This window comes from Pseudoduganella dura (assembly GCF_009727155.1).
In the GTDB taxonomy this organism is placed as follows: domain Bacteria; phylum Pseudomonadota; class Gammaproteobacteria; order Burkholderiales; family Burkholderiaceae_D; genus Rugamonas; species Rugamonas dura.
Window position 1 is genome coordinate 2,240,600 of record NZ_WNWM01000002.1, and the last position, 230,686, is coordinate 2,471,285.

Here is a 230,686-nt window from a genome sequence, read left to right on the forward strand (position 1 = left end):
TATAGACGCCGTCTACATCGCCGATTCCCCCATGGATGGGGTACCGGGTGCCATTGCGCACTTCCACCTGGTGTTCGCCCAGTGGACCATCGAGCGGCACTGCGACTTCCTGCAACTGCAGCGCCGCCGCACGCAATGCGGCCAGCATGGGCGCGACCGCTGTTGCTGCCACGCCGCGCGGCGTGTGTACAGGATCGGCCGGATCGAACGGCACGGCCCATTTGTCGGGGATGTCTTTCGCTTGCAGCCAGAATTCACGGAACAGGATTGCGCCCCGGCTATCCAGGTTCACTTTCCTGTCCCAGTTTTCCAGCGCGGCACACGCCGCGGCGAGCGTTTGATCCGACGTGCCGCGGCATCCGGCAAGCAGGTCGGGCAATACCAGCTCCGCGGCGTGAACGCGATTTGAAAACAGCAGTGCCTGCAGGTCATCGATGCTCAGCCGGCCACGCTCGGCCAGCAAGCCATCCAGCTGGACGAACCCCAGCCGGGTGCGCAGGTGCTGCGGTACACCGACCGGCCCATACAGCGGTGAGTATCCGCTCCCGGGGCCGATCAGCAATTGACGGCTGTTCGTGAGCCAGTAACCGTCATTCGAATTCGACACATAATCGCGGCGCGCCAGCGACGGTGCGTTGACGCTGCCGAAAATCCCCGGTGGCGCATCGGCATCCCGCCCCCAGTGACAGGCCTGGCGCGACCCGTCGAATGTCAGCAGCGGTGGAATCAGCAGGCAGCCGGATGCGAACTGTTCCGCCGTGACATGCGGCACCACGCTGTAGTCGGCGAAGATCGCGTTGCCATGCCGGTCGGCCGCAACGGTATTGACCCAGGCCAGCCCCATCGTGCGGGCAAGCGCCGCCTGCAGTGCCGGGGCGCTATCCGCCTTGCCCATCGCGATCCATTGATCGATCAGGCGCGTGTTGTAGCGATTGGGGTCGCCGAGCACCAGCATGCCGCCGGGTCCGAGCGGCAGGTTCGCCACCGCCATCGGCATGCCCAGGGGCGTCTCGCGGAAGACCCGGCGCCGCGTGCCCAGCGTGCCATCGGGCTGCAACGACTGGACTTCGATTGTCCGCTCCGACATCCTTACCGGCACGCCATCCACCAGATAGGTCAAGCCAGTGGGATCGGCGGCATCCAGCTGCAGCCGGAACGTGGTGAAATGCGCGGCCTTCGTTACCGTGTGCGTCCACGCCACATCCTTGTTGAAGCCGATGACGACGATCGGTATGCCGCCCAGGCTCACGCCCATCGCGTCATACACGCCCGGAATGGTCAGGTGCACCTGGTAGAAACGGTCCGTGCTGAACCACGGATAATGAGGGTTGGCCATCAGCATTCCCTTGCCATTCTCCGTGGCCTCCGCACCCAATGCGATGGCGTTGCTGCCCAGGCCACCGCTTGTCCAGCTGATCGAAGGCAGGTCGATGGCAGCCTGACTTGCGGGCTCGTCGCGTGCGGCCGCCAGGATCTGGTCCGGGAACAACTGGCCGGAAGCATGCAGCGCTTTCTCCGCGATCAGCAGGTAGACATCCTCCACCGTGATCGGCTTGACCCAGGGGGCGTCGCGGCAAGCCGCGGGCCGGTCGGCCACATGCTCCCGCAGATAGCGGTTGTATCCCGCCACATACCCGGCCAGCAGCGCCGCTCCCTCGGCACTGCCATTCGCGTAGCCCGCGCGCAGCCGGACCGGATCGAGGTAAGCCTTGAAGAAGAAATCGCTGTCCTCGTTACGCAGGTTGAAATTGTGCTCGTCGAGATAATCGATGACGACGCTGTATTCGCCATCGGTGGCGGTGGGCAAGGCATTGCCGCCGAAGTAGCGGGATCGCTCGCCACGCACGGTGAGGAAGCTGTCGGCCAGCATGCACAGATTATCCTGCGCATAGGCATAGGCAAGGCCAAAGCCGAGGCTGGTAAAATCGTTCGCCCGGATGTGCACGACGCCGTAGGAAGTGCGCGTCAGTTCGGCGCTCAGTCCGGCGTGCGGGGTACCGCCTCCCCCGCCATGCGTGCCCCCGTGATCATCTCCACGGTTGCTCCCATCACAGCCCACGAGCAGCCAGAACAGTATTGCGAGCGTCGATATCCGCATGATAACCCCCACGAGATCCAATCCATCATGGGGAAGAAGGCGGCGGCGATTTTGAGCGCCCTCAAACTTGCGCAAGCGACTTGTCGCTTGACAGTCACCTGCGCGTGGACATGTACGGACCTTATCGTTCCGTCAGTACCTGCGAACCGATGCGCGCGGCCTTGATCTGCGCCTCGGTGAACGGCAGCGACGGCAGGCGCTTCTGCGTGAACAGCGGCAACTGGTCGGCATACCACGAGGACTGCGGGTTGACCGACTGGCCGTAGACCAGCAGCCCCTTCGCCACCGGACCCGAATTATCGAAGCCCACCAGCTGGATATAGCTGGTGCCCCATTCGACATCCCGGTATCCCGACGACGTCAGGTCGCCCCGCATGTGCAAGGTGCTGTACGTGCCGTCTTCATCGCCCTGTCCGCCATGGAGTGCATGACGTTTGTTGTTGCGCGTCTCCGTCTGGTAGTCGCCCAGCCGGCCATACAACGGTACGCCTGCCCCCTGCAGCTTGGCGCTCGCGGTGCGCAGCGCCGCCAGCAATGCGGGTTCTGCGGCGGCCGCGACCCCGCGCGGCGTGTTCAACGGATCGGCCGGATTGAACGGCACCGACCACAGGTCCGGCGTCGTCCGCGCCACGTTCCAGAATTCGCGGAACAGCACGGCACCGCGGCTGTCGACATCCGCCTTCCTGTCCCATGTGGCCAGCGCCGCACACGGTGCGAGCAGCCGTACATCGAGCGCCTTCATGCAGGCCCTGACCAGCGCCGGCATCACCAGTTCCGCCGCATACACGCGGTTCGTGAACATCAGTTCCTGCAGGTCATCCATGCGCAGGAACTGCCGCTGCTCCAGCAGGCTTTCGATCTGCGTGAAGCCGATGCGGGTGCGCAGCGACTGCACGGCGCCGGCCTGGCCATACAGCGGCGAATATCCGAACGGGCCGGGCCCGGTCAGCGGCTCCCTGGCATTGGTCAGCCAGTACGAATCGTTGGAGTTGCCCACGTAGTCCTGGCGAATCGTCGCCGGCGCGTTGGCTGCGCCGAACACACCCGCCGGCGCGTCATCGTCCTTGCCCCAGCCGCATTCGCTGCGCGTACCGTCGAATGCAAGCAGTTCGGGCACTAGCAGGCAACCGGAGATGAATTTGTCGGTGGTCACGTGCGGTACCACGCTGCCGTCGCTGTACAGCGTATCGCCGCGGCGGTCGGCCGCGATCGTGTTCACCCACGGCAGGCCCTTCACCGCGTGGATCGCACTTTGCAGTTCGTTCACATTGCCGGCCTGGCCCATCTTCAGCCACTGTTCGGTGAGGCGGGTATTGAACCGGTTTGCATCGCCGAGCACGAATGCGCTTTCGGCCGTCCATCCGATACCGGCCTGCGGCAATACGATCACCGCACCCTGGTGGCTGAAGTAGAACGTGCGTTTGCTCACCGACAACGAACCATCCGGTTGCAGCACGTCGACGCTGACGGTTTTTTCCGTCATCTTGCGCACCGCACCGTCATGGATATAAGTCGTTCCCGTGGGATCGGACGGATCGAGCGCCAGGCGGAATGTCGTGAAGTGCCGCGCGCTGGTGACGGTGTGCGACCACGCCACGTTCTTGTTGAAGCCGATCGCGACGACCGGCAGGCCACCAAGGCTGACACCCATCACGTCGTAACGCCCCGGAATGGTCAGGTGCAGCTGGTAGAAGCGGTCGGCGCTGCTCCACGGATAGTGCGGGTTACCCAGCAGGATGCCCTTCCCGTTCGCGCTGGCCTCGCTGCCGATCGCAAGCGCGTTGCTGCCCACGCCGGTCGGAATGCCGGTCGGCATCGCGGAGACTGCCTTCGGCATTGTCCGCGCCAGGCTTACCGGCTCGGCCGGATCGCGCGACGCGCCGACTATGGCAGCGGCGAGCGCTTCGCCACTCGCATGGATCGCCTTTTCGGCAATCAGCAGGTAAACGTCATCGGCGGTGATCGGCTTTACCCAGGCGGCGGCATTGCAGGCCGCCGGCAGCCGTCCCTTCCTATCCTTCAGGTAACGGTTATATCCGTCAGCAAAACCGGCAAGCAGTTCGCGTACATCGGCCGAACCGGCAGCATAGCCGGCACGTAACTGGTCGAGGTCGAGATAAGCCTTGAAGAAAAAGTCGCTTTGCTCGTTCGGCAGCTTGAAGAAGGTGTCCATCGCGGCGCCATACTCGCCATTCTTCGGCTGGGTTGCGAAAACGGCACCGCCGAAATAGCGCGAGCGTTCACCCCGCACCGTAAGCACTGTGTCGGCGAACATGCAGACGTTGTCTTCCGCGTAGGCATACGCGGCACCGTATCCCAGGCTGCGGTAGTCGGTGGCCTTGACATGCACGACACCATTCGTCGTGCGCGTTACCTCACTGCGGACCGGGGCGGCAGCCGTGGAATAGCCGGAAACGAGAAGCGCGGCCAGTATTGAAACATTCGAGAGTTTCATTAATCCTCCAGATACATCGTTATTAAAATTTGTATCTGGAGGATATCAGGCGGCTATTGTCCTCTAAGGAAGCACTTGCAAATAAATATTTTTCACACAACACGGACCGATCCGGCAGTAGTGTGACGGGATAATTTCATTGCATGGCGCATTGTATTTGGCGAAATGCTGCGGTTAGAGAAACATTATATGGATTTCTGTTTGGAATTAATTGGATTTTTAAGGAAATATTCTTTTATTTAAAGAATTTAATATTGCCTGGAGAGCGCCCAGGGAGAATCGTGGCAAGTGCATCACGACTATGGTGTGGTGAAAAGCACGAAAACAAAGCTGAACACTGGCCGCCGAGCATAGGTGCCAGACACTTTTTCCCAAGGAGGTTCCCCCTGCGTTCGGCCATGCAAAGCAAAAAACCCCGCCAGCGATCGCTAACGGGGGTTTTCTATATAACCGCCTGATTGAACCCACTTTCACACTGGTTGCAGTAGCGAAGCCCGGCAATGCTGGGCTGAGCAATCGGCGCGATTAATCAGCAATACCCGGCGGAGCACAAAAACCATGGCAGCGAACCAGTCCGCAGCGCCCTGCTGAAGAAGCGCTCCAAAGCAAAAAACCCCCACCAGATTCATCTGGTGGGGGTTTCTCTATATAACAGCCTGACGATAACCTACTTTCACACTGGTTGCAGCACTATCATCGGCGCAAAGTCGTTTCACGGTCCTGTGAGTGGAGCGACGTCGGGCAATGCCCGGCGGAGCACAAAAACCATGGACAGCGAGCCCAGTCCGCAGCGTCCTGCTGAAGCAGCGCCCCCAAAGCAAAAAACCCCCATCTGCACTGAACGCGATCTTGAGCGCGTTCAGGCTGATGGGGGTTTTTCTATATAACAGCCTGACGATAACCTACTTTCACACTGGTTGCAGCACTATCATCGGCGCAAAGTCGTTTCACGGTCCTGTTCGGGATGGGAAGGGGTGGGACCGACTTGCTATGGTCATCAGGCATGACTTGTACGTAGCGTCGCTCCCTGTCGGGCAGCGCAGCTACTAATCTGGAAGAAGTAAAGTTAGGGTAGTTCAAGCTGCATCATCAAACACAGGCAAATGCTCCATAACCGTCAAGGTTATAGGGACAAGCCTTACGGGCAATTAGTATCAGTTAGCTTAATGCATTACTGCACTTCCACACCTGACCTATCAACGTCCTGGTCTCGAACGACCCTTCAAAGAGCTCAAGGCTCTGGGAAATCTCATCTCAAGGCAAGTTTCCCGCTTAGATGCTTTCAGCGGTTATCTCTTCCGAACTTAGCTACCCGGCAATGCCACTGGCGTGACAACCGGTACACCAGAGGTTCGTCCACTCCGGTCCTCTCGTACTAGGAGCAGCCCCCTTCAAATTTCCAACGCCCACGGCAGATAGGGACCAAACTGTCTCACGACGTTTTAAACCCAGCTCACGTACCACTTTAAATGGCGAACAGCCATACCCTTGGGACCGGCTACAGCCCCAGGATGTGATGAGCCGACATCGAGGTGCCAAACTCCCCCGTCGATATGAACTCTTGGGAGGAATCAGCCTGTTATCCCCAGAGTACCTTTTATCCGTTGAGCGATGGCCCTTCCATACAGAACCACCGGATCACTATGTCCTACTTTCGTACCTGCTCGACTTGTCGGTCTCGCAGTTAAGCACGCTTATGCCATTGCACTATTAGCACGATGTCCGACCGTACCTAGCGTACCTTCGAACTCCTCCGTTACACTTTAGGAGGAGACCGCCCCAGTCAAACTGCCTACCATGCACTGTCCCCGATCCGGATAACGGACCAAGGTTAGAACCTCAAATGAACCAGGGTGGTATTTCAAGGTTGGCTCCACGAGAACTGGCGTCCCCGCTTCAAAGCCTCCCACCTATCCTACACAGATTGATTCAAAGTCCAATGCAAAGCTACAGTAAAGGTTCATGGGGTCTTTCCGTCTAGCCGCGGGTAGATTGCATCATCACAAACATTTCAACTTCGCTGAGTCTCGGGAGGAGACAGTGTGGCCATCGTTACGCCATTCGTGCAGGTCGGAACTTACCCGACAAGGAATTTCGCTACCTTAGGACCGTTATAGTTACGGCCGCCGTTTACTGGGACTTCAATCAAGAGCTTGCACCCCATCATTTAATCTTCCAGCACCGGGCAGGCGTCACACCCTATACGTCCACTTTCGTGTTTGCAGAGTGCTGTGTTTTTATTAAACAGTCGCAGCCACCATTTTATTGCAACCCTTTCACCCTCATGGAGTAAACCATTCAAGCTACCGGGGCGTACCTTTTCCCGAAGTTACGGTACCAATTTGCCGAGTTCCTTCTCCCGAGTTCTCTCAAGCGCCTTAGAATACTCATCTCGCCCACCTGTGTCGGTTTGCGGTACGGTCTCGTATGACTGAAGCTTAGAGGCTTTTCTTGGAACCACTTCCGATTGCTTCGCAGCACTTGGCCGCTCGTCCCATTCCCTTGAATTATGTGCCCGGATTTGCCTAAGCACCTTCTATGAAACAGAAACTGACTATTCCAACAGTCAGACAACCTTCCGCGATCCGTCCCCCCATCGCATCATACGACGGTGCAGGAATATTAACCTGCTTCCCATCAGCTACGCATCTCTGCCTCGCCTTAGGGGCCGACTCACCCTGCTCCGATGAACGTTGAACAGGAAACCTTGGGCTTACGGCGTGCGGGCTTTTCACCCGCATTATCGCTACTCATGTCAGCATTCGCACTTCTGATACCTCCAGCATCCTTTACAAGACACCTTCGCAGGCTTACAGAACGCTCTCCTACCATATCTATTGCTAGATATCCGCAGCTTCGGTGACTGGCTTAGCCCCGTTACATCTTCCGCGCAGGACGACTCGATCAGTGAGCTATTACGCTTTCTTTAAATGATGGCTGCTTCTAAGCCAACATCCTGACTGTTTTAGCCTTCCCACTTCGTTTTCCACTTAGCCAATCTTTGGGACCTTAGCTGGCGGTCTGGGTTGTTTCCCTCTTGACACCGGACGTTAGCACCCGATGTCTGTCTCCCAAGCTCGCACTCATCGGTATTCGGAGTTTGCAATGGTTTGGTAAGTCGCGATGACCCCCTAGCCATAACAGTGCTCTACCCCCGATGGTGATACTTGAGGCACTACCTAAATAGTTTTCGGAGAGAACCAGCTATTTCCAAGTTTGTTTAGCCTTTCACCCCTATCCACAGCTCATCCCCTAATTTTTCAACATTAGTGGGTTCGGTCCTCCAGTGCGTGTTACCGCACCTTCAACCTGGCCATGGATAGATCACTTGGTTTCGGGTCTACACCCAGCAACTAACGCCCTGTTCGGACTCGATTTCTCTGCGGCTCCCCTATTCGGTTAACCTCGCTACTGAATGTAAGTCGCTGACCCATTATACAAAAGGTACGCCGTCACGGAACAAGTCCGCTCCGACTGTTTGTATGCACACGGTTTCAGGATCTATTTCACTCCCCTCCCGGGGTTCTTTTCGCCTTTCCCTCACGGTACTGGTTCACTATCGGTCGATTACGAGTATTTAGCCTTGGAGGATGGTCCCCCCATGTTCAGACAGGATTTCTCGTGTCCCGCCCTACTTGTCGCATACTTAGTACCACCGGTCTGGTTTCGCGTACGGGGCTATCACCCACTATGGCGCCTATTTCCAGAGGCTTCCACTACCAGTCCGACTATCATATGCAGGCTCATCCCATTTCGCTCGCCACTACTTTGGGAATCTCGGTTGATTTCTTTTCCTGCAGCTACTTAGATGTTTCAGTTCGCCGCGTTCGCCTCACACACCTATGTATTCAGTGAGTGATACCCTAAAAGGGTGGGTTTCCCCATTCGGAAATCTTCGGATCAATGCTCGTTTGTCAGCTCCCCGAAGCTTATCGCAGACTTCTACGTCCTTCATCGCCTGTAATCGCCAAGGCATCCACCATGTGCACTTATTCACTTGTCCCTATAACCTTGACGGCTATCGGTATCAAGCATTTACTACTGTGTTTTGATGAGCTTTATTACTACCCTGAACATGCGATGTCTCGCACATTCAATAAAACTTTACTTCTTCCAGATTGTTAAAGAACGAAACAGCAGTAGTCTCTAAAAGACTAAACATAAAAGTGAACTCGTCACGCTTACGTTTAATATCTTGAGTAGATGCGTTGGTGGAGGATGACGGGATCGAACCGACGACCCCCTGCTTGCAAAGCAGGTGCTCTCCCAGCTGAGCTAATCCCCCAGGGATTTTCTTGTGCCTGATACGTGGTGGGTCTGGTTGGGCTCGAACCAACGACCCCCGCGTTATCAACACGGTGCTCTAACCAGCTGAGCTACAGACCCGCGCTACAACACGATTGCGGTACTACTGTTTCTTCTTCATTCGACAGTCGATAAGTGTGGACGTTTAATGAGCAAGGGTTCCGAAGAACCGTGCCTACTCTAGAAAGGAGGTGATCCAGCCGCACCTTCCGATACGGCTACCTTGTTACGACTTCACCCCAGTCACGAATCCTACCGTGGTAAGCGCCCTCCTTGCGGTTAAGCTACCTACTTCTGGTAAAACCCGCTCCCATGGTGTGACGGGCGGTGTGTACAAGACCCGGGAACGTATTCACCGCGACATGCTGATCCGCGATTACTAGCGATTCCAACTTCATGCAGTCGAGTTGCAGACTACAATCCGGACTACGATACACTTTCTGGGATTAGCTCCCCCTCGCGGGTTGGCGGCCCTCTGTATGTACCATTGTATGACGTGTGAAGCCCTACCCATAAGGGCCATGAGGACTTGACGTCATCCCCACCTTCCTCCGGTTTGTCACCGGCAGTCTCATTAGAGTGCTCTTTCGTAGCAACTAATGACAAGGGTTGCGCTCGTTGCGGGACTTAACCCAACATCTCACGACACGAGCTGACGACAGCCATGCAGCACCTGTGTTACGGTTCTCTTTCGAGCACTCCCAAATCTCTCCGGGATTCCGTACATGTCAAGGGTAGGTAAGGTTTTTCGCGTTGCATCGAATTAATCCACATCATCCACCGCTTGTGCGGGTCCCCGTCAATTCCTTTGAGTTTTAATCTTGCGACCGTACTCCCCAGGCGGTCTACTTCACGCGTTAGCTGCGTTACTAAGTCAATTAAGACCCAACAACTAGTAGACATCGTTTAGGGCGTGGACTACCAGGGTATCTAATCCTGTTTGCTCCCCACGCTTTCGTGCATGAGCGTCAGTCTTGACCCAGGGGGCTGCCTTCGCCATCGGTGTTCCTCCACATCTCTACGCATTTCACTGCTACACGTGGAATTCTACCCCCCTCTGCCAAACTCTAGCCTTGCAGTCTCCATTGCCATTCCCAGGTTAAGCCCGGGGATTTCACAACAGACTTACAAAACCGCCTGCGCACGCTTTACGCCCAGTAATTCCGATTAACGCTTGCACCCTACGTATTACCGCGGCTGCTGGCACGTAGTTAGCCGGTGCTTATTCTTCAGGTACCGTCATGAGGCACGGATATTAGCCGTACCCTTTTCTTCCCTGACAAAAGAGCTTTACAACCCGAAGGCCTTCTTCACTCACGCGGCATTGCTGGATCAGGGTTGCCCCCATTGTCCAAAATTCCCCACTGCTGCCTCCCGTAGGAGTCTGGACCGTGTCTCAGTTCCAGTGTGGCTGGTCGTCCTCTCAGACCAGCTACTGATCGTCGCCTTGGTGAGCCTTTACCTCACCAACTAGCTAATCAGATATCGGCCGCTCCAGGAGCATGAGGTCTTGCGATCCCCCACTTTCATCCTTAGATCGTATGCGGTATTAGCGTAACTTTCGCTACGTTATCCCCCACTCTTGGGCACGTTCCGATATATTACTCACCCGTTCGCCACTCGTCAGCGGAGCAAGCTCCCTGTTACCGTTCGACTTGCATGTGTAAAGCATGCCGCCAGCGTTCAATCTGAGCCAGGATCAAACTCTTCAGTTTAATCTCTGTTTAAAGTCATTGCTGACTTGTCTTGAATTCCCACCATTGGCGGAAATTCACTCTCAAGATACTGACGAACCTCCTTGCGAAGGTTACGTTTATTTCTTGTGAGCGTTTGATGCTATATTTTGAGCTGTCGGGGCCGAAGCCCCGGGCACATCATCAAACGCCCACACTTATCGACTGTTGATTGTTAAAGAATTCTGCGCTTTTCAGCGATTCTGCCTGGTTGACAAAGCGTTGTGTTTGTCAGCAGAGGAGCGAGATTATCTGGTGTTTCGCGATAACCGTCAAGCTTCTTTTTGCCCCGCTTCAACTTACCGCTGCCACTTTCGTGCCAACGCGTTGCTGCGAGGGACAGAACTATATCAAAGCCCCTCGAAGTTTGGCAAGCGCTTTTCGAGGAACGCATGCATGCCTTCGCGCTGGGCCGGCGTGCCGAACGCGGCATGGAACAAACGGCGTTCGTAACGCACGCCCTCCGTCAGCGGCACTTCATAGGCGACATTCACTGCTTCCTTGATCTGCATGGCCACTGACAGGGGCATCGAAGCGATCGTTGCGGCGGCGGCCAACGCTTCTTCAAGCAGCTTGTCGGCAGGAACCACGCGCGACACCAGGCCTGAACGTTCCGCTTCCGCCGCATCAATGGTGCGTGCCGTCAGCAGCATGTCCATCGCTTTCGCCTTGCCGATCGCGCGCGGAAGGCGCTGCGTGGCGCCGGCACCCGGGGTGACGCCGATCTTGATTTCCGGCTGGCCGAACTTGGCCGTATCGGCAGCGATGACGAAATCGCACATCATCGCCAGTTCGCAGCCGCCACCCAGCGCATAGCCGGCCACGGCGCCGATCACCGGCGTGCGCACCTTCAGTATGTGTTCCCAGTTGCGCGTGATGTAATTGTCGCGGTAGGTATCCTGGTAGGTGTAATCGATCATCGCCGGAATATCGGCCCCTGCCGCGAAAGCCTTCTCGCTGCCGGTCAGCACGATGCAGCCGATCTGGGGATCCCTGTCGAATCCGGCAAGTGCCTCGCCAAGTTCGTTCATCATGCGGTCGTTCAGCGCATTGAGTGCTTTCGGCCGGTTCAGGCGGATCAGCGCCACTTTGCCGTGGACTTCGACGATCAGGTCTTCATATTGCATGCGTGCCTCCGGGACGGTTCGATCGGGCGATTGTAGCCTCATCGGCGCGCCGTTGCCATTGGCTGCTATGATCGGCGGCCGATGCCGCTCCCTCTCTTCTCCACGATCGCCGAACGCTGGCGCACCGATGCGCTGCTGGCGAATACCGATTTCCGCCGCTACTGGGCCAGCATGGTGCTGACGAGCTTCGGCTCGCAAATCGGGACGCTTGCGCTGCCGCTGTGCGCCGTATTGCTGCTCCATGCGACGCCGGCGCAGATGGGCATCCTGACCGCATGCCAGGCGATCCCGTTTGCTTTCCTCGCCCTGCCCGCCGGCGTGCTGCTCGACCGCAGCCGCAAGCTGCCGATCCTGCTGGCCAGTAAATCGGCCCAGGGCATTTCGCTTGCCTCCATTCCCGTTGCGTGGTGGTTCGACCTGCTGGGCATGCCGTGGCTGTATGCGGTGGCGGCCGTCCAGGGATCCTGCAATGTGATCGGCGGCGGCGCCGAACAGATTTATCTCACCCTGCTCGTGGGCCGCGACCGCATGGTGGATGCGCAGTCCCGCTTCGCCACCACGGATTCCATCTCCCGGCTGCTGGCGCCCGGTCTCGCGGGCATCCTGATCCAATGGCTGACCGCCCCCGTCGCGATCGTCGTCAACGCGGCCACGTTCTTCATCTCGGTGTGGAATGTCGCGCGCGTGAAAATGCGTGAAACGGTACCGCCGCGCAGCAACCGCCATCCGCTGCACGACGTCCGCGCCGGATTCGCCTTCATCTGGCGCCAGCCGCTGCTGCGCGCGCTGGCATGGGTGGCCGGCGCCTGGCATATCCTGTTCTATGGTTACTCGGCGCTGCTCGTGCTGTTCGCCACGCGCGAACTGGGCATGAGCGCGGGCACGCTGGGCATGGCGCAGATGCTGGGCGGGATTGGCGTATTCGTCAGTTCGCTGTTGCTGCGGCCGCTGAACCGGCACTACGGCGCCGGCATCACGATGATCATCGGCACGGCGTCGATGGCACTGGGCTTCGTGCTGATGCCGCTGATTCCGCGCGACCTGTTCGGCGATGCACGCTGCAGCGCGGCGGCCTACGCCGCTCTTGTATTCTGCTTCGACCTGGGGGCAATGCTGTTCTTCGTGCCCTACCAGGCACTGCGCCAGAAAGTGACGCCGGACGAAATGCTGGGCAGGATGATCTCCACCATGCGCTTCCTGACCGTGGCCGTGGCACCGCTGGGGGCCCTGGTCGCCGGTTACGCGGGCGACCATCTCGGCGTACGCCCGGCGTTGTATTGCATCGCCGTGGGCGGCGTGCTGCTGGCCGCCGGGGCCGTTTCGTCACGCCCGATCCGAAGCGTGCGCCCATGATGCCGGCGCGGATCTAGACTACCTATTGCCAACTTTGCAAGGGCGACCGTCATGTTCAAGAACATCCTGTTACCCACCGATGGCTCCGGCCTGTCGGTCAAGGCGACCGACACAGCGATCCGCTTCGCCCAGGTGCACGGCGCGCGCATCGTTTCCATCTGCGTCGCCCAGCCGTTCCCGTTCGTGCCGATGGCCGAGGGCGCCGTGGTGCCCGATACCGCGGTGTTCGAAACCCAGATCAACGCGGCCGCCAAGATCAATATCGACAAGGTGGCGGCCTCGTGCGCTGCGGCCGGCGTACCGTTCGAGGGGATCGTTACCGCATCCCACAGCCCTTATGAAGAGATTGTCGCCGCCGCGGAAAAGCACGGTTGCGACATCATCCTGATGGCCTCGCACGGCCGCAAGGGCTTGAACAAGCTGTTCCTCGGCAGCGAAACGCAAAAGGTGCTGGCGCACACGACACTGCCGGTACTCGTCCTGCGTTGATGAAGCAAGGACCGGCTTCTAGCGGGTCGGGCGTGGCAGCAGCACCCACACCTGCCCGCGCTGCTTCATCCAGCCCGCGTTCTCGGCTGCCTCGGTACCGAATCCAAAGAAGAAATCGACCCGGATGGCGCCCCGGATCGCGCCGCCCGTATCCTGCGCCATGACCAGCCGCTGCAGTGGAATCTCGCTGGCGGCCTGGGTGGTGGCCAGATACAGCGGCACGCCGGACGGAATCTGCGTCGTGTCCACCGCCACCGAGCGCTGCGGTGTCAACGGCACGCCCAGCGAGCCCTTCGGCCCCACATTCGGGTCCGGCAGCCGCTCTTCCCTGAAGAACACATAGCTCGGATTCACATTCAACAATTCCTGCTTGCGGGTGGGATGTCCGGCGATCCATGCCTTGATGCCCTGTGCCGACGCCTGCTCGGAGGTCAGCTCGCCCTGCTCGATCAGCCACTTGCCGATCGATTTATAGGGATGGCCGTTCTGGTCCGCGTAAGCCACGCGCACGGTCTCGCCCGTATCGAGCTGCACGCGGCCCGAGCCCTGCACTTCGAGGAAGAATGCTTCCACGGAGTCGTCGACCCACAGCAGTTCCTTGCCGCCGAAGGCCGAACGGGCGATTTCCTCGCGGCTGGCATACGGCACCACCTTCTTGCCCTGCAGGCGGCCGCGCAGCCGCTTGCCCTTCAGTTCCGGGTAGATGCCGGCGAGCTCGATCGTCAGCATGTCGTCCGGCACCTTGTATAGCGGCGTCTGGTACGGGCCTCCCTGCTTGCGGGCGCCGCGCAGCAGAGGCTCGTAGTATCCGGTCACCAGGCCGCTGTCGGCGCCGTCCGGCGCGACCACGCGGTGCGGCACCAGGAACGTTTCGAAGAACAGCCGCACCGCGCGCTCGTCGCTCCCGTTGACGGTGCGCGCGATCGTGCATGGCTCCTTCCAGTCCGCCCGCTTGCCGATCACGGAACACGACGACTGGAAGGCCGGCCAGGCCGCGCGCACGTCATCGCGCGACCAGCCCGGCAGGTCGGCAAACGAGCCGGGTACGAAGGCGGTCTTCGATGGCGGCACCGCCGGCTCGGCCGGAGACACGGACGGCTGGGGTGTCGGCTGACTGGATGGCTGGGAAGCGGGCTGGGAAGCTGCCTGGGAAGCGGGCTGGGGCGCGGGCGTTGTAACGCAACCGGCCAGCAGCGCCGCGAGCAAGGCGGTCCCGCCCGACAGGCGGATATTACGAGGTAGACTATGGCGTACAAAAATCATGGAGGCGGTATGTGGATTCTGATGGTCGAGGCATTCGTGGCGCTGTTCCTGCTCGTCTTCATCGTCTGGTGGACGATGCCGGGCAAGAAAAAGACGCCGCCGGCCAAGCGGCCGGACCAGCCCGACAAATGAGCGGATAAAAACGGATGATAATCGCTGGGGGCCGGCGCCGCGGGCCGGCGCTCAAGGTCGGCGCCGCAGGCCGGCGCCGGGGTAGGTACTGAAGGTCAATGCAGCGAGTGCGGCAGCGTCAGCACGAATTCCGGGATCTTCGCTTCGAACTGGTGGCCATCCTCGGCCACGCAGAAATATTCACCCACCATCGAGCCCTGCGGCGTCTGCAGCGCCGTGCCACTCGTGTATTCGAACTGTTCGCCCGGCTGCAGCAGCGGCTGGTGCCCTACCAAGCCGAGGCCGCGCACTTCCTGCACGTGGTTGTTCGCGTCGGTGATGATCCAGTGGCGCGAGATCAGCTGTGCCGCCACGGTGCCGGTGTTCTTGATCGTGATCGAGTAGGTGAACACGAAATTGGTGCGTTCGGGGTCGGACTGCTCGGGCAGGAACTGGGTCCTGACCGACACCGTGAATTCATATTGGGCCATCGGTATTCCTTTATTGCTGGGCAAATGTGCCGAAACTTCAAATGTAGCGTTTTATTAATACAGTTTCACATTGCACCGCAAATCCCGCACACATGCAAGCTGCACTCCGCAGAATACGGGGCGGCAGCGTAAAATAGCGGCTGACTTTTTGCTTATTCCTCTTTGCCACGCCTGTCATGACAACTTTCCGCATCGCCCCCAGCATCCTGTCCGCCGACTTCGCCCACCTGGGCGAGGAAGTCAAAAACGTCGTCGCCGCCGGTGCCGACATCATCCATTTCGACGTGATGGACAACCACTACGTGCCGAACCTCACGATCGGCCCGCTGGTCTGCCAGGCGATCCGCCCGCATGTGCAGGTGCCGATCGACGTGCACCTGATGGTCAAGCCCGTCGACCGCATCATTCCCGACTTCGCCAAGGCCGGCGCGAACATCATCACGTTCCACCCCGAGGCGTCCGAGCACATCGACCGCACGCTGCAGTTGATCCGCGACAACGGCTGCAAGGCCGGCCTCGTGTTCAATCCGGGCACGCCGCTGTCGTACCTGGAACACGTGATGGACAAGATCGACATGATCCTGATCATGTCGGTCAACCCGGGCTTCGGCGGCCAGTCGTTCATTCCGCAGGCGCTGAAGAAGATCGAGCAGGCGCGCCGCCTGATCGACGAATCGGGCCGCGACATCCTGCTGGAAGTCGACGGCGGCATCAAGATCGACAACATCGCCGCGGCTGCGAAAGCCGGTGCGGACACCTTCGTGGCCGGCTCGGCGATCTTCGGCCAGCCCGACTACAAGGCGGTCATCGACGCGATGCGCACCCAGCTGGCGGCGGTATAAGCATGACGGCGGCTGCCCACCCCCTGGCCGGCGTGCGCGCCGCCATCATCGACCTGGACGGCACGATGCTCGACACCGTGCCCGATTTTCACGTGGCCATCAACCGCATGCGTGAAGAGCTGGGCCTGGAAGCGATCACGGCCGAACAGATCAAGAACATGGTCGGCAAGGGTTCCGAGAACCTGATCCGCAGCGTGCTCTCCCTCGACCACGACGACGCGGCCGTGGAACAGCACTTCGCCGCCGCGATGGACGCCTACCAGCGTCACTACCTGGCGATCAACGGCCACCACAGCACGCTGTATCCGGACGTGGCCGCCGGCCTGACGGAGCTGAAGGATGCCGGCATCCGCCTCGCCTGCGTGACCAACAAGCCGCTGGCGTTCGCGCTGCCGCTGCTGAAGCTGAAGGAGCTCGATGGCTACTTCGAAGTGATCTACGGCGGCGATTCGTTCGAAAAGAAGAAGCCCCATCCACTGCCGCTGATGAAGGCCTGCGAATACTTCGGCCTGCCGCCGCACCAGGTGGTGGCGATCGGCGACTCGTCGAACGATGCACAGGCGGCCCGCGCCGCGGGTTGTCCGGTGCTCACCGTGCCTTATGGTTATAACCACGGAGAGCCTATACACGATACGGATTCGGATGGTATAGTGGAAACGCTGCTGCATGCTGCGCAGCTCATCAATGCCCATAATTCGCCAAGTAATCCGGCGAACGACGCGCAGACCCCTTAAGCGAAACCTTAAGCAAAACTCTTAACCGAACGCTCGTCATCAACGATGTTTCTCAATAAAAGACACAACGTTACTCACCAGGGATCGATCGAGGCCTGGCTGTGGCGACGCTGGCAATCCTTGGCAAACTGAGCCACATTGATTGCTGCCGTCGGAGATTGCGCGCGACCACCCTTCATCGCTGACTTCTTCGCTCTCCCGGCAGGTTTTTAAAAACCTCACCGCCACCATCACGCCCGAAATGGGTTCGCGTGGCGGATTGGAGAGAACCATGACCGAACTCGAATTCCGCTCGCTGGCCACGCAAGGCTACAACCGTATCCCCCTGATCGCGGAAGCGTTCGCCGACCTGGAAACGCCGCTGTCGCTGTACCTGAAGCTGGCGCAGAGCCAGCAAACGGGCAAGAACACGTTCCTGCTGGAGTCCGTCGTCGGCGGCGAGCGCTTCGGCCGCTACTCGTTCATCGGCCTGCCGGCCAGGACGCTGCTGCGCACGCACGGCACCCGCACCGAGATCGTCACGAACGGCGAAGTCGTCGAAACGCACGACGGCAATCCCCTCGAATTCATCGAGCAGTACCAGGCCCGCTTCAAGGTCGCGCTGCGCCCCGGCATGCCCCGCTTCGTGGGCGGCCTGGCAGGCTATTTCGGCTACGACACCGTGCGCCACATCGAGAAGAAGCTGGCAAACAGCGCGCAGAAGGACGACCTGGGCCTGCCGGACATCCAGCTGATGGTGACCGAGGAACTGGCCGTCATCGACAACCTGTCCGGCAAGCTGTACCTGATCGTCTACGCCGATACCACGCAGCCGGAATCGTTCTCGAAAGCGCGCCTGCGGCTGAAGGACCTGAAGGCGCTGCTGCGCCGCGGCGTCGATGCGCCGGTCACGTCGTCGTCGGTGCGCACCGAGGCGATCCGCGACTTCGACAAGGATGCGTACCTGGCCGCCGTGGCCAAGGCGAAGGAGCTGGTCATGGCCGGCGACCTGATGCAGGTGCAGATCGGCCAGCGCATCCGCAAGCCCTACGTGGATTCGCCGCTCACGCTGTACCGCGCGCTGCGGTCGCTGAACCCGTCGCCGTACATGTACTTCTATAACTTCGGCGACATGCAGATCGTCGGCGCCTCGCCGGAGATCCTGGTGCGCAACGAAACCCTGCCGGATGGGGAAAAGAAAGTCACGCTGCGCCCGATCGCCGGCACCCGCCCGCGCGGCGCCACGCTTGACAAGGATGCGCAGCTGGCCGAGGAACTGCTGGCCGACCCGAAGGAAATCGCCGAGCACGTGATGCTGATCGACCTGGCCCGCAACGACCTGGGCCGCATTTCCGAGATCGGCAGCGTGAAGGTCACCGACAAGATGGTGATCGAAAAATACTCGCACGTGCAGCACATCGTGTCGAACGTCGAGGGCAAGCTGAAGTCCGGCATGTCCAACCTCGACGTGCTGCGCGCCACCTTCCCGGCCGGTACGCTGACCGGCGCGCCGAAGGTGCGCGCGATGGAAGTGATCGACGAGCTGGAAATCTCCAAGCGCGGCATCTACGGCGGCGCCTGCGGCTACCTGTCGTTCGGCGGCGAGATGGACGTGGCGATCGCGATCCGCACCGGCGTGATCAAGGACGGCATGCTGTACGTGCAGGCCGCGGCCGGCATCGTGGCCGACTCGGTTCCCGAGATGGAATGGCTGGAAACGGAAAACAAGGCGCGCGCCGTGCTGCGCGCCGCCGAACAAGTGCAAGACGGCCTGGATGGGGAGTTCTGACATGCTGCTGATGATCGACAATTACGATTCCTTCACCTACAACATCGTGCAGTATTTCGGCGAGCTGGGTGAAGACGTGCGGGTGCACCGCAACGATGAAATCACGATCGCCGAGATCGAGGCGCTGGACCCGGACCGCATCTGCATCTCGCCGGGCCCGAAGGATCCGGCGCAGGCCGGCATCTCGGTCGAAGTGCTCAAGCATTTCGCCGGCAAGAAGCCGATCCTGGGCGTCTGCCTCGGCCACCAGGCCATCGGCGAAGCGTTCGGCGGCAAGATCGTCCGCGCCAAGGAAGTCATGCACGGCAAGACATCCCCGATCGCCCACACCGGCGAAGGCGTGTTCAAGGAGCTGCCGAGCCCCTTCACGGTGATCCGATACCACTCGCTGGCGATCGAGCGCGCTTCCCTGCCCGCCTGCCTGGAAGTGACGGCCTGGACGAACGACGGTGAAATCATGGGCGTGCGGCACAAGGACTTCGACATCGAAGGCGTGCAGTTCCACCCCGAATCGATCCTCTCGGAACATGGCCACGCCATGCTGAAGAATTTCCTCGAACGTACAGCCCCGGGCGCGAAGGAATGACCATGCCGATCACCCACCAGGAAGCGCTGATCCGCTGCATCGAACACCGCGAGATCTTCCACGACGAAATGCTGCACCTGTTCCGCCAGATCATGAGCGGCGAAATGTCGCCCGTGATGGTGGCCGCGCTGACGATGGGCCTGCGCGTGAAGAAGGAAACCATCGGCGAGATCACCGCCGCGGCGCAGGTCATGCGCGAGTTCTCGACCAAGGTGCCGATGGCGGACACCACCAACCTGCTCGACATCGTCGGCACCGGCGGCGATGGCGCGCATACCTTCAACATCAGCAGCGCCGCGATGTTCGTGGCCGCCGCGGCCGGCGCGCGCATCGCCAAGCACGGCGGGCGCAGCGTCTCGTCGTCCTCCGGCAGCGCGGACCTGATCGAATCGCTGGGCGCCGACATCAACCTGAAGCCGGAGCAGATCGCGCAATCGATCGCGCAGACCGGCATCGGTTTCATGTTCGCGCCGAACCACCACGCCGCCATGAAGCACGTGGCGCCGGTGCGCCGCGAACTGGGCGTGCGCTCGATCTTCAACATCCTCGGCCCGCTCACCAATCCGGCCGGCGCGCCGAACATCCTGATGGGCGTGTTCCATCCCGACCTGGTCGGCATCCAGGTGCGCGTGCTGCAGCGCCTCGGCGCCGAACATGCGATCGTGGTGTATGGCCGCGACAACATGGATGAGGTGTCGCTGGGCGCCGGCACGCTGGTCGGCGAACTGGTCGACGGCGAAATCCGCGAATACGAGATCCATCCCGAAGACTTCGGCCTGCAGATGGTGGCCAGCCGCAACCTGAAGGTGGCCAACGCCGCCGAATCGAAGGCGAAGGTGCTGGGCGTGCTGTCCGGCGACACCGGCGCCGCCACCGATATCGTCGCGCTCAATGCCGGTACCGCGCTGTATGCGGCCGGTGTCGCGCCGTCGATCGAGACGGGCTTCGTCAAGGCGAGGCAGGCGATCGAGTCCGGCGCCGCGCTGGCGAAGCTGCGCCAGTTCGTCGAAGTCACCCAGGCGCTCGGCGCCGCCAACGCCTGATAAGGACCGGCCCATGTTCGGCATCCACGACCTGACGCTGTTCATCGTTTCCGGGCTGCTGCTGAACATCATGCCGGGACCGGATTCGCTGCTGATCATGGCGCGCAGCGCCACGCAGGGCTGGCGCGCCGGCGTGGCCGCCTCGCTCGGCATCGGCGCCGGCACGATGGTGCATGTGCTGGCCGCCGCTGTTGGGCTGTCGGCACTGCTGGCCACTTCCGCTGCCGCATTCAATGTCGTCAAATGGGTTGGCGCGGCGTATATCGTCTGGTGCGGCATCGGCATGCTGCGGGCGAAGCTGAAGGGCTCGCCCGGCGATACGGCCACGCCCGCTCCCGCGCCATTGCCTTACCGCCGCATCTTCGCCCAGGGCTTCCTCACCAACGTGCTGAACCCGAAAGTCGCGCTGTTCTTCCTCGCCTTCGTGCCCCAGTTCATCGATGCCGATGCGCCGAACAAGCCGCTGGCCTTCATCGTCCTCGGCTGCATCTTCAACTTCAACGGCATGTTGTGGTGTAACGGCCTGGCGCTGTTCACCGCATTCGCCAGCGCCCGCCTGAAAGTCAAACCGATCGTCGCGCTGTGGCTGAACCGCGTTACCGGCAGCCTGTTCCTGGTGCTGGGCGCCCGCCTCGCCCTCGCCGACCGTCATTAAAAGCAAACCCATGTCCGACATCCTGAACAAGATCCTGGCCGTCAAGGCCGACGAAGTGGCCGCGGCGAAGAAGCACCGCAGCCTGTCCAGCCTGCGCGCCGAAGTGGAGGCCGACCGCGAGTCGCGCGCCGCGATCCGCGGCTTCGAAGCGGGCCTGCGGGGCAGGATCGCCGCCGGCCAGGCCGGCGTGATCGCCGAAGTCAAGAAGGCCTCGCCGTCGAAAGGCGTGCTGCGCCCGGACTTCCGCCCCGCCGCCATCGCGCAGAGCTATGCCGAAGGCGGCGCCGCCTGCCTGTCGGTGCTGACGGACGAGCAGTTCTTCCAGGGCTCGACCGAGTTCCTGCAACAGGCCCGCGCCGCGTGCGCGCTGCCGGTCATCCGCAAGGACTTCCTGGTCGACATGTACCAGGTCTATGAAGCGCGGGCGATGGGGGCCGACTGCATCCTGCTGATCGTGGCCGGCCTCGATCACGGCCTGATGGCGGAAATGGAAGCGTGCGCCCACGAGCTGGGCATGGACGTGCTGGTGGAATCGCACGACGGCGACGAGCTGGCCGCCGCGCTGAAACTGAAGACCAACCTCATCGGCATCAACAACCGCAACCTGCGCACGTTCGACGTGTCGCTGGACACCACGCTGGACCTGCTGCCGCGCATCCCGGCGGAGCGGCTGGTGGTGACCGAATCCGGCATCCTGGGCCGCAGCGATGTGCAGCGGATGCGGGAAGCGAACGTGAATGCCTTCCTGGTGGGCGAGGCGTTCATGCGCGCAGAAGATCCGGGAACGGAGCTGAACCGGCTGTTCGCCTGAAAAACCGGGGTCAGCCCCCTTGAGACACTGGCTGCAAGCACTGACGCCGACTCTTACCGGGGACAGACCCCATCCGCCATCCCGTGGCGTGAATTACGCGGCCGCGCGCCAGGTTTCGATCCGGTCGCGGCCGTTTTCCTTGGCGCGGTACAGCGCCTCGTCGGCGCGGCACAGCAGCGCATCGAGCTCTTCGTCCGCATCGGTCTGCACGGCCACGCCGATGCTGGCCGTGCACGACGGCAGGTCGCCGGCGGAGGCGTCGCGCAGCAGCCGCTGCACGCGCAGCGCGACGGCCAGCGCGCGCTTCAGGTCGGTATCCGGCAACAGCACGATGAATTCCTCGCCGCCGAAGCGGGCCAGCACGTCGGATTCGCGCAATGCGGAGCCGATCATCTGCGCCACGCTCACCAGCACCCGGTCGCCTTCGGCGTGGCCGAAGCGGTCGTTGATCTTCTTGAAGAAATCGAGGTCCACGGACAGCAGCGCCAGCGACCGGGAACGCTGCCGCATGCGTGCCATGCGCGCCACTTCGCGCGCGTAGGCATCGCCGAAGCCGCGCCGGTTCAACACGCCGGTCAGCGGATCGCTGGCCGAGCGGCGCTCGAGGATGCGGCGCAGCCGCTCGTTGGCCACCATCAGGAAGCCTACCGACAGCAATGCCGGCTGCAGCGCGGTCGCCGCGAGATAGAAGCTCTGGAACAGGCCGGGCCGCGCAACGTCCACCATTGCCTCGCCATGCGTTATCGCCATCACGCCGCGCACCGCCATCAATACGGTGTTCACGGCGATCAGCGTGCCGAAGAACCATGTGGCCAGCTTGCGCCGGCCATGGCGCAGCACGAGGTACAGCAGCGTGCCGTTCAGCAGCGTCATCGGCAGCGCCATCCAGAAGACGCGGGCCGCATAGTCCGGCGCGACCTGCAGGTAGTACACCATGCCGGCCAGGGAAAAGGCGGCCGCGCCGCCCAGCATCTTCCAGCCGGGATCGACGCCGTAGAAGCGCTGCAGGCCGATCACCGAGAGGCCGTTGCCGATCACGAACAGCACGTTGGCCAACGGCAGCACGGCAATGTCAGGCAAGGTGCCGCGCAGTGCGAAGCAGATGACGGAAAACACCTGCACCGCCAGCGCGGCGCTCCAGTAGCCGATGCCGCGCATTTCGGCGGGAAAACTGCGGCGGGCACCGAACAGTACCAGGCTCATCACGGCGCACATCAGCGCCGCCATCAGTACGACGCTGAACGGATCCAGCAGCCTCACGTCAGCGCAGCGTGGTCGGGCGGGTTGCCGCCGGCTTGTGCGCCGTATCGATCGTGAGCCCGATGCCGGGCACCCGGTCGCCTTGCAGCTGCACCGTGAACGTCATCAGCTCGTCGCGCCGGAAGGCATGCACCTGCACCGTGTCGCCCACGCGATAGCGCGACAGCAGCGCCTCCAGGTTGGCCGGGTTGCCGGTCACGCGCAAGCCGTCGATCGCCACCAGCAGGTCGCCGGCAGACAGGCCGGCACGGTGCGCGGCGCCGCCTTCGTGGACGGCGGACAGCTTCGCATCGGCGCCGTCGCGCCCGATGTTGGCATCGAGGCTGGGCCTGGCCAGCTTGCGCTCGTCCACATACTTCACGCCGAACGGCGCCAGCAGCCTGGCCAGCGGCACGTCGTCGGTGCCGCGGATGTATTTTTCAAAGTAGCTCTTCAGCCGCATGCCGCTGACCTCGTCGAACAGCGCTTCCACTTCGCCCGGCGTCACGCCGCGGCGGCCATCCGGGTAGAAATCGCGGCCGTAGCGCTGCCACAGCGCCAGCATGATGTCGTCCAGCGAGCGCTGCCCGCCCGATTTCTGGCGGATGGTCAGGTCCAGGCCGAGGCCCACCAGCGAACCCTTGGCGTAGTAGCTGACGATGGCGTTGGGCGCGTTCTCGTCCTGCCGGTAGTACTTGCTCCAGGCGTCGAAGCTGGACTCGGCCACGCTCTGCTTCGTGCGGCCGGCGCTGCGCAGCACGCTGCCGACCGTCTTGCCCAGCATCTTGAAATACGTGGCTTCGCTGATCATGCCGGCGCGCACGAGGAACAGGTCGTCGTAATAGCTGGTGAAGCCTTCGAACAGCCACAGCAGCGGCGTGTAGTTTTCGACCTGCAGGTCGTAAGGCGCGAACGCCGCCGGCTTGATGCGTTTCACGTTCCAGGTGTGGAAATACTCGTGGCTGCACAGGCCCAGGAACCTGATGTAGCCTTCGCTTCTCTCGCTGCCCGGGTCTGTGCCGGCCCTTGCGGTCGTCGGCAAATCGGCACGGGCGCAGATCAGTGCCGTCGACGCGCGGTGTTCGAGGCCGCCATAGCCGTCGCCCACGGCCAGCGTCATGAACACGTAGCGGTCCACCGGCGCCTTTTTCGTCTTCGGCTCGAAGAACGCGATCTGGGTTTCGCAGATCGCCTTCAGGTCGGCGCACAGCCGCGGCATGTCAAGGTTCGGCACGCGGCCGGTGATCACCACGTCGTGCGGCACTCCATGCGCGGTGAACGTGGCCAGCGCGAAGTCGCCCATCTCGACCGGGCTGTCGATCAATTCGTCGTAGTCGGCGGCCACGTAGGTGCCGAAGCCGTAGCGCCTTGCCTTCAGTTCCGGCAGCGCGGTGGCCACGCGCCAGTTGCGGGCCGCTTCGTCCGCCGGGCGCACGATATCGACCACGTGCGGCACATCCTCCTGGCCGGCCACGCGCAGGAACACGCTGGTGCCGTTGAAGAAGCCATGGGTCTGGTCCAGGTGCGCGGCGCGCACGGAAAGATCCCACGCGTAAACGTCGTACTGTACGACGAGCGGGCCCTCGACGGCCGGCGCCTGCCAGGAATGCTTGTCCAGCTTCACCAGCGGCACCGGTTCGCCGTTCGCCTCGGCGCGGATCTGCACGATGTTGCGGGCGAACTCGCGGATCATGTAGCTGCCGGGAATCCAGGCCGGCAACGCCAGCACCTGGCCCCCGTCCGGTCCACCGCCGGCCGGCTGCTGCACGGTCAGCGTCACCTGGAACAGGTGGGCGGCGAGATCCTTCGGCACGATGGCATAGGCCACGGCGGGTGCCGCGGCGCGCGGCGTCCTGGTCTTTTTCAGTGGTGTCTTGTTTTTCATTGCAGGTCCGGCGGCGTATCGATGTCGAGCAGGATGCCCGGATCGTCCACCGCCACTTCGTTGACGATATTATCCCTCACGATGCCGCGCGCGCCCCGGTCTCCGGTCAGCGCGAGCAGCTGCGGCAAATGGCGGCGGCCGAAGGCGACCGGATTGCCGCGCTCCGGTCCGCTTTCCCCGTTGCGCTCCGTTGCAAGCACGGGCACCGCGATATCGGCGCCCCCTTCCACCGCCCGTGCCAGCGCGGCGATCGTGGCCGGCCGCACGCGGGGCATGTCGCCCAGCGCCACCACCCACCCCTGCGCCGCTTGCGCGTGCCGCAGGCCGTGAACCAGCGAAGCGGCCATGCCGCTGTCCGCATCGGCGCAGACTACCACCTCGCAGCCGAGCGACGCCAGTTGCGCGGCGACGGCATCTTCGCCGTCGCGCACCACGGCCACCACGCGTGGCAGCGCGGCGAGCAGGTGGCGCGCGCTGTGCACGACGACCGCTTCGCCTTCGAACGGTTGCAGCAGCTTGTTGCGCCGCCCCAGCGGATCGAAGCGCCGGCCGCGGCCCGCGGCCAGCAGGATACCGATGATGCCGCCCATGCCGACATTCCTGTCCATGCTCTTATGCCACCTGCGGCGCGGCGGCCGAGGCCAGGTCGAACGGCAGCTTGCGCAGCCGCTTGCCGGTTACCCGGAACACCGCATTGGCAAACGCCGGCGCCAGCGGCGGCAGGCCCGGTTCGCCCATGCCGGTCGGCGCCTCGACCGACGGCACGATGTGCACCTCGACCAGCGGCATGTCCGGCATGCGCGCCACCGCGTAGTCGCTGAACTGGCCCTGTTCCACGATACCATCCTTCAACGTGATGGCGGCGCCCGGCAACGTGGTACCCAGGGCCATCAGCACCGCGCCCTGCACCTGCGCCTCGATCGTGAGGGGATTGACCGGCTGGTTGCAATGCACGGCCGCCGTGACCTTGTGCAGCTTCGGCGCGCCGTTCTCCACCGATGCCGTGACCACGTAGGCGACGACGGTGCCGAATGCCTCATGCACCGCCACCCCGTAGGCCTGCCCTTCGGGCAGCTTGACGGTACGGTAGCCCGATTTGCCGACGGCCAGGTCTAGCGCCAGGTGATGGCGCTTGTGTTCGGCCGGGATCAGCCGCTTGCGGTAGGCCACCGGGTCCGCGCCGGCCGCCACCGCGGCTTCGTCGATCAGCGTCTCCATCACGAACGCCGTGTGGGTCGCACCCACCGAACGCCACCACAGCACCGGCACGTTGGCCTGCGCGTTGTGCACCGAGAGGTTCAACGGCACCCGGTACGGCCCGCCCATGCCTTCGACCATCGTGGAATCGACCCCGTTCTTGACCATGAACGGCTCGAACGAGGTGCCCGCGATGATGGACTGGCCGACGATCACGTGATCCCAGCCGACGATATTGCCACTGGCGTCGAGCCCCAGGTCGGCGCGGTGCACGTGCGACGGGCGGTAGTAGCCGCCCTTGATGTCGTCCTCGCGGCTCCAGATCACCTTCACGGGGCCGGCCTTGCCAGCCTTGGCCAGCGCCTTTGCTACATTCACGGCTTCCACGATGTAGTCGGAACCCGGCGTGGCGCGGCGGCCGAAGCCGCCGCCGGCCGTCATCGTGTGCAGCGTGACCTGTTCCGGTTTCAGGCCGGCCGTTTTCGCGGCCGCGGCCTGGTCCAGCGTCTGGAACTGGCTGCCGGCCCAGATCGTGCAACCATCGCGCCGCAGGTCGACCACGCAGTTCAGCGGTTCCATCGGCGCATGCGCCAGGTAGGGGAATTCGTAGACGGCGGAGATCTTCTTCGGCGCGGCGGCCAGTTTCGCGGTATCGGCCGCTTTCGCCACGATGCCGGGTCTGGCGGCCAGCGCACGGAACGCCGTGAACTGTTCCGCGGAGCCGACCTTCTCCAGGCCGTCCGTGTCCCAGTCGATCGCCAGCGCATCGCGGCCCTGCTTCGCCTGCCAGTAGCCATCGGCGATGACGGCCACGCCGGTGCCGCCGCGGTCCACGTCCACCGGCAGCACGGCGATCACGCCCTTGATCCTGCCCGCCGCGGCGGCGTCGAATTTTTTCACCTTCGCGCCGAACACGGGCGGGCGGGCCACCACGGCCACTTTCGTGCCGGCCGGCTTGAAGTCCATGCCGAACTGCTGGCTGCCGTCCGATTTCGCCCGGGCGTCCAGCCGGGGCATCGGCTTGCCGATGAAGCGGAATTTATCGGCGTTCTTCAGCACCACGTGTCGCGGCACGGGCTGCTTCATCGCTGCTTCGGCCATCTGGCCGTAGGTCGCCTTCCTGCCGCCAGGAGCGGTCAGCAAACCTTTCGACGCCTTGACCTGGCCAACCGGCACCTTCCACTGTTCGGCCGCCGCGGCGACAAGCATCGCCCGCGCCCTGGCGCCGATCTCGCGGTACTGTACCCACGAGTGGGCCACCGTGCCGGAGCCGCCGGTGATCTGGATGCCCAGCGCCGGGTCCTTGTACGCTTCGCCGGCCGGCGCCAGCGCGCCGCGCATCTGCGACCAGTCGGCATCGAGCTCCTCGGCGATCAGCATCGGCAGCGCCGTCTGCACGCCCTGGCCGAATTCGAGCCGGTTCACCTGCACGGTGACGGTGTTGTCCGGCGCGATGCGCAGGAACGCGTTGGGCTGTTGCGAAGGCTTTGGCCCGGCAGCGGACGCATCGGCCGCGCGCGCCATCCGGCTGCCGCCGGCGAACGTGAAGCCCAGCACCAGCCCGGTGCCGGCGGCCTTCAGGAAGCCGCGGCGCGACGGGCCGGCCGTGTCGCCGGCCGCCAATGCCGCCATTTCCTCCGGAGTGATCCATTCAGTGCGCATGTGTTCTCCTTCAGGCGAGCGTCTTCGCCGCGTCCTTGATCGCCAGGCGGATGCGCTGGTAGGTGCCGCAGCGGCAGATGTTGCCGGCCATGGCGCTGTCGATGTCGGCGTCGGTCGGCTTCCTGTTCGTCTTGAGCAGCGCGGCGGCACTCATCACCTGCCCGCTCTGGCAGTAGCCGCATTGCGGCACATCGTGCTTCACCCAGGCGTCCTGCACGGCCTTGCCCACCTTGTCGTGTTCCATCGCCTCGATCGTGGTGACCTTCCGGCCCACGGCCGCGGAGATCGGCGTCACGCACGAACGGATCGGCTGGCCGGCCAGGTGCACGGTGCAGGCGCCGCACAGCGCCGCGCCGCAGCCGAACTTCGTGCCGGTCATGTTGAGGTTGTCGCGCAACGCCCACAGGATGGGTGTCGACGGATCGGCGTCCACCTGGGTGTCGCGCCCGTTGATGTTCAGGATGACCATGTTTGCTCCTGGTTTTGGCGGAGAAATCGAAAAAGCGGATGTAAAAACGGCGCGCTTCGTTGGCGCGCCGCGTCGATGCAGTCGTTGCGGTTAATGCCGCCTCACTTGATGGAAGCGAATTTCTCTTCCATTGCCGCGGCGTCGATCGCGCCCGGAATGCGGCTGCCGTCGGCAAAGAAGATCGCCGGCGTGCCTTGCAGGCCCAGCTTGTTCCCCAGCGCCAGCACCTTGTCGTTCGGCGCCGTGCAGCCGGCCGGCGCGGCCGGCGCCTGCTTGCCGGACAACATCCAGTCGTCCCATGCACGGTTGCGGTCCGCCGCACACCAGATATTGCGCGATTTCACGGTGGAATCGGGCGACAGGATGTTGTACATGAACGTGTAGACGGTGACGTTGTCGACCTTCGACAGCGTCTGCTGGCGGAATTTCTTGCAGTAGCCGCAGTTCGGGTCTTCGAAGATGGCAACCACGCGTTTGCCGTTGCCCTTGACCGTTTTCAGCGCCAGTTCCAGCGGCAGGTCCGAGAACTTGATGCGGCTGATGTCGTCGATACGGGCTTGCGTGACATCTTCCTTGGTCTTCAGGTTGAAGATGTGCCCCGCGAACAGGTATGTGCCCGTCTTGTCCGTGTAGCGGATCTCGCTGCCGATACGGATTTCGTACAGGCCGGCATATGGCGTTTCGCGTACGGAGTCGATCTTGACGTTGTCGCCCAGTTTCGGCTCGACGTTCTTGCGGATGGTGGCTTCGACGCCGTTGTCGGCGCCCGCGCACGACATCAGCAACGCCGATGCCAGCACGAGGCCGGTCTTGATGAACTTCATAGACTCTCCGAGGGGACAGCACGGGATCGCCGCGCCGCCAGGGTGTGATCAGTGCCGGCCCAGCGCGTGGGACATCAGCGTGCGCTTGACGAACGGCAATTTATCCAGCAAGTTTAGCCCGAAATTGCGCGCCGCGCGAAGCGGTTCGAGATTGGCGCCGAACAAACGTTGCAAGCCATCAGTGGTGGCTTGCATCAGCAGCACTTCTTCCCTGCGCGAGCGGCCGTAGCGGGCAAGCACGCGCTCGTCGCCGATGGAACGGTGTTCCTCGCGTTCGGTCACGGCGCGCACCAGGTCGCGCACGTCGCCAAAGCCCAGGTTCATGCCATGGCCGGCCAGCGGATGCACCACGTGGGCCGCGTCGCCGATCAGCGCCACGCGCTGGGCCACCAGGGAATGGGGGCGCACCAGCGCCAGCGGGAAGGCGCGCACGCCCTCCGGCAATACCGGGGTCAGCCTGCCGAGCTTGTCGGCGGCGAATTCCGCCAGGCGGTCGGCCAGCGCCTGCGCGCCTTCGCTGCACAGCTGGTCGGCCAGCATGTCCGGCGCGGACCAGACCAGCGATACGCGGTTGCCGGGCAACGGCAGCAGCGCCACGATACCGCGGGTGCAAGTGAACCACTGGAGGGCGGCGCCGTGGTGCGGCAGCTCGGTCTCGAAGTTGGCAACCACGCCCTTCTGGCCATACGGCTTGTAGTCGAGGCCGATATCGCACTGGCCGCGCACCCATGACTGGGCGCCGTCCGCGCCGACGATCAGCGATGCCTTGACGGCAGTGCCATCCTCCAGCTGCACGGCGGCGCCATGCTCGTCGCATTTCAGCGCCACCGCGCGGCCGGTCACGACATGCACGTTCTGCGCGAAGCGCAGCGCGGCATCGAGGGCGCCGTTCAGGTTGCGGTCCTCCACGATCCAGGCCAGAGTATCGGCATGGGCGCCGTAGGCGTCGAAGTTGAGGTGGCCGGGCTGCTCGCCGTCGCCCTTGACGATCATGCCGTCGACCGGGGCGATGCGCTGCTGGTCCATCGCGCCCCATACCTTGAGGTTCGACAGCAGCTCGTGCGCGGTATGGTTCAGCGCATACACGCGCACGTCCCAGCTGGGTTCCAGACCGTCGGGTTTCGGCGCCGCGGGCGGGCCGAGCAACGTGACGCTCTGGCCGGCCTGGGCGAATGCCAGCGCGGCCGTCTTGGCGATCGCGCCGTTGCCGACGATGCAGACCGCCGTCTGCACGTGGTGCTTGGAGGAGGATGGCATGTTCATGCCGCCATTATAACTTTCGCGCGCCTGGGGGCGCGCTGGGCAGGATGCAGCAGGGAATTCGAGGAGCATTGAATTCGAGGAGCACTGCTTCTCGCCTGAGGAACGACGCATCCGTGCAGGCCTGCTCGGACGCCTGCTACCTCAATCCCATGCCGGCGCGATGCCTTCCGGGTTCGCGATCCGGTCATTGGCATCCAGCGCGGCGATGGCGGCCATTTCCTCTTCCGACAGCGTGATCCGTGCCGCCAGCAGGTTCGCCGCCAGGTTCTCCCGCTTCGTCGACGAAGGAATCACGGCGAAGCCCTGCTGCAGCGACCAGGCCAGCGCCACCTGGGCCGGCGTCGCCTCGTGCTTCGCGGCGATGCGGGCAATGACCGGGTCCTTCATGACCTTGCCATAGGCCAGCGGCATGTAGGCCGTCAGGTGGAGTCCGTGCTCGCGGGCGAACCGCGCCACTGCGCGATTCTGCAGGTAGGGGTGGATTTCAACCTGGTTGGTCGCGATCTCCGCCGCGCCCACGGCATCGATCGCCTCCCCCATATGGCGCAGCGTGAAGTTCGAGATGCCGATCCGGCGGGCCAGGCCCGCCCGCTTTGCCGCCAGCAGCGCCGCCATGTATTCGGCGACCGGCACCTCGTCCCGTGGCGACGGCCAGTGGATCAGCGCCAGGTCGACCTGCTGCAGCCGCAGCTTGTCGAGGCTTTCCTGCAGGCTGGGAATCAACCTGTCGCCGGCCAGGTTCGCCGTCCAGACCTTGGTCGTGACGAACAGTTCATCCCGGGCGATACCGCTTTCGGCGATCGCCGTGCCCACGTCGGCCTCGTTGCCGTAGATCTGCGCGGTATCGATGTGGCGGTAACCGAGCTCCAGCCCGGCACGGACGGAATCGATGACCACCCGGCCCTGCAGGCGGAACGTGCCGAGGCCGATGGCGGGGATCTTGTCTTGCATGGTGTTCTCCTTGGTGTCGATGGAGAACATGATGCCGGGATTCGTTGTTGAGAAAAAGCAGCATCCCTACAATTGATAGTTGATCCAGGCGCAACGATTCAGAAAAGGCTGCAGTGTCTATTGCAACTCTGCATTGACCTGCTATAATGCGGCCTCTTGGCCTGGTAGCTCAGTTGGTAGAGCAGAGGATTGAAAATCCTTGTGTCGGTGGTTCGATTCCGCCCCGGGCCACCAAGAACAAGCAAACGCCACCTTCGGGTGGCGTTTTTGTTTGCAGTATCGAAAGTGTGCCGTCCAGTCCTTTTCGAACTCCGGCCGACCAGAATTGCCGAAACAGAGCGCCAACCTGCGAAGGTTGGCGCTCTTTTTTTTACGGGATGCCCGGCAGTGCCGGCGGTATCCGGCAAGCAATCCACGTTGCAGTTTCTGGCAATCATTCCAACGATTGACTGTGGTCAGCCCACTTTTATTTTGCCATCGAGGCTATTGCCGAAACATCTTTATTTGTTACTATCCCGAGGCTACGCACGTTTTTGGTGCACCGCACCCGTCGTCTCTCTCGCAGCGGCGCCTTTCGTTCTTTGGAATCCACCATGAAATACGCATCCGTACATCAGTTTTTGCAGCATGTTGCCGACCGCAACGCAGGCCAGCCGGAATTTTTGCAGGCTGTTACCGAAGTCATGGAAAGCCTGTGGCCGTTCATTGAAAAGCACCCCAGGTATGCCGAACAGGGCCTGCTGGACCGCCTGGTCGAGCCGGAGCGGGTGGTCATGTTCCGCGTCTCCTGGGTGGACGATCATGGCCAGGTCCAGGTCAACCGCGGCTACCGCATCCAGCACAGCATGGCGATCGGCCCCTACAAGGGCGGCCTGCGCTTCCACCCGTCGGTCACGTTGTCGGTCCTGAAATTCCTGGCCTTCGAGCAGACTTTCAAGAATGCGTTGACGACGCTGCCGATGGGCGGCGGCAAGGGCGGTTCCGACTTCGATCCCAAGGGCAAGAGCCAGGGCGAGGTGATGCGCTTCTGCCAGGCGTTCGTGAGCGAGCTGTTCCGCCACGTCGGCTCCGATACCGACGTTCCCGCCGGCGATATCGGCGTGGGCGGGCGTGAAGTGGGCTACATGGCCGGCATGATGAAAAAGCTCAGCAATCGCGCCGATTGCGTGTTCACCGGCAAGGGCCTGAGCTTCGGCGGTTCGCTGATGCGCCCCGAAGCGACCGGCTACGGCACCGTCTACTTTGCCGAGGAAATGCTCAGGACGCGCGGCCGCTCGTTCGACGGCCTGCGCGTCAGCGTGTCCGGTTCGGGCAACGTGGCGCAATACGCCGTCGAAAAAGCGATGTCGCTCGGCGCCAGGGTCGTCACGGTATCGGATTCGAGCGGCACCGTGATCGACATGGATGGCTTCACCCCCGAGAAGCTGGCCATCCTGATGGACGTGAAAAACCACCTGTATGGCCGCGTCGGCGATTACGCCGCACGCACCGGCAGCCGCTTCGAAGCGGGTGTGCGTCCATGGCACGTGCCGGTCGACGTGGCACTGCCCTGCGCCACGCAGAACGAGCTCGATGCGACCGATGCCGCCACCCTGATCGGCAACGGCGTGCTGTGCGTGGCCGAAGGCGCCAACATGCCCTCCACCATCGAGGCGGCAAAGGCGTTCGAGGCGGCCGGCGTGCTGTACGCGCCGGGCAAGGCTAGCAACGCCGGCGGCGTCGCCACGTCGGGCCTGGAGATGAGCCAGAACGCGGAACGCATCGGCTGGCCGCGCGAGGAAGTGGATACCCGCCTGCTGCAGATCATGAAAGGCATCCACGAAGCCTGCGTGAAGTACGGCACGCGCGCGGACGGCAGCATCAGCTACGTGGACGGCGCGAACATCGCCGGGTTCGTGAAGGTGGCCGATGCGATGCTGGCCCAAGGGGTCATTTGATCTTCCCGCGTCTATAAGGGCAGCCCGAAAAACCTCTCGCGCGGCTTTCTCCCGACGATATCGGTACCCGTACAACGCCAACCCATGCAGGTTGGCGTTGTCGTTTCCGGCCGCCGCGTTCCCGTCATGTGCGACTGGATGCGCATGTTCGAAATTCCGCAAATTCGCCATTGGGTAATGCATTTCAGATAATATATTTAGTTGTCTTTTTATATTTCATAACTATCAACTAGATATCGACATGACGACCAACGCATCTTTCGGCAACGTTCTACAGGGAAGCCTGACCAACAGGGCCACGGATACATACCAGCTGACCACTGCGGCCGGCGGCATCGTAACGCTCGATTTCCTCCATCCCGCCGGCGCGGGCAACACAGGTGCGCCCATCGTCATATCGGTGGTCGATGCCCTTGGCAATGTCGTCTTCAGCGGAACAACGCGCGGCAATGCCAGCTTTGTCACCACCGTGGCTTCCGCGGGCATATATTCACTGAAGATCGGTGACGGCGATTCCAGCGACCGTACCGACGGCGGCACATACAGCGTGACGCCAACCCTGAAGACTGCCGCCGGTACCAGCTATGACGGCGGCAGCAACAACACCACGGCGAGCGCCGTATCCGCCGCAATGGAAACGGCCATCGTCGGCAGCCTGAACAACAGGGATGTCGACATGTTCAAGGTGCATGCCGACAGCGGCGGCGTGTTGACGCTGTCGCTGCTGCATCCCGATGGCGCCGGCAACGGCGGGGAACAGATCAAGGTCGATGTGCTGGATTCGGCCGGCAATATCGTTACCACCAGGACGCTGACCGGCGACGGCAGCATTGTGACCACCGTGGCCACCGCCGGCGACTATTACCTGAGAATCGCCGACGGCAGTATCTACACGTATGCCGACGGGGGCCTCTATACACTGACACCAACATTGTCCGCCGCAGCGGGCATCACGTACGATGGCGCGGCGAACAACACCACGGTAACCGCCCTGTCCAGCGAGATGGCGACAGCCATCGCCGGCAGCCTGGATAACAGGGATGTCGACATGTTCAAGGTGCATGCGGACAGCGGCGGCATACTCACGCTGGCGCTGTCGCATCCCGACGGTGTCGATGGCGGCGGCGCACCGATCAGGGTCGATGTGCTCGACGCAGCCGGCAAGGTGGTCGCCACGCAGACCCTGAAAGGCACCGGCGCCTTTGTCACCACGGTGGCCTCGGCTGGCGACTATTACCTGAAAGTTGCCGACGACAGCATTTATACCTACAACGACGGTGGCGTCTACACGCTCACGCCCACCTTGCTCGGCCAGCCCGGCGTGGTCTACGACGGCGCAGCCAACATCACCGCCGCCACCGCCCTGGCCGCGCCGCTGTCGACAACGATCATGGGCAGCATCGATAACCGCGATATCGATTACTTCAAGTTCACAGCGGCCACCAGCGGCACTCTGACCGTCAACTTCAGCCATCCCGACGGGGCGGGCACCGCGGGCAGTCGGATCGACCTCGCCATTATCGACAGCGGTGGCAAGACCGTGTTCACGAAGACCGAGCGCGGCAGCGACCTGGTCAACGTGACACTGGCCAACGCCGGCGAGTATTACCTGAAGGTCAGCGACGGCAGCACCTCCATCTATGACGATGGCGGCATCTACAAGATCATTGCCGGCATGAGCAGCGCGGGCGGCATCAACCTGGCCGGCACGGATGCCGCGGAAAGCCTTGCCGGCACGGCCGGCAACGACGTCATCAACGGCGGCACCGGCCGGGACGTGGTCGCCTATAGCGGCAATAGCGGCGATTATCAGATCACGGCTTCCCCGGTTGGCGCGCGCGTTGCCGGCAACACTGGCGTCGATGGTTCGGATACGCTGATCAACGTGGAACGGCTGCAGTTCGCGGACAAGGTGGTGGCGCTGGATGTGGATGGCGTGGCTGGCCAGGCTTATCGCCTGTATCAGGCCGCGTTCGACCGCACTCCGGACAGCACGGGGCTGGGCTTCTGGATCGGTGCGATGGACAATGGCGTCTCGCTGGACAGCGTGGCCGCGTCCTTTATCGGCTCGGATGAATTCCAGCTGCGCTACGGCAGCGACGCTTCCAACCTTGAAATCGTCAGCGGTTTCTATGCCAATGTCCTGCACCGCGCCCCTGACCAGGGCGGCCTGGACTTCTGGGTCGGTGCGCTCGACAGCCATGCCGCCGACGCTGCGCACGTCCTCGCCAGCTTCAGCGAAAGTCCTGAAAACATCGCCCAGCTCACCGGTGTGCTGGCACATGGCATCGGCTACACGCCATACGGCTGAGCAAAACCGTCGTCTGAAAGCGCCCCCACCCGAAACGGGTAGGGTCGTCATGGTTTGGTTGATTGCGCAAGACGCGGAACAGGGCGCGCGTAGGCAATGGCGGCCGCATGGCGCAGCGGTAGTCTGCGGCCGTTCGCGTCGGTGCGCCGCGAATTCCGCGCCATGGCTATACTGGGTTCGCCATGACCGGCATGCGAATGGCATGCGGTATTTCTGCCCGCCCGGCGGGAGATGGAACGCGCGGCTGCAAGGCACGCGGCAATTGCGCCCGCAGCCCGCGGCTCATGGTATTACGCCCGTTTCCGGCAGTAGCAGCGTCGCGGAAACACACTATTCACGATCACAGAACTGACAGGAATAGCATGAAACCAACCTGGATTATCACGGCCAATGCTGGCCGCGCGCGATTCTACGAAGAATCGTCCCTGACCGAGCCACTGAAGGAAATCGAAGACCTCGTCAGTCCCGGTGCCAAGCAGAACATCTCCGATGTCGTCACGGACAAGGCGGGCCCCACGGCCGCCGCCAAGAGCGGCCACAATATCAGCAGCGGCAACCAGGCCCCGGGCATTGCCCACAATGCCAACTCGGGCGCGCCGAACAAGCAGTACCAGCCCGCCGTCACGCCGGCCGAGCAGGAAGCCGAACATTTTGCCAAGGATATTTCAAGTTATCTGGTGAAAGCACACCAGGAAGGCCGCTTCGGCCAGCTGGTCATTTCCGCCTCGCCGCAGTTCCTCGGCGTGCTGCGCTCGAACATCGATCCGCATGTGAAAGAGCTGATCAAGACCGAATTCAACAAGGACTACACGCACGTCAACGTGTCCCAGTTGCGCGAGCAGCTGCAGGCGCACAAGGCCAAGCAGGAGTAACGATCGGCCGCACCAATGCCGCCATGCGAGGCGGCATTGGCGTGCCAAGGCATCGGCGCCTCGCCGGTGCCGTGCCACGCGAACCGTCAGCCGGCGTCGCGATCGGTTTTGTGGCCCAGGCCCAGGCTCAGGCCAAAGCCGCTCCCGCTTCCGATACTGCCGCCTCCGCCGCCGTCGGCATTTCCGCCACCGCCCCCTCCCCCGCTGCCTTTGCCGGCCTCGCCCTTGCCACGGGCACCACTACTCTGCGCGCGCGTCGGCCCCTGCAATGGAATCGTCACGTCCGCCGGAATCGGCCCCAGGTCGAGCGCCTCGCGGATGAAGTCGCGCAGCGAGATCACCAGATCCGCCGTGTGGATCGGCCTGCCCGCCGCCATGTCGGCCGCGGCTTGCCCCGCCAGGCGGCAATGCTCTTCGGTGCCCAGCAGGAGGATGTCGGAGAGCGCGGCTTCGACCGCGTCGCGGATGCGACGCGAGCGCTCCGAAACGTTCGATGGGTCCTCCGTCTTCAGGTCGCGCAAATGGCGCGGATCGACGGTCAGCTCGCCGGTGAACGAACCGCCCAGCGTCCGGTACGCCGCGATCAGCGTTTTCAGCCGCTCGTTGATCTGGCGGTTCATCCGCTCGCGGCGCTGCTGCACCGTCTGCATCAGCAGCATGCGGATGCCCACGCCGACCAGCGTGAACACGGCAAGGCCGAGAAACGTCGTCAGCACCGTCTGCCAGGAACTGAAATCCATGTAGCGCACTTCCACCCCGTCATGCGTTGTCGATGGGGCGAGTGTACCGATCCCCGCCTTATCTGGTCGGCACGGTTGCCGGCGGCAGCCGGTAGGAACCTTCCTTGTACAGCAGCGACGGCAGCATCACGTGCGCCAAGGCCCGGTTCACCTGCGCGGCGGTGGGCGTGCCGCCGTTATCCGTATCGACCGCCCCCGTCGCGGCATCGTAGCGCCCCAGCAGCGGGCTACCCTGGGGCCGAAGGATCGTGGCGGTCTTGCCTTCCAGGTAGGCGAAGTAATCGTTGAACTGCAGCAGCGCGCGGCCCGGCGCCTTGTCGTATCGCACCAGGTCGCGGCCGATCATCGGATGCTCGCTTGCCACGCCCATCAGCGACAGCAGCGTGGGCCCCAGGTCGATCTGGCTGGCCAGCGTGGCGATGCGCTTCGGTGCGATATCGGCGCCCAGGATCAGGCCTGGAATATGGAACTTCTTGATCGGCACCAGGCTGTTGCCGTATACGCGGTTGTCGTGGTCGGCCACGATCAGGAAGACCGTGTCCTTCCAGTAGTCCTGCCGCTTGGCCGTCGCGATGAATTTGCCGAGCGCGAAATCGGCATACTTGACGGCGTTGTTGACGGTCTGCTTGTCCCGGTCGTGCAGCGCGATTTTACCGTCCGGGAACTCGAACGGTTCGTGGTTCGACGATGTGAAGATCAGGCTGAAGAAGGGCTTGTTCTGCGCGTGAAGGACATTCAGCCGCTCGAGCGACTTGTCGAACAGGTCTTCGTCGGAGGCGCCCCAGCTGCCGGTGAACTTCGGCTTCATCTGCTTGCGGTCGACGATCTTCTGGAAGCCGTTCCCCGTGAAGAAGCTGCGCATGTTGTCGAAATGCGCTTCGCCGCCGTACACGAATTCCGTGTGATAGCCCTGCTCGCCCAGCCCTGCCGCCAGCGTGTAGAAATTGGTCTGCGACAGCGACAGCTTGACCACGCTGCGCGCCGGCGTGGGCGCATACCCGGCCACCACCGCTTCGATGCCGCGCACGGAGCGGGTGCCGGTCGCATACAGCTGCTCGAACCACCACCCTTCGCCCTTGAGCTTTTCCAGTTCCGGCGTCAGCGGCAGGCCGCCGAGCGATTCGACGAACGTGGCGCCCAGGCTTTCCTGCAGCACGATCACCAGGTTCAGCGGCCTGTCGCGCAAGATCGCCGGCTCCTGGCGGTGCAGTGTCGGCAGTTCCGGATGCGCGAACCGGTAATCGCGCAGCCAGGGCGCGGCCGTCACTTCGGCGAGCACGCGCCCGCGGTCCATGTCGCCGTAGATTTCGGACGAGGTCTTTTCTTCCATCAGCGATGCCACGCCTTCGAGCACCGACCATGGGGAATTGATGACCAGCGAATTGACCATCGCATCGCCCGTCAGCGCGAACAGGGCGGCGTTCGCGGGCCGGTGCGCCGTCGTCGACCGGATCTGCAGGAAGACGACGAAGCAGACCAGCGGCCATGTCAGCAGCAGCTTCCTGGCGGACCACGGCGCCACGGTCCGCGCCGCGCCGCGCAGAAGTCGATGCATTGCCACGCCCAGCGCGATGGTGGCGGCCATGCCGGCGATGACCGCGGTGCGGAAGCCGTTCCACAAGGTGGCGAAGACTTCGGCGGGAGCGGCCAGGTATTCGACGAACAGGCGGTTCGGCCGCACGTCGTACTGCATCAGGAACTGCGGCGTGGAGCATTCCATGAACACCACGAAGACCAGCGCGGCCGTGGCCCATCCCAGCGTCAGCCGGCGCCACAAACCGATCGTCGACCGGTGCGCGAGCAACGGCGCCAGCAACAGGGGAACGGCCAGCAGGTAGCCGAGCAGGATCAGGTCCGCCCGCACGCCCTGCAACAGCATCTGGCCGGGGATTCCTTCGGCCATGACACGGTCCCATTGCCAGCCCATCAGCGCGATGCGCGACAGCGACAGCACGGCCAGGCCGATGAACAACATCCGCAGCAGGATCGCATACGGCCCGGCCGGCGAAACCCGCTGCGACGGCCAGGCCGCCAGTTCGCGCAGAATGGGATTCTTTTTATACATGGTTGCTTCCTGCAGGAACTTTTCGTCGATCGACGATTGTACGTCAGTAACTTGCTGCGTGATATCGAGGAATTATCCTAACGAACAATGGCTGAGCGGGCAGAGTTCTTGCATACAGGACAGGCAATGGCGCCAACCCGGCTCGCCTGCCCTCCTGCTGCCCCAAATTGGGGCGTCGATGTAGTACATGAGCTGCACATGACGACTGCCGCACCAAAAAGTAGCATCCCTGCCGACACCGAACCGCCGCAGCGCATCATCAAGATCCGGCGCGACTACAACACGTGGGTCGCCAATGAAACGATCGAGGACTATGCGCTGCGCTATACGCCGCGTTCCTTTCGCAAATGGTCGGTGTTCCGCGTGTCGAACACGGCATTCGGCGCGATCTCGTTCCTCGTACTGGAAGCGATCGGCGGCACCATCGCGGTCAACTATGGCTTCGTCAACGCCTTCTGGGCCATTCTTGCCGTCGGCCTGATCATTTTTTTGACCGGCCTGCCGATCAGTTACTACGCCGCCCGCCATGGCGTGGACATGGACCTGCTCACGCGCGGCGCCGGCTTCGGCTACATCGGTTCCACGATCTCGTCGTTCGTGTATGCGTCGTTCACGTTCATCCTGTTCGCGCTGGAAGCGGCGATCATGGCCTATGCGCTGGAGCTGTATTTCCACCTGCCGCTGTATCTCGGCTACCTCGTCAGCGCGCTGGCCGTGATCCCGCTGGTGACGCACGGCGTCACGCTGATCAGCCGCATCCAGATGATCAGCCAGCCGGTCTGGCTGGTCCTGCTGGCGCTGCCCTTCATCGCGATCTTCCACAAGCAGCCGGAACTGCTGGGCGAACTGGCGCGCTTCGCCGGCCAGTCGCCGGCCAACGGCGGCTTCAACATGCTGATGTTCGGCGCGGCCACGGCGGTGGGGGTGGCACTGATCACGCAGATCGGCGAACAGGTCGACTTCCTGCGTTTCATGCCCGAGCAGACGGCGCAGAACCGCGTGCGCTGGCATCTCGGCGTGCTGGTCGCCGGGCCGGGCTGGATCGTGCTCGGCATCCTCAAGATGCTGGGCGGCGCGCTGCTCGCGCTGCTGGCGATCAAGGGCGGCGCGTCGCTGGCCGAGGCGGTGAACCCGAACCAGATGTACCTGGCCGGCTTCCGGGAGGTGTTCGGCAATGGCACGCTGGCCGTGCTGGCGACCGCGCTGTTCGTCATCATCTCGCAGGTGAAGATCAACATGACCAATGCCTACGCGGGTTCGCTGGCGTGGTCGAATTTCTTCGCGCGCCTCACGCACAGCCACCCCGGCCGCGTGGTGTGGGCCGTGTTCAACGCGCTGATCGCCGTGCTGCTGATGGAGCTGGACGTGTTCCAGGCGCTGGACCAGGTGCTGGGCCTGTACTCGAACATCGCGATCGCCTGGATTACCGCGGTGGTCGCGGACCTGGTGGTCAACAAGCCGCTGGGCCTGAGCCCGCCGGGCATCGAGTTCCGCCGCGCGTACCTGTACGACATCAACCCGGTCGGCGTGGGTGCGATGCTGCTGGCCTCCGTGCTGTCCATCGCGGCGTTCGCCGGCCTGTTCGGGGAGCAGGCGCAAGCCTTCTCCGCCTTCATCGCGCTGGTCACCGCATTCGTCGCCGCGCCGCTGATCGCCTGGGCCACCGGCGGACGCTATTACCTTTCCCGGCCGGCACACGGCTGGGGGCAGGCAAAAGCAAAGGTTTGCTGCATCTGCGAAAAGGAATACGAAACCGAGGACATGGCGCACTGCCCGGCCTATCAGGGGCCGATCTGCTCGCTGTGCTGCTGCCTGGACGCCCGCTGCGACGACGCCTGCAAGCCGCACGCACGCTTCGCGCACCAGTGGGAAGGCGCGATGAAGAAACTGCTGCCCGCGTCGATGTGGCCGTACATGACGAGCGGGCTGGGTCACTACCTGATGCTGATGCTGGCTACGATGCTGTTCGTCGGCGCCCTGCTCGGCCTGCTGTACGCGCACGAGCAGAACGCGCTTGGCGCGGCCGGGGCGGCGCTGCTGCCCGCGCTGCGGCTGGCGTACATCAAGATCTTCGCGGCGCTGCTGCTGGTCAGCGGCATCGTGGCGTGGTGGCTCGTGCTTACCGGCGCCAGCCGGCGCGTGGCGCAGGAGGAATCGAACCGGCAAACCAGCCTGCTGCAGCGCGAGATCGAGCTGCACGGCCGCACGGACGCCGCACTGCAGCAGGCCAGGAAGGTGGCGGAGGCCGCGAACCAGGCCAAGAGCCGCTACATCGCCGGCATCAGCCACGAGATCCGCACACCGCTCAACAGCATCCTCGGCTATGCGCAGCTGCTCGACAACGATCCGGCGATTCCCGCCCACCGGCAACAGGCGATCCGCGTGATCCGCGGCAGCGGCGAACACCTGCTGTCGCTGATCGAGGGCACGCTCGACATCGCCCGCATCGAAGGCGGCAAGTTCAGCTTCGACATCCGCGAGCTGGACTTCCATGACTTCATCGGCCAGCTGGTACGGATGTTCGAACAGCAGGCCGCCGCCAAGGGGCTGGCATTCCATTACGAACCGGCCGGCGAACTGCCGCCCGTGGTGCGGGCCGACCGCAGGCGCCTGGGCCAGATCCTGATCAACATCCTCGGCAACGCGGTGAAATTCACGCAGCGCGGCGCGGTCACGTTCCGGGTGCGCCATGCGCGCGACCTCGTCACGTTCGAGATCGGCGACACCGGCGCCGGCATCCTGCCCGACGAAATGGAGCGCATCTTCGAGCCGTTCTCGCGCGGCAGCGCCGGGCACGGGCCGGGTGCCGCACCGGGCACCGGGCTCGGCCTGCCGATCAGCAAGATGCTCACGCAGATGATGGGCGGCGAGCTCACGCTCGACAGCACGCCCGGCGTGGGCAGCACGTTCAGGATCCTCGTGCGCGTGCCGCGCGTGCATGGCGCCACGCCGGCCGCCACGCGCGGCCCCGCCCGCACCGGCTATGCCGGCCCGCGCCGCCGGATCCTCGTGGTGGACAACGAGCAGGTCGACCGCGAACTGCTCGTCAACATCCTGGCGCCGCTGGGCTTCGACACGGCGCAGGCGCAGTCCGGCCAGGAATGCCTCGGCCTGTATCCGGCCTGGCAGCCGGACCTGATCCTGATGGACCTGGCGATGCCGGGCATCGACGGCTGGCAGGCGAGCCGTATCATCCGCCACGAACACCATTCCACCGTACCGATCCTGATCGTGTCGGCCAATGCCTTCGACAAGTCGCTGGACAACCCGGCCGGCATTCCGGCCGAGGATTTCATCGTCAAGCCCGTCAACGTGGCCGAGCTGCTGGAGCGGATCGGCCGGCGACTGCAACTGGAGTGGTTGACGCAAGCCCCGCCCCCGCCTCCAGCCAGCACCGCGCCTGCGCCGATGCGGCTGCCGCCGGCCGGGCAGCTCGACGCCCTGCGCGAACAGGTCGCCTCCGGCTACGTGCGCGGCATCCGCGCCCGGCTCGACGACATCGCAGCGCTCGGCCCCGATTACGATGCCTTCGTCACGGCGATGCGCGGCCATGCCGCCCGCTTCGACCTGGAGGCGATGTCACGATTCCTGGAACAGGGAGAACACCATGTCCGACAAACCACTTGACCGCCATCCCGGCCGTCTCAGCCATACTGTCCTGATCGTCGACGACGTGCCGGAAAACCTGGCCGTGCTGCACGACGCGCTCGATGAAGCGGGCTTCACCGTCCTCGTCGCCAACAACGGCCCGGCCGCGCTGGAACGCGCGCAGCAGCTGGTACCGGACATTATCCTGCTCGATGCGATGATGCCCCGCATGGATGGCTTCGAGGTCTGCCGCCGCCTGCGTGCCAACATCGTCACGCGCGCGATCCCGATCGTGTTCATGACGGGGCTCACGGAGCCCGAGCACGTGGTGGCCGCCTTCGATGCCGGCGGCACCGATTACGTGACGAAGCCGGTGCGCCAGAGCGAGGTGCTGGCGCGCATCGGCGCCCACCTGCAGACGGCGCGGCTGATGAACCAGGCGCGCAGCGCGCTCGATGCGTTCGGCAACGCGATGCTGGCGGTGACGCCGCACAACGGCCGCATCGTGTGGCAGACGCCGCTCGCGCGGCAATGGATGCAACAATATTTTGATGTGGAAGACGGCACGCCGGGGTCGCTCGTTTCATGGCTGGCCGGCGACAAGGCCGCGCCGCTGACCGTCATCCGCGGCGCCTCGCGGCTCGTGTTCACCGTGGCGGACATGCACAGCAGCGAGCAGTGGATGATCGTGCTGCGCGAGGAATCCGATACCGCGCGCGTGCAGGCGCTGATGGCGCTGCTCAAGCTCACCCAGCGCGAGTCCGAAGTGCTGCACTGGGTGATCATGGGCAAGACCAACCGCGATATCGGCGACATCCTCGGCACCAGCCCGCGCACCGTCAACAAGCACCTGGAGCATGTGTTCCACAAGCTGGGCGTCGAAACGCGCACGGCCGCCGCCGCGCTGGCGCTGAACCGGATGCGCGCCAGCACGCCTGCGCCTGCGGAGCTTGTGTAGCCGGGGAGCCTCGCAGGATTCGATGAAGGGCCTGGTGTCCGACACCGGTTTTCTTCAAACCGCCAGGTGGCGCCGCACATGTTCCCCACCCATCTCCTCCGCCCCGCCGCTGGCCACCACCTCGCCGCGCGACATCACCACGAACGTGTCCGCCAGCTCGTGCGCGAAATCGAAGTACTGCTCGCACAGCAGGATGCCGATGTCGCCCCGCTCGCGCAGCAGCCGGATCACCCTGCCGATATCCTTGATGATCGACGGCTGGATGCCCTCGGTCGGTTCGTCGAGGATGATCAGCCCGGGCTTTTGCAGCATCGCGCGGGCGATCGCCAGCTGCTGCTGCTGCCCGCCGGACAGGTCGCCGCCGCGCCGGTGCCGCATTTCCTTCAGCACCGGGAACAGCTCGTAGACTTCGCCGCTGATGGTGGCGGCTTCGCGCGACGACAGGGTGGCCATGCCCATCGTCAGGTTTTCCTCGACGGTGAGGCGTGCGAAGATCTCGCGGCCCTGCGGCACGTAGGCGATGCCCGCTTTGGCACGCTGGTGGGGTTTCAGTTTCGTGATGTCGCGCCCGTTCCACGTGACCTTGCCGCGGGCCACCGGCAGCACGCCCATCAGGCATTTCAGCAGCGTGGTCTTGCCCACCCCGTTGCGGCCCAGCAGCGCCATGCACTGGCCCTTCTCCACCGCCAGCGACACGCCGCGCAGCGTGTGCGACGAGCCGTAGTACTGGTTCACACTTTCGACCTGCAGCATATGATTCCCTATCGTCCCAAGTAGACGTCGATGACGCGCTCATCCGCCTGGACCTGGTCCATGCGGCCCTCGGCCAGCACCGAGCCTTCGTGCAGTACCGTCACCTTGCCCTGCTGCGCGATCTCGGTCACGAACCCCATGTCGTGCTCGACCACCATGATCGAGTGCTTGCCGCGCAGTTCATTCAGCAGTTCCGCCGTGCGCGCCGTTTCCGCGTCCGACATGCCGGCCACCGGCTCGTCGAGCAGGATCAGCTGCGGCTCCTGCATCAGCAGCATGCCGATCTCCAGCCACTGCTTCTGGCCGTGCGACAGCAGGCCGGCCAGCCGGTCTTCCTGGCCGTTCAGGCGGATCTGCCGCAGGATCGCGTCGATCTTGTCTTCCTGTTCCGACGTGAGGCGGGCAAACAGCGTGGGGCGCACGCGCTTGTCCATCTTCATCGCCATTTCCAGGTTCTCAAACACCGTATGCTGCTCGAACACGGTGGGACGCTGGAACTTGCGGCCGATGCCGGCGTGGGCGATCTCGTATTCCGTCATCTTCGCCAGGTCGTAGTTCTGGCCGAAGAACGCGGTGCCGGAAGTAGGCCGGGTCTTGCCGGTGATGACATCCATCATCGTGGTCTTGCCGGCGCCGTTCGGGCCGATGATGCAGCGCAGTTCGCCCACCGAGATGTCGAGATTGAGCTTGTTGATGGCGCGGAAGCCGTCGAACGACACGGTGATGTCGCTCAGGTACAGGATCGCGCCGTGCGTGGTGTCGAGCCCCTCGCGCTTGAGAGCATTCATGCGGCCTCCTTCGATGTTTCTTCCGCCGCCGGTGCCCCGCTCTTCGCGGTGCGCCGGAGGTGCTTCAGGTTGTCCAGCAGGCCCAGGATGCCCTTGCGCATGAACAGCGTGACGAGGATGAACAGCAGGCCCAGGGCGAACAGCCACAGGTCCGGGAACGTGGCGGTGAACCAGCTCTTCAACCCGTTGACGGTGAACGCGCCGATGATCGGCCCGATCAGCGTGCCGCGCCCGCCGATCGCCACCCACACCACCATCTCGATCGAGTTCGCGGCCGACATCTCGGACGGGTTGATGATGCCCACCTGCGGCACGTACAGCGCGCCGGCGATCCCGCACAGCACGGCGGACAGCGTCCACACGAACAGCTTGAACCACAGCGGGTCGTAGCCGATGAACATCAGCCGTGACTCGGAATCGCGCACGCCCTGCAGCACGCGGCCCAGCCGCGACGTGACGATCCACCGGCACAGCAGCAGGGAGCCCGCCAGCAGCGCCAGCGTGACGAGGTACAGCACCGCCCGGGTGCCGGGCGCCGTGATGTCGAAGCCGAGGATGCGCTTGAAGTCGGTGAAGCCGTTGTTGCCGCCGAAACCGGTGTCGTTGCGGAAGAACAGCAGCATCGCCGCGTAGGTCAGCGCCTGGGTGATGATGGAAAAATACACGCCCTTGATCCGTGAGCGGAACGCGAAATAGCCGAACACGAACGCCAGCACCCCCGGCACCAGCACCACCAGCAGCATGCAGTACCAGAAATTGTCCGTCATCGCCCAGTACCACGGATACTCTTTCCAGTCGAGGAACACCATGAAGTCCGGCAGGTGGCTCTGGTAGACGCCATCGCGGCCGATCGCCCGCATCAGGTACATGCCGTGCGCATAGGCGCCCAGCGCGAAGAACAGGCCGTGGCCCAGCGACAGGATGCCGGTGTAGCCCCACACCAGGTCGAGCGCCAGCGCCGCCAGCGCGAAGCACATGAACTTGGCCACCAGGCCCAGCGCGTAGCCGGAAACATGCAGCGCATGCCCGGCCGGGAATGCCAGGTTCAGCAGCGGCAGCATGGCGGCCACCACGGTGACCGCGGCCAGCGCGGTCCAGACGGATTTCGGGAACAGCGCGGTGCGCGACCGGCCTGGAACCCGGGCCGACGTTCGGGTGGACGTTCGGGTCATTCGATGCTCCTTCCCTTCAGCGCGAACATGCCTTGCGGCCGGCGCTGGATGAAGATGATGATGAAGACGAGGATGGCGATCTTGGCCAGCACGGCGCCGGCCACGGGTTCGAGGAACTTGTTGACTTCGCCCAGGCCCAGCGCGCCGATCACGGTGCCGGCCAGCTGGCCCACGCCGCCCAGCACCACCACCATGAACGAATCGACGATGTAGGCCTGCCCCAGGTCCGGCCCCACGTTGCCGATCTGCGACAGCGCCACGCCGCCGAGACCGGCGATGCCGGAGCCGAGGCCGAACGTCATCATGTCGATGCGGCTGGTGGGCACGCCCACGCAGTCGGCCATGCGGCGGTTCTGCATCACGGCGCGCACGAACAGGCCGAGGCGCGTTTTGTTCAGGATCAGCCAGACGGCGGCGACGACCAGCGCTGCGAAGACGATGATGGCGATCCGGCTGTACGGCAGTACCAGCGAACCGAGCACCGTCACGCCGCCCGCCATCCACGACGGGTTGGCCACTTCCACGTTCTGCGCGCCGAACACGGTGCGTACCGCCTGCATCAGGATCAGGCTGATGCCCCAGGTGGCCAGCAGCGTTTCCAGCGGGCGGCCGTACAGCCAGCGAATCACCGTGCGCTCCAGCAGCACGCCGACCGCGAACGCCACGAAGAAGGCGGACGGCAGCGCGGCGACCAGGTACCAGTCGAGCGCATCCGGAAAATACGCCCGGAACAGCGACTGCACCAGGTAGGTGGTGTAGGCGCCGATCATCAGCAGCTCGCCGTGCGCCATGTTGATGATGCCCATCAGGCCGAACGTGATCGCCAGGCCGAGCGCCGCCAGCAGCAGCACGCTGCCAAGCGACAGGCCGTAGAACAGGTTGCCGACGAACTCGGCACGCGACACGCGGCCATCGATCGTGTTCAGCGTGTTGGCGGCGGCCAGGCGCAGGTCACCATCGGGCTCGGTGTAGGTGCCGTCGGCGTTCTTCGCCAGCATCGCCTGCAGTTGCGGGCGCAGCGATGCGGTGCCGGTATCGGCCATCGCGATCACCGCGGCCTTGCGCGTGGCCGCGTCGGCCGAGTGCAGGTCGGCCACGGCCTTGGCCGATCGCAGCGTGGCCTTGATATTGGCGTCCGACTCGACAACCAGCGCCTTTTCGATCAGCGGCAACTGCTCCGGCGCCACGCCGCGCTCCAGCAGGCCTCGCGCGGCGGCGCGGCGTTGTTCCACATCCGGCGACAGCAGCGCCATGCCGGACAGCGCGCCGTCCACCGCGCCGCGCAGGCGGTTATTGACGACCACGCCGTCCACCCCGTCCGGGATCGGGCCGGTGGCCCCGGTGGCCGGGTTCCATGCGCTGTCGTCGGTGACCACGAGGATGCCGCCGTCGGGCGTGGCGTACAGGCTGTCGTCCTTCAGCGCCTGCAGCACCTTGCGGGCATCGCCGCTGGCCAGCGCGGCGATGCGGGCGACGGCCTCGATGCGCGCATCGGGGTCGTCGCCCGCCAGGGGTTTCAGGAGAGCAGGGTCGATCGCTGCGTGGGCCGAGAGGGCCGCGAGGCCCAGCACCAGCAGTGCCGCGAGAGTTCGGAGGAAGGGCGCCATGTCGGGATCCGTCAAGTAGGATACGGGCAGTGCCCGCATCCATGGGTAGTACAGCTTTTACGGCTTTTCGTTACAGCTTCTGCTTGCCCTCGTTACCCTGGATGAACGGGCTCCACGGCTGGGCGCGCACCGGCTCCTTGGTTTTCCACACCACCGAGAACTGCCCGTCGCCCTTGATCTCGCCGATCATCACGGGCTTGTGCAGGTGGTGGTTCGTCGCATCCATGGTCAGCGTGTAGCCCGATGGCGCCTTGAAGGTCTGGCCGGCCATCGCCGCGATCACCTTGTCGGTGTCGGTGGACTTGGCCTTCTCCACCGCCTGCGCCCACATGTGGATGCCGACATAGGTCGCTTCCATCGGGTCGTTGGTGACCGCGGTGCCGGCGTTCGGCAGCTTCTTCGCCACCGCGTAGGCCTTCCACTTCTTCACGAAGGCGGCGTTGGCAGGGTTCTTCACCGATTCGAAGTAGTTCCATGCGGCCAGGTGGCCCAGCAGCGGCTTGGTGTCCACGCCGCGCAGTTCTTCCTCGCCGACCGAGAAGGCCACGACCGGAACGTCGGTCGCCTTCAGGCCGGCATTGCCCAGCTCCTTGTAGAACGGCACGTTGGAATCGCCGTTGATGGTGGAGATCACGGCCGTCTTTCCGCCGGCGGAGAATTTCTTGATGTTGGCGACGATGGTCTGGTAATCGGCATGGCCGAACGGCGTATAGACTTCCTGGATCTCGCTGTCCTTCACGCCCTTGCTTTTCAGGAAGGCGCGCAGGATCTTGTTGGTGGTGCGCGGGTACACGTAATCGGTACCGAGCAGCACGAAGCGCTTGGCGCCGCCGCCATCCTTGCTCATCAGGTACTCCACGGCGGGAATCGCCTGCTGGTTCGGCGCCGCGCCCGTGTAGAACACGTTCTTCTCCAGTTCCTCGCCTTCGTACTGCACCGGGTAGAACAGCAGGCTGTTGGTTTCCTTGAATACCGGCAGCACCGACTTGCGCGAGACCGATGTCCAGCAGCCGAACACCGCCGCGACCTTGTCCTTGGAGACCAGCTGGCGCGCCTTCTCGGCGAACAGCGGCCAGTTCGATGCCGGGTCCACGACCACGGCTTCGAGCTTCTTGCCCATCACGCCGCCCTTGGCGTTGATTTCGTCGATGGTCATCAGGGCCACGTCCTTCAGCGACGTTTCCGAGATCGCCATCGTGCCGGACAGCGAGTGCAGGATGCCGATCTTGATCGTGTCGGCGGCGTGGGCGGGCATGCCGGCGGCCAGCATGGCGGCAGCGGCGGCGATCGTGGTAACGAAATGGCGGCGGGTTTGCATGGTATTCCTCATGAACGTTGGGTTGTGCGGAAGATCAGTACTGCAGCTGGAGGGCGACGACGAAGCGCGACTGGTCGGATGTGCCGGTCATTTTTGTGCGCGAATATGCCGCGCCCACCTGGGCGTTGTAGCCGTCGAGGATCCAGTTCAGGCCCACGTCCTGCTGGCGGGTGTCGATGGCGGTATCGGCTTCGAATTTCTGGTAGCGCACGTACGGTTGCAGGCTGCCGCGGCCGATCGGGAAAATGTAGCCGGCGCCGGCCGACCACGCCTTGCCCTGCTCGGACAGGACCACGTTGCCGGTGTCGTAGTCGTAGTAAGCCGCTTCGACGGAGACGGCGCCGCCGCTGCCGAGACGCTTCTCCATCAGGAAGTCGACGTTCCAGGATTCGTAGTCGCCGATGCCGGCCACGGTGAGCACGCCGTCCTTCTGCTGGCGGCCGGCCAGGCCGATGGCCAGGATGTCCTTGCTGCCCAGGTAGGTGCCGGTGCCGTAGTAGCCTGGTTCGGCGTCCCAGAAATCGTATTGCACGCGGCCCGCATACATCGGCTTGTCGGCGGCCTTCAGGCCCACGGCCTTCGCCCCGTCGTCGGTCAGCGAACCGATGCCGAAGGTGTGGCCTTCGAAGACGCCGAACGAGTAGCCCAGCTTGTCGCCGGCCACGTTGCCCCAGACGACGATGCCGTCATCGCGGCCGCGGAAGATGCCGCCGTTGTAGCCGTAGCGCGAAGCCACGCCGGCCCAGTAGCCGCCGCCCAGCGAATAGTACGGGCCGGCCATGTTGGCGCGGTCGCTCGGCGACAGCAGCCGGCCGGCCCACACGTTCAGTTCCGGGGAAATGGCGAACTGCGCCGCCGCGTCCAGTACGCGGATGCGGTCGCCGTCCCACTCGGTGTTGAACATGCCCTTGATGTTCTTGTTCAGCGAGGCGCCGAGGAAGATGCGCGCGCTGTCCAGGTTGAAGTCGTTGGCATGCGAGCCGTCCGGCGCGCCGTTCTCGATGCTGGAATAGCTGCCCCGCATGCCGAACCCGACGCTGACCGACTTGTCCTCGCCGAATGGAATCGTGGCGCCGGCGTGGGCGTCGGATGTGGCCAGTGAGGCCGCCAGCGAGGCGGTGGCCAGCAGCACTCCCGTGCAGATCGACTTCATGCGCATCCCTTTCGTTGTGTGATGTTGTGCAGACATCATCACCAACCGGGGCGCGAAAGGACATACGTAAGGTGACGTAGTAGCGCCGCTGACACAAGCGGCATGGCTGCGTTGCATTCGTCTCGCCGTACTAAAGTACTGTCTTCGACGATGCGCCTTGCCCTGCGACTTGTATCGGCGCTTTCCTTACTGGATGAAACTAGCTGGAAGAGGATTGCAACGGGAATGGCGGCAGCGGCAGGCCTTCGGCCAGCACCAGCCGCTCCATCGCCGTCTCGAGCATGCTGCGCGCCAGGCCGGCGGCATGGCCGAGTTCCTGGTGCAGCTGCGCATCGGCCTCGTTGCGCGATGCGCATTGGGCGCTGTAGCGCTCGAAGCTGCCGACCATTAGCAGCAGGTCGGACAGGTGGCGCGGGCATTCGCAGGCCAGCCGGTTGCCGGCCGCGGTGATCGTGGCCAGCGCCGCCTCGTCGAAACGCAGCGCCGGCACCGTGGTGGCGGAACGCTCCGCCGGCGGCAACTGCCGCCCGGATACCGCGCCGCGGCACAGCTGCGCCAGTTCGCCCATCTCCGACGGCACCCGTGCCACCATGCAATCCTGGGCGCGCAGCGCACGAATCGTGGCGCTGGCGCAGAAGCGGTACAGCACCACCACGGCCGTGGCGCCCGCCGCGCTGCGCGCGGCTGCCAGCAGCGGCAGCGCCGCTTCATCCGGCTCGGGCAGTTCGACGAGCAGCACATCCACCGGCGTGCCCTGCAACGCAGCGGCGGCGCCATCGAGGCGCCTCGCCACGCGCTGCACGTCGAGGCCGGTACCGGCGGCCGCAGCGATCCTGCGCGCCAGCGTCTCGCCCACCAGCGCCACCCGCACCGGCCCCTTCGGCACCGCGGCAGCGGCCGCGGGCTGGACATCGCGCACGCCCGCCATTTCCTCGAGCCGCTCCAGCGGCAGCGCCGCCAGCGTGCCGATCGGGTGGCCATTGTCCACCAGTTGCTTCAGCAGGCCGAGCCGGCGCACCTGCTCGGCCGAATACAGCCGCTGGCCATGCTCGGAGCGCTGCGTGTCCGACACGCCATAACGCCGTTCCCACACGCGCAGCGTTTCCACGCTGAGGCCCGCAAGCCGGGCGGCCACGCCGCTGCGGTAGACCGGTTGAGGTGATGTGCTTGTCATATTGACCCGTAATTGAACCACTAATGTGTCGATGATACCGCGACATTGCATGGACATTCAATGGTGCGACCCGTAAATTATGTCCACACAGCGGTTCAATCACTGTTCGATCAATCGAAATGAGGAGAATGGAAATGAAAAAGATCCTGTTTGCGGCAACCTGCGCACTGGCCTTCAACGCGGCGCATGCGGCCGACATCGTCGACACCGCCAAGGGTGCAGGCACGTTCAACACGCTGGTGACGGCCGTGCAGGCCGCCGGCCTGACGGACACGCTGAAAGGCCCGGGCCCGTTCACGGTGTTCGCGCCGACCGACGCGGCTTTCGCCAAAATTCCGAAGGCGAAACTGGACGCGCTGCTGAAGGACAAGGCCGCGCTGGCCAAGGTGCTGACCTACCACGTGGTACCGGGCAAGGTGATGGCGGCGGACGTGAAGCCCGGCGCCGTGAAGACGGTCGAGGGCGCCGACCTGACCGTGACCGCGAAGGGCGGCAAGGTCATGGTCGACAAGGCCAACGTGGTGAAGACCGATATCGCGGCGGACAACGGCGTGATCCATGTGATCGATACGGTGGTGATGCCGAAGTAACGCCGGACAGGCTCCGGGCAAGCGGCAACGCAACCGGCTGAACCCCCGCGGCACGAGCCCATGGCGTGCCGCGGGCTTGCGCCCACGGTTCACCGTGGGCGCCTTTTTTGCCGTTCCGCGATTGCTATGCCGCGCCCTGGTCCCACCCCGAAGGCGCCACCCGGAAGCAATCGCGCCCGGCACGCTTGGCGTCATACATTGCCTGATCGGCCGCGCGGATCAGCGTGCGCGACGTCATGCCCGCCTCGAACAAGGCGATGCCGATGCTGGTCGTCACCTGCAGCGTGGCCGTGCCGAGCTGGAATGGCGACGCCATCGTGGCGATGATTTTCTGCCCGATCACGGTCGCCGCCTGCGGCCCCTGCAGGCCTTCGGCGACCAGCACGAACTCGTCGCCGCCCAGGCGCGCCACGAAGTCGGCTTCCCGCACCACGCCGCGTACACGGTCGGCGAACATGCGGATCACATCGTCGCCCACGTCATGTCCATGGGTATCGTTGATCAGCTTGAAGCGGTCGATATCGAAATACATCAGTGCCAGTGCGCCCTGCCGCTGGGCCCGCGCGACCGCCTGGTCCAGCTGGCTGTTGAAATAGCCGCGGTTGGGCAGGCCGGTCAACGGGTCGTGGTGCGCACGGCGGAACAGTTCCTGTTCCATGTACTTGCGGGCCGTGATGTCCTCGGTTACCGCGAGCACGCCGGCCATGTTGCCGGCATCGTCCTTCAGCGGGATCTTGCTGGTCTCGACCCAGCGTTCGGTGCCGTCGATGCCGCGGTCCAGCGCCTGCATCCGCATGCGCGGCACACCGGATTGCATCACTTCCAGGTCCATCTGCCGGTAGTGCGCGGCCCGGTCCTTCCAGTGCAGGTCGAAATCCGTCTTGCCGATCAGTTCCGCATCGGTGGCCAGCCCGGCATCGGCGAGCAGCGCCCGGTTGCCGCCTTCATACACGCTGTCGGCGTTTTTCCAGAACACGCTCTGCGGGATGTTGTCGAGAATGAGCTGCAGCATCTGACGCGACGCATACAGGGCCCGCTCGGCTTCCTTGCGCTCAGTGATGTTCTCGGCGAACCCCAGTACCTGCGTGACCTGGTCGCCTGTACTCATCGGGATCAGCACGATCGACATGTCCGCCATGCGCCCCGCCGCATCGGCGATGCGGGCCGTGTAGGCCACGGCCTGCCCGGCCAGCGCATCGCTCAGGTGCCGCCCCACTTCGGCGCGGTCTTCGATGCCCACATACTCGTCGGCCAGGGTGCCGAGCAGCTGGTGCCGCTCGACGCCGAGTTCCTTCAGCATCTGGTGATTCGCATGCACGAAGCGCCGCCGCGCATCGATCGCATACACCGCGAACGGGTGGTGTTCGAAGAAACCGGCGAAGCGCTCCCGCAGATCGTGCATCGCGCGCCGGCGCGCACGGTACCGGGGCCATGCCGCCGCCGTCCAGGCGGCGATCAGCGACAGCAGCGTGCCCGCCATGGCGAACAGCGCTGCCGCATGCGCTGGCCCGTTGTCGGCCAGGCCGGGTTTGGCGTAGAAATGAACCAGCCACGTACGGTGGGAAAAAACCAGCGTGGCCCGGTGCGCGGCACGGCCGTGCCGTGCCTCATCCAGCGCACGCGCGGCATTGGCGGCGTCGAACACCACATTCCCGCGCGCGACCGAACCGTCGTAGATTTCGAGATCGAACTGCCGCGCCATGCGGCCGTTGTCGAAGCCGGAAAACATGCGGTCCAGGTACATCGTGGAAAACACGAAGCCCTTCAGCGGGCCGTTTCCCTGGCCCGGCGTGTGCACCGGCGAGTAGATCTGGACGATGGCGCGCCGCTGCTGATCCAGGATGGCCGGCATGCGCCGCGTGGCCACCGGTTCGTCGCGCCCGGCGGCTTCCCGCATCGCCGCCGAGCGCTCGGGGAACGCGGCAAAATCGACGCCCAGCAACTGTTTCATCCGGTCTGGATCGAAGGCGTGTTCGCCATACGCCATCGGATAGTAGTCATGCGCGCCGGGGCGGCGGCCGACGAGATGGAAACCGGGGACCCGGCGCCGCATGTCCGCTTCGAAGCGTGCCGCTTCCGCCGCCGGCACGCGCGGCAGGTAGCCGAATGCGCGAATGCCGTCGAACCGCTCGAACACCCGGCTGGCCGCGACGAACTCGGAGAACTCCGCGGCCGCGATCGCATCAGATGCGCTGAACAGCGCGGCCAGGTCGCGGCTCGCACCCGTGTACAGGTCGAGCCGGTGACGCAGCAGGAACAGGTAATCCTCGGCGGCGTCCGTCCGCTCCGCGATCCGCTGCGCCTCGGCATGGTCGAAGCGCGCCATGCCCGCATAGCCGGATACGATGACACCGGCGACCAATACGGCCACCGGCAGCGCGCGCGCAGCCAGTGACGTCCTGATACGGTGAAAAAGCGAACCCATGGTGTCCTTGCGGCCGAAAAGCCTGACCCGACATGGTAGCAGTCGCTAGTTTCCGTATTTCAATATTTCTCGTTCGCGCGCACCGAGGCGACACGAACGCAACACTATATTTGCCTTATGACAAAATTCCCGTCCAGGCATCACCACGTGAAATCGTCGGGGATCTGGTAATCCGCATAAGGATCGTCTTCCGGCACGGCAGTGGCCGCCGGCTTGTTCACACGCACCACCAGCGCGGCATCGCGTTCGGCGACCTTGTCCGCCACCACGCGCGGTACCAGTTCGAACGTTTCGCCTTGAGCAACGATCACCAGCCGGCCCGCCACCAGGTGGTCGCGCACGGCGGCGGACACGTGGATCCGCTCGACTTTCGTGCCATACGTAAAGTTGTAGGCGATATCGCCATTGCCCTTGGCCTGGCGGTTTTGCCTGACCAGCTGGGTGATCTGCGCGGCGATCGCCTTCTGCTGCGCGGCCGCGTCGCGCTGCGCATTCAGTTCGCGCGCCCGTTCGGCATTGCGGCGCTGCGCTTCCTGGACCGCCGCGCGTGTTTCATCGACGGCCACCACGCCGGTGCGTAGCGCTTCCTTTTTTTGCTTGCTCTTGTCCTGGTGGACCTTGGCGGCCTTTTTCTTGTCGACCAGGCCAGCTTTCATTAATTGTTCCTGCAACGAGACCATCATCAACTCCGGCATTCAATCGTGAACTTCGCAGCATAGCAAAAGTGCCGGTGCTGGTGGGCCGCTCCGTGGTAAAACGCTTACCATTGCAACATTGCCATTCCCGATCGCCCGCCATGCACGACCTGCTGCTCACGCCCATCGTCTTCCTCGTTACCGCCGTGCTGCTGGTGCCGCTGGCCCAGCGCCTCGGCCTCGGTTCCGTTCTCGGCTACCTGATCGGCGGCGCGATCATCGGGCCGTGGGGCCTGGGCCTGATCCACGAGGTGGAACTGATCGGCCACGTGGCGGAAATCGGCGTGGTGCTGATGCTGTTCCTGATCGGCCTGGAACTGCAGCCGGCCAAGCTGATGGAAATGCGGCAGCTGGTGCTGGGCGGCGGCGCGCTGCAGATGGCCACGGGCGGCATCGCGCTGGGTGCCGCCGCCTGGCTGCTCGGCATGCCGTGGGTGGGCGCGCTGGTGGCCGGCATCGCGCTGGCGCTGTCGTCGACGGCGATCGCGGTGCAGAACATGAACGAGCGCCACCTGGACAACACGCCGGCCGGCAAGGCGGCGTTCGCGATCCTGCTGTTCCAGGACATGGCGGCGATCCCGCTGCTGGTGGCGGTGCCGCTGCTGGGCGGCAGCGGCGCGGCCGACTTCAACTGGCTGTTCGCGATCGGCGCCGTGATCTGCGTGCTGGTGGTGGGCCGCTATGCGATGCGTCCCGCGCTGCGCCTGATCGCCCGCACCGGCCTGCGCGAGATCTTCACCGCGTTCGCGCTGCTGCTGGTGCTCGGCATCGCCCACCTGATGGAACTGGCCGACCTGTCGATGGGCCTGGGCGCCTTCCTGGCCGGCGTGCTGCTGGCCGGTTCCGAGTACCGCAAGGCGCTCGAAACCGACCTGGAACCGTTCAAGGGCCTGCTGCTCGGATTGTTCTTCACATCGGTCGGCATGTCGGTCAATTTCGGCCTGCTGGCGGAGGCGCCGGCGCGCATCGCCGCGCTGGCGGGCGGCTACGTGGTGCTGAAGATGGTGCTGCTCGGGCTCGCGGCACGTGCGCTGCCGGTACCCGCCGTGCAGCGCTGGCCATTTGCCGCCCTGCTCGCGCAAGGCAGCGAGTTCGCGTTCGTCGTGCTCGCCGTGGCGCACGACGCGAACGTGGTCGCCGGGCCGTGGCACGAAACGCTGGTGCTGGTGGTGGCGGTCTCTATGGCGCTGACACCGCTGGCGATGGCCGCCGCCGACCGGTTGAGCCGGCGCATCGACAGGCGCGAGCCGAAGCCGGCCGATACGATCGAGCCCGACGGCGCGCGCGTGATCATCGCCGGCTTCGGCCGCGTGGGCCAGATCGCCGGCCGGATGCTGGCCGCCTCCGGCATCCGGATGACGGTGCTGGACAACGACCCCGACCTGATCGACATGCTGCGCCGCTTCGGCCTGCACGTGTTCTACGGCGATGCGACCCGGCTGGACCTGCTGCGCGCCGCCGAAGCGGACAAGGCGGTTTTGCTGATCAATGCGATCGACGACATGGACACCAGCCTGCGCCTGGCCGACCTGGTGCGCGAGCATTTCCCGCACATAAAAATGATCGGCCGGGCGCGCAACGTGACGCACCTGTTCGAGCTGCGCGAACGCGGCGTGGACATGGTGGAGCGCGAAACCTTCGAATCGGCGCTGCTGATCGGCGAGCGCGCGCTCAGGCAACTGGGCATCGACGACGCCAGCGCGCAACTGGCCCGCTCCAGCTTCCGGGCGCACAACCTGGCCACGCTCGATGCGATGTTCCCGCATTTCCGCGACGAATCGCAGATGATCTCGATCCAGGAAGAAGCGCGGCAGGAACTGGCGCAATCGTTCGAGCACGACCGGATCAACCTGCGCCCGCAAGGCAAGCCCGCAGCCAAAGGCGCGGCCGGCGCCGGATTGCCGTGAACTTTCCGGGCACGCCCACCGGACAGTGCCGCCCTTTACTGCGGCCGTCATTCGAACGATACTTATCCCTTCATTGTCTTGCCCGAGGAGAGTCCGAGTGAAAAAAACCCTGCTGGCCACCCTGCTGCTGGCCGCCTTCGCGGCGCATGCCGACACGCCCAAGTTCGATCCGCAACGCCTGTCGCTGCACGTGAAAGTGCTGGCCTCCGACGAATTCGAGGGCCGCGAGCCGCACACGGCGGGCGAAACGAAAACGGTGGATTACCTGGTCGACCAGTTCAAGGCGGCGGGTGCGCAGCCCGGCGGCGACATCGTTGGCGGCAAGCATGGCTGGACGCAGGAAGTGCCGCTGGGCCGCTTCCAGATCAAGGGACCGGTCGCCCTCACCGTCAACGCCGGCAAGGATGCCCTGAGCTGGACGCAGGGCGAGCAGATCGCCGTGCGCGCGTCGATGAACGGCAAGCCGCTGGTGGACTTCAGGAATGCGCCGCTGGTGTTCGTCGGCTATGGCGTGACGGCGCCGGAGCGCAACTGGGACGACTTCAAGGGCCAGGACCTGAAGGGCAAGCTGGCGGTGGTGCTGATCAACGACCCCGACTTCGAAACGGGCGCCGGCGACTTCGGCGGCAAGGCCATGACCTACTACGGCCGCTGGACCTACAAGTTCGAGGAACTGGCGCGCCGCGGCGCGCTGGGCACGCTCATCGTGCATGAAACGGCGCCGGCTTCGTATGGCTGGGCCACCGTGAAGAATTCGAACACCAACGTGATGTACGACATCGTGCGCAAGGACCCGGCGAAATCGCATGCGCCGATGGAAGCATGGATCCAGCGCGATGCGGCGGTGGAGCTGTTCAAGCGCGCCGGCCTCGATTTCGACGCGGCCAAGAAAGCCGCGCAGGGCCGCGACTTCAAGCCGGTGGCGCTCAACGGCGTGACCCTGTCGGCCCGCTACGCGGTCGATGCGCAGGTGATCAAGTCGCGCAACGTGATCGCGCGGATTCCCGGCAGCGAGCGCGCGGACGAAACCATCATCTACAGCGGCCACTGGGATCACCTGGGCGTGGGCGCTCCGGATGCGAAGGGCGACAAGATCTACAACGGCGCCGTCGACAACGGCACCGGCATGGCCGCGCTGATCGAGCTGGCGCGCGCCTACGCGAAAGCACCGGCGCCGAAGCGCAGCGTGGTGTTCCTGGCCGTGACGGCCGAGGAAAAAGGCCTGCTGGGCTCCGAATACTATGCGGCCAACCCGGTCTACCCGCTGGAGAAGACGGTGGGCGTGATCAACGTGGATGCGCTGAGCCCGCACGGCCCGTCGCGCAACTTCACGATCTCCGGCAGCGCGAAACTGGACCTGCTCGATCTGCTGATCGCCAAGGCGCGCCAGCGCAACCAGGCCTACGCGCCGGATCCGAAGCCGGAAGCGGGCTACTTCTTCCGCTCCGACCACTTCTCGTTCGCCAAGCGCGGCGTGCCGGCATTCTCGTTCGGCTCAGGCGAGGACTGGACCACCGGCGGCACCGCCGCCGGCAAGGCCGAGGAAGACAACTACACCAAGGACCGCTACCACCAGCCGGCCGACGAATGGAATCCGACGTGGACCTTCACCGGCCTGGCCAGCGACCTGGAACTGCTGTACGGCGTGGGCCGCGACCTGGCCGACTCGCGCACCTGGCCGAACTGGGGCAAGGATTCGGAGTTCCGCGTGCTGCGCGACGCCAGCGCGGCGAAGCGCTGAGCCGGCGCCGGCCGGTATCGGAGCCCGCCCTGGTGGCGGGCTTTTTTCATGGTGCAACTTTCAGGAGCATCGCCCCCCGCCCCGGCTTGCCCGGCGCGTGCGCGGCGGCGCAGCACACCACGCCGCCGGTCAGCAGCACCATCGCCGCGCTCTCGGACATCGTCGGCCAGCGGCCTTCCCACAGGAAGCCGTACAGCAGGCCGAACAGCGTCTCGAACACGATCATCTGCCCCGCCAGCGCCAGCGGCAATGCGCGGCTGGCATGGTTCCACAGCGCGTTGCCGAGCACCGAACAGAGCATGGCAACGGCGCCGACGATGCCAACGAACTTCCACCATGCAGCGCTGTCATGCATGCCGTCCGCCAGCAGAAAGGCGGGCACGGCCAGCACCAGCGCCTCGATCCCAGTCACCACGCCCGTCAACAGGCTCCACTCGCGCGCCGACACCGTCGTGATGCGCGCAAGCACGCGGCTGTTGCCGACGACGTAAAGCGTCCACGATACCAGCGCCCCCAGCGCGCACAGCAGGCCGGGCAGCGAACCCGTGCCCGGGGCGGACAGCGCATCCCAGCCGATGCAGGCCAGGCCGGCGGCACTGAGTGCGAGCGATGGCGCCAGCCGCCGCAGCGGCACGGCATGCCGGTCGCGGCTGCCGGCCAGCGTGACGGCGATGGGCGCCAGGCCGATCACCAGCGACGCCATCGCCACGCCGCCGGACTGCACGGCGGCGGCAAGCAGTACGTAGTAGACGATGTTGCCGGCCAGGCCGAGCCAGACCAGCGCGCGCCATTCCGCCCGGCCCAGGCGCTGGCGCAGCGCATTCCACGACGGCGCGACCAGCACGGCGGCGATGATGCCGTAGGCAAGGTAACGGCCTGCCGACAGCTGCATCGGCGCAAAGCCCGGCGCCAGTTCCGGCGCGAGAAAGATCAGCCCCCACAGGGCGCCGGCGGCAATGCCCGCGGCAATGCCGCGGCGGTGATCCTTGACCATCGTGAAACCTCCTGAAAACAGGGATTCTCGACGGTCGCGATGGGGATTTCTTGATGTTTCCTACAGCGTTTTTGTCCCGTTCTCCAGGCTGGCGCGGCGGTAGGCGGCCGGGGTCGTATCCAGCGCCGCGCGCAGCGCCCTCGTCAGCGCGCTCTGGTCCGCGAAACCGGCGGCCAGCGCCACCTCGGCAATGGACAGGTTGCCGGCGACGAGCAATTCGCAGGCGCGATCGAGCCGCCGCGCCATCAGCCAGGCATGCGGGCTGGCATCGAGTTCCGCGCGAAACAGCGCATGCAGGCGGCTCACGCCGATGCCGGCATGGCGCGCCATCGATTCCGTGGTCCACGCCTGCGCGGGTTCGGCCTCGATCTGCGCGCACAGCATCGCCAGCCGCGATGCCGGCCGTACCGGCGTGTCGGCCAGCGCGTCGAGCAGCAGCGGCACCCAGCCTTGTACCAGCCCGGGACGTACCTGCCAGGCTCCCGCCATCAGCGCCATGTACTCGAGCAGCTTGCGCGCGGCCGGCCCGAGCGGCGTGAACGGCCGCTCCAGCAGCCGCTGCCAGTCGCCCTGCGCGAAGAAGCCGGTACCGGCTTCGATGTCGACGACGATCGACCGGTTGCTGCCGGCGCCGCACTGCGCATGCCACGCGCCCGGCGCCACCAGCGCGCCGTGCAGCGGATCGAGCCGCCCTGCCCGGCCCTCGATGTCGAGCATCACCACGCCGGCGACAGGCAGCACCAGCTGCGCGAACGCATGGCGATCGGACTCGCGCTGCGCACCATAGCTGCGCAGGTGAATGTCGGCTGCAGGGATTTCAGGCATGACGGTGGCGAAGCTCCGGGGTGAATCACAAGTATAAGGCGCCAGACATTATTCCGCCGCCAGGCCGAGCGCGGCGAAGTGCAACACCCATTCGCGCCGGCCGTCGACGCCGATCAGCGCGGCGGCCGCGTCGTCGTAGAACGCGCCGACCGGGCAGGCGCCGAGGCCGCGGGCGGTGGCGCCCAGCAGCCAGCGTTCACCGACCAGCCCGGCCTCGAGGAACGCATGCCGGTAGCCGCGTGCGCCTTCGGCGAACAGTGCCCGGCGGTCGGCGGACAGCACGAGCACCACGGCGGCGTCGCCGATCACGGCCTGCGCCAGCGCGGCCGACTGCGCCGCGGCGGCGAAATCGCCGCTGCGCACGCGTTCGAGGGCATGGCCGCGCCCGTAACGGTACACGCCCGGCGCCAGGCCCTGCACGCGATTGACGACCAGGTGGATGCGCACCGCGGTGGACAGCTGGGGCGGCTGGCGCATGTCGGCCAGGATCGCGGCCAGCACCGGCAGCGGCACCGCTGCGGCCGTGAAGCGGCGCTTGCTGCGCCGCTCGCCGATCGCCCGCGCCACCGGCATCGCCGATGGCTGCGGTGCCGGCAATGCGATGCCGCCGGCACCGTGAGAGGACGGCAGCCGCAGCGATGTGGCCTGCTGGACGCGGCTGGTGGCGCCCAGCGCGGCAGCGCCCCCTTCCACCGGCGAAAACACGGCCGGCGGCGGCCTGCCGGCCGCGCTGCCCAGTTCCATCACCGCCAGCGGCGCCTCGCGTTCGCCATCGATGGCCAGCGTGGCGGCGAGGCGGCTTTCGTCGAAACGCGGCGACAGCACGGCGTGCAGCCCGGCCGCGTGCGCCGCCACGCGCAGGTTTTCCAGCACGTGCCCGGCATCGGCCACCGCGTAGCGCCAGGCGCGTTCGCGGTACTTGTAGCCGCTGCGGTGGAAGATGGAAGTCAGCACGACAGCGGCATCGGCATCGCTTGCGAACGGCGCACCGGTCGCCGCGGGCAGCGGCCCGAGCGATACCAGGCGCTCGCGTTCCGCATCGTAGTGGTAGATGCCCTGTGCCAGCCCGCCCACCCGGCGTGCCAGCAGGTACAGCTCACTGGGGAACAGTCCGCCGGACGACGGCGCGGCGCGCAGTGCCTGCCCGCCGCGCCGCTGCGTGATGCCGGCCGCGAGGTACAGCAACGTGGCCACTTCCGCCAGCTGCGGCGGCCCGGTACGCGGCCGCGGCGCCGGCGCCCGCAGCGCCGCCGACAGGCCAGCCGTGGCGGCGGCGCCACGGCCGAGCGCGATGTCGAGCGCAATGCCCGGCACATCCGGATAGCGCTTGAACGGCAGCGGCGCGTCGCCCCAGTCGATGCCGGGCGCGCTGCCGAACACGCCGGTGCGCGACAAGGAAGAGTGCTGGTGAAAGCGCACCACCGCGGCCACGGCCTCGTCGGGTGCGGCAGAGGGGGCCGGTGCCGGTGCCGGTGCACGCATCGTGCCGGCCAGGTATCCCGCCACGAGCGCCAGCGCGGCTAAGCCGACCAAGCCGGCCAGCGCCGCCGGCGAGCGCCGCGGTTGCGCGGTCCCGGCCGCTGCGCGAGCGCCGCCGCGCAGCGTGCGCCACACCACGGGCAGGTTGAACCACAGGTGCAGCGCCACCAGCAGCAGCGTGCCGTAGCCGAACAGGTAGTGCCAGTCGAACACCGGCAACTGCTGGTTGGCCACCCAAAAAATTCCCAGCCCGGCGGTGGACAGCAGGTATAGCATTAGCAGTACGCTGAGATGAACGTTCAGCGCGTGACGCGATGGCTTCCGCCCGCGCACCAGCGCGGCGCCCAGCCAGGCGCCATACAGCGCCAGCGGCAACAGAACCCAGGCGAGCTTCGGCATGGCGCCTCCCGCGAACGACGGTCACTTGATGGTTGCTCGATGGATGGTCGTTGATCCATTATTGATCCATTCCGCGCAGCCCGTACCAGCCAGATCGGAACCCGCGCCATCGCCGTCACTCTAACCCAGTCTACAGGAAGGGGGATGATGATGATGAAGAGTAAAACGATCCTGGCGGCCGCGGCCGCCCTCGCCGCCGGCACGGCGGTACTGGCGCCCTCGCTGGCCGAGCGGCGCGGCGGATTCGATCCCGTGCTGGCCGGCACGGCCACCTGCATGTCGACCCAGGCGGGCCGCCCGCCGCTACTGGACAAGCTGGTGCTGGCACAGGCCGAAACGGCACCGTTCCGGCCGTCTGCCAGGCCGTCGGCACAGCCGGCCCCTGAATCGCTTGGCCCTGCGCCGCCGCTCTACGACAACCTGGGCACGCTGCATGTGCCCGTCACAACGAAACAGCCGAAGGCGCAGGCCTATTTCGACCAGGGCCTGCGGCTGACATTCGGCTTCAACCATGCCGAAGCGGCGCGTGCGTTCCGCGCTGCACGTACGATCGATCCGGGCTGCGCGATGTGCTGGTGGGGCGAGGCGCTCGTCCTGGGCCCGAACATCAACGCACCGATGTTCCCTCAGGCGATCGCACCGGCCCATGCCGCGGCCCAGGCGGCCGTGCGGCTGGCGCCGAAGGCGAAGCCGGTCGAGCAGGCGCTGATCCGCGCCGTGGCACGGCGCTACGATGCGTCGCCGACCGCCGACCGGGCGGCACTGGACAAGGCCTATGCGACGGCCATGGCGGAAGCCGCGCGCGCCTTCCCGAACGACGACACGGTACAGGTGCTGTTCGCCGAATCGCTGATGGACCTGGCGCCGTGGGATTATTGGGAAGCCGCCGGCAGCCGTCCGAAAGGCCGCACGGCGGAGATGGTCGATGCGCTGGAGCGCGTGCTGGAACGCAATCCGAGCCATCCGGGCGCCGCCCACTACTACATCCATGCGATGGAAGCCTCGACCCACCCCGAGAAGGCGCTGCCGTCCGCCCGCCTGCTGGCGGCGCAGGCCCCCGGCGCCGGCCACCTGGTGCACATGCCGTCCCACATCTACTACCGCGTGGGCCTGTACAGGGAGGCGCTGCAGTCCAATCTCGATGCGATCGCGGCCGATGAAGCCTACTTCGGCAACGCCGCGAGCGATCCCGTCTACAAGGGCGCGTACTACCCGCACAACATCCACTTCGTGATGGTGTCGGCGCTGATGGGCGGCGATGGCCGCACGGCGCTGGATGCGGCAGCCAAGCTGGACCGGTCGCTGCCGGTCGAGCTCGTGAAGGAATTCGCGATGATGCAACCGGTCAAGGCGGCACCGTATTTCTCGCACGTACAGTTCTCCAGCGCCGATACGCTGCTGGCCCTGCCCGATCCCGGCAATGACCTGGTGCTGGTGAAGGCCATGTGGCATTACGCGCGCGCCGTGGGCCATGCGCGCAAGGGCGCGCAGGCCGCGGCCGGCCGGGAAATCGCCGCGCTGGCCGCGCTGGAACGCACGGCCGACTTCAAGCCGATCGAGGCGGCGAACGTGCCGGCGCGGGATATCGTGCGCACGGCCCGGGCGGTTGCCGCGGGCCGCGTGGCCGATGCGCGCAATGACCTGCCGGCGGCGATCAAGGCATACCAGGAAGCGGTGGACGTACAGGATACGCTGCCCTACACCGAACCGCCGTACTGGTACTACCCGGTGCGCCAGTCGCTGGGCGCGGCCCAGCTGCGCGCCGGCCGGCTCGACGCCGCCGAGCAGACGTTCCGTGCCTCGCTGGCGCGCACGCCGAGCAACGGGTGGGCGCTGCGCGGGCTCGTCGAAGTCTACCGGCAGCGTGGCGACCGGGCGGCACTGTCTGCGGCGCAGCAACGCTTCGAGTCCACCTGGCTCGGCCGCGACGGGCCGCCGGCACTGTCGCTGCTGTAATGCCACGGCTGCGGAGTGGCGGTCGAACGCCGCGTGCCACTCCGCCACATCGCCGCCCGGTATCAGCCGGGGCGGCGGCATCGTCCGCCCGGCGCCGTGTCCAGGACGGCAAGCCGGCACGGCATGCCTGGTGCTACTTCCTTCTTTGCCACGACTGTGAGTACCCAACAACAAGTTGGCAGTTAATGGATGACTTGTACTGCCGGGCACGCTATCCTGTGTTGCTTATAGGAAATTTAACCAACAGCAGCAGCATCGTGCCCTTCAACGACATCGCGCACTGGCGTAACCAGATCTTTACCCTGCTGCTTTCGATCGTCGCCGTGCTCGGCACGATCGCGGCACTGCCCAGCATCGCCATCACGCTCTACATCGGCCGCTGGAATATCGCCGTCGTGGATGCGATCGCGCTGGCCTGGATCCTGGTGCTGTGGCGCGCCCGTGGCCTGTCATACCGCGCGCGGGTGCTCAATTTCCTGGCGATCCTGTATTTCATCGGCGTCGCGATGATCCTCACGGCTGGCCCGATCAGCCAGGCTTTCCTGCTGGCGCCGCCGGTACTGGCTGCGGTACTGCTCGGCACATGGCCCGCACTCCTGACACTGACGCTGTCCGGCGCGACGATCGGCGTACTGGGGCTGACGGGGCTTTCGAGCCTCTATGTGAACGGCATTCCAGGGCATGACGTGCTGCCGAGCCTGGCCGTAGTGCTCAATTACCTTTGCATCGGCCTGCTGCTGACGCTGACCTGCAGCGCCATGCTGCAGCGCCTGTCGCGCTCGCTGGCGGACCTGCGCACGTTCGCCGGATCGCTGGAAGACGGCCGCAGCGCGCTGCAGGCGGCCAACGGCGAACTGCGGCTGACCGCCGCCGCCGTGGCCCGCCTCAACGACATGGTCATGATCGCCAAGGCCAATCCCCTGCCGAGCGTGGAGCAGCCGATCGTGTTCGTCAACGACGCGCTGCTGCGCCGCAGCGGCTACACCCGCGAGCAGATGCTGGGCCAAAGCATGCGCATGCTGCACGGCCCCGAAACCGATCACCGCGAAGTGGCACGGGTGATACACGCGATGCACACGCTGGAGCCCGTGACGGTGGAACTGGTGAACTACACCCGTGCCGGCGAACCGTTCTGGGTGGAGATGGAACTGGTGCCGTTCGCCGACGAGGAAGGAGTCAACACGCACTGGGTACTGGTGGGCCGCGACGTGACCGAACGCAGGAAGGCTGCCGACGCGATCCACCAGCTGGCGTTCTACGATGTGCTGACCGGCCTGCCGAACCGCCGCCTGCTGATGGACCGCATGCAGCAGCAGCTCGATACCGGCGCCGCGGCGCCGCACGCGGCCGTGATGTTCATCGACCTCGATCACTTCAAGAATGTCAACGATGCGCGCGGCCATGCGACCGGCGACCTGCTGCTGCGCGCCGCGGCGCAGCGCCTGGCGCAACTGGCCGGCACCACCGACACGGTGGCCCGGCTGGGCGGCGACGAATTCGTGATGCTGCTGGCCGGCCTGGACACGGGCGATGCCGAAGCCGCGCACGGCGCGCTGGCGATGGCCGCGCGCGTTCGCGCGGCGCTGGCGCAACCCTTCGATATCGGCGGCCAGTGCTACCAGTCGTCGGCCAGCATCGGTGTGACGCTGCTGCCGCGCGCCGGCCAGACGGTCGACGACCTGCTGCGCGAGGCGGACATCGCGATGTACCGTGCCAAGGCCGGCGGCCGCAACGGCGTAGCGCTGTTCGAAGACACGATGCGCGCCGAAGTGGAACGGCGGCTGACGATCGAGCGCGATCTCGGCCAGGCGCTGGAGAACGGCGAACTGCAGATGCATGTGCAGTTGCAGGTCGACCGCGACGAGCGGCCGGTCGGCGCCGAACTGCTGATGCGCTGGCGCCGCGCCGATGGCACGTCGATTCCCCCGGACGTTTTCATCCCCGCCGCCGAGGCCAGCGGCCTGATCGTCAAGCTGGGCTACTGGGCGCTGCGCCAGGCCTGCCTGGCATGGCTGCGCCTTTCCGCCGCCGGCCACGCGCTGCCGCTGTCGGTCAACGTGAGCCCGTCGCAGTTCCGCGAGCCCGATTTCGTGGCGCAGGTGCGCACGATCCTGCACGAGACGGGCGCACCTGCCGCGCAGCTGATCTTCGAAGTCACCGAAGGGCTGCTGATCGAGAACCTGGACGATACGATCGCGCGCATGCACGAACTGGCGCTACTGGGCATCCGCTTCTCGATCGACGACTTCGGCACCGGCTACTCGAACCTGGCCTACCTGAAGCGCATGCCCCTGTACGAACTGAAGATCGACCGCAGCTTCATCCACGATACCCCGGGCGACGCCAACGGCACGGCCATCGTGCAATCGATCCTGGCGATGGCCGCGCACCTGGGCCTGCGCGTGGTGGCCGAAGGCGTGGAAACGCAGGATCAGGCCGCGTTCCTGGCCGCGCACGGCGGTCCCGGCATGCAGGGCTACCTGTTCGCGCGGCCGATGCCGTTGCAGGACATGCTGGCGCTGCTGGAGCGCACCGCGCCGCACGCCGCCGTCGTTGCCTGACGGCTCGCCGCCAGGCCGCTGCCGCGCCCCTGTCGTTGCCTGACCTTCGGCGCGGCTCAGCGGTGCATGGCGCCGGGCAAACCGCATGCCAGCATGCCGCCCACCGCGATCTCCCGTTCGAAGTCCGACAGTTCGCCGCGCACGGCCAGCACCTTCCTCGCCTCGGCGGCGGTGAAGTCGAAGCCGCTGCGGCTGCCCAGTTGCGCCAAGCCGGCATAATCGATGATGCCGTTGCCGAAGCACGGCGCGACCTCGGCCTGCAAGGTGCTCATGCGGTTGACGTGATGACGGAAGCTGCGGGCGGCGTCGATGGACATGGATTCTCCCCTAAAATTATTTTTATGCAATTTTTGTAACCTACTTGCAATTATTTTAGTATGAAGCAGCCGGTCCGTTCAATGGCTTTCAGCGCAGGTCGCCGGCCAGGCGCGGCGACGACAACAATGTCTTGAACGCCGCCCACCGCTGCGCGCGCGCCTGCCGCGGGTCGGTGGCGGTCACCTGCCGTTCGACCCAGGCCTTCACGAGATCCTTGCCGAGGTTGTAGTTGATGACATACCCGCGCAGCGCGTCGTAGAACTGCACGCGCTGCCCGGCTTTTTCGGGCGGATACAGCGCCACGTTGACCAGCCATTCGATCGCCTGCTCGCGGCTGAAGCGCCCTTCCAGGTACTGCATCGCGTTGTCGTTGTCCGCATAGGAAAGCTGCGCCAGCAGTTTTTGCAGCGCGGCGTAGCTGCCCGCCAGGGCCGGGTCCAGGCCGGCGAGCGGGTACAGAACGTCGCGTTCGAAAGCCATCCGTTCCTCGTCCGGGAACGCCATCTCGATGCCGTAGTTGGCGCTGCCCTCGGCGATCAGCGACATCGGCGAGTACAGCGGATAGACGCTGAATTCGACCCAGTTGCGGTCCTTCACCAGGTGCTTCTCCAGCAGCGCGTTGTAGGCATGGTGGCCGGGATACCCTTCGTGGCAGCCCAGGTCCACCGCGCGTTCGATATAGATCGGGAATTCGGTATTGATCTGGATGAGGCTGTGCGCATCGCCCTTGTACCAGTTGTAGCCGGACCAGGGCTTGCCGGTCACGAACTCCAGCACGAAGCTCTCGTTCGCCGGCAAGGCCAGGTGCGGCGCGGTGCGCGCGCGGCAGGCGGCGATCGCCGCATCGAACACCGGTTTCAGGCGCTCCTTCGGAATCGCGAAGCGGGCGCGAAATGCCTGCACGCGTTGCGGCAACGGGCCCTCGCCCGGCACCAGCGCATCGATCTTCTTCAGCAGCGCCTCGTAGTAGGCACGGTCGTGATGCGGAGTGACGGCGTCGTACAGCAGCGCGGTTTCCTCGTCGAAGCGGAACTTCTTCCCATCCAGCATGTCGACGCGGGCACCAAGTGCGCGCAGCTGCTTTTGCAGGAAGGCCACGCGCAGCGCTTCGTCACCGCCGGCGGCCCGCCTGCCGGCCAGCTCGCCCAGCGCCGCCTGCGCATCGGCGCGGATCGCGGCCAGGCTGCGCTGTTCCTTTTGCGCCTGCGCCTGCAGCGCCGGCGGGCCGTAGTACGCGTCGACATAGCTCGCATCATGCTGGCCCACCGCCAGCACCAGCTTGCGGTAACGCTCCGCCACATCCTGCACCGAAGCGGCCAGCGCCCCGCCCGCGACGATCATCGCCAGTCCTCCCGCCACCAGTTTTTTCATGCCTTCTCCTCCCGCTTTTCCGCAATCGGCCAGTGTAGTGGCGGCGCAGGCTCGCCGCAATCCTCCGGCGCGCGCAGGTTGAGCTGGGTGGGGTAGGCAATCTCGATGCCCCGTTCGGCCAGTCCGCCCATCACGCCGAGCAGCACCGCCTGGTTGGTATCCATGAAGACGAAATAGTCGGCGGTCTTGATCCAGTACACCACCTCGTATTCCACCGCCCACTCGCCCAGGTTGCGCAGGTGGGCCCGCTCGAACGACGCGTTTTCCTCGAGACTGTCGATGATCTCCTTCACCATCCCGGGAATGGCGGCCAGCCGGTCCGGCGGCGTGCCGTAACGCACGCGGATCAGGAAGGCGACGCGGCGCGAGAACATCCGGGTCTGGTTGGCGATGCGCGACTTGAGCATGTCGCCGTTGGCGAAAATGATCTGGTCGCCGCCCAGGCCGCGCAGCCGGGTCGTCTTCAGGCCGATATATTCGACGGTGCCGAGCTGTTCGCCGACGATGATGAAGTCGCCCACGACGAACGGCTTGTCCAGCACGATCGACAGCGAGGCCAGCAGGTCGCCCAGGATGTTCTGCACCGCCAGCGCCACCGCGATGCCGCCGATCCCCAGGCTGGCCACCAGCGTGGTGATGTTGAAGCCCAGGTTATCGAGGATCATCAGCACGAACACGAGCCAGACGACCATGCGCAGGATGAAGTCGATGATCGCCGTGGACGCCACGCCGGCCGCGCTGTCGGCACCGCCGATGGCGGCCTGCCGGTAACGCCGGCGCCACACACGCACGCCGGTGTCGGCCCATATCGAGGCCTGGACCAGCATCGTCGTCACGGCCACGCGCCACAGCCAGACTTCATACTTGCGGGCGAACTCCAGCATCAGCGAGCCCAGGTACAGCGCGATGATCACGATGGCGAGGCTGTAGGTGTTGCGCAGCATGCGCACGAACCAGTCGTCGATGCGCGTTTCGGTGCGCTCGGCAATGGCGTCGAGCCGGTGTATGAGGAAGGTCCGCGCGACGATCACCAGCACCGCGGCGGCAAACGCCACGGCCAGCGCGGTCGCCCAGTCCTGGATCGGGTTGCCCAACAAAACATAACGCATGCACTCTCCTTTTTGCTCGCGAGAGTGTACCGAAGCCATCCCTCCCGGCGCGCACCCCTTGCCGCCGCGAACCGCGCCGGGCAACACGTGGATCGGCGCAACTGTTCAGTGACGCCCGGCAATACGGCGCCAGGATTTTAATTTTTTTGCCATACTTTGCCGCTCGTTCGACTAGCTCACCGACTATATGAAAAAAGATGACGCATTCCCTGCCCGGGGGATCGAGCTTTGGGGCGGACTGGAAGGAACGGTCAACCGCGTGCGCGATCAATATTTCAGCCAGATGGACCAGAACGGACACGGCAAGCGGATGGGCGACCTGGACCGCTTCGCGGCACTGGGCATCACCGCAATCCGTTACCCTGTATTGTGGGAGCTCACGGCTCCCGATGGCATTGAAAACGCCGACTGGACATGGGCGGACGAGCGCCTGCCGGCACTGCGCGACCTGGGCGTCAACCCGATCGTGGGCCTGGTGCACCACGGCAGCGGCCCGCGCGATACCAGCCTTGTCGATCCCGAGTTCGGCCCCAGGCTGGCCGAATTCGCCGGCGCGGTGGCGCGCCGCTTCCCCTGGGTGGAGTACTACACGCCCGTCAACGAACCCTGTACCACGGCGCGTTTCGCCGGCCTGTATGGCGTATGGTACCCCCATGGCCGCGACGATCTCACGTTCCTGCAGGCGCTGATCAACCAGTGCAAGGGCGTGGTGCTGTCGATGCGGGCGATCCGCGAGGTCAATCCCAACGCCAAGCTGGTGCAGACAGACGACCTGGGCAAGACCTATAGCACGCCGGAAATGGCCGAGTGGGCCGACTTCTATAACGAGCGCCGCTGGCTCGCCTGGGACCTGCTGTGCGGCATGATCGACGAAGACCACACGCTGTGGAACTACTTCCTGAAGAGCGGCATTCCCGCCGAAGACGTGCTGTGGTTCCGCGATAACCCCTGCCCGCCGGACGTGATGGGCCTGAACTACTACATCACCAGCGAGCGCTGGCTCGATCACCGGGGCGACCGCTATCCGGCCCAGCACGTGGGCCCGCACGGCTTTGCCGACATCGAAACGGCCCGCGCGCTGGCCACGCCCACGCCCGGCATCGGTCCGCTGCTGGAAGAAACCTGGGAGCGCTACGGCCTGCCGATGGCGGTGACCGAGGCGCACATCGACGCCAACCGCGAAGACCAGCTGCGCTGGCTGTACGAAGTGTGGAATGCGGCGCACGACGTGCGCCGCAAGGGCGCCGACCTGCGCGCCGTCACCGTGTGGTCGCTGCTCGGCTCGTATGACTGGAACTGCCTCGTCACCGAATGCCGCGGCTACTACGAAAACGGCGCCTACGACCTGCGCTCGCCCGAGCCGCGCCCCACCGCGCTGGCGCGGCTGATGCAGGAGCTGGCCAGCGGCCGCACGCCGTCGTCGCCCGTGTTGCAGGGCCTGGGCTGGTGGCGCCGGCCGGGCCGCTTCCTGTGCCCGCCGGTGGCCACCAGCGCCACCGTGGCGGCACTGCCGGCGGAGCGCCACCACGCGCACCGCCCGGTGCAGCCGATCCTGATCAGCGGCGCCACCGGCACGCTGGGCAGCGCCTTCGCCCGCATCTGCGAGGAGCGCAACCTGGCATTCAAGGTCCTCACGCGGCAGGAGATGGATATTGCCGATCCGGCTTCGGTGGAAGCCGCGGTGCGGCTGCACCGGCCGTGGGCCATCATCAATGCCGGCGGCTACGTGCGGGTGCACGACGCCGAGCAGGACTCGGGCCGCTGCCTGCGTGAAAACGCGCACGGGCCGGTGGTGCTGGCCAATGCCTGCGCGCGCCACGCGATCCGCCTGCTGAGCTTCTCGAGCGACTTGGTGTTCGACGGCTCGAAGGGCGCCGCCTATGTGGAAAGCGACCCTGTGGCGCCGCTGAACGTGTATGGCCAGAGCAAGGCGGAAGCGGAGCGGCGCGTGCTGGCGGTGAATCCCGACGTGCTGATGGTGCGCACCAGCGCATTCTTCGGCCCGTGGGACCGCCATAACTTCGTGACGCAGGCGCTGCAGGCGCTGCAGGAAGGCCGCACGTTCACGGCCGCCAGCGACTTGGTGGTGTCGCCCACCTACGTGCCGGACCTGGTGCAGACCTGCCTCGACCTGCTGATCGACGGCGAGCACGGCATCTGGCACCTGTCGAACGGCGAGCCGGTATCGTGGGCCGACCTGGCACGGCGCGTGGGCACGCTGGCCGGACTGGACGATGCGCTTGTCGATGCGCTCGTCGATGCGCAGCCGGCGACCGCGCTGGAAGGCCAGGCGCCACAGCCGCGCTATTCGGCGCTGGCCAGCGAACGGGGCACGCTGCTGCCGACGCTGGACGATGCGCTGCAACGCTACCTGAAGTCGGTGGAAGAAGTGCGGCGCCAGGGCGACACCCATGTGGGTGCCGCGCAGGCGGCACACTACGGCAGCAGCTGATTTCGCTGCAGGGCGCCCCGTTGCAGGGGCACCCTGCGGTCACCCCGCGGCGCGCAGGTGCCGCGCCAGGTCCGCCAGCCGGTATGGCTTGCCGACGAAATCGAAATCCCGCAAATCCGCCGGTTCGCCCTGCAGCGCCTGCTGCGGGTAGCCGGAAGCGATGATGATCTTGATGCCCGGCCAGCGCTCGCGCACGATGCGCGCCAGTTCCAGCCCGGTCAGCCCGTTCGGCATCATCAGGTCGGTGAACAGCACATCGACGCCCGTATCGATCGTGCCATGCTGTTCCAGCAGGCGCAGCGCGGCCACGCCGTCGGGCGCGCTCAGCACATCGTAACCCATCGTTTCGAACAGGTCGCAGGCCACCGCCATCACGAGCTGGTCATCTTCCACGACCAGCACGCGCTCGGCATGCGGCTTCGCCTCGGGAGCTTCTTCGATGCCGCCCTGCTGCGCCGGCAGGAACACGCTGATCGCGGTTCCCTTGTCCAGCTCGGTGCGGATCTGCACGTCGCCGCCCGATTGCGTGATGAACCCGTAAACCTGCGACAGGCCCAGGCCCGTGCCCTTGCCGACCGGCTTGGTCGTGAAGAACGGCTCGAACGCGCGCATCAGGACTTCCGGCGTCATGCCGGTACCGGTATCGCGTACCGTCACGCGCACGTACTCGCCGACCGGCAGCGTGCCCACCTCGTTCTCGGCGAGCCGCACGTTGCGCGTTTCCAGCGTCAGCGTGCCGCCGGCCGGCATCGCATCGCGCGCGTTGACCACAAGGTTCAGCAGCGTGGCTTCGAAGCGGGCTTCGTCGACGACGATGCTGGCCAGCCGCGGGGCCAGGTCGAAGATGAACGATACCTGCGGGCCGCTGGCGCGGCGCAGCACCTGCTCGAAGCTGCCGATCAGCGCATTGGCCTGGTGCAAGGCGGCCGACAGCGGCTGCTGGCGCGCGAACGACAGCAGCTGCTGCGTCAGCAGCGCGCCGCGGTCGATGGCGCGGCGCATGCTGTCGAGCACGCGCAGCGTGGTGGGACCCGGCTGCTGCGCATGCATGATGTCGACGCCGGAGGACAGCACGGCCAGCAGGTTGTTGAAGTCGTGCGCCACGCCGCCGGTGAGCTGGCCGATGGCTTCCATCTTCTGCGCCTGGAACAGCGCGTTGCGGGTCTGCTCGAGCGAGGCGGCCGTGGCGCGCTGCTCGGTCACGTCGCGCGTGATCTTCGCAAAGCCGATCAGGGTGCGCTGCTCGTCGTGGATGGCGTCGATCACGGCATGGGCGAAGAAGCGCGTGCCGTCGCGGCGCATGCGCCAGCCTTCGCTTTCATAGCGCCCTTCCCGCGCGGCCGTTTCCAGCGCCCGCTCCGGCGTTCCGGCGGCGCGGTCCTCGTCGGTGAAGAAGCGGCGGAAATGGCTGCCGAGCACTTCCTCCTGCGAATAACCCTTGATGCGCTGCGCGCCCACGTTCCAGTTGGTGATCTCTCCCTGCGGCGACAGCATGTAGATCGCGTAATCGGTCACGCCCTGCACCAGCAGGCGGAAATGCTGTTCGCTCTGCCGCAGCGCCTCCTGGGCGGCGCGGCGATCGGTGATGTCGCGCGTGATCTTGGCAAAGCCGAGCAGCTCGCCGGCGCCGTTGCGGATCGGGTCGATGACCACGCTGGCCCAGAAGCGCGTGCCGTCGTTGCGCACGCGCCAGCCTTCGCCTTCGAAGCGGCCTTCGTCGCGCGCCGCTGCCAGCGCCCTGGCGGGAAGGCCGGCGGCGCGGTCTTCCTCCGTGTAGAAACGGGAGAAGTGATGCCCCATGATCTCGTGCGCCTTGTACCCCTTGAAACGCTCGGCGCCGGCGTTCCAGCTGCTGACATAACCTTCCGTATCCAGCATGTAGATCGCGTAGTCGCTGATGCTGGCGACCAGCAGCTCGTAGCGCTGCTGGAAGTCGGGCAAGACAGGTTTGCGGGGCGGGGGCAGCGACGAGCTGGTGAGTGAGTTTTCGCTCATCGGGTCTTTCGCTGTGGATTATTATGCGGCGATTGTACCGCCAACCGTGCGAGCATATGGGGGACACACGCGCGGCATCGGGCCTGTTCAGGACACGGAGGATTGCATGTTGCAATACGGCTACACCCTGGTACTCCCGGTGCTCCTGTCACTCTGGACCGCGCCGGCCGCCGCCCAGGCAATGCCAAGCGTTGCCGTGACGTCGACCCGCGATCCGGTCGACAAATCCTATCGCCGCATGATCCGCGGCATGGACCGCTTCGCACGCGAAGCGCCGGCGCTGGCACTGGGTGCGGCGCTGCGCTTTCGCCTGCTGCCGCGGCTGCCCGGCACGCGCATGGAAGACATCGAGATGAAGGTGGTGGGCGACACGCTGGGCCTCCCGGTACCGGTCGACGCCGACAATACCTTTACCCTGGCGCGCGACGAACGCGCGTGGCGCGAGGACGCGGCGCTGGTGGCCAACCGCCGCACCGCCAGCATGACGTGGCGCGCGGAGGTGCGCAGCCCCGGCGTGCCGGAAGGGATGCGGCGGCTGGGCGACCTGCGCCTGGAATGCCGCGTGGGCATGGAAGCGGGACTGGTATCGAACAACGCGCACCTGTTCGCGTGGCTGGGCGAGCTGTTGTCGAATCCCGACCGGGTGTGCGAAGACCCGGATGGGCGCTACCTGTTCTTCACCGCGCGCCCGGTGTTCGCGATGACGCTGCATTCCGGCGGCGGCGGCGCCGTGCCGGCACCGCTGCGTTCCGTGTATGCCGGCGGCAGCGTACAGGCGGCGGACCTGCCGTATTGCGATTGCCAGGTGCTGCTCGACCGCGCCTTCCACGCGCCGATATGGGACCGCGCCTGGCCGGACGACACGCTGCTGTCGTTCGAATACATGGATGATCCGGCGCCGGCGGGTGCGCCCGCGGTACCCGGCGTGACGGCCGGGCAGACCCGCGAACAGGTGCGTGCCCTGCTCGGCCCCGGCACCACGGTCGCGTTCCGGGATGGCCGCGAAGCCTGGCTGTATCCCCGCTCCGACGACCGGCACTCCGAAAGCAGGCCGGAATACCTGGTGCTGTTCGATGCCGGCGGACTGGTACTCAAGAGCCGGCTGCGCGGACGTACGCTTCCTTAAAAGTACATGCGCCGCTGGCGCAGATCGTCCACGACCGGCACGATGGCCAGCAGCACGAGCGTCAATGCCAGCGGCACCGTGGCCGCATAGCCCAGCCGCGCGAAGCCGATGGCACCGGCCACGCCACCGGTGAAAAAGCACAGCGCGAGCGTGGCAAGCAGGCGCAGGCGGTCCCGGTTCGCCACGACCGGCGCCGCGCTGCCCGCGCGGTTCGGGTAGAGCGCCTTGCCCAGCTCGATGCCGATGTCCGTCATCATCCCGGTGACATGCGTGGTGCGGATCTCGGCGTTCGAGAGCTTCGTGATGACGGCGTTCTGCAAGCCCATCATGAAGCACAGCAGCGTGACCGTGGCGGGCACGATCACCAGCGCTACAGAGGCCAGCCATGTCCCGAGCATGCCGAACGCCAGCAGCAGCACCGCTTCGAACAGCAGCGGCAGCGCATACAGGCTGTGCAGCTCGCGCCTTCGCGCATAGTTGACGATCAGCGCGCAGCTCGCCGCGCCGGCGACGAAGGCGGCCAGCACGCCGAGCCCCGCCACGGCAAGGCCGAAGGCGCCCGCCGCCACGTCGTCGGCCATCGCGGAGACGATGCCCGTCATGTGCGAGGTGTACCGGTGAACGGCGACATAGCCGCCGGCATTGGCCGCGCCGGCCACGAAGGCGAGCACCATGCCGAGCTGCCGGTTGCCGCGCGCCTCGCGCTGGCGGCCGGTGAGGCGGCGGGCATAGTTGATCGGCATCCGGAACTCCGCGCAAAAGCCCAAATTACACCCGTGGCCGGCTGCCGGTCAACAGTCGAGAGATGGGACTAGGCAAACCCGCAACAGGGCTGCTATAATTGCGCGCCTTGGCCTGGTAGCTCAGTTGGTAGAGCAGAGGATTGAAAATCCTTGTGTCGGTGGTTCGATTCCGCCCCGGGCCACCAAGATTCAGGAAAACGCCGACCCATGCAGGTCGGCGTTTTTCATTCCGCTCACGGAAAGCCGGGTTCCTGCCGCAACATGCATGACCGCGCGCGCAATGCTCAGGCGAGCAGCCGCAATTCGACCCGCTCGATGACATCGTGCACATCTTCCGGCGGCACGGGCGGGCTGAAAAATAACCCTGTCCGATGTGACAGCCATGGGCGAGCAGCCAGTCCATCTGTTCCCTGGTTTCCACGCCTCGGCCACGATGACCATGTCCAGGGCGATTCCCATGGCAATGATGGCCTGGGTGAGCTTCCCCGCGTTCGGATCAGTCAGCATGGTCTGCACAAAGGACTGGTCGATCTTCAGGCACTGCAGCGGCAGTTGTCGCAAGTAACTGAGCGACGAATAGCCTGCGCCGAAATCGTCCAGCGAAGTGGAAATGCCACGATCGTTAAGGGATCGCAGAACGCTCTGGGTCTGGCCTAGATCGCGCATGACGCACGACTCGGTCACTTCGATTTCCAGCTCTGTTCCAGTTCAGCCGGAATCGTTCCATCCGGCGCAGCTTGCTGCATGGCCGTCACTCCTCCTTTTCCGTGGCATCCGATCCGGACGGCCAGGCAGTCCGCGCCGAGAAGCGCAGGCGCCCGCCGCGACACGGTGCCGACATCCACCGGGCAAAAACCGCGACCGATTTCATTGGATTTGTGGCAGAACCCATAGTTCCCGCGGCTTTACCGACAGGCGGCCAGCCGCCTGGTCGCCTGTCGGCAAGCGGAAGATTGAGCATCGTTGTGCCTGTGGCGATTTCACCCTGGTCCGCCAGGAGTTCAGCGGTAGTTGAAACGCCACCTTCGGGTGGCGTTTTTGTTTGCGGAACAGGAAAGCCTCCTGCCCGTTTCCCACATGCGTTCGCCTGCAGTAAGGCGACAAGACCGGTGAGCGAGCTGGTTCGGCGAGCAATCTAGATCGTGCCCTGCCTTCCTCCGGTCTTGCCGGGAATGACAACGCTGTCCAGGTCATCGTCGACATGCTCGAACAAGGCCGGAGCACTCTGCAGGAGCGCCTTTTGACGCTGGCATCCAGGTTGCTTGCATTTCTGGCCATCGCGCAATTCTATATAGGCGGGGCAATTTCTATAGTCATGATCAACGCAGGGCATATTGCCTCCCAGGATGTTGATTGTTACGAGGTTGTTGCAGGATCCAGTCTATACCCACCGCTGGCGGCTTGCATGAATCACCTCCCTGGGGGATCCGGGTCCGCTCTGCCGCGGCGCCTGGCATGCTCGACACGATGCTTCATTTCCCTGCAACTGAAAATTCATTTCACAATGTGGACTCTCGCCGCGAGACAAACCGTTGCCTCATTCCATTTCTTGAATAGTTATTTCACATCATGGAACTTGCATGATAAGTCTTTGTTTCATATCAAAATAAATTTAGTCATCTGTCTTATATAAGACTCACATCCTCACCGAAAAACGACTATTCTGTGTACATGGAGTTTTGCTTTATTCACCGTTCCCGAAACCGGACAGTGAGCAGGCCCGACCACACGAAGATACGATTTTTTGATCCTTTTATCTACCCGGGAGATTCACATGCCACAGTATCAAGACGATATCCAAGCCATCGCTGCCCTGAAGGACAAGGAAGGCAGCGCCTGGAACGCGATCAATCCCGAGTCCGCCGCACGCATGCGCGCCCAGAACCGGTTCAAGACGGGCCTCGATATCGCCCGGTACACGGCGAAGATCATGCGCGACGACATGGCGAACTACGATGCCGACTCATCGAAATACACCCAGTCGCTCGGCTGCTGGCACGGCTTCATCGGCCAGCAGAAGATGATTTCGATCAAGAAGCACTTCAACAACACCGACCGCCGCTACCTCTACCTGTCCGGCTGGATGATTGCCGCCCTGCGTTCCGAGTTCGGCCCCCTGCCCGACCAGTCGATGCACGAAAAAACGGCCGTTGCCGGCCTGATCCGCGAGCTGTACACCTTCCTGCGCCAGGCCGATGCGCGCGAGCTGGGCGGCCTGTTCCGCCAGCTGGACGGGGCCGAAGGCGCCGCGAGGCAGGCGATCCAGGAGCAGATCGACAACCACGTCACGCATGTCGTGCCGATCATCGCCGACATCGACGCCGGTTTCGGCAATGCCGAAGCCACCTACCTGATGGCCAAGCAGATGATCGAGGCGGGTGCCTGCTGCATCCAGATCGAGAACCAGGTTTCCGATGAAAAGCAGTGCGGCCACCAGGATGGCAAGGTCACCGTGCCGCATGAGGATTTCCTCGCCAAGATTCGTGCCGTTCGTTATGCGTTCCTGGAACTGGGCGTGGACGATGGCCTGATCGTGGCGCGGACCGATTCGCTGGGTGCCGGCCTGACCAAGCAGATCGCCTTCACCCGCGAGCCCGGCGACCTGGGCGATCAATACAACTCGTTCCTGGACGTGGAAGAAGTCTCGACCGAGTCGATGAACAACGGCGATGTCGTCATCAAGCGCGACGGCAAGCTGGTGCGCCCGAAGCGCCTGCCGAGCAACCTGTTCCAGTTCCGTGCCGGCACCGGCGAAGCACGTTGCGTGCTGGACTGCATCACCTCGCTGCAGAACGGCGCCGACCTGCTGTGGATCGAGACCGAAAAGCCGCACATCGCCCAGATCGGCGGCATGGTGAGCGAAATCCGCAAGGTGATTCCAAACGCCAAGCTGGTGTACAACAACAGCCCGTCGTTCAACTGGACCCTGAACTTCCGCCAGCAGGCCTACGACAGCATGAAGAGCGAAGGCAAGGATGTGTCCGCGTATGAGCGCTCCAAGCTGATGAGCGTCGAATACGACGGCACCGAACTGGCGATCGCCGCGGATGAAAAAATCCGCACGTTCCAGGCCGACGCCGCGCGCGAAGCCGGCATCTTCCATCACCTGATCACGCTGCCGACTTACCATACCGCGGCACTGTCGACCGACAACCTGGCGAAGGAATACTTCGGCGAGCAAGGCATGCTGGGCTATGTCGCCGGCGTCCAGCGCAAGGAAATCCGCGAAGGCATCGCCTGCGTCAAGCACCAGAACATGTCGGGTTCGGACATCGGCGACGATCACAAGGAATACTTCAGCGGCGAAGCGGCGCTGAAAGCCTCCGGCAAGCACAACACGATGAACCAGTTCTGACATGCCGGGACCGGCTTGAACAAGGCACCGGTCCCTTGTCATCCTGCCCGTTGGCCGGAGATCCCGGACAACACGGCAGAGGATTGAACATCCTTGTACCGGCAGCCCGATTACAAGCCGGGCCGCCAGGAAAAACAAAACGCCGCCTTCGGGTGGCGTTTTGCGTTGCGCCATGGCGTTACACTGCTGTCCTGTCGACGACGGAGCAAGCCATCATGATGAACAGTCTTCCCCACGGGTTTCACGCATTGGTCATCGGCGCATCGGGCACGATCGGGGCGGCCTTTGTCGACCTGCTCGGAAATTCGCCGCGCTGCGCATCGGTCCAGGGCCTGCATCGCCGGTCGATGCCGCCCATCGACTTCGCCGACGAACACAGCGTCGCCGAAGCGGCACGCGTCCTTGGCGGCAGCAGGCGCTACCACCTGATCATCAATGCGGCAGGCATCCTGCACAATGAAGGAATGATGCCGGAGAAACGCCTGGCCGACCTGAATTACCCGCAGATGCAGGCAACCTTCCAGGCGAACACCTTCGGCCCCGCGCTGGTGATGCGCCATTTCGTTCCGCTGCTGGCCGGCGAGCGCGCGATCATGGCCATGCTGTCGGCGAAGGTGGGCAGCATCGGCGATAACCGGCTGGGTGGCTGGTACAGCTATCGCGCTTCCAAGGCCGCCCTCAACATGCTGGTCAGGACCGCCGCGATCGAAGTCGCGCGCACCCGGAAAGACAGTGTGCTGGTGGCACTGCATCCGGGCACCGTGAACTCACGCCTGTCGCAACCGTTCCGGGGCGAGACCATCGGGCGACCCGCCCAGGATGCCGCCGCCGACATGCTGCGGGTAATCGATGCGCTGGCGCCTGCCGACAGCGGCTCGTTCCGGTCCTATAACGGTGCGGAACTGCCCTGGTAGGGGGAGGCGGCCACCGTTCCGCGGCGCGCAATTCGACCGCGCCCCGCGTTACAGGCGGGCCAGCAATTCGGCCTTCTTCGCATCGAATTCGGCGTCCGTCAGGATGTTCCGGCTGCGCAGTTCGGCAAGCTTGTCGATCGTTGCGAAAATATCCGAGTCCTTCGCATTGCCCGTGGCGCCACGCTGCGGTGACACACCCGGCGCTGCTCCCTGTGCCGCCGGCGCTGCCTGGCCCGATGCCTGAGCCGGCGCGTAGCCTGCCCCGGCTCCTGGCCCAGATCCTGCTCCTGATTCCTGCACCACGCCATCGACAGACACGATCGGCAGGCGTGCCACATCGATCAGGCCATGCTGGCTGTTGAAGCCGAGCGAGCCGCCATACGATTGTTGCTGGGAAAAGCCGCCGATCTGGTGGTCCAGCGTGTCGTAGATCGTGACCCTGCCGTTGACTTCGATGGCCAGGCGGCGCGCCTGTGCGAAGTAGGCATACCGCACGCCGTTCTGGGCGCCGGTGCTGTTGGGCCAGCGCAGGTCGGCCCCCCACCAGTCCACATTGCTGCCGGGCGCGGGCGGCACGAACAGGCTGGCGCCGCCGGCGGCCCCGCCCTGCCCTGCCCCGTAATGCGTTCCGCCGGAATAGCTGTCCTGCTGCTGCCCGCCCTGGCTTTGCGACTGGAAGCTGCCGCTCCGGAGCAGGTCGGGCTGCGCCGTGACCAGCTGCGACAGCTCGGAACACAGGTTGCTCACACTGTTCTTGAGGTTGTTGTTGAACATGTCGGACACCATCGTCATGCCGCCGCTCATCCATTGGCCGGAGCCGGAGAATTCCGGGTGGTTGAATTGCGCCATCCTGCCATTGCCGTTGATGACCGATTGCAGCATGCTGAGGACCGCATCGGTGCTGTATCCGTAACGCCTGGCAATGTCGTCGATGACCTGCTGCCCCGCTGGAGAAAGTTGTTGCATGCTCGTTTCCTGACGTTGAATTGATTGCTGCCGCGGAGATCGCGCCTGACGACGGGCCAGGCACCTGACCTTATGACCTTAACAAGATAGCACGCCGGCCCGCCTTTCTTCGGCACCGCCGTGGTCAATCCGGTACGGCGCGAACAGGCCGCGCCGGTGCGGCAAAAATACTGGCATCCTTATTGCTAGAATTCTTTGACGCTTCTCGCCGGCCGACATTCGGCCCCACCGGTCTCCAACCATGAAGGATGCGCATGACAATCCGCCCGCCTGCAGCGCTGAGCTATGCCTTTGCCGCCCTGTGCCCCCTTGCAGCCACCCTGCCCGGCACGGCGTTCGCGCAAGCCGCCGACGCGCCGGACAGCGCGGGCCAGGCGCGACCGGTCGCATTGTCGGAACAGATCGAGATCGTCACCGTCACCGCGCAGAAGCGCAAGGAAGACCCCAACAAGGTCGCGATGAGCATCTCCGCCATCAGCGGCGCGCAGCTGCAGGCGCAGCACGTCAACGACATCACCGACTTGACCCGCACGGTGCCGAATATTTCGTTCACCGCCGCCACCGGCAATGGCGGCGCCGGACCCGGCACGTCCAACATCGAGATCCGCGGCATCAGCTCGGGCGCCGGCGCCGCCACCGTCGGCATTTACCTGGGCGATGTGTCGCTCACGGTCGGCAATGTCTACACGATGGGCGCGGTGGAGCCGAAATTCTTCGATATCGACCGGGTGGAAGTGCTGCGCGGGCCGCAGGCCACGCTGTACGGCGCCAGCTCGATGGGCGGCACCATCAAGTTCGTGCCGAACGAACCGGACCTGGCCGAGCGCGAGTTCAGCACCTATGCCGAGGCGTCGTCGCTGGAGGGCGGCAGCGCCGGCTACCTGGCCAATGCGGTGGCCAATATCCCGCTGGTGCGCGACGAGCTGGCGCTGCGCATCGGCGTGCAGGCGCAGCGCGCCGGCGGCTTCATCGACCAGGTCGGCAATGGCGGCAGTGTGCTGGCCGGTAATATCAACAAGGTCGACGACCAGGAAGTGCGGATCGCGCTCAAGTGGAAGCCGACGGCCGCGCTGACCGTCACGCCGTCGGTGTACTACCAGAAGGTGGATGCCAGGGATATTGCGGCATTCAATATCGAGCTGCCCCGCTACCAGGCGCAGAAACAGGTGCGCGAACCGTCGAAGGATATCCTGCAGACGGCGAACGTGCTGGTCGGCTGGGACCTGGGAGCGGCCGACCTCACGTCGAGCACCAGCCACTTCCGGCGCAAGTTCGACCGCACCCAGAACGGCTCGGCGTACAACAGCTATTCGCTGTCGACCTTCCTCACGTCGACGGAAGATGGCGGCACGGCGCCGCCGGAACTGATCGAGGCGGTCGCCGCGCTGCCGTCGGCGGTGTACCTGAACAACCGGGTGCGCCAGCTGGCGCAGGAACTGCGCCTGGCGTCCAAGCCCTACGATCCGGCGCGCTCGCCGTTGACCTGGCTGGGCGGCCTGTATGTCTCCAAGCAGCACACCGACATCAACGAAAACGATCCGATCTTCGGCGTGAACGACACCTTCGCGCAATTCGGCTTCAGCAGCAGCGATCCGGACATCCTGCCGGGTGCCAATGCCGGTTCCTTCCCCGGCGATAACGCGTTTTCCGGCACCTTCCACTACACCGAAAGGCAAAGCTCGGTGTTCGGCGAACTGAACTACTATTTCACGCCGTCGCTGCATGCCACCGTCGGCGCGCGCTACCTGAAGGGCAGCTCGTCGCTGGACCAGCGCAACAGCCTTTACCTGGCGGGAGCCGGCAACACGGGCTCCTCGCGCCTGTCCTCCACGGCCTTCCTGCCCAAGTATGCGCTGACCTGGGAAGTCGACCCGGCCCACACGGTGTACACCACCGCCGCCAAGGGCTTTCGCCTGGGCGGATCGAACGTGTTCGTGCCGCCGACCACCTGCGCGCCCGACCTGGAAGCGAACGGGCTCGAACAGGGCCCCGCCACCTACGCGCCGGACAGCCTGTGGAGCTACGAGGTGGGCAGCAAGTCGCGCTTCCTGAACAACCGCCTGTCGATCAACGCCGACGTGTTCTACGTCAAGTGGACCAATATCCAGCAAGGCGTGTACCTGCCGACCTGCGCCTACACCTACAACGCCAATGCCGGCGACGCGGTCAGCAAGGGCGTCGAGTTCGACATCAAGGCCAGGCCGTTCGCCGGCCTCACGCTCAGCGCCTCGGGCGGCTACGTGAAGGCGGAACTGTCCAATGACGAAGGGATACGCAACGGCGTGATCGGCGCCGTGCAGGGTGCCCAGGTGCAGGGTGTGCCGAAATACAACGCCGCCGTCAGCGCGCAGTACAACTTCGCCGCGTTCGGCGACAGGAGCGCCTTCGTGGCGGGCGGCGTGCAGTGGGTGGGCTCCAGCAAGGGCTCGCTCAATCCGGAACAGACCGACTACCAGCGGCCGGCATACCACACGGTGGACCTGAGCGCCGGGCTCACGCTCGACCGCTACAAGCTGAGCCTGTTCGTGAAGAACGCGCTGGACGACGACACGATCATCCAGCATCCGCAGGTGGCCTCCATCGTGCAGGGTTACCGCCTGATGCCGCGCAGTATCGGCATGAGCGTGGCCGCCAGGTTCTAGTCCGGCGGGGGTGCGCACGATAGATGAGGCGTTGTCCGACACGGCGATATCGGAATCGAATTTGCTGTTAGATTGTTAATTACAAAACACCCACAACCTCTTCATCTATTCCCTCTCATCTATTGGTACTGCCCCCATGAAAACGTTTCATTGCGACAAGTGCGCCCAGCAAGTTTTTTTTGAGAACACCCTGTGCTTCAACTGCGAAAGCAAGCTGGGCTACCAGCCCTTGCACCGCTCCATCAACAGCTTCGAAGAGACGGAAACAGGCCAATGGCGCAGCCTGAACCGCAGGGACGAAGGCAAGCTGTACAAACCATGCGCCAACTACGTGCAGCACAATGTCTGCAACTGGGTGCTGCCGGCGGACGACCCGCACGACCTGTGCGAGTCGTGCCAGCTGACCGTCATCATTCCGGCGCTGTCGTCGGAAAAGAACCGCGTTCTCTGGTCGCGCCTGGAAACAGCCAAGCGCCGCCTGCTGTTTTCGCTGGCCACGCTGAGCCTGACGCCGGTATCGAAGGAGACCGAGCCCGAAACGGGCCTGGCGTTCCAGTTCCTGGAAGACGGCGTGACGGACCAGTGCGTGATGACCGGCCACGCCAACGGGCTGATCACCCTGAACATCGCCGAAGCCGACCCGGCCGAGCGCGAACGCACGCGCGAACAGATGCACGAGCGTTATCGCACGCTGCTGGGGCACTTCCGCCACGAAAGCGGGCACTATTATTTCGACCGGCTGGTGGCCGACAGCGAGTGGATCGAGCCTTTCCGCGCCCTGTTCGGCGACGAGCGCCAGGATTACGGCGAGGCGCTGAAACGCCACTACAGCGAAGGCCCGGTGGCCGACTGGGAATCGCGCTTCGTCAGCAGCTATGCCAGCTCGCACCCGTGGGAAGACTGGGCCGAGACCTGGGCCCACTACCTGCACATGCTCGATACGCTGGAAACGGCGCATGCGTGCGGCCTGTCGCTCACGCCCCGCAAACCCGATGAGCCGTCGCTGGAAAGCGTGACCCTGCCAACCAGGACCGATTCGTTCGACGAAACCCTGAACGACTGGTTCGCGCTGACCTACGTGCTCAACAGCCTGAACCGCAGCATCGGCACGCCGGATTCCTATCCGTTCAAGCTCAGCACGCCAGTGCTGGAAAAGCTGGAATTCGTGCACAAGGTGGTGCGCGCCCAGATGAAGCAGGCGAAGGCGCTGGCAAAGGCCAGCGCACCGGCAAACGCGCCTGCGCAGGTGCCGACCAACATGCCGGCCGATGCGCCCGCCGCATCGTAACCATCCCCTGTTGTGCCCGGCTTGAATGCCCGGCCGGTCGAAGGCCGGGCATCCTTGCCGGCCCGCATGATCAGGCCGGCGCTGCTTCCAGCAATTGAACCGTTACGTGCATGTGATGCGGCACCAGCGCCGGGCCGAACTGGTTGAAGATCGCCACGTCGGCGGCGTCGTGTCCATAGGCGACGGTCACGCGGCCGCCGCGCGGCGCATCCTGGGTCGGATCGAACGTGTACCAGCGGCCGCCCACATAGGCCTCGAACCACGCATGCAGGTCCATCGGCGCGAGCCCGTGCAGGTATCCCACCACCATGCGGGCCGGAATGCACAGGCCGCGGCACAGGGCGATGCCCAGGTGCGCCAGGTCGCGGCACACGCCTTCGCGCCGGAAGTTGACATCGGTCGCGGCCATGTGGCCGTGGCTCGAAGCGGAGTTGTAGCGCACCTGGCGCCGGATCCAGTCGCAGATGCCGGCAACCTGGTCGTATCCTGGAGCAAGGCCGGCCACGATGCTGCTGGCCATGTCGAAGAAGCGGTCCGACTCGCAGTAGCGGCTCGGCAGCAGGTAGGTCAGCACGGCATCGGGCAGGTTCTGCACTTCGTCGAACGGCGCACCGGGCGCGACATCGATGACGTCGGGGGTCAGCACATCGGCCGAGGTATGAATCGAGAATTGGCCTTGCGGCGCGATCAGGCGCTGGCACAGGTTGCCGTAGGCGTCGGTGAATTCAAGCACCGGCACGCTGGGCGTCAACGTATACGATTCCCGCGCCACCCATTGCTGTGCACCGCTGCGCGGACGCAGCATGAGGATGAAAGGCGCCGGGTGGGCGACGGTGAAACTGAGGTAACAACCGGTTCTTATCCACATGGCACGCTCGCTTTCCATGCTGGGCACAATTGCACCACTATGGCGCAATAATTATAATTTTATTCATATTGGTGCGGCGCACAATATATTTGGGCATTATTGGTGCAGACATCGTGGCCAGCATGGTGCTGAAGCAGCTTCATGAGGCAGCCGTCGTGCCGCGGCCATCAGGCATCGACTTCCGGCGCCGGCAGCAGGAAATCGCTGCTGATGCCATTGCCCAGCCGTTCGATCGATGCCAGGAATGCCGTGAGGAATTCATGCAGGCCCTCTTCCAGGATGTCGTCGATCAGCGCCAGTTGCAGCTTGGCGTGCAGCTTTCCGGCCAGGCGTTCGGTTTCGCGCGACTGGTCGTTGCTCACCTCCTGCAGGTTGGCGACCACGGCGGCCATGCACGCTACCAGCGAACGCGGCATTTTCGCCTGCAGGATCAGCAGCGCGGCCACCCGCGTGGGCGTGATCGCGTCGCGGTAGACCTTGCGATAGGTCTCGAACGCGGACACCGAGCGCAACAGGGCCGCCAGGTAATAGAATTCGTCCTGGGCGCCCGCCTTGATCGTGTCGGAGGCCAGGAACTTGAACTTGACGTCGAGGATGCGCGCCGTGTTGTCGGCCCGTTCGAGGAAGGTGCCGAGGCGGATGAAGTTGAACGCCTCGTCCTGGAACATGGTGCCGAGCGTGACGCCGCGCGACAGGTGCGAGCGGTGCTTGACCCATTCCAGGAACTGGCCCGGATGGTGCTCGAACATGCGGTTCTTCAGGTGCTGCTGCAGCTCGATCCAGGTGGTGTTTTCGGTTTCCCACACTTCCGTGGTCAATGTGCCGCGCACGGCGCGCGCATTTTCGCGCGCGCCCGTCAGGCAACTGGCAATCGACGATGGGTTGTCCGGATCGCGCACCATGAAGTCGATCACCTCTTTCTGGGTCAGTGCGCTGTACTTGGCATCAAATTGCGCGTCCAGTTCCGAAACGCCCAGCATGGTGCGCCAGCCCTGCTGGGCGGCAAGCGCCGATTGCGGCATCAGTGAATATTGCACGCGGACATCGAGCATCCGCGCGGTATTTTCCGCCCGCTCGGTGTAGCGGGCCATCCAGAACAAATGATCTGCGGTGCGGCTCAACATGCTAGTTCTCCAATATCCAGGTGTCCTTGGTTCCGCCGCCCTGCGACGAATTGACCACCAGCGATCCTTCCTGCAGTGCCACGCGGGTCAGCCCGCCCGGCACCATCGTCACCTTCTTGCCCGACAGCACGAACGGGCGCAGGTCGATATGCCGCGGCGCGACGCCCGATTCGACATAGGTCGGGCAAGCCGACAGCGCCAGCGTGGGCTGGGCGATGTAGCCTGCCGGGTTGGCCAGCAGGCGCTCGCGGAAGGCCTCGATCTCGGCATGGGTCGAGGCCGGGCCGACCAGCATGCCGTAGCCGCCGGCGCCGTGCACTTCCTTGACCACCAGCTCGGGCAGGTGCGCCAGCGTGTAGGCCAGGTCTTCCTGCTTCCTGCACTGGTAGGTGGGCACGTTGTTGAGGATGGGCTTCTCGCCCAGGTAGAACTCGATCATGTCCGGCACGAACGGGTAGATCGACTTGTCGTCGGCAACGCCGGTGCCGATGGCGTTCGCCAGGCCGACCCGCCCTGCGCGCACCGCGTCGAGCAGGCCGGGCACGCCCAGCGTGGAATCGGCGCGGAACGCGCGCGGATCGAGATAGTCGTCGTCGATGCGGCGGTAGATGACGTCGACCCGCTTCGGGCCGCGCGTGGTGCGCTTGTAGACGGTATCGTCCTTCACGTACAGGTCCTGCCCCTGCACCAGCGCCACGCCCATCTGCTGGGCCAGGAACGCGTGCTCGAAGTAGGCCGAGTTGTGCATGCCGGGCGTCATCACCACCACCGTCGGATCGCTGATGCCGGGCGGCGCCACGGTGCGCAGGTTGTCGAGCAGCAGGTCGGGATAGTGGTCGACCGGCGCCACCCGGTTGCTGGCGAACAGCGCGGGAAACAGCCGCATCATCATCTTGCGGTTTTCCAGCATGTAGGAAACGCCGGAGGGCACCCGCAGGTTGTCTTCCAGGACGTAGAATTCGCCCGCGCCGGCCCGCACGATGTCGACCCCGGCGATGTGCGCATAGATATCGGACGGCACTTCGACACCCTGCATCGCCGGCCGGTACTGCGCGTTGTTCAACACCTGTTCGCGCGGAACGATGCCGGCTTTCAGGATATCCTGATCATGATAGACATCGTGCAGGAAACGGTTCAGCGCCGTCACGCGCTGTACCAGGCCTTCCTGCAGCCTGGCCCACTCGGCGGCATCGATCACGCGCGGGATGATGTCGAAGGGGATCAGGCGTTCCTTGCCGGCGTTGTCGCCATAGACGGCAAACGTGATCCCCACGCGCTGGAAGATCAGTTCGGCTTCGGCCCGTTTCTGGTCGATCAAGTGCGGGGGCTGCTGTGCCAGCCAATCCGCGAACGCATGATAATGTGGCCGTACGGTTGCTTCAGTGGAATACATCTCGTCGTAAAAGTTCGGCATCGATTCCTCCTGTCCCAGCAGTGCTATCAAGAAACGTGCCAGGTTTATCACGCGACATAAGGTACCGTTGCTGTAGTTGCAGGTATGGATCATGCTTACCTGCTCACATATCAGACTAATCCCGGACTAATCTCGGACTAATCTCGGACTCATCTCGAAAGGCATTCCCGCATGGCTATCCGTATCGCGCTGCATCACAAGACCAGTTACCGCTATGACCGCCTGGTCAATCTGTCGCCGCACGAAGTGCGCCTGCGGCCCGCGCCCCATGCCCGCACGCCGGTCCTGTCGTATTCGCTGTCAGTGACGCCGCAAGACCATTTCATCAACTGGCAGCAAGACCCTTACGGCAATTACATCGGCCGTTTCGTGTTCCCCGAAAAAGCGGACATGCTGGAATTCACGGTCGACCTGGTTGCGGACATGACCGTCATTAACCCGTTCGATTTCTTCGTCGAGAAATATGCCGAAACGTTTCCGTTCGCGTATCCGCCGCAGCTGACCACGGAACTGACCGCCTACCTGCAGGTGGAGCCATCGGGCCCGCTGCTGCAGGAATGGGTCGCCGCCGCACGCCGCGACCTGCTGGCGCAGCCGATGGGGACGAACGACTTCCTGGTGGCGATCAACCAGCGCCTGCAGCGCGACATCGCCTACCTGCTGCGCATGGAGCCCGGCGTACAGGCACCGGAAGAGACCTTGCAGAAGCGTTCCGGCTCGTGCCGCGACAGCGGCTGGCTGCTGGTGCAGATCCTGCGGGAGATGGGGCTGGCGGCGCGTTTCGTCTCGGGCTACCTGATCCAGCTGCGCGCCGACCAGGAAGCGCTCGACGGCCCGAGCGGCCCGGCCGAAGACTTCACCGACCTGCACGCCTGGACCGAGGTCTATGTTCCCGGTGCCGGCTGGATCGGGCTCGACCCCACGTCGGGCATGCTGGCCAGCGAAGGCCACATTCCGCTCGCCTGCACGGCGATGCCGTCCTCGGCGGCGCCGGTATCGGGTTACACCGACAAGGCCGAGGTCACGTTCTTCCACGAGATGACGGTCACCCGCATCCACGAAGACCCGCGCGTGACCAAGCCGTATTCCGAAACAGACTGGCAAAAGATCGACCGCCTCGGCCAGCAGGTCGATGCCGACCTGAAACAGCAGGATGTGCGCCTGACGCAGGGCGGCGAACCCACGTTCGTGTCGATCGACGACATGGACGGCGCGGAATGGAACACCCTCGCGCACGGCGACCGCAAGCGCGAGCTGGCGGGCAACCTGATGCACCGGCTGAAAAACCACTTTGCACCGGGCGGCATGCTCCATTACGGCCAGGGCAAGTGGTATCCGGGCGAGCCGCTGCCGCGCTGGGCCCTGAACATCTTCTGGCGCGTCGACGGCCAGCCGATGTGGCTCGACGCCTCGCTGTTCTCGGACGAACATGTCGACGACGGCTATGGCAGCGAGGACGCCGGCCGCTTCGCCGCCGAGCTGGTCAAGTCGCTCGGCCTGCCGGCCGACAGCGCCATCCCCGCGTATGAAGACGTGCTGCTGCAGGCCCAGCGCGAACAGGCGCTGCCGCGCAACCTGGACCCGTTGCAGGCCGACCTGGACGCCCCGGAAGAGCGCCGCCGGCTGGCGCGCCTGCTCGAACGCGGCCTTGGCCGGGTGGCCGGCTACGTGCTGCCTCTGAAGGCGCGGGACTACGATCCGTCCGTCATGCTCGGCACCAGCTGGCGCACCTCGCCATGGCCGCTGCGGCGCGAGCACCTGTACCTGATCGAGGGCGACTCGCCGATCGGCCTGCGGCTGCCGCTGGCCACGCTGCCGTGGGTGCTGCCGGAGGAACGCGACGAGGACTTCGACGTCGATCCGTTCGCGCCGCGCGGTGCCCTGCCGGTCGGCAAGAAGGAAAAGGAAAAGGAAAAGCGGCCCGTGCTGGGCCTGGCGGCCGGCAAAGGCGCGGACAAGACCGCGGACAAGGCCAGGAAGCCCGCCGCGCCGCCGGCGCCCGCCCGCCCCGCCGAACCGGATGCGCGCGACGTGATCCACACGGCGCTGTGCATCGAGGTGCGCGCCGGCCGACTGTACATCTTCATGCCGCCGCTCAAGCGCATCGAGGATTACCTGGCGCTGGTCACGGCGGTCGAGAACACCGCCGCCCGGCTGAAGATGCGCCTGCGCATCGAAGGCTATGCGCCGCCGCGCGATCCGCGCATCAAGCTGCTCAGCGTCACGCCGGACCCCGGCGTGATCGAAGTGAACATCCATCCGGCGGCGAGCTGGAATGAACTGGTCTACAACGTGTCGACGCTGTACCAGGAAGCGCGCCTGACCCGGCTGGGCACCGAGAAGTTCATGCTCGACGGCCGCCATACCGGCACCGGCGGCGGCAACCACGCCACGCTCGGCGGCGCCACCGCCGAAGACAGCCCGATGCTGCGCCGGCCGGACCTGCTCAAGAGCCTGATCACCTACTGGCAGGTGCACCCGGCCCTGTCGTACCTGTTCTCGGGCACGTTCATCGGGCCGACCAGCCAGGCGCCGCGCGTCGACGAAGCGCGCGACGACAACCTGTACGAACTGGCGATCGCCTTCCAGCAGATGGACCAGGTGCTGCCCACTCTGCACGAAGGCGACAAGCCATGGATCGTCGACCGCCTGCTGCGCAACCTGCTGGTCGACCTGACCGGCAATACGCACCGCTCCGAGTTTTCCATCGACAAGCTGTATTCGCCGGACGGGCCGACCGGCCGCCTCGGCCTGGTCGAATTCCGCGCCTTCGAGATGCCGCCGCACGAGCGCATGAGCCTGCTGCAAATGCTGCTGCTGCGCGCGCTGGTGGCACGCTTCTGGCGCCAGCCGTTCCAGGCCAAGCTGGTGCACTGGGGCACCGCGCTGCACGACCGCTGGATGCTGCCGCACTTCGTTGCCCAGGATATCCGCGATGTCGCCAGGGACCTGCGCGCGGCCGGCTACGCGTTCGAGGATCACTGGTTCGAGCCGTTCATCGAATTCCGCTTCCCGCGCTTCGGCACCGTCGTCTACGAGGGCGTCGAAATGGAGTTGCGCCAGGCGATCGAACCATGGAACGTGCTCGGCGAGGAAGTCAGCGCCGGCGGCACCGCGCGCTATGTCGATTCGTCGGTGGAACGCATGCAGTTGCTGGTGCGCGGATTGACGGACGGCCGCCACGTGGTCGCCTGCAACGGCCGCATGCTGCCCCTGCATCCGACCGGCATTCCCGGCGAATACGTGGCCGGCGTGCGCTTCCGTGCCTGGAGCCCGTGGTCGGCGCTGCATCCGACCATCAAGGTGCAGGCGCCGCTGACGTTCGACCTGGTCGATACCTGGAGCGGCCGCGCGATCGGCGGCTGCACCTACCACGTGGTGCATCCCGGCGGACGCAGCGAAGAGGGATCGCCGGTCAATGCCAATGCCGCCGAGGCGCGCCGTTTCGCGCGGTTCTGGCCGCATGGCCACACGCCGGGCCCGATGACGGTGTACAAGGAAGAGCGCAATCCGAGCTTCCCGATGACGCTCGATTTGCGCTGGCAGGCATATTGACCTATCGTTCCGTACCAACCGCAAAGCAGCCGTGGGCCCATGCCCACGCTGGCGCCCACGCCCATGCCTAATCCACTACTTGCCCACTATCTCGCCGCGCCGGAAGGTTTCGATGAAATGCTCGACGCGGCCAAGGTGCCGCGCGCGCACTGGCGCGCGATGCTCGCCAACCTGGAGCACGAAGCGCCGGACATGATGCGCCAGCGCCTGGAGATGGTGCAGCGCCAGGTGCGCGAGAACGGCGTGACCTACAACGTGCCGGCCGATGCCGACGGCAAGCAGCGGCCGTGGGACCTGAACGTGCTGCCGCTGATCCTGCCGCACGAGGAATGGAGCGGCATCGAGGCGGCGGTGATCCAGCGCGCCACCCTGCTCAACAGGATCCTCGGCGACGTCTACGGCAAGCAGGAAATGCTGCGCGAAGGCCTGTTGCCGCCGGCGCTGGTGCATGGTCACGCCGGCTTCCTGCGCCCGTGCCACGGCATGCGGCATCACGACGACATCGCCCTGCACTTCTACGCGGTCGACCTGGCGCGCGCACCGGACGGCCGCTGGTGGGTGCTGGCCGACCGCACGCAGGCGCCGTCCGGCGCCGGCTATGCGCTGGAAAACCGCTCCATCATCACCCCCACCTTTCCCGACCTGCTGCGCGAGCTGAAGGTACAGCCGCTGTCCGGTTTTTTCCGCACCATGCGCGACAGCCTGGAACATTGGGGGCGCCTGTGCGCGGCGAAGGGCGATGCCCCGGCGCCGCTGCGCGAGGGCGAAATGCCGCTGATCGTGCTGCTGACCCCGGGCCCGCGCACCGCCAGCTACTACGAGCAGGCCTACCTGGCGCGCTATCTCGGCCTGCCGCTGGTCGAAGGCGGCGACCTCACCGTGCGCGACGGCGTGGTCTACCTGAAGACCCTGGCCGGCCTGCACCGGGTGCACGTGATCATGCGCCGGGTCGACGACGAATCGTGCGATCCGCTGGAACTGCAAAGCTCGATGCTGGGCGTGGCAGGGCTGACCCAGGCCGCCCGGCGCGGCAATGTGCTGGTCGCCAACAGTCTCGGTTCCAGCCTGCTCGAATCGGGCGCACTGCTCGGCTTCCTGCCGGCGCTGTCCCGGCGACTGCTGGGCGAACCGCTGAAGATGCCGTCGGTGGCCACCTGGTGGTGCGGCGAACCGGCCGCGCTGGAAGCGGTGGTCGGCAACCTGGACCGGCTGGTCATCAAGCCGGGCTTTTCGCAGCTGCCGCCCTTCACGGTATTCGGCCAGGACCTGGCCGGCGCCGCGCGCACGGACTTCATCGCCGCGCTGCGCGCCAATCCCAACAACTATGTTGCCCAGGAACTGGTGCGGCTGTCGCAGGCGCCGGTGTGGAAGGCCGGCCCGGCGCCCGGCCTGCAGGCACGCGCCATCGGCCTGCGGGTGTTCGCCTGCGCCACCCCGAATGGCTACGCGGTGATGCCGGGCGGCCTGACCCGGGTGGCCACCGGGCCGGATGCGCGCGTGCTGACCATGCAGATGGGCGGCGCCAGCAAGGACACCTGGGTGCAGGCGCGCGCCAGGGTGGAAGTGCACAGCCTGCAGAAACGCAGCATCACCAGCGCCGACCTGGTGCGCGAAGACAGCAACCTGTCCAGCCGCGTGGCGGAAAACCTGCTGTGGTTCGGGCGCCATGCCGAACGCTGCGACAACATCGCCCGCCTGTTGCGGGTGGCGCTCACGTTCCTGTTCAACGTGCGCTTCGACCAGCGTGGCGCGGAATGGCCGACCGTCGAGGCGCTGTGCATCTGGTTCCAGCTGCTCGACGAGGAACGCAAGCCGGCGGCGCCCGCCTCGGGCCAGGTACAGGCCCAAGTACAGGGCCAGGGTGGGCAGGCGCAGACCCAGTCCCAGGCCGGCACGCAGCCCGCCGCCATCTTCACCGATGCCGAGATCGAGTCGGCCCTGCTGCTGGCCGTGGTGTCGCCAACCGTGCCCGGGCTGGCCCGGCAGCAGCAACAGCTGCACCGGATCGCCGGCCAGCTGCACGAACGCTTCTCGGTCGACAACTGGCGCGCGCTGAACCGGATGGTGCAGCCCGCCGCCCCTCCAGGCGAGCGGCCGTCGCAGTCGGAAGTGATGACGATCCTCGACGATGCCGCCGCCGCGCTGATGACGCTGGCCGGCTTCGCACTCGACGGCATGACGCGCGACCTCGGCTGGCGTTTCATGTCGATCGGGCGCCGCCTGGAGCGGCTGCAATTCCAGAGCGTTGTGCTGCAGCGTGCGCTTGCAATGGACGAGAACGGCAACCTGGACTGGCTGCTGGAACTGTCCGACAGCATCATCACCTACCGCGCGCGCTACCGCGCCCAGCCCGAATGGCTGCCGGTGCTCGACCTGCTGCTGCGCGACGAGACCAACCCGCGCTCGATCCTGTTCCAGATCCATGGCATCCTGGGCACCCTGCACAAGATCGCGCAAACCCATGGGGACTGCGGCGAACACCTGCTGGCGCCGTTGAAGCAGGAATTGATCGCGCTGGAGCCAGGCACCGACCTGAACTACGGCAATGCGATGCTGAGCGGGCTGCTGAACCGGATCCAGTTGGCCAGCGCCGCCCTGTCCGAGCAGATCAGCGTACAATTTTTCAGCTATACCGACAACGGCCAGCAAAGGAGCCGCACATCATGACCGATTTACCGGCGAGCGCCGGTGTGTGTGCGCGCTATCGCGTGGTGCATGAAACGCGCTACAAATATCACAGCACGGTCAGCCTGTCGCAGCAATACCTGCACATGACGCCCCGCTCGTTTGCCCACCAGCAGACGGAATCGCACCTGATCTGGCTCGATCCCGTCGTCAACGAGAGCCGGGACGGCGTCGACTATTTCGGCAACTGCACCCGGCACGTGGCGCTCACGATGCCGCACGACAGTCTGCTGGTGCATGCCGAGTCGACGGTCGCGCTGCGCCCGCGCCCTACCCTGGCGCACATCGCCGGCACGCTGCCATGGGAGAGCGTGCGCGACATGATGGGCAAAGAAAAGAGCGCCGCCACGCTGGAAGCCTGCCGCTACCTGTACGCGTCGCCCCATGTGACCTGCTTCCCGGAGCTGCAGGCCTATGCGCGCCTGAGCTACACGCCCGGCCGGCCGCAGCTCGATGCGGCGCTGGACCTGACGCAACGGATCTTCGACGACTTCGAGTTCGATGGCCGGGCGACCGACATCTCGACGCCGCTCGAACAGGTGCTGCGCGGCCGGCGCGGCGTCTGCCAGGATTTCGCCCAGCTGATGATCGGCTGCCTGCGCAGCATCGGCCTGCCGGCGCGCTACATGAGCGGCTACATCCTGACCCACCCGCCGGAAGGCAAGCCGCGCCTGGTCGGCGCCGACGCTTCGCACGCCTGGGTTTCGGTGTTTTGCCCGGAGCTGGGCTGGATCGATTTCGATCCGACCAACCACTGCCTGGTGCAGCATGAACACATCACGCTGGGCTGGGGCCGCGATTTCAGCGACGTCACGCCCATGCGCGGCATCGTGCTCGGTGGCGGGCAGCAGGAGCTCGACGTGCAGGTAACGGTCACGCCGCTGCCGCTGCCCGGCGCGGTATGACCCGGCTGGCGATGCCCGCCACGGCGGGCATTCGCGATTACCGGTGCTCGTCCACGACAGCCTGCAACGCCTGCAAGGCCATCGCATGGGCCCCTTCGTACGACTTCGCGGCCGCGATGAACCGGCCATTGTGGCAGAAGGCCGCATCCGGCACGCCCGTCACGGCCGCCAGCTCCGCATCGCGCAAGCCCGCCCACGGTGCCGGCAGGTCGGCGCGCGCCGTGAAGCTTTCCGCGCTGACCGGGATGGTGTGCAGCATGTAGCGGTCTTCGGAGAGACTGTGGCTGATGACGAACAGCACCTTCGGCATTTCCTTGCGCACCACCTGGGTCCAGGGCAGTGCGCTGTTGCGCAGGAACAGCAGCTTGCCGCCTTCCAGCACTTCCGAATCGCGCACCTGCTCCACGGCGAGCAATGCGCCGACGCGGTATTTGACGGCGTTGACGAGGATATCCGTCAGGATGCCCATCGCCCGGCGGAACTGCGTGAGCCGGTACTCGTCCGCCGGGTCGCCATAGCCCAGCCGCTGTTCGTCGAGCCAGTTCGGGTTGTACCCTGAAATTACCGCCGACAGCCCGTACCCGCCGGGCGCGTTCTTGGCGGCGCCGACATCGGACAGGTCCAGGTATTGCACGATATCGGCATCGATGGCGTAGGCGATCTCGCGGGCCGTATCGTGCGGCAGGTCGCAGCCGATATGGGTGGCGGCCAGGGCGGCGACGCAGCGCGCGCCATACTCGCGCCATACCAGGCCGGCGCTGGCATATGGCACGCCGGTCGGCCGTGCGCCCGAAAAGCCCTTCTGGTGATGGTCGAAGCGGCCGGTGGCCGGGTCCCAGATGCCGCCGACATCGACCGCGAAGTCGGCGGCCTCGACGATCGCCGGGTCGCGCGTGCGCACCAGTTCGTTATCGGGGAACAGCACGTTCAGTACGGCCACGGCCCATGCGTCATCCGCATGGAACTTGCCGCTGTGGGTCACGATCACCATCGGTCAATCTCCAGAGCACGGCCGCCAGGATGCGGCCTTCCGACCGTGATGATACCGGCTTTGCCGCGGCGCCCGGTATCTGGAAGCGCCGCGACGCGGCCCCGAATGCAACAGCGCATTGCGGCCGGGGCCAGCAACGCGCTGCATGGGTGGAATTGCCGGGCCGGCGCTTACCTGGCCACGACCTTCAGCTGGTCGACGTCCAGTTTCGATTCGCCGATCATTTCCTTGTCGAACTCGCCGACCAGTTCCACCTCGGTGGTGTGATCGACCTTGACGCCGGCGGGGAACAGCTTGTCGTCGATTTCCACGGTGATCCTGCCGCTGGCATCGGCGAATTCATACTCTTCGTCGCCCTTGTGGTTCAGCAGCCTGCCTTTCAGGCGCACGTGCTGGTCGTCCTTGCCGCTGGCCAGCAAGTCCTTCGCGGTCATCAAAGGCACGCCCGACGGGCCGCTGTAGCCCCCGGCTGCCGCCTTGGCGGCAGGCGCCGTGGCGGCCGGCGCGGCGTTCGGGCCGCTGTAGCCGCCCGTCTGGGCAATGGCGACGGCCGAAACGGCCAGCACGGCAGTGATGCAGGAAAGTTGGATGAAGCGTTTCATGGTCGGTCCTCCGAAGTGTTGTGTGGGAGCTGCCGTTGGCGGCAGGCATGGACGCATTACACCGGCCGAACATGAATCGAATCTTAAGAAAGGTTCGCGGATGGGAAATCGAGCGTGACGCCAAGCCCGCGCCCGTCCAGTCCCGCCCCGAATGCCAGCCCGATGCCGTGCAGGTCGGCGATGCGCCGGACGATCGACAGCCCCAGGCCGCTGCCGCCCTGCCCTTGCCCGAGCACGCGGAAGAACCGTTCCGTCAGCCGCTGCCGGCTCGCGTCGTCGACACCGGGGCCGTCGTCGCGCACGGCGATGCGCGGACGGCCCGCGACCAGTGTTGCCTCCACCTCGATCCGGCTGCCGGCCGGGCAATAGCGCAGCGCATTATCGACCAGGTTGCGCAATGCGATCTGCAGCATCGGCGGGTTCGCGTCCACGGCATCCAGTTCGCAACGCACGGTCAACGTGATGCCGCGTTGCGCCGCATCCTGTTCGTGCGCGGCGCGCAATCCCTCCAGCAGCGGCGCCAGCGCCACCGGCTCGCGCACCAGGTGTTCGCGCGACAGCGGGTCCATGCGGGCCAGCGCCAGCAGGCTGTCCACCAATGCCGTCACGCGGCCGATGTCTTCGCGCAGCTTGCGGAACGGCGCGGCCAGGTCCGGGTGCTGGCGCTGCAGCAGCTGCACGTGCATGTGCAGCCCGGCCAGCGGCGTGCGCAGTTCGTGCGCGGCGTCGGCCGTGAAACGGCGCTCGGCCTGCAGCGCCGCGCCGAGGCGCCCCAGCACGCCGTTCAGCGCCTGCACGATCGGCAGCAATTCTTTCGGCTGTCCGGCCAGGGATACCAGCGCCAGGTCGTCCGGCGTCTTGGCCGCGATGGCCGAAGCGGTACGGCGCAGCGGCTGCAGCACCCTGCCCGTCAGCAGCCAGCACACCAGTGCCAGCAGCGCCAGGATGCCCACCACGGGCAGCCACAGGTGTTCGAGCAGTTCTTCCAGGATGTCGTAGCGCTTCGACTGCTTCTGGCCCACCTGCACTTCGACATTGCGGGCTTCGTCGCGCACCACGAACACGCGCCAGCTGCGGCGCTCCACCTCGATGTCGGCAAAGCCGTCGTCGTCGAAGCCGTTCACGAACGGCTGCGCCGGTGCCCCGCCGGTGCGCTGGATCACCCGGCCGCCGACGACGACCTGGTATTGCATGTCCACCTTGCGTCGTTGCGCGCTGCCGGGCCCCGCCTGCGCGAGCAGGCCCCGCTCCTCCCAGTCGGTGGTGGCGGCCAGGATCATGTAGCCGGATTCTTCCAGCGCGTCGTCGAACACGTCGTTGGTCTCGTGCCACGCGATCACGGTCACGATGCCCAGGCTGGCCAGCCACAGCACGGTGCTGGCGGCCACGATCGCGGCCAGCAGGCGCCGGCGCAGCGACCATGGCGGCCGGTTCGCCATGCCAGGCGCCTCAGCCGCCATCGTTTTTCAGGCGGTAGCCGAGGCCGCGCACGGTCACGATGCTGTCGCTGCCCAGCTTCTTGCGCAGGTTGTGGATATAGACCTCGATGGCGTTGCTTTCCACTTCATCGCCCCAGCCATACAGCGTTTCCTCGATCTGCGCGCGGGTGACGATGCTGTTCTTGCGCAGCAGCAGCGCATACAGCACATGGTATTCGCGCGCCGTGAGCGCGACCGGCTGGCCGGCCAGCGTGGCTTGCCGGGTTTCCAGATTGAGGCCGATGTCGCCGTGCGCCAGTTCGTTGGTCACCTGGTCGGCGCCGCGCCGCACGGCGGCCCGGATGCGCGCCGACATTTCTTCCAGCTCGAACGGCTTGACCAGGTAATCGTCCGCTCCCAGGTCGAGGCCTTCGACCCTGTCGGCCAGCGCATTGAAGGCGGTGATCAGGATGACCGGCACGCGGTTGCCGGCCGTGCGCAGCTTCGCCAGCAGGTCGTCGCCGGACAGACCCGGCAGGCCGCGATCGAGCAGCACGCAGTCATAGCGGTGCGTCATCAGCGCGGTTTCGGCGGAATCGCCGCGTGTTACCCAGTCGACCGCATGCTGGTCCATCCGCAGCCAGGACCCGATGGTGTCGCCAAGGGAGGTGTCGTCTTCGACCAGCAGGATGCGCATGGGAAAAATCGTCGTCAGTGAAGATGAAAGTATGCCGGAAGCGGCCAATCTGCCGCGGCAAGGTGAAGCGGATCTTAAGAACGCATTGCCGCCGCACCAAGCGCAAAACTGTCGCATGCACTTTGAGATAGATCAAATTATCTAAAACTTAAGTTGTATGACGTCGTACAAATACATGCTATCGTAGTGCCTGCAAGACACGCACAGAACAGTGCCATACCGGGTGAATTCCACTTAGTCCTTGTTTATTAAGTATCTTATATCTTATAGAGGACTGGATCGCCTTGCCTTGGCATCCCCTAGTTGTACGATGTCTTAAAATATTTATAACTGAATTTCCCAAAACTGGATCATCCATCCCCGGAGGAAGACATGAACGTTCCCATCAATCCTTTCAAGCAGGCGCTGCGCAACCGCGAGATGCAACTCGGTCTGTGGTCCGGCCTGTCGAGTCATGTCACGGTGGAAGTGCTGGCCAACGCCGGCTTCGACTGGCTGCTGATCGATACCGAGCACTCGCCCAACGAACTGCCGATGGTCCACTCGCAGTTGCAGGCGATCACCCGGGGCGCGACCCACCCGATCGTGCGGCCGACGTGGAACGATGCCGTGGTCATCAAGCGCCTGCTTGACATCGGCGCGCAGACGCTGCTGATCCCCTTCGTGGAAAACGCCGAGGAAGCGCGGAGCGCGGTGGCCGCCACCCGCTACCCGCCGCTGGGCGTGCGCGGTTATGCCGCCGCGGCGCGGGCTTCCGACTTCGGCCGCATCAAGGATTATCCGCACGCGTGCGAAGAACAGCTGTGCGTGCTGCTGCAGGTGGAAACGCCGACTGCCCTGGCCAATATCGAGGCGATCGCCGCGGTGGATGGCGTGGACGGTATCTTCATCGGCCCCGGCGACCTGGCGGCCAGCATGGGCCACATCGGCCAGATCGGCCACCCGGACGTGGTGGCGGCGATCGAGGACGCCATAGCCCGCATCCGCGCCACCGGCCGGCCGGCAGGCATCCTGGCCTCGGACGAGAAACTGGCCCGCCGCTGCATCGAACTGGGCGTGGACTTCATCGCCGTGGGCAGCGATACCGGCCTGCTGGCGCGTGGTGCCGAACAGCTGGCCGCGAAATTCAAGAACGTCGCCTGACCAATCACTTTCAATACGAGGAACAACAAATGAGCAAAGTCGGATTCATCGGCCTGGGAATCATGGGCACCCCGATGGCGGGCCACCTGCTGCGCGGCGACCATGAACTGTATGTGCATGACGTGAAGCCGATCCCGGCCGAACTGCTCGACGGGGGCGCGCACGCGATCGGCTCCGGCCGCGAAGTGGCCGAGCAGGCCGAGATCGTGATCATCATGGTGCCGGATACGCCGCACGTGGCGGCCGTGCTGTTCGACGAAGGCGGCGTGGCCCAGGGCCTGTCGGCCGGGAAGATCGTGGTCGACATGAGCTCGATCTCGCCGATCGACACCAAGGCGTTCGCGGCGCGCGTCAATGCGCTCAACTGCGATTACCTGGATGCGCCGGTCTCCGGCGGCGAAGTGGGCGCGCGCGCCGCCAGCCTGACGATCATGGTGGGCGGTACGCCCGAAGCCTTCGCCAGGGTCAAGCCATTGTTCGACCTGATGGGCAAGAACATTACGCTGGTGGGCGGCAACGGCGACGGCCAGACCACCAAGGTGGCCAACCAGATCATCGTGGCGCTGAACATCGAGGCGGTGGCCGAGGCGCTGCTGTTCGCCTCCCGCATGGGTGCCGATGCCGGCAAGGTGCGCGAGGCGCTGATGGGCGGCTTTGCCGCGTCGCGCGTGCTGGAAGTACATGGCGACCGCATGGTCAAGCGCACCTTCGATCCGGGCTTCCGCATCGAACTGCACCAGAAGGACCTGAACCTGGCGCTGGCCAGCGCGCGCCAGCTGGGCCTTTCGCTGCCGAACACCGCCACCGCGCAGCAGCTGTTCAGCGCCTGCGCCGCGCACGGCGGCAAGGCCTGGGACCATTCGGCGCTGGTGCGCGCGCTGGAAACCCTGGCCAATTTCCAGATCGGCGACGCGGTACCGGAATGACGCCGCCGACTTCGACGCAGCAGCCTCCGTCGCCGGCGCTCCTGAAGCCGATTCTCAAGCCGCCGCATATCGACCCTCGTGCCCTGCTGCGCGCGATGTTCGATGCCGCGGTGGCGGCGGCCCAGCCGGCGCTGTGCCTGCCGCGGCACCTGCCGCTGCCGCCGCGCGGGCGCACGCTGGTGATCGGCGCCGGCAAGGCGTCGGCCGAGATGGCGCGCGTGCTGGAGCGGCACTGGCAGGGAGAGCTCACCGGCCTGGTCGTCACGCGCTATGGCTATGCGGTACCGTGCGAGCGCATCGAGATCGTGGAGGCGGCGCACCCGGTGCCGGACGAAGCCGGGCTTGCCGCCGCGCGGCGCATGCTCGATTTCGTGGCCGGCCTGTCGGCCGACGACCTGGTGATCTGCCTGATCTCCGGCGGCGGCTCGTCGCTGCTGCCCTTGCCGGCGGAAGGGCTCACGCTCGCCGACAAGCAACGCCTGAACGGCGCGCTGCTGGCCAGCGGCGCCACGATCAGCGAGATGAACTGCGTGCGGCGCCACCTCTCGGGCATCAAGGGCGGCCGGCTGGCGGCGGCATGCCACCCTGCGCGCGTGCTCACGCTGCTGATTTCGGACGTGCCGGGAGACGATCCGGTGGACATCGCCAGCGGCCCCACCTGCGCCGATATCACGACCTGCGAGGATGCGCTGGCGGTGCTGCGCCGTCATGACATCGACGTGCCGGCCCACGTGCGCGCGGTGCTGGAAAGCGGCCGCGGCGAATCGGTGAAACCGGGCGATCCGCGCCTGGCGGGCAACGAGATCCGCTTCATCGCCACGCCGCAGATGGCGCTGGAAGCGGCCGCCGCGGTGGCCGCCGAAGCCGGCGTTCCGGCCCATATCCTTGGCGACGGCATCGAGGGCGAGGCGCGCGAAGTGGGCATCGCGTTTTCCGGGATCGCCCGGCAGGTGGCCACCCGCGGGCAGCCGTTCGCCGCGCCATGCATCCTGCTGTCCGGCGGCGAGACCACGGTGACGGTGCGCGGCAACGGCCGCGGCGGGCGCAACGTGGAATTCCTGCTGTCGCTGGCGGTGGCGCTGAACGGGCTCGAAGGCGTGCATGCGATGGCCTGCGATACCGATGGTGTCGACGGGCAGGAGGAAATCGCCGGGGCCTGTATCGGCCCGACAACGCTGGAACGCGCCCGGCAGCAGGGCATTCGCGCCCGGGACAGCCTGGCCAACAACGACGGCCACGGCTTCTTCCAGGCGCTGGACGATTCGGTGGTGTGCGGCCCCACGCTCACCAACGTCAACGACTTCCGGGCGATCCTGATCGAGGGTTGATCTTACCTGTTGGGCGCGATGCGGATCTGGTTGCGCCCGCCCTGCTTGGCTTCATACAGCATCGCGTCGGCGCGCAGGAACAGTTCGTTTTCCGTCTTGTATTCCGGATACGCCGCCACGCCGCCGCTGAACGAGAAGCGGCGCACTTCGCCCGGCCTGACCTCGAACGGGATCGCGCCGAACGCCTCGCGCATCGCATCGAGCCGGCGCCGCCCCTCTTCCAGCGGGCAATCCCAGAACACGACGACGAATTCCTCGCCGCCGAAACGGCTCAGCAGGTCCGCTTCGCCCACCTGGGACGCCAGCGTGAGCGACAGCCGCTTGATGACGATGTCGCCGAAGTAGTGGCCCCAGGTGTCGTTGATGGTCTTGAACTTGTCGATATCGACCACGCCGAACGACAGCGGCACGCCTTCGCGCGCGGCGCGACGGATCAGCTCCTGCGCCTTCTTCTGCAGCCCCACCTTGTTCAGCAGGCCCGTGGCGCGGTCCTTGCCGATCAGGTCCTTGCTGACGCGGATCTTGTTGGCGCGGTTGACCAGCTGCGCCGTCAGCAGCTCGGGCGAAACCAGCGGAATGGTGCCGTCGAAGCCGCTGGCCAGCGCACGGCGGGTCAGTTCCACGTCGACCCGATGCTGCAGCAGCACGATCTCGCGCACCGGGTCGGCTTCGATATTTTTCTTCAGCACGCGCACGATCGCCTCGGTGCGTTCATATTCCGCGTCGGCGATCAGCACGATATCCGGCTGCAGGTCCTTCACGCGCAGGTGCAGCGTATGGGCATCGTCGTGGGACAGCACCTCGACCCGCTGTTCCAGCAGCGCGGCGCCATCGAGCTGCGCCGCATCGCCCAGGTACATGAGGCGCACAAGGTCGCCCCGCTTCTTTTGCACGAACAGGTTGAACAGCTTGTCGACCAGCACATCGTTGGCGATCGGCTTTTCCGCGTAGGCCAGGCAATCGCTGTCGACGAGGCGCTGCTGCAGCAGGAAGCGGCCGCCCTGGCGCACCGATTGCAGGTAAACATAGCTGTGGCCGCCCGGCAGCCGCGCCAGCAGTTCGCCCAGCATCAGCGTCTTGCGGGACGACTGCATATCGGCCTGCATGTTATGCAGCGCGTCGAGATCGATCACGAACAGGCTGTTGTTGCCGCTGGCTTCCACGGCATGGGCGAAATCGCTGACTTCGCTGAAGAAAGTGATGTCGAAGTCGTACTTGTGCGCATGCAGCAGCAGTTCATCCTTGTTGTCCTTGATGAAGAAGCTCTGCGACAGCAGCAATGCATGGTTTTTGTAAAGCGGCGCTTCGCTGGTCATGTTCCGTGGTGTGCATCGTGGTGGATAGGCATAACCTTACACAAGAACTGCCCATCTGGTTGCGAATTCGACCGCCGGACTCAGGCTTTTTTCAGCGCATCGCCCTTGTGCGCGGCTTCGGCACCCGTCTTGTCGCTGACGACCAGGTATTCCGGGTTTTCCTTCGACGCGGCCACGTGATGGCCCTTGATGTCGGTGGGCGAGGTAAGTTTCTTCTTGATGGTTCCGTGCACGATGCCTTGCGACGAGTGCCATTGCACCTTGTCGCCGGCCTTGAATTCGTCCGCCATGATGCGTTCCCCCGGGGTTGAACAGGATCGATATTGGACCATGGAATGCCTTGCGGTTTCCGCACGATACAACCCACCGCATGCAGCCCATGGCAATCGTGCGCGGCGCCGTGCCGGGCGGGTGCCGGGCTAGAATCCCGGGCTCCATCCCAATCCACCATGCCATGCCACCCAACCTCGGTCTCGTTTGCATCACCGTGTCGAACGCCGTGCGTTATCGCACGATCACGCGCAAGCGGCTGCTCGAACATTCGCCCGATGCGCAGCGCCGGCTGCTCGACGAGCTATATCGCAGCAACATCCAGGTGCTCGATGGCGCGCTGCGCTACTGCGAGCAGGCCGGCATCGCGCTGTACCGCATGCCCTCTTCCATCTTTCCGTTTGCGGATGAAGACATCGGGCGCGAAGTGCTGGCTCCGTTCGCGGCCACGCTGGCGCGCACGGGCACGCGGGCGCTCGAGCGGGGCATCCGCCTGGTCATGCACCCCGACCAGTTCGTGGTATTGAGTTCGGATTCGGCCGGCGTGGTGGAAAACAGCATCAAGATCCTGCAGATGCACGCGGACATCATGGACTTGCTGGCGCAGCCTCGCACGCCTTGGGCGCTGCTGGAAATCCACGGCGGCAAGGCCAACCGCGACGACGCGCTGGTGGCCACCATCGCCCGCCTGCCGGACGCGATCCGCTGCCGCCTCGGGCTGGAAAACGACGAGTATGCGTACAGCGCCGCCGAAATCCACGCCATCTGCCTGCGCACCGGCGTGCCGATGGTATTCGATGCCCACCATCACATCGTGCACGAAAAGCTCGACAGCTACGACGACCCGAGCGTGGGCGAGATGCTGGACAAGGCCCGCGCCACCTGGGCCGTGCCGGAACACCAGCTGGTGCACATCTCGAACGGCCGCGCGTCGTTCAACGACCGCCAGCATGCCGACCTGATCACCACGATGCCGGCATCCTATGCCCGCGCGCCGTGGATCGAGATCGAGGCCAAGTCGAAGGAAGACGCGATCGACGGCCTGGCCGGCTGGCGCGCCGCGGCCGGCTGAGCATAATTTCCCGGCTTGCCGGCCCTGCCGGCTTGCCTGCTCGTTGGGCTATTTACTGGCCTGTCGGCTTGCCTGCCTGCTTCGCGGCTACCTTGCCGGCTTTTGCCGCGGCGGCGTCGAACAGCGTCTTGGCATCCAGGTGCGCCTGGTCGACTGTGCGCAGCTTGACGTTCCTGTCGTGCCGCACAAAAAATTCCTTGTCCTGCGCGGCCATCACGATCTTGACGGCGTCGTTCTCGGGTACGTCGTATTTCTCGAAGATGAGCGTTGTCACTTCGTCCAGGTATTCTTCGTAGGTCATGTTTGGGTGCTCCGGGTAAGGGCGCATTGTAACCGGGCGCACCGCAAAAACGCCGGCCGGCAAGGCGCCGGCGTTTTCGTCGCGCTGTCGCGCCGCGATCAGAAGTAGATCAGCTCGCCTTCCCGCTTCGCCTGCGCCTTCGAGTAGCTGACCCGGTGGGCCACCCTGCCGTCCGGCGCCAGCAGCGTGATTTCGCCGCCCTTGTTCGACAGTTCGATCGAGCCGCGCGGCAGGCGCACGGTGACCGCGCTGCCTGCCGGGATCGGGGCCGACCCGTCCGGTATCGGCAGGCGCTTGCGGTTCACGTCGCGCAGCACGTAACCCGCCAGCGATACCTCTTCCGCGCCGCCGTTGGCGAGGATGACGTGCTCCTCGCCCTGGTCGTTCCCGCCGGGATTGACCAGCGCGGCCAGGATGCGCACCTTGCTGTTGCCGATGGGGTCGGGCAGCGGTTGCCCGTCGGGTGGCGGCGTGACGTCCGTCGCCGGGCCCAGGTACATCGGGTAGAACGTGCGAATGTGCTGGTTGTTCGCGCTGCGGAACACCTTCAGCTCGTAGCGCGCGCCGTTGATGACCGCCTCTTTCGGCGCACGCGCACCGAGGTGGGCGCGCACGGTGCCCAGCGCCATCAGCCCTTCCACGCTGCAACCCACGAAGAAGCCGCCGGTCGGTTTGGTCAGCGGCCGCAGCACCTGGGCATCGTAATCCGGGGCCATCCATTTATACGAGATCGTGACGGATTCGGCGAAGCGCTCCTGGCCATCCTTGTACGCGCCGCGCAGGTAGACGATGCGGTCGTCGTCCAGCCCGGGGAACGCCGCCCGCGTGCCCTCGCGCTGCGCCATGCCGTCGTCGAGGTAGTACTTGTACCAGAAGTGGTAACCCTGCACTTTCGGCCCCTGCTGCTCGCCGACGAACACGTGCTCGAAGCCGGACAGTGCCGGATCGCCGCCCTCGCTGAACGTGCGGAACCACATTTCCAGCAGGGTGGCGTACCACCGCGCGCTGCTGACGGACGTGCCCGTGGCTTCTTCGAGATACCGCCGGGCCACCAGCATCGGCGGGCTGTCGACCACCGCGTCGAGCAGGTCATGGATTTCTTCGCGCTCCTGCGGCGTTTCCGTTTCCGCATCCGGCTCGGCCAGCGCGTAGTTGTCGAACAGCGCATGCACCAGCTCATAGGTGGTGCGCTTGTGCTGGGGGAGCTTGAGATCGAACAGGATGTTCGGGTCCTGCAGCGACTCGGTCCTTGTCATGACCCGGATGGACCCGTGCTGTTCGTCTCCGGCTTCGTCGGACGTGGCCAGCAGCGGCCTGATGCCGCTGCCCGACTGGTCGGCATCCCAGATCGCCTGGTAAATGTTCATTGCCTTCTCCTTCAGGTGATCCCTTCCGGTGCCCTGTGCCAGGTGCATTGTTTTCATCGGCCTGCTCCTTGGCCGTCGCGTCACGCCTGCCGCACGTGGAAGGGAAAATGAAGGCGGCAGAGGTGGGCTTGAACTGTCGTGCCTGAATTGTTGTGCTACAACCGCTTGCTTGAACCGTTGTGCCTGAACTGCTTTGCTTGAACCGCTGTGCCCGTGCGCGCCGCGGTGTTATCGGCATAAAAAGTATCGCGCCCTGTGCTGGAGCGTCAACATTGCGGGGGTGACTATCAAAAAAATATTGTCCTTGACAATACCGCGGGACTGGCAGGATGCAACGGACAAGAAAAAAACGCCGGCTTGCGCCGGCGTTTTTCGGGGCTGGGCCGCTCAGCCGAGGGGCACCGTGATGGCCTTGCGGATCGACACGCAGCGCGCATCCTCCTGCTGCGTTTCCAGCAGCGCGCGGCGGGTACCGGCCGACAGCTCCTTCTGCTGCGCGGCCGCATCCGCCAGCCGCTGCACGCTTTGCGGCGTGCAGGTGGCCGGGATCATCGTGGCACCGAAGCTGCGCATGAAGACCGGGCCGGCGTTCCTGTCCAGTTCCGGCAGTTGCGCCAGGCGCTGGGCGGCGCTCTGCTCGTTGAGCGAAGCCTGCGCGGACGGATACAGGTTCTCCATCGCGGTGCGAACGCGCGAGAACGGCAGCTTGGTCTGCGGGTCGCCGATCGTCGCCAGCCACTCGGCCTTTACCGCCGGATCGGGCCGCACCACCTGCGCCGCCAGCGCGGCGGCCTGGCCGGAATCGGACTTGTCGCGCGCCGTTTCGGCGGCCAGCAGCTTCTCCGCACCCGGATAGTCCTGCTCGGAGAGCTGCCTGACGATGGCCCAGCGCACATCCTGGTTGATCGTCACGCCCTTCGGCACGCCGCGCTCCTGCAGCAGGCCGGCGAGACGGTCCAGCGCCGGCTTGCTGCCCGCGAAGTCCACGTAGGTGGCCAGCCAGCGGCGGCGGAAGTTCTCATCCTTGCCATTCTGGACGCCCTGCCACGCCATCTTTTCCAGCGCCTGTATGGTCTTGTTCGTGTACGCGGCATCCGGCGCCATCTTCTGCAGGTAGCCGACGCCCGAGCGCACCTTGTCGAGCACATTGCCGAGCAGCGCATAGTCGGTCTCGCGCGGCGCATTGTTCAGTGCCGTCTGCAGGAAATCGTTCAGCGGCAGCTCGCCGTCGCGCACGCCATCCCACATGCTCTGCCACAGCATGCCGCGCAACAGCGGCTCCGCCACCTTGCTGACGCTGGAACGCGCGGTGCCGAACGAACGGCTGTCGAGCTTTACCCTGGCGTAGCCCCAGTCTTCATAGTTCGGATAAGCCAGGTCCGGGCAGGCGGCGCCCCGCAGTTCCGGCACCTCGGTGGCGGCGCCCTTGTACGTGACGGCGACCTTGCGGTCCAGCGCCAGCCCCTTGCCGGCGTTGCGGAACAGCGCCACCTGCACGCGCTGCTCGCGCAGCACCGGGTACTCGGCGGGTGCCGTCTGCGCCAGGCTGAAGGCGTCGATCTTGCCGCCCTTGCAGCTGTAGTTCGCGGTGACGGTGTTCACGCCCGGCTGGTACAGCCAGTCCTGCGTCCATTGCGACAGGTCGCGGCCGGCCGCTTCGCCGAGGCTGCCGATGAAGTCATCGAGCTTCGCGTTCTGGAACTGGTACTTGACCAGGTAGTTGTGCACGCCGCGGCGGAAGGTTTCCTCGCCCAGCAGGTGCCGCAGCTGCTTCAGCGTGGACGCGCCCTTCGAGTACGTGATGGCATCGATATTGTCGAACGCGTTCGCGGTGGTGGCGACGGGCACTTCGATCGGGTGCGTGCCGAGCGACTGGTCCTGCCGGTAGGCGGCGGTCTTGCCGCCGGCATAAAAGTACTGCCACGCGTTCTTGAATTCGGTGGACTCGGCGGTGCCCAGCGTGCCCATGAACGATGCGAAGCTCTCGTTCAGCCACAGGCCGTTCCACCATTTCATCGTGACGAGATCGCCGAACCACTGGTGCGCCATCTCGTGCATGATCACGGATGCCAGCGAGTGGCGCTGGTCCGTCGTCATCTTGTCCTTGTGCAGGAAGCCGCGCTCGGCGAACGTGATCGCGCCGGCGTTTTCCATCGCGCCATACAGGAAGTCCGGCACCAGCAGCTGGTCGTATTTTTCGAACTGGTACGGAATGCCGAAGTATTCGTCGAAGAACGCCAGGCCCTGCTTCGTGAACGTGAACCAGTCCCTGGGATCGACCTGCGCCGCCACCGACTGGCGCGCGAACAGCCGCATCGGATATTTGGCGCTGTTGTCTTCCCAGATCTTGTACGGCCCCGCATGCAGCGAGAAGTTATAGGGCGACAGCTTCTTCGTTACCGGGAACGTCCAGCGCTTGCCGCCGGCCACATCCTCGACCTTCGATTCGCGCCGGGTGGAGACCACCGTCCAGTCGGCCGGCGCAGTGACGTTGACCTGGTAGGTGGCCTTCAGGTCCGGCTGGTCGAACAGCGCGAACATCTGCTGCGCGGCGGCGGGCTCGAAATGGGAATAGGTGTAGACGCGCCCGTCGACCGGGTCGACCATCCGGTGCAGGCCTTCGCCATTGGTGCTGTGCAGCCGTTCGAAGCTGACCACGACGGTATTGCGCCCCTGCTTCAGGTCGGCGGCCGCCAGCGTGATGAACCAGTTGTTGTACTGCGGCGCGACGGTCTTGCCGTTGACGGTCAGCGACTTGACGGTGGCCTTGTTCAGGTCGATGGTCAGCGGCGCCGACGCATCGTTCAGGTCGAATTGCAGCGTGGTCGTGTTGGCGAAGGTTTCCTTGCCGGTCAGCGTGAAGTCGAGCTGGTAGGCGACATTCGACACGCGCCCGGAACGCGCCTGCGCATCCACTTGCGACAGCCACTCTTTTTCCGCGCGGGGCGCGCTGGCCGCCAGCACGGCGGGCGCGGCGATCAGCAGCGAGGAACCAAGAGTCAGGGCGACAGCTTTCCTTAAAAGCGGTTTCATCGTTATCCTTGTGAGATGTGGTGCCCCCAGTCGACCACCGAGCGGGCGGCGCGGAATGATAACATTTGAGGTTCCTCTATCAACCGCCATATCGCCCATGCAGATCGCCTTCGAGACCCCCGACCAGCCCGACGTGCACGCCCTGATTGCCGAACTGGATTCCTACCTGTACTCGCTCTACCCTGCCGAAAACGTGTATGCCCTCGACCTGACTTCGCTGCTGCAACCGAACGTGGTGTTCGCCGTGGCGCGGGATGCCGGCGGCGCCGCGCTGGGCTGCGCCGCGGTGGTGGTGACCCCGGAATATGGCGAGATCAAGCGGATGTATGTGCGGCCCGCGGCGCGTGGGCAAGGGGTGGCGCGGCGGCTGATCGCTTCGCTGGAGGAGCAGGCGCGGGTGCAGGGGTGCTCGGCGTTCATGCTGGAGACGGGGCCGACGCAGCCGGAGGCCCTGGCGCTGTATGAGCGGATGGGGTACAGGTATCGGGGCGCGTTCGGGGATTATCCGGAGGATCCTTTGTCGGTGTTCATGCAGAAGGATGTGGTGTGAGTGCTGCGGGGAGTACTTCTTCTTGCTCTACGGGCCTGGATGCTGATCCAGGGTCGGCTTTGGCGTCTGGTTCTGCTGCCGATTCCAATTCCACTTTCACTTCCGGTTCCGTTCCCGCTTCCGCTTCCATCGACACGTTGGATGAGCTGCGCGAACTGACCCGCGCGTTCGCGGCGGAGCGGGATTGGGGACAGTTTCATACGCCGAAGAATTTGGCCATGGCGTTGTCGGTGGAAGTTGCCGAGCTGGCGGAGCATTTCCAGTGGCTGCGGACCGGGGAGCTCGATGAGCTGGATGAGCGCAAACTTGACGGCATCCGGCATGAGATGGCGGATGTGCTGCTGTATCTGGTACAGCTGGCGGATCGGACGGGGGTGGACTTGCGGGCGGCTGCGCTGGAGAAGCTACGGATGAATGGGGAGAAGTATCCGGCGGAAAAGGTGAAGGGGGATGCGCGGAAGTATGATGAGTATTGAAATTTGCCTGGTAGCCGGCTTATTGGCTTAAGCCAGCTACCATGCGGAAAAGGTCATTTGAGCGATGAGATCAGCTTCGCTCCGCAGGCGGTTGAATCGCCATCGTAGGCATATACATTCCCTTCGTTTTTATTAGTAGCCTCACCGGGTTGGATAGGGTAAGTCCCTTTGCATATGGGACAGGAAGTCATATCTCCCGCGAGTACCGCTGGCTTTCCTATTACTATGGTGCCCGAACTTGCTGATATAACTGTCCCGCCGTGACTGGTCTTATCATTCAATCTGATAACACCCTTTCCCTTGTGTTTCATCTCATCTCCTAACGTGTCACAATTAAATTTCACAATCCATCTCTACACCCTGTGAATCCAAAAGGTGCCAAGTAATAAGATTAGCTGGAAGATCTAAAAGCCAATCCCGCTGTGGATTTGGAAAAAACTGCCCTTCTCGCACCCAGCTCTGCCGCCAATACTGATTGACAGCGAGATGAATCGGATGCTTCGCATCAATCCATGGCTGCCACACGCCTGTAACTTGGCACATTTTATTCCCTTGACATTGGATGAGCGCTTCCGAATGTTGAACTGTACGTATTAATCCAGAAGTCGCGTCTACTCGAACTTTTGGATAGTCATGATTCACTGTCAACCAATGCTTCCATATTATGGGAAGACCAGAGACCAACGTCCGTTTATCAATGTAATGAGGAACATCGAATGCTTCGTCTATCGCATACAAACCAGGGCCGATAGCGGACAGCTGGCGCTGAATTTGTTCGGGATGCCCAGGAGCCGTCGGTTGCCAATACCCGGCAAAAGGTGCACAAGGCTCGCTGGTTCTCTCATCGCTGCAGCGAAGACGATATGGGGAATTTACGGATTGCCTGCCTGTCGTGCTTAAAAAATTGATCTCTTCATTTTGGCGAGGCACAAGACTTACACCTATTACGGCGTCAAGAAGTGTCTGTTGCTCGCCATTCCATGCCGGAATAGTTGCGGGTGGTAGAGGAAGCGCCTGATCGAGATTTGGAAAACGAAGGTCAGGGTTAAATTCCAGTGCCCGGGCAAGTATGCGGTAACGTTCACTGCGGGCTTTATCTATAAATGGCGCAATCATTTTCGAAGGTTTCGACGGATCGAACTCCAGATATAATTTTATCGCGCAATCACTGCATCCATATTTAACACCATCATGCAGGACCTTGATAGCACGAGCCTTGGTCTCATCAGTAATCGCGTCTACCACTTGCCCTTGAGATGACCGTGGCTGAAGGTAAAGATCATATAAATCATATGCGGCCGGCCCATATCCTTGGGATACAGCACATTCAAGCATCTTTAATGCAACAGAAGGATTTGACCAGTAACCAGGAATTATGTCATCAGATACCGCAACTAATTTTGAACCTAAAAAGGCCATCGCTTGAGGATTTCCCATCACAGCAGCATGCTGCCAGAAGGCATATGCTTTGGTAGCGTTTGCTGACACGCCTGTGCCGTTCATATAGTAAGTACCCATTCGATCATAGGCTGCCGGAATCCCTAACTGCATTGCCTTCTCAACCATTTTAATCGCGTCTTCACCACCTCGACCAGGCTCGCGTCCCTCTACGTATAAGCTAGCTAGATTTAACATTGCCTTCCAATGATTTCGCTCGGCAGCTTGGCGAGTCAATTGAATTATACGAGGATAATCCCTGTCACCAATGTATATTTCAGGGTCTTCGAGCTTCCGCGCTTCGCGAAACCATTGATTCGCTTCCTCATCGAATGATGGAACATATTCAGCTTCAATTTTGCAATCAAAATTTCTCATATGCGGCTGAAATAACATAAGCTCTTGATCTCTTGGATGAACTCGACTATTTTTAGCGTCCACGTTGCACCCTCCTAAAAAACAAACAAATATAAAATAAATTACCGAAAAAGCTACCTCATTTCCATTATAGCAATTCATTACTTACCCCAACCTAGTCATTGAACTGCGCTCATCATACAACGGCAAGATAAAACCAGTTATTTTCATATGTTTCAATTTAAATAAATGGTTATTTTTCATAATATCTTTCCACTGATCAAACGATCTTGACATCTCTTGCTTTGTTCCCACTCCTCCATCGGCTTCTCCACCACTAAGTTGCGACCAAACCTTTTTACGAAGATCGCCAGTAATTTTTTGATCAATTGTAGCCATATTCAACTCGCTATCTCCGATCATACTGCGTTGATTCAAATTGGCACTACCAAGTGTACAGAAAACATCATCAACAATCAAAAGCTTGGAATGGATATATATTTCGCGGCACAGCCACTTTTTTCCATCAGATCCGCATGCATTGAGCATAACAGTACAAACCTTTATCCCAAAAAGCTTCTCAAGGGATTTCGTATCTGGTTTTTGAATCTCATTTGCATGGCTTACGACAGCAGGTAAGGCAGTACGCCGCTTGTACCAAGGTGCAAAATCCTGCGCTTTCACACGATCGCTCTCTTTATCGATAATTTTCTGCTGACCGATCATGGCGTCCTGCTGGCCCAGGTGCGCAAGAGCATCGTATGTTCTTGGAATCATCTCAGCTCTCTCTGGCATGGGGATAACTAAAAACACATGCAAAATAGGCATTTCGGAAAGTGATCTTCCCTCTTGCGCCCTAGCTTTATTCCAAAGCTCAATAATTTCTCTACGTTTTTCAATCAAGCGCTGAGTCCATTCCTCATATTGGAAATATTGATTTTCAATATATACATAACGGAACGCAAGACTAGCATTGTCCGCCGCCTTAAAATAATCTCTTGAATCGTATGATCACGCTCTGTTGGTTGAGTTCGAATTATTTGTACCGTACTATCTTCTGGACCAGGACTATGTAACAGTGCGGCTGGAGGATGCAATCCTCCAGCTTCAAAATTAAGTGATATTGGCAAAATCTTCTGGTCGGCATTTTGCCCAGCCCGATTCCATCCAGAAACAAAATTATTGTACAAACCAATCAGCGCACCACCACAATCAATCCGGCACGCGTAATCACGGAAGGGTTTAAAGGTTTTGCAAAAATTATTACCCATATCTGATTTAGCTACTTGGGCCGGCGAAAATGCTTCACGCCTAGGATCGTCAAGTTGATGCTCTCCAGTATCCCAATAATCTGTGACTGAATTTAGACCCATGACATACCCAACGGCCTTTTTACCTCCGTCATAATCAAAGTCAATCAAAACTGGCTTTTGATGATGTGTGCCGTAGTGCTCAATAAAATAACGCTCGATACCTCGCGGTTGATTCCCCCCCCCCCGCCAACTGACGCTTGATGCTTTTCGTATCCCCAGTATGAGTACGAACTTCTACATTGGTAAGAAAATTCGAAAATGCAGCACGATACCAGCTAAAACAATACTCACGCCTTGCCAAGAGAGCGACATCTTCTTCTTTCAATTTCCGATATATACCAAGCGCGGCGAGAGCTGAAACCATGTTCTCATTATGTGGCGCACTATTTTTTAGCTCCTTGCGCAGAGCCAAAATACTGTTTTCAGCACTTATATTAATAGAAATTTTCTCTTGCCACCCATCGATGCGCCACACGGCATTTTCATGAGTGAATCCAGGCATATTATTAACGCTACCAGCTTGTTTAGCGTACCAGTCAAACCATACAAGTAACCGGACCTTAACACCGCGGCGCCCTGCCGATATCAACATATCACCATAAGTTTCCCCTCGCGGCCACGAGCCTTGTTCACGAACAAGCTCCATACCGGGATCGAAGCCCCAGCAGCACAGATCGATGCTTTTTTTAGCATTTTTTATTTCTTTGGCTATGTTATCAAAACCATCTTTGCCGCATATAAACATAGTTATTTTATTATTATTAGTTATTGGATGAGTAGCCTTACCTTTTAAATTTCGATTTTCCAAAAGCCACTGCGTAGTGCACTTACCATTTTTACTTGCCAAGTCTATGTAAGTCGTTTCACAACGATTAATGTCATCAGACATAATAATCTCCTGATTTAATTATTGTGCTCGCGCCCATCGGCTGCGTCGTTCAAAGCACGGAATCCCTGGTTAGAATACGTCATCTCATTACTATCATTTTCAGCAGAAAGGCCGTCGCGAATTTTCAGGGCAAACTCATCTCCATTACCTAGCCTGATCCTGTATTCATCGGTTCCTTTTTCACATTCGAAATGCGCCCGCCCATGCGCGTCAGTCAGGCCAATCTTCATCTCAACCCCATTTTTGTACAAAACGTATGGTGTGTTGGCATAGGCTTCGCCTAGTGCGGAATGCGACTGGAGAAGGATGCTGATGCTTTCCCGATGGGAATCTTCCAATTTCTCCTCAGCTTTAGCCTGTCGCGGCATTGACTGCAAGTTATTTTTTGGTCCAAAAGTTTCCAAATTGCAGTGAAATAGTGTCGGGGAAGGAGAGAATACCTGCACTGTGTCGCTAATCTCGATTAGCGAATTAGAGCCGTGCAAACGGATACCTTTCTTGCCATGTAGTTCAATCCAATCCGAATCGCTGATGAACCGTAGAACTTTTTGCGCCAGAATCTCCATTTCGTCGCTATCTGCTCTAATTTCTACTTTTCCCGAAGCCGCGACCAATTTCATCCCCATTTTTTGAACTAGCATTAACATTCCCTGCCGTACGCTGGCAAATAATCCCCCTTGTGCTGCAATTGAGACATTCGCTCCAGAAGTTATCGCTAGCTGTTCACCGCTGGCGATGTGTACCGACTGCGCAGCCGTAGCGACAACGCCAGCGGTACTGGACAACACAATGTCAGGTGCAGTCAGTTCCGGAAGATCGCTACCAGTGCCTTCGATGGCATCATTCTGAATTCCCAAGACTGTTGCCACATCCATCTGTACATTCCCACCTGTCGGAGCATAGTGGTGCGCAAACCTTGCCAGCGCCTCATGATGCTCGTGTGCCTTCTTCAAAAGCTTCGTGGTTTCATTCATAGACTTAACTGCGCCGACGGCCTGTGGCCGCGATTCAGTCGTCAGTAGAAAACCTTCAGCTGCACGCACCACACCATGGCCATCTGAACGTAATTCAAATCCCTCACCACGCTTTTCTTTATGGCCTCCGTTACTCTCCAGCCGATGTATCTGCCCCAGCGACAGCTGGCTATGCAAGTGATCACTCCGCAACTGCGCCTGGATTTCTCCCTTTGTATCGTCCAGAACGAGCTGGTTCCCGCGTATTCCTTCAAGCTCACGCGAGCGCAACCCGGAGAGCGCCCGTTGGCTCGACAGCTCCCAGGGCACGGCGTGCTCGGCGTTGTAGACGACACCCGTAACAATCGGCCTGTCGGTGTTCTCGCCGAGGAACTGCACGACAACTTCCTGCCCCACCCGCGGTAGCCCGATCTGGCCGAACTGTTTGCCGGCCATCGGCATCGCCACCCTCACCCACGCCGAGCTGTTCTCATTGCGTTTGCCCTGGCGGTCCCAGTGGAACTGGATCGTTACGCGGCCGTGTCCGTCAGTGTGGATCTCTTCGCCCTGCGGGCCGGTAACGATGGCCGTCTGCAGCCCGGGTGCCGGTGGTGGCTCGCTATGGAAATGCCGCCCCGGCCGCCATGGAATGGTCTTGCGCAGGCAGGTGAATTCATTGTTGTAGTACGACGGCTCGCGCTTCGCGGAATTGAGGTTGTTCCCCGCCGAATGGCGGACGGCGACGATCAGGTATTCGCGTTTGCCGATCGGTTCGCTGATCATCGCCTTCCGGAAAGGCCACGGCATGGAACCGCTGTGGTGATCCGCCAGCACGAAGCTGCGGCCGGGCATTGCGCAACGGTCGTTACCGGCCGTCTCGAAGGTCTGCGCCATCTGGTCCGCTTCTTCCATCCGGCGCTTGGCCAGGAGCTCGCCATCCTGCCAGTCACGGTAGCCGTAGGCGCCCAGGTTTTCGTAGACGTCATACGGCGGTGCGTCGCCCTGCCGGTTCATCGATTCGGACATCACCGCCTGCGGCATCGGTTTTTTGAAATCGAAACTGCCTAACGCCATTGTGGCGGAGCCGACGCGGCGCACCGCCTGCCACTGGTGAATGCCATCGCCCTCGGCCGAACCGGCGAAGGAACGGTAAGGAATCGTGCCCGGTTCCACTTCGCGCGTGCCGCATGCATCGATGGAATCGGCGATCGTGCTGTCGTCCGACAGCCATAGGGTGTGTCCGTCGCCACGATGTTCGTACCAGTAATGCAGGCCCGCTGCTTCCCAACGGCGGTGCAGGTGGTTGTAGTCGGTTTCGTTGTATTGGTTCATGCAGGTGACTTTCGGATCCTCCCCCCGCATGCGCAGCTTCCAGTCATGCTGCTTGTAATGCGCGAAGGTCATTTCCGTCATCTCCAGCACGCTGCGGGCAAGGAACGAAACGCAGTCCTTGCGCAGCTTCGCGAACGCCAGCCATGGCTCCAGCACGGCGTGGTAGTAGACGAATCCGCCGTCCGTCTTCACATAACGGAACTCGGTGATGTAGCCGTTGAAATGCCGCTCGGTACCGTTATCGCGTACCAGCGAGACCGTCATCATCTTGCCGATCAGCGATTTCAGCGGGATCGATACGTCATCGGACAATAATTCCACTTCAAAGCGAAAACCGCTCGACAGTTCTTCCTGAGCGTTGAACGTGTTGACGATGAGCGCGGCGTCGGGTCCATCCCCGTTCGGGAATTGCGAACGCAACAGCCTGCCCGTCTGCTGCAGGCGATCCAGCGAGGCAAAGCTCGGTTGCGGCACGTTCATTGGATGTCTCCGTAGAGTTTGGGTTGCAACAGGTAGCGGATTTCACGCTGGCGGCTTTTGCCTGGTGCGTCGGCGATAAACGTGTCCCACCCCAGCCGGCATCCCTCGCCCGGCTTGGCGGTCAGGACCAGGGGCCGGATACAGTCGGGGCCGGGAAGCAGGCAAATCTCGTACTCGACCAGTATCTCGGGCATTGCAAGTGCAAGCAGCCTGGACAGCACGCGCGAGCCCTCCCGGCGCGGAAGCAGCCAGTTGTACTGCGCGCGGCCCAGCGGTCCGATGACGATGCGCACCCGCTGGTCGATCCGCCACTGCCGCCGGCCCAATGTGGCGCCGGTACCGAGCTTCGGATTCTCCGTGCCCAGCGTACTGCGCCGCGAGGGATGCAGTGTTTGCCAGCATCCGACCATCGATTCGACTTGTACAGGCAGACCCAGCTCTCCTGCCAGGATGCACTCCAGGGTGGCCGCAGATGCGGGGCGTGTCCGAAGAAGCCCCGCATACCATGCATCCGTGTCGTCGTCGGACTCATCCCTGCCGCCAATTGCCTGCAACCGTCCGCGCCAGCCGTCACGGCCTTGTATGTCGAGCGAAACCTCCGGCCGGTTCAACGCCCATGCCTTCCAGAACAACGCCACCATGCGCGTCGACAGGAAGTCCAGGAACGCGCGTGCACCGGGTTCCCCTGCTGCGGCCGCATGGGCGCAGCGATCGGTGTCGTGCAACGGCAGCGTGCCGGCAGCTCCGAGCAGGCCGAAGCAGGTCGGTGTCATCACGATGCGAGGAATAGCTACCGTTTCTTCCGAATGATCATCCGTACGCAGCGCCTCGATCTCACTGGCGGGAAATGCCATCGACATGCTGTTCTCGAAGCGCAGTGCTTTTGTCAGCGCCTCGTCACCGGGCACGCCGCGCCGCGCGCACCAGCGCAGCAGCAGCGTTACTGCGGGCAGTAACCCGAAACGCCAGGGTTCGGCGAGCAGCCGCGAAATTACGCCGCCTTTCACGCCAGGCTCGCGTTGCCGCTGCGACGTTTGCATCTCAGGATCTCCCGTTGGTCACGCTGCGACAGCAGCACCAGTTCGACGTAGTTATTGACTTGCACATACAGCGCGAGGAAGTGGTCCATTACTTGCGCGAACAGGTGGATGCCGCTGCCGACAAATGCTTCTTCATCCACGGTGATGTGCACTTCGAGGCCTTTCACCAGCGACGAGCCGCGCGTGTGCTTGATCCACGCCGTGGTGATCGTGTGGTCGAGATTGACGATACCGTTGATCATCCGGGTCGTCACCGGGGAGGCGGGCAGGTCGTGCAGCAAGAGCACGTCCTTGAATTTCTGCAGCCCGCCGGGCACCAGCGCATGGTGATTCAGTGTCAAGTGCGAGATCAGCCGCCAGTGGTTCTGCCCTGCGGCGAACCGGAGCGGCAGGCTGGGCTTGGTCAGCAGACGTGCCATCAGGCCGCCTGTTGCGCCCGGCACTAACAGGTCGCCGGCGGACGTCCCGTAGGGCAACTGGTGCGGGAGTTCGCGGTTGGTGCATGTCACGTCGATCGACAGCGTGCTGCGCTCCACCTCCAGCGCCGCGGCATTGATATCTACCAGCGTCATCCGTTTTTCATGTCCCGGGCTGATCACGGCCAGCACGTCGTCGTGACGCAGCACCCAATGCCGGCCGCCTCCTGCCCCGCCGTGCCCACGTGCATACAGCGGGGTGTATTCCACCGTTTCCGCGTTGCTTACCTGCTGGCGCACGGCTTCGACCGAATACACCTCGTAGGCTTGCGGCCGCGGGCCGTCGGCAACCAGAGAATATTCCGATGCCATGCCGGTAACGGCGACTGGCCTGGCCGGCTGCCTGAAAAGATTGACGACCGTCGTGCAGAACAGGCGCAGGTTCGACGGCTGCAGCGTGCGCAGCATGCGGGCAGTATTGCTGTCCGGTGCCATGCGCGACAGTGCAAGATGGAGCGTCACGCTTTGGCTATCTGGTGGCACGAATGCGCGCAGCGCCGCCAGGTCGATGTCGAAGAAGCGGAACTTGTCGGGAAAGCAGAAGTATTCAGTCAGGATGCGCCACGCACGGTGCGAACGGTCGCCGAATGGAATCAGCGCATCGTCATCCGCGCAGCCAGCCGGAGCCAGCGGCACTGCCGGCAACGGCAGCCACTTGCCGCCCAGTCCTTCGACAAACGCCCCGCTTACATGCATGAACAGCGTATCGTGCAGCGCGGCGCAGAACGACGGATCGCCATCGGCCAGTACACGCAGCGTATCGAGCAGTACTTGAGGCAATGTAAGCCGGGACGACACGGAAGCGATCGTGATCGACAGCGATGCTGTCGCATCCGCAGCCAGCCTGGTGCCGGAAGGTGCCCGAATCAGCGGCTCGAATTTCGCCGACGTGATTGCCAGGGGCGCCAGCGTAACGTCTGTCGCCATGCAGAACTTGCATCGAGTGCCTTGTACGGGCTGTGTCTCGAGCAGCGTCACGCGCTCGATTACCCGCACGCCGGACATCTCCTGCAGCCCCTTGTCGGGCAGGCCGAAATGGATGACCGCGCACGACGGAAATGGACGCAGGTAGTGCGGGAACAGCGATCCCAGCAGCGCCTCGGTGAATTGTGGAAAGCCATCGTCGACCCGCTTCATGATACGGGCCGCCAGCAACGCGAGGGCCTGGATCAAGCGCTCGACATGGGAATCGCCATCGCCAATGCGCAGCCTGTCAGCCACACGGGGGAACCTGGCGGCGAACTCGGCGGCGTAGGCGCGCAATACCACCAGTTCGCGTTCGAAATACGGGAGCAAGTCTTTCATGATCGGTGCCGTAGTGTCGGGAAAGCTCATTATCGTGAGCTTTCCAAACGGCAATTTGAGTCAGATCAATAGAATGCTACCGAGAAACAATCATGCTTGCTTCATTCATTCCTGGAAGGAGAACCATGAGCATTCATTCGAAAGTACTGTGGGGCGAAGGCCTCACCATCGGGCCGCAGCAAATGCAGCGGCTGGACCTGTACCACGAGACCCGGCTGCAGCAGTTGGTCCTGACCATCAGTCCCAGCCTGTGGGGGGTACGCAAGGCGGAATGGAACGAGGATATGCTCGCCAATAACATGCTAACGGCCGAGGCATTGTCGTTGCTGTTCCAGGACGGCGAGATTTACGATGCGCCGATTTCCGACCCGGCACCGCCGTCCGTCAATCTTTCGACGCTCGATGCCGAGGAGCAGGTATTCACGTTCTACGCGGCGCTGCCGCTGTTGAACCACCATGGAGGAAACCTTGAAAGTTCCGGCCGCTACAGGATGAAGGATGTCGAGACCGCCGACCTGTTCACCAGCGAGCTGTCGCTCGGTGTCGATTACCTGACGAAGAATGTGACGCTCGTGCCGCACACCGAGGCGCGCACCGCGTACCTCTCCTTCCCCGTCATCCGCATCAAGCGCTCCCCCACCGGCGGCTTCGAACTCGACCCCATCTTCATCCCGCCCTCCGTCACGCTGGCCACGGCCGCAGGCCTGCCCGGCATGCTCGATGCCCTGCTGGCCAAGCTCAATGCCAAGATCGCGGCGCTGTACGAGCGCCATCGCCAGAATGGCCGCCAGGCGTTCGAGGTCCATACGGGCGACGCGTCGTCGTTCTGGATGCTCAACGTGATCTGCACGGCGGCGGCGCCGCTCACGCATTGCGCGCGCTATCGCCAGCACCATCCCGAGTACGTGTTCGACAAGCTGATGGCGCTAGCCGGCGGCCTGATGACGTTCTCGCCGAAGTACACGCTGGCCGACCTGCCGTCGTACCAGCACGACGATCCGGGCCCTGCATTCCAGAGGCTGGACGACATGATCCGCGACCTGATCGACACGGTGATCTCGTCGCGCTACTTCACGCTGCCGCTGACGAACGATCCGGCGCGCACCTCGCTGCATTACGGCGTGCTGGATCCGGCGCGCGTGGAGCGCCGCACCGAACTGTGCCTGGCGGTCAGCGCGGACATGCCGGCACTGGAACTGGTGGCCGCCGTGCCGCTGCGCTTCAAGATCGGTTCGCCGGACGACGTGGATCGCCTGATCAGCAGTGCGATGCCGGGCGTGGAACTGGTGCACATGGCGCAGGTGCCCGGCGAGGTGCCGGTGCGGCCGAACACGTATTACTTCTCGCTCACCGCGAAAGGCACCCTGTATGACAACATGCTGAAGGCGCAGACGATCGCGATCTATGCGCCGTCGGGCATGAAGGGCATGCGGATGGAGCTGTTCGGCATCGCGCCGTAGGCGCGGCGGGTGCTACGGCAGGCCGAGCGCGTTGCGGATCGCGCGATCGACGACGGGCCAGGCGGGCGAACCGGCCGCCACTTCGTCGTAGTGGCCAGCGCCCGGCAGTACGATCACCTCGGCCGCGTCGCCGGCGGCGCGGGCGCGGCGCGCATAGTCCTCGCCGGCCGAGGGCGGCGCCACGGCATCGAGTTCGCCGTGGATCAGAACCGTGCGGATGCCGGCCGGCAGCATCTCGGCCGGCGACGTGTCGGCAAACACGTCGGGCCGGCCCGCGCTCGGCACGCCGGCCAGCTGCGCCGTCTCGCGGTCGCAGCTGGCGCGGATCAATGCGGCGCCGTTGCGCAGGTCGGCCAGCCCGCCCAGGCTGATCACCGTGGGAATGCGCAGCGGATCGGCCACCCATGCCGGGCTCCATTGCGGCAGCCTGTGGCGCGAGGCGGCCCACTGGGCCAGGTGGCCGCCGGCCGAGTGGCCGACGGCGACGATGCGTTGCAGGTCGAGTCGCGGGTCGTGCTTCGATTCGTCGCGCAGCAGGTCGACCGCGGTGGCCACATCGCGGTACATGCCGGGATAGCCGCCGCCTTCCTCATCGTGCCTGCGGTATTCCACGTTCCATACGGCGATGCCCTGCGCGGCCAGCGCGCCGGCGATATTGCGCATCTGCGTGATGCCGCCGTACTGCACGGTCCAGCAGCCGCCGTGGATCAGCACCACGACGGGGAACGGCCCGTCCCCCTTTGGCCGGAACAGCTCCACGAACTGGGAAGGCGCGTTGCCGTAGGCGATGCGCCGCTCCGGCGGCGGGCCGTCCAGCGCCTGGTAATCCTGCAGCGTCATGGGGGCGGCGCCGGCGGTGCCGATCGTGGCGGCGGCGAGCAGCGAGTGGCGGAGGATCCTGAACATGGCGGCCAATGAAAGACGGGACAAGGCGCAGTATAGCGCCCTGCCCCATCGCGTTGCGTTCGATCAGAACTTGAAGCTGGCGCGCGCGTAGTAGTAGCCGCCGTTGATGCCGAACGGCGAGAACGACGGGTATTTCGTCACGCCCGCGTTGTCCAGGTTCGCGCGGTACACGGCCATCAGTTCGCTGTTCACCTCGTCCGGATACTCGTTGAACAGGTTGTTGGCCCCGGCCGACAGCGTCCAGTTCGGGTTCAGCTTGTAGCTCACTTCAAGATCGGTGATCGCCGTGAAGCCGATCTCGTTCTTGTAGTAGGTGCCGCCGTTCGGCGATTCCCACGTGAAGGCCTTGCCGTACAGCGCCTCGCGCAGGTTGACCGTCCAGGCACCCGAGCGCCACAGTGCGCCGAGGTTGACGCGGGTCTTCGGCGACGCGGTCTCCAGGTTCGAGATCGCCGTGCGGTCCAGCAGCGTTTGCGGCTGCAGCTGGGTTGGCGCCTGGTTGATCTTCGTTACCCGTACCTGGTTCCAGTTGGCCGCCAGCGACCAGTCCACCCGGCCGTACTGGCCGTAGTTGCTGTTCAGCGTGGCCACCAGCTCCAGCCCGCGCGAGCGGGTGTTGACGGCGTTGGTGAAGATGTTGATGCCCGTCTCGCTGACCGTCGGGTCGAGGATGTTGCCGTTGGCGAGGATCGCCGAGACCACGGCCGGCGAGTTGACGGCGCCGCCGGAACCGTAGACCGAACCCGAACCCACGATGCGGTCGCGGATCTTGATCTGGTAGGCGTCCAGCGTGACGGAGACGTTGTTCGCCGGGTTCAGCACGATGCCGGCCGACAGGTTGGTCGACGCTTCCGGCTTCAGACCGTCGATGCCGACCAGCTTCGCGCCGGCCGAATTCGGCGCCAGCTGCACGAAGGCGCTGGTGGGGCCGACGTTGGTGGCCGAGTAGTACGATTCGGCCAGCGTCGGTGCGCGGAAACCGTTCGAGAACGTGCCGCGCAGCGCGACGGTCGGCGTGAAGTCGTAGCGGCTGGTCAGCTTGCCCACCTTGGCGTTGCCGAAGTCGCTGAAGTGTTCATAGCGCGCCGCCAGGTCGACCGTCAGGCCGGCGATCGGGAACGTGATGAAGTTCGCGTAGATCGCCTTGTTGTTGCGGTCATGCTTGCCGGCGTCCGTCAGCGAGAAGCCGGGGTACGACTGCGAGCCTTCCTTGTAGCGCGAGAACTCGTCGCCAGCCTGGATCTCGTACTCGTCCACGCGGTGCTCGAGGCCCATCGCGAACGTCGACGGCTTGGCCCAGCCCATCTCGATCTCGCGGGAGACGTCGAAGTTGTTGGTCCACTGGCTGGCGATGAAGGTACCGGCATGGAACACGGTGGGCGTGAAGCCGGTGTCGTTGTACAGCGAAACGTTGGCCGAATCCACCACGCCGATTTCCGCCTTGTCGCGGCCGTACGTGCTCGAAACTTCCCAGTTCCATGCGCCGCCGAACTTGCCGCGCGCGCCGGCCGTGATCGCGTAGTCGGTTTCCTTCATCGTTTCCTTCGGGCTGAAGCCCAGCGGATAGACGGCCGGCAGCCGGTTCGGCATGCGGTAGTTCTCGTAGGCCCGCGCTTCCTTCTTGCCCCAGGTGGCGAAGGCATACAGCGACGTGTCGTCGTCGATGTCGTAGCCCGCGTTGGCCGCCAGCGTGTTCAGGTGGTACTGGGCATCGCCGGCGATCTTGTTCAGGTGCGGGTAGCCGGGGATCTGCAGCAGCGGCATGCTGGCGATGTTCTGCGGCGCCGTCACGCGCGGGTCGATGTTGCCGCGGTCGCTGTAGCCGTGGTAGCGCGATTCGCCGGTGAGACTGAGGAAGCCCTTGTCGGTCAGGCGGAAGCCGATGTTCGCCGTGCCGTCGCCCGTGTGGCCGCCGCCGTCGACATAGGCGCCGCCGTTGACGTTGCCGGACAGGCCCTGGTTGTTCGATTTCAGGATGATGTTGACCACGCCGGCGATGGCGTCGGTGCCGTACTGGGCGGCGGCACCATCCTGCAGCACTTCGATGTGGTCGATCGCGGCCACCGGGATGTAGTTCAGGTCGGCCGCCGCGCCGCCCTGGTACGGGCCGCCCAGCACGGCCAGGTTGGCGGTGCCGTGGCGGCGCTTGCCGTTCACCAGCACCAGCGTGTTGTTCGGCGACAGGCCGCGCAGCCGGGCCGACAGCGTGAGGTTGGCCGTGTCGCCGCCGAAGGCCTGTGCGGTGAACGACGGGATGTTCTGGGCGATCGCCTGGATCAGGTCCGGCTGGCCGGTGCGCTGCAGCGAGGCCGCGTCCAGCACCTGGATCGGCGAGGCGCTGTTTTCCGCTTTCAGGCCGCTGGCGCGGGTGCCGGTCACGATCACGGCCCCCATCGAAACTGGTGCGCCGGCGGCGCCGGCCATGTTTTCCGCTTGCGGTTCGGGCTCCGGTGCGCCGACCGGATCGGCGGCGAACGATAATCCGGTGTGCAGCAGCATGGCGGCGGCGCCCGACTTGATGATGGCCTTGTGCATTGTGATTCCTTTTCTTGTAGTGAAGATGGAAAACTGGATGCAGCGAAAAACGGACGAAAAAGGGTCCCCCTGCCGGCATGCGCGCCGGCAGTTTCCCCGGACCTCTCAGTCCTTGCAGCGTTGCGGGTTTATTTCTTGGCGGCGACCACCTCGATCTCGACCAGCCAGCCGGTGGAGTTCAACCCGGCCACCTGCATCACGGCGCGCGCCGGCAGGTTCGGCTGCGTGCCGCCGAAGAACTGCGTGTAGCCTTCCATGAAGCCCTTGGTGTCCGCGCGGCCGCCCTTCGACGGATCGCCCACGAGGAACACCTGCATCTTGACCACGTCGCCCATCGTCAGGTTCATGCCCTTCAGGATCTCCTCGATCTTCTTCAGCACGCCCACGGTCTGCGTTTTCGTATCGCCGTAGGCGGCGATCGAGTCCGGGCTGGCGGCCTTGTCGATCATCGGCGGCACCTGGCCGCTGATGAAGTGGATCGTGGCGCTGGCCGGCAGCGTGACGGCCTGCGCGATCGGGAAATCCGAGCCGGGAATCTTGTGGCGCACGATTTCCTGCGCGCTGGCCGAAGTGGTGGCGACGGCGGCGGCCATCAACAGGGCGGCGGCGATGTGCTGTTTCATGAAGCCTCTCTTTCAGTGTTTGTTGGACAGTTGTCCGGCCGAGAAAACCTCGGCCGAAATTTCGGTGCGCAGTGCGGAGACATCGCCTTCGGCAATGGCGGGCGACTGGTTGCCCCAGCTGGAGCGCGCATAGGTCAGCACGGCGGCGATGTCGCCATCGTTCAGGCTCTGCGAAAAGTCCGGCATGCCGCCGCGCCCTTTCAACAGCACGGTGGCCGGTTCCCTGGCCGGCCCCTGCACCAGCGAATTGCCGGCCAGCGCGGGAAACGCGCCCGGAATGCCCTTGCCGCTGGCCTGGTGGCAGGCCGCGCAATTCTTCTGGTAGACGGCCTTGCCGTCGGCGGCCGCCGCGTGCAGCGGCGTGGCGGCCACGAAGCCGACCAATGCCATCAAGGCTGAAACATGGTGCGTCATGCCATCGCCCTTTCATGGATGCGCGCCATCTGCTGCCATGCCGATTCGATCGCGCCGGCCTGCCAGCCCGTCAGGTAGGACAGGTGTTCGCCGGCCAGCAGCACGCGGCCTTCGCCTTCGAGCAGCGTCGGGTAGGCGTTCTTGCGGCTGTCGTCGTTCCACTCGGCCCAGCCGCCCAGGTTGTACTGCACGCGGTGCCAGGCGACCGAAAAGGCGTTGTCGAACGAATCGCGGTAGGCGGGGAAGATCTTTTCGCCGGCGGCCAGCGCGAACTCGGCACGCTCGGCCGGGCTCAGGCCGCTCACTTCGATCGCCGCGCTCTGGTAGTTGTAGTAGCCGAGGATCACTCCCTTCTTCTTTTGCCAGCTCGTCGACGGCAGAGAGATCGTGTTGATGCCTTTCATGTCGGTCAGCACGTGGCCGCCGTAGATGTGTTCATCCTCTTCCCAGAAGCGGCGCTTCATCTGCAGGCCGATCTTGCCCACCGGCGCATAGGCCACCGACTTGATCGCGGCCTTGAAGGCGTCCGAGAAATCGGTATCGACCATGCGCAGCGTGGACAGCGGCATCGTGCACAGGCAGAAATCGGCCGTGACGGTGCTTTCCTTGCCGCTCTTCGTATCCTTGAAGGCGATCGTCACGCTGTTCTCGCCGTGGCTGATCTTTTGCACTTCCGCGTTGTAGCGGATGTGGCGGCCCACGCGCTTTTCGAATGCCTTGGCGATCGAATCCATGCCGTTCACCGGCTGGAACATCGTGTTCTGCATCGGGTAATCCTGCACCGCGCTGTAGATCTTGCCCACGCCGGAGGCGAGCAGGTCGTGGAAGGCCAGCGGATCGGAGAACGAACCCGGTCCCGGGTTCATGCCGGCACCGGGATTGACGGCGAAGCCGCGGCCGCTGCGGCCCTTGTAGCTGAGGTCGCCCGCTTCCAGGTGGCCCTCGTGCTTCAGGTAGTCGAGCAGCGCTCGCTGGTCGTCGCCGGTCAGCTGCTTGTCGAGGCCGTTGCCCTGCACCGTCTTGGCCAGCAGCTCGGCCACGTGGCCGCGCAGGTCGGCCTTGATCTGCGCCGGGCGCAGCCGCTGGTTCGACAGCGGGCCGCCATTCTCTAGGTAGACGAACGAATGGTCGTTATCGTTGACCATCACTTCCAGCGGCACGTCGAACTGGCGCGTGTAGTGCAGCGTGGACTGGTGGTGCAGCGGAATGCGCCACGGCCCGTGGTTGATGTACTGCCCTTTTTCAAACGCGCAGCGCTGCGTTTCGCCGCCCAGCTCCGTGAGCTCGAAACCGTTGCGCGCGGTCTGGCAGCGGCCGCCGGCAAAGCCGCGCGCTTCCAGCACCTGCACGCGGTAGCCCAGCTTGGCCATCTCGTAAGCGGCCGTCATGCCGGCCAGGCCGGCGCCGAGGATCACCACCGACTTGCCCTTGCCGCTGCCGCTCAGCGCCGGCGGGCCGGACATCGTCGACCCGATGCCCATGCCCCAGGCATTCATCGCGTTCAGCAGCAGCCCGGTCCCGCCCACCGCGGCGGCACGGTACAGGAAATCGCGCCGCGTTACCGCTTTCATCAATCCACTCGTCATCGCAGCCCCTTGTGTTGGTGAACTTGCTTGCACATAGGTATCTAGCAATCGGTGTGCCACGGCTTGTCCGGAAAGCACTCTTTTCGGCGAGGCGAATGAAGTCGTTTCGGCCACGGCGCCTGGCGTGGCATGGCGGCGCGTGCCGCGGAGGGCGGGCCGACATGGGCGTCACACTTTGTTCGATGGGTGCGAAAGCGCGACAGTCCGTTCGGCGCCGGGCCATGCACCAGCACGACGCAGCGGGGCCATCGCGCATTCCTTGATGTAGCGCAGCAAATGTCCTGGGGCCAGGCCCCAGGTCAAAGACTGTGCAAGATCAAAGAATGGCCTGGGGTCAGACGCCAGGTCAAAGTCTGTGCAAGATCAAAGATGTCCACCGGGCGGAAGCCGGGCTGTCCGGCGCCAGGCCAAAAAAAAGCGCGCCGGGTGGCGCGCTGAAAATACGACGAGGTTGAAAAAAGGTCAGCCGACGAACCCGGCGATGATGCGTTCGAAGCTGGGGTACTGGCCGGCCGCCTGCGGGCGGCGGACCGGCGCTTCGGGCTGCGGGAAGGGGCGCGCCGTGGCGGTGCTGCGCTGGCAGGCATGGAAACGCATCGGCGCGGCCGGGTCGGGCAGGTAGACGCCATCGCCGATGATCCCGTCGTGCTCGCCATTGTCGTCGCATGCCACGCGCACCACCCAGCGGCCGCGCTGGCGCGCCCGTTCGAACCAGCGCTCTTCCACCGCCTTGGCGCAGGTGTACAGCTGGCCGTTGACGCTGATGCCCTCCTCGGTCACCAGCGCATCCTGCAGCGGCAGCAGCGCGCAGCGCACCAGGTCTTCGGCGTATTGCTTCAGAGCGGTGCCGCGCTCGCGCATGCCCCAGTCCCACAGTTGCAATGGCGCCGGGCCCTTGCCGTCGCCCTGCAGGTTGTGCTCGAGGATGGCGTCGATGACGAGGCGGCGGAACTGGCCGATGTCGAGCGCGCCATCGAGCGCACCCAGTTCGGGCGCGGTGGAGGACGGCAGCGCGGGCGCGTCGGCGCGCAGCAGGCCGAAACGGCGCTCCAGCGCGGTTCGCGCCGGCACCTCGGCCGGAATGCCCGTCACGCAGCGTATGCCGAAATTGTCCTGCAATGCGCGGCCGCCGTCGCCGCCGGCCAGCGCGCCGGGCACCAGCAGCCGGTCGGGCAGGTGGCGGCAGGGCCAGTCCTGCGCGGCGATCGCGCGGCCGTGCCGCAGCGCGAGGCGCGGCTTGTCCGCCGCGCAGTTGGCGAGCGCCGTCAGCGCATGCTGCCAGGCGGGTGCCTCCAGGCTCACGTGAAAGCCCGTGACCATGCCGGAAAACATGTCGCTGACGAGGTAGACGACGGGCCGGCCGGCCAGCCGGCGGCGGTCGCCGCCGGCCAGCAGCTGCACGTCCGCGCGCACGGCGGCCACCTGGAAGGCGGCACCCGGCCGCCCTTCCGCATCCACCAGCGCATGCGGCGCCAGGGGCAGAGGGCGCGGTGCCGGGCGCAGGATGCGTCCCTGGTCGAGCCAGTAGCTGAACTGGCCGAAGCTCGGCACGGCATCGCTGGCGGCGGCGCGCACCACGTGCATCGTGTCGGGCACGACGCGGCGTTCGCAGAAGAATTCGCGCAGCATCGCTTCATACGCGCCGCGGCGCGAAAAACGCGTGCCGGTATAGGTGGCCGCGGCAACGCGGAACACGCGGCGCATCGGCTCGTCGACATTCACGCCCGGTGGCGCGCCTTCGCGGCGCGGCCGGCCGCGCTTGATGCCGGCGGTGGAGGCGCGTGTCTTGCCCCGCGCGCCGCTGTTCGAATAGTCCGGCAGCAGCGCGTTCGGCGTCTGCCCGCGCTGCCAGTAGCGGCGCAGGTAACGGTAGATCGTGGGGTGCGATACGCCGTGGCGTGCCGTGTAGTCGGCGATCATCTGGCCGCGCCGGCGCGATTCGTAGATGCCGGGTTCGTCGCCCGTGAGCTCGGCGACGATGGCCCAGGCCCGCTCGCGCAGCGCGAGGTGGCCCGGCTTGATCGCCTCCTGGTCCGCCACGACCAGCCAGGGATCGTCCGCCAGGCGGCGCGCGCGGCCCGAAGCCAGGTCGGCTTCCAGTTCCGGCAGCCGCGCCGGCTCCACGTCGCAGCCCTTGCCGTCCATGTCGAACAGCCAGGCCATCGTGCGCGCCGGGTCGATCCACAGCACCCGCATCGTGCGGCGCCGTGGCGCGCCATATTGAAGTAAGTCGTTTCGCAGTAACATCCGCCCTCCTCGGTGGAGAGTAATAATGCAGATGTCTATGCAAGTATCGGGCCAGCCTCTGCCGAGGTCATTGGGCCCTGAAACACCCTTCGGCGGGCGCGATGGGCATTATCGTGGTGCAGGCACGGCACCGTGTCCGTGCACCAATCTTACTAATGGCTTACAGGGCGTGTCCATAATGAACATGGGCCGCCCATGCGGGCGGCCCATCCGTGTCGGCGCCTGGCCGGTGCCCGCTTGGCGCTTGGCGCTTGGCGCTTGGCGCTTAGCGCTTAGCGCTTGGCCTTCGCCTTGCCGGCGACCGGCTTCTTCGGCGGCGTGTGCTTGCCGGACTGCGGCGGCATCGCATCGGCCTTGCTGATCTTCAGCTGCTGGCCGCCGACCCATACCTTGCCCAGGTGGCGGAAGATCTCGTCCGGCATCCCGTCCGGCATTTCCAGCACCGTGTGGTCCTCGAAGATCTCGATACGGCCGATGTAGCGCGCTTCCAGCCCGCTTTCATTGGCGATCGCGCCCACGATGTTCGACGGCGTGGCCTCGTGGTTGGTGCCCACTTCGATCCGGTAGGCGCGCATTGCCAGGCCGTCCTGCGCCTTGACGCGCTTCTTCTTCGGCGCTTCTTCCTCCACGGCGTCGGCCACCACGGCATCGAGGCCCTTGGGTTCCGCTGCCCTGGATTCCGCTGCCTTCGGTGCCGCGGCCCTCGGTGCCGCTTCGGGCGCCGACTCCCGTGCCGGCTTCGGCGCCGCTTTCGGCGCCGCCCTGGCCGGTGCCGGCGCCGGTGCGCCCGCCACGTTCGCAGCGGGCTCGCCGTCGCGGCGAATCCGCATCGGCCGGCCCGCCACCCGCACGCCGGTCAGCGTGTCGAGCACGTCGGCCGGCAGGTCGGCCGGCATGTCGAGCACCGTGTAGTCTTCGAAGATCTCGATGCGGCCGATGAACTTGGAGTCGACGCCGCCCTCGTTGGCAATCGCGCCGACGATGTTGCCCGGCTTGACGCCGTCCTCGTAGCCCACTTCGATGCGGTACGTCGCCATGCCCGGCTCCGGTTCGCGGGCGATGCGCTCTTTCTTGGGATAGGCCGGGCGTTCCGGGCGCTCGGCACGTTCCGGGCGCTCGAACCTGTCACCGCGGTCGCCACGATCGGGGCGGGCGCCGCGCTCTTCGCGCTGGGGCGCCGCCGGGCGGCCATCCTCGTGCCAGCCTTTTTCCGATTTCTTGTCGAGCAGCAGCGGGGTGTTCCCGCGTGCCAGCTTCGCCAGCGCGGCGGCGATTTCGCTGGCCGGCACATCGTGTTCGCGCTCGTAGTCGGCAACCAGCGCCTGGAACTGCTCCAGGCCGCCTTCGGCCAGCGTTTCCGTGATCTGGTCCTTGAACTTGGCGATGCGCACGTCGTTGACGGCCTGCAGCGTCGGCAGGTCCATCGGCTTGATCGGCTGGCGCGTGGCGCGTTCGATCGTCTTGAGCAGCGTGCGTTCGCGCGGCGTGATGAACATGATCGCATCGCCGCTGCGGCCGGCGCGGCCGGTGCGGCCGATGCGGTGCGTGTAGCTTTCCGCGTCGTACGGCACATCGTAGTTCACCACGTGGCTGATGCGCTCCACGTCCAGCCCGCGCGCGGCCACGTCGGTGGCCACCAGGATATCGATCTTGCCATCCTTGAGCTGGCCGATCGTGCGTTCGCGCGCCGCCTGCTGCATGTCGCCGTTGATCGCGGCGGCGGAGAAACCGCGCGCGGCCAGGCGTTCGGCCAGTTCCTCGGTGCCGATCTTGGTGCGGCTGAAAACGATCATGCCGTCGAACGGCTCCGCTTCCAGGATGCGGGTCAGCGCGTCGAGCTTGTGCATGCCCGATACCAGCCAGTAGCGCTGGGTGATGTTCTCGGACGTGGTGGTCTTGGCGGCCACCGTGATTTCGGCCGGGTCGCGCAGGTAGGTGTTGGCGATGCGGCGGATCGCCGACGGCATCGTGGCCGAGAACAGCGCGGTCTGGCGCGATGCCGGCGTTTCCTGCAGGATGCGCTCGACGTCGTCGATGAAACCCATGCGCAGCATCTCGTCGGCCTCGTCGAGCACCAGCGTCTTCAGCTTCGACAGGTCGAGCGAACCCTTGTCCAGGTGATCGATCACGCGCCCCGGCGTGCCGACCACGACGTGCACGCCGCGCCGCAGCGCGGACAGTTGCGGGCCGTAGCTCTGGCCGCCGTAGATCGGCAGCACGTGGAAATTCGGGATATTGGCGGCATAGCGCTGGAACGCCTCGGCGACCTGGATCGCCAGTTCGCGGGTCGGTGCCAGCACCAGCGCCTGCGGCGTGACCTGGCGGATGTCGATCCGCGACAGGATCGGCAGCGCGAACGCGGCCGTCTTGCCGGTGCCGGTCTGCGCGGTGCCGAGCACGTCGCGGTTGGCCAGCAGGTGGGGAATGGTCTGCGCCTGGATCGGCGACGGGGCTTCGTAGCCCACGTCGCTCAGTACTTTCAGCAGCGGGGCGGACAGGTTCAGTTCGGAAAACAGGGAAGGTATGGCAGTCATGACGGCACTCGCGATAAATTATTGTTCGAATCGCCCAATGCGACAGGAAAGGGCATAGTTTACCCTGTCCGCGCCATGGCCGTCTCACGGATGGCGCCGCGGCCGCGTCGGCTCAGCCGTTTTTCGGCTATATTTGCCGGTTGCCGCCCTGCCCGGGCCCCGGCCCCCGGCCCGAACTTGCGCTGGAAAGCAGCAGCACGGCAGCAATCCGCCCGCCCAACACTTCGCAGGAATCATCATGTTCAAACTGTCGACTTCGTTCTTCCTGGCCCTGGCCGCCGTTACCGGCAGCGCCGTCCATGCCGCCGGCGCCGCCTACGGCCCCGAACTGCAGGGCTTCAAGTACCCGTACCCGGTGCAGCATTTCCGCTTCAATTCGCAGGGCCAGACGATGCAGATGGCCTACATGGACGTGAAACCGGCCGGCAAGGCGAACGGCCGCACGGCGGTGCTCATGCACGGCAAGAATTTCTGCGGCGCCACGTGGGAAGGCACGATCGCCGCGCTGTCGCAGGCCGGCTACCGCGTGGTGGCGCCCGACCAGGTGGGCTTCTGCGCCTCCAGCAAGCCGCCGCAGTACCAGTACAGCTTCCAGCAGCTGGCCGCCAACACGATGGAGCTTCTGAAGAAGGCCAGTATCGACAAGGTGGTGCTGGTCGGCCACTCCACGGGCGGCATGCTGGCCACCCGCTTCGCGCTGATGTATCCGCAGAACGTGTCGCACCTGGTGATGGTCAACCCGATCGGCCTGGAAGACTGGAAACAGCTCGGCGTGCCGTACCGCACCGTGGACCAGTGGTTCGAGCGCGAGCTGAAGGTGTCGGCGGAGGGCATACGCAATTATGAAAAAAGCACTTATTACATGAACCGCTGGAAGCCCGAGTACGAAAAATGGGTCGACATGCTGGCCGGCCTGAACGCCGGCCCGGGGCAGCGGCTGGTGGCGTGGAACTCGGCGCTGATCTACGACATGATCTACACCCAGCCGGTGGTGCACGAATTCCCGCAGCTGAAGGTGCCGACGATCCTGATGAACGGCGACGGCGACACCACGGCGATCGGCAGCGACATCGCCCCGCCGGAAGTAAAGGCGAAGATCGGCAACTACAAGGTGCTGGGCAAGGAAGCCGTCAAGCGCATCCCGCAGGGGCGCCTGGTCGAGTTCCCGGGCCTGGGGCATGCGCCGCAGATCGAGGATCCGGCGGGATTCCACAAGGCGCTGCTGCAGGCACTGGCGCAGTAAGCGCTCTCCGGTACGGTATCGCTCAGCCGCCCGCCCCCACCGTCATGCCGTTGCCGGCCGCCAGCTGCGCCTCGTTCTCGTCGAGCACGGTGTTGATGGCGGTGGCCGGCACGGGGCGGCTGAAGTAGTAGCCCTGCATCTGCGAGCAGCCGTGCTCGCGCAGGAACGACAGCTGGTCCAGCGTTTCCACGCCTTCGGAGATCACCTGCAGGTTCAGGTTCGCCGCCAGCGCGATGATGGTGGTGACGATGGCCGCATCGTCCGGGTCGATCGTCAGGTCGCGCACGAAGGCCTGGTCGATCTTCAGCACGTCCACCGCGAAGCGCTTCAGGTGGGCCAGGCTGGAGTAGCCGGTGCCGAAATCGTCGATCGCCAGCTTCACGCCGAGCTTTTTCAGTTCGAGCATCACGCCGATCGCGTGCTCCACGTCGTTCATCACCGCGCTTTCCGTCAATTCGAGTTCCAGCGTTGCCGGTTCCAGCCCCGTTTCGGCCAGTACGCGCGCCACGTCCGCCACGAAATCCTGTTCCGCCATCTGCCGCGCCGAGACATTGACGGCCACCCGCAGGTAAGGGCGCCCTTCCCGTTGCCATTCGACCAGCTGGCGGCAGGCGCTTTCCAGCACCCACGCGCCCAGCGGCAGGATCATGCCGGTTTCTTCCGCGAGCGGGATGAAGCGGCCCGGCGCCACCATGCCCATTTCCGGATGCTGCCAGCGCACCAGCGCCTCCATTGCCACGATGCGGCCGCTGGCGATGTCCACCTGCGGCTGGTAATACAGCACGAATTCGCGGCGTTCGAGCGCGCGGCGCATCGCCGTTTCCATCTGCACCCGCTCGCCCAGCCGCTCGCGCATGGCGGTGGTATAGAACTGGTAATTGTTGCCGCCCATTTCCTTGGCGCGAAACATCGCGATATCGGCCCGTTCCATCAGCACGGCGGCATCGGTGCCGTCGTCCGGGCAGATCGCCACGCCGGCGCTGCCGGAAATGAATTGCTCCTTGTCGTCGAGCATCAGCGGGGCGGCCAGCGCGGCCAGCAGCCGCTGTACCTGCTCGGGCCGGGGATGGCGCGCACCGTTCTCGGGCAGCAGCGTCAATGCGAATTCGTCGCCACCCAGCCGGGCCAGCGTATCGTCCGGCCCCAGGGTTTCGCGCAGCCGCGCGGCCACGATCTGCAGCAGCCGGTCGCCGCCCCGGTGGCCCACGCGGCTGTTGGTGAACTTGAAGCGGTCCAGGTCGAGCGACACCACCCACAGCGCGCGGCCATCGTGCATCGCCTGGCTGATCGCGCCATGCAGGTGCTCGTGGAGCAGCAGCCGGTTCGGCAAGCCGGTCAGCGCGTCGTGCGTGGACTGGTGGTGCAGTTCCGTCTCGTAAGCCTTCATCGCCGTGATGTCGTAATGGATCGCCACGAAATGGGTGACCACGCCATGCTCGTCGCGCACCGGCGAGATATGGGCCTCCACCCAGAACTGCGTGCCATCCTTGCGGTAATTGCGCAGCACCGCGTGCCCGTCGCGCTGCTCGCGCACGGCGGTGCGCAGCGTCTGCGCGCCCGGCTGGCCGGTATCGTCGCGGTACATCAGCCGCGGGCTCTGGCCCATCACCTCGTCGCGCGTGTAGCCGGTCTGCTCCTCGAACGCCGGGTTGACATAGACGATCGGATTGCCGGCGCCGGCCTCCATGATCATGATCACGTTGGTCGACGATTCGATCGCGCGTTCCCGCAGCAGCAGCGAGCGGTTCGCCTGGGCCAGTTGCGCCGTACGCTCCTCGACCAGGCGCCGCACCGTGCGGTTGCGCGTGGCGAGCGTGTGGGCCCAGGCCGTGCCCAGCAGCGTCATCACGACCCCCAGCGCCAGCGCCGACAGCGATGCCAGGTGATCGGCCAGCCCCACCGCGCGATCCATGTCCGCCACCACCTGCCACTGGCGTCCGGCCACGTCGATCGGTACCGACAGCGGCGCGGGCGGCCGCGGGTACAGCCACGACACCGGCGCCATCACGACCGGCTGGTCAAGTTCCGGCGGCGGCGTTCGATAGACCAGGCTTTCCGGGATCTCCCGGCTGTCGGCATAGACATGCAGGCCCACGCGCTGCATGCGCTGGTCGCGGGCATTGAGCACATGGGGCAAGCCGGAAGGCTGCAGCACGTGCGCCACCATCGCACCGGGATCGAGCGCCACCGAGGTTTCACCAATCACCGCCGCACGGCGCGCCGCCATGCCATCGAGCGGCGCACCGAAGCGGTAGACCGGCATCGACACCACCATGCCGGCCACGGTGCCCGGCAACTGTGCCAGCGCCGTCAGCCGGCCGGCTGCGGGCGCGCCGGTGTCGTAGGCGCGCTGCCGGCTGGCTTCGTCGCCGGAAAACATCGTATCCAGGCCCAGCGCCGAGGCATTGGCGCCGAACGGCTCCACGTATTCGATCACGCGGTAGCGGGCACGCCGCGCTGCCGGCACGGTGCGGCCGTTGCGCAATTCCGTCACCTGGGCGCCGGGCAGCACTTGCCGCAGCCCGGCCTCGAACGCATCGCGCTCGGCATCGTCGATGAAACGCAGGTAGCTGATGCCCACCACGAACGGATAGCGGGTCGTCAACGGAACGACGAAGCGGTGGAACTCGTCGCGCGTGACGGCGGGCTTGCTGGCGAACAGCTGGTTCACGCTGCGCAGGCTGTCGATGACGTTGTTGATGCCTTCGGATAGCGCAAACACCCTCACGTGCGCGCGTTGCGTAAACGTGAGCACGATGCGGTCCTGCTCCAGCCGGCTGATGCCGGTGAACAGCAGACCCGTCAGGCCGAGTCCACACAGCAACGCCAGCAGTGCAGGCACGTGTTGCCGTGCATTCCTGGCCCGGGCGAGAACGTTGGTGTCGGGAATTCGGGCCACCTTGGGAACAGGTTGGACGGGACACCAGAGTAGCACGGTTGCAGTCACGCTCGCGCCGGGATGGAAGGCGACGCATAACTTATTGCCGGCTTATACTGACTTTCCCGGCACGCGTTGCCGGGAGGACCGATTTTCATACAGGAGGACACATTGGACAGCGATACGAAATGGATCGACATCGAGGGTGCCGACGGCACCTTCCAGGCTTACCAGGCGTTGCCGCGCGGCGGCAAGGGCCCCGGCATCGTGCTGATCCAGGAGATTTTCGGCGTCAATGCGCACATCCGCAGCGTGGCCGAGCAGTTCGCGGCCGATGGCTACGTGGTGCTGGCACCGGATCTGTTCTGGCGCCAGGGCGCCCATATCGAACTGACGTACGACGAGGCGGACTGGAAAAAGGCCGTGGCGCTGAAAGGCGCCTCGGACAACGGCAAGGCGGTGGCGGACGTGGCGGCCACGATCGAAGCGCTGCGCGGCCTCGACGGCGTGCAGAAAGTGGCCTCGGTAGGTTTTTGCTGGGGCGGACTGCTGTCCTACCTGGCGGCGGCCGCCGGCAACGTGGATGCGGCGGTGGCCTACTATGGCGGCGGCATCCAGAACCAGCTGGACAAGGCCGATGACGTGAAAGTGCCGCTGTTGCTGCATTTCGGCGGCAAGGACAGCCACATCCCGAACGATGCCGTGAAAAGCATCGCGGAACGCTTCGGCGAGCGGGACAACGTGGAAATCCACGTCTACCCGGAAGCGGAGCACGGCTTCAACTGCTCGCACCGCGGCAGCTACCACCAGCGTTCGGCCGCCGAGGCGCGCGGCAACACGCTGCTGTTCCTTTCCGAAAACCTGTAGGCACACCGCCGCACGCTCGTCCCGCCGCGGCAAATGGCGGCGCCCGCGCTAAAATGGATTTTTCAATCCCGGACGCCCCGCGCGGGCGCGCTCCAGCCATGGCCAGACTCAAGCTTGCATTCCCCGAAGAGCAGTTCATTTACTCGACCCTGATGTCGGTGCGCATCACCGACATCAACCACGGCAATCACCTGAGCAACGACTCGATGATCTCGATGATTTCCGAGGCACGCGCGCGCTTCCTGTATGAAAACGGCGTGCGCGAAACCGGGGACGACGGCTGCGGCATCATCGTGACCGACCTGGCCACCACCTACCGCGCCGAAGCCCATGCGCGCGACCAGTTGCTGTTCGAAGTGGGCGTAATGGACTTCAACAAGTACGGCGGCGACATCATCTTCCGCGTTACCCGCCCGGCGGACGGCGTGCTGGTGGCGATGGCGAAGTACGGTTTCGTGTTCTTCAACTACCGCCTGAAGGAAGTGGTGCCGATGCCGGACGATTTCCGCGCGAAGTTTCCGCGCGTCAACTGGGTCGATGCGTGATCGCCCCATGATCGATCAGCGGGCGAGTCGTGGAGGCCGGGTCAGCGCTGGCTTACCTGCGCGCCCATGACCGATTTCTGGAACCAGTCGTCGATCATCTGCTTTTCATAGCGCAGCGCGTCGCCCGATGAATAGCGGTTGATGCGCTGCTGGTACATCATGTTCTTCAGGCCCTCGGTGTCCATGCGGATCACCCGGCCGTTTTCCTCGAGCGTATAGCTGAGCTTGAGCGTGGGCCAGTCGGCGCCGCCGCGCATGATGCGGATATCGTCCATGGCCCAGCGGCGCGGTTCCTCGCGGCCGGCCAGGTCGATGTCGGTCACGGTGATCTTGAGCTCCTGCCCGGGGGGCAAGTCCTTTGCCAGCTTGTCGAAATGCCGGGTCATTTCGCGCAGGACCTGGTCGCGCTCGTGCAGCGAGCGCGGCATGTCGATGAATTCATCGGGCTTTTCATAGTTGACCGTCACGCCGGCGCTGGCGGCGCCTGCCGCTGCCAGCAGCGCCGCGGCCAGCCAGGTGCGAGGTTGCAGTCGCATCATCGTTCCTTTCAGGCGTTTCTCTGGTGATCGAGGCATCAAATATACTCCGATTGCTCCGCCGGATCGTTTCCGGTGTCACGATGTTGTAACAAGTCGCAACTACCATGCTGGCATCTTTCACAACCTGGATGCCTTGTTCATGTCCGAGTACCTCGACCCTTCCCGCCGCCGCCTGTTGAAGTTCCTGTCGGGTACCCCGCTGCTGCTGCCGCTGACCGGGGGCAGCGCCGCTGCCGCCCTGCTGACCGCATGCGGCGGCGACAGCGACGACACGTCCACGTTCACGCCGCCGGCCACGCCGACGCCGGCCACGCTGACGTCCGTGACGTTCTCGGCGATGGCCGCGCCGACGCTGGCCGACGCCGCGAAAATGGCGACCACCACCGTGGGATCGTCGCTGGTGGCCAGCTACAGCGACACCAGCAAGACCACCTACGCGTTGAAGTACGAGACGTTCTTCATCACCGGCGCGATGGTGCCGAACGGCAGCGGCGGCACGATCCTTTCCGGCGGCTATTACGACATCAACAACCAGCCGATCCTGGACAAGACCGACCCGAACCGCCGGCAGTTCTTCTCCGACTGCCCGGACGGCAGTTCGCTGTTGAAGCTTGCCAATGCCACCGTGACCGGCGTGAAAGGCAACCCGGTGTTCGCCGTGGTGCAGTTCGAATACACGAGCCGCAACGTGAAGGGCGACTCGATGTACGGCCTGCTGCCGTCGCCGATCGCGATCCTGACGCTGGACCAGGACAAGGCCACCGGCGCCCTGACGCTGGTGAAATACCACAACGTCGATACCAGCCCGGCCAACGGCCTGTGGATCACCTGCGGCGCCAGCCGCTCGCCGTGGAACACCCACCTGTCGAGCGAGGAATACGAGCCCGATGCCAGCACGATCGCCACCGATGCGCAATTCCGCGATTTCTCGCTGAACCTGTACGGCGACGCCGCGAAGGCCAACCCGTACCACTACGGCCACCTGCCGGAAGTGACCGTCAATCCGGACGGCACCGGCAGCATCAGGAAGCACTACTGCCTGGGCCGCATCTCGCACGAACTGGTGCAGGTAATGCCGGACGAGCGCACCGTGCTGATGGGCGACGACGCCACCAATGGCGGCCTGTTCATGTTCGTTGCCGACAAGGCGCAGGACCTGTCGTCCGGCACGCTGTTCGTGGCGAAATGGCAGCAGAAGACCACCGATAACGGCGGTTCGGCCGACCTGACGTGGATTCGCCTGGGCAAGGCTACGAGCGCCGAGATCAAGGCGCTGGCCGACCGCTACAAGGCGGCCGACATCATGGACATCCGGACCGCCGACCCGGCCGACGCCACGTACACGAAGATCCCGTTCAGCGGCAAGAGCAACTGGGTCAAGGTCAAGCCCGGCATGGAACTGGCGGCCGCCTTCCTGGAAACGCACCGCTATGCGGCGCTGAGGGGCGGCAGCCTGGGCTTCACGAAGATGGAAGGCACCACCGTCAACGCCAAGGACAAGATCGCCTACTCCGCGATCGCGGCGATCGGCTCGCAGATGAAGGATGGCTCGGGCGGCATCGCCATCAAGGGGCCGAGCGCCGGCGCCGTCTATGCGCTGAACATGAAGGGCGGCCAGAAGGATACCGCCGGTACGGCGATCGACAGCGAATGGGTACCGGTCGACATGGCCGCCGTCCCGGCCCTGCTCTCCGAGGACCTGGCCACGCCGGACGCGCTGGGCAACACCGCCAATGCCGACAAGGTGGCCAACCCGGACAACATCAAGTTCTCGGAAAAGCTGCGCACGCTGTTCGTGGGCGAGGATTCCAGCACGCACGTCAACAACTTCCTGTGGGCCTACAACGTGGACACGAAGGTGCTGACCCGCGTGCTGTCGAACCCGGCCGGCGCGGAATCGACCGGCCTGCACGCGGTGGACGACATCAACGGCTTCGCCTACATCATGAGCAATTTCCAGCACGCCGGCGACTGGAACGTATCGCGCAACGCGTCGGGCGCCATCACGGGCGGCCTGCACAAGAACGTGGTCACCACGCTCGACCCGCTGATCCGCGCCAACTACCGCGACGGCTACGGTGCCGCCGTCGGTTACCTGACCGGCATGCCGTCCCTGTCGTAAGCCCCACTCCCCGGAGGGAGGCCCGCGGGCGGCAAGCCCGCACAACGGAGTCCTGATGCGTCGTGCTCACGGCGCAATCCTTCGCCGCACCCGGCTCGCGCCGCGTGCGGTTTTTTTTCGACAGCGCAAGATGCGCCTGGTGTCCGACACCGGTTTTCCGTGATCCTCCCAGATGGTGTCGAATCCGGCTCATGCGCAGTTTTCTGTGCGTTTCCTAACGGCCCTTCTACCATGGCTGGCGCACACTCTGCTCCTCAGCCACATGGAGTCCACCACATGCCCGAAGGCCCTTCCCTCGTCATCCTGAAAGAACTGGTGCAGCCGTACGAAGGCCGCACGATCGCGGCGGCGCACGGCAACAGCAAGGCGGTGCCGTTCGACGATCTGCCCGGCCAGCCGGTCCTGTCGCTGCGCACCTGGGGCAAGCACTTCCTGATCGAACTGCCGCTGTTCACCCTGCGCATCCACTTCCTGATGTTCGGCAGCTACCGGATCGACGAACGCAAGGAAAACAGTCCCGAACGGCTGTCGCTGGCGTTCGAGGAAGGCGGCGAGCTCAATTTCTACACGTGCGCGGTGCAGTTGATCGAAGGCGACCTCGACAAGGCCTATGAATGGCATGCCGACGTAATGGCCGATGCGTGGAAGCCGGCCGCCGCGCTGAAGAAACTGCGGGCCATGCCGGAAACGCTCGTCTGCGATGCGCTGCTCGACCAGACGATCTTTTCCGGGGTGGGCAACATCATCAAGAACGAAGTGCTGTTCCGCCTGAAGATCCACCCGCTGTCGACAGTGGGCGCGCTGCCGGCCGCCAGGCTGCGCGAACTCGTAAAGCAGGCCCGGCAATACAGTTTCGAATTCCTCGAGTGGAAGAAGGCCTACGTGCTGAAGCAGCACTGGCTCGCCCACACGAAACGGATATGCCCGCGTTGCAACGTTGCCTTTCACAAGGCGCACCTGGGCAAGACCAAGCGCCGCACCTTCTGGTGCGAACGTTGCCAGAAACGCTACGGCGAGGTGTTGTAAAGCCGTAGCGCAATCACTATTTCCTGTTGTTAATAAGGAAGGCGACGCATACAATCGGTCATCATGCCCGTAATCCGGGCAGTATTTTATTGTTTTCCCCTTCCTGAAACCCCGTGCCATGTCCTTTCTGTCTACCGCATCGCCCAAACTGCCGCCCTGGAAAATCCTGCTGGTCGACGACGAGCCCGACATCCACGACATCACGAAACTGACGCTGGCCCGCTTCCGCCTCGATGGCCGCGGGCTGACGTTCCTGCATGCCTACAGCGGCCAGGAGGCCAAGGCCGTGCTGACACGCGAGAGCGACATCGCGCTGGTGTTCCTGGACGTGGTGATGGAGCGCGAAGACAGCGGCCTGGAAGTGGCGCGCTGGATGCGGCAAGACCTGGACAACCAGTTCACCCGCATCGTGCTGCGCACCGGCCAGCCGGGCCAGGCGCCCGAGGAACGCGTGATCGTCGACTACGACATCAACGACTACAAGGAAAAGACGGAGCTCGACCGCACCAAGCTGTTCACCACCACGTTCGCGGCGCTGCGCGCCTACCGCGACATCATGAAGGTCGAGGACGCGCGCCAGCAGCAGGTCCACTACCGCGAGGGGCTGGAGAGGGTGATCGCGGCATCGACCCACATCTTCAAGCAGCGCAACCTGAAGGACTTTGCCAGCGGCCTGCTGCAGCAGGTCGTGGCGCTGTTGCGGCTCGAGCACAGCATGCTGCTGCGGCTGCGCGGCGCCACCGCGATCGCCGGCGAAGGCGATTTCGAGGTACTGGCACAGATCGGCGAGGAAACGCTGCTGACGCCGGAACTGATCGCCCAGCTGCAGGCGGCCGAACGCAACCGCATTTCGCGGCTGGAGGGCGACGTCTATGTCGGCTATTTCCCGAACCACAGCGGCAAGGCTTCGCTGCTGGTGCTGAAAGGCGTCGACGAGATTTCCGAGATCGATACCAAGCTGCTGGAAATCTTCTGCAGCGACGTGGCGATCGCCTTCGACAACATCTTGCTGAGCCAGGAGATCACCGATACCCAGGCCGAACTGATCATGCGCCTCGGCGACGTGGTCGAATCGCGCTCCCACGAAGCGGGCAACCACGTGCGCCGCATGTCCGAGGTGTGCCACCTGCTGGCGAAAGCCTCCGGCATGCCGGACGACGAAACCGCGGTGCTCAAGCATGCCGCGCCGATGCACGACATCGGCAAGATCGCCACGCCCGATGCCGTGCTGCTCAAACCCGGCAAGCTCGATGCGGATGAATGGGAAATCATGAAGCAGCACCCGGCCGTGGGCGCGTCGATCCTCGACGGCTCGCAGCGCCCGATCCTGAAGGCCGCCGCCGTGATCGCCCACCAGCACCATGAGAAATACGACGGCACCGGTTATCCGCAGGGACTGAAGGGCGAGGAGATTCACGTGTATGCCCGCATCGTCGCCGTGGCGGACGTGTTCGACGCACTGATGCACAAGCGCGTCTACAAGGATGCCTGGCCGGTCGACCGCGTGATCGCCCACCTGCGCGAAGTCGCCGGCCACCACCTCGATCCGCGTTTCGTCGAACTGCTGATCGAGAACGTGGACGAGGCGCTGGCGATCACCGCGCGGCTGCCGGACTGACCGGGATCAGCGCTTGCGCTGGTCGCGCGGGAACCGCAGCTTGTAGTGCAGGCCCATGCCGGGCGCGCTGGTCGCCCGGATCGTGCCGCCCAGCGGGCCGGTGACGAGGTTGTACAGGATGTGCGCCCCCAGCCCCGAGCCGCCGCTGCCCCGCTTCGTGGTGAAGAACGGGTCGAACATCTGGCCCAGCGTGTGCTGGTCCATGCCGATGCCGTCGTCGCTGTAGTCGAACGTCACGTGATCGCCGTCGAGCCGCCCGGCGATCCGGATGGCGCCCGGCTGGTCTTCGCCGAAGCCGTGCACCAGCGAATTCTCGATCATGTTCGTGACGATCTGCGACACCGCGCCGGGGAAGCTGTCCAGGTCGATGTCCGCCGGGCAGTCCACCTCGACCTTGACCGCCTTGCCTTTCAGCTTGGGCTGCAGCGACAGCAGCACCTCGGCCACGTATTTCGCCAGGTTGAAGTGGCGGATGTTTTCCGACGACTGGTCCACCGCCACCTGCTTGAAGCTGCGCACCAGCGCCGCGGCGCGCTGCGTGTTGGTGGTCATGATCCGCAGCGACTGGTCGACGGTATCGAAGAACGTGTTCAGCGTCTCTTCGTCGAGCCGGCCTTCGGCCAGGTCTTCGCGCGTCAGTTTGAGTTCCTGCACCAGGTGCGACGTGGCCGTCACGCAGATGCCCAGCGGCGTGTTGATCTCGTGGGCCACGCCGGCCACGAGCCGGCCCAGCGACGCCAGCTTTTCCTGCCGCACCAGTTCCGACTGGGCATCCTGCAACTGCGTCAGCGCATGGTTCAGCGCCTCGTTCCGCTGTTCCAGCGAAGCCCTGGCCTGGTCCAGCCGCAGCGTGCGTTCCTGCACGGCGCGTTCGAGCCGGTCCATGCTTTGCAGTCCCTGCAGCGCGGACGACACCTGGTTTGCGATCAGCGCGAACAGCGCCTGGTCTTCCTCGCTGTAGGTATGTTCCCTGTCATAGCTTTGAATGACGATCGCGCCGATCGGCTGGTGGTTCTGGTCCATCAGCGGGCAGCCGATCCAGTGTTCGGCGACGGTGCCCCTGCCATACGCGGCCACCTGCCGGCGCGAGATGTGCTCGGCCGCCGTCATCGCCAGGCAGCGGCGGTTCAGGATCACCCATGCGGTGGGCGACTCGTCCGGCGAGGCCAGGTGGGTGACTTCTTCGGGATCGGGCGGCGCATCGGCTTCGTCGACGTAATAGACGAAGCGCACCGCGTTGGGCTCGCCGTCGCGGTCGTTCAGCGCCACGTAGAAATTGGCCGCATACATGAGGCGTCCCAGCGCGCCGTGCACGGCACGCAGGAACTGGACGATATCGGTACAGCGGGTGGACAGCTGCCCGATTTCCAGCAGCATGGCCTGGACGGTTTCAAGGCGGCGAAGGCGGTCTTCCATGAATTTCCCGGAAAAATAATGCAATAGGGAAATATACCAGCCACGCCAGCCAGGGGCCACCCCGGGGCCAGCGCGCCGCCCAAAAAGCAACAGCCGGGGCTTCCCTTAAGACGGTTTCCGGTAGCCGCCTTCGATCCAGTCGGTGGCGCTGGTGATGGACAGCCGGAAGTCCGGCCGCGTGCGCACCGAGGCCAGTTCGTCGCCATACTCGTCGACGGCCGTCAGCGTGGCATACGGCTCATCCTCGTCCGGCGTGATGACCAGCTTGACGGTGACCGCGGCGCCCTCCTCGGTGGTGACGCGCACCGATTTGTGCAGCCGCGCGTGCAGCTGCTGCTCGTGGCGGCGGAGCACCTCGTTGGCGGTCTTGACCAGCGTGTGGAACGCGGAGACATCGAGCGGCTTCGGGTTTTTCTTGTCGCGGCCCATCGTCCATGGCCCCACCAGCGCCGGTTCCGGTTCGCCATCCTTGATCATCGCCACGGCCCAGCCTTCATCGTCATCGTTCTTGATGACGCGGGCGGTCCAGCCCTGGCCCTGCCATACGCGGGCTTCCTGGATCAGCGCATCTTCGGCTTCATGCGCCGGTTCATGGGCGTCGTCGTCATGGCCACCCGTTTCATGGCCGCCTTGTTGCTGTCCGTTCTGGTCCTGCGGCTCGATCAGATCTTGCATGGGTCCTCTCGGTGATTACTGTATAAATATCCAGTAGTATAGCAGCTCCGGCAGGAAAAATGGGAGCCTCCGGGGCGCCACGTATGGGGGATGCCGGGCGGCCCGCCGGCACCGGACAATGGCATCCATGAAAACTACTACTCTTTGCCATTGCCTGGCGCGCCTTGCCGTCATTGCCGGCTGCGCCGCCGCATCGCTGGTCCACGCCCAGCAGGTGCAGGTCTACGGCCGCCTGAACGTTTCCGTGGAAGCGGCCCGCGCGCCCGGCGCGCACGTGGAGCGCATGGTCAACAACCGCTCGGTGCTGGGCTTTCGCGGCAGCGAAGACCTGGGCGGCGGCCTGAAGGCGCTGTTCCAGGTCGAAGGCACGCTGGCGCCCGACACCGGGGCCGGCGAGATCGCCCGGCGCGACACGCGCATCGGGCTGGAAGGTCCGTTCGGCACCGTGTTCGCCGGCCACTGGGTAACGGCCTACAACGGCGCCACATCGAGCCTCGATCCGTTCTACCCGACCACGGCCGGCTACATGAGCATCCTGGCCAACGGCGCCGCATCGTCCACCGACAACGTCGCCGACGTGGCCTCGTTCGACCGCCGCCAGGCCAACAGCGTGCACTGGTGGTCGCCCCGCTGGCATGGCTGGACGTTGCGCGCCACGCACGGGCTTGCCGAAGAGCGCCCGGCCAGTGGCGCGCGGCCCTCGCTGCTGTCGCTGGCGCTGATCCACGACGCCGGGCCGCTGTACCTGGCGCTGGCCCACGAGCGCCACCACGAATACCACGGCCCCGGCACTGCCGATACCGGCACGAAGGCGGCGGCCGGCTATACCTTCGGAACCACGCGGGTGGCCCTGGTCGCCGAGCGCCTCGAATACGAACTGCCGGCCGGCCAACTGGCCCGCAATGCGCTGTACCTGTCGCTGAGCCATCAGGCCGGGCGCCATGGCCTGCGCGCCAGCATCGGCAAGGCCGGCGACGGCCACGGCGGCGGTACCGTCGGCTTCGTGCGCGGCGGCGCGGACACCGGCGCCCTGCATGCGACCGCCGGCTACGAGTACGGGTTCTCGCCGCGCACCACCGTGTATGCCTATCACACGCGGCTGCGCAACGACGGCAATGCAGCGTATGACTTCCCGATCAACGGCGTGGGCATGCTGGCGGCGTCGCTGACCGGCGCGCGCATCTCGGCCACGTCGCTCGGCATGCGGCACAGTTTTTAGAACCCCGGCAGCCCGAGGCCTTGGTGTCGGACACTTTTTCCGGACGATTTGCCCGGAAAAGGTGTCGGACACCGGTGTTCGCCAGCGCACCTGGCACCGATTCCCTTCAGTTCACCCCGCAAAACCAGCCGTTCGTCGCTTCCCCCCGCTTCCCCATGCATGGCCGCGTAAAGTCCAATCATCGCCACAGCCACTCACCCGGAGCCATCATGAAAAAACTTCTCGCCGTTACCATCGTCGTGCTGCTGTTCATCGCGGCCTGCAATACCTTCGACCATCCGTGGGGCCATGACTTCCACGTGAACGTCGACGGCGACGAATTCGGCGGGCCGTTCGGCTGGCTGCTGGGCGTGCTGCTGGCCGGCGGCGGGGTGCTGGTCGGTGCCGTGGTGCTGGTGTGCGCGGCCATGCTGGCCGGCCTGCTGTTCGCCGGCCTGGGCATGCTGGTGGTGGTCGGCCTCGCCGCGCTGGGCATCGCGATCGCCGCCGCGCTGTCGCCGCTGCTGCTGCCGCTGGCGATCGTCATCGGACTGGTGTGGTATTTCAACCGCCGCGGCAGGAAGAGCGTGCCGGCACCGAAGGAAGCCGCGGTCTGAAATCCGCCGCGCAATGAAAAACAGGGGCCGCGATCGCGGCCCCTGTCGTTTTACGCGGCCTTCCCGGCAACGTAGTTCTTGTAGCCCCTGGCCCGCAGCGCGCAGGCCGGGCATTCGCCGCAGCCATAGCCCCAGTCGTGCAGCGCCCCGCGCTCGCCCTTGTAGCAGGTATGCGTGTCGGCGCGGATCAGGTCCACCAGCGGCTGGCCGCCGAGATCCTCGGCCAGTTCCCACGTTTGCGCCTTGTCCAGCCACATCAGCGGCGTTTCCAGCTTGTTGCGGGTATCCATGCCCAGGTTCAGCGCCACCTGCAGGGCCTTCATCGTATCGTCGCGGCAGTCGGGATAACCGGAGAAATCCGTCTCGCACATGCCGCCCACCAGCACGTTCAGGCCGCGGCGGTAGGCCAGCGTGGCCGCCACCGTCATGAACATCAGGTTGCGGCCGGGGACGAACGTGTTCGGCAAGCCGTTGGCCTGCATCGTGATCTCGATATCCTCGGTCATCGCCGTCTGCGACAGCTGGGAAATGAGGCCGAGGTCGATCATGTGGTCCTCGCCCAGCCTGGCATCCCAGTCCGGGCGCAGCGCGCGCAGCTTCTGCAGCAGATGCGGGCGCATCGTCAGCTCGATCGCATGGCGCTGGCCATAATCGAAACCGATCGTTTCAACCCGTTCGTAACGGTCCAGTGCCCAGGCCAGGCATGTGGTGGAATCCTGCCCGCCGGAGAACAGCACCAGGGCGGCATCGCGTGTCATCATCGAATCCTTCAGAAAATACTAAAACTCTTATTGGTACGCCATCTTTTTTACCGATCCGGTAACATCCAGGCCGATAACACTCAACCATCCATCACCGGGATCACGAATTTTGGCACAACTCGTCACAAATGTAATGCGGCTGGCCTGCGCGGCGGTGCTTGCGGCGCCGCTGGCTCTCTATGCCGCGGAGGGGCTGCAGTACAACGTCCGGATCAATGCGCCAGGCGACCTCGACGAGCTGCTGGAAGCCAACCTGGATCTCGTCAAGTACCGCGGCAACCCGCGCACCGACCTGGAACAGCTGCGCCGCATGGTGCGCACGGCGCCGGCACAGGCCAACACGCTGCTGGCGACCGAAGGCTTCTACTCCCCCACCGTCAACGTGCGGCTCGATGAAAGCGGCACCACGCCGCAGGTCGTCGTCGACGTGACGCCCGGCGAGCCGGTGCTGGTCGGTTCGGTCGAGATCGTGCTGAACGGCTTCGCGTCCAACCCGGAATCGCCGTTCGACAAGGAGGCGCTGAAGGCCAGCTGGCCGCTGGCCGAGGGCCAGGTATTCCGCCAGGGCGACTGGGAAACCGCCAAGCGCGCGATCCTGCGCGCCGTGGTGCAGACCCGCTACCCGCGCGCGCAGATGACGGAAAGCGTGGCCACCGTCGATCCCGATACCAGACGCGCGCTGCTGCGCGTGGCGCTCGACAGCGGCCCGGAGATGCGCTTCGGCGAAATCAGGATCGACGGACTGAAGCGCTACCCCGAGGAGGTCATCCGCAACCTCAACAAGATCAACCCGGGCGACCTGTACAGCGAAGCGGCGCTGCAGGCATTCCAGGCGAAGCTGCAGGACACTGGCTATTTCTCGTACGTGGAAGTGACGGCGGACCTGAACACGCTGATCGGCGAACGGCAGGAAGCGCAGGCAGAGAAAAGCGCAGGCGCGCCGGCGCCGGCCACCCTGCCGCCGGTGCCGCTGCTGGTGCACGTGGTGGAAAACAAGCGCAAGAACGTCAGCGTCGGCGTGGGCTTTTCCACCAATACGGGCGGGCGCACGTCGGTCAGCTACGACGACCTGGCGATCTGGAACCTGCGCCTGAAAAGCGCATTGACGGTGGAGCAGAAGAAGCAGAAGGCCAACGGCGACTTCTACTTCCCCACCACGGCCGATGGCTACAACGACAGCTTCGGCGGCGCGCTCGAGCGCAACGACATCGAAGGCGAGATCACCCGCACCGCATCGGTATACGGCAAGCGCGCCTGGGGCACGCCGCTGCTGGAGCGCAGCATCTCGGCCGAGTACCTGAACGAAAGCACGTCGGTGGCCGGCGCCGAATCGAAACATGCGATGAGCGTGCCGATCACCTATGCCGTCACGTGGCGCAAGCTGGACAACCTGATCTTCCCGACCAGCGGCTATGTGCTCAACGCCACCGCCGGCGGCGCGCTGCTGCCGATCCTGACGGACGAGAAATTCATTCGCGTCACGGCACGCGGCATCACCTACCGCCCGCTGGACGCGAAGAACATGCTGATCTTCCGCGGCGAAATCGGCGCGCTGCGCTCGGGCAGCAAGGATGGCGTGCCCACCACCTACCTGTTCCGCGCCGGCGGCGACAATTCGGTGCGCGGCTATGCCTACCAGGAGCTGGGCGTGCAGGAAGGCGATGCCACCGTTGGCGGCCGCTACCTGGCCACCGCCAGCGCCGAATACCAGTACTGGTTCCGCCCCACCTGGGGCGCGGCCGTGTTCTACGATGCCGGCAATGCCGCCGATTCGCTGTCCGACATCCACCCGAAATCGGGCTACGGCATCGGCGCGCGCTACAAGAGCCCGGTGGGCCCGATCAATGTCGACGTGGCCTATGGCCACGCGGTGCGCAAGGCGCGCCTGCACTTCTCACTTGGATTCACGTTCTGATGGCCGACGATACCAACACCCCGCAGAACCCGGCCGAAACCGGCGGCGATACCACGCCCCTGCCCCGCAAGGAACGCCGCTGGCTGCGCCGCACGCTGATCGGCACCGGCATCACCGTGGTCGTCCTCGGCGGCGCGATCTGGCTGCTGGGCCGCGAAACCACGCTGCAGCAGATCGCCCAGCGCGTGGCCAGCGCCAGCGGCGGCGCCATCACGATCACCGGCGTGACCGGCTCGCTGTACAACCACATGCACATCGGCCGCGTGGTCTACAAGGGCAAGACCAGCACGATCACGGCCGACAATATCGACATCGACTGGTCGCCGCTGCAGTTCTTCTCGTCCGGCATCGAGATCAGCCAGCTGCGCGTGGCGTCCGTGCTGATGCAGACCACCGGCGAAGACGACGAACCGCTGACAGTGCCGGCATCGCTGGCGCCGCCGTTCCGTATCTCGGTGGACGACGCACAGTTGCTGAAGCTGACGATGGTGGGCCTGACCGGCACCCGCAACAACATCACCGACATCCGCGCGAAGCTGTATGGCGACAAGACGCAATGGCAGCTGACGGGCGCCAGCGCCGTGACGCCGATCGGCCGCGTGGCGGCGGACGGCACCATCGGCGCGCAAAAACCGTTCGCGCTGCAGGCGAAGGCCGCGCTGACCGAGGTGCGCATCGCGCCGGGCCAGCCTTCGGCGCAACTGACGGCCGCCGCCACCGGCAACCTGTCGCTGATGACGCTGGCGATCAAGGGCACGTCCCCGAACGCCAACGGCGACGGCGTGGTGACGTTGACGCCGTTCGAGAAAATCCCGCTGCGCACGGCGGACATCCGCGCGCATGGCGTCGATCCGTCGCGCTTCCAGTCGGCATGGCCGAAGGCCAGCCTGGACCTGCGCGTGAAGGCCGACATCGGCACGCAGCAGCAGGTGAGCGGCCTGCTCGAACTGACCAACACGGCCACGCCGGGCCCGATCGACCGGCAACTGCTGCCGTTGAAGGCCGTCACGGCACGCCTGGGCGGCAACCTCACGACGGCCACGCTGGACAACCTGCTGATCGACCTGGGCAATGCCGGCCGCTTCACCGGCAACGGCCGCATCGAGCGCACCGGCCCGGACGGCGGCATCGAAACGGCCGATATCCGGCTGCACACGGACCGCATCGACCTGCGCGCCATCCACGGCGCCGCGAACACCACGGCGATCGCCGGCGACGTGTCGGCACGGAGCACCGGCAAGATCCAGACCTTCGACGTCAACCTTGCCGAGAAAAACCTGCGGCTGGACGCGCACGCGAAGCTCGAAGACACGCTGGTGACGATCGAGCGCGCCCGCCTGCAGGCTGGCCGCGGCACCATCGGCGTGACGGGCCGCGCCAGCCTGGCGGACGACCGCGCGTTCAAGGCGGCGGCCACGGTGGACCGCTTCGATCCGGCGGCCCTCGGCGACTTCCCCAGGGCGGACCTGAATGCCGTGGCCAACGTGGCCGGCAAGCTGGTACCCGAATTGCAGGCCGCCGTCGACTTCACGATCCGGCCCAGCAAGTTGATGGGGCAACCTCTCAGCGGCAGCGGCAAGCTCGATGCCGACGCGCAGCACCTGACGAACATCGCCGCCAGCGTGGCGATGGGCCGCAACACGGTCGAGGCACGCGGGGCCTTCGGCCTGCCGGCCGAAAAGCTGAACTGGAAGCTCGACGCGAAGGACCTGGCGGCGCTGCAGGCGGACCTGGCAGGTTCGGTCAGCGGCAGCGGCGTGGCCACCGGCGGCTATGCCGCGCCGCGCACCAGCTTCGACATCGATGCGCGCGGCCTCGGCCTCGCGGGTGCGAAGGTGCGCGCGCTGGACAGTTCGATCCGCGCCGCCGGCCAGTTCGCGCTGGCCGGCAAGGACAAGCAGCCGGAAGTGACGATGTCCGGCAGCCTGCGGCGGGTGAACCCGGCCGCGTTCGCGGCCTCGGCCCCGGCCGGCAACCTGAACGCCACGTTCTCCGGCAATGCGCGGCTGGCGGCCGACTGGCGCGCCAACGTCGACCTCGACCTGGCGCCCTCGACGCTGGTCGATGCGCCATTGTCCGGCCACGCGAAAGTGGCCGCCGACCACCGCCACGTCGACAAGGCCGATGTCGACCTGCGCCTGGGCCCGAACAGCCTGCGGGCGCAGGGCGCGTTCGGCGCACCGGCGGACCGGCTGAACTGGAAACTCGATGCGCCCCAGCTGTCCAGCCTGGGCGCGGGCTTCGGCGGCGTGCTGCGCGGTACCGGCACGCTGGGCGGCACGATGCAGAAACCCACGCTGTCGTTCGGCATCGAAGGCAACTCCCTGCGCTTCATGACGCAGCACCAGGTGCGCTCGATCAAGGCCACCGGCACGCTCGGCAACGTCGACGCGCTGGTGGCGGACGTGAACGTGACCGGCTACAGCTCGCCCACGCTCTCGGTGGATCGCGCGCGGCTGCAGAGCAGCGGCTCGGGCAGCGCCCACACGATCGCGCTGTCCGCGGCGAATTCGGACTTCGACGCGGCACTGCGCATCAGGGGCGGCTGGGCCAACGACACGTGGACCGGCAGCATCGACACGCTGCAGAACCGCGGCCGCTTCGCACTGACCCTGCAGGCGCCGGCACCGCTGGTGATCGCGGCGCCGAAAGGCAGCGGCGTGGCGGGCCTGGCGAATCCGGACCGGATCGCGCTGTCGAATGCGGTCATCGGCCTGCCGGAAGGCAGCCTGCGCGTGGAAAGCCTGGAAAAGAACGGCCCGCGCTGGCGCAGCCGCGGCGCGGCCGCCGGCGTGCCGGCCACGTATCTCGCGCAGTTGTCCGACGCGTGGCGCGGCCGCGTCGTCAGCGACCTGACGCTGGGCGCGAACTGGGGCATCGACATGACGATGCCGGCCACTGCCGCCGGTTCTGCAAATTCGGCACCGGCGCTGGACGGCTCGGTGCGCGTGTTCCGTGAAAAAGGCGACATCACGGTGACGGGCGGCGCCAAGCCGCTGGCGCTGGGCCTGTCGCAGCTGCAGGCCGGCGTCAACGTTTCCGGCAGCACGCTGAAGGTGCAGGCAGGCATGACCGGCACGCGCGCCGGCCGCATCGCGCTCGATGCCACCGCGCAGCTGCGCGATGGCCGTATCCCCGGCGACAGCCCGCTGGCCGTGACCGGCAGCGTGGACGTGCCGTCGATCGCATGGCTGTCGCCGCTCGTCGGCATGGAGGGCCTGGAACTCGACGGTGCCCTGAAAGCGGCGATCGCCGGCAGCGGCACCGTCGCCAATCCGGCGCTGAACGGCGACGTATCGGGCAATGGCCTGGTGATCAACTGGGCCGACCAGGGCGTGCGCCTGCGTAACGGCCAGTTGCAGGCGCGCGTGGCCGGCGACCAGCTCACGCTGCAGAAGCTGCACCTGGAAGGCCGTACCGGCCGCGCCGATGCCGAAGGCTGGGTAAAGCTGGCGGGCAAGGAAATGACGATGAACCTGAAGCTCACGGCGGACAAGCTCGAAGCGCTGTCGCGCCCGGACCGCACGCTGGTGCTGTCCGGCTCCAGCGACATCGTGCGCGATGCGAAGCGCTTCCAGCTGAACGGCAAGTTCCGCGCCGACCGCGCCGACATCGAGCTGCCGGACGAGAACTCGCCGACCATCAGCGACGACGTGGTGATCCTCGGCCGTACCAAGCCCTCGATCAAGGAAACCGCGCAGGCGATGCCGCTGAACGTGGACCTGGAAGCGGACCTGGGCAACGACTTCCGCCTGAAGGGCAAGGGCCTGGATGCCTACCTGGCCGGCGGCGTGCACGTGCGCATCGCGGACCGGCGGCCGCCGCGCATCAACGGCAGCATCCGCGTGGCCAGCGGCACCTACGCGGCCTATGGCCAGAAGCTGGCGATCGAACGCGGCGTGATCAACTTCACGGGCGCCTACGACAACCCGGGCCTGAACATCCTCGCGGTGCGCAAGCGGCCGGAAGGCACCGAACTGTCCGATACCAACGTGGAAGCCGGCGTCGAAGTGCGCGGCACGGCGCTGTCGCCGACCGCGCGGCTGGTGTCCACGCCAACCGTGCCGGACAGCGAGAAGCTGTCGTGGCTCGTGCTGGGACACGGCATGGACGACATGCAGGGCAACGAGATGGGCCTGCTCGGCACCGCCGCCGGCGCGCTGTTCGGCGGCAAGGGCGGCGGCAGCTTCGCCAACAAGATCGGGCTGGACGAGCTCGGCGTCTCGCAGGGCAGCGGCACCGCCACCGGCCTGGAAAACACCGTCGTCACGGTCGGCAAGAAGCTGTCGTCGCGCGCCTACCTCGGCTTCGAGCAGGGCGCCGGCAGCGCCACCTCGCTAGTCAAGCTGCGCTACAAGCTGAACCAGCGGATCACGCTGCAGTTCCAGACCGGCACGAACAACGCGCTGGATGTGCTGTATACGTGGGCGTTTGATTGACGGTTGCCGGCAGTCGCCGGAACGCTTGCGCCGCCTGGCGTCGGACACTATTTTGTGGAAGATTCATCCAGAAAATAGTGTCCGGCACCGGTTTTCGCCAACGCCGTCTGCGGCTTGCGGCGAAACCTACTCCGGCTTGTGATCCGGCACCGGATCATCCTGCTCCACCGGCGCATCCGGATGGTGCGGATGGTGCGGCTGCGGGTCCGGGGCGGGTTCGTCGACAGGCACCGGCAGGTCCGGCGCCCGGTGTGCCCGGTACGGATGGACCGGTTCCGTCGCGCGATAATGCTCCATGTTTCCTCCTGTGGTGAACGGCATCACGGTACCACGCTCCCCGTAATCGCGCCGCAGCGTTACAATTTCCGTTTTCCCGACCATATCGATCCATGCAACTGACAACCCTGGCCCTGCTGATCCTGATTCCGCTGCTGATCTGGCGGGTCTACCTGCGCCTGCGACAGTTCTTTGTCAGGCAGGAATCGCTGATGTGGAAACACTGGACCGGTGCGGTACTGTTCCCGGTGATGCTGCTGGCGGCGGCCGCTTCGCTGCTGACCGGCGGGCCGGCGCTGGCGGCGCTCGTCGGCGGCACGGTGGCCGGCGGCTGGCTGGCGTTCTTCGCGCTGAAGAAAACGCGTTTCGAGACCGTCGGCCGCCGTTACTACTTCACACCGTATGCCCGCTTCGGCATCCTGGTCTGCATGCTGTTCGCCGCGCGCGTGCTGCAGATCGGCGTCGAGCTGTACATGAACCGCCAGTCCGATTTTCCGCAACCGATCACGCGCGAGATGCTGGTGGCGCATCCACTGTCCTGCGCCGCGTTCGGCCTCCTCGCCGGCTATCTCGCCACTTTCTCGATAGGCATGCTGCGCTGGCGCCGCGCGCAGCCGCCACTGCCGGAGCTCCAATGAACCTGCTGCCCCCTCCCCTTTTGCCCCGCGCCTTGTTACCCAACGAGCCACGCATCGCCGACGAGCTCCAGCAAACCCTGACCGAGCGGTACCTGCTGCCGGCGCTGCCGGCGCTGCGGTCCCTGCTTGTCGAACTGCGCGCCCGGCTCGACCCGGTGCTGTCCGCCCGCGCGCCCGTCAAGCTGGGGCGGCGTTATCCACTGGGCCAGAGCATGGAGATCGCGCAGGCGCTCCATGAAATGCTGGGCGGGCTCAATGCCGGCACGCTGCCCGGCCGGGCCGCGGAAGGCTACGCGGCGCTGAGCGCCTTCCATGCGCTTGGCGGCAGCCTGCGCCAGGTGTGGGGCGCGCTGCACGGCACGCACTTCCACAATGCTTTCCTGTTCGGCACGCTGTATGTCGACGTGGCGGCCGACAGCATCGCGCCCGGCGGTACGACAGTGGACATCGCGCCGTTCCGGCAAGCCCGCATGACACCGGTGCGCGACCATCGCCATTTCGCGCTGCTGGCGCAAAGCGCGTGGCATGCCACGGTCTATCCGAACCATGTGCTGCCCGCCCTTGCGCCGTATGCGCCGCTGATCATGCTGGTTCCGGGCGGCTCGGTGCGCATCGAAGCCGATGCGGCCTACATGGGCGAGCTGGCACTGGCCGGCGGTTTCGCTTCCAGCGCGGATGTGCTGAACGGGCCGGCGATGCCGCCCGACCTGTTCAACCTGGTGGCCGACACGCTGCGCAGGGCCGGCATTACCGTGGCCGGCAACGCCGCCAAGGGCCAGCAGGAAGCACTCGGGCTGTGCGTGCGCTACCGCGACGGGCGGCGGCGCCCGGGCGACCTGCACCACGTGCGCGCACTCGAACTGCTGGCGAAGGCGAACAGCCTGCTGGGCGCGCTGCACGTCTCCGCGCAGCCGCAAGCGGCCTGACACCGGCCTACACCAGGCTGCGCAGGGCGCCTTCCAGCTGCGGATAACGGAACCGGAAGCCCTTGCGCAGCAGCCTGGCCGGCACCACGTTCTGGCCTTCCAGCAGTAGGTCCGCCTGCTCGCCCAGCAGCAGCCGCACGGGCCAGGCCGGTGTCGGTAACCATGCGGGCCGATGCAGCAGCCTGGCCGCGGTGCCGATGAATTCGCGCTGCGTCACGACCTGCGGCGCGGTGAAATTCCAGGCGCCCTGCACGCCCGCTTGGTGCACGCCCGCTTGCAAGCCCGCAGGCTGCACGCCAGACTCCTCGCCCATCGCTTCGCTGCGCGCCGCCAGCCACGCGTGGCCCCGCAACAGATCTTCGATGTGGATCCACGACAGCCTTTGGCACCCGCCGCCCATCGGCCCGCCAACGCCCAGCTTCACAGGCAGCAGCATCGGCGGCAACGCGCCCCCATCGCCCAGCACCAGGCCGAAGCGGGTCGTCGCCACCTGCACGCCATGCTGCGCGGCGCGCTGCGCCGCCGCTTCCCACTCCTGGCACAGCTGCGACATGAAAACCGGTTGCGGCGGGCTGTCTTCCGTCAGCGGCGCCGCCCCATCCTGCGGCTGCACGCCGTAGTACCCGATGGCGGACGCGGACACCAGCAGCCGCGGCTTGTGCCGCGCCCTGGCGATCCAGTCCACCACGCGCCGCGTCAGCGCCACCCGGCTGGCGCGCAGCGCGGCCTTGCGCTTGTCCGTCCAGCGCGGGCCGAGAATGCGTGCGCCCGCCAGGTTGACGACGATGTCGATCTTCTCCGTGTCCGGCAGCTCGTCCATCGTCATCACGCAGCGCACGGCGCCGCCCGCATTTCCCAGGGTGCGCGCGGCCCGCGCCGTGTCGCGCGTCATCGCGATCACGCGCTGGCCATCGGCCAGCAGTGCCGCCACCAGCCGGCGGCCGACGAAGCCGGTGGCACCGGTGACGAGCACCGTCTGGCCCGGCGTGCCGAAATGGAGGGGTTCAGCGGTCTTCGGTGTGCTCATGATCGGTCATCCAAGTAGTTTGGCCACCTTGCCGCCCATTTTCAGGAAGCGCTTGAGCGTGACGGGCGGCATGTGCTTGTAGTCGTCATAGCTGTCGGCCAGCATTTCCAGGAAATCGAGCACGTGCGCCATCTTCTCGCGCGTGGCCGGCTGCATGCCGCGGTCCTCCTCGGCCTCGATGGCGCACTGGCGCAGCACGGACAGCGTGGGATCGATCTCGCGCCGTTTCCGTTCCTCGACGATCACGCGGAAGATCTCCCACACATCCTGCAGCGCCACGAAGTGATCGCGGCGGTCGCCCATCACGTGCGCCACCTTGACCAGGCCCCAGCTTTGCAGCTCCTTCAGGCTGTTGCTGACGTTCGAGCGGGCCACGGCCAGCGTTTCGACGATCTGCTCGGCGTTCAGGGGCTCGTTGGCCAGGAACAGCAGCGCGTGGATCTGCGCCACGGTGCGGTTGACGCCCCAGCGCGTGCCCATCTCGCCCCAGTGGAGAATGTATTTCTGTTCGGTCGGACTCAGGGTCATGAAATTCTCTTGTTTCTGTTGTTACAGAAATTAGAGATCAAATTGAGGTATCTGTCAAACGATTTCGCCAGCAACGGGACCGGTCCAGCTTCGAGCCGCCCGGCTCCAAAAACGAAAAGCCGCGCAGTGCGCGGCTTTTCGTTGGCGAAAGCAGCCGGTCAGGCGGCCTTGGCGGCATCGGCCGCCTCCTCCTTGCGCCGCTGCAGCACGAAGATCGGCTGCGCCCACGGCGTATCCTTCTTTTTCTTGCTCGTGATGAGCGTGAGTTCGGAAGGATCGTAGACGTCCGTATTGTGCGTCAGCGGCGTCGTCATCAGGTACTGGGCATCGGTGTTCTTCAGGAACTCGCCGACCAGCTGGATGTTGCGGATGTCCAGGTGGGCGAACGGTTCGTCGATGAACACGAAGCCGCCGGAGCCTTCGTCGGATTTCAGCAGGCCGATCAGCAGCACCAGCGACTTCATCACCTGCTGGCCGCCGGAAGCCTCGCCGTCGTTCATGCCGATCACGCCCTTGCCGTCGAACTTGAAGCGCACGTGCAGGCCGGCCTGCGCCAGCAGCAGGTCGTCGTTCTCCAGCTTGACGGGGTCGGCGCTGACTTCGATCTTGGCCAGTTCGCCCAGCTCCCGGATGTTCTTCGTGTACTGCTTGATCGTGTAGCGCAGCCGGTCCATGTAGGCGCCGCGGGCGTTGCCGGTCGCCTCGATCGCGCGGTTGTTCTGGTAGCGGCGCTCTTCCGTTTCGCTCTTGCGGCTCGACAGCTGCTCGTTCAGGCGGGCGTACTGGTCGATCACGGTGGCATCGAGTTCCCAGTCGTCGCGCGCCAGGCTGGCCTGCAGGCTGGCGATGCGCAGGTCGACCTGGTGCGCATTGACGTGCTGTGCCACCAGTGCCTGGCGGCGGGCGGGACGGCGCCATCCGGCCGGCAGGTGGCGCCACTGGCGGCGCAGCGCCAGCAGCGCGCGGGCGTGGTCGGAGCGCTGGTCGAGCTGGCGCTTGTAGTTCAGGCGCATGCCGGCTTCCGCTTCGGACAGCGCCATGCGCGCGCCATTCCACGCGCCATCGGCACGGGTGCGCGCCACCGTGGCGCTCTTCATCAGGCCCTGCAGCTCGCCGAGGCGCGAGCCCACTTCGAGGCGTTCGGCGCGCAGCGGCACCGAGGCGCGGGCGGCTTCGTCGAATTCATCGGCGCGTGCCGAGAGTTCCTTCACCGCGTCCACGCCGGCCACGCGGGCCTTCAGCGCGCTGGTTTCGGAAACGAGCCGGCTGATCTGCAGCGTGAACTTGTCTTCTTCCGCTTCCAGCGACGGCAGGTTGCGGGCGATCGCTTCCTGGCGCTGCGTGCGGCCGGCGGAACCGAAGCGGTAGCGCGACACTTCCACGAACAGCGAACGGCCGCCGCGGCGTTCCTTGTGATACGCATCCGGCGTGATCCATTCCTCGATGTTGCCGAGTTTGGCGCCCTGCTCCACGGAGTCGACGCGCGTGATGCGCGACAGCTGTTCGATCAGCCATTCCGGCGCGCGCGCCGTGAAGCGCACCACCGACAGCAGGCTCTCGTTCTTCGGCTCGTGCGCCTTCACGCATTCGGGCACGATGAAGTGGCGATAGCGCTCCTTCTCCGCGAGGCGGTAGGCGGCGGCCGCATCGGAACCATTTTCGAGCAGCACCACGGAGGCGTAGCCGCCCAGCACGCCCTCGACGGCACCCTGCCACTTCGGATCGGTGACTTCCACGATATCGGACAGCATCGCGTGCGGGATGTTCGCATCGCGCAGCACGCGGCGCATCTGCCGCACGTTGTCCGGCTCCGGCATCGCGGTCTTGCCCTGCAGCGCGGCGATCGTAGCCTTGTCGGTGGCGATGCGGGTCGACACGGTATCGCGCGCGGCGCGCAGGCGCGCCAGTTCCGCTTCCTTCTCTTCGAGCTGCTTGGCCACGTCGGCGATATCGGCGCCCGCTTCGGCGGCGAGCTTTTGCAGGCGCGACTTCTGTTCGATCAGGCTGTCCAGCGGTTTCAGCCTGGCGTTCAGCGCCGACAGGCGGGTCTGCAGCACCGTCGATTCCTGCTCCAGCACCGTTTCCTGCTGCTGCGCTCCCTGCAGCAGCAATGCCTGCCGCTCGACTTCGCGGCGGCGCTCGGCGATCTGCTGGTCCACCTGCGCCAGCGGCTTCTTCCCCTCGCGCAGCTGGCGGCCGACATTGGCCGCCTTCTCCCGCGCCTCGTGGTATTCGAGCGACGGCAGCACTTCTTCCTGCAGGTTGCGGCGCTCCTTGTGCAGCGTTTCCCACTGGTGGTAGTTGGCCACGCGCAGGCGCAGGCCCTCCAGGTTGGCGCGCGAGCCTTCCAGCTCCGCCTCGAAGCGCTTCAACTCTTCCTCGGTGTCGCGCTGGTGGCGCTTCGCCTCGTCGTAGGCATCGAGCACTTCCTTGTCGCCGAACACCTGGAATACCAGGTCCAGCAACTGGCGCGGCGCGTATTCGCACAGCTTGTCGGTTTCGCCCTGCTCCAGCGCCAGCACCTTCGCCATCGCCGGCGACAGGCCCGCATTCGCCAGGCGTTTCCGGTAGTTCTCCACGCCGAGCCAGTCGTTCGCTTCCGTCACTTCCTCGATCTCGACGTTCCCCGGACGCATCAGGTACTGGCGCTTCCAGTCGCCGCCGTTCTTCTGGATCTGGCAGAACAGCGTCACTTCATCTTCGGAAAAGAAGCCGCTGGAACGGAACGGGCGGTTCGACAGTTGCCGGCCGGTCGCCTTGTTGTCGACCACGGCGCGCAGCCAGGCGTTCTGCTGGCCCGAGTGCCGCGCATAGTGCTTGTAGGTACGGCCCATCGAGCAATCGAGGCCGAACAGCGTGCGCAACGCATCGAGCAGCGTGGTCTTGCCGGAGCCGTTCTGGCCGGCGATCGTGATGATCTTGGCGTCGAGCGGAATGTTCTTGATGCGCTGCCAGTAGTCCCAGTGGACCAGCTCCAGCGATTTGATGTGAAACATGCGTCAGCTCCGGTTCTCGGGTTCGTTGGCGGAAGGCGATGCCAGGCCGGCGTCGCGGATCGCCGCTTCCACTTCGTCGATGACCGTGTCGTCGACCGGCGTGTCGTTGGCCGCGGCGAGCACGGCGCGCGGAATGTGCACCACCTGCGCCGGCGCGCGCTTGAACACGTCCGCCAGGGCGCCGCTGATGATGCGCTCCTTCAGCAGGTCGGTATCCATCAGCAGGTCCAGCAGCGGGCCCTCGACGAGGATGTCGCCGCGCCGCTCGATGAAGCCCAGCTTCGAGAGGATGCCCAGGTTCATGTCCATGCGCGTCTTCTTGCCCAGCTTGTCGCCGAAGTCGGCCAGCAGCGCCTTGTACGGAATGCCGATCGACGTGTCTTCCGCGCGCGGCACCGGTTTTTCGCTGCCGAACATGTCGTCCTGGTTGTCGTCCGCGTGCTGGTGCGTTTCCTGCCGTTCGCGCTTGGGCAGGATGATCAGAGCCCACAGCACCACCAGCAGCGCCACGCCGTCGCGGGCCAGGCCGAAGTTGTTGTTCTGCCACGTGTCGCGCGCGCCGAAGATCTTCGGCTCGATAGCGCGGTGCAGCGCCAGCGTCACATGGTCCGCATACACGTTGTCCAGCAGCTTCAGGCCGGTGGCGAGCAGGCGCGCATCCACCTCCTGGCGGAACAGTTCGTCGGAGAGCGCGCGTTTCACCAGCTTGTCGTCGCGGCGCAGCGTCTGATGCGTCAGCAGGCGCGCGATCAGGATTTGGGAATCGTCATTCATCGTTTAATTCGCATGATTCAATTGCATGATTCAGCTTGCATGAGTCCAATTCGCATGGGTCGGTTCGCATGGGTCAGTTCGCGGCCTTGCCGTTGTCGTTCAAATCGAGGGAGAGGTTGGCCAGCGTCATGGCGGCCACTTCCATGTCCTCCAGCTGCACCATCATGTCGGTGGGCGCGAACTGCAGCGGCAGGCGCGCCAGCTCGGCGGTCGCGCCCTGCAGGCTGGCCTCGCCCTCGTCGCCGAGCAGCGGCAGCATCGACGCGCGGTACGACGCCACCGCGAAACTGGCCGGCAGCAGCGCCTCGTGCGCCTGGATGGCCTTCGGCGATTCGGAAGCGATGCTGGGGAAGTTGTTCAGCGTGGCGAAATCCGACAGGCGCGCCAGCCAGTCGTCCAGCTCGCGCTGCATCACCTGGTCTTCATTGACCGTCAGCGGCGCGTTCTCGCCGGTCGGCAGGCCGGAGACGGCGGTGGCCACGCGCTCGGTCAGCAATTCGGTTTCGGCCACGTCGATCATTTCGGCCGGCGTGATGAACAGCGGCTTGACCGGCTGCTCGATGGCGTCCTCGGCCAGCGAGGCCAGGTCCTGGTGCGCCAGCAGCCAGCGCTTGATGTCGGTCGTGGACAGGCCGGACTGCCCCAGGTGCACGCGCTGGCGCTCGATCTGGTTCAGCGCCCGCGAGAACATGCCCTGCATGTTCAGCAGCGAGCTTTGGGCGCGGCCGATCGCCTGGGCGGCGCGCTGGGTGGCCGCATCGGCGTTCTCGTCGCTGGTGATCGCGCGCAGGATCTCGGATCCCTTTTCCACCCAGTCGCACGCGGTGTGCCACTTGGCCTGCGATTCGCGCAGCTGGAATTCGGAGCCGGAGGCGATCGCGTCGCGGAATTCCTCGGTCAGGTCGGTCAGGCGGCCCAGCAGGTGCTGCAGCTGTTCGGTGGTGACACCGCCCACCGCCTGCGCGCCGGCCACCTGCGACAGCAGGAAGCTCATGCCGGCGTCGTCCTCCTGCTGGCCCAGGCCGAGCAGGCTGTCGATCGACGACAGCACGTTGCGCGCCATCGGCGTCACGCGGTAGACGCCCTGCTGCGCGTCCCAGGCCAGCAATTGGTTGGTACGCAGGCGCATCAGCACCGTTTCCAGGCTTTCCGGCAGCAGGTAAGCCAGGCGGGTGTTGATATCGGCGCGCGAGAAGGCGGTGGACACCGTGTCGTTGGCCAGCTCGCGCAGCACCAGCAGGCGCACCAGCACGCTTTCGAAGCCGCCGTGGAACAGCGCGGTAAATACCTGCAGCAGCGGCTGTGCGCGCTTCAGGTGGAAAACCTGCTCGATCTCGTCGACGGAAACGTGCGGCTGGAAGTGGGCCTGCAGTGCCTGTTCCTGCTCGCTGGAATTGTGTTCGGCAGCCGTGGCTGCGCTGGCTGTCGCATTTGCGGTATTACTCATCGCGCTCCGGGGTTCTGGGCGGCCTGAAAAGCTCGTGGGCTCAGGCGGGGACGTGAGTATACCAGTTCCGGCCAGCAAAACCGCGGTTGCTGGCACTCTGGGAGCCGCGCAAAAAATGGGGACGGACCCTGTTTTTCAGGAAATATTTCTTATAAAACAGGGTCCGTCCCTATTTTTCCTTTATCCGAGGCAGGTAGCGGCGGCGAAATCATGGTGTCGGACACCGCTGTCATTACTGCTTCCTGTTTACCTTGTCGAGCAGTTGCTCGAAAGAATCTCCATCGTCTTCCTGGAACACGAGGCGCACCGGATACCATTCGAGCGACGGGGCCAGCCACAGGTCCACCTGCTGGCCCTTGCCCTTCGGCGACGCCTTGCTGAAATGGACGGCCTTCAGGTCGCCGGCGCCGGTCTTGACGGTCTCGGTGCCGACGACCTTGAAACTCCAGGTTTCGGCGCTGCGCCGGCCGATCACGTAGAACTTCCACTCCGAGCCGGGAACGAATTTCTGCGGCGCGGCGCGCGCCACGGCGGCCAGTTGCCAGGGCGCGCTGCTGCGATCCTGTTCGCCGCCATGGATCGGCACCGTGTTGTCGCTGTCGGCCAGGTCGATGGTCCTGGTGTCGCGCCTGAACGTGGTGGTGCCGGCCTCCTTGCGGAGGCGCTTCTCGTGATACGTGTCCGGCGCCAGGCCAAAGGCGTCCACTGCGCCTTCGCTGCGGTATTCGAGCACCTTGCCGAAGAGGGCCGAGCGGGCTTCCGTCACGAGCGAATACTTGCCGCCGCCCTGCTGCCACGTGATGGTGCCGTTGCCGGCGAGCGGGATGCCGTGGTTGCTGGCCTTGATCGCATAGGTCAGTTCCGCCGAAGGCGGCAGGTCGAACGCCCGCTTCACGCTCGGATGGTCTTCCTGGGCGGCGGCCGGGCCGGCCGCGGCGAACAGGGCCGCCAGGGCGGCCCATTGCAGGGTCTTTTTGCGCAGGGTGCTTTTCATCGTGTTTCCTTTCAGCTTGCCGGCCGCAGGATCTTCGTGACGGTCTGCGTCGTCACGGCGCCGCTGCGTTCCGTGTTCCTGATCTGCACCGGGTACCAGTCCAGGCTCGGCGCGAGCCAGATATCGAGCCGCGCGTTGTAGCTGCCGGGCCGCGGCGGGCGCGCCAGGCGCCACGTCACGAGCCGGCCCATCTTCGTTTCCAGTTCTTCCTCGCCCACCAGCACGAAGCGGTACACCATCGCTTCGCGGTCCTCGCCCACCTGGATATCGATATCGCTGCCGAACTGGTTGACATCGCCGCGGCCGATCGCGGCCAGCTGGAACGGCACCGTGGCCTTGTCCTGCGCACCGGTGGCCATCGGCACGGCGGCCGTGCTGGCTGAAAACGTGATGCGCTTGCCTTCGTGGTCGAAGTGCGTGGCCGTCTGCGAGCGGCTGCGCCGCTTTTCCGTCAATTTCACCGGGGCGATGCCGGCATCGTCGATCGTGCCTTCGCTGGCCAGCTCCAGCAGCGCCACGCGCGCGACCAGCATGCTGATACCCACTTCGAGGCCCACCTTGTAGGTACTGCCGTCGGTTTGCCAGTGCATGTCCGCGCTGCCGTTCCATTTCGTGCCGTCCGCATCGGTGCGCCTGACCTCCAGCTCGAAGTTCGCGCTCGGCGGCAGGTTGACGCGGAACCGGCGACCGGCAATGGGCTCGGCCGCCGCAGCCAGCGATTGTACCGCGGGCGCTTCCGGCGCAGCGCCGGCTTGCGCCGGCACTGGGCCGATATTGGCCGGCGGCGGCACCGCTGCCGCGGCCTGCACCAGTTCCGTTACCGTCTCGGGCGCCGCTTCCGGCACCGGTTCGGGAACGGCGTCGAAGGGTGCCGCGATCCGGGGTGCCGATACCGGCGCCGCCGGCCGGTGCGGGCGGGGCTGCACGGGCGCGGTGTCGGCGGCGGGCGCTTCCGCCTGGCGCTGCGCGGCTTGCGTGCGCGGCGGCAGTGCGGGCCGCAGCTGCGCGGTGACCGTCATCGGCACCAGCGCGCGCGGCGTTTCGGTAGTGCCGATGCGTGCGGCCAGCCAGCCGATCGTCACGAAGTGCAGGGCCGCGGTGGCCGCGCACAGCACCAGCACGCGGCGGTGCCGCGACAGGAAGGAAACGATCGTCATCCCCGTAGTGTAACGGCTCCGGCTTTTTGCCGTGAGCAGAGTGGAAATCTGCTACGCTAAGCGACGCGTTCTAACCCAAGCTTTGGAGACAACCATGAGCACACCGCAAATGCCAAACATTCCCGGCGCCGCCGTGATGACCGACACGCTGGACTTCGTGAAATCGCTGTGGGGCAGCATGGGCGTGCCCGGCCTGGCGACGCCGACGCTGTCGGTGGATGAACTGGACAAGAAGATCAACGAGCTGAAGGCCGTCGAAGGATGGCTGAGCATGAATTCGACGATGCTGCGCAGCAGTATCCAGGCGCTCGAAGTGCAGCGCGGCACGATTGCAACCCTGAAGTCGATGGGCCAGAGCCTGGCCGACTCGATGCAGCAGAAGCCGGGGAAACCGGAAAAATCGCTGTACGATGCCAACCCGTACGCGGCGGCGTTTTTCAGCCAGTTCGATCCGGCCAGGTTGACGCCGAAGCCGCCCGCCGCCACATCCGTGCCGAAGCCGCCGGAGGTGAAGCCGGAAGCGAAGGTGGAAGCCAGGCCGGAGCCGAAGCCGGCCGAGGAAGGGGGGCCGAAGCCGGACCTGGCCGCCGCGGCGGCCGCGCAGATGGCCAATCCGGCCATCTGGTGGAACATGCTGCAGGACCAGTTCAAGCAGGCGGTCACCACCGCGATGACGGCGGAGGGGAAACCGGCGGCCTTCCAGGCGCCTGGTAACGGAAACGGCAACGGCACCGCCGGCAGCGATGGTACCGGCGACAGCGGCGGTAGTGCCGCCCAGGCGGAACCGGAAACCCGGCCGGAAGCCGGCGCGGCCCGCAAGGCGCCGGTCCGCAAGACCGCGCCAAAGAAAGAGTAATCGCGGAGCCGGCGCGGTCAGGTTACTGCGGCGCCCCGCTGTCTTCCGCCGCGCTGGCCTCGGCGGTTCCCCGGCCCGGTATGAGCTCCTGCAGCTGCTCGACGAGTTGCGCGAAGCGCTGCTGGCCGGGCGCCAGCGCATCCACGTGCATCAGCACGCCGTTCGCCTCGATCATCAGGGCCTCGTCGTAGCCCTGCTGCTGCATGTGGTTGATCAGCATCTGCGCCGAGTTGAACAGGATGCGCATATTGTCCGGCAGGCGCTCGCGCGAATCGCGCATCCATGCCACGGCATCGCCGAGCCGGCCGGTCTTCCACAGCAGCACGCCCATGTTCATCATCTCCGAGGCTTCCTTGCGCGCCGCGGCGATCAGGTCGACGCCCTCCTCGCTCATGCGCGCCTTGTCGAAGATCTTTTGCACCTCGTCCAGCAGCACCGTGTTGTCGTGGTTGTTGCGCACCACATGGCACAGCAGCTCCACCGGCGCATCCTTGACGCCGACCGCGAACAGCAGCGTGGCCATCTCGATGCAGGTGGCGGTATGCGGCCGCTGCTTTTCCGCTTCCAGCATGGCTTCGAGCTGGTCGCCGGACTTGCGCGCGCGGCGGTAATCGCCGCTCTCGTGGTAGACCATGCCCTCGGTGACCTTGCTGCGCAGCTGCACCACCTCGCCCGGGAAGTCGCGCTGGGCGATGGCCAGCAGCCGCAACGCCTCCTTCGTGTCGTTCTTCATGCCGCACACGCGCGCCATGCCCAGGTAGGCGTCCACGGTGCGGCGGATCGAGTATTCGCCGATCGCCACGCACTTGCGGAACGCATGCTCGGCCAGCTGCACGTTGCCGATGCGTAGCGCGGTATTGCCCAGGTTGCGCTGGCGCGGCACCGAGTTCGGCGACAGCTTCGCGGCCTTTTCCAGCACGCCGCAGGCATCCTCGTGCCGGCCCATCAACTCCAGCGCCGCGGCCAGCTGGTCATAGGCATCGATGTAGAAGCGGTTTTCGGCGATCACGCCCTGGAACATCTGGCGTGCCGCGTCGTGGTCGCCGTTGGCCATCCTGATCTTGCCCAGCCCGGTGCGGGCCCAGTTGTATTCGCGTTCCTCGAGCAGCTTTTCATACACGATGCGCGCCTTTTCCGGCTCGCCTGCCTTCAGCAGCAGCGCCGCCTTCATCCGCATCAGGTCGATCTCGTGCACCTTGTGGCGGGCGATCTGCTCGTCGCATAGCCGCGCCGCGCGCAGGTAATCCTTTTCGATGTAGGCCGCGTCGATCTCCTGGAACACCTGCTTCTTGTGCCACACGCGGTTCAGGCGCGTCAGCAGCACGCCTTCGGTGATCGGCTTGATGATGTAGGCATCCGGCTGGTGCTCGGCCGCGCCCATCACCGATTCCACGCTCTTCTCGGCCGACACCATCAGCCATACGCTGCTGGGGACCATCAGGTTGCGCACGCGCGCTTCTTCCAGTACCTGCTGGCCGTTCTTGCCTTCGCCCAGGTTGAAATCGCACAGCACCACGTCGTAATGGGTGCGCCCGAGCAGCGTCATCGCTTCGCCGCCGCTCGATGCCTGGTCGATGTGGCGGGCGCCGATGTTGCGCAGCGATTCGCGCAGCAGCTGGCGGATGCCGACGAAGTCGTCGACGATCAGGTAGCGCTTTTCGCTCCATTCCACGCCGGAGATTTCGGCAACCGGCGCACCGCTCGCGGTGATGTAGGTATTGGTCATGGCGGCAGGCTCATGGCAAAAGGGTCTTGGCGACGGGATTATGGGATGAGGCTATGGCACCGGGGTCATGGCAGCGGGGTCATGGCAGCTGGAGCACGAAGCAGCCGCCGCCCAGCGGGCCGCCGTTCTCGAGGCGGATGGCGCCGCCGCGTTGCCGCCGCTTGTGCATCCTGGCCACTTCGCTGGCGAAGAACAGCCCGAGGCCGCTGCTGTTGGTCAGGAAGTTGACGCCCTTGCCCACCGAGGCGCCGGCCTCGATCATCGATGGCGGAAAACCCATGCCGTTATCCTCGACACGGCATTCGAGCATGCCGTCGCGCTCGGCGATCGACAGGCGGATACGGTCGCGCGTGTAGCGCACCGCGTTGTTGATGGCGTGGCACAGCACGCCGATGACGAGATCCTCGTCCAGCGTCCACAGCAGGTCCTCGGCGAACTCGAGGTCGAGCCGGATATCCTTCGCCGCCAGCAGCACGCGCGACTGGCTGGCCACCTGGTGCACCAGCTCGCCGAGCGGCACCGTCACCGGCTCGAACGGATAGGTCGGCTTGCCCACTTCCTTGTACAGCGCCAGCAGCTGCATCAGGTTGTCGGACAGCCGGCGCGTCTGGTACAGCATGTGTGCCATCTGCGGGTGCGAGGCGTCCTGCGCGGCCCGGGCATCGCCTTTATCGAGCAGGTTCTCCAGCGTCCCGCCCAGCACGGCAATGGAATTCTTCATGTCGTGCACCGTGGAAGCCAGGAACACGAACAGCTCGGGCGAGCCGCTGCCATCCTCCATGATCGTTACCCCGCAAAGTTTCAGTGCGGCAATTATATCTGCGAAGCCGCATGAAATCAGGGTTTATCGGGGACCTATGGCGCGCTTGCGACAGTTTTACGACGCGATTTGAGCAAAAACCGGCCTGGATCAAGCGCGGCGGCCAGCGTGGCCTCGACGGGCGATGGCAATCCTTCAAGCTGGCAAACCAGCAACTCGGCCGCCAGCGGCGCCCAGATCAGCCCGCGCGACGCATAGCCGAGCAGCGCGTGGAGCCCCGGGTGGCGCGCCACGTCGCGCAGCCGCTCCGGCGCGCCGGGAGCGCCATGGTCGGGCAACGCGCCGACGAGTGGCAGCCGGTCCGGCGCCATGCAGCGCAGGCCCACGCGGCCGGCCAGCGGCGGATCGGCCGGGACCCGGGCGGCGCCCAGGATGTCGCGCGCCCGCGCCAGGTTCTCCGCCTGGCTGGCGGGCCGCAGCGGGTGTTCCGCCGCTCTTTCCGCCTCCTGCTCCGCGGTTTTCTCCGCAGTTTTTTCATACGTGGCGCCAACGCTGGCGATGCCGTCCATCGCCGGCGTCATGTACGCTTCGCGGCATACCACCAGCGGCGGCGCCGCGAAGGCCTCGGCAGCCAGGTGCGTGACCTGGCCGCGCATCGTGTACAGCGGCAGCGGCGCGGTCTGCGGCAGCTGCAGCGCACCGGCCCCGTTGGCGACGATCACGTGCGCACCTTCGGCCAGCAGCGCGCCATCGCCGCCGCGCACTAGCCAGCGCTCGCCGGCACGCTCCAGCGACAACGCCTCGGCATGGAAGATCCGCGCCAGCCGGGCGCCGCACGCGGCCAGCATGGCCCGGCACACCGAAGCGGGATTGGCCCAGCCGCCCTGCGGGAACAGCCAGGCGCCGTGCGGCGTGGCCGAGCCGAGCAGCGCTGATGCCTGGTTTTCATCGAGCCAGCGCACGTAGTCGGGCGGGTAGGCCCATGCCCGGGCCACCTCGCGCTGCAAAGCCGCGTGTTCCGCGTCGCGTGCCAGTTGCAGCACGCCGCACTGCCGGCCGCGCACCGGCGCGCCGCCGTCGTCCGCCATGCCGCCCAGCGCCTGCCAGCGGCGCAGTGCGTACAGGTAGGCGGCGCGGGTCAGGCGGGTCGGTATGTTGTCGTCGCGCGAGAGCAGCGGCATGAAGATGCCGGCCCGGTTGCCCGATGCCTCCTGCGCCGGCGTATCGTGCCGCTCGATCAGCGTCACGTGCCACCCGTGGGCGCACAGGCGCTCGCAGGCGGCCGCGCCGGCCACGCCCGCGCCGATGACGACCGCGCTGCGCACGGGCGGCGCCGGCCGCGGCGGCTGCGGCTTGCGGCTCGTGTAGCGCGCCTCGAACGGCGTGGTTTCGCCCTCCCGCGAAAAGCCGGCGGCGCGCAGGCCGCGCTGCCAGTTTTCGTCCCGCCAGGCTTCGTCGCCCGGCGCCGTGCGGAGCCGGGCACCGGGTACCGCGAGCCGCGACAGTGCCCGCAACGGTGCCGCGGCCGCCGGCACGATGAACTCATCGACCCGCGCGTCCAGTTCGGGCACCAGGGTATCGGGTTCGCCCAGCGCGATGTCGAGGATCGTGCGGCCGCCATCGAGCTCGATCCTGTGCAGGCCCGGCACGGCTACCGGCCACACCGCCGCGAGGACGGCATCGCGCGCGGCCGGCAGCGTGGCCATCACGGCGATGTAATGCAGCGTGCCGCCCGCGGCGCGAGCCGCGGCAAGGCGTTCCTCATCGAACGCCAGGTCGAGGACGACGCGGTCAGCCAAGGCGCGCGCACTCCGCGTGCCGGAAGCACGCCGCGTCGTGGTCGTTGACGATGCCGATGCCCTGCAGGTAGGCATACACGATCGTGGAACCGACGAACTTGAAGCCGCGCTTCGCCAGGTCCTTCGAAATGCGGTCGGAGAGTTCCGTCTTCGCCATGCGGTCGGCGGGCGTGGCGATGTGATTGCACACCGGCTTGCCGTCCACCCAGCCCCACAGGTAGCCGTCCAGCGTCTGGCCGCTGTCGCGCAGGCGCAGGTAGGCCTGCGCATTGGTGACCGCGGCCGCCACCTTCAGGCGGTTGCGCACGATGCCCGGATCGGCCAGCAGCGCGGCTACCTTCTCCGCCCCGTAGGCGGCGATCGTGGCCGGCTCCCAGCCGTCGAACGCGGCGCGGTAGGTATCGCGCTTGTTCAGGATGGTCTCCCACGACAGCCCCGCCTGCGCGCCCTCCAGGTTCAGCATCTCGAACAGCCGGCGCTCGTCGTGGCACGGCACGCCCCACTCTTCATCGTGGTAGGCGATATAACGGGGGTTGGCCGGGTTGGCCCAGGTACAGCGGATACGGTCGCTCATGGCGGGTCGGAAACAGTAACGAGACCCGCAGTATAGGGCCGCATCAGCATGGTGACCATGGCGCGATGGCCATCACGCGGGGGGCGCAGGATGCCGGTCCATCGAGGCGCAACGGCGGCGGGCGATGCGGCCGGACCGAAGTGCCACAGCGAAGGCTCCCCGCAGGCGCTAAACTGGAGCTCTCGCAACGGGCACGGAGGGATCTCATGCAATTCGAAGCACGACTGGAATGGCAGCGCAACGGCCAGCCTTTCCTGGACCAGAAGTACAGCCGCGGCCACGAGTGGCAATTCGACGGCGGGCTGCGGGTGCCGGCCTCATCGTCGCCGCTGTCGGTGCCGCTGCCGATGTCGGTGGCGGACAACGTGGACCCGGAAGAGGCGCTCGTCGCCGCCGCCGCCAGCTGCCACATGCTGTTCTTCCTGTCGATCGCGGCAAAGCGCGGCCATACGGTGGAGAGCTACATCGACAACGCGGTGGGCCTGCTGGACAAGGATGCGGACGGCCGGATGGCGATGACGAACATCACGCTGCGGCCGGAAATCCTGTTCGCCGGCGCGCACTGGCCCGGGGAAGACGAAATCGCCGCGATCCACCACGAAGCGCACGGCAAGTGCTACATCGCGAACTCGCTGAAGGGCGAGATCACGATCGAGCCGCCGATCGAGCCCGAGGGCTGAACGACAGGCGTAAAAAAGCCGGGCCCATGGGCCCGGCTTTTTTCCGTTTGCCGCGGCCGGCCAGTGCCGGCAGGCTGGCCGGCTGCTTACTTCGGTGGATTGGTCGTCGGATTGGCCGGGTTGACCGGGCTGTCCGTGTTGCCGCTCGATTGCTGCTGGGTACTGATCTTGTCCTTACCCTGAGGCATCGAGCCGCCGGTGCTGCCGGTGCCCGAAGTACCCATCGCGGTACCGGCCTTCATGCCCTTCATGTTCGACGCCAGCTGCTCGACGTGGCCCATGTGCTGGTCGATCGTCGGCTGCAGCTTCGCGGCCAGGCCCTTCACATCGGCATCCTTGGCGCTCGACTGGGTCTTGACGACCAGCGCGTGCGCTTCCTTGTGGCTCTTCACGCCGGCCATGTCGAGGTAAGCCTTGTCGAATTTCTCGCCGGACATGGCCTGCAGGTTTTTGGCCATCTTCTTGTGCTTCGCGTCGAGCTCGGCCGGCAGGGTCACGTTCTTCGCCTGGGCCACGGCCTTCACTTCATCGAGCCCCTTCGTGTGGTCGTCCACCATCTGCTGGGCGAAGGCCTTCACCTCGGCATTCTGCGATTTCTGCAGTGCCATCTTGCCCGCTTCCACTTCGGCCATGTTGGCGATCGCCATGTCCTTCAGGGCCTTCTGGTCGGCTTTCGCCAGCGATTGCGCATGAGCAACGCCCATGCCCATCAGGGCGGCCAGCAGCGGCACGCCCAGGTACCTGTTCCACATTGTTGCCTTGTTCATTCGATTCTCCTGACGGTTGCAAATGGGTAAGCCCGGGGGTACGCCTTGGGAGGAAGCCTGGGAATCCAAGGCAAGCCCGGGGTCGAGACCGGCGCTGCTTTCAGGAACATATGTATATTAATAATTTAGATATACATCTTACGGCGGAACGGTGCGGCACGGCCGCACGGCAGGAAGGAATGGGGCGGGAATGAGACGAAGACAGCAAAAAGAGCGCCGGCTGCAATCCGCAGCCGACGCTCTTCACGTTAGAGCCCGCAGGGTGCTAGTTCGGGCCCGTGTTGGCACTCCCGTTGCCGCCCGGATGCTTGATGAACGGAACACGCTGGCTTACTTCACGCAGCCGCGCCCGCATTACCTCCGGCGCCGCCGGGCCCGGTGCGAACACATAATCCTCGTCGCTGATCGCGCGGCCGCTGCGCTTGTCGACCAGGATCTGTTCGGCAGGCTGCCCGGTTTCCCGGTGCACGACGAGCAGGCTGGCGCCTTCCGGTGCCAGGTGTTCATTCCCCCATCCAACGAATGCCAGCAGTACGGGTTTGAAAGCACGGCCCTTTTCCGTAAGCAAATATTCATAACGGGGTGGCCGGGCACTGTACTGCCGTTTTTCCATCAGCCCGCCAGCGACCAGCCCGGCCAGCCGCCGGGTCAGCATGTTGGGGGCAATCTTCAGGCTTTTTTCAAACTCGTCGAACCGTGACAGCCCGTAGAACGCGTCGCGCAGGATGAGAATGCTCCACCATTCGCCAACCTTCCCGAGGCTGCGCGCGATCGGGCAAGGCATCTGGCCAAAATCGGTATGTTTCATTATTCCTCCCACTTGTGCACATTAGAAAACGAACGAGCGCAACAGAGACTACGTTTTACCCTGAAAAGGACCCTCAGAAACTATCGAATAATCACCGACGGGATAAAACAGGCATTTTTTTCGCAATATACTCAACCTTATGCACAGAGTGAAACGGCTAACCTTTTGCAAGGTGAGAAAAAATGATCGGAAAGCGCGAAGCACGATAAATTCAATTTAATTCGGCGCATAATACGGCCAGTCCGAGAGCCACCGCCAATCATGTACCTGACGACCGACGCCACCGTGCGCAATATTCTCATCGTGGACGATTCCGCATTCGAGCAGCGCCTGCTGGCCGACCTGCTCAGCGAGATGCCATACCGGGTTTGCGTTGCCTTCAACGGCGCCGAAGGCTACCGCCTCGCGCTGGACCGTCACCCCGACCTGATCCTGCTCGACGTGCGCATGCCGGACATGGACGGCTATGCGTGTTGCCGGTTGCTGAAAGCCAACCCTGCCACGCAGGACATTCCGGTGATCTTCGTCAGCGGCACCGAATCGGCGGAAGACCGGATCCTGGGGCTGTCGATCGGGGGCGTGGATTTTGTCAGCAAGCCGTTCATGCCGGCCGAACTGGCCGCCCGCATCCATGTCCACCTGAACCTGGTGCCCCGCCCCGAAGCGGCATCCGCCGCCCTGCCTGCCGCTGTCACTTCCGCCGCCGTTTCCGATCCCGCTCCTGTCCCGGCGTCCCCATCGGGCGATACCGACGCGGTCACCGTGCGGGCGGCAATGCGGCTGATCCGCGACAACCTGGGTGCGCTGCCGCGCCTGTCGGACATCGCCCGCAACGTGGGCACCTACCGCGAAAAGCTGAGCGCCCAGTTCCGCGAACAGACGGGCAAGACGGTATTCGCCTTCGTGCGCGAAGAACGCCTGGCGCGCGGCATGCAATTGCTGCGCGAAACCGACTTCGACGTGCAGCACATCGCCCAACTGCTGGGCTTTCGCAGCGCCGCCAACTTTGCCGCCGCGTTCCGCTCGCGCATGGGCATCACGCCTGGCGCCTACCGCAACGCCATACTGGGCCGGAACGACAACTAGACTTCCTGGTCTAAGCTCAATTGCCGACTGGCAGCCGCCTCGAGGCGCACTGCAAAGTAAACTATACAAAGCGGTCTAGTTTCGCTATCGTGTAAAAAAGACACGAGGAACCGCGATGACCGCCCCACCCGACATCCCCAAGCCGACCCCCGCCGAACTGGAACTGCTGCAAGTGCTGTGGCCGCTCGGCTCGGCCACGGCGCGCCAGGTGCACGAAGCGCTGCGCGCTGCCCGTCCCGACCTCGGCCATGGTGCCGTGCTGCGCCTGATGCAGGTCATGCACGGCAAGGGCCTGCTGATCCGCGACGACAGCCAGCGCTCCCACGTCTATGCCCCGGCGCAGCCGCGCGACGCCCTGCAGACGAACCTGCTGAAGGACCTGCTGCAGCGCGCCTTCGCCGGCTCGGCCAAGGCCCTGGTGCTGGCGGCGCTGAAAACCGGCATCTCGCGCAAGGACCGCGAAGAGATCGAACGGATGCTGAAGGAGGAAAAAGAATGACGGCCGGCGCAGTGGCGAACATCTCGGCAGTCATCGGCCGGTCCGGCGGCATCGTGGACGCGCTCGGCTGGACCCTCGTGCACTTTCTATGGCAAGGGGCCGTGGCGGGCCTCGTCACCGCGCTGGTGCTGGCCATGCTGCGCGACGCGCGGCCGCACCTGCGCTACCTCGCGGCCTGCGCCGGCCTGCTGACCTGCGCGCTGTGGCCGGCCGTCACGCTGGCGCTGCGCCTGCGCGGCGGCGTGGCCGTGGACGCTGCGCAAGACGTGCAGGCGGCGCAGCTTGCCTTCCAGCTGGGCGCGCACTTTGCCGCGCAGTTGACCGATTCGCTGCAGCGGCACATGGCATGGATCGTTGCCGCCTGGGCCGCATGCTGCGTGACGCTGCTGGCCCGTACCGCGCTCGGCATGGCGTGGATCGTTCGCGCCGGCCAGCATGGCGCGCGCGATCCGCACTGGCAGGCGCAACTGGACAGGCTGGCGCGCGCGATGGGCGTGGCGCGGCGCGTGCGCCTGCGCATCGTGCAACACCTGGCCAGCCCGGTCACCGCCGGCTGCCGGCACCCGCTCGTACTGGTGCCGGCCAGCCTGCTGACGGGCATGCCGCCGGAGCTGCTGCACGCGCTGCTGGCGCACGAGATGGCGCACATCCGGCGCCACGATTACCTGGTGAACCTGTTGCAGAACCTGGCCGAGATCCTGCTGTTCTACCACCCCGCCGTGTGGTGGATCTCGCGCCGCATCCGATGCGAACGCGAGCTGATCGCGGACGATATCGCCGCCGGCCCTGCCGGCGGACCGCGCCGCCTGGCGCAAGCCCTGTCCGAACTGGAAAAAAGCCAGTTCGCCCACCACGAACCGGCCCTCGCGGCCGATGGAGGAGACTTGATGAACCGTATCGCCCGACTGCTGCACCCCGCCCCGCGGCGCAACCTTCCCGTCGCCGTATCCGCGGCGCTGGCCGCCGTGCTGCCGGCGCTTGCGCTGGCCGGAGCCTTCGCCACCGGCCAGGCCCAGGCGGGGGACGAGCCCATCGTCGACAGGCCCCAGCAGCGCGGCGTGGTCGATTTCGCCAGCTGCGCCAAGCCGGTGTGGCCGCAGGCATCGCTGGCCGCGCAGCAGACCGGCACCGTGACGCTGGCGTTCCTGGTCGACGAACGGGGCGTCGTGCACGACTCGCAGGTGCGCAAGTCGAGCGGCCATCCGGCGCTGGACGAAGCGGCCCGCGAAGGCATCGCCAAATGCAGCTTCCATGCCGGGCGCCAGGACGGCGCGCCCGTCAAATCCTGGGTCATGCTGCAATACGCGTGGGTCCTCGAATGATGCGGCGAATTCTTCCGCTCCTTCTGCCGCTCATCCGTCCGTCCATCCGTCCGCTCATCCTGCCGCTGATCCTGGCCATGCCTGCCGCCGGCGCCGGCGCAACCGACCTGCCCGGCTACCCGTTCGTTTCCACCGGCGGCAAGGCGCAGATCTGGCTCCAGCCCGACATCGCCGAACTGCGCTTCGATACAGGCGCCCAGCACGCCAGCGCGGAAACCGCCGCCGCGGCGATCGGCGAGCTGGGCGCCGCGCTGGCGGCCCTGCTGGCCGAGAACGGCGTGGCCGAAAGCGACATCGACAATGGCGAAGTGACAAAGAAGACGGTCAAGCTGACCAACCCCGCCGCCGACGGCGCCACCGAAGCCTGGACGCTGGAACGCCGCTACCGCGTGGTGGTGCGCGACCTGGCCCGCTGGCCCGACCTGGCGGCGGCGTTGATGGCGCGCGACCATGTCGACAGCCTGTCGGTATCCTTCGACCGGACCGACAAGGAACAGGTTACGCGCGAGCTGATGACGCAGGCGGCGCGCGATGCGCGCGCCAACGGCACGCTGCTGGCGCAGTCGTTCGGCCGGCAGCTCGGCCCGGCCGTGGCGATCGCGCGCGGCCCGCTGGACAAGGTGGCGCCCGCCATCTTCGAAGGCGCCGGCGGCACCCCGCCGGCCGCGCCGCGGCCGGTCACGGCATCGAACTACCGGGCGCCGCCGGCGATCCCGTTCGCGCAATCGGTGAACGCGGTGTTCAGGCTGAAGTAGCCGCCTTCTTCATCTGCCGGTGCCACCACCACCACGACAGCAGCGCGTTGCACCAGTAAGCCGCGTACAGCACGGCCGTCAGGTACAGCCCGCGGCTGGCGTACAGCGGCACCGAGATCGTGTTCACCAGCACCCATACCGGCCACGTCTCGATGCGCCGCCCCATCAGCAGGCATTGCGCGATCACGGAAAAGGCCAGCACGGCCGAGTCGACGAACGGCGCATAGGCGTCGGTGAATTCCCGGAGCATCAGGCCGTAGGCCGCGGTGGCGGCGAGGCCGGCGAGCGCCATGGCCCCCACCGCCCGGACGCTGGCGGACGTGATCGGCCGCGGCTTGCCGCCGGCGCCGCGCCGCCACTGCACCCAGCCGGCGACACAGGTCAGCACGAAGAACACCTGCAGCGCCACATCCGCATACAGCCGCACGCCGTGGAACAGCAGCGCGAACAGCGAGCAGCCGACGATGCCGAGCCACCACGAGTGGATATTGTTGCGGCCGGCAAGCACGATGGAGACGGCCATCACGGCATTGGCCGCGATCTCGAGTGGGGACACGTTGCGTTCCTGTCAGGGCGTTGATCGGCTCATTGTCCCGCAAGCCCGGCAGCGGTGTAAAGGCCGCGTCCGCGGATCACGGGCGCACCATGACCGCCAGCAGGCCGGCCACGTCCGCGCCGCTGTCCTGCCGCAGCGTGCACGGCTCCAGCGCCCGTACCGCGAAGCCATGGCGGACCGCCACGGCCCGCAGGTAGGGCGCCGCATGGGCATAGCGGCCGGACGCACGCAATGCGAACGTGCCTTCCGTGCCGCCGCCATCCCGGTCGAGCGCCTCGACCGAGAACGCGAACACGCCGCCTGCGCGCAATGCCGGCCGCGCCGCGGCGAATAGCGGATCGAGGTCGCCGAGGTACACCAGCACGTCGGCCGCGGCCAGCACATCCCACTGCCGGCCGTCTTCGTGCAGGAACGGCACGATGCCGGCGCACGCCAGCGTGTCGTACACCTCCAGCAGCCGGGCCCGTTCCAGCATCGCGGGCGACAGGTCCACGCCTGCCAGGTGCCGCGCGAACGGGCGCAGCAGCGGGCCGCACAGGCCGGTGCCGCAGCCCAGGTCCAGCACGTCGTTGTCCGCGGCGCGCGGCAAATGCCGTTCCAGCAGCGCCACCAGCAGCCCGGGGGTACGGTAACGCAGCTCGCCGACCAGGTGGTGGTCGAAGCGCGGCGCATACCCGTCGAATAGCGCGGCCACGTATTCCGGCGGCGATGCCGCCGGCGCAACGCCGGCACCCAGCGCGGCCAGCAGATAGTCGACCGTGGCGCCATCTGCACCGGCTTCCCTCGCCTGCCGGTAGGCGGCGATCGCTTCGTCGCGGCGGCCCAGCGCGCGCAACGTGTTCGCCAGCCCCAGCTGCGCGCGCCCATACGCGGGACGGGCCGCCAGCGCGTTGCGCCAGCTGTCCAGCGCCGCGTCGAGCTCCCCCGCATGCAGCAGGATGGCGCCACGGCCGCACCATGCTTCGGCATAGCCGGGCCGCAGCTGCAGCGCGCGCCCGAAGCCTTGCAGCGCCTGCGCCGCATCGCCGGTGGCCAGCAGCGAGACGGCGGCGCCATTGACCGCTTCCGGATAGGCCGGCCGCGCATCGAGCGCCGCGGCGAAGCCGTCCAGCGCGTCGTCGTGGCGGCCCAGCTCCTGCAAGGCCAGCGCGCGGTGGCACAGCGCCTCCGGGTAGCGCGGCGAGAGCGCCAGCGCGGCCGCATAGCTGCCGAGCGCCTCGTCCAGCCGGCCGAGGCGGCGCAGCGCATTGCCGCGGTTGCACAGGGCCAGCGGGTAGTCGGGCTGCAGCGCCAGCGCGCGCTCGTAGCTGGCCAGCGCGTCATGGTCGCGCCCCGCATCCTGCTGCGCCGCGCCCAGGTTGCAGTGGGCGATCGCGCGTGTATCGTCCAGCGCGATGGCGCGGCCGATCAGCTCCAGCGCAATGAACGCATTGCCGCGCTGGCGCGCCGCCACGCCGGATAAATGCAGCGCATCGAAGTTGACGGGGTCCAGTCGCAACACCTGTTCATACAGCGCATCGGCCTGGGCGAATTCGCCGCGCTGGTGATGGGCGACGGCTTGCCGCAGGAGGAAATCGGTGGTCATCGCGCTATTACACCACAGGCTGCCGAAGAACATCCCGGAGGTCAAACGCCTGTCACATTCCTTGGGCAAAATACGCAGGCCTTGTGGAGAGGGCAACACCTGGCGGCGCGAGCCGCCACTACCGGCGCCGGCGGTCGGGAAATATACCGGCACCATATTCATTCCGGTCGCGCGAGCGGCCAGAAGCATAAATTCCGACTGGGGTATTGAGCGCCATCAAAGGGTTCACTCTATTCAACCTCTGCTCGTTTGCGCAATCCCTAAACTGGTGTTTGCGCCCGCCTTCCGCGGGCGAACACCCAGGGGGAAATCCATGAAAACTATATCGTGTTGCGCACCGCCACGGGCACGGCGATGCGTGGCGGGCTGCCCAATGTGCTCCGCTCCGGAGCGAAGCCGACCGTGACCGTGGAGCGGATCGATGAACGCCACGTGGCGCAACTGCGCGAGGAACCCGAAGTGCGCGTGGTGGCGCCGTCGTGCCGACGCGCCTGATCGAACCGCTCGATGCGCGGCCGGCCGGGGTGGAGACCGGCTGGGGTATCACGGCCGTGGGCGCCGACCGCAGCCGTTTCAGTGGCGCGGGCGTGACCGTGGCGGTACTCGACACGGGCATCGATGCCGCGCATCCCGCGTTCAGTGGCGTGCAGCTGGTGCAGCAGGATTTCAGCGGCGACGGCGACGGCGATGCGTTCGGCCACGGCACGCATTGTGCCGGCACGATCCTGGGCCGCGACGTGGGCGGCACCCGCATCGGCGTGGCCCGCGGCGTCACCCGCGCGCTGATCGGCAAGGTGCTGGGCAATGATGGCTCGGGCAGCACCGACATGGTAGCGTGGTGAATCACAGATTCATTGAATAAATCCGACGAGAATCGCTCCAATACTGCGTTGAAAATGCACGGAAAGGCCCCGGCCTTACCAGTCAGTCCGCGCCAAGGCAGTGCCTTGGCTCTTGAGACGATTTCGTCAAATTTATTAATCAACGAACTTGTGATTCACCACACTACTCAACGGCATGACCTGGGCGCTGCAGCAGAAGGCGCACATCATCTCGATGTCGCTCGGCTTCGATTTTCCCACCATGGTCAAGCAACTGGTCGACAGCGGCATGCCGGTCGATATCGCCACGTCGCAGGCGCTGGAAACCTACCGCGACAACCTGCGCGTGTTCGACGCGGTGATGGCGATGATGGATGCGCAGGGCGGCCTGGATACCGAACCGCTGGTTGCCGCTGCCGGCGCAGTTCTGGCACCATGGGGTTCCCCCACAAAGGAGACCCCATGAATGCCGAGCTGAATCTGCTGCTGGAAGAACTCGAACGATTCGGCGCCGCCAACGACGCGGGCATCGACCGCGCCGATCCCGGGCGTGCGCAGCGGATGCTGAACATCACGCGCGATACGGGCGAGTTCCTGGCGGTGCTGGTGCGTGCCACCCGGGCCCGCGACATCCTGGAGATCGGCACGTCGAACGGCTACTCGACGCTGTGGCTGGCCGATGCCGCCGGCGCGGACGGCGAGGTGACGACGGTGGAGCTGCAGGACGCCAGGTACGCGATGGCGCTGGAGAATTTCGCGCGCGCGGGCCTGCGCGACCGGATCGACGCGCTGAACGCCGATGCCGGCGCAGTGCTGCGGATCGGCGGCGATGCGGCCTACGACCTGGTTTTCCTGGATTCCGACCGTTCGCAATACGAAGCCTGGTGGCCGGAGATCCGGCGCGTGCTGCGCCCGCGCGGCCTGCTCGTGGTCGACAACGCCGTGTCGCATGCCCACGAGATGGCCGGCTTCGTGCAGGCCGTGAAGGACGACGGCTTCCTGTGCAGCCTGGTCCCGGTGGGCAAGGGCGAATTCCTCGCCACGCGGGGTGCCTGAAACGGTAACGGCCGAGTTCGTGTCATGGGGCCTGGCCCCATGACACGAACTCGGCCGTTATCTCCGTCAGTCGATGTATTTCAGCCCGGCCGCGGCCAGCGGCTCGCGCATCCTGTACATGTCCAGCCCCAGCACGCCGGCGGCCAGTTTCGCGCGTTTTTCGCCTTCCAGGTCCTCGCGCTGCTGCGCCACGGCGGCCACGCGCACGGCGTCCGCCGCGGGCACGACGACGACACCGTCTTCATCGGCCACGATCACGTCGCCCGGGTTCACCAGTGCGCCGGCGCACAGCACCGGGATGTTGACGGAGCCCAGCGTCGACTTGATGGTGCCCTTGGCGCTGATGCACTTGCTCCACACAGGGAAGCCCATCTCGCGCAGGAATTTCACGTCGCGCACGCCGGCGTCGATCACGAGCGCCTTCGCGCCGCGCGCCTGGAAACTGGTGGCCAGCAGGTCGCCGAAGTAGCCGTCCGTGCACTCGGCCGTGATGGCGGCCACCACGATGTCGCCCGGCCGGATCTGTTCGGCCACCACGTGCATCATCCAGTTGTCGCCAGGGTGCAGCAGCACGGTGACGGCGGTGCCGGTGGCTTCCGCGCCCTGCCAGACCGGGCGCATGTAGGGCTTGAGCAGGCCCATGCGGCCCATCGCCTCGTGCACGGTGGCGCTGCCGAATTTCGCCAGCTGCGCGACGGCGGCCGGGTCCGCGCGCTCGATGCTGCGCCTGACGATGCCCAGTTGATTCATCAACGGTGTGCTCATGCTCATGCTCATGTTCATGTTCATGTTCATGTTCTCCATTAGTGCCCCTTTGCCGTCAGTTGCGCATCCAGGCGCGGGAACACGTGGCGCGCATTGCCCTCGAAGATCGCGAAGCGTTCCCCGTCGTTCAGGTTGGCCGCCTGGATATAGCGTTTCGTATCGTCGTAGTAGTTGCCGGTTTCCGGGTCGATACCGCGCACGGCGCCGATCATCTCGGAGGCGAACAGCACGTTCTTCACCGGGATCACCTTCGTCAGCAGGTCGATGCCCGGCTGGTGATACACGCAGGTGTCGAAGAAGATGTTGTTCAGCAGGTGTTCCGTCAGCAGCGGCTTCTTCATTTCCTGCGCCAGCCCGCAGAAGCGGCCCCAGTGATACGGCACCGCGCCGCCGCCGTGCGGGATCAGGAATTTCAACGTCGGGAAATCCTTGAACAGGTCGCTCGTCAGGCATTGCATGAACGCCGTGGTATCCGCGTTCAGGTAGTGCGCGCCGGTGGTGTGGAAGCACGCGTTGCAGCTGGTGGATACGTGGATCATCGCCGGGATGTCGTACTCCACCATCTTTTCATAGACCGGGTACCAGTGGCGATCGGACAGCGGCGGCGCCGTCCAGTGCCCGCCGGACGGGTCCGGGTTCAGGTTGATGCCGACGGCGCCGTACTCCTTCACGCATTTTTCCAGTTCGGGAATGCAGCTGGCCGGGTCGGCACCGGGCGACTGCGGCAGCATCGCCGCGGTGGCGAAATGGTCGGGAAACAGCTGCGCCACGCGCGCGCACAGCTCGTTGCAGATCGCCGCCCAGGTGGCGCTGGTGTTGAAGTCGCCGATGTGGTGCGCCATGAAGCTGGCGCGCGGCGAAAAGATCGTCAGGTCCGATCCGCGTTCCTTCATCAGGCGCAGCTGGTTGCTTTCGATCGATTCACGCAGCTCGTCGTCGGAAATCCGCAAATCCGACACGCGCGGGCCCAGCTCCGGCGTGTTCAGGTTGGCGACCTGCGCGTTGCGCCACGCTTCCAGCGCTTTCGGCGCGGTCGTGTAGTGGCCGTGGCAATCGATGATCAGTGGCTTTTTCATTGTTTATCCTTTGTTTCGGTGTCAGTACGGGCCGGGTACCAGGACCTCGCCGCGCATGATCGGGCGGGCGGTGCGCAGCAACGCGGCGCGGGCGACCTGCTGGCCATCCACTTCCAGCTCGACGGAGAATTCGCCGGTCGGGTGTTCGACCGATACGGCCTTCGTGCGTCCGGCAGGCACGCTGGCGATGCCCTGCGTGACGGAGCCGTCCAGCACGCAGGCGGTCGCGACGGTGACGGCGGCCAGTACGCCGATCGAGTCATGGCACACGTGCGGGATGAAGCAGCGCGTGGCGATCGCCCCGCCCTGCCGCGCCGGCGCAACGAGGCACATCTTCGGGTAGTTCTTCGTTATCACGTCGCCCAGGCCCATCAGGGGGCCGCACGCCAGGCGCAGTGCTTCCAGCTTTTCCTTCAGCGCCGCGTGGCCGTTCAGCTCCGCCGCCGTTTCGTAACCGGTGATGCCGAAATCGGCGGCGCGCACCAGCACCATCGGCATGCCGTTGTCGATCAGCGTTGCCTCGATCGTGCCCGGTCCCGGCACGTCGACCCGGTCCAGCGCGCGGCCGCTCGGCAGCAGCGACGGGCATACGGAGCCGGCCGTATCGAGGAAATCGATGCTCACGGGGGCCGCCGTGCCGGGCACGCCGTCGATGCGCGCGGTGCCCGTGTATTGCAGGCGGCCGCCCGGCGTGAGCACGGTCACATCGCACTGCATGCCCGTATTGAGCGTGAGGATGCGTGCGGTGGTGGTGTCATCGCCTGTGCCGCCGCCGATCGGCAGCAGGCCGCGTTCGAGCGCGAACGGCAGCACGGCGGCGAGCATGTTGCCGCAGTTCGGCGTGACGTCCACCGTGTCGCCATTCGGCTGCAATTGGGCGAACAGGAAATCGAGGTCCACGCCCGGCGTGGTGCTGCGGCGGACGATGCCGACCTTGCTGGTCAGTGGATGTGCGCCGCCCAAACCGTCGATCTGGCGCGGATCGGGCGAGCCCATCGCGGCCAGCAGCACGCGGTCGCGCTGCGCCGGATCGGCCGGCAGGTCGGATTCGACAAAAAACGGGCCGCGCGACGTGCCGCCCCGCATCAGCATGCAGGGTACGGCGCGCAGGTCGGAAGGGGCATGGTCCATGGGCGGTTCCGTCGATTGGTTGGCGTGGGTGGTCATGCCGGCCAGTATCGGCCGCAGGAAACGCGGCGTGGTTGCGTTGTGCCCGGCGTTTTGTTCTAATTCTCTTATCGGCATCTTTTCGGTGAGCCCTCCCTCCATGTCCCTTGTCAGCCTGCGTCACCTGCACGCGTTTTCCGTCGTTGCCGCCACCGGCGGCATCCGCCGCTCGTCCGATGCGTTGTTCAGGGCATCCTCCGCGGTGGCGCGATCCGTCACGGCGCTGGAGGGGAGCCTCGGTGTGCTGCTGTTCGAGCGCAAGGGCCGCGGCATGCTGCTGACGGCCGCCGGCCAGCTGGCCAGGCTGCGCGCCGACCGCATCGAGGCGGAACTGCGCGACGTGCGCGACGACGCCGTGCGCATGCGCGACAGGGGCCGGGAAAGCGCCGGCGGCAAGGGCGGCGGCAACGTGGGAGGCATCGAGGCGTTGCTCAACGAGCGCCGCCTGCAGGCCGCGGCATTGCTGGCCGAAGTGCACCACATGCCCACGGTGGCGCATACGATGGGCACCTCGCAGTCTGCCGTCAGCCAGGCGATCGCGCGGCTCGAAGACATGCTGGGCCAGCCGCTGTTCCTGCGCACCGCGCACGGCATGGTGCCCACGGATGCCGGCCGGCGCTGGATCGAGCGCTTCGAGCGCGTGCTGGCCGAGCTGCGGCACATCCCGGAAGACATCGCCGCGCTGGCCGGCGTGGTGGAAGGCGTGGTTACGGTCGGTGCGCTGCCGCTGGCGCGCTCGCAACTGCTGCCGGGCGCGATCGCGGCCGTGCTGCAGAAGCACCCGCGGCTGCGCATCCGGTCGCTGGAAAGCCCGTACGAGGAACTGACGGCCGGGCTGCTGTCGGGCCGGGTCGACTTCATCGTCGGGGCGCTGCGGTACGGGGCCGGCGATGCGTTCGACGACCGGGTGCTGATCGAAGACCGGGTGGCGCTGGTGGCGCGCAGCGGCCATCCGCTGGCGGGCAAGCGGCACGTGACCGATATCGATCTCTCCGGCTATCCCTGGGTGCTGTCGCGCGCCGGCACGCCGCTGCGCGAATCGCTGGAAGCGTTTTTCCGCGGCCGGGGCGTGGCACCGCCGCTGCCCGCCGTGGAAACCGGCGACCTGGCGCTGCTGCGCGGCCTGCTGGTGGAAAGCGACATGCTGACCGTGCTTTCCGCCCACCAGCTGCACCATGAAATCGCCACCGGGCAGCTGGCGGTGCTGCCCTACGACATGGCCGGATTGGAACGCAGGATCGGCCTGATCACCCGGCGCGGCGCCTATCTGTCGCCCGGCGCCAACGCGCTGCTGGGCGAGATCGACGCCGTCGGCGCACGGTGGCGCTGAGCTCGCCGTCCCGGGTTCGCCGTCTTTACACATCCTTACTTCTACTCCACGTGCCAATAAGCAGAATGCAACGCTGCGGCAGGTAATGGCAATACTTGCCGCACCTCCAAAACGTACACTTGATTTGCGGTGATGCCCGATATTCACAAAAGGCATCACCGGGCAGCCCATGCGCAGCCACATGCGCCGCCCATACCAAAACAGGTGTTTACCGACTGGAGACTTAATGAATACCGTACAATCGCTCGACGTCCGGGCTACCATCAACGGCCGCCCCATGAGCGGCTACCAGTGGCTGCTGCTGGTCCTTTGCTTCCTCATCGTCGCCACCGACGGCATGGACGTGGCCATCATGGGCTTCCTCGCGCCCGCCATCACGAAGGAATGGGGCATCTCGAAGGCGGCGTTCGGCGTGGTGATGAGCGCCGCGCCGGTCGGCCTGGCGATCGGCGCGCTGCTGGTCGGCCCGCTGTCGGACCGCTACGGCCGCAAGAAGCTGCTGATGTCGGCGATCTTCGGATTTGGCCTGTTCAGCCTGCTGTGCGGCTTTGCCACCGATGTGATTACCTTATCGATACTGCGGTTCCTGACCGGCCTGGGCCTGGGCGCGGCCATGCCGACCACGACCACGCTGCTGTCCGAATACCTGCCGGAAAAATCGCGCAGCACGCTGCTGGCGGTGATGTTCACCGGCTTCAACCTGGGCTCGGCGCTGGTGGGCTTCGGCGCCGCCGCGATCCTGCCCGACTACGGCTGGCGCACGGTGCTGATGGTGGGCGGCGCGATCCCGCTGGCCTGCCTGCCGTTCTACCTTTGGCTGGTGCCGGAATCGACGCAGTTCCTGGTGACCCGCAAGTTCCCGTCCGAGCGCATTGCCCGCACGCTGCGCCGCGTCTGCGGCAAGGACATCCCCCAGGCGGCGGCCTACACGAACAGCGAGCAGGCCGTGAAAGCCGGCGCGCCGGCGAAGGCGCTGCTGTCGCCGCAGTTCCGCAGGACCACGCTGTCGCTGTGGGCCACCTACTTCATGGGCCTGCTGGTCATCTACCTGCTGAGCGGCTGGCTGCCCACCCTGATCAAGGATGCCGGCCTGCCGATCGAGCGTGCCGCCAACATCACCGCGCTGTTCCAGCTGGGCGGCACCGTGGGCGCGCTGTTCGTCGGCTACTTCATGGACCGCTGGCTGCCGAACAAGGTGATCGCCACGGCCTACATCGGCGGCGCCGCCTTCATCCTGCTGCTCGCCTCGGGCAGCGTGCAGTCGTCGCTGTTCGCCGTGTTCGTGCTGCTGGCCGGCTTCTGCATGAGCGGCGCCCAGACCGGCATGAACGCGTTCGCCCCGTCCTGCTATCCGACCGCGGTGCGCGCCACCGGGGTAAGCTGGATGCTCGGCATCGGCCGCTTCGGCAGCATCTCGGGCTCGTTCCTGGGCGGCATGCTGCTGACGATGGGCTGGGGCTTCTCGTCCGTCATCTCGATCCTCGCGATTCCGGCCACGCTGGCCGCCATCGCCATCATCTCGGCCACATTCGGCAAGCGCCAGGCGCTGGCCGGCGCCACCCACTGACCAGGAAACAGCAACATGGCCAACATCATCGGCGCGATCGCGTCTTCCCACACTCCCACGATCGGCTTCGCGCTGGACGCGAACAAGCAGCACGACGCCGTCTGGGCCCCGATCTTCAAGGCCTACGAACCGGTGCAGCAATGGCTGGCGGAAAAGAAGCCCGACGTGCTGCTGATGATCTTTAACGATCACGTGACGTCGTTCTTCTTCGATCATTACTCGGCATTCGCGCTGGGCATCGGCGACCAGTACCGCCCGGCCGACGAAGGCGGCGGCGCGCGCGACCTGCCGCCGATCGCCGGCCATACCGGCCTGGCGCAGCACATCGGCCAGTCGCTGATGGCCGACGAATTCGACATGTCGTTCTTCCAGGACAAGCCGCTCGACCATGGCTGCTTCTCGCCGCTGTCGATCATGTGGCCGCACGACGGCGAAGGCGTCGGCGCATGGCCCGGCAGCATCGTGCCGCTGCAGGTGGGCGTGCTGCAGTTCCCGGTGCCGTCCGGCCGCCGCTGCTACAAGCTGGGCCAGGCGCTGCGCCGCGCGATCGAAAGCTTCCCGGAAGAGCTGAACGTGGCGATCGTGGCCACTGGCGGCCTGTCGCACCAGGTGCACGGCGAACGCGCCGGCTTCAACAGCACCGAATGGGACAGCCGCTTCCTCGACATGTTCGAAGGCGATCCGGAAGCGCTGCTGGACCTGACGCACGCCGATTTCGCCCGCCTGGGCGGCTGGGAAAGCGCCGAAGTGGTGATGTGGATGATCATGCGCGGCGCCATGGCCGGCAAGATCAACTGCCTGCACCGCGAGTACTACCTGCCGTCGATGACCGGCATCGCCGTGTCGATCTACGAAAACGCCGTGGCGGTCGATCCGGCGCTGCACCGGCGCGCCAACGAACAACACCGGGCGCACATTGCGCACCAGACCGCCGGCGTGGAAGAACTGGAAGGCACCTACCCGTTCACGCTGGAGACCAGCGCGCGCGCCTACCGCATCAACAAGTACCTGCACCAGCTGATCAAGCCGGAGTTCCGTGCGCGCTTCAAGGAAACGCCGGAAGCGACCTGGGACGAGGCCGGCCTGACGGACGCCGAACGGCAAATGATCGCCGCGCGCGACTGGCAGGCGATGATCCGCTACGGCGTGATCTTCTTCCTGCTCGAAAAGCTCGGCGCGGCCGTCGGCGTGTCGAACCTGCACATCTACGCGGCGATGCGCGGCGAGACGCTGGAAGAGTTCCAGAAGACGCGCAACACCAAGGCCCTCTACTCGGTGGGCGGCGCGGCCAAGGATGCCGACTGGAACGCGCCGAAGCCCTGATTTCCCGACCGGGCCCGCGGGCCCGTTTCCGTCATCCATGCCGCCCCGCCTTCATGCGCGGGACGGCCCCGCACGCCCCTTTTCGACATTACAACAATCCGATTCCATTGGAGGAGAAAGCATGAAAAACACCCTGATCGCCGCCGCCATCGGCGCTTGCACGACGGCCGCCGCGCTGCCGGCGCAGGCGCAGAGTTCCGTCAGTGTCTACGGCCTGATCGATGGCGCCGTCGAGCACTACACCAACGCCGACGCGGCCGGCAACGGCGTCACCCGCAGCCCGAGCCTGGGCGGCGGCATGTTCCCGTCCCGTATCGGTTTCAAGGGCAGCGAAGACCTCGGCGGCGGCCTGAAGGCCATCTTCACGCTGGAGAACGGCTTCGCGCCCGATTCCGGCACCATCAACCAGGGCGGCCGGCTGTTCGGCCGCCAGGCATGGGTGGGCCTGGCCGGCAGCTGGGGCCAGGTGACGATCGGCCGCAACTACAACATGCTGTATGTGTCGTCGTTCGATGTCGATGTGTTCGGCCCGTCGCAGTATGGCCTGGGTGCGCTCGATCCGGCCGTGCCGAACGGCCGCAGCGACAATTCCGTCGCCTACAAGGGCACGTTCGACGGCGTCACGCTGGGCGCGACCTACAGCCTGGGGCGCGACACGTCGGCCGCCGGTGGCGCCTCGGGCACCAACTGCGCCGGCGAATCGGCCACCGATGCGCAGGCCTGCCGCGAATGGTCGGCGCTGCTGCGCTACGACCAGCCCTCCTGGGCGGTCGTGGCCGCCTACGACCGCATCCACGGCAGCCCCACGGCCGCCAACGGCCTGAACACGAGCGACAAGACCGACAGCCGCCTGCACGTGGCCGGCCTGGTCAAGGGCGAAGGCTGGAAGGTGGGCGGCGGCGTGCTGCTGCGCGATAACGACGGTTCCGCCACGCAGCCGAAAAGCCGCCTGTATTACCTGGGCGCCGCGTACAACGTGACGCCGCTGCTGACGGTCGACGGCCAGATCGGCAAGCTGGACTACCGCGCCACCGGCAACGACACGAAGCAGGCGCTGGTGCGCGCCACGTATCTGCTGTCGACGCGCACCGCCGTCTACGTGGCCGGCGGCCGGCTCGACAACGACGGCACCGCCGCCGTCGCCCTTTCCGCCGGCGGCTCCGTCGGCGCCGGGCTGTCGCAGACCGGCATCATCACCGGCATCAAGCACTCGTTCTGAGCGGTTGCAGGAAACCGGCCGGTCCGCCGCTGCGGCGCGACCGGCTTTTCGGACAACATCTTCCCTCGAAAAGATCTCCTGCCGCGTTGTACACGCGCGACTCGGCAATCTCCCAAAAGTTGAAGTGGTTTCTCAAGTACTCATGCCAAATCGCGGTCTTGATATGATGGCCATAACCGGACAGGACGGAGGCTGCCATGAAGAACGAGCACTTTGCCGAAGCGCGCGCCGATTCGCGGATGGCCCAATGCGTCGATACGGGCGTGAAAGTGTCGATGGCGGACGGGGTCACGCCGGCGCTGGAATTCATGCTGAAAAGCGGCGTGCCGCGCGAGGTGGCCATGCGCGTGTTGAGCGGGCCGCGCTTCATCCGGCACCCTTCCCCCTCCGGAGAAGGGGCACCGGGCTGACTGCCTGCATCGCCTGATCAAAGATCCTCGTGGTGATCGGAAGCGCCCTGCTTCCAGTAAGCCGAAATCCGGCTGGCGCTGCGCGGGAAGCCTTTCTCGCCATGCACCACGTCGCGCACCGTCGCCGCGATCGATGCCTCGCCGCCGAACCACACGAAGGCGTCTCCGGCCGGCAGCGGCATCGCGCGGATCGCTTCCACCAGCGCGGCGCCATCGGGCACCTGCCACACGTCGAGCCGCGCGGCGCTGGCCAGGATAACGGGTTCGTCGCATGCGACGACGACGATCGCGCGCACGTCCGCCGGCAGCTCTTCCATGCGGCGCCGGATCGCCGGCAGCGCGGTGGCGTCGCCGGCCAGCAGGTGCCACGCGTAGTCGGCCGGGATGATCATCGACCCGCGCGGGCCGCCGATCGTGGCGCGCTGCCCCACCGTGGCCCGGCGCGCCCATGTCGACGCCTTGCCTTCGCCATGCAATGCGAATTCGATCGTCAGTTCGCGCGCTTCGCGGTCGTAGCGGCGCGGCGTGTAATCGCGGCGAACCGGCTCGCCCGCTTCGTCGTCGAACATGAACTTCACGTGGTCGTCGAACGACGCCGAAACGAAGTCGGCCAGTTCCTCGCCGCGGAACGTGACGGCCACGAAATGCGCGCCGAGCCGTTCCACCTTCACCACCTCGACATCGCGCCGCTTCAGTTCGTGCCGCACGCGCTGCACCCGGCTCGGCGCATCCGCCGCCGGTCTGTCCGCTGTATCCATCAGCCTCTCCATTAGTTGATAAAGTCCTCTATTCTTGTCGTTATTGGTTGACTATGTCAACCAAATTTTCGATGCCCCGTCGGCTTGCTTAAGCACGCCAATCTTGCCATAATTGAGAATAATTCTCATTTCTATTCACCTGAAAGATCCGCATGCCCGTCTTCCCGACGCCACGCGCCACCTGACCAGCCAGCCATGCAAGCACAACCGACCATGGCGCCCGTTCCCGCCAAACCGAAAAAACCGGGGCCCGGCTGGCGTTACCGCGCCGGCGTGGCCGTGCGCGCGCTGGCCGCGATCGCCGGCGGCTATGCGCTGTCCGCCGCATGGGCCGCGGCACTGGCGCTGACCCTGCCGGCGGTGCGCGTGGAGGCGGCATTGACGGCGACGATGCTGGCGCTGGCGATCTATCCGTGCGCGGCGATGTGGTGCTTCGGCGCGCGCACCGCGCCGCGCGCCGTTGCCGGCCTGCTCATCGCCGGGGCGCTGCCGGCCGCCATCCTGCTGCTGTCGAAGGGGGCCGCATGAAAGAGGGCATCCGCCAGTCGATGGCATGGCTGCACACCTGGTCGGGCCTGCTGGTGGGCTGGGTGCTGTTCATGGTGTTCGCGGCCGGCACCGCCAGTTATTTCCGCGACGAGATCACGCTGTGGATGAAGCCCGAGCTGCACACCGCCGCGCACGCGCAGGTGCCGCAGGCGGTGGCGCTGGCGCACGCCGTGGATACGCTGCAGGACAAGGCGCCGCACAGCCCGCGCTGGTTCATCACGATGCCTGCCGGACGGGAACCGGCGCTGCGCGCCGGCTACACGGCGCCCAGGGGAGAGAACAGCGGCGGGCAGAAAAAAGGCGGCCGGCGCGGCGTCAAGAGCGTGATGCTCGACCCGGCCACGGGCGCGGAACTGTCCACGCCGCGCGAAACCCGCGGCGGCGATTTCTTCTACCGCCTGCACTTCGACCTGCACTACATGCCGGTGCTGTGGGCACGCTGGATCGTGGGCGCCTGCGCGATGTTCATGCTGGTGGCGATCCTGTCGGGCATCGTCACGCACAAGCGCATCTTCAAGGACTTCTTCACGTTCCGGCCCAGGAAGGGCCAGCGCTCGTGGCTCGACTTCCACAACGTCTCGGCCGTGCTGGCGCTGCCGTACCACCTGATGATCACGTACACGGGACTGCTCACGCTGATGTTCATGTACTTCCCGCAGGGGATCGAGGCGGCCTACAAGGAGGACAAGCCGGACACCTTCTTCGCCGAGCTGTTCGGCGGCCCGCTGGCGGATGCCGAAGCGGCCCGCGTGAAGGCGCCGCTGGCACCGCTGGGGCCGATGGTCGAGCAGGCCAGCCGCGCGTGGCACGGCGCGCCGGCCGGCAGGGTGACGGTCGATTTCCCGAACGACGCCAACGCCACCGTGACGATTACGCAGCAAACCGGCCACGGCATCAGCAGCGAAGTACCGTCGCTGACGTTCAATGGCGTGACCGGCAGCCTGGTGCCCCGGCCGGAGACCGGCAAGGGCGCCGCCGCCGCGACGCGCGGCGTGATGGTCGGCCTGCACATCGCCCGCTTCGCCGATCCGCTGGCGCGCTGGCTGTTCTTCATCTCCGGCCTGGCCGGCTGCGCGATGGTCGCCACGGGCCTGCTGCTGTGGGCCGTGAAGGAACGCCCGAAACATGCGAAAGCCGGCCGCACCGGCTTCGGCCTGCGTCTCGTCGATGGCCTGAACATCGGCGCCGTGGCCGGCCTGCCGCTGGCGATGGCCGTGTTCTTCTGGGCCAACCGGCTGATCGAAACGGGCACGCTGCAACGGCCGGATGCGGAGATCCGCTGGTTCTTCACGGCGTGGTGCATTGCGGCCATTGCCGCGCTGGCGAAACCGGGCCGCCCGATGTGGCGCCTCCAGCTGCTGCTGGGCGGCCTCGCGTTCGTACTGCTGCCGCTGCTGAACGGCATGACCGGCGGCGCGCACCTCGGCACCAGCATCGCGCACGGCCTGTGGCCGGTGGCGGGCTTCGACATCGTGACGCTGCTGCTGGGCGCATTCCTGCTGTACTGCAGCCACTACCTCGGCAAGCGGAAAAAGGCCCCGCAGGCCGCCGGGATCCCATTGAAAACCGAACCCGAGTCCAGGCTCGCCGGGAGCAACGCATGAATGCCGCCATCTTCTTCACCATCGCCGCGCTGGGCGCCGCGGCCGCCGGCTTCGGCGCGCTGGGCCTGGCCATGGACCGCCACTGGGAAGCGATCCACGGCCGCGGCAACATGCCCGCGCCGGGCGTGCGCCGGATGCTGCAACTGGGCGGCGGCGCCGCGCTGCTGGTCTCGCTGTGGTGCTGCCTGGCGGCGCGCGACACGGGCCAGGCGATCGTGCTGTGGTGCGGCGTGCTGTCGGTGGCCGCGTGGGGCGCGGTGGCCATGATGACGTACGCCGCGCAACACGCTCGGCGCACGGCCGCCGGCGCCGCCGTCGTTGCCTGCGCCACCGCCGCGCTGGCACTGGTAGTGCGCTGACGACAGACCGGCCATCACAGCTTGCTACGGCTGCGCGTCGAGCGTGGCGCGCACCTTTTCCAGCAGAGCCAGCAGCTGCCGGCGCTCCGCCTCGTCGAGGCCCGCCGCGGCCACCTGCGCCAGGCGTTCGCCGCCCCGCTGCAGGTTGCGCGCGATGGCCTTGCCCTCTTCCGTCACGTGCAGCCGCGTGCTGCGGCGATCGGCCTCGTCGACCACGGCATCGAGCAATCCCTTGTCGCGCAGGCCGCGCACCAGCCGCGCCAGCTGCGCCTTGTCGCGGCCGGAACGGGCGATCAGGTCGCTCTGCGTCGCCCCCGGGTGGTGGGCAAAGTAGCCCAGCACCTTGCCTTCCATGTGCGTCAGGTCGTGCGGACCGTCGCGCAGCACGCGGTACTGTTGCGCGCGGTACTGGTGCATGATCGAATGGATCGCTTCGAAGACGGCGCTGGCGCTGTCGCCGGCTTTTTCGCTGGGTGGGGACATGTTCGTTCGGTAAAGGAAGGCGTGCCTGGTGGGTCGCCGAGTATACCGCGCCGCGGACTCAGGCCGCCGCGCCCGCGCCCGTGCCCGTACTTTGCGCGCATTCCGCCACGATCCAGTCGCGCAGGCTGTCGAGCGCCCTTCCCGCCTCGCGGCCATGAGGGCGCACCAGGTAGTAGCCGCGCGGCGTGGCCAGCTCCGGCAGCGGCGGGCTGGCCAGTTGGCCGTCGCGCAACAGGTCGTCGACCAGCGGGCGCCAGCCCAGCGCCACGCCGCGGCCGGACACCGCGGCCTGGATCACCAGCGGGTAATTCCCGAGCGTGAGACTCTGGCCCTGCCCCGCCTCCGCCACGCCATGGCCCAGGCCCCAGTCCTGCCACGTCAGCCAGCGCACCGGGCCGCTGCTTTCCAGGTGCAGCAGCGGCATCCGCATCACATCGTGCGCCGTGGCCGGCCCATGGCGCGCCAGCAGTGCCGGGCTGCAGACCGGCACCACCACTTCGGGCAGGAGCCGCTGCGCATTGCAGCCGGGCCAGTGGCCGGTGCCGAACGAGATCGCCAGGTCGACCGGCTCGCCGCGGATATCGAACCCGTTCTGCGACGTGACGATTCGCACGTCCAGCTCCGGCCTGAGCTCCTGGAACGCGGCCAGCCGCGGCATCAGCCAGAAATTGGCGAACGCGAAATCGGTGGCCACCGTCAGCACTTCGCGCAGCTTGCGCGTGCGCACGCGCTCGACCGCCGTCTGGATCGCGGCCAGGTGATCGCACACCGAGTCGTACAGCGCGGCGCCCTCCGGCGTCAGCGCCACGCCGCGATGCGCGCGGCGGAACAGCGCCGTGCCCAGGTGCTTTTCCAGCGCCGCGATCCGCTGGCTGACGGCCGGCTGCGTGGTGCCGTACTCCTCCGCCACCTGCGTGAAATTCAGGTGGCGCACGGCGGATGCGAACAGCACCAGGCTTTGCAGCGGCACATCGGTTGTCATTACTTTTCCTTATGCATGGATCAGGTTTCGTGATTTTAAGTGCCTGAATCCATGAAGGAAAACGACATTCATCGCATAAGCTCGGATTATGAATATGTCATAAGATTATATGAATTAATACGTTTTCCATTCGGCATGCGCGGTGCAGAATCCGCCCATGAACGCACCACGCCAACCGAATATCCTGATCGTGATCGCCGACCAGCTGACGCCCCGCGCGCTGGCCGCCTACGGCAACCGGGTCACGCGCACGCCCCACCTCGACCGCCTCGCCGCACAAGGCGTGGTGTTCGATTCCGCGTACTGCAACTCGCCGCTGTGCGCGCCGTCGCGCTATTCGCTGATGACGGGCCAGCTGCCTTCGAGCCACGGCGGCTACGACAACGCCGCCGCGCTGTCGTCCGAAGCGGTGACCTTCGGCCACTACTTGCGCCGGGCCGGCTACCGCACGATCCTGGCCGGCAAGATGCACTTCATCGGCGCCGACCAGCTGCACGGCTTCGAGGAACGCCTGACCACCGACATCTACCCGGCCGACTTCACTTGGACGCCGGACTGGGAACAGCCCGGCGTGCGGCCCGACTGGTACCACAACATGGGTTCGGTGGCCGACGCCGGCCCGTGCGTGCGCACCAACCAGCTCGACTTCGACGACGAGGTGGTGTACGCCACGCGCCAGAAACTGTTCGACCTGGCGCGCGATGCCGACCAGCGCCCGTTCTGCCTGACCGTCTCGCTGACGCACCCGCACGATCCGTATGCCATCTCGCGTGACTACTGGGACCTGTATTGCGACGACGAGATCGACCCGCCGCGCGTGCCGGCCACCCCGGCGGACGAAGACGCCCACTCGCGCCGCCTGCGCGCGGTGATCGACATCGACCGCGTACCGGTCGACGCCGGGCAGGCGCGCGCCGCGCGCCGCGCCTACTACGGTGCCATCTCGTATGTCGACGAACAGGTCGGCAAGCTGCTGCGCACGCTGGAAGAAACCGGCCGGGCGGACGACACGATCGTCGTCTTCACCTCCGACCATGGCGACATGCTGGGCGAGCGCAACCTCTGGTACAAGATGACGTTCTTCGAGCCATCCGCGCGGGTGCCGCTGATCGTGCACGCGCCACCGCGCTTCGCGGCGCGGCGCGTGGGCGAATCCGTCTCCCACGTCGACCTGCTGCCGACGCTGCTCGACCTGGCGCGGGCCGGGCCGCCGCTGGAAACGGCCGGCCGCAGCCTGCTGCCGCACCTGGAAGGCCGCGGCGGCCACGACGAAGCGGCGGCCGAATACACGGCCGAAGGCGCACTGGCACCGATCGTGATGCTGCGCCGCGGCCCCTGGAAGTTCGTGCATTCGCCGTCCGACCCGGATCAGCTGTACCACCTCGCCGACGACCCGGATGAACTGCGCAACCTGGCGCCCGCCCCCGGCCGCCACGCCGGTGCGCTGGAAAGCCTGCGCGCCGACGCGGCGCGCCGCTGGGACCTGCCGGCCCTGCACCGCCGCGTGCTGGCCAGCCAGCGCCGCCGGCGGCTGATCGGCGCGGCCAATGCGCTGGGCGTCCACCACGCCTGGGATTACGAACCGCCACGCGATGCCAGCCGCAAGTACATCCGCCGCCACCTCGACCTCGATTCGCTGGAGGCGCGGGCGCGTTTCCCGTCCATCCACGGAGAAAAACCATGAAGCGCTTCCTGATGATCGCCACGCTGGCCTGTGCCGCTACCGCCACCGTCCATGCCGCCGGCGCCCCTGCCGTTGATGCACCATCGTGCCGCGTGGTGAAAATGGCCGATCCGGGCTGGACGGATATCGCCGCCACCAATGCGCTGGCCGGCATCGTGCTTGAATCGCTGGGCTATGAGCAGAAGGTGCTGCCACTGTCGGTGCCGATCACGTATGCCGGGCTGCAGAAGAACCAGGTCGACGTCTTCCTGGGCAACTGGATGCCGGCCCAGCGCACGCTGGTCGAGCCGCTGCTGAAAAGCGGCGCGGTGGAGCAGGTTCGCGCCAACCTGCCGCAGGCGAAATTCACGCTGGCGGTGCCGGAGCACGTGGCCCGCGCCGGCGTGCGCACGTTCGCCGACCTGGCGAAGCATGCCGACAGGTTCCAGCGCAGGATCTACGGCATCGAATCCGGCGCGCCGGCCAACGCGGTGATCAAGAAGCTGCTGGCCGCGAAAAGCCACGGCCTGGAGGGCTGGACGCTCGTCGAATCGAGCGAGCAAGGGATGCTGAGCCAGGTGGCGCGCGCCGCCCGGAGCAACGACTGGATCGTGTTCCTCGCATGGGAGCCGCACCAGATGAACAACACGTTCAAGCTCGTCTACCTGGACGGCGGAGCCGCCGATTTCGGCCCGGCCAGCGTGCACACCGTCACGCGCAAGGGCTACCGCGCCGCGTGCCCGAACGCGTCAAGGCTGTTCGCGCAGATCGAATTCACGGCGCCGCTGGAGCACGCGATCATCGCCGACGTGACGGCGAAAAAGGATACCGCCCGCGCCTCCGCCCTGCGCCAGCTGAAAGCGCAGCCGGCGCTGCTGGAGCGCTGGCTGGCGGGCGTGACGACGCTGGCGGGCACCGATGCGAAGGCCGCCGTGCTGGCCCGCCTGGCGAACCCCTGATTTTCCGGTCAGGCCTTCCAGGGTCGACCGCCCTCATTCACAACAACCACAAGAGTCCAACGATGTCCGCCCCGTCCAGAACGCCCCGCCTGAAACCCCTGACCCTGCTGGTGCTGCAGGCATGTGCCGGCGCCGCCTTCGCCGCGCCCGAGCCGGCACCCGAGCCGGCCTTCCGCACCGAGCCGCCGATCGAAACCGTGTTTGTGCAGGGCCAGGTGCGCCAGGTGCAGAACATCACGCGCAAGGACCTGCAGCAGGCCACGCCCGGCACCAGCCCCCTGAAAACGCTGGAAAAGCTGCCCGGCGTGTCGTTCCAGTCGGCCGACCCGTTCGGCGCCTACGAATGGTCGACGCATATTTCCATCCGGGGTTTCGCGCAGAACCAGCTGGGCTTCACGCTGGACGGCATTCCGCTGGGCGACATGAGCTACCGTAACCACAACGGCCTGCACATCAGCCGCGCCGTCTCGTCGGAAAACATCGGCAGCGTGACGGTCTCGCAGGGTGCCGGCGCCCTGGCCACGGCGTCGACCAGCAACCTGGGCGGCGCGGTGGCGTTCACCACGCGCGGCCCGCAAGATGCCGCCGGCGTGCAGCTGGCGCAAACCTTCGGCACCGAACGCACGTCGCGCACCTTCGTGCGGTACGACACCGGCCTGCTGTCGACCGGCACGAAAGCCTACCTGTCCGCCACGCGCCAGCGCGCCGACAAGTGGAAGGGCGATGGCGGCCAGGACCAGGACCAGTTCAACGCGAAGGTGGAGCAGGAACTGGGCCGGCATGTGGCGAGCGCCTTCTTCAACTATTCCGAGCGCACCGAGACCGATTACCAGGACCTGTCGTTCGATTCCGTGCGCCGCCTCGGCTACGGCTGGGACAACTACGCGCCGGACTGGCACCGCGCCGTCGACGCCGCCAACGGCAACTACACCGGCGGCGTGACCAACCTGGACGATGCCTACTACCTGGGCCGCGGCATCCGTCACGACTGGCTGACGGGCGCGAAGCTGGAACTGAAACCGGCCGACGGCGTGCGCCTCGATACCACCGTGTACGGCCACCGCAACCGCGGCGAGAGCCACTGGTACACGCCGTACACCCCGTCATCCGCCACGGTGCCGATCTCGGTGCGCGCGCAGGAATACGGCATCGAGCGCGTGGGCGTCGTCAGCGACCTGACGTGGGAAATCGGCAACCACACGGTCACGGCCGGCGCCTGGGGCGAGCGCAGCACGCACTCGTGGTCGCGCGCGTTCCACGCCGTGTCCGGCCCGGAAGACACGTCGCACTTCCTCGACAACCCGTTCTCCACCGTGATCGCCCAGCGTTTCACGACGAAGACGCGCCAGTTCTACGTGCAGGACAGCGTGGCGGCCCTGCAGGAGCGCCTGAAGCTGAACTTCGGCTTCAAGAGCACCAGGGCAACCATCGACGGTGACAACGACATCGGCGGCCGCGCCGCCGGCACGCTGGAAGCATCGAAGAAATTCCTGCCGCAGGCCGGCCTGACGTTCGCGGTGACGCCGCAGGCGGAGCTGTTCACGTCGTGGTCGAAGAACCTGCATGCCCACACCGCCGGCGCCGACGGCCCGTTCTCGCAGACGCAGGCGGCATTCGACCTGTCGAAGCGGACGCTGAAGCCGGAAACCTCCACGACGGTGGACCTGGGCGTGCGCGCGAAGAACGGCAATGTGCAGGGCTCCGTCGCCCTCTACGCGGCCGAGTTCGAGGACCGGCAGCTGAACGTGGCCACCTGCACCGGCATCGTCGGCTGCCCCACCACGCTGACCAACGTGGGCAAGGTGGAGACCCGCGGCCTGGAAGCGGCGGTGGACTGGAAACTGGCGCCGCAATGGAAATGGTTCAACTCGTTCACGTACAACCGTTCCGAGTACAAGGATGCGCCGCTGTACTACGAGGGCACGGCCGCGATCGACGTCAACGGCAGGCGCGTGGTCGATGCGCCGCGCGTGCTGTTCAACACCGAGCTGTCGTTCGAGCAGGCCGGCTGGTTCGCCCGCGTCGACGGCAAGTACACGGGCAAGCGCTATTACACGTACCTGAACGACAGTCCGGTGCCGTCGTACTGGATCGCCAATGCGTCGGCCGGCTACAAGCTCGGCGTGGCCGGCCCGTTCAGGGATGCGGCGATCCAGCTGAACGTAACGAACCTGTTCGACAGGAAGTACTTCGCCACGATCGGCACCAACGGCTTCGCCAGTTCCGATCCGTCCGGCACGTTCGCAACGATGCTGGCGGGCGCGCCGCGCGCGGCATTCCTGTCGCTGAGCGGCAAACTGTAATTCACCGGGAGAAACGTCATGACTGCCAAGGTCGCACTGCGCCATGTAACGAAGATCTACCCGCCGGCCCCCGATGCGCCGGCCGGCGGCCGCGCCGCCGCGCTGGACGATGTCTCGCTCGATGTCGCCGACGGCGAAATCTGCGTGCTGATGGGCCTTTCCGGCTGCGGCAAGTCGACGCTGCTGCGGCTGATGAACGGGCTGGTGCCGTCGACCTCGGGCGAAGTCGTCGTCGATGGCCACGACCTCGCCACGCTGTCGGAACGCAAGCTGCAGTACCTGCGGCGCGGCACGATGGCGATGGTGTTCCAGTCGTTCGCGCTGTTCCCGCACCGTAGCGTGATCGACAACGCGGCCTTCGGCCTCGAAATCGCCGGCGTGCCGAAAGCGGAGCGGCACCGCCACGCCGCCGCGGTGCTGGAGCAGGTGGGCCTGGCCGGCAATGCGAACCAGTTCCCGCACCAGCTCTCCGGCGGCATGCGCCAGCGCGTGGGCCTGGCCCGGGCGCTGGCCGTGGACCCGTCGCTGCTGCTGATGGATGAAGCCTTTTCGGCGCTGGACCCGCTGACCCGCCGCGGCATGCAGGACCTGCTGCTGGACCTGCAGGAGCAAAAGCGCCGCACGATCGTGTTCGTGTCGCACGACGTCGACGAAGCGCTGCACCTGGGCGATTCGATCGCCCTGCTCCATGAGGGCAGGCTGCTGCAGCACGGCACGCCGCGCGACCTGATGGTCCGCCCGGCCACCGACCACGTGCGGGCCTTCTTCCGCGGCGTGGACCCGGCGCGGCACCTGCGCGCGGCCGACCTGATCGACCCGGTGGCCGGCTCGTTCGCCGAGGATGCCGGCGTGGCAGCCGACACCGAACTGGGCGAGCTGATGGCGCGGCTGACGCAATCGTCGGTCCCGCTGACGGTGCGCGACGCCAGCGGCATCGCCCTCGGCGCCATCACCACCGCCAGCGCGCTGCGCGTGCTGGCCAGGACCAGGGATGGCCATGCAGGATAAGCTCGGATTGGGCAGTTACATCAACGATGGCGTGCGCTGGCTCGTCGACCACAACGGCGCGCTGTTCGACGTGATCGGCCGGGGCATCGAGTTCTTCACCGGTTCGGTCGAGGCGGCGCTGCAGGCGCTGCCCGCGTGGCTGGTGATCGCGCTGGCGGCCGTGGCGGCATGGCGCCGCGTGTCGTCGGGATTCGCGGTGCTGGCCGTGCTGGCGCTGGGCCTGATCGTAGCGCTGGGTTACTGGCCGCAGACGATGGCCACGCTGGGCCTGACCCTGGCGGCCACCGCCATCAGCCTGCTGCTGGGCGTGCCGCTCGGCATCCTGGCGGCGCGGCATCGCGGCGTGAACGCGGCATTGCGGCCGGTGCTGGACTTCATGCAGACGATGCCGGCGTTCGTCTACCTGATCCCGGCCGTGATGCTGTTCGGCCTGGGCCGCGTGCCCGGCGTGCTGGCCACCGTGGTGTTCGCGATGCCGCCGGCGGTGCGCCTGACCACGATGGGCATCCTGGCCGTGGACCGCGAGCAGCTCGAAGCCGGCCAGGCGTTCGGCGCCAGCCCCTGGCAACTGCTGTTCAAGGTGCAGCTGCCCTTGGCGCTGCCGGCCGTGATGGGCGGCATCAACCAGACGATCATGATGGCGCTGTCGATGGTGATCGTGACGTCGATGGTCGGCGCCGGCGGGCTGGGCGGCGAGGTGCTCAGCAGCATCCAGCAGCTCGACGTGGGGCTCGGCTTCGAGAGCGGCCTGTGCGTGGTGCTGCTGGCGATCGTGCTGGACCGGCTCACCCAGAGCTTCGGCGCCCGGCGCAGCGGATCAGCCGCGCATTGAAGGAGCGCCGGCGACGTGGGGCGGGCCTACTCGTCCGACCACAGCTTGCCGCCGGTGGCCCAGTGCTCGCGCCTGACTTCGTGGATCAGGATGTCGACCGATTCCGGCGTGGCGCCCAGCGTCCTGACGGTGGCTTCCGTGACGGCTTTTACAAAAGCGCGTTTTTCTTCCGGGGTACGGCCTTCGAACAGTTGCACGTTAATGGTCGGCATGGGGATTCCTTTTCGCTGGGGGATGACAAGGGGTTCAGGTACGGTATTGCGGGCTGGCGGCATCCAGGCGGCGCAGCAGCGACGGCCATTCGAGCGCGCCTTCGGGCGAACCGTCGCCCACCAGCTGCGCATGGGCCTTTTCGCACATGGCCGCCGAAGGCTGGCGCAGCGGCACCATGGCCGCCTGCGCGCGCAATTGCACCTCGCAGGCGCGGTCCAGGGTTTCCATCAGCACGAACGCCTCGGCGATGGTGCGGCCCACCGTCATGCTGCCGTGGTTACGCAGCAGCATGGCATGGCGGGCGCCCAGGTTGCGCACCAGGCGCGCCTGCTCGTCCGGCGTCATCTCGATGCCTTCGTAGTCGTGAAAGGCCAGCTCGCCGTGGAAGCGCAGCGCGTACGGCGACAGCGGCAGCAGCCCCGTTTCCTGCATGCCCACGGCGATGCCGGCAACGTTATGCAGGTGCATGACGCAGGCGGCATCCGGGCGCGCCGCATGCACGGCCGCGTGCAGCCGGAAGCCCGACCGGTTCACCGTGTATTGCGGCGGGCCGACGATAGCGCCGCCGCCGTCGACCTTGACCAGGCTCGACGCCCTGACTTCATCGAAGCGCATGCCGAACGGGTTGATCAGGTAATGGCCCGGTTCGCCGGGCACGGCGGCGGAAATATGGGTATAGATGCCGTCGTCCCAGCCGTACAGGGCGCACAGGCGGTAGCAGGCGGCGAGGTCCACGCGGGTTTGCCATTCGGCGGCGGAAGCGATGCCGCGGTGGCCGAGCGCCGCCTGGCCGGGTGTCGATAATCTGTCCATGGCGCCAGCGTAGCAGGCATCGCGGCCGTTGTCATATACCGGGGCGCACGAGAGAAACTACCATCCGGCACATGGATCGGCCCGTGTCAGGGGGCCAGGCACCATGACACGAGCTCAGCAGTGGACCGCCGCCAGCTCCGCCAGCAGCGCGAACGGATAGATGCCGCGGGCGTGGCCATCCGTGAACGCCAGGTTGAGGGCATTGGCGCCGGCCGGTTCGATGGCGGCCAGCCGTACGGCGGGCGATGCCTCGACGGTGCCGCCGGCACGCCGCACGGCGCGGCATGCCGAGCACGGGCAGGCGGCGCGCAACGCGGCGTGCGTGAATTCGTGCGCGCTGCCGTTCTCCCAGCGCACGGCGAGGATGCCGGCGCGGGCGCGATTCTCGATGTGTTCCGGGTTCATGCCGCCGCCTCCGTCTGCTGCAAGGCCAGCCGAGCCGACTTGCGCACTTCCGGGTCGGGATCGTTGGCGGCCTCGCGCAGCGCCGGCAACGCCAGCGGCGACGCGATTTCGCCCAGCGCCAGCGCGGCTTCCTTGCGCAGGTTGCTGATCGTGTGCGTGAGCGCGGCGATCAGCGCCGGCAGCGCGTCGGCACTGCGCAGCCGGCCCAGGCTGCGCGCGGCGCGCAGGCGCACCTGCCAGTAGGGATCGTCCAGCGCGGCGATCAGGGCGGCGGCGGCGCCTTGCAGGCGCAGCTTGCCCAGCGTGGCCGCCGCTTCCTCGCGCACCTGCCAGGCCCCATCCCGCAGTGCGGACAGCAATGCCGGCAGCACGGCATCGTCCGTGGCGCTCCCCAGTGCGCCCACGGCGGCGCGGCGCACGTCGGCATGCGGATCACCGGTAGCCAGCGTGGTCAGCGCCGGCAGCGCTTCGGCATGCTTGAGCCAGCCCAGCACGGAGACGGCTTCGCGCCGCACCAGCGGATCCGCATCGCCCAGTGCCGCCAGTGCCGGGGCCGCCGTCTCCGGGGCCCGCAGTTCCCGCACGGCGCGCAGCGCGGCGGCGCGTACAAAAGCGTCATCGCTGGCGAGGTACGGCAGCAGCGCGATGGCCGACGAGGCCAGCTTCAGTTGCGCCAGGCTTTGCGCGGCGGCGGCGCGCACGTCTTCGTCGTCATCGGCCAGCAGCCGCGCCACGCCGGCCACGCTCTCCGGCGTTTCGAACGCTTCCAGCGCCTGCGCGGCCTCGGCGCGCACGTCGGCCGATGCGTCGCCCAAGGCACCGACCAGCAGCGGCAAATGTTCGTCGCCATCGAAGTCGGCCAGCGCCAGCACGGCGATGCGGCGCACGGTGGCATCCGGCGCGCGCAGCCTGTCGGCGATCTCGGCCAGTTCGGGGTCGTCGTAATCGGTCACTTGTTTGTTTCCTTATGCATGGTTGGATGCGGTGCCGCCGGGGCCGAGGGGGCTCAGCCGATCGAGTGGCACGATGTTCGCGTGCGGGTGCAGCAAGGCCAGGCAATGGCGCTTGTAGGCGGTAAATTGGGGCGAGGTCACCAGCGCCGCGTCGCGCGGGCGGGGGAAATCGAGGCGGATCTCCTCGACGATGCGGCCGGGCCGGGGGCTCATCACCACGATGCGGTCGGCCAGGAACAGCGCCTCGTCGATATCGTGCGTGATGAACACGATGGTCGTTTTTACACGGGTCCACACGGCCAGCAGCAGTTCCTGCATTTTCAGGCGCGTCTGGGCGTCGAGCGCGCCGAACGGTTCGTCCATCAGCATCACGCGCGGGCCGTTGATCAGCACGCGGGCGATTTCCACGCGCTGCTGCATGCCGCCGGAGAGCTGCACCGGGTAACGGTCCTCGAACCCTTCCAGGCCGACCAGCTCCAGCATGTCGCGGGCGCGCCGGTGCCGCTCGGCACGATTGACGCCCTGCATCTTCAGCCCGAACGCCACGTTGTCGAGCACCTTCTTCCACGGGAACAGCGTGTGGTGCTGGAACACCAGGCCGCGGTCCGGGTGCGGCCCGGCCACGGTCTCGCCATCGACGCGGATGGTGCCGCTGCCGGGCTGCCAGTGCCCGGCCAGGCCGCCCAGCAAGGTGGACTTGCCGCAGCCGGACGGCCCCAGCACGCAGACGAATTCGCCGGGGCGGATGTGCAGCGACACATCCTGCACCGCGTCGAAGGCCTGCCTGCCCTGCCCGAGCCGGATCGTCAGGTGTTCGATGTCGATGCCGCCGGGCGCGCCGTCTTGCACGGCGCGCTCTTCGATTGCGGAAAGTTCAGCGATTGATTCGCGGTTCATGATTTCGTCCTTGTCATCAGGTACCACGGCAGGAACAGGTTGCCGATCCTTTTCACCAGCACGCTGCTGCCCATGCCGATGGCGCCGATGAACAGCATGCCCACCACGATCTCGGGATAGTTCTGGATCGTGTACGACGCCCACGTGTAGTAGCCGATGCCGAACTGGCCGGAGATCATCTCCGCCGTCACCAGGCAGAACCAGGCGGTGCCCATGCCGATCGCCAGGCCCGTGACGATGCTGGGCGCGGCGGCCGGCAGGATCACTTCGGCGAAGATGCTCCAGCGCCCCGCCCCGAGGCTGCGGGCCGATGCGACCAGCCGCCCGTCCACGGCTTCCACGCCGTGGATCGTGTTCAGCAGGATCGGGAACAGCGCGCCGATGAAGGTGATGAACACCATCGACGCCTCGGACGACGGGAACATCAGGATCGCCAGCGGAATCCACGCCACCGCGGGAATCGGCCGCAGCACCTCCAGCGGCGGCATCAGCACCTCCTCCACCCAGCGCGAGCGCCCGATGACGAGGCCCAGCACGATGCCGGCCACGGCGGCGCCGGCAAACCCGGCGAATACGCGGTACACGCTGGCCGACAGGTGCTGCGACAGCTTCGGCGATTCGACCAGCTCCCGGGCCGCTTCCACCACCTGCACGGGCGCGGGCACGTTCTGGAATGTGACCAGGCCGAGATCGACCTGCTTCGAGGCGGCCCACTGCCAGGCGGCCACGCATGCGGCCAGCGACAGCAGGCCGACGAGGGCACGGCGCAGCGTGCGGGAATCGGGCAGGCTCATGGCGGCTCCTTCCGGATCAGATCGCGGTGCCGGCCTTCAGCCGGTCGTAGCCGACCACCTGGCCACCGTTCTTCTTCGCCCAGGCATCGGCATCGGCCTTCAGCAGGAACGCGCCCACCTCCTTGCCCTTGACGACGAAGAACGCATCGGCCGCCAGCAGCTTCAGGCCGGACTCCTGGTCATGCACGTACACGGTGCGCACCTTCTTGCCGCCCTGTTCCAGCTTGCGCAGCTCGGCGAAGGCCGTGCCCGCATCCGTGTAGTGGCGCACCAGCGGTTCGCCCTGCACCCAGATCTGCGTGAGCCGCCTGAAATCGGCGATCGGCTTGCCGGTGGCGGCATCCCTGGCATTCAAGGGCAGCTTGGCGTAGTTCTTCAACGCCTTCTCGTAGTCCAGGTTCGACTGCTTGAACGCCGTGCGCAGGTACGAGTCGTCGATGAAGCTGTTGACGTCGATGTCGCTTTCGGTGCGCTTGAGCAGGCGCAGCGTCTCGATCGACGTGGCCACCGCCTGGCGGTATTCCGGCTTCCAGCTGAAATCGCGCGTCTGCAGGCCGACCGGGCCGTGGAACAGGTAATTCACTTCCGCCTCGATGCCGGTGACCTTGGCGATCAGCTCGCTGTATTTTTCCGGCTCGGCGGCGATCAGGCGGTCCGCCTCGAGCGCGGCGCGCAGGTAGGCAACCACGATCTCCGGGTATTTTTTCGCATAGGCCGAATCCACCAGGCTGCCGTGCAGGGTCGGCGCCCTGGCCTGCGAGCCGTCGAAGATCTTGCGGGCGTAGCCGCGATGCGGAAACAGTTCGGCGAACGGCACGAAATCGGCGTGCGCCTCGATCTTGTTGCTCTGCAGCGCGGAGCCGGCGATTTCCGGCGCCTGCGTGGTGATGTTCACATCCTTCTCGGGATCCCAGCCCTGCGCCTTCACGGCGCGCAGCAGCATGCCGTGCGCCGTCGAGGCGAAGGGCACCGAGATGGTCTTGCCCTTCAGCTCCGCCAGTGACTGCACGTTCGAGCCTTTCGGCACGACGATGCCGTTGCCCGAGCCCAGCGTGCTGCCGGACAGCACGGTGATGAAGATGCTCTTCTTGCCGGCTTTCTGGTGCGCCGCGCCGTTGAACGAACCGGGGAAGTCGGCCATCGAGCCGATATCGAGCTTGCCGGCAACCATCTCGTTCGTCAGCGGCGCGCCGGACGTGAAGTTCTTCCACACGATGTCGTATTTCGCATCCTTGTACTTGCCGTCCTTCGGCAGGTACTTGTCGAGCAGGTTCAGTTCGCGGATCAGCAGGCCGCCGGTGGCGCAGTTGATCGTGGTGTCCTGCGTGCCGATGGCGACGCGGATCGTCTCGGCGTTGGTGGTACCGAAGGCAAGCAATAACGAAAGACCGATCAGGTGTCTGGACAATTTCATTTTTTATTCTCCAATGATTGCTGCAAGAGTCAACGCAACAGTCAGCGCAACAGATAAGGGATATCGACATGCACGGCGCCCGTAGGGCAATCCTTCTCGCAGGGCATGCAGTACCAGCATTCGTCGAACTTCATGTAGGCCTTGCCCTTCACCAGGTCGATGGCGAGGACGTCGAGCGGGCACACGTCCACGCAGACGGTGCAGCCCTTGTGGGCGATGCACAGGTCCTCGTCGACGGTGACGGGCACGCTGGTGATGTTGATCGTGGTGGGCATTGCTTCTCCTTCAGGCGGCGATGGGCTCGACCACGCGCAGGCGCTGGTAAGCGGTTTTTTCTTCATCCTGCAGCGGCACGATGTACGGTTCGATCGGCCGCTTGAAGCAGACCATTTCGCCATCCTGCTTCTGCAGCTGCACGTGCACGAACCAGTCCTGGTCGTTGCGCTGCGGGTAGTCGACACGGTTGTGGTACAGGCCCCAGCGGCTCTCGGTGCGGTACAGCGATGCGCGCGCGGCCATTTCGGCGCAGTCGCGGATCGCGTGCACTTCCATCGCGCGCATCAGCTCGTGCGGATTGCGCGCCTGGATGCGGTCGAGGTCCTGCCGGATCGTTTCGAAGCGCTGCAGCCCGATTTCCATTTTCTTCGTAACCTTCGGCGGCTGCAGGTAATCGTTGACCATGCGGCGCAGCTTGTACTCGACCTGGTTCGGCGGCAGGCCGTCCTCGCGCTGCAGCGGCGCCCACACGCGCCGGCGTTCGGCCTCGACCTGCGCTTCGTCCACGGCGGGCAGCTCGTGCGCGGCGCAATACGCCGCCGCGCTTTCGCCGGCCAGCTTGCCGTACACGAACGCCCCCAGCATGTAGTTGTGCGGCACGCACGCCAGGTCGCCGGCGGCATGCAGGCCGGCCACCGTGGTTTGCGCATGTTCGTCCACCCACACGCCAGACGCCGAATGGCCGCTGCACAGGCCGATCTCGGAGATGTGCATCTCCACCATCTGCTGGCGGTAGTCGGTGCCGCGGCCTTCATGGAACCGGCCCCGGCTCGGCCGTTCGTTGGTGTGCAGGATCGTTTCGATCGTCTGGATGGTTTCCTCGGCCAGGTGGTTCAGCTTCAGGAACACGGGGCCGTTGCCGCCCTGCAGCTCGTTATAGAATTCCTGCATCATCTGGCCGCTCCAGTAATCGCATTCGATGAAGCGTTCTTCTTTCGCGTTCGTGGTGTGGCCGCCGAACGGGCCGGTCACGTAGGCGCACGATGGCCCGTTGTAGTCCTTGATCAGGGGGTTGATCTGGAAGCATTCGATGCCCGACAGCTCGGCGCCCGCGTGGTACGCCATGCTGTAGCCGTCGCCCGCATTGGTCGGGTTCTCGTAGGTACCGAACAGGTAGCCGGATGCCGGCAGCCCCAGCCGCCCGGCGGCGCCGGTGGCCAGCACCACGGATCTGGCGCGGATCACGTGGAAGTCCGCCGTGCGGCAGTCGAAGGCCATGGCGCCCGCGATGCTGCCGTCTTCCGCCAGCAGCAGGCGCGTGGCCACGAGCCGGTTGGTGATCTCCACGCGGGTGCGCTTCAGGCGCCGGTACAGCACCTTCTTGATGTCGTGCCCTTCGGGCATCGGCAGCACATAGGTGCCCATGTGGTGCACCTTGCGCATCGCGTAGTCGCCCGTTTCATCCTTCTCGAAACGCACGCCCCAGCGGTCCAGTTCCTCGATCATCGCGTAGCTGTTTTGCGCGTAGGCCATCACGGTTTTCTGGTTGACGATGCCGTCGTTGGCGACCGTGATCTCCTTGACGTATTGCTCTGGCGTGGCGAAGCCCGGCACCACGGCGTTGTTCAGGCCATCCATGCCCATCGAGACCGCGCCGCTGCGCTTGACGTTGGCCTTTTCCAGCAGCAGCACGCGCAGCGCGGGGTTGGCTTCCTTGGCCTTCACGGCCGCCATCGGCCCGGCGGTGCCGCCGCCGATGACGAGCACGTCGACAGTCTGTACATGCGTTTCCATAAGTTTCCCCATTCAGTTGCCGGCCCGGTTGCCGGCTCGATTGCAAGCTCGGTTGCTTGCTCAGTTGCCAGTTGCGTTGGAGCGCTGGCCGGTGCGGCGCGGCAGGCGCAGGGTGTACTGGAACGCATCGCCGCGCACGTACAGGTATTCGAAATCGAGCGGCACGCCGTCGACGGTCCAGGTGAGGCGTTCGATGCGCAGCAGCGCGGTGCCGACCGGCACCGACAGCGCTTTCGCCAGTTGCGGGTCGGCGCTGACGGCGCCGATCTGGATATCGGCATGGGACAGCAGCAGTCCGTAATCCGTTTCCAGGATCAGGAAGATGTCGCGTTCGGCCAGGTTCTCGCCGCGCAGGCGGTCGCCGATGCGGGTCGGCAGGTACGTCACTTCATACGAGACCGGTTCGTCGTCCACGTGGCGCACGCGGACGATCTCGGTGACCTTCGCGGTTTCCGGCAGGTGCAGCTGGCTGGCCACGTGGGCTTCCACCGGCACCGTCACGTGGCTGAGCACGCGGTTGATGACGGTATGCCCGCGGCGCGACATCGCCTCGCCGAAGCCTTCCAGCCGCGCCAGGTCCTGGCTCGGCCGGGGCTGGGCCACGAAGGTGCCCTTGCCGGGCACCTTGACGATCAGGCCTTCGTTCTGCAGGTCGGCCAGCGCCTGGCGCACGGTGATGCGGCTGACGGAAAAGATGGCGCTGATCTCGCTTTCGGCCGGCAGGCGCGATTCGGGTTCATAGGTGCCGTCGACGATCCGCTCGCGCAGGCGTTCGCGTACCTGCGAGTACAGCGGCGCGGCGGAGGTTTCGAGAGCCCGGAAATGAGTCATGGATGTTGTCCTTGCATGCTGGTATGTCCTGTCATGACAGGTGATGACGATGCAAAGATGGTATCGATGCGGTCCGCGCGTGGGAACGAATCGTTTTGTTATTGCTAATGCGGGAAGCGCCTCAGGCGCCGGGCGCATATCGATATGCGCCAGGTACCCGGGCTCCCCGGCGCGCCGGCCGCTATGATGCAATACCGACAACGATGGGAGCGGCAATGGGATTCAAACTGTTCATGGTGGGCGCAACCCGCAAGCCGGGCTGCTTCGGCGCGCCGGGCGAGAACGACCGGGCCGGGGCCGCCGCCCTGGCGCGGCAGCTCACCATGAACGACCATGTTTACGTGGGTGAGGTGCCGCTGTCGGAAACGTTGTATCCGCGTAACGGCGAGCTGTTCGTCGGCGCCTATGCCGATGGCGTGCTGGTCAGCCATGCCGGCATGGCCGGGCTCCTCGTCGACAACGGCGATGCGCGCCCCCCGCGCGGCGTGCGCGCAGATGCCAGGCAGACGCTGCTTGGACTTGCTCCGGGCGGCGAGGTGCTGGCCATGGTGCTGCACAGCGTCGTCGATTTGTGGGGGTTCGCTTCGTATGCGGACGGCGATCTCCGCCGCATGGCCGCCGGCTCGGCCGATGACGGCGTGTTCATCGACACGGGCACGCCCCTGCCCGAGGAACGGCCGATGCTGGCCGGCGCCACCCTCGCCCGGCTCGATGAGGAAGGCGAAGGAGAAGAACTGGTATTGGCCGTGTCGGCGCGCCTGTTCGGCCGCGGCATCGACGCGCTGGAGAAGCCTGGTGCGATGCTGAGCCACTACCGCCGGCCGCCACGGGGGCCGGTCGCGGCACTGAAAAAGCTGTTCGGGCGCTGAGTCGGTCTTTGGGGCCGCACGGGAAGCCGCCATGCCAGCCACGATGGCAGGGGCGCGCCCTCCTCCAATGAGGCGCCGCCGGCGACCCGTGCGGGGAATGCCATGCGAAGCGCCGCGGCGCAGAATGGCTTCATCCAACAACGATGAAGGAGCACACCATGAGCCTTGCGATTGCCGTCACCACGCGGGACCACGCCCTGGGCCCGGCCGATGCGCCGGTCACCCTCGTCGAATACGGCGACTTCCAATGCCCTTACTGCGGCGCGGCATACGGCGAACTGAAACAGGTGCGGGCCAGCCTGGGCGGCGCGCTGCGCTTCGTGTTCCGGCACATGCCGCTGGCGGCGATCCATCCGATGGCGGAACTGGCGGCCGAAGCGGCCGAAGCGGCCGCGGAACAGGGCAAGTTCTGGCCGATGCACGACGCACTGTACGAAAACCAGCGCCAGCTCAGCCCCGCGCTGGTCTCCGCGCTGGCCACGCGGCTCGGCCTCGACATGGCGCGCTTCACGGCGGACCTGCGCAGCCGGCGCTATGCGGAGAAGATACAACAGGACATCGCCGGCGCCGAGCGCAGCGGCGTGCAGGGCACGCCTGCGTTCTTCATCGACGGTCGGCACTACAACGGCTCTTACGATGCCGAGACGCTGACGGAGGAACTGCGCGCGGTTGCCGGCGCACGGGCTGCCTGAGCCGGCATCGCCTACCGTTCCGCCCTGCCCTGCGCGGCCGCGCCCACCAGCCAATCCCGCAGCGCCACCGCGGCCGGGCGCAGCACGGCCTGCCTGTGATGCACCACGTAGTAGCCCTTCGCCATCGGCAGGCGCAGGCCGAACGGTTCGCACAGCGAGCCGTCGCGGATCTCGTTTTCCGTGAGGATGGCGCTGCCCAGTACCACCCCCTGCCCGTGCCGTGCCGCTTCGATGGCAAGCAGGCCCTGGTCGAAATGCTGGCTGGGCAGCGCATCGATCTGCCGCGCCGAGAGCGTGCTGAAGCGCCGCAGCCATTCCAGCCAGTGCGGGTGCAGCGTGGTGTGCAGCAGGGTGGCGCGCAGCAGGTCGTCCGGCTTTTCCAGCCGGTGCTGCCTGGCATAGGCCGGCGAACAGTAAACACGGATCTCGTCGGCGCACAGCAGGTCGGCGTGCAACGCCGGATCGTTGCCGTCGAAATGGCGGATGGACAGGTCGATCCGCTCGCGCTCGAAGTCGGCCAGCGCCGCGGTGGCGCCCAGGTGCAGCGAAACGCCGGGATGCAGCGCCAGGAATCCCGCCATGCGGGGCGCGAACCATTTCGCCGCCAGCGTGGGCGGCATCGACAGCCATACCTCGTTGCCCTGGCGCAGCCGCAGCCCGTCGCTGGCGTGCAGGATGCGCACCAGCGCCGGCTGGATCTCCGCCCAGTAATCGACCGCCTCGGCGGTGGGCCGCACCTGCCGTACCTGCCGGATGAACAGCGCGCAGCCCAGCCACGCTTCCAGCTTCTGGATCTGCTGGCCCACGGCGCCCGGCGTGACGTGCAGCTCCGCGGCGGCGAGCGAGAAGCTTCCATGCCGCATGGCGGCATCGAAGACCAGTAGCGACTTGATCGGCAGGGGTGCGGGCATGGTGCAGATATTCTATGCCATGGTGAAAATCTTATCGTTTGCCGGCCCGTTTCCCCTTCCGGATAATGTTCCATTCAACCGATGAAAGGAACGATCATGCGCATCCACCGCACAACCGGCCGCCGGCCTTTCCCCGCCGCTGCCCGGCACGGCGCCATGGGAGCGCGGCCATGAAGGCGGCGGGCGGCACGACCGGGGGCGCGCGCAGCCCCTGGGTCTTCGTGCTCGTCGCTGCGGCCATCCTGATGGTGACGATGGGCACGCGCCAGTCGATGGGACTGTTTCTTTCGCCGCTGAATACGCACACGGGGCTCGGCGTCGCCACCATCAGCTTCGCCATGGCGATCGCGCAGCTGGTATGGGGCGCCGTGCAGCCGGTGTTCGGCGCCGTGGCGGACCGCTGGGGGCCCGGCCGCGTGATCGTGCTGGGCGCCGTGCTGCTCGCCGCCGGCTCGGCGCTGACCACGCAGGTGACGGGCGAATGGGGGCTGATCTTCGCCATCGGTTTGCTGAGCGCGGCGGGCGCGGGGGCGGGCAGCTTCTCGATCCTGATCGGCGCCACCGCCAAGCACATTCCCGCGGAACGCCGCTCGTTCGCCGGCGGCGTGATCAACGCGGGCGGCAGCGCGGGGCAGTTCGTCTTCGCGCCGCTGAACCAGGCCGTGATGTCGGCCTTCGGCTGGATGCAGGCGATGTGGATGATGGCGGCAGTGGCGCTCACCACGATTCCCATGGCATGGTGGCTGCGCGACAGGCCGGTCGCGGCCACCGCCGCCCCGGCAGCCGATACCGGCATGACGCTGCGGCGGCAGCTGAAGCTCGCGGTTCGCGACCGGAGCTACTGGTGCCTGCATGCCGGGTTTTTCACCTGCGGCTTCCATATCGCCTTCCTGGTCACGCACTTGCCGGGCGAAGTGAACCTGTGCGGCCTGGGCGCGAGCGTGGCATCCACGTCGCTGGCGATCATCGGGCTGGCCAACGTGGCCGGCAGCCTGGCCGCGGGCGCGCTGGGCAACCGGGTGCGCATGAAGATGATCCTGTTCTGGATGTATGCCTCGCGCGCCGCCGCGATCCTGGTCTACCTGGCCGCGCCGAAGGAACCGGTAACCTTCTATCTCTTCGCCGCGGTGCTCGGCGCCACATGGCTGGCCACGGTGCCGCCGACCGCCGGCATCACCGCGAAGCTGTTCGGCACCCGCTACCTCGCCACGCTGTTCGGGCTAACCTTGCTGAGCCACCAGGTCGGCGGCTTCTTCGGCGCCTGGCTGGGCGGCGTGGCGGTGGTGGCGACCGGCGACTATTCATGGATATGGTGGGCCGATGCCGCGCTGGCCCTGGCGGCCGCGCTGGTCAACCTGCCGATCAGGGAAGAGCGGCCGGCCGCGCGGCTGGCTGCCGCCTGAAGCGCGCTGCCGCCGGCATGTGCCAGATGCAGCGCGCCTGGCCAGGCCGGGCATCATGACGCCTCGGCCTCCGTGCGGGCGGCCGCCTCCAGTTCCCGCACGCGGGCGCGCAGCGCGCGTTCCTCGCTCCAGCGCGCGGTATCGTCGCGCACCACGGCGATGACCGACGCCACTTCCCCGGCAGGGGTGTAAAGCATCGCCACGGTGAAGGCGATCGACAGCGGCTTGCCTTCCTTGTGCAGCGCCGGCACCCGCAGCAGGTCGTTGCCGTAGCGGGTTTCGCCGGTAGACGCGGTCTTGTGATAACCGTCCCAGTGGCGCTGCCGCTGGCGCTCCGGAATGATCAGGTCGAGCGACTGGCCGAGCGCGTCGTTCGCCGTAAAACCGAAGATGCGCGTGGCGGCGTCGTTCCAGAACGTGATGGCGCCCGCCGCGTCGCAGACGATGACGCCGTCGCCGATGCCGCGCACGAGTTGTTCGAAATCGATCCCGGTGGTCATGTGGGCTCCTTTGAAAAATGCGCACCCGCTTGTGACGGGTGCGCCAACGGGAAGAACACGAAATTCGCCCCCGGGGTCAGACGACGCGCTGTTCGTGGAGCGCCGCGATCTGATTCTGGCTGTAGCCGAGCGATTCGAGGATCTCGTCGGTGTGCTCGCCCAGCAGCGGCGATCCCTTGATTTCCACCTTCAGGTCGGAGAACTTGATCGGGCTGCCCACGGTCAGGTACTTGCCGCGCTCCTTGTGCTCCACTTCGGCGATGGTGCCGCTGGCACGCAGCGAGGGATCGTTGGCGATCTCCTTCATCGACAGCACCGGCGAGCAGGGGATGTCGAACTTGCGCAGCACGTCCACCGCCTCGAACTTGGTCTTGTCCTTGAGCCATTCCTCGATGGTGCCGAAGATGGCGAAGATCTTGTCCTGGCGCGCCTGGGCCGTCATGTAGGCGGGATCGTCGATCCACTCTTCCTTGCCGATCGCCTTGCAGATCGGCGCCCAGGCATGGCCCTGGATGGTGAAGTAGATATACGCGTTCGGATCGGTTTCCCAGCCCTTGCACTTGAGCACCCAGCCCGGCTGGCCGCCGCCGCCGGCATTGCCGCCGCGCGGCACCACGTCCGAGAAGGTACCGTGCGGGTACTGCGGATATTCCTCGAGGTAGCCCACGCGGTCGAGCCGCTGCTGGTCGCGCAGCTTGACGCGGCACAGATTGAGCACGCTGTCCTGCATCGACACGGCAACCTTCTGGCCCCGCCCGGTCACGTCGCGCGAGCGCAGCGCCGTCAGGATGCCGATCGCCAGGTGCATGCCCGTATTGCTGTCGCCCAGCGCGGCGGCGCTGACGGTCGGCGGGCCGTCGTCGAAGCCCGTGGTCGATGCCGCGCCGCCGGCGCACTGCGCCACGTTCTCGTACACCTTCAGGTCTTCATAGTGGTGGCCGTCGCTGAACCCTTTCACGGATGCCACGATCATGCCCGGATTCAGCTCGCGGATATGCTCCCAGGTAAAACCCATCCGGTCCAGCGCGCCGGGGCCGAAATTTTCCACCAGCACGTCGGATTCCTTGATCAGCTTCGTCAGGATTTCCTTGCCGTCGGCGGTCTTGGTATCGAGCGTCAGCGAGCGCTTGTTACTGTTCAACATCGTGAAATACAGCGCGTCGACGCCGGGGATGTCGCGCAGCTGCGAGCGCGTCACGTCGCCCGCGCCGGGCCGCTCCACCTTGATGACGTCGGCGCCGAACCAGGCCAGCATCTGGGTGCAGGCGGGGCCTGCCTGGACGTGTGTGAAGTCGATGATCTTGATGCCTTCCAGTGGCTTGCTCATGGTGCAGTCTCCTTGGTTTGTTGGTAACTGAGGTCGTAGCGGGGCCCCGCGCCGGCAGCGGTGCTGCCGGCGTCGTGGAAAATCGAACGTGGTGGCCTTGCTTGGTGGCGTTACATGGCGGCGTTACTTCTTCGCGGCGCTCTGCGGATTCAGGTTCGTCAGGCGCCCGCTTTCGGTACCGGCGGTTTCGTCGATGACCGCGTTGATCAGCGCCGGCTTGCCCGCGGCGATCGCCCCGGCCAGGGCGCGCGCCAGTTCTTCCGGCGTGGTGGCGTGGTAGCCGATGCCGCCGAACGCCTCGATCATCTTGTCGTAGCGGGCGTTCTTGACGAACACGGTGGGCGCGACATCCTTGCCGCCGGTGGGATTGACGTCCGTGCCGCGGTACACGCCGTTGTTGTTGAAGACGATCGTCGTCACCGGCAGTTCGTAGCGGCAGATCGTTTCGAGCTCCATGCCGGAAAAGCCGAACGCGCTGTCGCCCTCGATCGCCACCACCGGCTTGCCGCTGGTGACGGCCGCGCCGACCGCGAAGCCCATGCCGATGCCCATGATGCCCCACGTACCGGAGTCGAAGCGCTTGCGCGGCTGGTACTGGTCGATGATGCTGCGCGCGAAATCGAGCGTGTTGGCGCCTTCGTTGACCAGGTTGATGTCCGGATGGTCCTTCAGCACGTCGCGGATGGCGCGCAGCGCGCTGTGGAAGTTCATCGGCACCGGGTTCCTGTCCAGCAGCGCGGCCATCTTCGCCTGGTTCTGTTCCTTGCGCTGGGCGATGGCGCCGAGCCATTCGCCATCCGGCTGTTCGAGGCCCGCGCCGTCGAGGCCCGCCAGCAGCGCGCCGACACAGGAACCGATGTCGCCGATCAGCGGCGCGGCGATCGCCACGTTGCTGTCGATTTCGGTGGGCGCGATATCGATCTGCACGAACTGCTTGGGCTTGCCCCAGGTCTTGCCCTTGCCGTGCGACAGCAACCAGTTCAGGCGCGCGCCGACCAGCACCACCACATCCGCCTCGGCCAGCACGAAGGAGCGGGCCGCCGAAGCCGATTGCGCATGCGTATCGGGCAGCAGGCCCTTGGCCATCGACATCGGCAGGTAGGGAATGCCGGTGCGTTCGACGAAGGCGCGGATGTCGGCATCGGCCTGCGCGTAGGCGGCGCCCTTGCCGAGCAGGATCAGCGGCCGCTTCGCGCCCTTCAACAATGCCAGTGCGCGCTCGACCGAATCGGGCGCGGGAAGCTGGCGCGGCGCGGCATCGACGACCTTGATCAGCGAACGCTTCGCATGCCCCGCTTCGATCGTCTGCGCCAGCAGCTGCGCCGGCAGGTCGAGGTACACGCCGCCCGGCCGCCCGGACACGGCGGCGCGGATTGCCCGCGCGATGCCCACGCCGATGTCTTCCGCCTTCAGCACGCGGAACGCGGCCTTGGCGTGCGGACGGGCGATGTTCAGCTGGTCCATCTCCTCGTAGTCGCCCTGCTGCAGGTCAACGATCTCGCGCTCGCTGGAGCCGGAAATCAGGATCATCGGGAAGCAGTTCGTGGTGGCGTTCGCCAGCGCCGTCAGGCCGTTCAGGAAGCCGGGCGCGGAAACGGTCAGGCAGATGCCCGGCTTCTTCGTCATGTAGCCGGCGATGGCGGCCGCGTTGCCGGCGTTCTGCTCGTGGCGGAAGCCGATGAAGCGCATGCCCTCGGCCTGGGCCAGGCGGGCGAGATCCGTGATCGGTATCCCGACCAGGCCGAAAATCGTGTCGATGTCGTTGTGCTTGAGCGCGTCGATCACGAGGTGGAAGCCGTCGGTGACTTCTACCGATACGTTATGGGTCATGATTGTCTCCGGTTATTTTCGAGGTGCCTGTCGGTTCAGGCGACCTGGCCAGCCGATTCGCCCTGGAACCATCATAGCCAGCGCCTTCCATTCAAATCATTGACCGCGGTCAAGATTCACCGCATGATGTCCATCTCTGCATGTTGGCCGGTTCGCCATGACGCTCATCGCAAATCACCCGGAACGAAACATCATTCGCGCGCAGCTGAAGCAGAACGTCATCCTGAAGGAATTACGTGACAGCGAGATGGCCGCCCTGGAGCCTTACCTGACGGTGACCAATCACCAGAAGGGCGACCTGCTCCTCAACCAGGGCGTGTACGACATGCAGCAGTACTTCATCCTCGATGGCATCCTCAAGCGGCAGGTGACCAACCACGAGGCGAAGGAAATGATCCTGCGCTTTTCGTCGGAACGCGATATCGAAACGAGCTACGCGGCGTGGTGCCTGAAAACGCCGACGCCCTACAGCATCGTGTGCATGACGAAGGCGCGCGTGGCCAGCATGCCGCTGACGCAGTGGGTGGATTTCCTGCAGAGCCACAGCGTGGTGAAGCAGGCCTTCGAGTACGAGGTGATGAACCTGATGAGCGGCATCATGGCGCACACGATCACGCTGCACCTGCTCGATGCGCCGGGGCGCGTGCACCGCTTCATGCGCAAATTCCCCGAGCTGTTCGAGCGCCTGCCGAAAAAGGAACTGGCCTACTACCTGAACCTGTCGCCCGAAACGCTGAGCCGTTTGAAGCACCAGGGAAAAATCTGAAAAGCAACAGTTTTTCAGGAGCAATCGAGAAATTTATTTGCCTTATTTTTGGGCGTTTTTTCATAGACAGTCATTCATAAATTGAATGACAGATATGGCTGCCGTCAATTGGACCGGGGGTGTGCTGCCTTTATAATCAAAGGCATACACGCTTTCAACCATTCAAGGAGCAGCACATGAACGGCCTCACTGATATCGCAAAGCAACAAAATACCGGATTCTCGTTCTTCGAGTTCATCGTTTCTCTGTTCCACCTGGAACTGCGCGACAAACTGAGCGACCAGCAGCAGGACCGCGAAGAAGCAGCCTATACCTGGGGCCTGTAACACCGCCCGGCGGGCCGCCGCCCTCCGCGCCCGCGATCCGGAAAAACCGGGACAGCATGCTGTCCCGGTTTTTTTTCGCCGGCACGAACGCTACGCCGCCACGGCCTTTTGCAGCCGCACGCCGCCCCGCGCCTGCGCCATCGCCTGCTCCAGCAGCTTCACCAGCGCATAGGCCGAGTCGATGTGCGGCGACGGCGTGTCCGTCATGCGCGCCAGCTCGATGACCGAGCCCACCAGCGCGTCGATCTCGGGTCCCCGGCCGGCCTCCACGTCCTGCAGCATCGAAGTCTTGTGCTTGCCGATCTTCTCGGCGCCCTCGATCCGCCGGTCCAGCGTGACGCGGAACGCGATGCCCAGCTTGGCGGCCACGGCTTCCGCCTCGCGCATCATGTTCGCCGCCAGGCCCCGCGCCAGCGGGTGCTGGCAGATGTCGACCAGCGTCGAATGCGACAGCGCGCTGATCGGGTTGAAGCTGAGATTGCCCCACAGCTTCAGCCAGATCTCCGCGCGGATATTGTCCAGCACCGGCGCCTTCAGGCCGGCGTGCTCGAAGCACGCACCCACGGCACGGGCCCGCTCGCTCGTGCTGCCATCGAGCTCGCCCAGCGGGAACCGGTTGCCCTCGATATGCCGGATCACGCCCGGCGACACCAGCTCCGCCGCCGGGTAGACCACGCAGCCCAGGATGCGCGCCGGCGGGATGCGCCGGGCCAGCTCCCCGCCGGGATCCACGCTGAGCACCGGGCGCCCTTCGAACGCGCCGCCGTGGCGATGGAAATACCAGAACGGAATGCCGTTCTGCATCGTCACCACGACGGTCTCGGGGCCGAACAGCCGGCCGATGCGCTCCGCCACGTCCGCCACCTGGTGCGCTTTCAGCGCGACGATGACGATATCCTGCGGCCCGGCCGCGGCGTAGTCGTCCGTTGCCCGTACCCTGGCCGCCACCTGCATCTGGCCACCTGCCTCGATCAGCCTGATGCCGCGATTGCGGATGGCCTCCAGGTTCGCGCCGCGCACGAGGAACGTCACCTCCTCGCCCGCCAGCGCCAGCCGCGCGCCCACCAGCCCGCCGATGGCGCCTGCTCCGATCACTGCGATCTTCATCATATGCTCCTTGGTTTTACTCGAAACGGTTGCTGAGCTTGCCGATGCCGTCGATCTCCACCACGACCGTGCTGCCCGGGCGCATCGAGCCCACGCCGACCGACGTGCCGCACAGCAGCAGGTCGCCCGGTTCCAGCGTCATGTCCTGGGACACCCGGCTGACCAGTTCGGCCACGGAAAACACCATGTCGTTGACCGGGTAGTCCTGCCGCACTTCGCCGTTCAGGATCGTGCGCACCACCAGCATGGCCGGATCGAGCCCGGTGGCGATCACGGGGCCGAACGGGCAGAACGTGTCGAAGCCCTTGGCGCGCACCCACTGCGGAAAGGTCGGATCGCGGCCGATGATGTCGCCGACGGTGACGTCGTTGGCGCAGGTGTAGCCGAAGATATGCTCGGCGGCATGCTCGACGGCGACGCCGCTGCAGGTGCGGCCGATCACGATCGCCAGTTCGCCCTCGAAGGCGACCTTGCCCTCGCAGCGGGGCCGGCGGATCGTGCCGCCCGGCGCCAGGAACGACGTGGGCGGTTTCATCAGGTACAGCGGCTCGGCCGGGGGCGGCAGCCCGAGCTTCTTGCCCAGCGCATGGAAATTGTTCCACATCGCCAGCACCTTGCCGGGAACCACGGGGGTGTACGGTTCGACGTCGGCGAGGTGGAGGGCGATGTCCGTGCGCTGCGGCGCGTCGAACATGTCGCCCTTGAAAACGCGGATCTTGTCGCCCTCGAGCGTGCCGAAACGCACGGTATCGAGGTGCTTGAAACGTATCCAGTGCTGGATCATGGAAAGCCTCGTCAGGATGGGTCGGGCGCGGGGAGGCCGCGTGCACCGGCCGGTGCACGCGGGGTCGCCTGAATGGATGGAAACGGCCGGCAGCGACTCATGCGGCCCGAAGCGGCCGCCGGTCCGTTCAGTTGGGAAGCGGCGAGGCGGTGGCCGTGCCGGCGCTGCCGGTCATCACCTTGTCGTCATCCTGCACGCTGACCGTGCCGGACGATTCCTCGATGAAGCGCTTGCGCATCGGCCGCAACACCCACCAGGCCAGTACCGCGGCGAGCGCGTTCATGCCGCAGCCGACGAAGAACACCGCTTCCCAGCTGCCGCTGGCCGCCGTGATCAGGCTGGAGATGGGTACGAAGACCGATGCCGTGCCTTTCGCGGTATACATCAGGCCCGCGTTGCCTGCCGCGTTGCGGGTGCCGAACGTATCGGCCGTGGTGGCCGGGAACAGGCTGTAGATCTCGCCCCAGGCGAAGAACACCAGGCCGGTGAGGATGACGAACATGATCGGGTCGCGGCCGAAGTAGTACAGCAGGATGATGCCGACCGATTCCATCGCGAAGGCGATGAACATGGTCTTCTCCCTGCCGATCTGATCGGACACCCAGCCGAAGAACGGCCGCGTCAGGCCATTGAGCACGCGGTCGATCGCCAGGGCGAACGTCAGCGCGGGCAGGATCATGCCCATGATGTTGAACTTCACGCCGTCGATCTCGAAGTCCTTGGCGATCGGGCCCATCTGCGCGGTGGCCATCAGGCCGCCGGCCGCCACCAGCACGAACATCAGGTACATCACCCAGAACACTGGGGTGCGCACCATCTGCGACGGCTTGAAATCGGCCGTGGTCTGCAGCACGTTGGGGTTGACCTTCTTCTTGGCGCCCTTGCCGGCGGCATGGGGCGGGCGCACCATCAGCAGCGCCAGCAGGATCACGACGGCACCCTGGCCGATGCCGAAATACAGGAACGTATCGGCGTAGCCGCGCGCCTCGATCATGTTCGAGATGGGGATGATGGTGGCGGCCGAGCCGGCGCCGAAGCCGGCGGCGGTCAGCCCGGCGGCGAGGCCGCGGCGGTCCGGGAACCATTTCAGCGCAGAGCCCACGCAGGTGCCGTAGACGGCGCCGGCGCCGATGCCGCTGATCGCCGCGGCGATGTACAGCACGGCCAGCGTCGAGGCGTACGAATTCATGATCCAGCCGATCGCGCACAGCAGGCCGCCGAACAGCACCACGGGGCGCGGCCCCCACTTGTCCACCGCCCAGCCTTCCACCGGCACCAGCCACGTTTCGGTCAGGATGAAGATCGTGAAGGCCACCTGGATCGAGGCCTTGCTCCAGCCGTGGGCCTCGGCGAGCGGGTTGACGAACAGGGTCCAGCCATACTGCAGGTTGGCGATCATGGCCATGCAGATGATGCCCATGACGAGCTGCATCCAGCGGAACGATGCTGGCCTTTCAAAAGCGTTCGATGCGTCGGTTTTCATGCAATGTCTCCCATCTGTTTTTCAACACTGTTCGGGTACCGCTGGCGGTACGCTGATGGCTGGCCGCAAAGCGCATTGCGCTCCCGGCGACGGGTCGGGACTTCGGAAGCGGTGCCGGGCGGTGTTGCGGTGCAGTGGGTGGTTCATGGCTTTGTCTCCTGTTGGGGTCCACGGAAGCTACCGAAAGACTCTGGAACCTGGTATTGGCCGGGTCTTCGGCAAACGCCGGGGACTCGGTCCCTTATTTGAAGTTCAACAGATGGGACGATTGTGTAAGAACGGATTTCGCATATCCTTGACCGCGGTTAAGAATTAAAAAATCGTTACAAGTAGTGGCATTCGCACACGGGCACGCGCTTCAGATGCCGATCTGCGGCTGGCGCAGCGCGCGCCAGTCGATCGCCATCCCGGGATCGCCGCCGGCCGCGAGGCATTCCGCCTCGCAGCGCTCCTTGGCGGCGAGGATCGCATCGACCAGGAAGTCCGCATCGTAGGCCGTGAGCAGGTGGCCGTGATGGCGGGTCAGGTAGTCGCGTACGCAGCCGCGTTCGGCACCCGGGTCCGGCAGGTCGCAGCCGACATCCCAGAACCATGGCAGGTCCAGTTCGTGGAAAGCCGCGTTCCAGGCATTGCGTTGCGCCGTGTCGGTACGGCTGATGATCGTCATGGTCTCCTCCGTTGTTGGTACTGACGGGTTCCATACTAGGCGCGTCAAATGATTAGCAAAAGTTAAAGTTTTTAGGGATAATCATCAGCGATCGCTTATACCTCGGCCTGGTGTCCGGGGCAGCGGGCAACCCACCGGGAGCGCCATGCGGAATGCGACACTGCGCCAGCTGAAGACCTTCGAAGCGGTGGCGCGCCACCTGAGTTTTTCGCGTGCCGCCGAAGAACTGCACTTGACGCAGCCGGCCGTGTCGACGCAGATCCGCACGCTGGAGGGGCATGTCGGCGTGACGCTGTTCGAGCAGCTGGGGAAAAAGACCTATCTCACGCAGGCGGGCACCGAGCTGTTGCCGTTCTGCCGCTCGATCATCCTGCAGTTCGAGGAAGCGGAGACCGCGATGGCCCAGCACCGCGGCATTTCGGGAGGCCGGCTGGACGTGGCGGTGATCAGCGCCGGCGACTACTTTTTCCCGCAGCTGATGGTGGCCTTCGCCCGGCGGCACCCCGGCGTGCAGCTGAACCTTACCGTGCACAACCGCGAGGAGCTGCTCGGGCAGCTGGCCGCCAACCGCACCGACCTGGCGGTGATGGTGCGCCCGCCTTCCAACGACACGCAGAACGATGCGTTTGCCCCGCACCCGTATGTGATCGTGGCGGCCCCGCAGCATCCGCTGGCGGCCCCGGGCCGGGAGCCGGTCGACCTGCACGAGCTGGTGCGGCATCCGTTCGTGGTGCGCGAGCGGGGATCGGATACCTGGCATTCGATGGAGGACGCGTTCGGCCCCCACCTGGCCGGGCTGCAGGTGGCGATGGAGATCAAGAGTACCGAGACGATCAAGCAGGCCGTGATCGCCGGAATCGGCCTGGGCTTCCTGTCGGCGCACACGATCGGCCGCGAGGTGGCCGCGGGCAGCCTCGTGGTGGTGCCCGCCGAGCGCTTTCCGCTGATGCTGAACTGGTATGTGGTGCACCGCCGCGAAAAACGGTTGCCGCCGGTGGCCAGCGCATTCCGGCAGTTCCTGCTCGACGACGGGGCCGAGTGGATCGGCCGGCTGATTCCAACGGCGGGCGGCTGATTTTTCAGATCAGCGCCCGGCCCGCCCATGTCCAGCGGATGTTCCGCTCATGCGTCCCCTGATGCCTGCACCGGTGCTTCCGCCGATGCGCCAGCCGATCCCGCCGCGCCTTCGCCGAGCAATGCCCGCACATGGGCGGCGCAGCCGCCGGCCAGCCCGGCGCCGCTGTAGCCGCCTTCGAGCACGGAGACGATGCGGCCCCCGCACACATCCGCCGCGATCGCCATCACCTCTCGCGTGATCCAGCCGAAGTCGTCGTCGTCCAGTTCCATCTGTGCCAGAGGATCGAGCCGGTGCGCATCGAATCCGGCGGACACCAGGATCAGTTCCGGCGCGAACGCGCGCAACGCCGGCAGCAGCCGCATCGCCACGCCGTTGCGGAACGCCTGCGAGCCGCAGCCGGGCGGCAACGGCACATTGACGATGTTGCCGCTGCCGCCGTGCTCGCCGGCCGCGCCGGTACCGGGATACAGTGGCCACTGGTGGCTGGAACCGAAAAACAGCCGCGGTTCGTGGTGGAAGGCCGCCTGCGTGCCATTGCCGTGGTGGACGTCGAAATCGATGACCGCCACCCGGGCCAGGCCATGGGCATGCAGCGCGTGCATGGCGGCGATCGCCACCTGGTTGAAGATGCAGAAACCCATTGCCCGGTCCGGCTCCGCGTGATGGCCGCACGGGCGGGTGGCGCAGAACACGTTGTCCGCCTCGCCCGCCAGCACCGCATCGACACCGGCGCAGGCCGCGCCCACGCAGCGCATCGCCGCATCGAGCGAGCGTGGCGACATTACCGTGTCGCCGCCATCGAGTACCGCCACCCCGTGCCCGGGCACCAGCGCGGCCACGCTGTCGACATAGTCCGCGTCATGCACCAGCAGCACCTGTTCGCGGGTGCCACGCGGTGCCTCGCGCCATGCCAGGCGGGCAAACTCCGGTTGCCACAACGCCCGCATCACCGCGTGCAGCCGTTCCGGCGACTCCGGGTGGCCGGGGCCGGGCCGGTGCTCCAGGCAGTCGGGGTGGAACATCACCAGCGTGCGCGGTGCGAAGGCCATGCTCAGATCACCCGCCCGGCCCGCAGCGCGGCGATCTGCTCGCCGCTGTAGCCGAGCTGGGACATCACCTCTTCCGTGTGCTCGCCCAGCAGCGGCGAACGACGCACCACGGTGGGGCTGTCGGACAGCTTGATCGGGTTGCCGACGGTGAGATAGGGCCCGCGCTCCGGATGGTCGACCTCGACGATGGTGCCGCTGGCCCGCAGCGACGGTTCCGCCGCCAGCTCCTTCATCGACAGGATCGGCCCGCACGGAATGTCGTACCGGTTCAGCGTCTCCATGACCTCGAACTTCGTCAGCGTCTGCGTCCATTCCTCGACGGTGGCGAAGATCTGCATCAAGTGCGGCAGTCGGGCGCGGGGCGTGGCATAGGCCGGATCGTCGATCCACCCTTCCCGCCCGATCACGCGGCAGATCGCCGGCCATACCGCGGCCTGGGCGATGAAATAGATGTACGCGTTCGGATCGCTCTCCCAGCCCCGGCACTTGAGGATCCAGCCCGGCTGGCCGCCGCCGGAGGCGTTGCCGGCGCGCGGCACCGAGTCGCCGAAGTTGCCGCTGACGAACTGGGGATATTCCTCCATCACGCCGTTGCGTTCGAGGCGCTGCTGGTCGCGCAGTTTCACGCGGCACAGGTTCAGCACCGCGTCCTGCATCGAGATCTGCACGCGCTGGCCGCGCCCGGTGGCGGTGCGCTGGAACAGCGCCGTGACGATGCCCAGCGCCAGGTGCAGGCCGCTGCCGCTATCACCGATCTGGGCGCCGGTGACGACCGGCGGGCCGTCGTCGAAGCCGGTGGTGGCGGCCGCGCCGCCGGCGCACTGGGCCACGTTCTCGTAGACCTTGCAGTCCTCGTAGGGCCCGGGTCCGAAGCCCTTGACGGAGGCGACGATCATGCGCGGATTGAGCGCGTTGATGCGTTCCCAGGAAAAGCCCATCCGGTCCAGCGCGCCCGGCGCGAAATTCTCCACCAGCACGTCGCAGTCGCGGATCAGCGCTTCCAGCACGGCCTTGCCGGCGGGCTGCTTGGTATCGAGCGTCATCGAGCGCTTGTTATGGTTCAGCATCGTGAAATACAGGCTGTCCACATCGGGAATGTCGCGCAACTGCGCGCGCGTGGCATCGCCCTCGCCGGCTCGTTCGACCTTGATCACGTCCGCGCCGAACCAGGCCAGCAGCTGGGTGCAGGTCGGTCCGGACTGGACATGGGTGAAGTCGAGAATGCGAATGCCTTCCAGTGCCTTGCTCATGCCGGTCTCCTCGGTTGCTGGGCTGATAATTTTTTTTTGTATTCTGCGCCGCCCGCCGGGCTCGTACAAGCACTTGTTCGGCATCGGACGCAGCCCATGATAGCGGGCCGGCATCCGCGAGATCATTGACCGCGGTTAAGTTCGCGGTCAAGTTTTTTGATAAGTCAGAACAGCGTGGCCAGGTCGGCCTCGGTGCCGGCAAGCGAGCCGTCGTAGCCCGGCAAGTCGGCCAGGGCGGCGCGGAACCCGCCATGCGCCATCGCCGCGGCCACCGCGGCCAGCACGGGCTGCGCCAGCGCGGCCCTGTCGCAGGCGAGGAAGTAGCGCTCGCGGCAGACGGGGATGAAATCGAGGCCGAAGCGGCGGGCCGCCGTTTCCACGCCAAAGCTGATGTCCGCCATGCCGCTCGCCACATAGGCCGCCACCGCGGCGTGCGTGAATTCCGCGCTGTCGTGCCCGGCGATGCCCGCCGGATCGATGCCCGCCTCCGCCAGGAGCAGGTCGAGCAGCACGCGCGTGCCCGAACCGTGCTGGCGGTTGACGAAACGCAGGTCCGGCCGGGCCAGATCGGCCAGGCCGGTCACGTTCTTCGGGTTGCCGCGCGCAACGAACAGGCCCAGCTCCCGATACGCCAGGTGCAGGAAGGCATGGCGCTCGTTGTCCAGCCATGGCCGGTAGTTCGCCGCCGCCGCGCCCTCGAACTTCCCGACCGGCAGATGGAACCCGGCCAGGTCGCATTCGCCGCGTGCCAGCGCCGCCACCGCGTCCGTGCTGCTGCGGTAGCCGATGTCCACCACGATGCCCTGGTGGCGCAACTGCGTTACCAGGGCCGCCACGGCAAAGCCGTGCGAGGCCGTCAGCCGCACGCTCTGCGCATCGCCGGCCAGCACGCGCACCAGTTCCTGCTGCAGCTCCGACGCCAGGCTGTCGAGCAGCGGCGTCAGGCGGGCGCCGATGCGGCGGTCCGCCCAGATCAGTTTTTCCGCCAGCGGCGTGAGCACCGTGCCCTGGCCGCGCACCTTGTTCACCAGCTGCGCGCCGAACTGCTCGCTGAACTGGTGCAGCAATCCCCATGCATGGCGGTACGACGTGCCGCACGCGATGGCGGCCTTGCTGATGCTGCCGGTCTCGCTGACGGCGGCCAGCAGCGCCAGCAGCGCGGGCAGCGCGATGGCGGTGCCGCGCGCATCGCGCAGGAACCAGTCGGGGCGGATCTCCACGGCGAGCATATGCAAAATCCTTCCTATTGATGCCGTTTTCAGCGGGTGATAGTCTGAATTTACACGATAAAACGCGTCCAGCATATGCAAGCCAGAACATGAGCGGCCGCGAACAAGGTTACCAAGGAGACGCCATGCCAGCCATGTTTCATGCCACGCCCGCCCCCGCCGCCGCCGCATCTACCACATCTACCACATCTGCCACTGCTGCGACCGCTGCGACCGCTGCTGCCAATGCCGCCGTCGACGGCATCCTGGCCGAACTGTTCGCACGCCTCGGCAACCGCCAGGACCAGCTGCTGCCCGTGCTGCACGGCCTGCAGGACAGCGCCGGTTACATTCCGCCGGACAGCGTGCCGGCCATCGCGCAGCATTTCAACCTGTCGCGTGCCGAAGTGCATGGCGTGATCACCTTCTATCACTACTTCCGCACCGAAGCGCCGCCACGCTGCGTGGTGCAGGTCTGCCGCGCGGAAGCATGCCAGAGCATGGGGGCGGACGCGCTTCTGGAACATGCGGAGCAGGCACTGGGTTGCGGCCTGCACGGGCGCAGCGCGGACGGTACCTTCGGCCTGGAACCCGTGTACTGCCTGGGCCACTGTGCCAGCTCGCCGGCGCTGACCATCAACGAGGCCGTGTTCGCCCGCGTGACGCCGGCGCGTTTCGACGCGCTGATCGCGGAGGTGATGGCAACCGGCACGCGGGAGGCGGCATGACCACGCGCATCTGGGTGCCCTGCGATTCGGCCGCGCTGGCGGTCGGTGCCGACGAGGTCGCGGCGGCGATCGCCGCGGAAGCGGCGCGGCGCGGCCTCGACATCCGCGTGCTGCGCAACGGCACCCGCGGCCTGCTGTGGCTGGAAACGCTGGTCGAGGTGGAAATGCCGGCCGGCCGCACCGGCTTCGGCCCCGTGGACGCGGCGGACGTGCCCGCGCTGTTCGACGCCGGCTGGTCCCGCGAGCATCCGCTGGCGCTCGGCCTGGTGGAGGAGATTCCCTACCTGGCGCGCCAGCAGCGCCTGACGTTCGCCCGCTGCGGCATCACCGAGCCCCACTCGCTGGCGGACTATCTCGCGCACGGCGGCTACCGCGGCCTGCGCAACGCGCTGGCGCTGGCCCCGGCGGACATCGTGGCCACGGTGACCGCCTCCGGCCTGCGCGGCCGCGGCGGCGCCGCCTTCCCCACGGGGATCAAGTGGAACACGGTACTGAAAGCTCCCGGCACTGAAAAATACATCGTCTGCAATGCCGACGAAGGCGATTCCGGCACCTTCGCCGACCGCATCATCATGGAGAGCGATCCGTTCGTGCTGATCGAGGGCATGACGATCGCCGGCATCGCCGTCGGCGCCGCGCGCGGCTACATCTACGTGCGCAGCGAGTACCCGCACGCGATCGCGCGGCTCGAGGGCGCCATCGCCCTCGCCCGCCACCACGGCTACCTGGGCGCGAACCTGCTGGGCGCCGGCCCCGCGTTCGACCTGGAAGTGCGCAAGGGCGCCGGCGCGTACATCTGCGGCGAGGAAACGGCGCTGCTGGAAAGCGTGGAGGGCAAGCGCGGCATCGTGCGCGCCAAGCCGCCGCTGCCCGCGCTGGCCGGCCTGTTCGGCAAGCCCACCGTGATCAACAACGTGCTGTCGCTGGCAACCGTGCCCGTCATCCTCGACAAGGGCGCCGCGTACTACCAGGACTACGGCATGGGCCGTTCGCGGGGCACCCTGCCGGTGCAACTGGCGGGCAATATCAGGCATGGCGGCCTGATCGAACTGGCGTTCGGCGTCACGCTGCGGGAAATCCTCTACGGCTACGGCGGCGGCAGCGCCTCGGGCCGTCCCATCAAGGCGGTGCAGGTGGGCGGGCCGCTCGGCGCCTACCTGCCCGAATCGCAGTGGGACACGCCGCTCGACTACGAAGCGTTCGCGTCGCTGTGGGCGGTGCTGGGCCACGGCGGCATCGTGGTGCACGATGACCGGGCCGACATGGCGAAGCTGGCGCGCTATGCGATGGAATTCTGCGCCATCGAATCGTGCGGCAAGTGCACGCCCTGTCGCATCGGCTCCACGCGCGGCGTGGAGGTGATCGACAAGATCCGCGCCGGCACCGGAACGCCGCAGGCGCAGGTACAACACGTCGTGCTGCTGCGCGACCTGTGCGACACGATGCTGGGTGGTTCGCTGTGCGCGATGGGCGGCATGACGCCCTACCCGGTGCTGTCGGCCCTGAACCACTTCCCGCAAGATTTCGGCCAGGCCGGCATTGAACAACACGGCAGCCAGCGCGCCGCCTGAGGAGACCACGATGATCGAAACCATCCTGACCCGCGACCTGGGCACGCCGCCGCCGGGCAACGCCGGTATCGCCACCGAATTCGTCACCCTGCAGATCGACGGCCAGCGCGTGACCGTGCCTGCCGGCACGTCGGTGATGCGCGCCGCCGCGCTCGGCGACATCAACATCCCGAAACTGTGCGCCACCGACAGCCTGGAGCCGTTTGGCTCGTGCCGGCTGTGCCTTGTGGAGATCGACGGGCGGCGCGGCTATCCGGCCTCGTGCACCACGCCGGTCGAGGAAGGCATGGTCGTGCGTACCCAGTCGCCGAAGCTGCAGCAGCTGCGCAAGGGCGTGATGGAGCTGTACATCTCCGACCACCCTCTCGACTGCCTGACCTGCCCGGCCAACGGCGCCTGCGAGCTGCAGGACATGGCCGGCGTGACGGGCCTGCGCGAAGTACGCTACGGCTACGACGGGGACAACCACCTGAAGCTGAAAAAGGACGAGTCCAATCCCTACTTCACCTTCGATTCGTCGAAGTGCATCGTGTGCAACCGCTGCGTGCGGGCCTGCGAGGAAACGCAGGGCACGTTCGCGCTGACGATTTCCGGTCGCGGCTTCGAGTC

190 protein-coding genes, 4 tRNA genes and 3 rRNA genes (2 of these 197 cut by a window edge) are annotated in these 230,686 nt (G+C 65.6%); 83 read left to right on the forward strand and 114 right to left on the reverse strand.

The window, feature by feature from the left end:
* The 8 genes from GJV26_RS09905 to GJV26_RS09940 form a co-directional block, all read right to left on the reverse strand.
* Window positions 1-2,098: the 5' portion of a penicillin acylase family protein gene (locus GJV26_RS09905; RefSeq protein WP_155708670.1), read on the reverse strand. It extends 269 nt beyond the left edge of the window; 2,098 of the gene's 2,367 nt are visible here — the first part of the coding sequence; it begins with the start codon at window positions 2,096-2,098; the stop codon falls past the left edge of the window.
* Window positions 2,099-2,219: 121 nt separating this feature from the next.
* Window positions 2,220-4,553: a penicillin acylase family protein gene (locus GJV26_RS09910; RefSeq protein ID WP_155708671.1), complete on the reverse strand. Its 2,334-nt coding sequence runs from the start codon at window positions 4,551-4,553 to the stop codon at window positions 2,220-2,222.
* 889 nt (window positions 4,554-5,442) lie between these two features.
* Window positions 5,443-5,555, reverse strand: a 5S ribosomal RNA gene (gene rrf, locus GJV26_RS09915).
* A 125-nt stretch (window positions 5,556-5,680) separates the two neighbouring features.
* Window positions 5,681-8,556: ribosomal RNA gene (locus GJV26_RS09920) — 23S ribosomal RNA — on the reverse strand.
* 206 nt (window positions 8,557-8,762) lie between these two features.
* A tRNA-Ala gene (locus tag GJV26_RS09925) sits at window positions 8,763-8,838 on the reverse strand.
* A 24-nt stretch (window positions 8,839-8,862) separates the two neighbouring features.
* Window positions 8,863-8,939, reverse strand: a tRNA-Ile gene (locus GJV26_RS09930).
* A 103-nt stretch (window positions 8,940-9,042) separates the two neighbouring features.
* Window positions 9,043-10,573, reverse strand: a 16S ribosomal RNA gene (locus tag GJV26_RS09935).
* The 16S, 23S and 5S rRNA genes sit together here with 2 tRNA genes alongside, the layout of an rRNA operon.
* A gap of 368 nt (window positions 10,574-10,941) precedes the next feature.
* Entirely contained in the window at window positions 10,942-11,718 is a 777-nt protein-coding gene (locus GJV26_RS09940; RefSeq protein WP_155708672.1) for an enoyl-CoA hydratase, read from the reverse strand.
* An 81-nt stretch (window positions 11,719-11,799) separates the two neighbouring features.
* On the opposite strand from GJV26_RS09940, the gene GJV26_RS09945 reads away from it, so the two are divergent.
* Window positions 11,800-13,071: an MFS transporter gene (locus GJV26_RS09945; protein ID WP_229419244.1), complete on the forward strand. Its 1,272-nt coding sequence runs from the start codon at window positions 11,800-11,802 to the stop codon at window positions 13,069-13,071.
* Window positions 13,072-13,122: 51 nt separating this feature from the next.
* Window positions 13,123-13,560, forward strand: coding sequence for a universal stress protein (locus tag GJV26_RS09950; RefSeq protein ID WP_155708673.1), 438 nt, complete (start codon window positions 13,123-13,125; stop codon window positions 13,558-13,560).
* Between the two features lie 18 nt (window positions 13,561-13,578).
* Here the strand turns inward: GJV26_RS09950 and GJV26_RS09955 are convergent, their stop codons facing one another.
* Window positions 13,579-14,823, reverse strand: a complete 1,245-nt coding sequence (locus GJV26_RS09955; protein WP_155708674.1) for an MltA domain-containing protein — start codon at window positions 14,821-14,823, stop codon at window positions 13,579-13,581.
* Between the two features lie 9 nt (window positions 14,824-14,832).
* Here GJV26_RS09955 and GJV26_RS30445 point away from each other — a divergent pair, with 9 nt between their 5' ends.
* Window positions 14,833-14,955 carry a hypothetical protein gene (locus GJV26_RS30445; protein ID WP_260114801.1) on the forward strand — a complete coding sequence of 41 codons (123 nt, stop codon included), beginning with the start codon at window positions 14,833-14,835 and terminating at the stop codon, window positions 14,953-14,955.
* Between the two features lie 95 nt (window positions 14,956-15,050).
* Here GJV26_RS30445 and apaG read toward each other — a convergent pair whose 3' ends face one another.
* Window positions 15,051-15,425 carry a Co2+/Mg2+ efflux facilitator ApaG/CorD gene (gene apaG, locus GJV26_RS09960; RefSeq protein WP_155708675.1) on the reverse strand — a complete coding sequence of 125 codons (375 nt, stop codon included), beginning with the start codon at window positions 15,423-15,425 and terminating at the stop codon, window positions 15,051-15,053.
* 176 nt (window positions 15,426-15,601) lie between these two features.
* Here apaG and rpe point away from each other — a divergent pair, with 176 nt between their 5' ends.
* From rpe to trpC, 7 genes are all read left to right on the forward strand, one after another.
* Entirely contained in the window at window positions 15,602-16,267 is a 666-nt protein-coding gene (gene rpe, locus GJV26_RS09965) for a ribulose-phosphate 3-epimerase (RefSeq protein WP_155708676.1), read from the forward strand.
* 2 nt (window positions 16,268-16,269) lie between these two features.
* Window positions 16,270-17,001 carry a phosphoglycolate phosphatase gene (locus GJV26_RS09970; RefSeq protein ID WP_155708677.1) on the forward strand — a complete coding sequence of 244 codons (732 nt, stop codon included), beginning with the start codon at window positions 16,270-16,272 and terminating at the stop codon, window positions 16,999-17,001.
* Between the two features lie 271 nt (window positions 17,002-17,272).
* Complete coding sequence (gene trpE / locus GJV26_RS09975; protein ID WP_155708678.1) at window positions 17,273-18,769, forward strand: anthranilate synthase component I; 1,497 nt, start codon at window positions 17,273-17,275, stop codon at window positions 18,767-18,769.
* A 1-nt stretch (window position 18,770) separates the two neighbouring features.
* Complete coding sequence (locus GJV26_RS09980; RefSeq protein ID WP_155708679.1) at window positions 18,771-19,355, forward strand: anthranilate synthase component II; 585 nt, start codon at window positions 18,771-18,773, stop codon at window positions 19,353-19,355.
* A gap of 2 nt (window positions 19,356-19,357) precedes the next feature.
* On the forward strand, window positions 19,358-20,398 hold the full coding sequence (gene trpD / locus GJV26_RS09985) for an anthranilate phosphoribosyltransferase (RefSeq protein ID WP_155708680.1): 1,041 nt from the start codon (window positions 19,358-19,360) through the stop codon (window positions 20,396-20,398).
* 13 nt (window positions 20,399-20,411) lie between these two features.
* Window positions 20,412-21,053 carry a LysE family translocator gene (locus GJV26_RS09990; RefSeq protein WP_155708681.1) on the forward strand — a complete coding sequence of 214 codons (642 nt, stop codon included), beginning with the start codon at window positions 20,412-20,414 and terminating at the stop codon, window positions 21,051-21,053.
* Between the two features lie 10 nt (window positions 21,054-21,063).
* Entirely contained in the window at window positions 21,064-21,864 is an 801-nt protein-coding gene (trpC, locus tag GJV26_RS09995) for an indole-3-glycerol phosphate synthase TrpC (RefSeq protein ID WP_155708682.1), read from the forward strand.
* Window positions 21,865-21,957: 93 nt separating this feature from the next.
* On the opposite strand, the gene GJV26_RS10000 is transcribed toward trpC, so the two are convergent.
* From GJV26_RS10000 to dkgB, 8 genes are all read right to left on the reverse strand, one after another.
* Window positions 21,958-23,124, reverse strand: a complete 1,167-nt coding sequence (locus tag GJV26_RS10000; protein WP_155708683.1) for a GGDEF domain-containing protein — start codon at window positions 23,122-23,124, stop codon at window positions 21,958-21,960.
* 1 nt (window position 23,125) lies between these two features.
* Complete coding sequence (locus GJV26_RS10005; RefSeq protein WP_155708684.1) at window positions 23,126-24,988, reverse strand: M61 family metallopeptidase; 1,863 nt, start codon at window positions 24,986-24,988, stop codon at window positions 23,126-23,128.
* Window positions 24,985-25,596, reverse strand: coding sequence for a nucleotidyltransferase family protein (locus tag GJV26_RS10010; RefSeq protein ID WP_155708685.1), 612 nt, complete (start codon window positions 25,594-25,596; stop codon window positions 24,985-24,987). Before GJV26_RS10010 ends, GJV26_RS10005 begins: the two co-directional genes overlap by 4 nt.
* Window positions 25,597-25,600: 4 nt before the next feature.
* Window positions 25,601-27,847 carry a xanthine dehydrogenase family protein molybdopterin-binding subunit gene (locus tag GJV26_RS10015; protein ID WP_155708686.1) on the reverse strand — a complete coding sequence of 749 codons (2,247 nt, stop codon included), beginning with the start codon at window positions 27,845-27,847 and terminating at the stop codon, window positions 25,601-25,603.
* 10 nt (window positions 27,848-27,857) lie between these two features.
* Complete coding sequence (locus GJV26_RS10020) at window positions 27,858-28,316, reverse strand: (2Fe-2S)-binding protein (RefSeq protein WP_155708687.1); 459 nt, start codon at window positions 28,314-28,316, stop codon at window positions 27,858-27,860.
* Between the two features lie 101 nt (window positions 28,317-28,417).
* Window positions 28,418-29,140 carry a DsbC family protein gene (locus GJV26_RS10025; RefSeq protein WP_155708688.1) on the reverse strand — a complete coding sequence of 241 codons (723 nt, stop codon included), beginning with the start codon at window positions 29,138-29,140 and terminating at the stop codon, window positions 28,418-28,420.
* A gap of 48 nt (window positions 29,141-29,188) precedes the next feature.
* A complete protein-coding gene (locus tag GJV26_RS10030; RefSeq protein WP_155708689.1) occupies window positions 29,189-30,403 on the reverse strand; it encodes an FAD-dependent monooxygenase in 1,215 nt (404 codons plus the stop codon).
* Between the two features lie 141 nt (window positions 30,404-30,544).
* Complete coding sequence (gene dkgB / locus GJV26_RS10035) at window positions 30,545-31,354, reverse strand: 2,5-didehydrogluconate reductase DkgB (RefSeq protein WP_155708690.1); 810 nt, start codon at window positions 31,352-31,354, stop codon at window positions 30,545-30,547.
* A gap of 158 nt (window positions 31,355-31,512) precedes the next feature.
* On the opposite strand from dkgB, the gene GJV26_RS10040 reads away from it, so the two are divergent.
* From GJV26_RS10040 to GJV26_RS10055, 4 genes are all read left to right on the forward strand, one after another.
* Window positions 31,513-31,588, forward strand: a tRNA-Phe gene (locus GJV26_RS10040).
* Between the two features lie 359 nt (window positions 31,589-31,947).
* The gene (gene gdhA / locus GJV26_RS10045) at window positions 31,948-33,291 is read left to right on the forward strand and encodes an NADP-specific glutamate dehydrogenase (RefSeq protein ID WP_155708691.1); all 1,344 of its coding nucleotides are present in this window, start codon (window positions 31,948-31,950) and stop codon (window positions 33,289-33,291) included.
* Between the two features lie 241 nt (window positions 33,292-33,532).
* The gene (locus GJV26_RS10050) at window positions 33,533-35,602 is read left to right on the forward strand and encodes a DUF4214 domain-containing protein (RefSeq protein ID WP_155708692.1); all 2,070 of its coding nucleotides are present in this window, start codon (window positions 33,533-33,535) and stop codon (window positions 35,600-35,602) included.
* 362 nt (window positions 35,603-35,964) lie between these two features.
* Entirely contained in the window at window positions 35,965-36,474 is a 510-nt protein-coding gene (locus tag GJV26_RS10055; RefSeq protein WP_155708693.1) for a host attachment protein, read from the forward strand.
* Between the two features lie 86 nt (window positions 36,475-36,560).
* Here the strand turns inward: GJV26_RS10055 and GJV26_RS10060 are convergent, their stop codons facing one another.
* Entirely contained in the window at window positions 36,561-37,214 is a 654-nt protein-coding gene (locus GJV26_RS10060; RefSeq protein WP_155708694.1) for a hypothetical protein, read from the reverse strand.
* Between the two features lie 58 nt (window positions 37,215-37,272).
* Window positions 37,273-39,279, reverse strand: coding sequence for an LTA synthase family protein (locus GJV26_RS10065; protein ID WP_229419245.1), 2,007 nt, complete (start codon window positions 39,277-39,279; stop codon window positions 37,273-37,275).
* A gap of 198 nt (window positions 39,280-39,477) precedes the next feature.
* On the opposite strand from GJV26_RS10065, the gene GJV26_RS10070 reads away from it, so the two are divergent.
* Window positions 39,478-42,906, forward strand: a complete 3,429-nt coding sequence (locus GJV26_RS10070) for a hybrid sensor histidine kinase/response regulator (protein WP_155708695.1) — start codon at window positions 39,478-39,480, stop codon at window positions 42,904-42,906.
* The gene (locus GJV26_RS10075) at window positions 42,887-43,825 is read left to right on the forward strand and encodes a response regulator transcription factor (protein WP_155708696.1); all 939 of its coding nucleotides are present in this window, start codon (window positions 42,887-42,889) and stop codon (window positions 43,823-43,825) included. The genes GJV26_RS10070 and GJV26_RS10075 overlap by 20 nt, the downstream gene beginning before the upstream one ends.
* A gap of 54 nt (window positions 43,826-43,879) precedes the next feature.
* Here the strand turns inward: GJV26_RS10075 and urtE are convergent, their stop codons facing one another.
* The 7 genes from urtE to GJV26_RS10110 form a co-directional block, all read right to left on the reverse strand.
* Window positions 43,880-44,578, reverse strand: coding sequence for an urea ABC transporter ATP-binding subunit UrtE (gene urtE / locus GJV26_RS10080; protein ID WP_155708697.1), 699 nt, complete (start codon window positions 44,576-44,578; stop codon window positions 43,880-43,882).
* Between the two features lie 8 nt (window positions 44,579-44,586).
* Window positions 44,587-45,366: an urea ABC transporter ATP-binding protein UrtD gene (gene urtD, locus GJV26_RS10085; RefSeq protein ID WP_155708698.1), complete on the reverse strand. Its 780-nt coding sequence runs from the start codon at window positions 45,364-45,366 to the stop codon at window positions 44,587-44,589.
* Window positions 45,363-46,427 carry an urea ABC transporter permease subunit UrtC gene (urtC, locus tag GJV26_RS10090; protein WP_371866557.1) on the reverse strand — a complete coding sequence of 355 codons (1,065 nt, stop codon included), beginning with the start codon at window positions 46,425-46,427 and terminating at the stop codon, window positions 45,363-45,365. Before urtC ends, urtD begins: the two co-directional genes overlap by 4 nt.
* A 107-nt stretch (window positions 46,428-46,534) precedes the next feature.
* A complete protein-coding gene (gene urtB / locus GJV26_RS10095) occupies window positions 46,535-48,145 on the reverse strand; it encodes an urea ABC transporter permease subunit UrtB (RefSeq protein ID WP_155708700.1) in 1,611 nt (536 codons plus the stop codon).
* Window positions 48,146-48,215: 70 nt separating this feature from the next.
* Entirely contained in the window at window positions 48,216-49,415 is a 1,200-nt protein-coding gene (urtA, locus tag GJV26_RS10100; RefSeq protein WP_371866558.1) for an urea ABC transporter substrate-binding protein, read from the reverse strand.
* Between the two features lie 82 nt (window positions 49,416-49,497).
* Window positions 49,498-50,616, reverse strand: a complete 1,119-nt coding sequence (locus GJV26_RS10105) for a porin (protein ID WP_229419246.1) — start codon at window positions 50,614-50,616, stop codon at window positions 49,498-49,500.
* Between the two features lie 199 nt (window positions 50,617-50,815).
* Window positions 50,816-51,790, reverse strand: a complete 975-nt coding sequence (locus GJV26_RS10110) for a MerR family transcriptional regulator (RefSeq protein ID WP_155708703.1) — start codon at window positions 51,788-51,790, stop codon at window positions 50,816-50,818.
* 134 nt (window positions 51,791-51,924) lie between these two features.
* Between GJV26_RS10110 and GJV26_RS10115 the strand changes: the two genes are divergently transcribed.
* Entirely contained in the window at window positions 51,925-52,380 is a 456-nt protein-coding gene (locus tag GJV26_RS10115) for a fasciclin domain-containing protein (protein WP_155708704.1), read from the forward strand.
* Between the two features lie 124 nt (window positions 52,381-52,504).
* On the opposite strand, the gene GJV26_RS10120 is transcribed toward GJV26_RS10115, so the two are convergent.
* Both GJV26_RS10120 and GJV26_RS10125 read right to left on the reverse strand, forming a co-directional pair.
* Window positions 52,505-54,805, reverse strand: coding sequence for a sensor domain-containing diguanylate cyclase (locus tag GJV26_RS10120; protein ID WP_155708705.1), 2,301 nt, complete (start codon window positions 54,803-54,805; stop codon window positions 52,505-52,507).
* A gap of 140 nt (window positions 54,806-54,945) precedes the next feature.
* Window positions 54,946-55,485 carry a DUF2058 domain-containing protein gene (locus GJV26_RS10125; protein ID WP_155712371.1) on the reverse strand — a complete coding sequence of 180 codons (540 nt, stop codon included), beginning with the start codon at window positions 55,483-55,485 and terminating at the stop codon, window positions 54,946-54,948.
* A 116-nt stretch (window positions 55,486-55,601) separates the two neighbouring features.
* Here GJV26_RS10125 and kefC point away from each other — a divergent pair, with 116 nt between their 5' ends.
* Window positions 55,602-57,407 carry a glutathione-regulated potassium-efflux system protein KefC gene (kefC, locus tag GJV26_RS10130; RefSeq protein WP_155708706.1) on the forward strand — a complete coding sequence of 602 codons (1,806 nt, stop codon included), beginning with the start codon at window positions 55,602-55,604 and terminating at the stop codon, window positions 57,405-57,407.
* A gap of 97 nt (window positions 57,408-57,504) precedes the next feature.
* Window positions 57,505-59,148: a M28 family metallopeptidase gene (locus tag GJV26_RS10135; RefSeq protein ID WP_189441866.1), complete on the forward strand. Its 1,644-nt coding sequence runs from the start codon at window positions 57,505-57,507 to the stop codon at window positions 59,146-59,148.
* 46 nt (window positions 59,149-59,194) lie between these two features.
* Here GJV26_RS10135 and GJV26_RS10140 read toward each other — a convergent pair whose 3' ends face one another.
* From GJV26_RS10140 to GJV26_RS10150, 3 genes are read right to left on the reverse strand one after another with little or no spacing between them, the layout of a single operon-like run.
* Window positions 59,195-60,142, reverse strand: coding sequence for a DMT family transporter (locus tag GJV26_RS10140; protein ID WP_155708708.1), 948 nt, complete (start codon window positions 60,140-60,142; stop codon window positions 59,195-59,197).
* Window positions 60,143-60,202: 60 nt separating this feature from the next.
* A complete protein-coding gene (locus tag GJV26_RS10145) occupies window positions 60,203-60,967 on the reverse strand; it encodes a helix-turn-helix transcriptional regulator (protein ID WP_155708709.1) in 765 nt (254 codons plus the stop codon).
* A gap of 48 nt (window positions 60,968-61,015) precedes the next feature.
* On the reverse strand, window positions 61,016-62,845 hold the full coding sequence (locus GJV26_RS10150) for a SagB/ThcOx family dehydrogenase (protein ID WP_155708710.1): 1,830 nt from the start codon (window positions 62,843-62,845) through the stop codon (window positions 61,016-61,018).
* 144 nt (window positions 62,846-62,989) lie between these two features.
* On the opposite strand from GJV26_RS10150, the gene GJV26_RS10155 reads away from it, so the two are divergent.
* Window positions 62,990-64,801, forward strand: a complete 1,812-nt coding sequence (locus tag GJV26_RS10155; protein WP_229419247.1) for a tetratricopeptide repeat protein — start codon at window positions 62,990-62,992, stop codon at window positions 64,799-64,801.
* Window positions 64,802-65,058: 257 nt separating this feature from the next.
* On the forward strand, window positions 65,059-67,362 hold the full coding sequence (locus GJV26_RS10160) for a putative bifunctional diguanylate cyclase/phosphodiesterase (RefSeq protein WP_229427928.1): 2,304 nt from the start codon (window positions 65,059-65,061) through the stop codon (window positions 67,360-67,362).
* Between the two features lie 56 nt (window positions 67,363-67,418).
* On the opposite strand, the gene GJV26_RS10165 is transcribed toward GJV26_RS10160, so the two are convergent.
* The 3 genes from GJV26_RS10165 to GJV26_RS10175 form a co-directional block, all read right to left on the reverse strand.
* Window positions 67,419-67,679, reverse strand: a complete 261-nt coding sequence (locus GJV26_RS10165; RefSeq protein ID WP_155708712.1) for a hypothetical protein — start codon at window positions 67,677-67,679, stop codon at window positions 67,419-67,421.
* A gap of 88 nt (window positions 67,680-67,767) precedes the next feature.
* Window positions 67,768-69,051: a hypothetical protein gene (locus GJV26_RS10170; RefSeq protein ID WP_155708713.1), complete on the reverse strand. Its 1,284-nt coding sequence runs from the start codon at window positions 69,049-69,051 to the stop codon at window positions 67,768-67,770.
* Window positions 69,048-70,160, reverse strand: a complete 1,113-nt coding sequence (locus tag GJV26_RS10175; protein ID WP_173346176.1) for a mechanosensitive ion channel family protein — start codon at window positions 70,158-70,160, stop codon at window positions 69,048-69,050. Before GJV26_RS10175 ends, GJV26_RS10170 begins: the two co-directional genes overlap by 4 nt.
* Window positions 70,161-70,347: 187 nt before the next feature.
* Here GJV26_RS10175 and GJV26_RS10180 point away from each other — a divergent pair, with 187 nt between their 5' ends.
* A complete protein-coding gene (locus GJV26_RS10180) occupies window positions 70,348-72,612 on the forward strand; it encodes a sugar nucleotide-binding protein (RefSeq protein ID WP_155708715.1) in 2,265 nt (754 codons plus the stop codon).
* Between the two features lie 39 nt (window positions 72,613-72,651).
* Here GJV26_RS10180 and GJV26_RS10185 read toward each other — a convergent pair whose 3' ends face one another.
* Window positions 72,652-74,607, reverse strand: coding sequence for a hybrid sensor histidine kinase/response regulator (locus GJV26_RS10185; protein WP_155708716.1), 1,956 nt, complete (start codon window positions 74,605-74,607; stop codon window positions 72,652-72,654).
* 106 nt (window positions 74,608-74,713) lie between these two features.
* Between GJV26_RS10185 and bamE the strand changes: the two genes are divergently transcribed.
* Window positions 74,714-75,733 (forward strand): outer membrane protein assembly factor BamE domain-containing protein, encoded by a 1,020-nt coding sequence (gene bamE / locus GJV26_RS10190; protein ID WP_155708717.1) that lies wholly within the window; start codon window positions 74,714-74,716, stop codon window positions 75,731-75,733.
* Here the strand turns inward: bamE and GJV26_RS10195 are convergent.
* Complete coding sequence (locus GJV26_RS10195; RefSeq protein WP_155708718.1) at window positions 75,730-76,476, reverse strand: YoaK family protein; 747 nt, start codon at window positions 76,474-76,476, stop codon at window positions 75,730-75,732. The two genes, bamE and GJV26_RS10195, sit on opposite strands and share 4 nt — an antisense overlap.
* Before the next feature lie 109 nt (window positions 76,477-76,585).
* Here GJV26_RS10195 and GJV26_RS10200 point away from each other — a divergent pair.
* Window positions 76,586-76,661, forward strand: a tRNA-Phe gene (locus GJV26_RS10200).
* A gap of 4 nt (window positions 76,662-76,665) precedes the next feature.
* Here the strand turns inward: GJV26_RS10200 and GJV26_RS10205 are convergent.
* Window positions 76,666-77,172: an EAL domain-containing protein gene (locus GJV26_RS10205; RefSeq protein ID WP_443094237.1), complete on the reverse strand. Its 507-nt coding sequence runs from the start codon at window positions 77,170-77,172 to the stop codon at window positions 76,666-76,668.
* 1,078 nt (window positions 77,173-78,250) lie between these two features.
* Here GJV26_RS10205 and GJV26_RS10210 point away from each other — a divergent pair.
* Window positions 78,251-79,831 carry an isocitrate lyase gene (locus GJV26_RS10210; RefSeq protein WP_155708720.1) on the forward strand — a complete coding sequence of 527 codons (1,581 nt, stop codon included), beginning with the start codon at window positions 78,251-78,253 and terminating at the stop codon, window positions 79,829-79,831.
* Window positions 79,832-80,049: 218 nt separating this feature from the next.
* Window positions 80,050-80,745: an SDR family NAD(P)-dependent oxidoreductase gene (locus GJV26_RS10215; RefSeq protein WP_216643207.1), complete on the forward strand. Its 696-nt coding sequence runs from the start codon at window positions 80,050-80,052 to the stop codon at window positions 80,743-80,745.
* A 48-nt stretch (window positions 80,746-80,793) separates the two neighbouring features.
* Here GJV26_RS10215 and GJV26_RS10220 read toward each other — a convergent pair whose 3' ends face one another.
* The gene (locus GJV26_RS10220) at window positions 80,794-81,711 is read right to left on the reverse strand and encodes an SHOCT domain-containing protein (RefSeq protein ID WP_155708721.1); all 918 of its coding nucleotides are present in this window, start codon (window positions 81,709-81,711) and stop codon (window positions 80,794-80,796) included.
* Between the two features lie 254 nt (window positions 81,712-81,965).
* Here GJV26_RS10220 and GJV26_RS10225 point away from each other — a divergent pair, with 254 nt between their 5' ends.
* Window positions 81,966-84,353, forward strand: coding sequence for a TonB-dependent receptor (locus tag GJV26_RS10225; RefSeq protein ID WP_155708722.1), 2,388 nt, complete (start codon window positions 81,966-81,968; stop codon window positions 84,351-84,353).
* A gap of 136 nt (window positions 84,354-84,489) precedes the next feature.
* Window positions 84,490-85,641 carry a zinc-binding metallopeptidase family protein gene (locus GJV26_RS10230; protein WP_155708723.1) on the forward strand — a complete coding sequence of 384 codons (1,152 nt, stop codon included), beginning with the start codon at window positions 84,490-84,492 and terminating at the stop codon, window positions 85,639-85,641.
* Between the two features lie 70 nt (window positions 85,642-85,711).
* Here GJV26_RS10230 and GJV26_RS10235 read toward each other — a convergent pair whose 3' ends face one another.
* The 3 genes from GJV26_RS10235 to GJV26_RS10245 all read right to left on the reverse strand — a co-directional run bounded on the left by GJV26_RS10235 (window position 85,712) and on the right by GJV26_RS10245 (window position 89,047).
* Window positions 85,712-86,446, reverse strand: a complete 735-nt coding sequence (locus GJV26_RS10235; protein ID WP_229419249.1) for a transglutaminase domain-containing protein — start codon at window positions 86,444-86,446, stop codon at window positions 85,712-85,714.
* A 230-nt stretch (window positions 86,447-86,676) separates the two neighbouring features.
* Window positions 86,677-87,633, reverse strand: coding sequence for an alpha-E domain-containing protein (locus GJV26_RS10240; RefSeq protein WP_155708725.1), 957 nt, complete (start codon window positions 87,631-87,633; stop codon window positions 86,677-86,679).
* A 1-nt stretch (window position 87,634) separates the two neighbouring features.
* On the reverse strand, window positions 87,635-89,047 hold the full coding sequence (locus GJV26_RS10245) for a circularly permuted type 2 ATP-grasp protein (RefSeq protein WP_155708726.1): 1,413 nt from the start codon (window positions 89,045-89,047) through the stop codon (window positions 87,635-87,637).
* Window positions 89,048-89,218: 171 nt separating this feature from the next.
* On the opposite strand from GJV26_RS10245, the gene GJV26_RS10250 reads away from it, so the two are divergent.
* The 3 genes from GJV26_RS10250 (at window position 89,219) to GJV26_RS10260 (ending at window position 96,192) form a co-directional block, all read left to right on the forward strand.
* Window positions 89,219-92,602, forward strand: coding sequence for a transglutaminase family protein (locus GJV26_RS10250; protein ID WP_155708727.1), 3,384 nt, complete (start codon window positions 89,219-89,221; stop codon window positions 92,600-92,602).
* 63 nt (window positions 92,603-92,665) lie between these two features.
* Complete coding sequence (locus GJV26_RS10255; RefSeq protein WP_173346177.1) at window positions 92,666-95,269, forward strand: circularly permuted type 2 ATP-grasp protein; 2,604 nt, start codon at window positions 92,666-92,668, stop codon at window positions 95,267-95,269.
* Window positions 95,266-96,192 carry a transglutaminase family protein gene (locus tag GJV26_RS10260; RefSeq protein ID WP_155708728.1) on the forward strand — a complete coding sequence of 309 codons (927 nt, stop codon included), beginning with the start codon at window positions 95,266-95,268 and terminating at the stop codon, window positions 96,190-96,192. Before GJV26_RS10255 ends, GJV26_RS10260 begins: the two co-directional genes overlap by 4 nt.
* A 37-nt stretch (window positions 96,193-96,229) precedes the next feature.
* On the opposite strand, the gene GJV26_RS10265 is transcribed toward GJV26_RS10260, so the two are convergent.
* The 4 genes from GJV26_RS10265 to GJV26_RS10280 all read right to left on the reverse strand — a co-directional run bounded on the left by GJV26_RS10265 (window position 96,230) and on the right by GJV26_RS10280 (window position 99,900).
* Window positions 96,230-97,183, reverse strand: coding sequence for an MYG1 family protein (locus GJV26_RS10265; RefSeq protein WP_155708729.1), 954 nt, complete (start codon window positions 97,181-97,183; stop codon window positions 96,230-96,232).
* A gap of 170 nt (window positions 97,184-97,353) precedes the next feature.
* Window positions 97,354-97,785: a YgiW/YdeI family stress tolerance OB fold protein gene (locus GJV26_RS10270; RefSeq protein WP_155708730.1), complete on the reverse strand. Its 432-nt coding sequence runs from the start codon at window positions 97,783-97,785 to the stop codon at window positions 97,354-97,356.
* 83 nt (window positions 97,786-97,868) lie between these two features.
* Window positions 97,869-99,224 (reverse strand): ATP-binding protein, encoded by a 1,356-nt coding sequence (locus GJV26_RS10275; protein WP_229419250.1) that lies wholly within the window; start codon window positions 99,222-99,224, stop codon window positions 97,869-97,871.
* A gap of 10 nt (window positions 99,225-99,234) precedes the next feature.
* On the reverse strand, window positions 99,235-99,900 hold the full coding sequence (locus GJV26_RS10280; protein WP_155708732.1) for a response regulator: 666 nt from the start codon (window positions 99,898-99,900) through the stop codon (window positions 99,235-99,237).
* Between GJV26_RS10280 and GJV26_RS10285 the strand changes: the two genes are divergently transcribed.
* The 4 genes from GJV26_RS10285 to GJV26_RS10300 all read left to right on the forward strand — a co-directional run bounded on the left by GJV26_RS10285 (window position 99,899) and on the right by GJV26_RS10300 (window position 103,297).
* Window positions 99,899-100,045: a hypothetical protein gene (locus GJV26_RS10285; RefSeq protein ID WP_155708733.1), complete on the forward strand. Its 147-nt coding sequence runs from the start codon at window positions 99,899-99,901 to the stop codon at window positions 100,043-100,045. The genes GJV26_RS10280 and GJV26_RS10285 overlap by 2 nt on opposite strands.
* A 227-nt stretch (window positions 100,046-100,272) precedes the next feature.
* Window positions 100,273-101,043 (forward strand): 4-hydroxy-2-oxoheptanedioate aldolase, encoded by a 771-nt coding sequence (hpaI, locus tag GJV26_RS10290; protein WP_155708734.1) that lies wholly within the window; start codon window positions 100,273-100,275, stop codon window positions 101,041-101,043.
* Between the two features lie 29 nt (window positions 101,044-101,072).
* Entirely contained in the window at window positions 101,073-101,969 is an 897-nt protein-coding gene (locus GJV26_RS10295) for a 2-hydroxy-3-oxopropionate reductase (RefSeq protein ID WP_155708735.1), read from the forward strand.
* A gap of 95 nt (window positions 101,970-102,064) precedes the next feature.
* On the forward strand, window positions 102,065-103,297 hold the full coding sequence (locus GJV26_RS10300; protein ID WP_229419580.1) for a glycerate kinase type-2 family protein: 1,233 nt from the start codon (window positions 102,065-102,067) through the stop codon (window positions 103,295-103,297).
* A gap of 2 nt (window positions 103,298-103,299) precedes the next feature.
* On the opposite strand, the gene GJV26_RS10305 is transcribed toward GJV26_RS10300, so the two are convergent.
* Together GJV26_RS10305 and GJV26_RS10310 are read right to left on the reverse strand one after the other, a co-directional pair.
* Window positions 103,300-104,613, reverse strand: coding sequence for a GGDEF domain-containing protein (locus GJV26_RS10305; protein WP_155708737.1), 1,314 nt, complete (start codon window positions 104,611-104,613; stop codon window positions 103,300-103,302).
* A gap of 80 nt (window positions 104,614-104,693) precedes the next feature.
* Window positions 104,694-104,903: a hypervirulence associated TUDOR domain-containing protein gene (locus GJV26_RS10310; protein ID WP_155708738.1), complete on the reverse strand. Its 210-nt coding sequence runs from the start codon at window positions 104,901-104,903 to the stop codon at window positions 104,694-104,696.
* 164 nt (window positions 104,904-105,067) lie between these two features.
* On the opposite strand from GJV26_RS10310, the gene uvsE reads away from it, so the two are divergent.
* A complete protein-coding gene (gene uvsE, locus GJV26_RS10315; RefSeq protein WP_155708739.1) occupies window positions 105,068-105,955 on the forward strand; it encodes a UV DNA damage repair endonuclease UvsE in 888 nt (295 codons plus the stop codon).
* Between the two features lie 52 nt (window positions 105,956-106,007).
* On the opposite strand, the gene GJV26_RS10320 is transcribed toward uvsE, so the two are convergent.
* The 3 genes from GJV26_RS10320 to pepN form a co-directional block, all read right to left on the reverse strand.
* On the reverse strand, window positions 106,008-106,256 hold the full coding sequence (locus GJV26_RS10320) for a hypothetical protein (RefSeq protein WP_155708740.1): 249 nt from the start codon (window positions 106,254-106,256) through the stop codon (window positions 106,008-106,010).
* Window positions 106,257-106,354: 98 nt separating this feature from the next.
* Window positions 106,355-107,680, reverse strand: a complete 1,326-nt coding sequence (locus GJV26_RS10325; protein ID WP_155708741.1) for a lamin tail domain-containing protein — start codon at window positions 107,678-107,680, stop codon at window positions 106,355-106,357.
* A gap of 330 nt (window positions 107,681-108,010) precedes the next feature.
* Window positions 108,011-110,656, reverse strand: a complete 2,646-nt coding sequence (gene pepN / locus GJV26_RS10330) for an aminopeptidase N (RefSeq protein WP_155708742.1) — start codon at window positions 110,654-110,656, stop codon at window positions 108,011-108,013.
* Window positions 110,657-110,753: 97 nt separating this feature from the next.
* On the opposite strand from pepN, the gene GJV26_RS10335 reads away from it, so the two are divergent.
* Complete coding sequence (locus GJV26_RS10335; RefSeq protein WP_155708743.1) at window positions 110,754-111,206, forward strand: GNAT family N-acetyltransferase; 453 nt, start codon at window positions 110,754-110,756, stop codon at window positions 111,204-111,206.
* A 59-nt stretch (window positions 111,207-111,265) separates the two neighbouring features.
* Entirely contained in the window at window positions 111,266-111,682 is a 417-nt protein-coding gene (locus GJV26_RS10340) for a nucleotide pyrophosphohydrolase (RefSeq protein WP_155708744.1), read from the forward strand.
* Between the two features lie 53 nt (window positions 111,683-111,735).
* Here the strand turns inward: GJV26_RS10340 and GJV26_RS10345 are convergent, their stop codons facing one another.
* The 8 genes from GJV26_RS10345 to tssF all read right to left on the reverse strand — a co-directional run bounded on the left by GJV26_RS10345 (window position 111,736) and on the right by tssF (window position 121,264).
* Window positions 111,736-111,993 carry a PAAR domain-containing protein gene (locus tag GJV26_RS10345; protein WP_155708745.1) on the reverse strand — a complete coding sequence of 86 codons (258 nt, stop codon included), beginning with the start codon at window positions 111,991-111,993 and terminating at the stop codon, window positions 111,736-111,738.
* A 22-nt stretch (window positions 111,994-112,015) separates the two neighbouring features.
* Window positions 112,016-113,560 (reverse strand): SEL1-like repeat protein, encoded by a 1,545-nt coding sequence (locus GJV26_RS30625; RefSeq protein WP_155708746.1) that lies wholly within the window; start codon window positions 113,558-113,560, stop codon window positions 112,016-112,018.
* 81 nt (window positions 113,561-113,641) lie between these two features.
* Window positions 113,642-114,379, reverse strand: a complete 738-nt coding sequence (locus GJV26_RS30190; RefSeq protein ID WP_229419251.1) for a phospholipase D-like domain-containing protein — start codon at window positions 114,377-114,379, stop codon at window positions 113,642-113,644.
* Window positions 114,376-114,897, reverse strand: coding sequence for a hypothetical protein (locus GJV26_RS30195; protein WP_229419252.1), 522 nt, complete (start codon window positions 114,895-114,897; stop codon window positions 114,376-114,378). Before GJV26_RS30195 ends, GJV26_RS30190 begins: the two co-directional genes overlap by 4 nt.
* Before the next feature lie 31 nt (window positions 114,898-114,928).
* On the reverse strand, window positions 114,929-115,678 hold the full coding sequence (locus GJV26_RS30200; protein ID WP_229419253.1) for a phospholipase D-like domain-containing protein: 750 nt from the start codon (window positions 115,676-115,678) through the stop codon (window positions 114,929-114,931).
* 14 nt (window positions 115,679-115,692) lie between these two features.
* Window positions 115,693-118,443, reverse strand: a complete 2,751-nt coding sequence (locus GJV26_RS10360; protein ID WP_155708747.1) for a type VI secretion system Vgr family protein — start codon at window positions 118,441-118,443, stop codon at window positions 115,693-115,695.
* On the reverse strand, window positions 118,440-119,483 hold the full coding sequence (gene tssG / locus GJV26_RS10365) for a type VI secretion system baseplate subunit TssG (protein WP_155708748.1): 1,044 nt from the start codon (window positions 119,481-119,483) through the stop codon (window positions 118,440-118,442). The genes GJV26_RS10360 and tssG overlap by 4 nt, the downstream gene beginning before the upstream one ends.
* Entirely contained in the window at window positions 119,447-121,264 is a 1,818-nt protein-coding gene (gene tssF, locus GJV26_RS10370) for a type VI secretion system baseplate subunit TssF (RefSeq protein WP_155708749.1), read from the reverse strand. Before tssF ends, tssG begins: the two co-directional genes overlap by 37 nt.
* Before the next feature lie 125 nt (window positions 121,265-121,389).
* On the opposite strand from tssF, the gene tssK reads away from it, so the two are divergent.
* Window positions 121,390-122,724: a type VI secretion system baseplate subunit TssK gene (gene tssK / locus GJV26_RS10375; protein WP_155708750.1), complete on the forward strand. Its 1,335-nt coding sequence runs from the start codon at window positions 121,390-121,392 to the stop codon at window positions 122,722-122,724.
* Window positions 122,725-122,736: 12 nt separating this feature from the next.
* Here the strand turns inward: tssK and GJV26_RS10380 are convergent, their stop codons facing one another.
* From GJV26_RS10380 to GJV26_RS10410, 7 genes are all read right to left on the reverse strand, one after another.
* Complete coding sequence (locus tag GJV26_RS10380) at window positions 122,737-123,630, reverse strand: alpha/beta hydrolase family protein (RefSeq protein ID WP_229419254.1); 894 nt, start codon at window positions 123,628-123,630, stop codon at window positions 122,737-122,739.
* Between the two features lie 63 nt (window positions 123,631-123,693).
* Window positions 123,694-126,165 carry a TonB-dependent receptor plug domain-containing protein gene (locus GJV26_RS10385; RefSeq protein ID WP_155708751.1) on the reverse strand — a complete coding sequence of 824 codons (2,472 nt, stop codon included), beginning with the start codon at window positions 126,163-126,165 and terminating at the stop codon, window positions 123,694-123,696.
* 128 nt (window positions 126,166-126,293) lie between these two features.
* Entirely contained in the window at window positions 126,294-126,788 is a 495-nt protein-coding gene (locus GJV26_RS10390) for a RidA family protein (protein ID WP_155708752.1), read from the reverse strand.
* 12 nt (window positions 126,789-126,800) lie between these two features.
* Window positions 126,801-127,202 carry a c-type cytochrome gene (locus GJV26_RS10395; protein ID WP_155708753.1) on the reverse strand — a complete coding sequence of 134 codons (402 nt, stop codon included), beginning with the start codon at window positions 127,200-127,202 and terminating at the stop codon, window positions 126,801-126,803.
* A complete protein-coding gene (locus tag GJV26_RS10400) occupies window positions 127,199-128,773 on the reverse strand; it encodes a flavin monoamine oxidase family protein (protein WP_229419255.1) in 1,575 nt (524 codons plus the stop codon). The genes GJV26_RS10395 and GJV26_RS10400 overlap by 4 nt, the downstream gene beginning before the upstream one ends.
* 477 nt (window positions 128,774-129,250) lie before the next feature.
* Entirely contained in the window at window positions 129,251-131,035 is a 1,785-nt protein-coding gene (locus GJV26_RS10405; protein WP_155708755.1) for a TnsB C-terminal domain-containing protein, read from the reverse strand.
* A gap of 272 nt (window positions 131,036-131,307) precedes the next feature.
* The gene (locus GJV26_RS10410) at window positions 131,308-133,569 is read right to left on the reverse strand and encodes a DEAD/DEAH box helicase (protein WP_155708756.1); all 2,262 of its coding nucleotides are present in this window, start codon (window positions 133,567-133,569) and stop codon (window positions 131,308-131,310) included.
* A 238-nt stretch (window positions 133,570-133,807) separates the two neighbouring features.
* On the opposite strand from GJV26_RS10410, the gene GJV26_RS10415 reads away from it, so the two are divergent.
* A complete protein-coding gene (locus GJV26_RS10415; protein WP_155708757.1) occupies window positions 133,808-134,812 on the forward strand; it encodes an alpha/beta fold hydrolase in 1,005 nt (334 codons plus the stop codon).
* Window positions 134,813-134,834: 22 nt separating this feature from the next.
* On the opposite strand, the gene GJV26_RS10420 is transcribed toward GJV26_RS10415, so the two are convergent.
* Window positions 134,835-137,654, reverse strand: a complete 2,820-nt coding sequence (locus tag GJV26_RS10420) for a bifunctional diguanylate cyclase/phosphodiesterase (protein ID WP_155708758.1) — start codon at window positions 137,652-137,654, stop codon at window positions 134,835-134,837.
* Between the two features lie 207 nt (window positions 137,655-137,861).
* Between GJV26_RS10420 and GJV26_RS10425 the strand changes: the two genes are divergently transcribed.
* Both GJV26_RS10425 and GJV26_RS10430 read left to right on the forward strand, forming a co-directional pair.
* On the forward strand, window positions 137,862-138,557 hold the full coding sequence (locus GJV26_RS10425; RefSeq protein WP_155708759.1) for a dienelactone hydrolase family protein: 696 nt from the start codon (window positions 137,862-137,864) through the stop codon (window positions 138,555-138,557).
* Between the two features lie 98 nt (window positions 138,558-138,655).
* On the forward strand, window positions 138,656-139,102 hold the full coding sequence (locus GJV26_RS10430) for a thioesterase family protein (protein WP_155708760.1): 447 nt from the start codon (window positions 138,656-138,658) through the stop codon (window positions 139,100-139,102).
* Window positions 139,103-139,143: 41 nt separating this feature from the next.
* Here GJV26_RS10430 and GJV26_RS10435 read toward each other — a convergent pair whose 3' ends face one another.
* A complete protein-coding gene (locus tag GJV26_RS10435; RefSeq protein WP_155712376.1) occupies window positions 139,144-139,638 on the reverse strand; it encodes a DUF3016 domain-containing protein in 495 nt (164 codons plus the stop codon).
* Between the two features lie 142 nt (window positions 139,639-139,780).
* On the opposite strand from GJV26_RS10435, the gene GJV26_RS10440 reads away from it, so the two are divergent.
* The 3 genes from GJV26_RS10440 (at window position 139,781) to GJV26_RS10450 (ending at window position 144,407) form a co-directional block, all read left to right on the forward strand.
* A complete protein-coding gene (locus tag GJV26_RS10440; RefSeq protein WP_155708761.1) occupies window positions 139,781-141,763 on the forward strand; it encodes a PhoX family protein in 1,983 nt (660 codons plus the stop codon).
* A 276-nt stretch (window positions 141,764-142,039) separates the two neighbouring features.
* Complete coding sequence (locus tag GJV26_RS10445) at window positions 142,040-142,789, forward strand: DNA-formamidopyrimidine glycosylase family protein (protein ID WP_155708762.1); 750 nt, start codon at window positions 142,040-142,042, stop codon at window positions 142,787-142,789.
* A 118-nt stretch (window positions 142,790-142,907) separates the two neighbouring features.
* Window positions 142,908-144,407: a response regulator gene (locus GJV26_RS10450; protein ID WP_155708763.1), complete on the forward strand. Its 1,500-nt coding sequence runs from the start codon at window positions 142,908-142,910 to the stop codon at window positions 144,405-144,407.
* A gap of 6 nt (window positions 144,408-144,413) precedes the next feature.
* Here GJV26_RS10450 and GJV26_RS10455 read toward each other — a convergent pair whose 3' ends face one another.
* Complete coding sequence (locus GJV26_RS10455; protein WP_155708764.1) at window positions 144,414-145,823, reverse strand: sensor histidine kinase; 1,410 nt, start codon at window positions 145,821-145,823, stop codon at window positions 144,414-144,416.
* Between the two features lie 105 nt (window positions 145,824-145,928).
* Entirely contained in the window at window positions 145,929-146,498 is a 570-nt protein-coding gene (locus tag GJV26_RS10460; RefSeq protein ID WP_229419256.1) for a hypothetical protein, read from the reverse strand.
* A 127-nt stretch (window positions 146,499-146,625) separates the two neighbouring features.
* On the opposite strand from GJV26_RS10460, the gene GJV26_RS10465 reads away from it, so the two are divergent.
* Both GJV26_RS10465 and GJV26_RS10470 read left to right on the forward strand, forming a co-directional pair.
* Window positions 146,626-147,717: a porin gene (locus GJV26_RS10465; RefSeq protein WP_155708765.1), complete on the forward strand. Its 1,092-nt coding sequence runs from the start codon at window positions 146,626-146,628 to the stop codon at window positions 147,715-147,717.
* A 209-nt stretch (window positions 147,718-147,926) separates the two neighbouring features.
* Window positions 147,927-148,313, forward strand: a complete 387-nt coding sequence (locus GJV26_RS10470; RefSeq protein WP_155708766.1) for a hypothetical protein — start codon at window positions 147,927-147,929, stop codon at window positions 148,311-148,313.
* Between the two features lie 50 nt (window positions 148,314-148,363).
* Here the strand turns inward: GJV26_RS10470 and queC are convergent, their stop codons facing one another.
* Complete coding sequence (queC, locus tag GJV26_RS10475) at window positions 148,364-149,074, reverse strand: 7-cyano-7-deazaguanine synthase QueC (protein WP_155708767.1); 711 nt, start codon at window positions 149,072-149,074, stop codon at window positions 148,364-148,366.
* A 133-nt stretch (window positions 149,075-149,207) separates the two neighbouring features.
* On the opposite strand from queC, the gene GJV26_RS10480 reads away from it, so the two are divergent.
* Together GJV26_RS10480 and GJV26_RS10485 are read left to right on the forward strand one after the other, a co-directional pair.
* Window positions 149,208-150,989, forward strand: coding sequence for an autotransporter assembly complex protein TamA (locus tag GJV26_RS10480; RefSeq protein WP_155708768.1), 1,782 nt, complete (start codon window positions 149,208-149,210; stop codon window positions 150,987-150,989).
* A complete protein-coding gene (locus tag GJV26_RS10485) occupies window positions 150,989-155,428 on the forward strand; it encodes a translocation/assembly module TamB domain-containing protein (RefSeq protein ID WP_155708769.1) in 4,440 nt (1,479 codons plus the stop codon). Before GJV26_RS10480 ends, GJV26_RS10485 begins: the two co-directional genes overlap by 1 nt.
* Window positions 155,429-155,554: 126 nt before the next feature.
* On the opposite strand, the gene GJV26_RS29785 is transcribed toward GJV26_RS10485, so the two are convergent.
* Window positions 155,555-155,725, reverse strand: coding sequence for a hypothetical protein (locus GJV26_RS29785; protein ID WP_173346178.1), 171 nt, complete (start codon window positions 155,723-155,725; stop codon window positions 155,555-155,557).
* A 92-nt stretch (window positions 155,726-155,817) separates the two neighbouring features.
* On the opposite strand from GJV26_RS29785, the gene GJV26_RS10490 reads away from it, so the two are divergent.
* Together GJV26_RS10490 and GJV26_RS10495 are read left to right on the forward strand one after the other, a co-directional pair.
* Window positions 155,818-156,342 (forward strand): CcdC protein domain-containing protein, encoded by a 525-nt coding sequence (locus GJV26_RS10490; RefSeq protein WP_155708770.1) that lies wholly within the window; start codon window positions 155,818-155,820, stop codon window positions 156,340-156,342.
* Complete coding sequence (locus GJV26_RS10495; protein WP_155708771.1) at window positions 156,339-157,268, forward strand: hypothetical protein; 930 nt, start codon at window positions 156,339-156,341, stop codon at window positions 157,266-157,268. Before GJV26_RS10490 ends, GJV26_RS10495 begins: the two co-directional genes overlap by 4 nt.
* A 7-nt stretch (window positions 157,269-157,275) precedes the next feature.
* On the opposite strand, the gene GJV26_RS10500 is transcribed toward GJV26_RS10495, so the two are convergent.
* The 7 genes from GJV26_RS10500 to GJV26_RS10530 all read right to left on the reverse strand — a co-directional run bounded on the left by GJV26_RS10500 (window position 157,276) and on the right by GJV26_RS10530 (window position 166,191).
* Complete coding sequence (locus tag GJV26_RS10500; protein WP_155708772.1) at window positions 157,276-158,295, reverse strand: epimerase; 1,020 nt, start codon at window positions 158,293-158,295, stop codon at window positions 157,276-157,278.
* 6 nt (window positions 158,296-158,301) lie between these two features.
* Window positions 158,302-158,823 carry a GbsR/MarR family transcriptional regulator gene (locus GJV26_RS10505; protein WP_155708773.1) on the reverse strand — a complete coding sequence of 174 codons (522 nt, stop codon included), beginning with the start codon at window positions 158,821-158,823 and terminating at the stop codon, window positions 158,302-158,304.
* Window positions 158,824-158,981: 158 nt separating this feature from the next.
* On the reverse strand, window positions 158,982-161,819 hold the full coding sequence (locus GJV26_RS10510) for an ATP-binding protein (RefSeq protein WP_155708774.1): 2,838 nt from the start codon (window positions 161,817-161,819) through the stop codon (window positions 158,982-158,984).
* Window positions 161,820-161,822: 3 nt separating this feature from the next.
* Window positions 161,823-162,593 carry a hypothetical protein gene (locus tag GJV26_RS10515; protein WP_229419257.1) on the reverse strand — a complete coding sequence of 257 codons (771 nt, stop codon included), beginning with the start codon at window positions 162,591-162,593 and terminating at the stop codon, window positions 161,823-161,825.
* A 73-nt stretch (window positions 162,594-162,666) separates the two neighbouring features.
* On the reverse strand, window positions 162,667-164,040 hold the full coding sequence (locus GJV26_RS10520; RefSeq protein ID WP_155708775.1) for a hypothetical protein: 1,374 nt from the start codon (window positions 164,038-164,040) through the stop codon (window positions 162,667-162,669).
* Window positions 164,041-164,272: 232 nt separating this feature from the next.
* Window positions 164,273-165,034, reverse strand: a complete 762-nt coding sequence (locus tag GJV26_RS10525; protein ID WP_155708776.1) for a DUF3108 domain-containing protein — start codon at window positions 165,032-165,034, stop codon at window positions 164,273-164,275.
* 11 nt (window positions 165,035-165,045) lie between these two features.
* Window positions 165,046-166,191 (reverse strand): DUF3108 domain-containing protein, encoded by a 1,146-nt coding sequence (locus GJV26_RS10530; RefSeq protein WP_155708777.1) that lies wholly within the window; start codon window positions 166,189-166,191, stop codon window positions 165,046-165,048.
* 94 nt (window positions 166,192-166,285) lie between these two features.
* Here GJV26_RS10530 and GJV26_RS10535 point away from each other — a divergent pair, with 94 nt between their 5' ends.
* On the forward strand, window positions 166,286-167,047 hold the full coding sequence (locus GJV26_RS10535) for a PhaM family polyhydroxyalkanoate granule multifunctional regulatory protein (RefSeq protein ID WP_229419258.1): 762 nt from the start codon (window positions 166,286-166,288) through the stop codon (window positions 167,045-167,047).
* 22 nt (window positions 167,048-167,069) lie between these two features.
* Here GJV26_RS10535 and GJV26_RS10540 read toward each other — a convergent pair whose 3' ends face one another.
* From GJV26_RS10540 to GJV26_RS10555, 4 genes are all read right to left on the reverse strand, one after another.
* On the reverse strand, window positions 167,070-168,773 hold the full coding sequence (locus tag GJV26_RS10540) for a tetratricopeptide repeat-containing response regulator (protein ID WP_155708778.1): 1,704 nt from the start codon (window positions 168,771-168,773) through the stop codon (window positions 167,070-167,072).
* A gap of 79 nt (window positions 168,774-168,852) precedes the next feature.
* Window positions 168,853-169,554 (reverse strand): sensor histidine kinase, encoded by a 702-nt coding sequence (locus GJV26_RS10545; protein WP_155708779.1) that lies wholly within the window; start codon window positions 169,552-169,554, stop codon window positions 168,853-168,855.
* Between the two features lie 74 nt (window positions 169,555-169,628).
* Window positions 169,629-171,332 carry an FAD-dependent 5-carboxymethylaminomethyl-2-thiouridine(34) oxidoreductase MnmC1 gene (gene mnmC1 / locus GJV26_RS10550; RefSeq protein WP_229419259.1) on the reverse strand — a complete coding sequence of 568 codons (1,704 nt, stop codon included), beginning with the start codon at window positions 171,330-171,332 and terminating at the stop codon, window positions 169,629-169,631.
* The gene (locus GJV26_RS10555) at window positions 171,325-171,906 is read right to left on the reverse strand and encodes a DNA-3-methyladenine glycosylase I (RefSeq protein ID WP_155708780.1); all 582 of its coding nucleotides are present in this window, start codon (window positions 171,904-171,906) and stop codon (window positions 171,325-171,327) included. Before GJV26_RS10555 ends, mnmC1 begins: the two co-directional genes overlap by 8 nt.
* Before the next feature lie 206 nt (window positions 171,907-172,112).
* Here GJV26_RS10555 and GJV26_RS10560 point away from each other — a divergent pair, with 206 nt between their 5' ends.
* On the forward strand, window positions 172,113-172,586 hold the full coding sequence (locus GJV26_RS10560; protein ID WP_155708781.1) for an OsmC family protein: 474 nt from the start codon (window positions 172,113-172,115) through the stop codon (window positions 172,584-172,586).
* An 86-nt stretch (window positions 172,587-172,672) separates the two neighbouring features.
* Here GJV26_RS10560 and GJV26_RS10565 read toward each other — a convergent pair whose 3' ends face one another.
* Both GJV26_RS10565 and GJV26_RS10570 read right to left on the reverse strand, forming a co-directional pair.
* Window positions 172,673-173,353, reverse strand: a complete 681-nt coding sequence (locus GJV26_RS10565; RefSeq protein ID WP_155708782.1) for a DUF4142 domain-containing protein — start codon at window positions 173,351-173,353, stop codon at window positions 172,673-172,675.
* Window positions 173,354-173,618: 265 nt separating this feature from the next.
* Window positions 173,619-174,161, reverse strand: coding sequence for a winged helix-turn-helix transcriptional regulator (locus tag GJV26_RS10570; protein WP_155708783.1), 543 nt, complete (start codon window positions 174,159-174,161; stop codon window positions 173,619-173,621).
* Window positions 174,162-174,422: 261 nt separating this feature from the next.
* Between GJV26_RS10570 and GJV26_RS10575 the strand changes: the two genes are divergently transcribed.
* The 4 genes from GJV26_RS10575 to GJV26_RS10590 all read left to right on the forward strand — a co-directional run bounded on the left by GJV26_RS10575 (window position 174,423) and on the right by GJV26_RS10590 (window position 177,823).
* The gene (locus tag GJV26_RS10575) at window positions 174,423-175,247 is read left to right on the forward strand and encodes a response regulator transcription factor (RefSeq protein WP_155708784.1); all 825 of its coding nucleotides are present in this window, start codon (window positions 174,423-174,425) and stop codon (window positions 175,245-175,247) included.
* A 115-nt stretch (window positions 175,248-175,362) separates the two neighbouring features.
* Entirely contained in the window at window positions 175,363-175,746 is a 384-nt protein-coding gene (locus GJV26_RS10580) for a BlaI/MecI/CopY family transcriptional regulator (RefSeq protein ID WP_155708785.1), read from the forward strand.
* Complete coding sequence (locus GJV26_RS10585; protein ID WP_155708786.1) at window positions 175,743-177,068, forward strand: M56 family metallopeptidase; 1,326 nt, start codon at window positions 175,743-175,745, stop codon at window positions 177,066-177,068. Before GJV26_RS10580 ends, GJV26_RS10585 begins: the two co-directional genes overlap by 4 nt.
* Before the next feature lie 77 nt (window positions 177,069-177,145).
* Complete coding sequence (locus GJV26_RS10590; RefSeq protein ID WP_173346180.1) at window positions 177,146-177,823, forward strand: SIMPL domain-containing protein; 678 nt, start codon at window positions 177,146-177,148, stop codon at window positions 177,821-177,823.
* On the opposite strand, the gene pnuC is transcribed toward GJV26_RS10590, so the two are convergent.
* Both pnuC and GJV26_RS10600 read right to left on the reverse strand, forming a co-directional pair.
* Complete coding sequence (gene pnuC / locus GJV26_RS10595) at window positions 177,810-178,379, reverse strand: nicotinamide riboside transporter PnuC (RefSeq protein ID WP_189442382.1); 570 nt, start codon at window positions 178,377-178,379, stop codon at window positions 177,810-177,812. The two genes, GJV26_RS10590 and pnuC, sit on opposite strands and share 14 nt — an antisense overlap.
* Before the next feature lie 76 nt (window positions 178,380-178,455).
* Window positions 178,456-179,964: a tetratricopeptide repeat protein gene (locus GJV26_RS10600; protein ID WP_229419260.1), complete on the reverse strand. Its 1,509-nt coding sequence runs from the start codon at window positions 179,962-179,964 to the stop codon at window positions 178,456-178,458.
* 327 nt (window positions 179,965-180,291) lie between these two features.
* Here GJV26_RS10600 and GJV26_RS29920 point away from each other — a divergent pair, with 327 nt between their 5' ends.
* The 4 genes from GJV26_RS29920 to GJV26_RS10615 all read left to right on the forward strand — a co-directional run bounded on the left by GJV26_RS29920 (window position 180,292) and on the right by GJV26_RS10615 (window position 181,841).
* On the forward strand, window positions 180,292-180,459 hold the full coding sequence (locus tag GJV26_RS29920) for a hypothetical protein (RefSeq protein WP_216643123.1): 168 nt from the start codon (window positions 180,292-180,294) through the stop codon (window positions 180,457-180,459).
* The gene (locus GJV26_RS10605) at window positions 180,444-180,806 is read left to right on the forward strand and encodes a S8 family serine peptidase (RefSeq protein ID WP_216643124.1); all 363 of its coding nucleotides are present in this window, start codon (window positions 180,444-180,446) and stop codon (window positions 180,804-180,806) included. Before GJV26_RS29920 ends, GJV26_RS10605 begins: the two co-directional genes overlap by 16 nt.
* A gap of 175 nt (window positions 180,807-180,981) precedes the next feature.
* Window positions 180,982-181,251, forward strand: coding sequence for a S8/S53 family peptidase (locus tag GJV26_RS10610; RefSeq protein WP_155708788.1), 270 nt, complete (start codon window positions 180,982-180,984; stop codon window positions 181,249-181,251).
* The gene (locus GJV26_RS10615; protein ID WP_155708789.1) at window positions 181,248-181,841 is read left to right on the forward strand and encodes an O-methyltransferase; all 594 of its coding nucleotides are present in this window, start codon (window positions 181,248-181,250) and stop codon (window positions 181,839-181,841) included. The genes GJV26_RS10610 and GJV26_RS10615 overlap by 4 nt, the downstream gene beginning before the upstream one ends.
* 66 nt (window positions 181,842-181,907) lie before the next feature.
* Here the strand turns inward: GJV26_RS10615 and ligK are convergent, their stop codons facing one another.
* Genes ligK through GJV26_RS10630 form a run of 3 tightly spaced genes read right to left on the reverse strand, consistent with a single transcriptional unit; the run spans window position 181,908 to window position 184,813 of the window.
* Window positions 181,908-182,591, reverse strand: a complete 684-nt coding sequence (gene ligK, locus GJV26_RS10620; RefSeq protein WP_155712382.1) for a 4-carboxy-4-hydroxy-2-oxoadipate aldolase/oxaloacetate decarboxylase — start codon at window positions 182,589-182,591, stop codon at window positions 181,908-181,910.
* A gap of 53 nt (window positions 182,592-182,644) precedes the next feature.
* A complete protein-coding gene (locus tag GJV26_RS10625) occupies window positions 182,645-183,670 on the reverse strand; it encodes an amidohydrolase family protein (RefSeq protein WP_155712383.1) in 1,026 nt (341 codons plus the stop codon).
* Window positions 183,671-183,703: 33 nt separating this feature from the next.
* Window positions 183,704-184,813 (reverse strand): 4-oxalomesaconate tautomerase, encoded by a 1,110-nt coding sequence (locus GJV26_RS10630; protein ID WP_155708790.1) that lies wholly within the window; start codon window positions 184,811-184,813, stop codon window positions 183,704-183,706.
* A gap of 136 nt (window positions 184,814-184,949) precedes the next feature.
* Here GJV26_RS10630 and GJV26_RS10635 point away from each other — a divergent pair, with 136 nt between their 5' ends.
* The 5 genes from GJV26_RS10635 to GJV26_RS10655 all read left to right on the forward strand — a co-directional run bounded on the left by GJV26_RS10635 (window position 184,950) and on the right by GJV26_RS10655 (window position 190,698).
* Window positions 184,950-186,179, forward strand: coding sequence for a LysR family transcriptional regulator (locus tag GJV26_RS10635; protein WP_155708791.1), 1,230 nt, complete (start codon window positions 184,950-184,952; stop codon window positions 186,177-186,179).
* A gap of 226 nt (window positions 186,180-186,405) precedes the next feature.
* A complete protein-coding gene (locus GJV26_RS10640) occupies window positions 186,406-187,746 on the forward strand; it encodes an MFS transporter (RefSeq protein WP_155708792.1) in 1,341 nt (446 codons plus the stop codon).
* 15 nt (window positions 187,747-187,761) lie between these two features.
* Complete coding sequence (locus GJV26_RS10645; protein ID WP_155708793.1) at window positions 187,762-189,069, forward strand: gallate dioxygenase; 1,308 nt, start codon at window positions 187,762-187,764, stop codon at window positions 189,067-189,069.
* A 121-nt stretch (window positions 189,070-189,190) separates the two neighbouring features.
* A complete protein-coding gene (locus tag GJV26_RS10650; protein WP_155708794.1) occupies window positions 189,191-190,288 on the forward strand; it encodes a porin in 1,098 nt (365 codons plus the stop codon).
* Between the two features lie 197 nt (window positions 190,289-190,485).
* Window positions 190,486-190,698: a hypothetical protein gene (locus GJV26_RS10655; protein WP_155708795.1), complete on the forward strand. Its 213-nt coding sequence runs from the start codon at window positions 190,486-190,488 to the stop codon at window positions 190,696-190,698.
* A 17-nt stretch (window positions 190,699-190,715) separates the two neighbouring features.
* Here GJV26_RS10655 and GJV26_RS10660 read toward each other — a convergent pair whose 3' ends face one another.
* Window positions 190,716-191,456, reverse strand: coding sequence for a siderophore-interacting protein (locus GJV26_RS10660; protein ID WP_155708796.1), 741 nt, complete (start codon window positions 191,454-191,456; stop codon window positions 190,716-190,718).
* Window positions 191,457-191,651: 195 nt separating this feature from the next.
* Here GJV26_RS10660 and GJV26_RS10665 point away from each other — a divergent pair, with 195 nt between their 5' ends.
* Genes GJV26_RS10665 through GJV26_RS10675 form a run of 3 tightly spaced genes read left to right on the forward strand, consistent with a single transcriptional unit; the run spans window position 191,652 to window position 193,968 of the window.
* Complete coding sequence (locus GJV26_RS10665; protein WP_308807625.1) at window positions 191,652-191,984, forward strand: iron transporter; 333 nt, start codon at window positions 191,652-191,654, stop codon at window positions 191,982-191,984.
* Complete coding sequence (locus tag GJV26_RS10670) at window positions 191,981-193,609, forward strand: PepSY-associated TM helix domain-containing protein (protein ID WP_155708797.1); 1,629 nt, start codon at window positions 191,981-191,983, stop codon at window positions 193,607-193,609. The genes GJV26_RS10665 and GJV26_RS10670 overlap by 4 nt, the downstream gene beginning before the upstream one ends.
* Window positions 193,606-193,968 (forward strand): DUF3325 domain-containing protein, encoded by a 363-nt coding sequence (locus GJV26_RS10675; RefSeq protein ID WP_155708798.1) that lies wholly within the window; start codon window positions 193,606-193,608, stop codon window positions 193,966-193,968. Before GJV26_RS10670 ends, GJV26_RS10675 begins: the two co-directional genes overlap by 4 nt.
* A 24-nt stretch (window positions 193,969-193,992) precedes the next feature.
* Here GJV26_RS10675 and GJV26_RS10680 read toward each other — a convergent pair whose 3' ends face one another.
* Window positions 193,993-194,451, reverse strand: a complete 459-nt coding sequence (locus GJV26_RS10680) for a MarR family winged helix-turn-helix transcriptional regulator (RefSeq protein ID WP_155708799.1) — start codon at window positions 194,449-194,451, stop codon at window positions 193,993-193,995.
* Window positions 194,452-194,509: 58 nt separating this feature from the next.
* A complete protein-coding gene (locus GJV26_RS10685; RefSeq protein WP_155708800.1) occupies window positions 194,510-195,433 on the reverse strand; it encodes a choline sulfate utilization transcriptional regulator in 924 nt (307 codons plus the stop codon).
* A 157-nt stretch (window positions 195,434-195,590) separates the two neighbouring features.
* Between GJV26_RS10685 and betC the strand changes: the two genes are divergently transcribed.
* The 5 genes from betC (at window position 195,591) to GJV26_RS10710 (ending at window position 202,198) form a co-directional block, all read left to right on the forward strand.
* On the forward strand, window positions 195,591-197,117 hold the full coding sequence (betC, locus tag GJV26_RS10690) for a choline-sulfatase (protein ID WP_155708801.1): 1,527 nt from the start codon (window positions 195,591-195,593) through the stop codon (window positions 197,115-197,117).
* The gene (locus GJV26_RS10695) at window positions 197,114-198,055 is read left to right on the forward strand and encodes a glycine betaine ABC transporter substrate-binding protein (RefSeq protein WP_155708802.1); all 942 of its coding nucleotides are present in this window, start codon (window positions 197,114-197,116) and stop codon (window positions 198,053-198,055) included. Before betC ends, GJV26_RS10695 begins: the two co-directional genes overlap by 4 nt.
* 62 nt (window positions 198,056-198,117) lie before the next feature.
* Complete coding sequence (locus GJV26_RS10700; RefSeq protein ID WP_155708803.1) at window positions 198,118-200,358, forward strand: TonB-dependent receptor; 2,241 nt, start codon at window positions 198,118-198,120, stop codon at window positions 200,356-200,358.
* A gap of 18 nt (window positions 200,359-200,376) precedes the next feature.
* Window positions 200,377-201,366: an ATP-binding cassette domain-containing protein gene (locus GJV26_RS10705; protein WP_155708804.1), complete on the forward strand. Its 990-nt coding sequence runs from the start codon at window positions 200,377-200,379 to the stop codon at window positions 201,364-201,366.
* Entirely contained in the window at window positions 201,356-202,198 is an 843-nt protein-coding gene (locus GJV26_RS10710; protein WP_155712385.1) for an ABC transporter permease, read from the forward strand. Before GJV26_RS10705 ends, GJV26_RS10710 begins: the two co-directional genes overlap by 11 nt.
* 26 nt (window positions 202,199-202,224) lie before the next feature.
* Here the strand turns inward: GJV26_RS10710 and GJV26_RS10715 are convergent, their stop codons facing one another.
* The 10 genes from GJV26_RS10715 to GJV26_RS10760 form a co-directional block, all read right to left on the reverse strand.
* Window positions 202,225-202,410, reverse strand: coding sequence for a 4-oxalocrotonate tautomerase (locus GJV26_RS10715; protein ID WP_155708805.1), 186 nt, complete (start codon window positions 202,408-202,410; stop codon window positions 202,225-202,227).
* A gap of 34 nt (window positions 202,411-202,444) precedes the next feature.
* Entirely contained in the window at window positions 202,445-203,224 is a 780-nt protein-coding gene (locus GJV26_RS10720; protein ID WP_155708806.1) for a class II aldolase/adducin family protein, read from the reverse strand.
* A 114-nt stretch (window positions 203,225-203,338) separates the two neighbouring features.
* On the reverse strand, window positions 203,339-203,629 hold the full coding sequence (locus GJV26_RS10725) for a DUF971 domain-containing protein (protein WP_155708807.1): 291 nt from the start codon (window positions 203,627-203,629) through the stop codon (window positions 203,339-203,341).
* On the reverse strand, window positions 203,626-204,582 hold the full coding sequence (locus GJV26_RS10730) for a HEAT repeat domain-containing protein (RefSeq protein WP_189441798.1): 957 nt from the start codon (window positions 204,580-204,582) through the stop codon (window positions 203,626-203,628). Before GJV26_RS10730 ends, GJV26_RS10725 begins: the two co-directional genes overlap by 4 nt.
* Before the next feature lie 12 nt (window positions 204,583-204,594).
* Window positions 204,595-205,479, reverse strand: a complete 885-nt coding sequence (locus tag GJV26_RS10735; protein WP_155708808.1) for an ABC transporter ATP-binding protein — start codon at window positions 205,477-205,479, stop codon at window positions 204,595-204,597.
* Window positions 205,476-206,273 (reverse strand): ABC transporter permease, encoded by a 798-nt coding sequence (locus GJV26_RS10740; protein ID WP_155708809.1) that lies wholly within the window; start codon window positions 206,271-206,273, stop codon window positions 205,476-205,478. Before GJV26_RS10740 ends, GJV26_RS10735 begins: the two co-directional genes overlap by 4 nt.
* Window positions 206,274-206,289: 16 nt before the next feature.
* On the reverse strand, window positions 206,290-207,687 hold the full coding sequence (locus tag GJV26_RS10745) for an ABC transporter substrate-binding protein (protein WP_155708810.1): 1,398 nt from the start codon (window positions 207,685-207,687) through the stop codon (window positions 206,290-206,292).
* 41 nt (window positions 207,688-207,728) lie between these two features.
* Complete coding sequence (locus GJV26_RS10750) at window positions 207,729-207,962, reverse strand: 4Fe-4S dicluster domain-containing protein (protein WP_155708811.1); 234 nt, start codon at window positions 207,960-207,962, stop codon at window positions 207,729-207,731.
* A gap of 10 nt (window positions 207,963-207,972) precedes the next feature.
* Window positions 207,973-209,697 carry a fumarate reductase/succinate dehydrogenase flavoprotein subunit gene (locus GJV26_RS10755; protein ID WP_155708812.1) on the reverse strand — a complete coding sequence of 575 codons (1,725 nt, stop codon included), beginning with the start codon at window positions 209,695-209,697 and terminating at the stop codon, window positions 207,973-207,975.
* A 60-nt stretch (window positions 209,698-209,757) separates the two neighbouring features.
* Window positions 209,758-210,528: a GntR family transcriptional regulator gene (locus GJV26_RS10760; protein WP_155708813.1), complete on the reverse strand. Its 771-nt coding sequence runs from the start codon at window positions 210,526-210,528 to the stop codon at window positions 209,758-209,760.
* A gap of 215 nt (window positions 210,529-210,743) precedes the next feature.
* Between GJV26_RS10760 and GJV26_RS10765 the strand changes: the two genes are divergently transcribed.
* Window positions 210,744-211,397, forward strand: a complete 654-nt coding sequence (locus GJV26_RS10765; protein WP_155708814.1) for a DUF6928 family protein — start codon at window positions 210,744-210,746, stop codon at window positions 211,395-211,397.
* Window positions 211,398-211,555: 158 nt separating this feature from the next.
* Entirely contained in the window at window positions 211,556-212,089 is a 534-nt protein-coding gene (locus GJV26_RS10770) for a DsbA family protein (protein ID WP_216643125.1), read from the forward strand.
* Between the two features lie 11 nt (window positions 212,090-212,100).
* Here GJV26_RS10770 and GJV26_RS10775 read toward each other — a convergent pair whose 3' ends face one another.
* Window positions 212,101-213,000, reverse strand: coding sequence for a LysR substrate-binding domain-containing protein (locus tag GJV26_RS10775; RefSeq protein WP_155708816.1), 900 nt, complete (start codon window positions 212,998-213,000; stop codon window positions 212,101-212,103).
* Window positions 213,001-213,170: 170 nt separating this feature from the next.
* On the opposite strand from GJV26_RS10775, the gene GJV26_RS10780 reads away from it, so the two are divergent.
* Complete coding sequence (locus tag GJV26_RS10780) at window positions 213,171-214,403, forward strand: MFS transporter (protein ID WP_155708817.1); 1,233 nt, start codon at window positions 213,171-213,173, stop codon at window positions 214,401-214,403.
* 53 nt (window positions 214,404-214,456) lie between these two features.
* Here GJV26_RS10780 and GJV26_RS10785 read toward each other — a convergent pair whose 3' ends face one another.
* The 3 genes from GJV26_RS10785 to oxc form a co-directional block, all read right to left on the reverse strand.
* Complete coding sequence (locus tag GJV26_RS10785) at window positions 214,457-214,903, reverse strand: PAS domain-containing protein (RefSeq protein ID WP_155708818.1); 447 nt, start codon at window positions 214,901-214,903, stop codon at window positions 214,457-214,459.
* Between the two features lie 76 nt (window positions 214,904-214,979).
* Window positions 214,980-216,230 (reverse strand): formyl-CoA transferase, encoded by a 1,251-nt coding sequence (gene frc / locus GJV26_RS10790; RefSeq protein ID WP_155708819.1) that lies wholly within the window; start codon window positions 216,228-216,230, stop codon window positions 214,980-214,982.
* Window positions 216,231-216,353: 123 nt separating this feature from the next.
* On the reverse strand, window positions 216,354-218,060 hold the full coding sequence (gene oxc / locus GJV26_RS10795; RefSeq protein ID WP_155708820.1) for an oxalyl-CoA decarboxylase: 1,707 nt from the start codon (window positions 218,058-218,060) through the stop codon (window positions 216,354-216,356).
* 157 nt (window positions 218,061-218,217) lie between these two features.
* Between oxc and GJV26_RS10800 the strand changes: the two genes are divergently transcribed.
* Window positions 218,218-218,826, forward strand: coding sequence for a Crp/Fnr family transcriptional regulator (locus GJV26_RS10800; RefSeq protein ID WP_155708821.1), 609 nt, complete (start codon window positions 218,218-218,220; stop codon window positions 218,824-218,826).
* A gap of 176 nt (window positions 218,827-219,002) precedes the next feature.
* Entirely contained in the window at window positions 219,003-219,152 is a 150-nt protein-coding gene (locus tag GJV26_RS10805) for a hypothetical protein (RefSeq protein ID WP_155708822.1), read from the forward strand.
* A 90-nt stretch (window positions 219,153-219,242) separates the two neighbouring features.
* Here the strand turns inward: GJV26_RS10805 and GJV26_RS10810 are convergent, their stop codons facing one another.
* The 4 genes from GJV26_RS10810 to GJV26_RS10825 all read right to left on the reverse strand — a co-directional run bounded on the left by GJV26_RS10810 (window position 219,243) and on the right by GJV26_RS10825 (window position 223,193).
* Window positions 219,243-220,259: a 2-dehydropantoate 2-reductase gene (locus GJV26_RS10810; RefSeq protein WP_155712387.1), complete on the reverse strand. Its 1,017-nt coding sequence runs from the start codon at window positions 220,257-220,259 to the stop codon at window positions 219,243-219,245.
* Between the two features lie 16 nt (window positions 220,260-220,275).
* Window positions 220,276-221,043: a fumarylacetoacetate hydrolase family protein gene (locus GJV26_RS10815; RefSeq protein ID WP_155708823.1), complete on the reverse strand. Its 768-nt coding sequence runs from the start codon at window positions 221,041-221,043 to the stop codon at window positions 220,276-220,278.
* Window positions 221,044-221,170: 127 nt separating this feature from the next.
* Window positions 221,171-222,526: an oxalate/formate MFS antiporter gene (gene oxlT / locus GJV26_RS10820; RefSeq protein ID WP_155708824.1), complete on the reverse strand. Its 1,356-nt coding sequence runs from the start codon at window positions 222,524-222,526 to the stop codon at window positions 221,171-221,173.
* Window positions 222,527-222,884: 358 nt separating this feature from the next.
* Window positions 222,885-223,193: a hypothetical protein gene (locus tag GJV26_RS10825; RefSeq protein WP_155708825.1), complete on the reverse strand. Its 309-nt coding sequence runs from the start codon at window positions 223,191-223,193 to the stop codon at window positions 222,885-222,887.
* 145 nt (window positions 223,194-223,338) lie between these two features.
* Here GJV26_RS10825 and GJV26_RS10830 point away from each other — a divergent pair, with 145 nt between their 5' ends.
* A complete protein-coding gene (locus GJV26_RS10830; RefSeq protein ID WP_155708826.1) occupies window positions 223,339-224,268 on the forward strand; it encodes a LysR family transcriptional regulator in 930 nt (309 codons plus the stop codon).
* Window positions 224,269-224,315: 47 nt separating this feature from the next.
* Here GJV26_RS10830 and GJV26_RS10835 read toward each other — a convergent pair whose 3' ends face one another.
* From GJV26_RS10835 to GJV26_RS10845, 3 genes are all read right to left on the reverse strand, one after another.
* Complete coding sequence (locus GJV26_RS10835) at window positions 224,316-225,320, reverse strand: histone deacetylase family protein (protein ID WP_155708827.1); 1,005 nt, start codon at window positions 225,318-225,320, stop codon at window positions 224,316-224,318.
* A 2-nt stretch (window positions 225,321-225,322) separates the two neighbouring features.
* Entirely contained in the window at window positions 225,323-226,570 is a 1,248-nt protein-coding gene (gene frc / locus GJV26_RS10840; RefSeq protein WP_155708828.1) for a formyl-CoA transferase, read from the reverse strand.
* Between the two features lie 164 nt (window positions 226,571-226,734).
* Window positions 226,735-227,799, reverse strand: a complete 1,065-nt coding sequence (locus GJV26_RS10845) for a substrate-binding domain-containing protein (RefSeq protein WP_155712388.1) — start codon at window positions 227,797-227,799, stop codon at window positions 226,735-226,737.
* A 134-nt stretch (window positions 227,800-227,933) separates the two neighbouring features.
* On the opposite strand from GJV26_RS10845, the gene GJV26_RS10850 reads away from it, so the two are divergent.
* The 3 genes in view from GJV26_RS10850 to fdhF are tightly spaced (at most 10 nt apart) and all read left to right on the forward strand, a layout consistent with a single transcriptional unit that may run on beyond the window.
* Entirely contained in the window at window positions 227,934-228,506 is a 573-nt protein-coding gene (locus tag GJV26_RS10850; RefSeq protein ID WP_371866559.1) for a formate dehydrogenase subunit gamma, read from the forward strand.
* The gene (locus tag GJV26_RS10855; protein WP_155708830.1) at window positions 228,503-230,077 is read left to right on the forward strand and encodes a formate dehydrogenase beta subunit; all 1,575 of its coding nucleotides are present in this window, start codon (window positions 228,503-228,505) and stop codon (window positions 230,075-230,077) included. The genes GJV26_RS10850 and GJV26_RS10855 overlap by 4 nt, the downstream gene beginning before the upstream one ends.
* Window positions 230,078-230,087: 10 nt before the next feature.
* Window positions 230,088-230,686, forward strand: the 5' portion of a protein-coding gene (gene fdhF / locus GJV26_RS10860) for a formate dehydrogenase subunit alpha (RefSeq protein ID WP_155708831.1). It continues 2,275 nt past the right edge of the window; the window shows 599 of its 2,874 coding nt (coding positions 1-599); its start codon is at window positions 230,088-230,090; the stop codon falls past the right edge of the window.

Excerpts from the sequence above, each read along its gene's own strand:
- GJV26_RS09910 (WP_155708671.1), bottom strand. The coding sequence starts at position 4,553 with ATGAAACTCTCGAATGTTTCAATACTGGCCGCGCTTCTCGTTTCCGGC.
- GJV26_RS09940 (WP_155708672.1), bottom strand. The coding sequence starts at position 11,718 with ATGCAATATGAAGACCTGATCGTCGAAGTCCACGGCAAAGTGGCGCTG.
- GJV26_RS09945 (WP_229419244.1), top strand. The coding sequence starts at position 11,800 with ATGCCGCTCCCTCTCTTCTCCACGATCGCCGAACGCTGGCGCACCGAT.
- GJV26_RS09950 (WP_155708673.1), top strand. The coding sequence starts at position 13,123 with ATGTTCAAGAACATCCTGTTACCCACCGATGGCTCCGGCCTGTCGGTC.
- GJV26_RS09955 (WP_155708674.1), bottom strand. The coding sequence starts at position 14,823 with ATGATTTTTGTACGCCATAGTCTACCTCGTAATATCCGCCTGTCGGGC.
- GJV26_RS30445 (WP_260114801.1), top strand. The coding sequence starts at position 14,833 with ATGTGGATTCTGATGGTCGAGGCATTCGTGGCGCTGTTCCTGCTCGTC.
- apaG (WP_155708675.1), bottom strand. The coding sequence starts at position 15,425 with ATGGCCCAATATGAATTCACGGTGTCGGTCAGGACCCAGTTCCTGCCC.
- rpe (WP_155708676.1), top strand. The coding sequence starts at position 15,602 with ATGACAACTTTCCGCATCGCCCCCAGCATCCTGTCCGCCGACTTCGCC.
- GJV26_RS09970 (WP_155708677.1), top strand. The coding sequence starts at position 16,270 with ATGACGGCGGCTGCCCACCCCCTGGCCGGCGTGCGCGCCGCCATCATC.
- trpE (WP_155708678.1), top strand. The coding sequence starts at position 17,273 with ATGACCGAACTCGAATTCCGCTCGCTGGCCACGCAAGGCTACAACCGT.
- GJV26_RS09980 (WP_155708679.1), top strand. The coding sequence starts at position 18,771 with ATGCTGCTGATGATCGACAATTACGATTCCTTCACCTACAACATCGTG.
- trpD (WP_155708680.1), top strand. The coding sequence starts at position 19,358 with ATGCCGATCACCCACCAGGAAGCGCTGATCCGCTGCATCGAACACCGC.
- GJV26_RS09990 (WP_155708681.1), top strand. The coding sequence starts at position 20,412 with ATGTTCGGCATCCACGACCTGACGCTGTTCATCGTTTCCGGGCTGCTG.
- trpC (WP_155708682.1), top strand. The coding sequence starts at position 21,064 with ATGTCCGACATCCTGAACAAGATCCTGGCCGTCAAGGCCGACGAAGTG.
- GJV26_RS10005 (WP_155708684.1), bottom strand. The coding sequence starts at position 24,988 with ATGAAAAACAAGACACCACTGAAAAAGACCAGGACGCCGCGCGCCGCG.
- GJV26_RS10010 (WP_155708685.1), bottom strand. The coding sequence starts at position 25,596 with ATGGACAGGAATGTCGGCATGGGCGGCATCATCGGTATCCTGCTGGCC.
- GJV26_RS10015 (WP_155708686.1), bottom strand. The coding sequence starts at position 27,847 with ATGCGCACTGAATGGATCACTCCGGAGGAAATGGCGGCATTGGCGGCC.
- GJV26_RS10020 (WP_155708687.1), bottom strand. The coding sequence starts at position 28,316 with ATGGTCATCCTGAACATCAACGGGCGCGACACCCAGGTGGACGCCGAT.
- GJV26_RS10025 (WP_155708688.1), bottom strand. The coding sequence starts at position 29,140 with ATGAAGTTCATCAAGACCGGCCTCGTGCTGGCATCGGCGTTGCTGATG.
- GJV26_RS10030 (WP_155708689.1), bottom strand. The coding sequence starts at position 30,403 with ATGAACATGCCATCCTCCTCCAAGCACCACGTGCAGACGGCGGTCTGC.
- dkgB (WP_155708690.1), bottom strand. The coding sequence starts at position 31,354 with ATGCAAGACAAGATCCCCGCCATCGGCCTCGGCACGTTCCGCCTGCAG.
- gdhA (WP_155708691.1), top strand. The coding sequence starts at position 31,948 with ATGAAATACGCATCCGTACATCAGTTTTTGCAGCATGTTGCCGACCGC.
- GJV26_RS10050 (WP_155708692.1), top strand. The coding sequence starts at position 33,533 with ATGACGACCAACGCATCTTTCGGCAACGTTCTACAGGGAAGCCTGACC.
- GJV26_RS10055 (WP_155708693.1), top strand. The coding sequence starts at position 35,965 with ATGAAACCAACCTGGATTATCACGGCCAATGCTGGCCGCGCGCGATTC.
- GJV26_RS10060 (WP_155708694.1), bottom strand. The coding sequence starts at position 37,214 with ATGGATTTCAGTTCCTGGCAGACGGTGCTGACGACGTTTCTCGGCCTT.
- GJV26_RS10065 (WP_229419245.1), bottom strand. The coding sequence starts at position 39,279 with ATGTATAAAAAGAATCCCATTCTGCGCGAACTGGCGGCCTGGCCGTCG.
- GJV26_RS10070 (WP_155708695.1), top strand. The coding sequence starts at position 39,478 with ATGACGACTGCCGCACCAAAAAGTAGCATCCCTGCCGACACCGAACCG.
- GJV26_RS10075 (WP_155708696.1), top strand. The coding sequence starts at position 42,887 with ATGTCCGACAAACCACTTGACCGCCATCCCGGCCGTCTCAGCCATACT.
- urtE (WP_155708697.1), bottom strand. The coding sequence starts at position 44,578 with ATGCTGCAGGTCGAAAGTGTGAACCAGTACTACGGCTCGTCGCACACG.
- urtD (WP_155708698.1), bottom strand. The coding sequence starts at position 45,366 with ATGAATGCTCTCAAGCGCGAGGGGCTCGACACCACGCACGGCGCGATC.
- urtC (WP_371866557.1), bottom strand. The coding sequence starts at position 46,427 with ATGCTGCCGCTGCTGAACCTGGCATTCCCGGCCGGGCATGCGCTGCAT.
- urtB (WP_155708700.1), bottom strand. The coding sequence starts at position 48,145 with ATGGCGCCCTTCCTCCGAACTCTCGCGGCACTGCTGGTGCTGGGCCTC.
- urtA (WP_371866558.1), bottom strand. The coding sequence starts at position 49,415 with ATGCTGGCCGCCGGCATGCCCGCCCACGCCGCCGACACGATCAAGATC.
- GJV26_RS10105 (WP_229419246.1), bottom strand. The coding sequence starts at position 50,616 with ATGAAGTCGATCTGCACGGGAGTGCTGCTGGCCACCGCCTCGCTGGCG.
- GJV26_RS10110 (WP_155708703.1), bottom strand. The coding sequence starts at position 51,790 with ATGACAAGCACATCACCTCAACCGGTCTACCGCAGCGGCGTGGCCGCC.
- GJV26_RS10115 (WP_155708704.1), top strand. The coding sequence starts at position 51,925 with ATGAAAAAGATCCTGTTTGCGGCAACCTGCGCACTGGCCTTCAACGCG.
- GJV26_RS10120 (WP_155708705.1), bottom strand. The coding sequence starts at position 54,805 with ATGGGTTCGCTTTTTCACCGTATCAGGACGTCACTGGCTGCGCGCGCG.
- GJV26_RS10125 (WP_155712371.1), bottom strand. The coding sequence starts at position 55,485 with ATGGTCTCGTTGCAGGAACAATTAATGAAAGCTGGCCTGGTCGACAAG.
- kefC (WP_155708706.1), top strand. The coding sequence starts at position 55,602 with ATGCACGACCTGCTGCTCACGCCCATCGTCTTCCTCGTTACCGCCGTG.
- GJV26_RS10140 (WP_155708708.1), bottom strand. The coding sequence starts at position 60,142 with ATGGTCAAGGATCACCGCCGCGGCATTGCCGCGGGCATTGCCGCCGGC.
- GJV26_RS10145 (WP_155708709.1), bottom strand. The coding sequence starts at position 60,967 with ATGCCTGAAATCCCTGCAGCCGACATTCACCTGCGCAGCTATGGTGCG.
- GJV26_RS10150 (WP_155708710.1), bottom strand. The coding sequence starts at position 62,845 with ATGCCGAAGCTCGCCTGGGTTCTGTTGCCGCTGGCGCTGTATGGCGCC.
- GJV26_RS10155 (WP_229419247.1), top strand. The coding sequence starts at position 62,990 with ATGATGATGATGAAGAGTAAAACGATCCTGGCGGCCGCGGCCGCCCTC.
- GJV26_RS10165 (WP_155708712.1), bottom strand. The coding sequence starts at position 67,679 with ATGTCCATCGACGCCGCCCGCAGCTTCCGTCATCACGTCAACCGCATG.
- GJV26_RS10170 (WP_155708713.1), bottom strand. The coding sequence starts at position 69,051 with ATGAAAAAACTGGTGGCGGGAGGACTGGCGATGATCGTCGCGGGCGGG.
- GJV26_RS10175 (WP_173346176.1), bottom strand. The coding sequence starts at position 70,160 with ATGCGTTATGTTTTGTTGGGCAACCCGATCCAGGACTGGGCGACCGCG.
- GJV26_RS10180 (WP_155708715.1), top strand. The coding sequence starts at position 70,348 with ATGAAAAAAGATGACGCATTCCCTGCCCGGGGGATCGAGCTTTGGGGC.
- GJV26_RS10185 (WP_155708716.1), bottom strand. The coding sequence starts at position 74,607 with ATGAGCGAAAACTCACTCACCAGCTCGTCGCTGCCCCCGCCCCGCAAA.
- bamE (WP_155708717.1), top strand. The coding sequence starts at position 74,714 with ATGTTGCAATACGGCTACACCCTGGTACTCCCGGTGCTCCTGTCACTC.
- GJV26_RS10195 (WP_155708718.1), bottom strand. The coding sequence starts at position 76,476 with ATGCCGATCAACTATGCCCGCCGCCTCACCGGCCGCCAGCGCGAGGCG.
- GJV26_RS10210 (WP_155708720.1), top strand. The coding sequence starts at position 78,251 with ATGCCACAGTATCAAGACGATATCCAAGCCATCGCTGCCCTGAAGGAC.
- GJV26_RS10215 (WP_216643207.1), top strand. The coding sequence starts at position 80,050 with ATGAACAGTCTTCCCCACGGGTTTCACGCATTGGTCATCGGCGCATCG.
- GJV26_RS10220 (WP_155708721.1), bottom strand. The coding sequence starts at position 81,711 with ATGCAACAACTTTCTCCAGCGGGGCAGCAGGTCATCGACGACATTGCC.
- GJV26_RS10225 (WP_155708722.1), top strand. The coding sequence starts at position 81,966 with ATGACAATCCGCCCGCCTGCAGCGCTGAGCTATGCCTTTGCCGCCCTG.
- GJV26_RS10230 (WP_155708723.1), top strand. The coding sequence starts at position 84,490 with ATGAAAACGTTTCATTGCGACAAGTGCGCCCAGCAAGTTTTTTTTGAG.
- GJV26_RS10235 (WP_229419249.1), bottom strand. The coding sequence starts at position 86,446 with ATGCTGCGTCCGCGCAGCGGTGCACAGCAATGGGTGGCGCGGGAATCG.
- GJV26_RS10240 (WP_155708725.1), bottom strand. The coding sequence starts at position 87,633 with ATGTTGAGCCGCACCGCAGATCATTTGTTCTGGATGGCCCGCTACACC.
- GJV26_RS10245 (WP_155708726.1), bottom strand. The coding sequence starts at position 89,047 with ATGCCGAACTTTTACGACGAGATGTATTCCACTGAAGCAACCGTACGG.
- GJV26_RS10250 (WP_155708727.1), top strand. The coding sequence starts at position 89,219 with ATGGCTATCCGTATCGCGCTGCATCACAAGACCAGTTACCGCTATGAC.
- GJV26_RS10255 (WP_173346177.1), top strand. The coding sequence starts at position 92,666 with ATGCCTAATCCACTACTTGCCCACTATCTCGCCGCGCCGGAAGGTTTC.
- GJV26_RS10260 (WP_155708728.1), top strand. The coding sequence starts at position 95,266 with ATGACCGATTTACCGGCGAGCGCCGGTGTGTGTGCGCGCTATCGCGTG.
- GJV26_RS10265 (WP_155708729.1), bottom strand. The coding sequence starts at position 97,183 with ATGGTGATCGTGACCCACAGCGGCAAGTTCCATGCGGATGACGCATGG.
- GJV26_RS10270 (WP_155708730.1), bottom strand. The coding sequence starts at position 97,785 with ATGAAACGCTTCATCCAACTTTCCTGCATCACTGCCGTGCTGGCCGTT.
- GJV26_RS10275 (WP_229419250.1), bottom strand. The coding sequence starts at position 99,224 with ATGGCGAACCGGCCGCCATGGTCGCTGCGCCGGCGCCTGCTGGCCGCG.
- GJV26_RS10285 (WP_155708733.1), top strand. The coding sequence starts at position 99,899 with ATGGGAAAAATCGTCGTCAGTGAAGATGAAAGTATGCCGGAAGCGGCC.
- GJV26_RS10280 (WP_155708732.1), bottom strand. The coding sequence starts at position 99,900 with ATGCGCATCCTGCTGGTCGAAGACGACACCTCCCTTGGCGACACCATC.
- hpaI (WP_155708734.1), top strand. The coding sequence starts at position 100,273 with ATGAACGTTCCCATCAATCCTTTCAAGCAGGCGCTGCGCAACCGCGAG.
- GJV26_RS10295 (WP_155708735.1), top strand. The coding sequence starts at position 101,073 with ATGAGCAAAGTCGGATTCATCGGCCTGGGAATCATGGGCACCCCGATG.
- GJV26_RS10300 (WP_229419580.1), top strand. The coding sequence starts at position 102,065 with ATGTTCGATGCCGCGGTGGCGGCGGCCCAGCCGGCGCTGTGCCTGCCG.
- GJV26_RS10305 (WP_155708737.1), bottom strand. The coding sequence starts at position 104,613 with ATGACCAGCGAAGCGCCGCTTTACAAAAACCATGCATTGCTGCTGTCG.
- GJV26_RS10310 (WP_155708738.1), bottom strand. The coding sequence starts at position 104,903 with ATGGCGGACGAATTCAAGGCCGGCGACAAGGTGCAATGGCACTCGTCG.
- uvsE (WP_155708739.1), top strand. The coding sequence starts at position 105,068 with ATGCCACCCAACCTCGGTCTCGTTTGCATCACCGTGTCGAACGCCGTG.
- GJV26_RS10320 (WP_155708740.1), bottom strand. The coding sequence starts at position 106,256 with ATGACCTACGAAGAATACCTGGACGAAGTGACAACGCTCATCTTCGAG.
- GJV26_RS10325 (WP_155708741.1), bottom strand. The coding sequence starts at position 107,680 with ATGAAAACAATGCACCTGGCACAGGGCACCGGAAGGGATCACCTGAAG.
- pepN (WP_155708742.1), bottom strand. The coding sequence starts at position 110,656 with ATGAAACCGCTTTTAAGGAAAGCTGTCGCCCTGACTCTTGGTTCCTCG.
- GJV26_RS10335 (WP_155708743.1), top strand. The coding sequence starts at position 110,754 with ATGCAGATCGCCTTCGAGACCCCCGACCAGCCCGACGTGCACGCCCTG.
- GJV26_RS10345 (WP_155708745.1), bottom strand. The coding sequence starts at position 111,993 with ATGAAACACAAGGGAAAGGGTGTTATCAGATTGAATGATAAGACCAGT.
- GJV26_RS30200 (WP_229419253.1), bottom strand. The coding sequence starts at position 115,678 with ATGTCTGATGACATTAATCGTTGTGAAACGACTTACATAGACTTGGCA.
- GJV26_RS10360 (WP_155708747.1), bottom strand. The coding sequence starts at position 118,443 with ATGAACGTGCCGCAACCGAGCTTTGCCTCGCTGGATCGCCTGCAGCAG.
- tssG (WP_155708748.1), bottom strand. The coding sequence starts at position 119,483 with ATGCAAACGTCGCAGCGGCAACGCGAGCCTGGCGTGAAAGGCGGCGTA.
- tssF (WP_155708749.1), bottom strand. The coding sequence starts at position 121,264 with ATGAAAGACTTGCTCCCGTATTTCGAACGCGAACTGGTGGTATTGCGC.
- tssK (WP_155708750.1), top strand. The coding sequence starts at position 121,390 with ATGAGCATTCATTCGAAAGTACTGTGGGGCGAAGGCCTCACCATCGGG.
- GJV26_RS10380 (WP_229419254.1), bottom strand. The coding sequence starts at position 123,630 with ATGTTCAGGATCCTCCGCCACTCGCTGCTCGCCGCCGCCACGATCGGC.
- GJV26_RS10385 (WP_155708751.1), bottom strand. The coding sequence starts at position 126,165 with ATGCACAAGGCCATCATCAAGTCGGGCGCCGCCGCCATGCTGCTGCAC.
- GJV26_RS10390 (WP_155708752.1), bottom strand. The coding sequence starts at position 126,788 with ATGAAACAGCACATCGCCGCCGCCCTGTTGATGGCCGCCGCCGTCGCC.
- GJV26_RS10395 (WP_155708753.1), bottom strand. The coding sequence starts at position 127,202 with ATGACGCACCATGTTTCAGCCTTGATGGCATTGGTCGGCTTCGTGGCC.
- GJV26_RS10400 (WP_229419255.1), bottom strand. The coding sequence starts at position 128,773 with ATGAAAGCGGTAACGCGGCGCGATTTCCTGTACCGTGCCGCCGCGGTG.
- GJV26_RS10405 (WP_155708755.1), bottom strand. The coding sequence starts at position 131,035 with ATGTTACTGCGAAACGACTTACTTCAATATGGCGCGCCACGGCGCCGC.
- GJV26_RS10410 (WP_155708756.1), bottom strand. The coding sequence starts at position 133,569 with ATGACTGCCATACCTTCCCTGTTTTCCGAACTGAACCTGTCCGCCCCG.
- GJV26_RS10415 (WP_155708757.1), top strand. The coding sequence starts at position 133,808 with ATGTTCAAACTGTCGACTTCGTTCTTCCTGGCCCTGGCCGCCGTTACC.
- GJV26_RS10430 (WP_155708760.1), top strand. The coding sequence starts at position 138,656 with ATGGCCAGACTCAAGCTTGCATTCCCCGAAGAGCAGTTCATTTACTCG.
- GJV26_RS10435 (WP_155712376.1), bottom strand. The coding sequence starts at position 139,638 with ATGCGACTGCAACCTCGCACCTGGCTGGCCGCGGCGCTGCTGGCAGCG.
- GJV26_RS10440 (WP_155708761.1), top strand. The coding sequence starts at position 139,781 with ATGTCCGAGTACCTCGACCCTTCCCGCCGCCGCCTGTTGAAGTTCCTG.
- GJV26_RS10445 (WP_155708762.1), top strand. The coding sequence starts at position 142,040 with ATGCCCGAAGGCCCTTCCCTCGTCATCCTGAAAGAACTGGTGCAGCCG.
- GJV26_RS10450 (WP_155708763.1), top strand. The coding sequence starts at position 142,908 with ATGTCCTTTCTGTCTACCGCATCGCCCAAACTGCCGCCCTGGAAAATC.
- GJV26_RS10455 (WP_155708764.1), bottom strand. The coding sequence starts at position 145,823 with ATGGAAGACCGCCTTCGCCGCCTTGAAACCGTCCAGGCCATGCTGCTG.
- GJV26_RS10460 (WP_229419256.1), bottom strand. The coding sequence starts at position 146,498 with ATGCAAGATCTGATCGAGCCGCAGGACCAGAACGGACAGCAACAAGGC.
- GJV26_RS10465 (WP_155708765.1), top strand. The coding sequence starts at position 146,626 with ATGAAAACTACTACTCTTTGCCATTGCCTGGCGCGCCTTGCCGTCATT.
- GJV26_RS10470 (WP_155708766.1), top strand. The coding sequence starts at position 147,927 with ATGAAAAAACTTCTCGCCGTTACCATCGTCGTGCTGCTGTTCATCGCG.
- queC (WP_155708767.1), bottom strand. The coding sequence starts at position 149,074 with ATGATGACACGCGATGCCGCCCTGGTGCTGTTCTCCGGCGGGCAGGAT.
- GJV26_RS10480 (WP_155708768.1), top strand. The coding sequence starts at position 149,208 with ATGCGGCTGGCCTGCGCGGCGGTGCTTGCGGCGCCGCTGGCTCTCTAT.
- GJV26_RS10485 (WP_155708769.1), top strand. The coding sequence starts at position 150,989 with ATGGCCGACGATACCAACACCCCGCAGAACCCGGCCGAAACCGGCGGC.
- GJV26_RS29785 (WP_173346178.1), bottom strand. The coding sequence starts at position 155,725 with ATGGAGCATTATCGCGCGACGGAACCGGTCCATCCGTACCGGGCACAC.
- GJV26_RS10490 (WP_155708770.1), top strand. The coding sequence starts at position 155,818 with ATGCAACTGACAACCCTGGCCCTGCTGATCCTGATTCCGCTGCTGATC.
- GJV26_RS10495 (WP_155708771.1), top strand. The coding sequence starts at position 156,339 with ATGAACCTGCTGCCCCCTCCCCTTTTGCCCCGCGCCTTGTTACCCAAC.
- GJV26_RS10500 (WP_155708772.1), bottom strand. The coding sequence starts at position 158,295 with ATGAGCACACCGAAGACCGCTGAACCCCTCCATTTCGGCACGCCGGGC.
- GJV26_RS10505 (WP_155708773.1), bottom strand. The coding sequence starts at position 158,823 with ATGACCCTGAGTCCGACCGAACAGAAATACATTCTCCACTGGGGCGAG.
- GJV26_RS10510 (WP_155708774.1), bottom strand. The coding sequence starts at position 161,819 with ATGTTTCACATCAAATCGCTGGAGCTGGTCCACTGGGACTACTGGCAG.
- GJV26_RS10515 (WP_229419257.1), bottom strand. The coding sequence starts at position 162,593 with ATGAATGACGATTCCCAAATCCTGATCGCGCGCCTGCTGACGCATCAG.
- GJV26_RS10520 (WP_155708775.1), bottom strand. The coding sequence starts at position 164,040 with ATGAGTAATACCGCAAATGCGACAGCCAGCGCAGCCACGGCTGCCGAA.
- GJV26_RS10525 (WP_155708776.1), bottom strand. The coding sequence starts at position 165,034 with ATGAAAAGCACCCTGCGCAAAAAGACCCTGCAATGGGCCGCCCTGGCG.
- GJV26_RS10530 (WP_155708777.1), bottom strand. The coding sequence starts at position 166,191 with ATGACGATCGTTTCCTTCCTGTCGCGGCACCGCCGCGTGCTGGTGCTG.
- GJV26_RS10535 (WP_229419258.1), top strand. The coding sequence starts at position 166,286 with ATGAGCACACCGCAAATGCCAAACATTCCCGGCGCCGCCGTGATGACC.
- GJV26_RS10540 (WP_155708778.1), bottom strand. The coding sequence starts at position 168,773 with ATGACCAATACCTACATCACCGCGAGCGGTGCGCCGGTTGCCGAAATC.
- GJV26_RS10545 (WP_155708779.1), bottom strand. The coding sequence starts at position 169,554 with ATGGAGGATGGCAGCGGCTCGCCCGAGCTGTTCGTGTTCCTGGCTTCC.
- GJV26_RS10555 (WP_155708780.1), bottom strand. The coding sequence starts at position 171,906 with ATGAGCGACCGTATCCGCTGTACCTGGGCCAACCCGGCCAACCCCCGT.
- GJV26_RS10560 (WP_155708781.1), top strand. The coding sequence starts at position 172,113 with ATGCAATTCGAAGCACGACTGGAATGGCAGCGCAACGGCCAGCCTTTC.
- GJV26_RS10565 (WP_155708782.1), bottom strand. The coding sequence starts at position 173,353 with ATGAACAAGGCAACAATGTGGAACAGGTACCTGGGCGTGCCGCTGCTG.
- GJV26_RS10570 (WP_155708783.1), bottom strand. The coding sequence starts at position 174,161 with ATGAAACATACCGATTTTGGCCAGATGCCTTGCCCGATCGCGCGCAGC.
- GJV26_RS10575 (WP_155708784.1), top strand. The coding sequence starts at position 174,423 with ATGTACCTGACGACCGACGCCACCGTGCGCAATATTCTCATCGTGGAC.
- GJV26_RS10580 (WP_155708785.1), top strand. The coding sequence starts at position 175,363 with ATGACCGCCCCACCCGACATCCCCAAGCCGACCCCCGCCGAACTGGAA.
- GJV26_RS10585 (WP_155708786.1), top strand. The coding sequence starts at position 175,743 with ATGACGGCCGGCGCAGTGGCGAACATCTCGGCAGTCATCGGCCGGTCC.
- GJV26_RS10590 (WP_173346180.1), top strand. The coding sequence starts at position 177,146 with ATGCCTGCCGCCGGCGCCGGCGCAACCGACCTGCCCGGCTACCCGTTC.
- GJV26_RS10600 (WP_229419260.1), bottom strand. The coding sequence starts at position 179,964 with ATGACCACCGATTTCCTCCTGCGGCAAGCCGTCGCCCATCACCAGCGC.
- GJV26_RS10610 (WP_155708788.1), top strand. The coding sequence starts at position 180,982 with ATGACCTGGGCGCTGCAGCAGAAGGCGCACATCATCTCGATGTCGCTC.
- GJV26_RS10615 (WP_155708789.1), top strand. The coding sequence starts at position 181,248 with ATGAATGCCGAGCTGAATCTGCTGCTGGAAGAACTCGAACGATTCGGC.
- ligK (WP_155712382.1), bottom strand. The coding sequence starts at position 182,591 with ATGAATCAACTGGGCATCGTCAGGCGCAGCATCGAGCGCGCGGACCCG.
- GJV26_RS10630 (WP_155708790.1), bottom strand. The coding sequence starts at position 184,813 with ATGGACCATGCCCCTTCCGACCTGCGCGCCGTACCCTGCATGCTGATG.
- GJV26_RS10635 (WP_155708791.1), top strand. The coding sequence starts at position 184,950 with ATGTCCCTTGTCAGCCTGCGTCACCTGCACGCGTTTTCCGTCGTTGCC.
- GJV26_RS10640 (WP_155708792.1), top strand. The coding sequence starts at position 186,406 with ATGAATACCGTACAATCGCTCGACGTCCGGGCTACCATCAACGGCCGC.
- GJV26_RS10645 (WP_155708793.1), top strand. The coding sequence starts at position 187,762 with ATGGCCAACATCATCGGCGCGATCGCGTCTTCCCACACTCCCACGATC.
- GJV26_RS10650 (WP_155708794.1), top strand. The coding sequence starts at position 189,191 with ATGAAAAACACCCTGATCGCCGCCGCCATCGGCGCTTGCACGACGGCC.
- GJV26_RS10655 (WP_155708795.1), top strand. The coding sequence starts at position 190,486 with ATGAAGAACGAGCACTTTGCCGAAGCGCGCGCCGATTCGCGGATGGCC.
- GJV26_RS10660 (WP_155708796.1), bottom strand. The coding sequence starts at position 191,456 with ATGGATACAGCGGACAGACCGGCGGCGGATGCGCCGAGCCGGGTGCAG.
- GJV26_RS10665 (WP_308807625.1), top strand. The coding sequence starts at position 191,652 with ATGCAAGCACAACCGACCATGGCGCCCGTTCCCGCCAAACCGAAAAAA.
- GJV26_RS10670 (WP_155708797.1), top strand. The coding sequence starts at position 191,981 with ATGAAAGAGGGCATCCGCCAGTCGATGGCATGGCTGCACACCTGGTCG.
- GJV26_RS10675 (WP_155708798.1), top strand. The coding sequence starts at position 193,606 with ATGAATGCCGCCATCTTCTTCACCATCGCCGCGCTGGGCGCCGCGGCC.
- GJV26_RS10680 (WP_155708799.1), bottom strand. The coding sequence starts at position 194,451 with ATGTCCCCACCCAGCGAAAAAGCCGGCGACAGCGCCAGCGCCGTCTTC.
- GJV26_RS10685 (WP_155708800.1), bottom strand. The coding sequence starts at position 195,433 with ATGACAACCGATGTGCCGCTGCAAAGCCTGGTGCTGTTCGCATCCGCC.
- betC (WP_155708801.1), top strand. The coding sequence starts at position 195,591 with ATGAACGCACCACGCCAACCGAATATCCTGATCGTGATCGCCGACCAG.
- GJV26_RS10695 (WP_155708802.1), top strand. The coding sequence starts at position 197,114 with ATGAAGCGCTTCCTGATGATCGCCACGCTGGCCTGTGCCGCTACCGCC.
- GJV26_RS10700 (WP_155708803.1), top strand. The coding sequence starts at position 198,118 with ATGTCCGCCCCGTCCAGAACGCCCCGCCTGAAACCCCTGACCCTGCTG.
- GJV26_RS10705 (WP_155708804.1), top strand. The coding sequence starts at position 200,377 with ATGACTGCCAAGGTCGCACTGCGCCATGTAACGAAGATCTACCCGCCG.
- GJV26_RS10710 (WP_155712385.1), top strand. The coding sequence starts at position 201,356 with ATGCAGGATAAGCTCGGATTGGGCAGTTACATCAACGATGGCGTGCGC.
- GJV26_RS10715 (WP_155708805.1), bottom strand. The coding sequence starts at position 202,410 with ATGCCGACCATTAACGTGCAACTGTTCGAAGGCCGTACCCCGGAAGAA.
- GJV26_RS10720 (WP_155708806.1), bottom strand. The coding sequence starts at position 203,224 with ATGGACAGATTATCGACACCCGGCCAGGCGGCGCTCGGCCACCGCGGC.
- GJV26_RS10725 (WP_155708807.1), bottom strand. The coding sequence starts at position 203,629 with ATGAACCCGGAACACATCGAGAATCGCGCCCGCGCCGGCATCCTCGCC.
- GJV26_RS10735 (WP_155708808.1), bottom strand. The coding sequence starts at position 205,479 with ATGAACCGCGAATCAATCGCTGAACTTTCCGCAATCGAAGAGCGCGCC.
- GJV26_RS10740 (WP_155708809.1), bottom strand. The coding sequence starts at position 206,273 with ATGAGCCTGCCCGATTCCCGCACGCTGCGCCGTGCCCTCGTCGGCCTG.
- GJV26_RS10745 (WP_155708810.1), bottom strand. The coding sequence starts at position 207,687 with ATGAAATTGTCCAGACACCTGATCGGTCTTTCGTTATTGCTTGCCTTC.
- GJV26_RS10750 (WP_155708811.1), bottom strand. The coding sequence starts at position 207,962 with ATGCCCACCACGATCAACATCACCAGCGTGCCCGTCACCGTCGACGAG.
- GJV26_RS10755 (WP_155708812.1), bottom strand. The coding sequence starts at position 209,697 with ATGGAAACGCATGTACAGACTGTCGACGTGCTCGTCATCGGCGGCGGC.
- GJV26_RS10760 (WP_155708813.1), bottom strand. The coding sequence starts at position 210,528 with ATGACTCATTTCCGGGCTCTCGAAACCTCCGCCGCGCCGCTGTACTCG.
- GJV26_RS10765 (WP_155708814.1), top strand. The coding sequence starts at position 210,744 with ATGGGATTCAAACTGTTCATGGTGGGCGCAACCCGCAAGCCGGGCTGC.
- GJV26_RS10770 (WP_216643125.1), top strand. The coding sequence starts at position 211,556 with ATGAGCCTTGCGATTGCCGTCACCACGCGGGACCACGCCCTGGGCCCG.
- GJV26_RS10775 (WP_155708816.1), bottom strand. The coding sequence starts at position 213,000 with ATGCCCGCACCCCTGCCGATCAAGTCGCTACTGGTCTTCGATGCCGCC.
- GJV26_RS10780 (WP_155708817.1), top strand. The coding sequence starts at position 213,171 with ATGAAGGCGGCGGGCGGCACGACCGGGGGCGCGCGCAGCCCCTGGGTC.
- GJV26_RS10785 (WP_155708818.1), bottom strand. The coding sequence starts at position 214,903 with ATGACCACCGGGATCGATTTCGAACAACTCGTGCGCGGCATCGGCGAC.
- frc (WP_155708819.1), bottom strand. The coding sequence starts at position 216,230 with ATGAGCAAGCCACTGGAAGGCATCAAGATCATCGACTTCACACACGTC.
- oxc (WP_155708820.1), bottom strand. The coding sequence starts at position 218,060 with ATGACCCATAACGTATCGGTAGAAGTCACCGACGGCTTCCACCTCGTG.
- GJV26_RS10800 (WP_155708821.1), top strand. The coding sequence starts at position 218,218 with ATGACGCTCATCGCAAATCACCCGGAACGAAACATCATTCGCGCGCAG.
- GJV26_RS10805 (WP_155708822.1), top strand. The coding sequence starts at position 219,003 with ATGAACGGCCTCACTGATATCGCAAAGCAACAAAATACCGGATTCTCG.
- GJV26_RS10810 (WP_155712387.1), bottom strand. The coding sequence starts at position 220,259 with ATGAAGATCGCAGTGATCGGAGCAGGCGCCATCGGCGGGCTGGTGGGC.
- GJV26_RS10815 (WP_155708823.1), bottom strand. The coding sequence starts at position 221,043 with ATGATCCAGCACTGGATACGTTTCAAGCACCTCGATACCGTGCGTTTC.
- oxlT (WP_155708824.1), bottom strand. The coding sequence starts at position 222,526 with ATGAAAACCGACGCATCGAACGCTTTTGAAAGGCCAGCATCGTTCCGC.
- GJV26_RS10825 (WP_155708825.1), bottom strand. The coding sequence starts at position 223,193 with ATGACGATCATCAGCCGTACCGACACGGCGCAACGCAATGCCTGGAAC.
- GJV26_RS10830 (WP_155708826.1), top strand. The coding sequence starts at position 223,339 with ATGCGGAATGCGACACTGCGCCAGCTGAAGACCTTCGAAGCGGTGGCG.
- GJV26_RS10835 (WP_155708827.1), bottom strand. The coding sequence starts at position 225,320 with ATGGCCTTCGCACCGCGCACGCTGGTGATGTTCCACCCCGACTGCCTG.
- frc (WP_155708828.1), bottom strand. The coding sequence starts at position 226,570 with ATGAGCAAGGCACTGGAAGGCATTCGCATTCTCGACTTCACCCATGTC.
- GJV26_RS10845 (WP_155712388.1), bottom strand. The coding sequence starts at position 227,799 with ATGCTCGCCGTGGAGATCCGCCCCGACTGGTTCCTGCGCGATGCGCGC.
- GJV26_RS10850 (WP_371866559.1), top strand. The coding sequence starts at position 227,934 with ATGTTTCATGCCACGCCCGCCCCCGCCGCCGCCGCATCTACCACATCT.
- GJV26_RS10855 (WP_155708830.1), top strand. The coding sequence starts at position 228,503 with ATGACCACGCGCATCTGGGTGCCCTGCGATTCGGCCGCGCTGGCGGTC.